Origin of the sequence: Streptomyces aureus, from assembly GCF_000725495.1 — a bacterium.
Taxonomy (GTDB): domain Bacteria; phylum Actinomycetota; class Actinomycetes; order Streptomycetales; family Streptomycetaceae; genus Streptomyces; species Streptomyces aureus_B.
Map to the genome: position 1 here is coordinate 1 of NZ_JNZD01000002.1, position 228,939 is coordinate 228,939.

The 228,939-nt window shown below is 72.9% G+C and carries 189 protein-coding genes, 2 pseudogenes and 1 riboswitch (1 of these 192 only partly in view); of the genes and pseudogenes, 71 read left to right on the forward strand and 120 right to left on the reverse strand.

Annotation, left to right across the window (positions count from 1 at the left end; all coding sequences use genetic code 11):
- The 3 genes and pseudogenes from IO36_RS44065 to glgB all read left to right on the forward strand — a co-directional run.
- Window positions 1–274: pseudogene (locus IO36_RS44065) on the forward strand (alpha-glucosidase C-terminal domain-containing protein); the annotation flags it as partial.
- 100 nt (window positions 275–374) lie between these two features.
- Window positions 375–1,748, forward strand: a complete 1,374-nt coding sequence (locus tag IO36_RS02345; RefSeq protein ID WP_037615474.1) for a maltokinase N-terminal cap-like domain-containing protein — start codon at window positions 375–377, stop codon at window positions 1,746–1,748.
- Between the two features lie 139 nt (window positions 1,749–1,887).
- Window positions 1,888–3,931, forward strand: a pseudogene (glgB, locus tag IO36_RS02350) (1,4-alpha-glucan branching enzyme).
- A 31-nt stretch (window positions 3,932–3,962) separates the two neighbouring features.
- Here the strand turns inward: glgB and IO36_RS02355 are convergent.
- Together IO36_RS02355 and IO36_RS02360 are read right to left on the reverse strand one after the other, a co-directional pair.
- A complete protein-coding gene (locus IO36_RS02355) occupies window positions 3,963–5,390 on the reverse strand; it encodes a M1 family metallopeptidase (RefSeq protein WP_037616100.1) in 1,428 nt (475 codons plus the stop codon).
- A gap of 192 nt (window positions 5,391–5,582) precedes the next feature.
- Window positions 5,583–6,371, reverse strand: coding sequence for a PIG-L deacetylase family protein (locus IO36_RS02360; protein ID WP_051899966.1), 789 nt, complete (start codon window positions 6,369–6,371; stop codon window positions 5,583–5,585).
- A gap of 243 nt (window positions 6,372–6,614) precedes the next feature.
- Here IO36_RS02360 and IO36_RS02365 point away from each other — a divergent pair, with 243 nt between their 5' ends.
- Both IO36_RS02365 and IO36_RS02370 read left to right on the forward strand, forming a co-directional pair.
- Window positions 6,615–7,508: a Gfo/Idh/MocA family protein gene (locus tag IO36_RS02365; protein WP_037615475.1), complete on the forward strand. Its 894-nt coding sequence runs from the start codon at window positions 6,615–6,617 to the stop codon at window positions 7,506–7,508.
- A 138-nt stretch (window positions 7,509–7,646) separates the two neighbouring features.
- Complete coding sequence (locus IO36_RS02370; protein ID WP_037615477.1) at window positions 7,647–8,588, forward strand: ATP-dependent DNA ligase; 942 nt, start codon at window positions 7,647–7,649, stop codon at window positions 8,586–8,588.
- 112 nt (window positions 8,589–8,700) lie between these two features.
- On the opposite strand, the gene IO36_RS02375 is transcribed toward IO36_RS02370, so the two are convergent.
- The 4 genes from IO36_RS02375 to IO36_RS02390 all read right to left on the reverse strand — a co-directional run bounded on the left by IO36_RS02375 (window position 8,701) and on the right by IO36_RS02390 (window position 12,320).
- A complete protein-coding gene (locus IO36_RS02375) occupies window positions 8,701–9,069 on the reverse strand; it encodes a DUF6479 family protein (protein ID WP_037615478.1) in 369 nt (122 codons plus the stop codon).
- Between the two features lie 286 nt (window positions 9,070–9,355).
- Window positions 9,356–10,174, reverse strand: a complete 819-nt coding sequence (locus IO36_RS02380) for a methyltransferase domain-containing protein (protein ID WP_037616104.1) — start codon at window positions 10,172–10,174, stop codon at window positions 9,356–9,358.
- Between the two features lie 38 nt (window positions 10,175–10,212).
- Entirely contained in the window at window positions 10,213–11,559 is a 1,347-nt protein-coding gene (locus IO36_RS02385) for an MFS transporter (protein WP_037615486.1), read from the reverse strand.
- Between the two features lie 149 nt (window positions 11,560–11,708).
- On the reverse strand, window positions 11,709–12,320 hold the full coding sequence (locus IO36_RS02390; protein ID WP_037615488.1) for a LysE/ArgO family amino acid transporter: 612 nt from the start codon (window positions 12,318–12,320) through the stop codon (window positions 11,709–11,711).
- A 69-nt stretch (window positions 12,321–12,389) separates the two neighbouring features.
- On the opposite strand from IO36_RS02390, the gene IO36_RS02395 reads away from it, so the two are divergent.
- Window positions 12,390–13,307, forward strand: coding sequence for a LysR family transcriptional regulator ArgP (locus IO36_RS02395; protein WP_209441143.1), 918 nt, complete (start codon window positions 12,390–12,392; stop codon window positions 13,305–13,307).
- A gap of 190 nt (window positions 13,308–13,497) precedes the next feature.
- Window positions 13,498–16,143, forward strand: coding sequence for a SpoIIE family protein phosphatase (locus tag IO36_RS02400; RefSeq protein ID WP_063764817.1), 2,646 nt, complete (start codon window positions 13,498–13,500; stop codon window positions 16,141–16,143).
- On the opposite strand, the gene IO36_RS02405 is transcribed toward IO36_RS02400, so the two are convergent.
- The gene (locus tag IO36_RS02405; RefSeq protein ID WP_037615491.1) at window positions 16,103–17,089 is read right to left on the reverse strand and encodes an aldo/keto reductase; all 987 of its coding nucleotides are present in this window, start codon (window positions 17,087–17,089) and stop codon (window positions 16,103–16,105) included. The two genes, IO36_RS02400 and IO36_RS02405, sit on opposite strands and share 41 nt — an antisense overlap.
- Window positions 17,090–17,161: 72 nt before the next feature.
- Entirely contained in the window at window positions 17,162–17,827 is a 666-nt protein-coding gene (locus IO36_RS02410; protein ID WP_037615493.1) for an NUDIX domain-containing protein, read from the reverse strand.
- A gap of 107 nt (window positions 17,828–17,934) precedes the next feature.
- Here IO36_RS02410 and IO36_RS02415 point away from each other — a divergent pair, with 107 nt between their 5' ends.
- Window positions 17,935–18,288 (forward strand): hypothetical protein, encoded by a 354-nt coding sequence (locus tag IO36_RS02415; protein WP_037615496.1) that lies wholly within the window; start codon window positions 17,935–17,937, stop codon window positions 18,286–18,288.
- Window positions 18,289–18,313: 25 nt separating this feature from the next.
- Here the strand turns inward: IO36_RS02415 and IO36_RS02420 are convergent, their stop codons facing one another.
- The 5 genes from IO36_RS02420 to IO36_RS02440 all read right to left on the reverse strand — a co-directional run bounded on the left by IO36_RS02420 (window position 18,314) and on the right by IO36_RS02440 (window position 26,159).
- Complete coding sequence (locus IO36_RS02420) at window positions 18,314–19,195, reverse strand: universal stress protein (protein WP_037615497.1); 882 nt, start codon at window positions 19,193–19,195, stop codon at window positions 18,314–18,316.
- 181 nt (window positions 19,196–19,376) lie between these two features.
- The gene (locus tag IO36_RS02425) at window positions 19,377–20,417 is read right to left on the reverse strand and encodes a LacI family DNA-binding transcriptional regulator (protein WP_037615500.1); all 1,041 of its coding nucleotides are present in this window, start codon (window positions 20,415–20,417) and stop codon (window positions 19,377–19,379) included.
- A 62-nt stretch (window positions 20,418–20,479) separates the two neighbouring features.
- Entirely contained in the window at window positions 20,480–23,035 is a 2,556-nt protein-coding gene (locus tag IO36_RS02430; RefSeq protein WP_051899935.1) for a glycoside hydrolase family 3 C-terminal domain-containing protein, read from the reverse strand.
- 29 nt (window positions 23,036–23,064) lie between these two features.
- Window positions 23,065–24,825, reverse strand: coding sequence for a discoidin domain-containing protein (locus IO36_RS02435; RefSeq protein ID WP_037615505.1), 1,761 nt, complete (start codon window positions 24,823–24,825; stop codon window positions 23,065–23,067).
- A 239-nt stretch (window positions 24,826–25,064) separates the two neighbouring features.
- Entirely contained in the window at window positions 25,065–26,159 is a 1,095-nt protein-coding gene (locus IO36_RS02440) for a DUF1996 domain-containing protein (RefSeq protein ID WP_037615507.1), read from the reverse strand.
- 392 nt (window positions 26,160–26,551) lie between these two features.
- Here IO36_RS02440 and IO36_RS02445 point away from each other — a divergent pair, with 392 nt between their 5' ends.
- Complete coding sequence (locus tag IO36_RS02445; protein WP_037615509.1) at window positions 26,552–28,408, forward strand: hypothetical protein; 1,857 nt, start codon at window positions 26,552–26,554, stop codon at window positions 28,406–28,408.
- A gap of 142 nt (window positions 28,409–28,550) precedes the next feature.
- Here the strand turns inward: IO36_RS02445 and IO36_RS02450 are convergent, their stop codons facing one another.
- The 4 genes from IO36_RS02450 to IO36_RS02465 form a co-directional block, all read right to left on the reverse strand.
- On the reverse strand, window positions 28,551–29,171 hold the full coding sequence (locus IO36_RS02450) for a hypothetical protein (RefSeq protein WP_037615511.1): 621 nt from the start codon (window positions 29,169–29,171) through the stop codon (window positions 28,551–28,553).
- A gap of 129 nt (window positions 29,172–29,300) precedes the next feature.
- Complete coding sequence (locus IO36_RS02455; RefSeq protein WP_037615513.1) at window positions 29,301–31,157, reverse strand: GMC family oxidoreductase; 1,857 nt, start codon at window positions 31,155–31,157, stop codon at window positions 29,301–29,303.
- On the reverse strand, window positions 31,154–32,536 hold the full coding sequence (locus IO36_RS02460; protein WP_037615515.1) for a hypothetical protein: 1,383 nt from the start codon (window positions 32,534–32,536) through the stop codon (window positions 31,154–31,156). The genes IO36_RS02455 and IO36_RS02460 overlap by 4 nt, the downstream gene beginning before the upstream one ends.
- Complete coding sequence (locus IO36_RS02465) at window positions 32,533–33,219, reverse strand: FadR/GntR family transcriptional regulator (RefSeq protein WP_037615517.1); 687 nt, start codon at window positions 33,217–33,219, stop codon at window positions 32,533–32,535. Before IO36_RS02465 ends, IO36_RS02460 begins: the two co-directional genes overlap by 4 nt.
- A gap of 244 nt (window positions 33,220–33,463) precedes the next feature.
- Between IO36_RS02465 and IO36_RS02470 the strand changes: the two genes are divergently transcribed.
- Complete coding sequence (locus IO36_RS02470) at window positions 33,464–34,660, forward strand: glycoside hydrolase family 64 protein (RefSeq protein WP_107065614.1); 1,197 nt, start codon at window positions 33,464–33,466, stop codon at window positions 34,658–34,660.
- 54 nt (window positions 34,661–34,714) lie between these two features.
- Here the strand turns inward: IO36_RS02470 and IO36_RS02475 are convergent, their stop codons facing one another.
- A complete protein-coding gene (locus IO36_RS02475) occupies window positions 34,715–35,827 on the reverse strand; it encodes a sulfite oxidase (RefSeq protein ID WP_037615520.1) in 1,113 nt (370 codons plus the stop codon).
- A 102-nt stretch (window positions 35,828–35,929) separates the two neighbouring features.
- Window positions 35,930–36,592 (reverse strand): TetR/AcrR family transcriptional regulator, encoded by a 663-nt coding sequence (locus IO36_RS02480; RefSeq protein WP_037615521.1) that lies wholly within the window; start codon window positions 36,590–36,592, stop codon window positions 35,930–35,932.
- Window positions 36,593–36,718: 126 nt separating this feature from the next.
- On the opposite strand from IO36_RS02480, the gene IO36_RS02485 reads away from it, so the two are divergent.
- Both IO36_RS02485 and IO36_RS02490 read left to right on the forward strand, forming a co-directional pair.
- On the forward strand, window positions 36,719–37,282 hold the full coding sequence (locus tag IO36_RS02485; RefSeq protein WP_037615523.1) for an NAD(P)H-dependent oxidoreductase: 564 nt from the start codon (window positions 36,719–36,721) through the stop codon (window positions 37,280–37,282).
- Window positions 37,283–37,407: 125 nt separating this feature from the next.
- Complete coding sequence (locus IO36_RS02490; RefSeq protein WP_037615525.1) at window positions 37,408–38,085, forward strand: AIM24 family protein; 678 nt, start codon at window positions 37,408–37,410, stop codon at window positions 38,083–38,085.
- A gap of 67 nt (window positions 38,086–38,152) precedes the next feature.
- Here IO36_RS02490 and IO36_RS02495 read toward each other — a convergent pair whose 3' ends face one another.
- The 3 genes from IO36_RS02495 to IO36_RS02505 all read right to left on the reverse strand — a co-directional run bounded on the left by IO36_RS02495 (window position 38,153) and on the right by IO36_RS02505 (window position 42,567).
- Complete coding sequence (locus IO36_RS02495; RefSeq protein ID WP_037615527.1) at window positions 38,153–39,934, reverse strand: M4 family metallopeptidase; 1,782 nt, start codon at window positions 39,932–39,934, stop codon at window positions 38,153–38,155.
- A gap of 306 nt (window positions 39,935–40,240) precedes the next feature.
- Window positions 40,241–41,515, reverse strand: coding sequence for a polyprenyl synthetase family protein (locus IO36_RS02500; RefSeq protein WP_078942962.1), 1,275 nt, complete (start codon window positions 41,513–41,515; stop codon window positions 40,241–40,243).
- Window positions 41,515–42,567, reverse strand: a complete 1,053-nt coding sequence (locus IO36_RS02505; protein ID WP_037615529.1) for a tetratricopeptide repeat protein — start codon at window positions 42,565–42,567, stop codon at window positions 41,515–41,517. Before IO36_RS02505 ends, IO36_RS02500 begins: the two co-directional genes overlap by 1 nt.
- Before the next feature lie 339 nt (window positions 42,568–42,906).
- On the opposite strand from IO36_RS02505, the gene IO36_RS02510 reads away from it, so the two are divergent.
- The gene (locus IO36_RS02510; protein WP_037615531.1) at window positions 42,907–43,788 is read left to right on the forward strand and encodes an aminoglycoside phosphotransferase family protein; all 882 of its coding nucleotides are present in this window, start codon (window positions 42,907–42,909) and stop codon (window positions 43,786–43,788) included.
- Between the two features lie 127 nt (window positions 43,789–43,915).
- Here the strand turns inward: IO36_RS02510 and IO36_RS02515 are convergent, their stop codons facing one another.
- Complete coding sequence (locus tag IO36_RS02515; RefSeq protein WP_037615535.1) at window positions 43,916–44,755, reverse strand: helix-turn-helix transcriptional regulator; 840 nt, start codon at window positions 44,753–44,755, stop codon at window positions 43,916–43,918.
- A gap of 102 nt (window positions 44,756–44,857) precedes the next feature.
- Here IO36_RS02515 and IO36_RS02520 point away from each other — a divergent pair, with 102 nt between their 5' ends.
- Together IO36_RS02520 and IO36_RS02525 are read left to right on the forward strand one after the other, a co-directional pair.
- Window positions 44,858–45,565 (forward strand): SDR family NAD(P)-dependent oxidoreductase, encoded by a 708-nt coding sequence (locus tag IO36_RS02520; RefSeq protein ID WP_037615537.1) that lies wholly within the window; start codon window positions 44,858–44,860, stop codon window positions 45,563–45,565.
- Window positions 45,566–45,691: 126 nt separating this feature from the next.
- Window positions 45,692–46,318, forward strand: coding sequence for an alpha-ketoglutarate-dependent dioxygenase AlkB (locus IO36_RS02525; RefSeq protein WP_037615540.1), 627 nt, complete (start codon window positions 45,692–45,694; stop codon window positions 46,316–46,318).
- Window positions 46,319–46,452: 134 nt separating this feature from the next.
- Here IO36_RS02525 and IO36_RS02530 read toward each other — a convergent pair whose 3' ends face one another.
- From IO36_RS02530 to IO36_RS02540, 3 genes are all read right to left on the reverse strand, one after another.
- A complete protein-coding gene (locus IO36_RS02530) occupies window positions 46,453–46,965 on the reverse strand; it encodes a TetR/AcrR family transcriptional regulator (protein WP_051899969.1) in 513 nt (170 codons plus the stop codon).
- Window positions 46,966–47,228: 263 nt separating this feature from the next.
- Window positions 47,229–48,674, reverse strand: coding sequence for an MFS transporter (locus IO36_RS02535; RefSeq protein WP_037615542.1), 1,446 nt, complete (start codon window positions 48,672–48,674; stop codon window positions 47,229–47,231).
- A 187-nt stretch (window positions 48,675–48,861) separates the two neighbouring features.
- Window positions 48,862–50,064 carry an FAD-dependent monooxygenase gene (locus IO36_RS02540; protein WP_209441144.1) on the reverse strand — a complete coding sequence of 401 codons (1,203 nt, stop codon included), beginning with the start codon at window positions 50,062–50,064 and terminating at the stop codon, window positions 48,862–48,864.
- A 338-nt stretch (window positions 50,065–50,402) separates the two neighbouring features.
- Here IO36_RS02540 and melC1 point away from each other — a divergent pair, with 338 nt between their 5' ends.
- Window positions 50,403–50,807, forward strand: coding sequence for an apotyrosinase chaperone MelC1 (gene melC1, locus IO36_RS02545; protein ID WP_037615553.1), 405 nt, complete (start codon window positions 50,403–50,405; stop codon window positions 50,805–50,807).
- 33 nt (window positions 50,808–50,840) lie between these two features.
- Window positions 50,841–51,665 (forward strand): tyrosinase MelC2, encoded by an 825-nt coding sequence (melC2, locus tag IO36_RS02550; RefSeq protein WP_037615554.1) that lies wholly within the window; start codon window positions 50,841–50,843, stop codon window positions 51,663–51,665.
- Between the two features lie 121 nt (window positions 51,666–51,786).
- On the opposite strand, the gene IO36_RS02555 is transcribed toward melC2, so the two are convergent.
- Window positions 51,787–52,482 (reverse strand): ribonuclease H family protein, encoded by a 696-nt coding sequence (locus IO36_RS02555; protein WP_037615556.1) that lies wholly within the window; start codon window positions 52,480–52,482, stop codon window positions 51,787–51,789.
- 57 nt (window positions 52,483–52,539) lie between these two features.
- Complete coding sequence (locus IO36_RS02560; protein WP_078942963.1) at window positions 52,540–53,337, reverse strand: VOC family protein; 798 nt, start codon at window positions 53,335–53,337, stop codon at window positions 52,540–52,542.
- A gap of 141 nt (window positions 53,338–53,478) precedes the next feature.
- Here IO36_RS02560 and IO36_RS02565 point away from each other — a divergent pair, with 141 nt between their 5' ends.
- Together IO36_RS02565 and IO36_RS02570 are read left to right on the forward strand one after the other, a co-directional pair.
- Window positions 53,479–54,495, forward strand: a complete 1,017-nt coding sequence (locus IO36_RS02565) for a zinc-binding alcohol dehydrogenase family protein (protein WP_037616113.1) — start codon at window positions 53,479–53,481, stop codon at window positions 54,493–54,495.
- 62 nt (window positions 54,496–54,557) lie between these two features.
- The gene (locus IO36_RS02570) at window positions 54,558–55,781 is read left to right on the forward strand and encodes a PP2C family protein-serine/threonine phosphatase (RefSeq protein ID WP_037615561.1); all 1,224 of its coding nucleotides are present in this window, start codon (window positions 54,558–54,560) and stop codon (window positions 55,779–55,781) included.
- 82 nt (window positions 55,782–55,863) lie between these two features.
- Here IO36_RS02570 and IO36_RS02575 read toward each other — a convergent pair whose 3' ends face one another.
- A complete protein-coding gene (locus IO36_RS02575; RefSeq protein WP_037615564.1) occupies window positions 55,864–56,346 on the reverse strand; it encodes a VOC family protein in 483 nt (160 codons plus the stop codon).
- A 143-nt stretch (window positions 56,347–56,489) separates the two neighbouring features.
- On the opposite strand from IO36_RS02575, the gene IO36_RS02580 reads away from it, so the two are divergent.
- The 3 genes from IO36_RS02580 (at window position 56,490) to IO36_RS02590 (ending at window position 59,121) form a co-directional block, all read left to right on the forward strand.
- Window positions 56,490–57,731: an epoxide hydrolase family protein gene (locus tag IO36_RS02580; protein ID WP_037615567.1), complete on the forward strand. Its 1,242-nt coding sequence runs from the start codon at window positions 56,490–56,492 to the stop codon at window positions 57,729–57,731.
- 132 nt (window positions 57,732–57,863) lie between these two features.
- Complete coding sequence (locus IO36_RS02585; RefSeq protein ID WP_037615570.1) at window positions 57,864–58,517, forward strand: ATP-dependent Clp protease proteolytic subunit; 654 nt, start codon at window positions 57,864–57,866, stop codon at window positions 58,515–58,517.
- Window position 58,518: 1 nt separating this feature from the next.
- Complete coding sequence (locus IO36_RS02590; protein WP_037615572.1) at window positions 58,519–59,121, forward strand: ClpP family protease; 603 nt, start codon at window positions 58,519–58,521, stop codon at window positions 59,119–59,121.
- Window positions 59,122–59,148: 27 nt separating this feature from the next.
- Here IO36_RS02590 and IO36_RS48860 read toward each other — a convergent pair whose 3' ends face one another.
- Entirely contained in the window at window positions 59,149–59,625 is a 477-nt protein-coding gene (locus IO36_RS48860) for a helix-turn-helix domain-containing protein (RefSeq protein WP_037615575.1), read from the reverse strand.
- 158 nt (window positions 59,626–59,783) lie between these two features.
- Window positions 59,784–61,094: a DUF6777 domain-containing protein gene (locus IO36_RS02600; protein ID WP_037615578.1), complete on the reverse strand. Its 1,311-nt coding sequence runs from the start codon at window positions 61,092–61,094 to the stop codon at window positions 59,784–59,786.
- Window positions 61,095–61,292: 198 nt separating this feature from the next.
- On the opposite strand from IO36_RS02600, the gene IO36_RS02605 reads away from it, so the two are divergent.
- Window positions 61,293–62,588, forward strand: a complete 1,296-nt coding sequence (locus IO36_RS02605) for a streptophobe family protein (protein WP_037615581.1) — start codon at window positions 61,293–61,295, stop codon at window positions 62,586–62,588.
- A gap of 16 nt (window positions 62,589–62,604) precedes the next feature.
- On the opposite strand, the gene IO36_RS02610 is transcribed toward IO36_RS02605, so the two are convergent.
- The 4 genes from IO36_RS02610 to IO36_RS02625 form a co-directional block, all read right to left on the reverse strand.
- Window positions 62,605–63,603, reverse strand: a complete 999-nt coding sequence (locus IO36_RS02610; RefSeq protein WP_037615583.1) for a serine/threonine-protein kinase — start codon at window positions 63,601–63,603, stop codon at window positions 62,605–62,607.
- A gap of 34 nt (window positions 63,604–63,637) precedes the next feature.
- Window positions 63,638–64,408: a hypothetical protein gene (locus IO36_RS02615; protein WP_037615585.1), complete on the reverse strand. Its 771-nt coding sequence runs from the start codon at window positions 64,406–64,408 to the stop codon at window positions 63,638–63,640.
- Between the two features lie 6 nt (window positions 64,409–64,414).
- Entirely contained in the window at window positions 64,415–66,757 is a 2,343-nt protein-coding gene (locus IO36_RS02620) for an ABC transporter ATP-binding protein/permease (RefSeq protein ID WP_037615588.1), read from the reverse strand.
- 103 nt (window positions 66,758–66,860) lie between these two features.
- Window positions 66,861–67,271: a hypothetical protein gene (locus IO36_RS02625; RefSeq protein ID WP_037615590.1), complete on the reverse strand. Its 411-nt coding sequence runs from the start codon at window positions 67,269–67,271 to the stop codon at window positions 66,861–66,863.
- A gap of 357 nt (window positions 67,272–67,628) precedes the next feature.
- Between IO36_RS02625 and IO36_RS02630 the strand changes: the two genes are divergently transcribed.
- The gene (locus IO36_RS02630; RefSeq protein ID WP_037615592.1) at window positions 67,629–68,006 is read left to right on the forward strand and encodes a nuclear transport factor 2 family protein; all 378 of its coding nucleotides are present in this window, start codon (window positions 67,629–67,631) and stop codon (window positions 68,004–68,006) included.
- A gap of 206 nt (window positions 68,007–68,212) precedes the next feature.
- On the opposite strand, the gene mgrA is transcribed toward IO36_RS02630, so the two are convergent.
- Window positions 68,213–69,205: an L-glyceraldehyde 3-phosphate reductase gene (gene mgrA / locus IO36_RS02635; RefSeq protein ID WP_037615597.1), complete on the reverse strand. Its 993-nt coding sequence runs from the start codon at window positions 69,203–69,205 to the stop codon at window positions 68,213–68,215.
- Window positions 69,206–69,365: 160 nt separating this feature from the next.
- Between mgrA and IO36_RS02640 the strand changes: the two genes are divergently transcribed.
- Both IO36_RS02640 and IO36_RS02645 read left to right on the forward strand, forming a co-directional pair.
- A complete protein-coding gene (locus IO36_RS02640; RefSeq protein WP_037615598.1) occupies window positions 69,366–70,259 on the forward strand; it encodes a LysR family transcriptional regulator in 894 nt (297 codons plus the stop codon).
- Between the two features lie 161 nt (window positions 70,260–70,420).
- Window positions 70,421–70,930 carry a mycothiol transferase gene (locus tag IO36_RS02645; protein ID WP_037615601.1) on the forward strand — a complete coding sequence of 170 codons (510 nt, stop codon included), beginning with the start codon at window positions 70,421–70,423 and terminating at the stop codon, window positions 70,928–70,930.
- A 155-nt stretch (window positions 70,931–71,085) separates the two neighbouring features.
- Here IO36_RS02645 and IO36_RS02650 read toward each other — a convergent pair whose 3' ends face one another.
- Window positions 71,086–72,150 (reverse strand): adenosine deaminase, encoded by a 1,065-nt coding sequence (locus IO36_RS02650; protein WP_037615602.1) that lies wholly within the window; start codon window positions 72,148–72,150, stop codon window positions 71,086–71,088.
- A gap of 108 nt (window positions 72,151–72,258) precedes the next feature.
- Window positions 72,259–72,651 carry a VOC family protein gene (locus IO36_RS02655; RefSeq protein WP_037615604.1) on the reverse strand — a complete coding sequence of 131 codons (393 nt, stop codon included), beginning with the start codon at window positions 72,649–72,651 and terminating at the stop codon, window positions 72,259–72,261.
- Window positions 72,652–73,018: 367 nt separating this feature from the next.
- On the opposite strand from IO36_RS02655, the gene IO36_RS02660 reads away from it, so the two are divergent.
- Window positions 73,019–73,747 (forward strand): phosphatase PAP2 family protein, encoded by a 729-nt coding sequence (locus tag IO36_RS02660; RefSeq protein WP_037615605.1) that lies wholly within the window; start codon window positions 73,019–73,021, stop codon window positions 73,745–73,747.
- A 169-nt stretch (window positions 73,748–73,916) separates the two neighbouring features.
- Here the strand turns inward: IO36_RS02660 and IO36_RS02665 are convergent, their stop codons facing one another.
- From IO36_RS02665 to IO36_RS02685, 5 genes are all read right to left on the reverse strand, one after another.
- Window positions 73,917–74,687 carry an MBL fold metallo-hydrolase gene (locus IO36_RS02665; RefSeq protein WP_037616115.1) on the reverse strand — a complete coding sequence of 257 codons (771 nt, stop codon included), beginning with the start codon at window positions 74,685–74,687 and terminating at the stop codon, window positions 73,917–73,919.
- 83 nt (window positions 74,688–74,770) lie between these two features.
- Window positions 74,771–75,373: a hypothetical protein gene (locus IO36_RS02670; RefSeq protein ID WP_245173100.1), complete on the reverse strand. Its 603-nt coding sequence runs from the start codon at window positions 75,371–75,373 to the stop codon at window positions 74,771–74,773.
- A 116-nt stretch (window positions 75,374–75,489) separates the two neighbouring features.
- Window positions 75,490–76,281, reverse strand: a complete 792-nt coding sequence (locus IO36_RS02675; RefSeq protein WP_037615608.1) for a transglutaminase domain-containing protein — start codon at window positions 76,279–76,281, stop codon at window positions 75,490–75,492.
- Window positions 76,282–76,446: 165 nt separating this feature from the next.
- Window positions 76,447–77,814 carry a phosphoinositide-specific phospholipase C-related protein gene (locus tag IO36_RS02680; RefSeq protein ID WP_037615610.1) on the reverse strand — a complete coding sequence of 456 codons (1,368 nt, stop codon included), beginning with the start codon at window positions 77,812–77,814 and terminating at the stop codon, window positions 76,447–76,449.
- A gap of 192 nt (window positions 77,815–78,006) precedes the next feature.
- Window positions 78,007–78,840 (reverse strand): alpha/beta fold hydrolase, encoded by an 834-nt coding sequence (locus IO36_RS02685; protein ID WP_051899937.1) that lies wholly within the window; start codon window positions 78,838–78,840, stop codon window positions 78,007–78,009.
- A 230-nt stretch (window positions 78,841–79,070) separates the two neighbouring features.
- A riboswitch (TPP riboswitch) is annotated at window positions 79,071–79,163 on the forward strand.
- Between IO36_RS02685 and IO36_RS02690 the strand changes: the two genes are divergently transcribed.
- From IO36_RS02690 to gndA, 3 genes are all read left to right on the forward strand, one after another.
- Window positions 79,155–80,555, forward strand: coding sequence for a purine-cytosine permease family protein (locus tag IO36_RS02690; RefSeq protein ID WP_037615612.1), 1,401 nt, complete (start codon window positions 79,155–79,157; stop codon window positions 80,553–80,555). Its footprint overlaps the riboswitch before it by 9 nt.
- Before the next feature lie 73 nt (window positions 80,556–80,628).
- Window positions 80,629–81,426, forward strand: a complete 798-nt coding sequence (gene thiD, locus IO36_RS02695) for a bifunctional hydroxymethylpyrimidine kinase/phosphomethylpyrimidine kinase (protein ID WP_037615614.1) — start codon at window positions 80,629–80,631, stop codon at window positions 81,424–81,426.
- Between the two features lie 260 nt (window positions 81,427–81,686).
- Window positions 81,687–83,129 (forward strand): NADP-dependent phosphogluconate dehydrogenase, encoded by a 1,443-nt coding sequence (gene gndA / locus IO36_RS02700; RefSeq protein ID WP_037615617.1) that lies wholly within the window; start codon window positions 81,687–81,689, stop codon window positions 83,127–83,129.
- A 90-nt stretch (window positions 83,130–83,219) separates the two neighbouring features.
- Here gndA and IO36_RS02705 read toward each other — a convergent pair whose 3' ends face one another.
- The 5 genes from IO36_RS02705 to IO36_RS02725 form a co-directional block, all read right to left on the reverse strand.
- Window positions 83,220–84,758, reverse strand: a complete 1,539-nt coding sequence (locus tag IO36_RS02705; protein ID WP_037616119.1) for a hypothetical protein — start codon at window positions 84,756–84,758, stop codon at window positions 83,220–83,222.
- 58 nt (window positions 84,759–84,816) lie between these two features.
- Entirely contained in the window at window positions 84,817–85,554 is a 738-nt protein-coding gene (gene pflA, locus IO36_RS02710; RefSeq protein WP_037615620.1) for a pyruvate formate-lyase-activating protein, read from the reverse strand.
- On the reverse strand, window positions 85,551–87,824 hold the full coding sequence (gene pflB / locus IO36_RS02715; protein WP_037615623.1) for a formate C-acetyltransferase: 2,274 nt from the start codon (window positions 87,822–87,824) through the stop codon (window positions 85,551–85,553). The genes pflA and pflB overlap by 4 nt, the downstream gene beginning before the upstream one ends.
- 193 nt (window positions 87,825–88,017) lie before the next feature.
- A complete protein-coding gene (locus tag IO36_RS02720) occupies window positions 88,018–88,458 on the reverse strand; it encodes a pyridoxamine 5'-phosphate oxidase family protein (RefSeq protein ID WP_037615638.1) in 441 nt (146 codons plus the stop codon).
- A gap of 569 nt (window positions 88,459–89,027) precedes the next feature.
- Window positions 89,028–89,744: a helix-turn-helix domain-containing protein gene (locus IO36_RS02725; RefSeq protein WP_078942967.1), complete on the reverse strand. Its 717-nt coding sequence runs from the start codon at window positions 89,742–89,744 to the stop codon at window positions 89,028–89,030.
- A gap of 380 nt (window positions 89,745–90,124) precedes the next feature.
- Here IO36_RS02725 and IO36_RS02730 point away from each other — a divergent pair, with 380 nt between their 5' ends.
- Window positions 90,125–90,718: a DUF3592 domain-containing protein gene (locus IO36_RS02730; protein ID WP_037615639.1), complete on the forward strand. Its 594-nt coding sequence runs from the start codon at window positions 90,125–90,127 to the stop codon at window positions 90,716–90,718.
- Between the two features lie 287 nt (window positions 90,719–91,005).
- Here the strand turns inward: IO36_RS02730 and IO36_RS02735 are convergent, their stop codons facing one another.
- Window positions 91,006–91,890 carry a universal stress protein gene (locus IO36_RS02735; RefSeq protein WP_037615640.1) on the reverse strand — a complete coding sequence of 295 codons (885 nt, stop codon included), beginning with the start codon at window positions 91,888–91,890 and terminating at the stop codon, window positions 91,006–91,008.
- 607 nt (window positions 91,891–92,497) lie between these two features.
- Between IO36_RS02735 and IO36_RS02740 the strand changes: the two genes are divergently transcribed.
- From IO36_RS02740 to IO36_RS02750, 3 genes are all read left to right on the forward strand, one after another.
- On the forward strand, window positions 92,498–92,962 hold the full coding sequence (locus tag IO36_RS02740; protein WP_037615641.1) for a cyclic nucleotide-binding domain-containing protein: 465 nt from the start codon (window positions 92,498–92,500) through the stop codon (window positions 92,960–92,962).
- 50 nt (window positions 92,963–93,012) lie between these two features.
- A complete protein-coding gene (locus tag IO36_RS02745) occupies window positions 93,013–93,750 on the forward strand; it encodes a CBS domain-containing protein (protein ID WP_051899939.1) in 738 nt (245 codons plus the stop codon).
- Window positions 93,751–93,827: 77 nt separating this feature from the next.
- Entirely contained in the window at window positions 93,828–94,532 is a 705-nt protein-coding gene (locus tag IO36_RS02750) for a response regulator (RefSeq protein WP_037615643.1), read from the forward strand.
- A 28-nt stretch (window positions 94,533–94,560) separates the two neighbouring features.
- Here the strand turns inward: IO36_RS02750 and IO36_RS02755 are convergent, their stop codons facing one another.
- The gene (locus IO36_RS02755) at window positions 94,561–96,945 is read right to left on the reverse strand and encodes a glycoside hydrolase family 65 protein (protein ID WP_037615647.1); all 2,385 of its coding nucleotides are present in this window, start codon (window positions 96,943–96,945) and stop codon (window positions 94,561–94,563) included.
- 131 nt (window positions 96,946–97,076) lie between these two features.
- Window positions 97,077–99,461: a phosphoketolase family protein gene (locus IO36_RS02760; protein WP_037616124.1), complete on the reverse strand. Its 2,385-nt coding sequence runs from the start codon at window positions 99,459–99,461 to the stop codon at window positions 97,077–97,079.
- A gap of 89 nt (window positions 99,462–99,550) precedes the next feature.
- On the opposite strand from IO36_RS02760, the gene ppk2 reads away from it, so the two are divergent.
- Window positions 99,551–100,354 (forward strand): polyphosphate kinase 2, encoded by an 804-nt coding sequence (gene ppk2, locus IO36_RS02765; protein WP_037615649.1) that lies wholly within the window; start codon window positions 99,551–99,553, stop codon window positions 100,352–100,354.
- A gap of 5 nt (window positions 100,355–100,359) precedes the next feature.
- On the opposite strand, the gene IO36_RS02770 is transcribed toward ppk2, so the two are convergent.
- From IO36_RS02770 to IO36_RS02780, 3 genes are all read right to left on the reverse strand, one after another.
- Entirely contained in the window at window positions 100,360–101,247 is an 888-nt protein-coding gene (locus tag IO36_RS02770) for a universal stress protein (RefSeq protein WP_037615650.1), read from the reverse strand.
- Window positions 101,248–101,252: 5 nt separating this feature from the next.
- Window positions 101,253–102,275, reverse strand: coding sequence for a zinc-dependent alcohol dehydrogenase (locus tag IO36_RS02775; protein WP_037615651.1), 1,023 nt, complete (start codon window positions 102,273–102,275; stop codon window positions 101,253–101,255).
- A gap of 61 nt (window positions 102,276–102,336) precedes the next feature.
- A complete protein-coding gene (locus tag IO36_RS02780; protein WP_037616126.1) occupies window positions 102,337–103,242 on the reverse strand; it encodes a universal stress protein in 906 nt (301 codons plus the stop codon).
- 754 nt (window positions 103,243–103,996) lie between these two features.
- Here IO36_RS02780 and IO36_RS02785 point away from each other — a divergent pair.
- Window positions 103,997–105,070, forward strand: a complete 1,074-nt coding sequence (locus IO36_RS02785; protein WP_051899970.1) for an acyl-CoA dehydrogenase family protein — start codon at window positions 103,997–103,999, stop codon at window positions 105,068–105,070.
- 193 nt (window positions 105,071–105,263) lie between these two features.
- Here the strand turns inward: IO36_RS02785 and IO36_RS02790 are convergent, their stop codons facing one another.
- From IO36_RS02790 to IO36_RS02805, 6 genes are all read right to left on the reverse strand, one after another.
- The gene (locus tag IO36_RS02790) at window positions 105,264–106,406 is read right to left on the reverse strand and encodes an LLM class flavin-dependent oxidoreductase (RefSeq protein ID WP_037616130.1); all 1,143 of its coding nucleotides are present in this window, start codon (window positions 106,404–106,406) and stop codon (window positions 105,264–105,266) included.
- 194 nt (window positions 106,407–106,600) lie between these two features.
- Complete coding sequence (gene ssuE, locus IO36_RS02795) at window positions 106,601–107,155, reverse strand: NADPH-dependent FMN reductase (RefSeq protein WP_037615652.1); 555 nt, start codon at window positions 107,153–107,155, stop codon at window positions 106,601–106,603.
- A gap of 273 nt (window positions 107,156–107,428) precedes the next feature.
- The gene (locus tag IO36_RS49270; protein ID WP_355794513.1) at window positions 107,429–107,512 is read right to left on the reverse strand and encodes a putative leader peptide; all 84 of its coding nucleotides are present in this window, start codon (window positions 107,510–107,512) and stop codon (window positions 107,429–107,431) included.
- A 401-nt stretch (window positions 107,513–107,913) separates the two neighbouring features.
- Entirely contained in the window at window positions 107,914–108,081 is a 168-nt protein-coding gene (locus IO36_RS47315; RefSeq protein WP_167347379.1) for a hypothetical protein, read from the reverse strand.
- Between the two features lie 149 nt (window positions 108,082–108,230).
- Entirely contained in the window at window positions 108,231–110,369 is a 2,139-nt protein-coding gene (locus IO36_RS02800) for an MMPL family transporter (protein ID WP_037615653.1), read from the reverse strand.
- A gap of 214 nt (window positions 110,370–110,583) precedes the next feature.
- Window positions 110,584–111,105 (reverse strand): MarR family winged helix-turn-helix transcriptional regulator, encoded by a 522-nt coding sequence (locus IO36_RS02805; RefSeq protein WP_037615655.1) that lies wholly within the window; start codon window positions 111,103–111,105, stop codon window positions 110,584–110,586.
- A 158-nt stretch (window positions 111,106–111,263) separates the two neighbouring features.
- Between IO36_RS02805 and IO36_RS02810 the strand changes: the two genes are divergently transcribed.
- The 4 genes from IO36_RS02810 (at window position 111,264) to IO36_RS02825 (ending at window position 115,584) form a co-directional block, all read left to right on the forward strand.
- Entirely contained in the window at window positions 111,264–112,790 is a 1,527-nt protein-coding gene (locus IO36_RS02810; protein ID WP_051899940.1) for an SDR family oxidoreductase, read from the forward strand.
- Between the two features lie 219 nt (window positions 112,791–113,009).
- A complete protein-coding gene (locus IO36_RS02815) occupies window positions 113,010–114,383 on the forward strand; it encodes a cryptochrome/photolyase family protein (RefSeq protein WP_037615657.1) in 1,374 nt (457 codons plus the stop codon).
- A gap of 209 nt (window positions 114,384–114,592) precedes the next feature.
- Window positions 114,593–115,372, forward strand: coding sequence for a DUF4142 domain-containing protein (locus IO36_RS02820; RefSeq protein ID WP_107065617.1), 780 nt, complete (start codon window positions 114,593–114,595; stop codon window positions 115,370–115,372).
- Between the two features lie 17 nt (window positions 115,373–115,389).
- Window positions 115,390–115,584 carry a hypothetical protein gene (locus IO36_RS02825; RefSeq protein WP_037615659.1) on the forward strand — a complete coding sequence of 65 codons (195 nt, stop codon included), beginning with the start codon at window positions 115,390–115,392 and terminating at the stop codon, window positions 115,582–115,584.
- On the opposite strand, the gene IO36_RS02830 is transcribed toward IO36_RS02825, so the two are convergent.
- Window positions 115,553–116,551, reverse strand: a complete 999-nt coding sequence (locus IO36_RS02830; protein ID WP_037615660.1) for a MerR family transcriptional regulator — start codon at window positions 116,549–116,551, stop codon at window positions 115,553–115,555. The genes IO36_RS02825 and IO36_RS02830 overlap by 32 nt on opposite strands.
- A 112-nt stretch (window positions 116,552–116,663) precedes the next feature.
- On the opposite strand from IO36_RS02830, the gene IO36_RS02835 reads away from it, so the two are divergent.
- The 3 genes from IO36_RS02835 to IO36_RS02845 all read left to right on the forward strand — a co-directional run bounded on the left by IO36_RS02835 (window position 116,664) and on the right by IO36_RS02845 (window position 118,712).
- Window positions 116,664–117,257, forward strand: coding sequence for a sigma-70 family RNA polymerase sigma factor (locus IO36_RS02835; RefSeq protein ID WP_037615662.1), 594 nt, complete (start codon window positions 116,664–116,666; stop codon window positions 117,255–117,257).
- Between the two features lie 100 nt (window positions 117,258–117,357).
- Complete coding sequence (locus IO36_RS02840) at window positions 117,358–117,942, forward strand: sigma-70 family RNA polymerase sigma factor (protein WP_037615664.1); 585 nt, start codon at window positions 117,358–117,360, stop codon at window positions 117,940–117,942.
- Window positions 117,939–118,712 carry an anti-sigma factor gene (locus IO36_RS02845; RefSeq protein ID WP_037615667.1) on the forward strand — a complete coding sequence of 258 codons (774 nt, stop codon included), beginning with the start codon at window positions 117,939–117,941 and terminating at the stop codon, window positions 118,710–118,712. Before IO36_RS02840 ends, IO36_RS02845 begins: the two co-directional genes overlap by 4 nt.
- A 408-nt stretch (window positions 118,713–119,120) precedes the next feature.
- Here IO36_RS02845 and IO36_RS02850 read toward each other — a convergent pair whose 3' ends face one another.
- From IO36_RS02850 to IO36_RS02870, 5 genes are all read right to left on the reverse strand, one after another.
- Window positions 119,121–119,921, reverse strand: a complete 801-nt coding sequence (locus IO36_RS02850) for a DUF1295 domain-containing protein (RefSeq protein ID WP_037615670.1) — start codon at window positions 119,919–119,921, stop codon at window positions 119,121–119,123.
- Window positions 119,918–121,195, reverse strand: coding sequence for a class I SAM-dependent methyltransferase (locus IO36_RS02855; RefSeq protein ID WP_037615672.1), 1,278 nt, complete (start codon window positions 121,193–121,195; stop codon window positions 119,918–119,920). The genes IO36_RS02850 and IO36_RS02855 overlap by 4 nt, the downstream gene beginning before the upstream one ends.
- Window positions 121,192–121,923, reverse strand: a complete 732-nt coding sequence (locus IO36_RS02860; RefSeq protein ID WP_037615675.1) for a DUF1365 domain-containing protein — start codon at window positions 121,921–121,923, stop codon at window positions 121,192–121,194. Before IO36_RS02860 ends, IO36_RS02855 begins: the two co-directional genes overlap by 4 nt.
- Entirely contained in the window at window positions 121,920–123,245 is a 1,326-nt protein-coding gene (locus IO36_RS02865) for an NAD(P)/FAD-dependent oxidoreductase (RefSeq protein WP_078942968.1), read from the reverse strand. Before IO36_RS02865 ends, IO36_RS02860 begins: the two co-directional genes overlap by 4 nt.
- Before the next feature lie 106 nt (window positions 123,246–123,351).
- Window positions 123,352–124,170: an MBL fold metallo-hydrolase gene (locus tag IO36_RS02870; protein ID WP_037615677.1), complete on the reverse strand. Its 819-nt coding sequence runs from the start codon at window positions 124,168–124,170 to the stop codon at window positions 123,352–123,354.
- 250 nt (window positions 124,171–124,420) lie between these two features.
- Between IO36_RS02870 and IO36_RS02875 the strand changes: the two genes are divergently transcribed.
- On the forward strand, window positions 124,421–125,023 hold the full coding sequence (locus IO36_RS02875; RefSeq protein ID WP_037615680.1) for a TetR/AcrR family transcriptional regulator: 603 nt from the start codon (window positions 124,421–124,423) through the stop codon (window positions 125,021–125,023).
- Between the two features lie 52 nt (window positions 125,024–125,075).
- Here IO36_RS02875 and IO36_RS02880 read toward each other — a convergent pair whose 3' ends face one another.
- Entirely contained in the window at window positions 125,076–126,611 is a 1,536-nt protein-coding gene (locus tag IO36_RS02880; RefSeq protein ID WP_037615681.1) for an AMP-binding protein, read from the reverse strand.
- A 158-nt stretch (window positions 126,612–126,769) separates the two neighbouring features.
- On the opposite strand from IO36_RS02880, the gene IO36_RS02885 reads away from it, so the two are divergent.
- Window positions 126,770–127,342: a GNAT family N-acetyltransferase gene (locus tag IO36_RS02885; RefSeq protein ID WP_037615683.1), complete on the forward strand. Its 573-nt coding sequence runs from the start codon at window positions 126,770–126,772 to the stop codon at window positions 127,340–127,342.
- 108 nt (window positions 127,343–127,450) lie between these two features.
- On the opposite strand, the gene IO36_RS02890 is transcribed toward IO36_RS02885, so the two are convergent.
- Complete coding sequence (locus tag IO36_RS02890) at window positions 127,451–128,905, reverse strand: APC family permease (protein ID WP_078942969.1); 1,455 nt, start codon at window positions 128,903–128,905, stop codon at window positions 127,451–127,453.
- A gap of 182 nt (window positions 128,906–129,087) precedes the next feature.
- Here IO36_RS02890 and IO36_RS02895 point away from each other — a divergent pair, with 182 nt between their 5' ends.
- Window positions 129,088–130,287, forward strand: a complete 1,200-nt coding sequence (locus IO36_RS02895) for an ROK family transcriptional regulator (RefSeq protein WP_245173101.1) — start codon at window positions 129,088–129,090, stop codon at window positions 130,285–130,287.
- A 121-nt stretch (window positions 130,288–130,408) separates the two neighbouring features.
- Here the strand turns inward: IO36_RS02895 and IO36_RS02900 are convergent, their stop codons facing one another.
- The gene (locus tag IO36_RS02900) at window positions 130,409–131,854 is read right to left on the reverse strand and encodes a hypothetical protein (RefSeq protein ID WP_037615684.1); all 1,446 of its coding nucleotides are present in this window, start codon (window positions 131,852–131,854) and stop codon (window positions 130,409–130,411) included.
- Window positions 131,855–132,163: 309 nt separating this feature from the next.
- Between IO36_RS02900 and IO36_RS02905 the strand changes: the two genes are divergently transcribed.
- Together IO36_RS02905 and IO36_RS02910 are read left to right on the forward strand one after the other, a co-directional pair.
- On the forward strand, window positions 132,164–132,427 hold the full coding sequence (locus IO36_RS02905) for a GlsB/YeaQ/YmgE family stress response membrane protein (protein ID WP_037615694.1): 264 nt from the start codon (window positions 132,164–132,166) through the stop codon (window positions 132,425–132,427).
- Window positions 132,428–132,715: 288 nt separating this feature from the next.
- Window positions 132,716–133,597: a GNAT family N-acetyltransferase gene (locus IO36_RS02910; protein WP_037615697.1), complete on the forward strand. Its 882-nt coding sequence runs from the start codon at window positions 132,716–132,718 to the stop codon at window positions 133,595–133,597.
- 75 nt (window positions 133,598–133,672) lie between these two features.
- Here IO36_RS02910 and IO36_RS02915 read toward each other — a convergent pair whose 3' ends face one another.
- The 7 genes from IO36_RS02915 to IO36_RS02945 form a co-directional block, all read right to left on the reverse strand.
- Window positions 133,673–134,449: a GNAT family N-acetyltransferase gene (locus tag IO36_RS02915; protein ID WP_037615700.1), complete on the reverse strand. Its 777-nt coding sequence runs from the start codon at window positions 134,447–134,449 to the stop codon at window positions 133,673–133,675.
- A 166-nt stretch (window positions 134,450–134,615) separates the two neighbouring features.
- Window positions 134,616–135,944, reverse strand: coding sequence for an MFS transporter (locus IO36_RS02920; RefSeq protein WP_037615702.1), 1,329 nt, complete (start codon window positions 135,942–135,944; stop codon window positions 134,616–134,618).
- Window positions 135,945–136,242: 298 nt separating this feature from the next.
- Window positions 136,243–137,193, reverse strand: a complete 951-nt coding sequence (locus tag IO36_RS02925; RefSeq protein WP_037615705.1) for a catechol 2,3-dioxygenase — start codon at window positions 137,191–137,193, stop codon at window positions 136,243–136,245.
- Window positions 137,194–137,202: 9 nt separating this feature from the next.
- Complete coding sequence (locus tag IO36_RS02930; protein ID WP_037615708.1) at window positions 137,203–138,264, reverse strand: 4-oxalomesaconate tautomerase; 1,062 nt, start codon at window positions 138,262–138,264, stop codon at window positions 137,203–137,205.
- 26 nt (window positions 138,265–138,290) lie between these two features.
- Window positions 138,291–139,001, reverse strand: a complete 711-nt coding sequence (locus IO36_RS02935) for a 4-carboxy-4-hydroxy-2-oxoadipate aldolase/oxaloacetate decarboxylase (protein ID WP_037615711.1) — start codon at window positions 138,999–139,001, stop codon at window positions 138,291–138,293.
- Window positions 138,998–139,780 (reverse strand): PIG-L deacetylase family protein, encoded by a 783-nt coding sequence (locus IO36_RS02940; RefSeq protein ID WP_037615714.1) that lies wholly within the window; start codon window positions 139,778–139,780, stop codon window positions 138,998–139,000. The genes IO36_RS02935 and IO36_RS02940 overlap by 4 nt, the downstream gene beginning before the upstream one ends.
- A 75-nt stretch (window positions 139,781–139,855) precedes the next feature.
- On the reverse strand, window positions 139,856–140,506 hold the full coding sequence (locus tag IO36_RS02945) for a GntR family transcriptional regulator (protein ID WP_037615717.1): 651 nt from the start codon (window positions 140,504–140,506) through the stop codon (window positions 139,856–139,858).
- Window positions 140,507–140,890: 384 nt separating this feature from the next.
- On the opposite strand from IO36_RS02945, the gene IO36_RS02950 reads away from it, so the two are divergent.
- Window positions 140,891–141,325, forward strand: a complete 435-nt coding sequence (locus tag IO36_RS02950; RefSeq protein WP_037615719.1) for a cupin domain-containing protein — start codon at window positions 140,891–140,893, stop codon at window positions 141,323–141,325.
- Window positions 141,326–141,442: 117 nt separating this feature from the next.
- Here IO36_RS02950 and IO36_RS02955 read toward each other — a convergent pair whose 3' ends face one another.
- From IO36_RS02955 to IO36_RS02975, 5 genes are all read right to left on the reverse strand, one after another.
- Window positions 141,443–142,516, reverse strand: coding sequence for an Ldh family oxidoreductase (locus tag IO36_RS02955; RefSeq protein ID WP_037615721.1), 1,074 nt, complete (start codon window positions 142,514–142,516; stop codon window positions 141,443–141,445).
- A 20-nt stretch (window positions 142,517–142,536) separates the two neighbouring features.
- Window positions 142,537–144,273: a thiamine pyrophosphate-dependent enzyme gene (locus IO36_RS02960; protein ID WP_037615722.1), complete on the reverse strand. Its 1,737-nt coding sequence runs from the start codon at window positions 144,271–144,273 to the stop codon at window positions 142,537–142,539.
- A 13-nt stretch (window positions 144,274–144,286) separates the two neighbouring features.
- Window positions 144,287–145,147, reverse strand: coding sequence for an amidohydrolase family protein (locus tag IO36_RS02965; protein WP_037615724.1), 861 nt, complete (start codon window positions 145,145–145,147; stop codon window positions 144,287–144,289).
- A 131-nt stretch (window positions 145,148–145,278) separates the two neighbouring features.
- A complete protein-coding gene (lhgO, locus tag IO36_RS02970; protein WP_037615726.1) occupies window positions 145,279–146,490 on the reverse strand; it encodes an L-2-hydroxyglutarate oxidase in 1,212 nt (403 codons plus the stop codon).
- A gap of 32 nt (window positions 146,491–146,522) precedes the next feature.
- A complete protein-coding gene (locus IO36_RS02975; RefSeq protein WP_037616142.1) occupies window positions 146,523–147,971 on the reverse strand; it encodes an aldehyde dehydrogenase family protein in 1,449 nt (482 codons plus the stop codon).
- 222 nt (window positions 147,972–148,193) lie between these two features.
- On the opposite strand from IO36_RS02975, the gene IO36_RS02980 reads away from it, so the two are divergent.
- Window positions 148,194–148,481, forward strand: coding sequence for a putative quinol monooxygenase (locus IO36_RS02980; protein WP_037615728.1), 288 nt, complete (start codon window positions 148,194–148,196; stop codon window positions 148,479–148,481).
- Between the two features lie 36 nt (window positions 148,482–148,517).
- Here the strand turns inward: IO36_RS02980 and IO36_RS02985 are convergent, their stop codons facing one another.
- The 12 genes from IO36_RS02985 to IO36_RS03040 form a co-directional block, all read right to left on the reverse strand.
- Window positions 148,518–149,540, reverse strand: a complete 1,023-nt coding sequence (locus IO36_RS02985; RefSeq protein ID WP_037615730.1) for a uroporphyrinogen decarboxylase/cobalamine-independent methonine synthase family protein — start codon at window positions 149,538–149,540, stop codon at window positions 148,518–148,520.
- Between the two features lie 3 nt (window positions 149,541–149,543).
- Window positions 149,544–150,041 carry a GlcG/HbpS family heme-binding protein gene (locus IO36_RS02990; RefSeq protein ID WP_037615731.1) on the reverse strand — a complete coding sequence of 166 codons (498 nt, stop codon included), beginning with the start codon at window positions 150,039–150,041 and terminating at the stop codon, window positions 149,544–149,546.
- Window positions 150,038–150,820: an alpha/beta fold hydrolase gene (locus IO36_RS02995; RefSeq protein WP_037615733.1), complete on the reverse strand. Its 783-nt coding sequence runs from the start codon at window positions 150,818–150,820 to the stop codon at window positions 150,038–150,040. The genes IO36_RS02990 and IO36_RS02995 overlap by 4 nt, the downstream gene beginning before the upstream one ends.
- Window positions 150,821–150,869: 49 nt before the next feature.
- Entirely contained in the window at window positions 150,870–151,241 is a 372-nt protein-coding gene (locus IO36_RS03000) for a VOC family protein (protein WP_037615734.1), read from the reverse strand.
- Entirely contained in the window at window positions 151,238–152,038 is an 801-nt protein-coding gene (locus IO36_RS03005; RefSeq protein ID WP_037615735.1) for a fumarylacetoacetate hydrolase family protein, read from the reverse strand. The genes IO36_RS03000 and IO36_RS03005 overlap by 4 nt, the downstream gene beginning before the upstream one ends.
- 5 nt (window positions 152,039–152,043) lie before the next feature.
- Window positions 152,044–153,492, reverse strand: a complete 1,449-nt coding sequence (locus IO36_RS03010; RefSeq protein ID WP_037615736.1) for an NAD-dependent succinate-semialdehyde dehydrogenase — start codon at window positions 153,490–153,492, stop codon at window positions 152,044–152,046.
- Window positions 153,493–153,602: 110 nt separating this feature from the next.
- Window positions 153,603–154,523, reverse strand: a complete 921-nt coding sequence (locus IO36_RS03015; RefSeq protein WP_037615737.1) for a VOC family protein — start codon at window positions 154,521–154,523, stop codon at window positions 153,603–153,605.
- 143 nt (window positions 154,524–154,666) lie between these two features.
- Window positions 154,667–155,578: a LysR family transcriptional regulator gene (locus tag IO36_RS03020; protein WP_037615738.1), complete on the reverse strand. Its 912-nt coding sequence runs from the start codon at window positions 155,576–155,578 to the stop codon at window positions 154,667–154,669.
- Between the two features lie 228 nt (window positions 155,579–155,806).
- Window positions 155,807–156,769 (reverse strand): sugar ABC transporter substrate-binding protein, encoded by a 963-nt coding sequence (locus IO36_RS03025; RefSeq protein WP_037615739.1) that lies wholly within the window; start codon window positions 156,767–156,769, stop codon window positions 155,807–155,809.
- A gap of 210 nt (window positions 156,770–156,979) precedes the next feature.
- Complete coding sequence (locus tag IO36_RS03030) at window positions 156,980–157,993, reverse strand: ABC transporter permease (RefSeq protein ID WP_037615741.1); 1,014 nt, start codon at window positions 157,991–157,993, stop codon at window positions 156,980–156,982.
- On the reverse strand, window positions 157,990–159,567 hold the full coding sequence (locus IO36_RS03035) for a sugar ABC transporter ATP-binding protein (protein WP_245173102.1): 1,578 nt from the start codon (window positions 159,565–159,567) through the stop codon (window positions 157,990–157,992). The genes IO36_RS03030 and IO36_RS03035 overlap by 4 nt, the downstream gene beginning before the upstream one ends.
- Complete coding sequence (locus IO36_RS03040; RefSeq protein WP_037615742.1) at window positions 159,564–160,154, reverse strand: carboxymuconolactone decarboxylase family protein; 591 nt, start codon at window positions 160,152–160,154, stop codon at window positions 159,564–159,566. Before IO36_RS03040 ends, IO36_RS03035 begins: the two co-directional genes overlap by 4 nt.
- A gap of 203 nt (window positions 160,155–160,357) precedes the next feature.
- Between IO36_RS03040 and IO36_RS03045 the strand changes: the two genes are divergently transcribed.
- Window positions 160,358–160,762 carry a cupin domain-containing protein gene (locus tag IO36_RS03045; protein ID WP_037615743.1) on the forward strand — a complete coding sequence of 135 codons (405 nt, stop codon included), beginning with the start codon at window positions 160,358–160,360 and terminating at the stop codon, window positions 160,760–160,762.
- A 117-nt stretch (window positions 160,763–160,879) separates the two neighbouring features.
- Here IO36_RS03045 and fusA read toward each other — a convergent pair whose 3' ends face one another.
- Both fusA and IO36_RS46630 read right to left on the reverse strand, forming a co-directional pair.
- Window positions 160,880–162,982 (reverse strand): elongation factor G, encoded by a 2,103-nt coding sequence (gene fusA, locus IO36_RS03050; protein ID WP_051899941.1) that lies wholly within the window; start codon window positions 162,980–162,982, stop codon window positions 160,880–160,882.
- Window positions 162,983–163,120: 138 nt separating this feature from the next.
- Window positions 163,121–163,261, reverse strand: coding sequence for a hypothetical protein (locus IO36_RS46630; protein WP_158997172.1), 141 nt, complete (start codon window positions 163,259–163,261; stop codon window positions 163,121–163,123).
- Window positions 163,262–163,528: 267 nt separating this feature from the next.
- On the opposite strand from IO36_RS46630, the gene IO36_RS03055 reads away from it, so the two are divergent.
- Window positions 163,529–164,278, forward strand: a complete 750-nt coding sequence (locus IO36_RS03055) for an MBL fold metallo-hydrolase (RefSeq protein ID WP_037615744.1) — start codon at window positions 163,529–163,531, stop codon at window positions 164,276–164,278.
- 213 nt (window positions 164,279–164,491) lie between these two features.
- Complete coding sequence (galE, locus tag IO36_RS03060; RefSeq protein ID WP_209441145.1) at window positions 164,492–165,547, forward strand: UDP-glucose 4-epimerase GalE; 1,056 nt, start codon at window positions 164,492–164,494, stop codon at window positions 165,545–165,547.
- 112 nt (window positions 165,548–165,659) lie between these two features.
- On the opposite strand, the gene IO36_RS03065 is transcribed toward galE, so the two are convergent.
- A complete protein-coding gene (locus IO36_RS03065) occupies window positions 165,660–167,477 on the reverse strand; it encodes a glycoside hydrolase family 15 protein (protein WP_037616150.1) in 1,818 nt (605 codons plus the stop codon).
- A gap of 532 nt (window positions 167,478–168,009) precedes the next feature.
- Here IO36_RS03065 and IO36_RS03070 point away from each other — a divergent pair.
- Complete coding sequence (locus tag IO36_RS03070) at window positions 168,010–172,371, forward strand: aminotransferase class I/II-fold pyridoxal phosphate-dependent enzyme (RefSeq protein ID WP_051899974.1); 4,362 nt, start codon at window positions 168,010–168,012, stop codon at window positions 172,369–172,371.
- Entirely contained in the window at window positions 172,355–173,098 is a 744-nt protein-coding gene (locus IO36_RS03075; RefSeq protein WP_037615745.1) for a hypothetical protein, read from the forward strand. Before IO36_RS03070 ends, IO36_RS03075 begins: the two co-directional genes overlap by 17 nt.
- A gap of 34 nt (window positions 173,099–173,132) precedes the next feature.
- Here IO36_RS03075 and IO36_RS03080 read toward each other — a convergent pair whose 3' ends face one another.
- Both IO36_RS03080 and IO36_RS03085 read right to left on the reverse strand, forming a co-directional pair.
- The gene (locus IO36_RS03080; RefSeq protein ID WP_037615746.1) at window positions 173,133–173,990 is read right to left on the reverse strand and encodes a GNAT family N-acetyltransferase; all 858 of its coding nucleotides are present in this window, start codon (window positions 173,988–173,990) and stop codon (window positions 173,133–173,135) included.
- Window positions 173,991–174,259: 269 nt separating this feature from the next.
- The gene (locus tag IO36_RS03085) at window positions 174,260–174,988 is read right to left on the reverse strand and encodes a chaplin (protein WP_037615747.1); all 729 of its coding nucleotides are present in this window, start codon (window positions 174,986–174,988) and stop codon (window positions 174,260–174,262) included.
- 311 nt (window positions 174,989–175,299) lie between these two features.
- On the opposite strand from IO36_RS03085, the gene IO36_RS03090 reads away from it, so the two are divergent.
- The gene (locus IO36_RS03090; protein ID WP_037615748.1) at window positions 175,300–176,880 is read left to right on the forward strand and encodes an alpha/beta hydrolase; all 1,581 of its coding nucleotides are present in this window, start codon (window positions 175,300–175,302) and stop codon (window positions 176,878–176,880) included.
- Between the two features lie 126 nt (window positions 176,881–177,006).
- Complete coding sequence (locus tag IO36_RS03095) at window positions 177,007–178,575, forward strand: FMN-binding glutamate synthase family protein (RefSeq protein WP_037616154.1); 1,569 nt, start codon at window positions 177,007–177,009, stop codon at window positions 178,573–178,575.
- Window positions 178,576–178,578: 3 nt separating this feature from the next.
- Here IO36_RS03095 and IO36_RS03100 read toward each other — a convergent pair whose 3' ends face one another.
- Together IO36_RS03100 and IO36_RS03105 are read right to left on the reverse strand one after the other, a co-directional pair.
- Entirely contained in the window at window positions 178,579–179,841 is a 1,263-nt protein-coding gene (locus IO36_RS03100) for an arginine deiminase (RefSeq protein ID WP_037615749.1), read from the reverse strand.
- A gap of 33 nt (window positions 179,842–179,874) precedes the next feature.
- Complete coding sequence (locus IO36_RS03105) at window positions 179,875–181,293, reverse strand: basic amino acid/polyamine antiporter (RefSeq protein WP_037615750.1); 1,419 nt, start codon at window positions 181,291–181,293, stop codon at window positions 179,875–179,877.
- Between the two features lie 202 nt (window positions 181,294–181,495).
- Between IO36_RS03105 and IO36_RS03110 the strand changes: the two genes are divergently transcribed.
- From IO36_RS03110 to IO36_RS03120, 3 genes are all read left to right on the forward strand, one after another.
- The gene (locus IO36_RS03110; RefSeq protein WP_037615751.1) at window positions 181,496–182,509 is read left to right on the forward strand and encodes a Gfo/Idh/MocA family protein; all 1,014 of its coding nucleotides are present in this window, start codon (window positions 181,496–181,498) and stop codon (window positions 182,507–182,509) included.
- 253 nt (window positions 182,510–182,762) lie between these two features.
- Complete coding sequence (locus IO36_RS03115) at window positions 182,763–183,461, forward strand: TetR/AcrR family transcriptional regulator (protein ID WP_037615752.1); 699 nt, start codon at window positions 182,763–182,765, stop codon at window positions 183,459–183,461.
- 281 nt (window positions 183,462–183,742) lie between these two features.
- Complete coding sequence (locus tag IO36_RS03120; RefSeq protein ID WP_037615754.1) at window positions 183,743–185,209, forward strand: PP2C family protein-serine/threonine phosphatase; 1,467 nt, start codon at window positions 183,743–183,745, stop codon at window positions 185,207–185,209.
- 99 nt (window positions 185,210–185,308) lie between these two features.
- Here the strand turns inward: IO36_RS03120 and IO36_RS03125 are convergent, their stop codons facing one another.
- Window positions 185,309–186,817 carry a DNA-binding protein NsdB gene (locus IO36_RS03125; protein WP_037615756.1) on the reverse strand — a complete coding sequence of 503 codons (1,509 nt, stop codon included), beginning with the start codon at window positions 186,815–186,817 and terminating at the stop codon, window positions 185,309–185,311.
- Between the two features lie 59 nt (window positions 186,818–186,876).
- Window positions 186,877–187,050 (reverse strand): hypothetical protein, encoded by a 174-nt coding sequence (locus IO36_RS46635; protein ID WP_158997174.1) that lies wholly within the window; start codon window positions 187,048–187,050, stop codon window positions 186,877–186,879.
- Between IO36_RS46635 and IO36_RS03130 the strand changes: the two genes are divergently transcribed.
- The 3 genes from IO36_RS03130 to IO36_RS44075 all read left to right on the forward strand — a co-directional run bounded on the left by IO36_RS03130 (window position 187,049) and on the right by IO36_RS44075 (window position 192,997).
- Entirely contained in the window at window positions 187,049–188,188 is a 1,140-nt protein-coding gene (locus IO36_RS03130) for an aminoglycoside phosphotransferase family protein (RefSeq protein WP_037615759.1), read from the forward strand. The genes IO36_RS46635 and IO36_RS03130 overlap by 2 nt on opposite strands.
- Before the next feature lie 262 nt (window positions 188,189–188,450).
- The gene (locus tag IO36_RS03135; protein ID WP_037615762.1) at window positions 188,451–190,421 is read left to right on the forward strand and encodes an N-acetylmuramoyl-L-alanine amidase; all 1,971 of its coding nucleotides are present in this window, start codon (window positions 188,451–188,453) and stop codon (window positions 190,419–190,421) included.
- Between the two features lie 254 nt (window positions 190,422–190,675).
- Window positions 190,676–192,997 (forward strand): SpoIIE family protein phosphatase, encoded by a 2,322-nt coding sequence (locus IO36_RS44075; protein ID WP_078942970.1) that lies wholly within the window; start codon window positions 190,676–190,678, stop codon window positions 192,995–192,997.
- Between the two features lie 21 nt (window positions 192,998–193,018).
- Here IO36_RS44075 and IO36_RS03150 read toward each other — a convergent pair whose 3' ends face one another.
- From IO36_RS03150 to IO36_RS03180, 7 genes are all read right to left on the reverse strand, one after another.
- Window positions 193,019–193,516, reverse strand: a complete 498-nt coding sequence (locus IO36_RS03150) for a hypothetical protein (protein WP_037615765.1) — start codon at window positions 193,514–193,516, stop codon at window positions 193,019–193,021.
- Between the two features lie 93 nt (window positions 193,517–193,609).
- A complete protein-coding gene (locus IO36_RS03155) occupies window positions 193,610–196,501 on the reverse strand; it encodes an ATP-binding protein (protein ID WP_037616159.1) in 2,892 nt (963 codons plus the stop codon).
- Between the two features lie 240 nt (window positions 196,502–196,741).
- Window positions 196,742–196,984 (reverse strand): DUF397 domain-containing protein, encoded by a 243-nt coding sequence (locus tag IO36_RS03160; protein ID WP_037615767.1) that lies wholly within the window; start codon window positions 196,982–196,984, stop codon window positions 196,742–196,744.
- An 82-nt stretch (window positions 196,985–197,066) separates the two neighbouring features.
- Window positions 197,067–198,233: a thiolase domain-containing protein gene (locus IO36_RS03165; protein WP_037615770.1), complete on the reverse strand. Its 1,167-nt coding sequence runs from the start codon at window positions 198,231–198,233 to the stop codon at window positions 197,067–197,069.
- A complete protein-coding gene (locus IO36_RS03170) occupies window positions 198,230–199,285 on the reverse strand; it encodes a thiolase domain-containing protein (RefSeq protein WP_037615772.1) in 1,056 nt (351 codons plus the stop codon). The genes IO36_RS03165 and IO36_RS03170 overlap by 4 nt, the downstream gene beginning before the upstream one ends.
- Entirely contained in the window at window positions 199,286–200,227 is a 942-nt protein-coding gene (locus tag IO36_RS03175) for a Zn-ribbon domain-containing OB-fold protein (protein WP_037615773.1), read from the reverse strand.
- A gap of 78 nt (window positions 200,228–200,305) precedes the next feature.
- A complete protein-coding gene (locus tag IO36_RS03180; RefSeq protein WP_037615776.1) occupies window positions 200,306–201,106 on the reverse strand; it encodes a crotonase/enoyl-CoA hydratase family protein in 801 nt (266 codons plus the stop codon).
- A gap of 197 nt (window positions 201,107–201,303) precedes the next feature.
- Between IO36_RS03180 and IO36_RS03185 the strand changes: the two genes are divergently transcribed.
- The 5 genes from IO36_RS03185 to paaK all read left to right on the forward strand — a co-directional run bounded on the left by IO36_RS03185 (window position 201,304) and on the right by paaK (window position 209,716).
- Window positions 201,304–202,989 (forward strand): acyl-CoA synthetase, encoded by a 1,686-nt coding sequence (locus tag IO36_RS03185; protein ID WP_037615778.1) that lies wholly within the window; start codon window positions 201,304–201,306, stop codon window positions 202,987–202,989.
- Window positions 202,990–203,920: 931 nt separating this feature from the next.
- Entirely contained in the window at window positions 203,921–205,588 is a 1,668-nt protein-coding gene (locus tag IO36_RS03190; RefSeq protein WP_051899976.1) for an alkaline phosphatase family protein, read from the forward strand.
- Between the two features lie 283 nt (window positions 205,589–205,871).
- Window positions 205,872–206,831 carry a 5-dehydro-4-deoxyglucarate dehydratase gene (locus IO36_RS03195; protein ID WP_037615779.1) on the forward strand — a complete coding sequence of 320 codons (960 nt, stop codon included), beginning with the start codon at window positions 205,872–205,874 and terminating at the stop codon, window positions 206,829–206,831.
- A gap of 104 nt (window positions 206,832–206,935) precedes the next feature.
- Window positions 206,936–208,270, forward strand: coding sequence for an enolase C-terminal domain-like protein (locus IO36_RS03200; RefSeq protein ID WP_037615781.1), 1,335 nt, complete (start codon window positions 206,936–206,938; stop codon window positions 208,268–208,270).
- Window positions 208,271–208,408: 138 nt separating this feature from the next.
- Window positions 208,409–209,716, forward strand: coding sequence for a phenylacetate--CoA ligase PaaK (paaK, locus tag IO36_RS03205; RefSeq protein ID WP_037615782.1), 1,308 nt, complete (start codon window positions 208,409–208,411; stop codon window positions 209,714–209,716).
- 50 nt (window positions 209,717–209,766) lie between these two features.
- On the opposite strand, the gene IO36_RS03210 is transcribed toward paaK, so the two are convergent.
- The 3 genes from IO36_RS03210 to IO36_RS03220 form a co-directional block, all read right to left on the reverse strand.
- Entirely contained in the window at window positions 209,767–211,266 is a 1,500-nt protein-coding gene (locus IO36_RS03210; protein WP_037615784.1) for an acyl-CoA synthetase, read from the reverse strand.
- Window positions 211,267–211,377: 111 nt separating this feature from the next.
- The gene (locus tag IO36_RS03215; RefSeq protein WP_037615786.1) at window positions 211,378–212,928 is read right to left on the reverse strand and encodes an acyl-CoA synthetase; all 1,551 of its coding nucleotides are present in this window, start codon (window positions 212,926–212,928) and stop codon (window positions 211,378–211,380) included.
- Entirely contained in the window at window positions 212,925–214,037 is a 1,113-nt protein-coding gene (locus IO36_RS03220; RefSeq protein ID WP_037615789.1) for an NAD(P)H-dependent flavin oxidoreductase, read from the reverse strand. Before IO36_RS03220 ends, IO36_RS03215 begins: the two co-directional genes overlap by 4 nt.
- Before the next feature lie 172 nt (window positions 214,038–214,209).
- Between IO36_RS03220 and IO36_RS03225 the strand changes: the two genes are divergently transcribed.
- On the forward strand, window positions 214,210–216,015 hold the full coding sequence (locus IO36_RS03225; protein ID WP_051899943.1) for a serine hydrolase domain-containing protein: 1,806 nt from the start codon (window positions 214,210–214,212) through the stop codon (window positions 216,013–216,015).
- 41 nt (window positions 216,016–216,056) lie between these two features.
- Here the strand turns inward: IO36_RS03225 and IO36_RS03230 are convergent, their stop codons facing one another.
- From IO36_RS03230 to IO36_RS03260, 7 genes are all read right to left on the reverse strand, one after another.
- Window positions 216,057–217,622 carry a phytoene desaturase family protein gene (locus IO36_RS03230; RefSeq protein WP_037615792.1) on the reverse strand — a complete coding sequence of 522 codons (1,566 nt, stop codon included), beginning with the start codon at window positions 217,620–217,622 and terminating at the stop codon, window positions 216,057–216,059.
- Between the two features lie 64 nt (window positions 217,623–217,686).
- Window positions 217,687–218,832: an RNA polymerase sigma factor gene (locus IO36_RS03235; RefSeq protein ID WP_037616165.1), complete on the reverse strand. Its 1,146-nt coding sequence runs from the start codon at window positions 218,830–218,832 to the stop codon at window positions 217,687–217,689.
- An 8-nt stretch (window positions 218,833–218,840) separates the two neighbouring features.
- On the reverse strand, window positions 218,841–219,248 hold the full coding sequence (locus IO36_RS03240; RefSeq protein ID WP_037615794.1) for a YciI family protein: 408 nt from the start codon (window positions 219,246–219,248) through the stop codon (window positions 218,841–218,843).
- A 314-nt stretch (window positions 219,249–219,562) separates the two neighbouring features.
- On the reverse strand, window positions 219,563–221,842 hold the full coding sequence (locus IO36_RS48865) for a serine/threonine-protein kinase (RefSeq protein WP_037615796.1): 2,280 nt from the start codon (window positions 221,840–221,842) through the stop codon (window positions 219,563–219,565).
- 353 nt (window positions 221,843–222,195) lie between these two features.
- Complete coding sequence (locus IO36_RS03250; RefSeq protein ID WP_037615799.1) at window positions 222,196–223,908, reverse strand: aldehyde dehydrogenase family protein; 1,713 nt, start codon at window positions 223,906–223,908, stop codon at window positions 222,196–222,198.
- Window positions 223,909–223,919: 11 nt separating this feature from the next.
- Window positions 223,920–225,356 carry an MFS transporter gene (locus tag IO36_RS03255; protein ID WP_051899944.1) on the reverse strand — a complete coding sequence of 479 codons (1,437 nt, stop codon included), beginning with the start codon at window positions 225,354–225,356 and terminating at the stop codon, window positions 223,920–223,922.
- A gap of 100 nt (window positions 225,357–225,456) precedes the next feature.
- Window positions 225,457–226,332, reverse strand: coding sequence for a TauD/TfdA dioxygenase family protein (locus IO36_RS03260; protein WP_051899978.1), 876 nt, complete (start codon window positions 226,330–226,332; stop codon window positions 225,457–225,459).
- A gap of 247 nt (window positions 226,333–226,579) precedes the next feature.
- Here IO36_RS03260 and IO36_RS03265 point away from each other — a divergent pair, with 247 nt between their 5' ends.
- A complete protein-coding gene (locus IO36_RS03265; protein WP_245173105.1) occupies window positions 226,580–227,911 on the forward strand; it encodes a lanthionine synthetase LanC family protein in 1,332 nt (443 codons plus the stop codon).
- Between the two features lie 28 nt (window positions 227,912–227,939).
- Here IO36_RS03265 and IO36_RS03270 read toward each other — a convergent pair whose 3' ends face one another.
- Entirely contained in the window at window positions 227,940–228,542 is a 603-nt protein-coding gene (locus IO36_RS03270; protein ID WP_037615802.1) for a TetR/AcrR family transcriptional regulator, read from the reverse strand.
- A 99-nt stretch (window positions 228,543–228,641) separates the two neighbouring features.
- On the opposite strand from IO36_RS03270, the gene IO36_RS03275 reads away from it, so the two are divergent.
- A protein-coding gene (locus IO36_RS03275) for a TetR/AcrR family transcriptional regulator (RefSeq protein WP_037615804.1) crosses the window boundary here: on the forward strand, window positions 228,642–228,939 show its 5' portion. 332 nt of this gene lie beyond the right edge of the window; only the first 298 of its 630 coding nucleotides appear in the window; it begins with the start codon at window positions 228,642–228,644; the stop codon falls past the right edge of the window.

The window sequence follows — 228,939 nt, forward strand, 5'->3', positions numbered from 1 at the left end:
GGCCTCCATGTCCTCGCCGTCCTCCCTGCTGCACTGGACCCGCCGCATGATCGAGATCCGCAAACAGAACAAGGCCTTCGGACTCGGCACCTACACCGAACTGCACTCCACCAACCCCGCCGTCCTCGCCTTCCTGCGGGAGTACAAGGACGACCTCGTCCTGTGCGTGCACAATTTCTCCCGCTTCGCCCAGCCCACCGAACTCGACCTGCGCGAGTTCAACGGCAGGCACCCCGTCGAACTCATCGGCGGCGTCCGCTTCCCGGCCATCGGCACTGGTTCCGCCTGCGCCCCGCGGTCGCGCCCGTCGCCCCGAAGCGACCGTGAACGCGTCCCCCTCGACAGCCCGCCCGCCCCTGAAAGGACGTGCCGTCATGCCGGACACCGCTCTGCTGCGTCCGAGCGGCCTCGACACCGCACCGCTGCTCACCCCGCTGGCCGAACTGCTGCGGGACTGGCTGCCCCGGCAGCGCTGGTTCGCGGGCAAGGGCAGGCCCGTGGCGGATGTGACACTGCTGTCGACGACCGAGCTGTACCCCGGCTGTCTGCATCTGCTGGTCCGCACCGAGCACCTCGGGCCGCCCTCGCACGGCAGCGCGGACTCGCCCGCGGCCGAGGACTGCTACCAACTGCTGCTCGGTGTGCGGGAGGTCCTGCCGCCGCGGCTCGCCCCCGCCGTCATCGGCCGGGTGCAGACCGGTCCGCTGGCCGGGCTGACCGTGTACGACGCCTTCCACGACCCGAAGGCCGCCGGACTGCTCCTGGAGCGGCTGCGCCGTTCGGGTACGGCGGGTCCGCTGCTGTTCGAGGCCGATCCCGCGGTGACGGTGCCCTCCGGTCTCGCGCCGCGCCTCCTCGACGCCGAGCAGTCCAACACGTCCCTGGTCTACGGGGACGCGTTCATACTGAAGGTCTTCCGGCGCGTGCAGCCCGGCATCAACCCGGACCTGGAGGTCCCGCGCGCCCTGGCCCGGCAGGGCTGCGACCGCGTCCCTCCGCCGGCCGCGTGGTTCCGTACGACGCAGCCGCAGGAGGCGACCCTCGGCGTCCTCCAGCCGTATCTGCGCGGCGCCGCCGACGGCTGGGCCCTGGCGCTCGAGTCCCTCGGCTCGCGGCAGGACTTCACGGGCGAGGCGTTCGAACTGGGGCGCGCGACCGCCGAGGTGCACCTGGCCCTGGCAACGGCCTTCCCCGTGGACACGCCGAGCCCGGACAGCAACCGCCGGCTCGCCGAGGCGATGCACGAGCGGCTCGACGCAGCCGCGCGCTCCGTCCCCGAACTGCGCCCGCACACGGCCGGGTTGCGGTCGGCGTTCGACGCGCTGGCCGCCCTGGACGCGGCGGTCCGCCCGGCCCAGCGCATCCACGGCGACCTCCATCTCGGCCAGGTCCTGCGCGCCGGGCGCCGCTGGTCGGTGATCGACTTCGAGGGTGAACCGGCCCGCCCGATCAGCGAACGTCGGCGTGTCCAGTCGCCCGTACGCGATGTCGCGGGCATGCTGCGGTCCTTCGACTACGCGGCCCGCTCCCGGCAGCCCTGGCGTCCCGAGTGGGCGGAGCGCTGCCGCGAGGCCTTCTGCGCGGGCTACGCCGACGCCGCGGCCTGGGACCCGCGGGAGGAACCGGAACTGCTGCGCGCCTACGAGACGGACCGTGCCGTGTACGAAGTGCTCTACGAGGCACGGCACCGGCCGGACTGGCTGCCCGTCCCCATGGCGGCGGTCGGACGGCTCGCCGATCGCCCCTGACCACCGATCACCGATCGGCCACCGCGGTCCTGACGACCACCCCCACCAACCCACCCCGAGAGGCCAAGCCGTGACCCGCACCGCATCCACCCGCGTACGACGGGCCAAGCCCGCCGCCCCGTCCGCGCAGCCCGCCGCGCTGGACCCCACGGACCGGGGGCGGCTGCTGTCCGGCGCCCATCACGATCCGCACGCGGTGCTCGGTGCCCATCCGGTGCCGGGCGGAGTGGTGATCCGGGCGCTGCGGCCGCACGCGCGGGGGGTGGCGGTGGTCGTGGACGGGAACCGTACGGCGCTGGACGACCTCGGGGACGGGTTCTTCGGCTCCGTCCTGTCCTGCGACACGATTCCCGCGTACACCCTGGTCGTCACGTACGACGGCACCGAGTTCGAGACCGAGGACCCCTACCGGTTCCTGCCCGCGCTCGGCGAGTTCGACCTGCATCTGATCGGCGAGGGCCGGCACGAGGAGCTGTGGCGGGCCCTGGGCGCCGAGCCGATGACCCACGACGGGGTGGAGGGAACCCGCTTCACCGTGTGGGCTCCCAACGCCCAGGGGGTCCGGGTCTGCGGGGACTTCTGCCACTGGGACGGCAGCGCCGGGTTCCCGATGCGTTCGCTCGGATCGTCCGGCGTGTGGGAGGTGTTCCTGCCCGGTATGGGCGAGGGGACGCTCTACAAGTTCGACATCACCCGCCCCGACGGGTCCCGCACCCTGCGCGCCGACCCGATGGCCCGCCGCACCGAGGTGCCTCCGGCGACCTCGTCGGTCGTGACGCGGTCGGCGTACACCTGGCAGGACACGAAGTGGATGAAGGAGCGGGCGGGGCGCCGTCCCCTGCACGCGTCGCCGTTCTCCGTGTACGAGGTGCATCTGCCCTCCTGGCGGCCCGGTCTGACCTACCGTGAACTCGCCGACCAGCTGCCCGCGTACGCGAGCGACCTCGGCTTCACCCATGTGCAGCTGATGCCGGTCGCCGAGCACCCCTTCGGCGGCTCCTGGGGCTACCAGGTCACCGGCTTCTACGCCCCCACCGCCCGCCTCGGCACCCCGGACGACTGAGCACGCCGACCCGCGCCGCTCCCACCACCCCGACTGGGGCACCCTGGAGTTCGACTACGGCCGCCGCGAGGTCCGCAACTTCCTCGTCGCCAACGCCACCTACTGGTGCGAGGAGTTCCACATCGACGGCCTGCGGGTCGACGCCGTCGCCTCCATGCTCTACCTCGACTACTCCCGCGAAGAGGGCCAGTGGGCCCCCAACGAGTTCGGCGGGCGGGACAACCCCGACGCGGTCGCGTTCCTCCAGGAGATGAACGCGACCGTCTACCGCCGCAACCCCGGGGTCGTCACGATCGCCGAGGAGTCCACCGCCTGGGAAGGCGTCACGCGTCCGACGTCCGACGGAGGGCTCGGCTTCGGGCTCAAGTGGAACATGGGCTGGATGCACGACTCCCTGGAGTACATGCAGCACGAGCCGGTCCACCGCAAGTACCACCACAACGAGATGACCTTCTCGATGGTGTACGCCTACAGCGAGAACTACGTCCTCCCGATCTCCCACGACGAGGTCGTGCACGGCAAGCAGGCCCTCGTCTCCAAGATGCCCGGCGACTGGTGGCAGCGGCGCGCCAACGCCCGCGCCTACCTCGGCTTCATGTGGGCCCACCCCGGCAAGCAACTCCTCTTCATGGGGCAGGAGTTCGCCCAGGGCGGGGAATGGAAGGAGGCCGAGGGGCCCGAGTGGTGGCTCCTCGACCCCGCGTACTGCGCCGCGGAGGACCACCGCGGGGTGCAGGATCTGGTGCGCGACCTCAACACCCTCTACCGCGGCGAACCCGCCCTGTGGGAACGCGACACGGACCCGTCCGGCTTCACGTGGGTCGTCGGCGACGCCGCGGACGACAACGTCCTCGCCTTCCTGCGTCACGCCGCCGACGGCACCCCGCTGCTGGCCGTCTCCAACTTCTCCCCCGCCGTCCGCCACGGCTACCGCCTCGGCGTCCCCGAGGACGTCCCCGCCTGGCAGGAGGTCCTCAACACGGACAGCCTCCGCTACGGCGGCAGCGACGTCATCCACCCCGAGCCCGTCAAGGCAGAGGCGATCGGGACGCACGGCCGCCCGACCAGCATCGAGCTGACGCTGCCGCCGCTGGCGACGGTGTGGCTGCGGCCGGTCTGAGCCGGCCGCAGCACCGGCCGGGAAGCGCGCCTCAGGAAGAGGCGGGCTTCCCGGCCGTGAACAGCCAGGTGTGAAAGAGGGACGTGAGGTCCTTGCCCGACTCCCGCTCGGACAGACGGATGAACTGGGCCGTCGTGCCGTGCCCCTCGCGGTGGACGGCGGCCCAGGTGCGCAGGACGCGGAAGAAGACGGGATCGCCGACGGCCGTGCGCAGCTTGTGCAGGACCATGGCCCCGCGGGCGTAGACCGGCGTCTCGAAGATGTGCTCGCCGCTGCCGGGATCACCGGGCGGGAACGCCCACAGGTCCTTGCCCGCCGGGGTGGCGTACAGCGCGTCGAACGCCTTCTGCGCGCTCTTGCCGCCGTGCTGCTCGGCGTACAGCCACTCGGCGTAGGTGGCGAAGCCCTCGTTGAGCCAGATGTCCTTCCACCGGGTCAGGGTGACGGAGTCGCCGAACCACTGGTGGGCGCTCTCGTGGACGAGGGTGTCGAGGTCGGGCGCGGAGTCGTACACGGGCCGGGTCTGGGTCTCCAGGGCGTAGCCGACCTGCGGGGCCCGGTCGACGATCGCCCCGGCCGCCCGGAAGGGGTAGGGGCCGAAGAGCTTGCTCTCCCAGGCGAGCACGGACGGCAGCTTCTTCACGACCGGCGCGGCGGCGGCCGCCTCGCGCGGGTCGACGGCGTTGTAGACCTCGATGCCGTCGCGGGTGGTGTACCGCTCGACCTTGAACGTTCCGACGGTGGCCGTGGCGAGGTAGGCCGCCATCGGCTCGGCCTGCCGCCAGCGGAAGGTGGTCCGGCCGTCCGCGGTGCGCTGCCCGAGCAGGACGCCGTTGGCGACGGCGGTGCTCCCCTTCGGGACGGTCAGCGTGAAGTCGTACGACGCCTTGTCCGTGGGATGGCTGTTGGCCGGGAACCATGTCATCGCGCCCTGGGGCTCGCCCGCGACGAACGCTCCGTCGTCCGTGGGGATCCAGCCGTCGAGGGAGCCGTCGGGGTCGGTGACCGGCTTCGGGGTGCCGGAGTAGGTGACGGTGACCCGGAACTCCTGGCCCTTGCGGAGTGCCTTCCGCGGGGTGACGACGAGTTCCCGGCCGTCGCGCCGGAAGTCCGCCTTGGTGTGGTCGACGGTGACGCCGGTGACCTTCAGCCCGCTGAGGTCGAGGTCGAAGCGGGTCAGCCGCTGGGTGGCTCTGGCGGTGAGGACCGCCGTGCCGTCGAGGTGGCGGCTGTGCGGGTCGTAACCGAGCGTCAGACCGTAGTGGTGGACGTCGTAGCCGCCGTTGCCCGAGAGGGGGAAGTACGGGTCTCCCGCGCCGGGGGCGCCCACGGTCCCGGCCGCCGTGGCGGGTCCGGCCGCCGCGAGCAGGGCGGCGAGCGCGACGGGGACGGCCGCGGTGACGGCTTCGCGGCGAAGGACGGTTGTGCGTCGGGCGGCCTCGTGCGGGCGTGGTGTCACGTTCGCTCCTCCGGTTTCGACGGTGATCACTCGCGCACAGCCTATGAGTCCCGCCTCGTCCGGACGCCCACGATCAGGTCAAGTCGCCTTCCGCGCGCGGCGGTCGCCGCCGCCGGAGCCGGGCCGCCGCCGGGACCGGGTCCGCGCCCGCGCGGCGGCCGGGCCCGGTCCCGGCGGCCGGGCCCGGAGCGCTCACACCCAGGGCGGCGGACCGTCCGGGACGAGCTGGTGGACGTCGAACAGGACGGCGGACTCGACGCCGAGCGCGGCGCCGCCCATCCCGGACATCCAGGTCAGGAACGGCCGCGGTTCGAAGGCGCCTTCACCGAGGCCCTTGGTGTACTCGGCGTGCGCCTCGAGGGAGGCGATGCCGCGTTCGAGGGGTTCGCCCGTGACGTCGACGCCGTGGGTGGGCTGTTCCGCCCCGGCGAAGCACACCATCCGAATACCGTTCCAGGGTTCGAGGCCCTCGTCGGCGAGTTCGGGGAAGATCCAGCGGTTTCCCGCGTCGCGCGCCGCGTCGAGGGCGGCGAGGCCCACGGCCCGGTGGTCCGCCTGGTTGGTCATGCCTCCGATCATCCGTACCGTGAACGCGCCGGACACCACGATCTCGGGCCGGTGCCGGCGCATCGCGCGCACGATCTCCCGGCGCAGCCCGAGCCCGTACTCGACGACCCCGTCGCGGTGGTCGAGGAACTCGACGGTCTCGACGCCGACCTGGCGGGCGCCGGCCCGCTCCTCGGCCTCGCGCAGCGGTGCCGCCCGGTCCGGGGGCACTCCGTCGATACCGGCCTCTCCCCGGGTGGCCAGGAGATAGCTCACCCGCTTGCCCTGCGCGGTCCAGCGTGCGACGGCGCAGGCCGTTCCGTACTCGATGTCGTCCGGATGGGCGGCCACGGCGAGACACCGCTCCCAGTCCTCCGGCAGCGCGGACAGGCCCGTACCGCCCCCGAAGCCTGCTTTGTCCTGTGTGGGATCCATGTCCGGCATGATGGCGCGCGGCGGGCCGGGACCGACAGAGGCGCGCTTTTGGTGTTCGAGCGCCGGATCTGCGCGCTCCGCACGCCCGGGACGTGCGGAGCGGGGGCCTTCCTGGCCGAACACCGGGGTGCCGTGGTGAAGTCTGTCCACACGTCCGGGGATCCGGCGTCCGGCGGCCGTTCCTCCTGGCCGGGACGTCCGGCCCCACGGCGTGTCAGGACCGTACAGCGCGAAGGAGACGCAGTGACCACCACCTCGCCCAGCTGGAACCACGCCCCCGTCCGGGTGGGCCTCGTCGGTGCGGGCCCCTGGGCGCGGGCCGTGCACGCCCGGGTGCTCGCCGCCGGACCCGAGACGGTGCTGACGTCGGTGTGGGCGCGCCGGCCGGAGGCCGCCCGCGAGACGGCCGCCCCGTACGGCGCGGCGGTCGCCGCGACGTTCGAGGAACTGCTCGACGGCTGCGAGGCGGTGGCCTTCTCGGTCCCTCCGGCGGTGCAGGCCGAACTCGCCGTCCGGGCCGCCCGGGCGGGCAAGGCCCTGCTCCTGGAGAAGCCGCTCGCGCTCGGCCTGGCCGCGGCACGGGGGCTCGTGGACGCGATCGACGCCGCGGGCGTGGTCTCCCAGCTCGTCCTGACGAACCGCTACCACCCGGCCGTCCGACGGTTCCTCGCGACGGCGCGGACCCTGGACGTCTCGGGCGCGCGCTCCTGCGGGATCAGCGGCGCGTTCCTCGGCGGTCCGTTCGCGACCCCCTGGCGCCTGGAGCACGGCGCGCTTCTGGACCTCGGACCGCACCTTCTGGACCTGCTGGACGCGGCCCTCGGGCCGGTCGTCCGGGTGCGCGGCGCCGGGGATCCGCGCCGCTGGCTCGAACTCACCTGTGAGCACGAGAGCGGCGCCGTGAGCCAGGCCTCCCTTTCGGGCTCGGTCGAGGTGGAGCACGGGATCACCCGGGTCGAACTGTTCGGCCGGCACCCGGAGCTGGTCCTCGACGCCGGAGCCCTCGACCACGAGGAGTCCTGGCCGGTACTCCGCCACGAGTTCGCCACCGCCGTCCGCACGGGCACCCCCGGCCCCATCGACGCCCACCGAGGGCTGTACCTCCAGACACTGATCGCCCAGGCACTGGAGGGCTAGGTTTCGGGGAGACCCCGCCCGCCCGGCAGCACGTCGGCGCCTCCGATCAGGCGAAACGTGGGCCCAGGAAGCGTGTGCCCGGGGTGGTGGGTCGAGACAGGGAGTGTGAGACTGCCGAACCTCCCGCTGGTCGCGCCCATGCTCGCGACGCCCGGAACCCTGCCGGCCCCGGACCAGGACCTGCGCTGGGCGTACGAGACGAAGCAGGACGGTCAGCGTGCCGTGGTGTATCTGCCGGGGGACGGCTCGGTGACGCTGCGGGCCCGTTCCGGGGAGGACATCACGGCCGCCTATCCGGAACTCGGTGCCCTCGGGGGCGCGCTCGGCACGACGGCGGCGGTCCTGGACGGCGAGGTGCTCGTCCTGGACGAGCGGGGCCGGGGCGACTTCCAGCTGCTCCAGTCCCGGATGGGCCTCGCCCGCTCGCCCGGCCGGGCCGCCCGGCGCGCGCGCCAGGCTCCCGCCCATCTGGTGCTGTTCGACGTCATGCACTTGGACGGCGATCTCACGGGCCGCGGCTACGCGTGGCGGCGGCGGACGCTGGAGAGCCTCGCGCTGGAGGGCCCGTTCTGGTCCACGCCGACAGCACTCGTGGGACATGGTGAGGAGGCCCTGCGCGCGACACGGGCGAGCGGTCTGGAGGGGCTGGTCTGCAAACGGCTCGACTCGGTGTACGAGCCCGGGGTGCGCTCCCGGTCCTGGATCAAGATCCGCAACCTGAGGACCGTCGACGTGCTGGTCGGCGGCTGGGTCCCGGGCCGGGGACGGCTGTCGGGACTGCCCGGCGCCGTGCTCGTGGGCCAGCGCGACCAAGGAAGGCTGCGCTACGTCGGCAGCGTGGGCACCGGCTGGAGCGCGGCGGAGCGCGCCGAACTCGCCCGGCTGCTGCGGGCCGCCGAGACGGGTCGCTGCCCCTTCGACACCCTTCCGCGGGCGGCCGAGGCCCGCTGGGTGCTGCCCCGGCTGGTGGGCGAAGTCCGCTACAGCACCCGGACCCGGGCCGGACTGCTCCGCCAGCCGTCATGGCTGCGACTGCGTCCCGACCTCGCTCCCGAGGACTCCGCGGCCGATCTGCCCTAGGGCCGGGCAGGCGGAGGAAGCGGGCATGCGGAGGAAGCGGGCACGCGGAGGAAGCGGGCACGCGGAGGAGCCGGCCGCTCGCGCGGTCGGCTCCTTCGGGGCCCGGTCAGGTTCAGGTCCTACCGGGTCCGCCGCTGCCGAAGGACCCGCTGGATCCCGGTTGCCAGCGCTTGCGGTGCTGGTCGTCGGCGTGTTTCGTGCTCGACGAATGGATGTTGTACGGCATCAGCCGTTCGCTCTCGTCCGCGGCGTGCGGCATCTCGTCCGGCTCCCGCATCTCGCGTTCCTCGTGCACCGCCCCGGTCGCGGGCAGCCTCGGCTGCTCCTCCGCCGTGGGCGGGCGCGACTCCAGGTTGCGTACCCGGATACCCATCCGGACGGCCCAGACGAGGGCACCGGCGATGATGAGGCCGCCGATGAAGGCGGCGCCCGCGTTCAGCGATGAACTTGCTGCGATCAGATCTTGGCTCGCGGTGTACATGGTGTTCGCGTACCCCCAATGCGAGGGGAAATCTGCGTACTAGCCCGTCAGCGACGGCCATTCCATTGTATTCCGGTTCAATCCGGGCGCTACGCCGTGATCCTGGCCCTGTCCGATCGGAGCGCCCGGCGGGGGCCGGAGGCCCGGCCGATCGGAGCGCCGGCCCCGGTCGGCCGGGCCTCACGGTGCCCAGCGAGCCCCGCTGATCCGTCGGGCCCGGCGGTCCGGGCCCGGTCATCCGGGCGCGGCGCCGCGAGCCGCGGCCGCAGCGGTGGCCGTGGTCCGGTCAGGCGGGGCGGTGGGCCACCGCTCCGAACATCGTCACGGACATGTGCAGGCCACCCTGGCGCGCGGCCTCCGTCAGGTCCTCGTAGAGACGGTCGCGCTGCGCCTCGCCGATGAGCCCGCGGTTGACGGCGGAATCGCCCAGCATGCGGATGAGCGGCCAGGCGACCGACTTGTGGTCCTGGAGCAGAGCCTGCGAGCCACGGTCGTCGATCACGAGACCGGCGGCCGCGAGCCGTCCCACGAGCTTGCGTCCGGAGTAGGGGTCGGCGGCCGCGGACAGCGCGCCGGTGGTGATCGCGGCGATCGTCTCGGGGTCCCCGGGGTGCAGGATGGTGGTCGCCCAGTCGGTGTCCAGGAGGGCGACCCGCCCGCCGGGGCGCAGCACACGCGCGATCTCGAAGACCGCCTTCTCCGGCTCGGCGAGGTGCTGGAGCACCCGCTCGCACCACACGACGTCGACCGTGGCGTCGGGCAGCGGCAGCGCGAGGGCGTCCGCGTCGGCGAAGCGCGCGGCGCTCTGTTCCGAGGTGCCGCGCTGCTCGGCGACCGCGCGCAGTCCGGGGTTGGGCTCGATCCCGAGCACCCGGCCGCGGGGACCCACGGCCGCCGCGAGCCGCCGGGTCTGCGAGCCGGTGCCCGCGCCGATGTCCAGCGCCCGTTCCCCGGGCCGTACGGCCAGTGCCGCGTGCGCCCATGAACGCAGGCGCTGCACACCGTCGTTGACGTCCTGGGCGTCGAGGGCGCCCACCAGACGGGCGGTGCTGTCCGCGCTGATGTTCTGCGCGTGGAAGGCCGACGTAGGCCGCGTGTCCACCATGGCGGTCACTCTAGAACCACCAAGGTCGTTTTTCAGATTCAGATTGTGTAACGCCTCAAGGCCGGTGAGACAAAAGCGAGCACAAGCACCGCGGCGATCACCAGCAGCCCTCCGCCGGCGACCGCGGCGGGTGCGCCGAAGGCCGAACCGGCCGTTCCGTGCAGGACGTCGGCCACGCGGGGACCGCCCACGACGACGACGGTGAAGACGCCCTGGAGCCGTCCGCGCATCTCGTCGGTGGCGGCGGAGAGCAGGATCGCGCCGCGGAAGACCATGGAGACCATGTCGGCGACCCCGGCCACCGCGAGGAAGGCCACGGCGACCCACAGGCTGGAGCTGAGCCCGAACCCGGCGATGGCCGCGCCCCAGGCGGCGACGGAGACGATCACCATCAGGCCGTGCCGGCGGGCGCGGGAGAAGGTGCCGGACAGGAGTCCGCCGAGGACCGCGCCGATGGGGATCGCCGCGAACAGGAGCCCGAGCGCGAGCCCTTCGCCGTAGGGGGCGTAGGTCTCGGCGGCGAGCTGCGGGAACAGGGCGCGGGGCATGCCGAGGACCATGGCGATGATGTCGGCGAGGAAGGACAGGAGCAGCACCTTGTGCAGGGCGATGTAGCGGAAGCCGGCCACCACTTGGCGCAGCCCCGCGCCCTGGGCGGCCTTGCCGCTCAGGGGCGGCAGCGCGGGGAGCCGCAGGACGGCCCACACGGTGACGCACAGGGCGACGGCGTCGATGAGGTAGAGCTCGGGCAGTCCGATGAGGGGGATGAGGGCGCCGGCGAGCATCGGCCCGGCCACCGAGCCGGTCTGCATGACGGTCGCGCCGAGCGCGTTGGCGGCGGGCAGTTCGTCGGCGGGGACGAGCCGGGCGATGGACGCGCTGCGGGCCGGGGAGTTGAGTCCGAAGAACGCCTGCTGCAGGGCGAGCAGGAGCATCAGGACGGGCACCGAGTCCAGTCCGGTGACGGCCTGGGCCCAGAAGAGGAGCGAGGTGACGGCTATGCCGGTGTTGGTGACGAGGAGCAGCTTGCGGCGGTCCATGCTGTCGGCGATCGCGCCGCCCCACAGGGCGAACACGACCAGGGGCACCAGACCGGCGAGGCTCGCGTAACCGACCCAGGCCGAGGATCCGGTGATGTCGTAGATCTGCTTCGGCACGGCGACGGCGGTGAGCTGGCTGCCGACGGACGTGACGGCGGTCGACGTCCACAGCCGGCGGTACGCGGGGCGGCGCAGCGGCCGGGTGTCCATGGCCCAGCGGCGCCATCCGGAGCGAGCGGGCCGCTCGGGCTCCGCACCACCGCCGGGGGCCGCGCCCCCACCGGCCTCCGCGTCGCCACCGGGGGCCGCGGCGCCGCTGTCCGTACTGCTCTGGCTCGTGTCCACGCTCATCCTGGTTGCTCGATACATCTTTCGATTCGGGGATCACTATGACCGAGCGCGGACGGCTTGTGCCCCCCGGGGGACAGGATTGATACGCGGCCTACGGAATGTCGGGTACCGGACGCGGGGCGGGCGGGGCTCCGTACGAGGGCTCAGGCGCCCGCGATCAGGGTGACCCCCGTCGCGATCATGGTCGTCGCGACCAGGCCGTCGAGCACGCGCCAGGAGGCGGGCCGCGCGAGGAGGCGGCCGAGCAGCCGGGCGCCGAACCCGAGGGCCGCGAACCAGCACAGGCTGGCGAGCGCCGCTCCGAGGCCGAACGTCCAGCGCAGCGATCCCCGGCCGGCTGCCAGGGAGCCGAGCAGGAACACGGTGTCGAGGTAGACGTGCGGGTTGAGCCAGGTAAGGGCGAGGCAGGTCAGGACGGCCCGGCGCCAGGAGCCCGGCGTCCCGTCGGCCGGCCGCAGCGCCGCCGGCCTGAGGACCCGCCGGGCGGCGAGAACCCCGTACACCACGAGGAAGCAGCCGCCGGTCAGTCCGACCGCGGTGAGCGCGGCGGGCCAGGCCACCACCACCGCGCCGACCCCGCCGACCCCGAGCGCGATGAGCAGCGCGTCGGACAGGGCGCAGATGCCCACCACGGCGAGGACCGCGTCCCGGCGGACGCCCTGGCGCAGCACGAAGGCGTTCTGCGCGCCGATGGCGACGATGAGGGAGAGGCCGGCACCGAATCCCGCGGCCGCCGCGGTGAGAGCGTCTGTCATGACGTCGACGTTAGGAAGCGGACCGTCCGGAGTACAGCTAAAGATTCTTCAGTATCGTTAGCCGCCGTGATGACGGAACTCCCCCTCGACCAGGTGCGCACCCTGCTCGCGGCGGTCGACGAGGGCACCTTCGACGCGGCGGCCTCCTCGCTGCGGGTGACGCCCTCGGCGGTGAGCCAGCGGATCAAGGCGCTCGAACAGCGCACGGGCCGGGTCCTGCTCACCCGTACCAAGCCGGTGCGCCCCACCGAGTCCGGCGAGATCCTCGTGCGCTTCGCCCGCCGGCTCGCCCGACTGGAGCGCGACACCCATGCCGAGCTCGGCATGCCCGGATCCGGTGAACCCACCCGGCTGTCCATCGCGGTGAACGCCGACTCGCTGGCCACCTGGTTCCTGGCGGCGCTCTCCCGGGTGCCGGACGAGCCGCCGCCGGCCTTCGAACTGCGCCGCGCGGACGAGGACCACACCGCCGCCCTGCTCCGCGAGGGATCGGTCATGGCGGCGGTCACCTCGTCCCCCGAACCGGTGGCGGGCTGCTCCGTCCGCTCCCTCGGTCGGATGCGCTATCTGCCGGTGGCGAGTCCCGGCTGCGCCGAACGGTGGCTCGGCACCACGGCCGGCGCACCGCTGCGGGAGCGGATCGCCTCCGCCCCGGTGGTGGCCTTCGACCGCGCCGACGACATCCAGGACGACTTCGTCCGCGCCCTGGCGGGCGGCCCTGGGGCGAGCACCCTGCGCCATTACGTCCCCACCTCGGAGGGCTTCGTCGACGCGATCACGGCCGGCCTGGGCTGGGGCATGGTGCCCGAGGTGCAGGCGGAGCCGCTGCTGCGCGCCGGGAGGCTGGTCCTGCTGGCACCCGGCCGATGGGTCGACGTCCCGCTGTTCTGGCAGCAGTGGAAGCTCGACTTCCCCGCGCTCGGCGCGGTGGCGCGGGCCGTGGCGGCCGTCGCCGCCGAGCGGCTGCGGCCAGGCCCGGGGGCCTGAACCACCGGCTCCGGGCCGGCGCACGCACCGCGTCGGAGCCGGTCACCGGGCGCCCGGCGCCCGCGGACCCGGACCGGAGGAACGGCCCCGCCCCGGGTGCCGCGGAGGACGCCGAGGTGCGGTGAACGACGTGAGAGGCGCATTCTTGCTGTGTTGACCCCCCTGGTGGCGGGCGGACGAGGGCAGATCGATGACAGGGAGCGCCGAGCGTGAGGACCAGGCGCCGTACGGCCTGGCCCCCCTGCTCAGTGACGCGGTGACGGACGCGATCCGGGCCGCCCGCGGCTTCGCGGGGGGCGTGTATCTGCGCTCCAGGACGCCCGGACTGCTGCGTCTGGCCGTCCTCGCGGGGCTGCCCGGCCCCCTCTTCCGCCCCTGGTCGCGCATGCACGTGGACCGGCCGTTCCCGGTCGCGGACGCCCACCGCCTCGGCGTGGAGGTACTGCTCGCCGATCCGACCGAGACGATGCGCCGGTATCCGCAGCTCGCGGCGGGGCTGCCGTTCCAATTCGGTTCGCTCTACGTGCCGGTGGTGGGCGACTCCACCGCGTACGGCGTCCTGATCGTGCTGCGCCCGCCGGCCTCGGACGCGACCGAGGTCCTGCCGGACCGCGACCGGATGACGGCGGTGGCGGCGGAGCTCGGCGCCGCCCTGGCGCGACTGGACAAGGCGGGGTCCTCGGTCCTGTGGGACTCCGACCCGCTCGGCACCCGGCCGCCCGTCGACGGCCCCTCCACCCGGTGCGTCGGGGGTTTCACCTGGGATCCGGCCGACGGCGGGCTGATCGCGGACGACTCCCTGTGGGCGCTCCTCGGGATCCCCCAGGAGGACTTCGCGGGGACGCCCGAGGCCTTCGCGGACGCGCTGGCCCACGACGAGCCCCGGCTGCTGCTGGCCGCCCTGCGCGAGACCGCCGCCGGCCGGCCGCCGCCCCATCCCCTGCCGGTCCGCACCGGCGGCGGCGGACTGCGCCTCCTCGAACTGTGGACCGCGGGAGGCGGCGACACCGACACCCCGCCCTTCCGGGTCAGCGGCGCCCTCGTGGATCCCGGGCCGGGGCCTGCGGCGGACGGGGCGGCCGACCAGCTCCCGGAGGGCGTCTTCGCCATCGACCGGATCGGGCTGATCACCTACGCCAATCCCCGGGCCGCCACGCTCCTCGGCCGCCCGCGTGCCGAGCTGCTGGGGCGGCTGCTGTGGGACGTGGTGCCCTGGATGGACCAGCCCGCCTACGAGGACCATCTGCGCAGCGCCCTGCTGTCGCCCGACCCGGTGCACTTCCGGGCCCGCAGCCCGCTGGGCAGCGGCACCGAGACGACCCCGGGCCATCTGACGGGCACCTGGCTGAGCTTCTCCGTCTATCCCGGCCCGCGCGGTGTGACCTGCAAGATCACGCCCCTGGGCCGGGTCTCCGAGGCCTCCGGGAGCACACCGTTCGACGTGGAGGCGGCCCAGGCCGTGGGGACCGACGCCGGGGAGCCCGACAGCGGTGTCCCGGGCACGGCGCCGCAGTACCGGCCCATCGTCCTCGCGATCGCGCTGACGGAGGCGGTGACCGCGCGGCAGGTGTCGGAGGTGGTGATGCGCGAGCTGCTGCCGGCCTTCGGCAGCCGCCGCCTGGCCATCTACCTGTTGCAGGACCGGCGCCTGTACCTGGCCTGGGAGACCGGCTTCCCGCAGGGGTTCCTCGCCCCCTTCGACGGCGTGGGCCTGGACGCCAAACTCCCCGGGGTCGAGACGCTCACCAGCGGCCGGGCGCTGTTCTTCGAGTCGATGCAGCAGCTGGGCGCCGCCTATCCGGGGGTCGCACTGGACGCGACCGTCGGCGCCCGTGCCTTCCTGCCGCTGATCGCCTCCGGGCGCCCGGTCGGCTCCTGCATCCTCGGGTTCGACCGACCCCGCGGGTTCAGCACCGAGGAACGTACGGTCCTCACGGCGCTCGCCGGTCTGATCGCGCAGTCCCTGGAGCGCGCGCGGCGCTACGACAACGAGGCGGCCCTCGCCCGCGGGCTCCAGGAGGCCCTGCTGCCGCACCGGCTGTCCGCGCACCCCCTCGTCCAGACGGCGGGCCGCTATCTGCCCGGCACCGTCGGCATGGACGTCGGCGGCGACTGGTACGACGTCGTCGAGGCCGGCGACGGCCTGGCGCTCGTCATCGGCGACGTCCAGGGGCACGGCGTCCAGGCCGCCGCCACCATGGGGCAACTCCGCAGCGCCGTGCGGGCGTTCGCCCTCGGGGACCACTCGCCCGACGAGGTGATGAGCGGCACCAACCGGCTGCTCATCGACCTCGACCCGGGCCAGTTCGCGAGCTGCTGCTACGTCCGGGTGGACCCGCTGACCGGTGAGGCGCAGGCCGCCCGGGCCGGGCATCCGCAGCCGCTGCTGCGCCATCCCGACGGCCGCACCGAGGTGCTGGACCTGCCGGGCGGTGTGGTGCTCGGCGTGGACCCGCACGCCGAGTACCCCGTGACGGACCTGACGCTGGAGCCCGAGGCCGTCCTCGCCCTGTACACGGACGGCCTGGTCGAACGCCCCGGCACGGACATCGACGAGGGCGTCGAGGCCCTGCGCTCCACCCTGGCCGCGGCGGGCCCCCCGCTGCACCGCGCGGCAGGCGGCCCCTCCCTCTCCCGCGCCGCCGACCTGCTCACCGCCGAGGCCCGGCAGGCGGGCGAGCGCCCCGACGACATCGCGCTGCTCCTCACGACCCGCCGGCCGCCCCGCGGGGGCGAGGACACGTTGCGGACCCGGTCCGGGCCGCGGTCGGCTCCGGGGTTCGGCGGGGCGGGGCTCAGTGGGCCGCGTCCAGGCGGGCCCGCTGGTCCGGGGTGAGTTCCAGGTCCACGGCGGCCAGGTTCTCCTCCAGCTGGGCCACCGAGGAGGCGCCGGCCAGCGGGATCACCGGCAGCTCGCCGCCGATCTGCCAGGCCAGCACGACCTGGTTGAGGGTCGCCCCCGTCTCCTTCGCCACGTCCCGGAGAACGGCGAGCCGGGCGGTGTTCCCCGGGTGGTCGTAGTCGGAGGGCAGCGGCTTGTCCCGGCGCCCGTAGGCGCCGCCCAGCAGCGGTGAGTAGGCGACCAGGGTCAGGCCCTCCTCCGCCCCCAGATAGCTGAGGAGTTCGCCGGTCGCGGCGCCGAGGTTCCCCTCGGGGAACAGCCCGCTCGGCACGTCGGAGCGCGGGCGCAGCAGGCTGTGCTGGTACTGGAGGACCTCGTAGCCGGGCAGTCCGGCCGCCCCGGCCAGGGCGCGGGCCCGCTCCACGCGCCAGACGGCGTGGTTGCTCACCCCGAGGAGTCCGACACTGCCCCCCGCGACCAGTTCGGCGAACGCCTGGACGGTCTCGCCCGCCTCGACGGAGCGGTCCTCTATGTGCGCGTACAGCAGGTCGATCTTCTCGACTCCCAGGCGTTCCCGGCTCCGGTCGGCGGCCTCACGGACCGCCTTCGCCGACAGGCCCTCGCGGTTGTCGACGAAGCCGGTCCCGGGGGCCAGCGGGCGGGCGCCGAGCTTGGTCGCGAGGACGATCTCGTCCCCCACGCCCCGGCTGCGCCGCCAGCGTCCGAGCAGTTCCTCGCTGTGGCCGCCCTGGCCGCCGTCGGTCCAGTACGCGTAGTTGTCGGACGTGTCGATGAAGGTGCCGCCCGCCTCGACGTAGCGGTCGAGCACGGCGAACGAGGTCTTCTCGTCGGTCAGCGAGCCGAAGAGCATCGCGCCGAGCGCGAGCACGCTCACCTCGCGGCGCGTGGCCGGATCCGTGCCGATCGTGCGGTAGCGCATGGTGATCCCTCCCGTTCGGGCCCGAAGTCCCCGGACCCGGAAGGGAGTCTGCTCGCTGGAGTGCGCTTGAGGTCAAGCCTTGGCGAACGGCCCGTCCAGGGCGGCCCACTGCAGCAGCATGATGGTCTTGGCGTCCGCGATCTCGCCGGTGCGGATCATCGACAGGGCCTCGCGGAAGGGCAGTTCGACCGTCTCGATGTCCTCGCCCTCCTCGTCGAGTCCGCCGCCCTCGTGGGTGCGCGTGGACGGCCCGTAGGAGGCGGCGTAGAAGCTCACCCGTTCGGTGACCGAACCCGGGCTCATGTAGATGTCGAAGACGTGCTCGACCTCGCCGACGGTGTGCCCGGTCTCCTCGATGACCTCGCGCCGCACCGCGACCTCGGGGTGCTCGTCGTCCTCGTCGAGCAGACCGCCGGGCGTCTCGACGAGCATGCCGTCCGGGTGCCCGTTGACGTACGCGGGGTAGCGGAACTGCCTGGTCAGCAGCACGGTCTCCCGCTCGGCGTCGTACAGCAGGAGCGTGGCGCCGTTGCCGCGGTCGTGGGTCTCGCGCTCCTGGGTGCTCCAGGTCCCGTCGGTGCGCTGGAGGTCGAAGGTGGTCGTGCGCTCCACGTACCAGTGGCAGGACAGGAGTTTCACGTCCCGGATCCTGACGCGCGGGTTGCCGGTCAGATCGCGGCCCGTCCGGTCGAGTCCGGTGCGGCCCCTGCGGTCGGGGGTGTCGATGCCCGCGGTCATCGCGTGCGGGCCCGGCGGGAGCGGGAGTTGTCGTTCATGGGCCCTGTCTACCATCCCGAGACCAAGATCCTGGTCACAGCGGGCCGTCGCCCGTTTAGGCTCACCGCATGGAACAGACGGAGATCATCCTGCGCGCGATCGGCGTGCTCACCGAGACCAACGCCATGGTGCGCAGGATCGCCCAGGACGAGGAGGACGGGGTCGAGGCGGCCGAGAACAATCTGGGCGCGCTCGTCACGGAGGTGTTCCCGCGCGTCGAGGTGCCCGGTGACGCCGGCCCGGCCGAGGCGGGGCAGGCGGTCGCCGACGCCTATCTGCCCGCCGCCATCTCGTTGGTGGGCGCCTTCGCGTTCCTCTTCTCCGAACTCGCGGACCTCCACGACTCCGGACGCACCGACGTCTCGACCGCCGACCTGCTCCAGGACCTCGCCCTGCGGATGTCCCGGGCCGGCAACGACTGACCGGAGCCGGCCCGGGGGCGGTGGATCAGTCGTGCGGGACGACCGCCACCGGGCAGGGCGCGTGGTGCATGACCGCGTGGGCCACGGAACCGATGCGCGCGCCCATCGCGGACCGGTCGGCCCGGCGGCCCACGACCATCAGCTGGGCCCGGCCGGAGAGCGACAGCAGCACCTGCCCGGCGCTGCCCATCTCGATGTGCTGGGTGACGGCCACCTCGGGGAAGCGCTCCCGCCAGGGCCGCAGCGCCTCCTCCAGCGCCTTGCGCTCGTACGGCTCCAGTCCGCCGGCCTCGTCGAGCATCTTCAGCGATCCGGGGCTGTAGGCGAACACCGGCGGCAGGCTCCAGGCACGGACGGCCCGCACCGCCGCGCCCCGGGCCGCCGCCGTCTCGAACGCGAAGCGCAGCGCCGAGGCACCGTCCTCGGGGCCGCCCTGATGACCCACGACGATCTCCCGGCCGCCCGCCTCGTCCCCGGGCCGGTCCTCCGAGCGCACCAGTACGACGGGGCAGGGCGCCTCGGCGATCACCCGCTGCCCGACGGATCCGAGCAGGAAGCCGACGAACGCGCCGTATCCGCGGGACCCGAGGACCAGGGTCCCCGTGTCGGCGGCGACGCCGAGGAGCGCCTCCACCACCTCGCCGTCGTCGGAGTCGATCACGTCGACCGTCACGATCAGGCCCGGGTGCCGGTCGGTGACCGTGCGGGCGGCGTCCTCGATCATGCGGTGGGCCCAGCGCGCCTGGTCCTCGCGGTCACCGCCGCCGACCATGTCGTGCGGCGGCCAGTGCCAGGCGTACACCACCCGCAGGGGCACGTCCCGGCGGACCGCCTCCCGGCCCGCCCAGGCCAGCGCGGCCCTGCTCTCGGGTGATCCGTCCACGCCCACGGTGATCGGGTGGGTCATCCGCCTGCCTTCCGTCGCCGGCCCGCCTGACCGGCCGGGTGCTCGTGCGTCCTGACCGCTCCAGTGTCCGCCACCCGGGGCCCCGGCGGGATCCCGGCCGGATCTTCCGGCCGGTCGGACGGACCGGCGACCGGCGCTCCCCCGGCGGCGGGACGGGGTGCGCCGAGGCGGACGGGACCGGCTACGCCGAGGCCCGGACGACGAGTTCCGGGTCGAAGATCAGCGAGGTGGGTTCGGTGCGGACGCCCCGGTTGTGCTCGTCCAGGAGGGCCGCCATCGCCGCGGCCATCTCCTCCACGGGCTGGCGCACCGTGGTCAGCGGGGGGCGGCAGGTGACGGCCACGCTGGAGTCGTCGAAGCCGACTACCGCGACGTCGTCCGGCACCGCCCTGCCCTTCTCCCGCAGCAACTGGCACACCCCCTGCGCCATCAGGTCGTTGGCGGCGAACACCCCGTCCACGTCCGGGTGTTCGGCCAGCAGACCGGACATCGCCGCCATGCCGCTGTCCAGGGTGAACCCGCCCTCGGCGACGGGCACGTACGGGTGTCCGCCGCGCGCCATCGCATCGCGGAACCCGGCGAGCCGGTCCTGGCTCGCGGCCACGCCGAGCGGCCCGGTGACGGTGACGATCCGCCGGCATCCCCGCTCCAGCAGGTGTTCGGCGGCGAGCCGGGCTCCCTCGCGATGGGCGAGGTCGACGTAACTGAGCCGCACCGGACGCGACGGCCGGGCGAACAGGACGGCGGGCAGCCCCGCGTCCGCGAGCAGGGCGGGCAGCGGGTCGTCGGCGTGGGTGGAGACGACGAGGGCCCCGTCCGCGCTGCCCTGCCGGAGGTCGGCCAGCACCTGGCTCCTGGTCTCCGCGGACTCGGCGAACATCAGCAGCGGATGCATCGACCGCGGACGCAGGTATCCCACCACTCCGCTGACGACCCGTCCGAAGAAGGGGTCCGCGAAGACCCGCGCGGCGAAGGCGTTCTGCTCCTCCCCCGGGGTGTCCCCCGCGCCGGAGACGATCAGCGCCACGGTCTGGCTGCGCCGGGTCACCAGCGACCGGGCGGCCCGGTTGGGCGCGTAGCCGGTCCGCTCGATGGCCCGGCGCACCACCTCCTGGATGCCGGGGTCGACGTTGCGGACCCCGTTGATGACCCGGGACACGGTCGCGCGGGAGACTCCGGCCACCCGCGCGACATCCTCCAGCGTGGGAGCCTGTCTGCTCATGGCGGCACCCTAACGGGCGGGCGCCGCCCCGGGATAGAGCGCTCTCCCCGGACTCCCGGCACTCAGCCGGGGCCCCCGACGTGGGCGACGGCGGTGAGCGGCAGGGCTCCCGCGGAGCGGCCGGCGAACACGCGGTAGGGGCCGGGCCGGGTGCGCCACGCGTGCTCGGCCTCGTCCCAGTGGCGCAGCGCGCGGGACGGTATCCGCACCGACGCCGTGACCCGTTCCCCCGGCTCGGCCCGCACGGCCGCGAATCCGGCGAGCCGGCGTTCCGGTCGGTCCGGGTCCCCCGGAAGTCCGGAGAGGTACACCTGGACGACCTCCCGGCCTCGGCGCGGGCCCGTGTTGCGCACCCCGACCCGCACGGTGAACGGCTCGCCCGCCACGAGGCCGGCGGGGACCTCCACTTCCTCGTAGGACCAGGTGGTGTAGCCGAGTCCGTGCCCGAACCAGTAGGCCGGCGCTCGGTCGTGCCGGGCCCAGGCACGGTGGCCGACGTGCAGGCCCTCGGTGTAGTCGAGGTGTCCGTCCTCGGGCCGGGTGCGGGTGACCGGCGCGTCGGCGAGGGCGGCCGGCCAGGTCGTCGGCAGCCGGCCGCCCGGTTCGGCCCGGCCGAGGAGTACGTCGGCCAGGCCCGTGCCGCCCTCCTGTCCGGGGAACCAGCTCAGCAGGACGGCGCCGGCCCGTGCCCGCCAGGGCAGTTCGACGGGTCCGCCGCTGTTGACGACGACGACCGCGCGGGGATCGGCGTCCGTCAGCGCACGGACCAGCTCGTCCTGGCGTCCGCCGAGCCTCAGGTCCGTCCGGTCGCGCCCCTCGGACTCGTCGTGTTCGGTGGTGCCGACGAACACGATCACCGCGTCCGCGTCCCGTGCCGCCCGCACCGCCGCGGCCAAGGCCGATGCGTCGTCGGGGCGCGGCGCGGCGGCGGTGACGACGGTGGCCCGGCCGGTCCCCGGGGCGAGTTCGCGGCGCGCGACCACGCGGGCCGCGCGTCCGGCGGTGAGGGGGACGGACACGCCGTGCACGGGCGGGTTCACATGGACGACGGCCGGATCGTCGCTGTCCTTGCCGAACTCCCCTTCCATGACGATGTGTTCGTCGACCGTGAGGCACAGGCGACCGAATCCGCCGACGCCGAGCGTCCACGGCCCCGAGACGTCCGGCAGGAGGAGGGCCTCGATCTCGACGGTGTGCGCTCCGGCCGGCAGCGGCGGCTCCAACTGCCGCCCTCCGTGACGGTGTCCGGAGTACAGGGCGCGTCCGGCCGCGTCCCGTACGCGCAGCCGTACGCCTTCCTCGCCGGTGACGGGGTCGGTGCACAGCCGCGGGGTCAGGGGCGGAGGAGGCGCGTCGGTCGAGGGACCGGGCACATGGACGACGCGGACGCCGTCGCCGAGGGCGTCCCCGAGGCCGTCCAGGGGCGTCACGATCCGCTCGGGGAACACCCCCGCGCTGCCCCCGCCCTGACCGCGCGGCAGGGCGGCGTGCGCCCCGATCACGGCGACCGTGCGCAGCCGTGCCGGATCGAACGGCAGGATCCCGCGGTTCTCCAGCAGCACCGTGCTCGCGGACACGGCCTCGCGCAGCAGCGCCCGCGCCCCGTCCCGCTCGACGGCGGGCGGCTCCCGCTTCGGCGGCTCCCCTCTCGGCGACTCCCCTCCCGGTGACTCTCCACTCGGCGGCTCCCCTCCCGGTGACTCTCCACTCGGCGGCTCCCCGAGCGCGCCGCAGGCGGCGGCGAGCCGGAGCAGCCGCCGCACCTTGTCGTCGACGGCCCGCGCCGGGACGCGTCCCGCCTCCACGGCCCGCACCAGGTCCTCGCCCCAGGGGCCGTCGGGGCCCGGCATCACGAGGTCCAGGGCGGCGCGGGCGGTCTCCTCGCAGCCGCGCACCGCGCCCCAGTCGGAGACCACCACGCCCTCGAAGCCCCACTCCCGCTTGAGCGGATCCTCGAGCAGGGGGCTCGCGGTCATCGTGGTGCCGCCGACGCCGTTGTACCCGGCCATGACGACCCGGACGCCCGCCGCGACCGCCGCCTCGAACGGCGCCAGGTACACCTCCCGCAGGACCCGCTCCGACACCCGGACGTCGACGGTCAGCCGGTCGGTCTCGCTGTCGTTCGCCACGTAGTGCTTGGCGGCGGCCGCCACCTGACCCGCCTGGATGCCCCTGACGAGCGCGGCACCGGTGCGGCCGGTCAGTTCGGGGTCCTCGGAGTAGCACTCGAAGTGCCGTCCGCCGAGCGGTGTGCGGTGGAGGTTGAGGGTGGGCGCGAGGACGACGTCGACGCCCTTGCGGCGCGCCTCGGCGGCGAGCAGCCCGCCGAGGCGTTCCACCAGGCGCTCGTCCCACAGCGCCCCGAGCGCCGACGCGGAGGGCAGCAGCAGCGCCGGATCACGCTCGTCCCACGACTCCCCGCGCACCCCGGCGGGACCGTCCGACAGGACCATCTCCCGCAGCCCCAGGGCCGGTTCGGCCCGGGTGCGCCAGGTGGTCGCGCCGGTCAGCAGCCGGACCTTCTCGCGGAGCGTGAGTTTCCCGAGGAGCGCCTCGCGCTCCGCCTCGCCGTCCGTCCCGCCGTCCGTCCTGACCACCCGTTGAGCCTCCTTCGTCATGGGAGAGCGCTCTCCGGCGCTTCCGGGGGTCAGTTGTAGACCCCGAACTCGTACAGCGAGTAGCCCCAGCCGGTGCCGCGGGCCGTGCCGTTGACCCGTACGTAGCGGCCGGTGCCGGTGACGTCGAGGTCGTCGACGCCGCCGTTGCCGTCGGTGACCGTGCGCACCGTGGTCCAGTTCTGCCCGTCGTCCGAGGTCTGGAGCGTGTAGGCCTTGGCGTACGAGGTCTCCCAGACGAGTTGCACATGGCGGAACGAGGTGCGGGAGCCGAGGTCGGCCCGGAGCCACTGGGGGTCGCTCCAGTCGCTGGCCCAGCGGGTGTTCGGGTTGCCGTCGACGGCGTTCGCCGCGGTGCAGGGGCAGTCGCCGCCGCCGGTCTGGTACGAGGAGGCGGTGACCGGCTTGCCGAGCGCGAGGTTCGTGCCGCTCGGGGTCGGCGGCACGATCCGCACCGACCGGGTCTCGACCCCCACGTTGCCCCTGCCGTCCTTGACCTTGACGTAGAACTTCCACACCCCGGGCCGGTCCGGCGCGGTCACCCGGAGCCGGCCGCCGCCGAGGTCGGTGAAGGGCAGCGGGTTCAGCTGTCTGCTCTGGTCGAGATACATGCTGTTGTCCAGCACCTCGTAGGTGAGCGGATCGCCGTCGGGGTCGGTGGCCTTCACCGCGAGGGTGAGGTCGCGCCCGGCCGGCACCTTGCCCGCGTCCCCCTCCACCGCGAGGTCCGTGATGACCGGCGCTGTGTCGTCCCGGGAGGTGTCCTGGCCGTACGCCCGCTTCACGGCGTAGTACGACAGCCGCTTCTCCCCCGCGGGCAGCAGGTTGAACCAGATGCCGCCGAAGTCGTACTCGGTCCCGTAGTGGAACATCGTGGCGCCGAGCGCGACGCCCTTGTGCCCGGTGACGCAGTTCCAGGCCCGGGTGTAGCCGTCGACCTTCGCCCGGTCGGTGGGTTCGGCGGGGACGCCGTTGGCGTCGTCCGGCACCTCCCACTCGCCCGCGGGTCCGGCCTCGGTGACGATGTACGGCTTGGTGTAACCGCCCTGCTGCCAGGCCGACTTGATGTCACAGACGGCGTTGTAGGAGTTCACCGCGTACAGGTCCAGGTCGGGCGCGTTCCTCTTGTAGTAGGGCCAGGCGCCGGTCCACGCGTCGGTGGACGTGACGGGGTGGTTCGGGTCGACGGCGTGGATCTTCCTGGTGATGTCGTTGACCAGCGTGGTGTAGGCGTTCCGCTGCCGTTCCAGCTCGTCGCCGCTGTAGCAGTTCTGCAGTCCGAGCACGGACTCGTTCCCCACGTCCCACATCAGGACGCCGGGGTTGTCCTTGTACGCGGCGGCCCACTGCGGGAACTCGGTGAGCACCTGGTTCTTGTAGGCGGTGTCGGTGAGGTAGTTGACGCAGCCGCCGCTGCCGGGGCCGCCGCCGGGCTGGAGCCAGAAGCCGCCGATCACGCGGATGCCCTGGGCCGCCGCCGCGTCGAAGAGGGGCTTGCTGGAGGCGTCGGTGCCCCAGGTGCGGACGGTGTTGACGCCCATCGACTTCAGGTCCGGCATGTAACGCGCGGCGTCGGCGACGGCCGGCCCCCAGGTGAGGCCCTTGATCTGGTACGGGTTTCCGTCGACGGTGAGCTGCCAGTTGCCCTGCGAGCCGGTCACCTTGACGACGCCGCCGGCCGCCTGGGCCTGCTGGGCGGGCAGGACGAGCGCTCCGGCGGCGAGCAGGGCCGCGGTGAGAGGCGCCGCGACGCGGTGGGGGGTGGTCCGGGTGCGGGTACGGGATCGGGTCATGGGTGTCCGTCCGGGTACGGGTGTGGGGTGCGGGTGGGGGGAACAGCGACCTGGGGGGCGGCGGCCCCACCGGCCGGGTGCGGGCCGGACCGGCGGGGCGTCCGTGTCGGGTCGGGTGGTCGGATCGTCAGGTCGGGTCGGGTCAGGTGGTCGGAGCAGGCCGCGTCGGACGCCGCCTTCGTCGGCGCCGCGCCTGTTCACGTCAGGTCGGTCGGGTCAGTCGGGACTGGACAGTCGGGTCACGGGAGCCGGTAGTCGACGCCGAGGGCCGCGCCCGCCTCGGGATGCGTCTGGTCGTAACCACGGGCGTCGCACTGGAGTCCGCCGATGACGCAGTGGTCGACGAGCGCCTTCAGGGTCGGCGCGTCCCACGCGTTGAAGAAGTCGTAGTGGAAGGAGTAGCCGGCCCCGCTGGAGAGCCTGACCTGCGACATGTCGCCGTTGACCGGGAAGGCCATCTTGAACTCGATCATCGGCAGGGCGACCGGGTGGTCGTCCGGGCAGATGTTGTTGTTGGTGCCGGGGTTGACCACCGGATACGCCATGTGGCTCTGGTGGTTCGGCGTGTCCAGATACTTGCCGTCCCAGCAACTGGGCGCCTGGAAACGGATGTTCAGCTGGACGTCGGCGGTGTTCGGGCACTGCTGGGGGAAGTCCACGTTGAAGTAGCTGTTGCCGCACTCCCAGCCCTCGACGAAGCCCCGGTGGTTGCGGAAGTCGGCCGCGGACTGCATCGGGCTGCCGACCACGAAGCGCAGCCCCTTGGGGAAGGGCCGGACGCTGGTGTAGTCGGTGACGCCCGCCTTGTAGTAGATGACCTGCGGCCCCACCGGCAGGACGGGGGTCCCGCCCTTGAGCAGGGTCGGCATCCAGTACGCGGACTTGTCGCCCGGCGCCCTGCACGTGGTGGAACCGGCGTCGAGCGTGGCCGTGGTGCTGGCGGCGTCGGTCGTGGTGTTGCCCAGGAACGTGTGGTCATGGGACTTGCCCGGCTGACCGGGATAGACGATGGGGTCGTCGGGCCGCGTGCGGGTCACCGAGCAGTTTGCCTGGAACTCGTGGAAGTAGCGGTGCGCGGGCTCCGCCTTGGACGGGACGACACCGGTGACCTGCGGATTCGCCGGGATGTAGCCGTCGCCGTCCGGGTCCTCGGGTGAGGACAGCGTCGAGACGGGCATCGCGTGCGCGGCGTGGACCGCGCCGGAGCCGACCGCGGACGACGGTGGGGCGGAGACGGGGTCGGCGCTCATGGCCACCCCGGTCAGGCCGAGCGTGGTCAGCACCAGCGCGCCGGACATCAGCATTCCTGAGACGATCTTCGATCTCCGTGCCATGGAGACCTCCTGCCACGTCGATGGGGACGGTGGGGGTCGGGCGGTCCATCACATGTGCCGAGGAATCGGGAGAGCGCTCTCCCGTCGAGGAGTGTTGGGGCGACGGCGCGTGAGTGTCAAGGGAGTTGACGAAGGATCACGAACGCGTTCCGTACCCATCTCTTGAACACAACCGCGGAGGCCGCCGGCGCCCGCTTGCCGGACGAGGACAGGCGCATCGGCGGAGGAATCGGCTCGAACCGGCACCGACTTCCCCTCGTCCCGAAGGAACCTGCACGGGACTCCGGTCACAACTCTTGACGCCTCGTTCACCTCGTTGAAGCATGCATCAGCGAGAGAGCGCTCCCCGTACCTCCCATCGTTCACTTCCTGAACCAGGAGAGTCGCCCCCCATGCCTTCGACCCCCACAGGCACCCCGGAGCCCGGCCGTTCCCCCGTCGCGCGGCGCACCGTCCTCGGAGCGATGGCGGCCGGCGCCGCCGCACCCGGACTGCTCGCGCTGTCCTCACCGGCGTCCGCCTCCCCCACCGGGACCACCTCGTCCGCGGCCGAGGCCGCCGCGTCCGTCCCGCGCTCACGGTCCGCGCGGCGGCAGGCGCCCCTGCCCGGCGGCGGTGACCTGGGCCCCAACGTCATCGTCTTCGGACCCTCGACGCCCGGCATCCAGGCCAGGCTCGACCAGGTCTTCAAGCAGCAGGAGTCGGCGCAGTTCGGCACCGGCCGCTACGCGTTCCTGTTCAAGCCCGGCACGTACAACGGGCTCAACGCCCAGCTCGGCTTCTACACCTCGATCGCCGGCCTCGGCCTGTCACCCGACGACACGACCATCAACGGTGACGTGACGGTCGACGCGGGCTGGTTCAACGGCAACGCCACCCAGAACTTCTGGCGTTCGGCGGAGAACCTCGCGCTCAGCCCGGTCAGCGGCACCAACCGGTGGGCGGTCGCCCAGGCCGCCCCGTTCCGTCGTATGCACGTCAAGGGCGGTCTCAACCTCGCGCCCGACGGGTACGGCTGGGCCAGCGGCGGTTACATCGCCGACAGCCGCATCGACGGTTCCGTCGGACCGTACTCGCAGCAGCAGTGGTACACCCGCGACAGTTCGGTGGGCGGCTGGGTCAACGCCGTCTGGAACATGGTGTTCTCGGGTGTCCAGGGCGCTCCCGCGCAGTCCTTCCCGAACCCGCCGTACACCACGCTCGCCACCACACCGGTGTCCCGGGAGAAGCCGTTCCTGTATCTGAGCGGCAGCGACTACCGGGTGTTCCTGCCGGAGAAGCGCGTCAACGCGCGCGGCACGACCTGGGGGAACGGCACCCCGCGCGGCACCTCGCTGCCGCTCGGTCAGTTCTACGTGGCGCGGCCCGGGGTGAGCGCCGCGACCTTGAACGCGGCCCTCGCGCAGGGGCTCCATCTGCTGCTGACCCCGGGGATCTACCACCTGGACCGGCCGATCGAGGTGAACCGGGCCGGAACCGTGGTCCTCGGCCTCGGCTATGCCACGCTGATCCCGGACAACGGCGTCACCGCGCTCAGGACGGCCGACGTGGACGGCATCCGGCTGGCCGGCTTCCTCGTCGACGCCGGGCCCGTCAACTCCAGGACTCTGCTGGAGATCGGTCCGGCCGGGGCGTCGGCGGACCACTCGGCGAACCCGACCACCGTGCAGGACGTCTTCGTGCGCATCGGCGGTGCGGGCGCGGGCCGGGCGACGACCAGCATGGTCGTCAACAGCCGGCACACGATCGTCGACCACACCTGGGTCTGGCGGGCCGACCACGGCACCGGGGTCGGCTGGGAGACCAACCGCGCCGACTACGGCATCCGCGTCAACGGCGACGACGTCCTGGCCACGGGCCTGTTCGTCGAGCACTTCAACAAGTACGACGTGCAGTGGTACGGCCAGCGGGGCCGCACGATCTTCTTCCAGAACGAGAAGGCGTACGACGCCCCGAACCAGGCCGCGATCCAGAACGGGAGCGTCAAGGGGTACGCGGCCTACAAGGTCGGCGACGCGGTGACCACGCACGAGGGCTGGGGCCTGGGCAGCTACTGCTACTACAACGTGGACCCGACGATCGTCCAGCACCACGGATTCGCGGCGCCGAACAGGCCGGGCGTGAAGTTCCACGACCTGCTGGTGGTCTCCCTCGGCGGCAACGGACAGTACGAGCACGTCGTCAACGACACGGGCGCGCCCACGTCGGGGACCTCCACCGTGCCGTCCACCGTGGTCTCGTACCCCTGACCGCCGCGGGCGGGCGCGCCCGCCCCTGTCCGTCTCCCCTCAGTCCTCCCCCCACGGGTGCGTCCCGGGGAGCCCGGCCTTCGCGGAGGCCGGGCTCCCCGGGGCGACGGCGTCACGGCGCCGGAGCCGTCCGCACGCTCGGTCAGTAGCGCTGGGCCTTGGCCAGCACCGCGGTGAGCTGCGGCTCGGCGGGCTGCCTGCTCACGACGACCGGCTGCGCCTTCTTGCCGGGTTCGAGGTTCTCCTTGCCGACGTACCGGGTCTCCACGACCTTGCCGTCGGGGTTCTTGAAGTCGACCTGCACGGCGTACGAGGCCGTCTTGCCGCTCTTGTTGGTGATGGTGACGAGCACGGCCCGCAGCCCGCCGGTCTCCGCCGTGGGCAGTCCGGTCATGCTGACCTCGGACGTCGCGTTGCCGCTGCCCTGGACGTTCTTCAGCTCCTTCTGGGCGGTGGCGGAGGCGCGGGCGGTGTCGGCGTCGACCGAGGCCGCGAACTCCGAGGCCCGGGCCGAGACGGAGGCGGCCGCCGAGGACGCCCGCTCGGACGCGGACGCGATGATCGAGGAGGCCGCCGAGGCGATGGCCGACGGCGCGGACCCGGTGAAGTTCGAGGTGTTCGGCGGGGAGATCGAGGCCGTGCTGCTGCCGCCACCACCGTTGTCCGAGCTGCACGACACGAGAGCGGAGCCGCACGCGATCGCGGACAGCAGGACGGCGGCGCGCCACGATCCGCTCCGGCCGCGGGGAACACGTCTGCTCATGGGGCTGGCCTCTTCCTGACGAACCGGACACGGGGCTCGTCCGCTTCCTGCCGAACGGACTCCCTCATGCTCCGTGCCGGGTCCGGCCACGGCGAACCACGGGGGCCCATTGGGGTGGCGCGCGCCGGATCAGCCCCCGGGTCCCGTCCCGCCGAGCCAGGCGTCGGCGACCGCCAGGGCCGCGGCCATGATGCTGAGCTGGGGGTTGACCTCGGGGCAGCCCGGCAGGACCGAACCGTCCGCGACGAGGACGCCGTGGACACCGCGGAGCCTGCCCTCGGGGTCCGCGGGAGCCCGCTGCGGATCGCCGCCCGCGGCGACCGTGCCGGTCGGGTGGAACGCGGAGACGTGCAGATCGCGGGGCCCGGTCCGGGCGAGGAGGTCGTCGAGCGCCTCGGGCGAACCCGCGCGGGGTGCCTTCGGGACTCCGGTGAGGACTTCCGTCGCCCCGGCGGCGAAGAGCAGGCGGCCCATGGCGCGTACGGCGGTCAGCAGGCGGTCGCCGTCGCGCGGGGCGAGGTCGTAGCGCACGAGGGTGCGGTCGCGGCCCCGGACCCGTCCGGAGGGGCGGTCGGCGATCATGGCGCCGAGGGTGGCCAGACGGTCCGACTCCTCCAGTTCGCGCCGCAGTTCGCGGCCGAGACCGGGCAGGACGAAGCTGCTCATGCCGGGCGGGCTCGCGGTCGCCTCGAGGAGGATCCCGTCCTTGCGCAGTTCCTCGACGCCGACGCTCTGGAGCACGCCGCGCCAGGCCGTCACCGGTTCCGCGAAGCGTCCGGCGACACTGGTGGCCGGGTGCACGCTGAGGTTGCGGCCCAAGCGGGGATGTCCGCCGAGGCCCGAGCGGCGCAGCAGGGACGGGGTCTGGAGGGCGCCGGCCGCGGTCACGACCAGGGGGCTGAGGATCTCCAGTTCGCCGCCGTCTGGGCGGTGCGCCCGGACCCCGGCGGCGCGGGGCGGGCCCGGCACGTCGTGGTCCACCAGGATGCGGTGGACCCGCGCGCCGGTGACGATGCGGGCGCCGGCCGCGCAGGCGTCGGGCAGGACCGAGAGCTGGACACTCTGTTTGGCACCGGTCGGGCAGCCCACGACGCACTGACACGAGCCCTTGCAGCCGGGGGCGTTGCGGCGCAGCGGGGCGGCGCTCCAGCCGAGCCGCCGGGCGCCCTCGAGGGTGAGCAGCCCGTTGGCACCGAGGACGTCGAGGGGCTGGGGTGCCACGTTCAGGGTGCGTTCGGCCTCGTCGAGGAGGGGGCCGAGGCGCTCGGCGAGCTCGAACCCGAACGTGGTCCGCCAGCGGGCGAGCACGGCGTCCGGGGTGCGGTAGCAGGTACCGGAGTTGACCACGGTGGTGCCGCCGACGGCGCGGCCGGTCGGCAGCAGGACGGGAGGCCTGCCGAGGGCCACGGTGGCACCGCCGTCGCGGTAGAGCTCGGTGAACCGGTCGAGGGGTACCCGGCGGCCGAAGGAGGCCGTCGGGTGGTGCCGGCCCTCCTCGATGACGACGACGCTCAGTCCGGCGCGCGCGAGGGTCCGTGCGGCCATGGCGCCGCCCGCCCCGGAGCCCACGACGACGGCGTCGGCGGTGGTGCGGGCGGGCCACTCCTCGGCCGGCGTGCAGTCGAGGGGCGGATCGGCCGGGGCCGGTACGGGAACGGGCGGGACTCCCGTTCGTTCGGTGCCCGCGGCCAGCAGGACGGGAACCTTGAGGAGGTCGAGGAGCGGGGCGAGCCGGGGGCGCCGTGCCAGCGAGCGCAGGACGTCCTCGCGCTCGTCCGGGTGCAGGGCGGCCAGGCGTCTGCCGGTGCGCGCCAGGGCGTACGTCTCGACGGCGGCGACGGCGGCCCGTACCCCGGCGCTCGCCGGGCGGGGCAGGGCGGCGAGCACGGAGTCGAGGCGGTGCGGCACGCGGGCGGGCCATGCGCCGGCGTCGGTATCGGTGTCGTCGGCGGCGAGGAGGGCGGCGACGAGTCCATCGCCGGTCATCGTTCCCCCGCCTCCGCGTGGGCGGTGCCCTCCAGGGTCCAGGAGGCTTCCGGGCGCCAGCGGCCCCACCAGCGCTCCAGGACGACCCGGGCGTCGGCGGACTCGCTGTTGCGGCACACGGCCCGGGCGCCGTCCGGGTCGCGGTACTCCAGGGTGAGGGTCCGCTCCGGTGGCTGGGTGACGTCGACGCGGACGCGGCGCAGGGCCGTGCGTCCGGTGACGGTCCAGGTGGGCAGGCCGAGGTCGGCGCGGAAGCGGCCGAGTCCGAGCAGGCCGGTCGCGGAGCGCTCGGGGCGCCGGGGCCAGGTGCGGCCGGAGCGGCGCAGGCGCAGGAAGACGAGCGGGGGCAGCCTCCGCAGCGCGGGCCGGGTGGAGACGGCGGCGACGATCTCCAGGACCGCGCCGTCACCGAGGTCGGCGTGCAGCCAGGTCCAGCGCTGGGCGTTGCCGTGCCCGTAGATCCGGGCCGAGGCTCCCGGCGCTCCGCTGATCTTCAACGTCGTTGTGTCGTAGGAGAGTTCGCCTTCGTAAGTGGCCCGTGCGGCCGGCAGCATCTGGGCGGCGGGGAGGAGCGGGTGGCGCCAGGACCAGCGGGGGAAGGTGAACAGGGGCGGGTCCTCGGGCCGTTCGGTGAGGCTCCACCGGAAGTCGCCCGCCCGGCCTTCGAGTCGCCCGCCCGAGGAGGTCACGCCTTCGGCGGTGAAGCCGTCGGCCGGCCGGGTCCAGGGAACGGGGCCGAAGCGGGCGTGCCGCACCTCGCCCGCGCGCGGGAAGACCGCGGCCCAGCCGTGGGCGAAGGGTTCGGATCCGTCGGCGGGTGCGGTCAGTTCGTGGTGCAGCCAGACGCCGGTGCCGGTCTCCGGGTCGGTGAGGGTGGTGTACCAGACCTCGGTACGGCCCGGGGTGCCGTTCCATCGCGGGGCGCCGTGGGCCCCCGGGTCCTCGCGGCGGGGGAAGCGGAAGCCGAGCAGGAAGGGGAGCAGACCGGTGCCCAGTGGGAAGCGGAGGACTCCTTCGCCCACCCGGGTGTGCCCGTCGTACAGCGTGAAGGGCAGGACGGTCATCGAGGTGAGGGGCCGGCGGGGACTCACCGACTTCCAGCCGTCCAGGGTGAGGCGGCGCCCGTCGGCGGTGAAGGCGAGCCGGTAGCGGATGCGCCGCCGGGCGACCGGGGAGACCTCCAACTCGCCCTCGGCGGCCGGGTCGTCGGCACGTCCGGCGATGCGGACCCGGCCGGTGAGCCGGGCCGGGGTGGTGCGGTGCGGGAGCAGGACCCGGTCGGCGGCGGCGCGCAGGTCGAGCCGGACGCGCCGCTCCCCCGGTTCGCCGTCGAGGCGGACCGTGCCCAGCAGGGTCTCCGTGAACACCGTGCCCCTCATGCGAGCCCCTCCAGCATGATGCGCTCGGTGTCCCGCAGATAGGAGTCGGCCGCCTCCCGGGCCCGGCGGGCGTCCCCGGCGGTGACGGCCTCCACGACGGGCGCCAGCCTGCGATGGGCGGTCTCCGGATCGGTGAAGGGCCCCTGGAGCAGGGAGCGGACCGGCAGGTAGGCGTTGAACAGCGTGTTCGTGAGCAGGACGTACACGCGGTTGCCGGTGGCGCGGGCCAGCGCGCGGTGCACCTCCACGTCGGCCAGCTGGACCGCGTCGGCCCCTTGGGCGGCCCGCACCGCGTCGAGCAGCGCGCTCAGCTCGGCCGCCTGCGGGCGGGTGCGGCGTTCGGCGGCCCGCTCGGCGATCGACGCGCCCACTCCGCGCCGTACCTCGAAGACCTCGCGCACCCAGCCCGAGTCGTGGCGCACGAGCATGGGCAGCAGGTCCGCCCCTCCCGAGCGGGCGTAGTCCCGCACCCGGGTGCCCACGCCGTGGCGGGTCTCCAGCAGCCCGGCCTGGACGAGCCGCCCGAAGGCGTGCTTGAGCGTGGTGCGGGTGACGCCGTACCCGTCGGCCAGCCGCCGCTCCGGGGGGAGGTAACTCCCGGCCGGATGACGACCGTCGAGGATGTCCGTGCGCAGCCGGTCCTCCAGGACGTCCACGATGGTCTCGCGAGGCAGAGCCTCCACGTTTCCCCCTTCGGGCGAGTGGCTGAGTGGATGAGCCACTGAACCAGTCGACGCGGGCGGGGTCAACCCTCAGCCGGAAAGCAACTGGGTTCAGGCCACTGAGAGTTGGACCGGACCAATTGTGTGAGAAGCGTTGACAGGCGCGCCGCCCGGACCGACTCTGAGAGCGCTCTCAAAAGAAACGGACGAGCCGCGTCCGCATTCATCCACCTCGCTGAACCCCCACATCAAGGAGGCAGAGAGAGTGCGCGTACCCATCAGAAGGCCGGCCTGGGCACTGGCCTCGGCAACCCTCTCGGCGGCACTGCTCGCCTTCGGCGCGCCCCCGCCCGCCGAGGCCGCGGTCCCGGCGACCATCCCCCTCACGTTCACGAACAACTCGGGCCGCGGTGACCAGGTCTACATCTACGACCTCGGCACCGAACTCTCGACGGGCAGGCAGGGCTGGGCCGACGCGAACGGCACCTTCCACCCCTGGCCTGCGGGCGGCAATCCCCCGACGCCCGCACCCGACGCCTCGATCGCGGGACCGGCGAACGGCCAGTCGAAGACGATCCGGCTGCCCAAGTTCTCCGGCCGGCTCTACTTCTCCTTCGGCCAGAAGCTGGACTTCCGGGTGACGACCGGCGGTCTCGTGCAGCCGGCCGTCCAGAATCCGAGCGATCCGAACCGCAACATCCTCTTCAACTGGTCCGAGTACACGCTCAACGACTCCGGACTGTGGATCAACAGCACCCAGGTCGACATGTTCTCCGCCCCGTACGCCGTCGGGGTCAAGGGCGGCGACGGGTCCACGAAGAACACCGGACACCTCAAGTCCGGTGGCTACAACGGCTTCTTCAACGCCCTGCGCGCCCAGCCGGGCGGCTGGGCGAAGCTCGTCCAGACCCGGCCGGACGGCACGGTGCTGCGGGCGCTCGCCCCGGGGCACGGCATCGAGGCGGGCGCGCTGCCGGCCACGGTCATGGACGACTACATCAACCGCGTGTGGCAGAAGTACGGTTCGTCGACGCTGACGGTGACCCCGTTCGCCGACCAGCCGAACACCAAGTACTTCGGGCGCGTCTCCGGTGGCGTCATGAACTTCACCAACAGCTCGGGAGCGGTCGTCACCAGCTTCCAGAAGCCCGACTCGGACAGCGTGTTCGGCTGCTACAAGCGGCTGGACGCGCCCAACGACCTGGTGCGCGGCCCCATTTCCCGCACCCTGTGCGCCGGGTTCAACCGCACCACGCTGCTGACCAACTCCATTCAGCCCGACACGAGTTCCGCGAACTTCTACCAGGACGGGGTCACCAACCAGTACGCCCGTGCCATCCACGCGCAGATGGCCGACGGCAAGGCCTACGCGTTCGCCTTCGACGACGTCGGGAACCACGAGTCCCTCGTCCACGACGGCAATCCGCAGCAGGCCTTCGTCACGCTGGATCCGTTCAGCTGACCTGGGTGCGGTGCGGGCGGGGCGGGTGCGTCCGCCCCGCCCGCACCATCGGCCTCAGTCGAGACAGTGGACCGGAACCCGCTGGACCAGGTTGTTCATGAAGCCGCCCCGGTTCCACGGCTGGTCGAGCGGCTGGGTGTGCCCGTCGGCGTCGGTGGCCCGTGCGCTGAGGACGTACCGGCCGGGGGTCGCGCTCCAGGTGAAGGTCCAGGCGCGCCAGGCCCAGCGGTGACCGTCCGCGGGGTCCAGCCGGGCGGGATGCCAGGAGCGCCCGTCGTCGGTGCTGACCTCGACCCCCGTCACCGGCGCGCATCCCGACCAGGCGCGTCCGGTCAGCATGACGTCGCCGGGTCTGACGGCCCGCTCCCTGGACATGAAGTCGGGGAAGCCCGGCGGGGCCAGCAGGGCGCGCGGGGCGATACGGGTGACCGGCTCGCCCGCGTCCGAGGCGTCCTGGCGCAGCCGGTAGGCGACGTCCTGCTGGAATCCCCGGAACGGAGCACTGGTCACGGTGATCTCCCGGAGCCACTTCACGTGCGCCATTCCGTACCAGCCCGGCACCACGAGCCGCAGCGGATAACCGTGCTGCGGGGGCAGCGGGGCTCCGTTCATCGCGTAGGCCACCAGGACCTCGGGCTCGTCGCCGCGCGCCACATCCAGGGGAAGGGCCCGCTGGTAGTCCTGCTCGACCCCGCGTTCCACGCCGTGGTCGGCCCCGCCGAACACCACGTCCACCGCATCCGCCTCGACCCCGGCCTCGGCGAGCAGCACGCGCAGCGGCACGCCCGTCCACTCGGCCGTGCCGACCGCCTCCACGAGCCAGGGCTGGCTCACCGGCCGGGGGGTCAGCAGGGCGCGCCCGTTGCCGGCGCACTCCATCGTCACCCGTTGTCCGACCGCGGGATACGCCTTCAGGTCGTCGACGCCGAGCAGCAGCGGACGCCGTACCCGCCCGCCGAGGACGAGCCGCCAGGAGGCCTCGTCCGCGTAGGGGATGTCGTAGTGGGTCAGCACGTAGTGCAGGCCCGGCGGTGTGAGCTCGTACCGCAGGGCCTCCAGCGGCAGCCCGTGATTGCGGGCGGCCAGGGCCAGCTCCTGGTGGCTGACCCCTTCGTCCGGCCCGGCCAGCCGGGCGGGTGCGCTCATGTCCTCGAGGCGTTGCCCCATGCGTCCAGTGTCCGCCCGCCCGGGCCGGGGGCGCCAGCCCGGCGCGGCACCTCGAACCGGCCATGATCCAAGGGCTCTCCGTCGCCCCCGGGCGTGTCCGCTCTAGACGGGACGGGGGCCCACGCTGCGGTCGACCAGGTCGCGCCAGCCCGCTTCCAGGCGTTCCGGGGACATGCCGCGCTGGCGGGTCAGATGGCCGATCAGTGCCGGGTCCAGGTATCCCATCAGGGTCTGGGCGAGGAGTTCGGTGTCCGTGTCGGGACCGGGGCCGGTCTGCCGCAGCAGCATGCAGACGTGCATGAAGCGCACCCGGTACGGCGCGGTGGTGAAGCGGCGGGTGGACTCGGGCTCGGCCGCGAGATACATGTCGAGCCGTTCGGCGGTGAGGCGCAGGGCCTGGCCGCCGAAGGCGTGCAGGCGCTCCACCGCCGGCGCCCCGGGGCCCAGCGGCGCCGGACCGCTGATGAAGGCGCGCTGGAAACTCTGCTCGGTGTGGTCGAGCAGCGCCATCAGCAGTCCGTTGCGGTCGCCGAAGCGCCGGAAGACGGTCCCCTTGCCCACGGCCGCCGCGCAGGCGACGCCCTCCATCGTGAGTCTGGCCACACCCTGCTCCTCGACGAGCCGTGCAGCGGCCTCCAGCAGCCGGGCGCGATTGCGGGCGGCGTCGGCCCGCAGCGGAGTGGCCTCGGGGGCGCTGAGCTGCATGAGGACGGGCTCGTCGAACGATTCCGGCCGCTCGGCGGACGGCGGATATGGCTGGGACATGAAGCAAGCGTAACGGCAACCGGGGACAACTGGACTGCGGTCCGCTTCAGTGATAGACCTTAAGCGGACTTCGGTCCGCTTTATTGCGGCAGTGTTTCAGCCTTTCCAGCCCCCCGGGAGATTTCCATGTCCGTACGCATCCTCGCGCTCGTCGGCAGCCTGCGCGCCGGTTCCCACAACCGTCAGCTCGCTGAGGCGGCCGTGAAGCTCGCCCCTGAGGGTGCCGAGGTCGAGCTCTTCGAGGGCCTGGCCGAGATCCCCTTCTACAACGAGGACCTCGACGTCGAGGGCGACGTGCCCGCCGCCGCGGCCAAGCTGCGCGCCGCCGCCGGCTCCGCCGACGCCTTCCTCCTGTTCTCGCCCGAGTACAACGGCACCATCCCGGCCGTCCTGAAGAACGCCATCGACTGGCTGTCCCGTCCGTTCGGCGCGGGCGCCTTCGGCGGCAAGCCCGTCGTCGTGGTCGGCACCGCGTACGGCCAGTTCGGCGGCGTGTGGGCGCAGGACGAGGCCCGCAAGGCCGTGGGCATCGCCGGCGGCACCGTGCTGGAGGACGTCAAGCTCTCCGTCGCCGGCTCCGTGGTCCGCTTCGCCGAGACGCACCCCGTCGACGACGCCGAGGTCGCGGGTCAGCTCGCCGAGGTCCTGAACCGACTGCACGCGCACGTCGAGGCTCCGGCCGCGGCCTGACAACTCCCCTGTGGGCCGGTCCGGTTGACCCGGGCCGGCCCTCGGCATGTCGTGACTCGGTCACCGTTCGTCCCAAGATCGACACGACTCTGGCGGAGCCTCACCCTCCGCGACAGGATGCCCGCATGAAGAGCGATCTCTTTTCCAGTGACCACATGGTGCAGCCGGCCGTCGCGGCGGGCATGACCGTCCAGAACGCCAAGTCCATCAAGTACGCCGTCCAGGGCGAGATGTTCGCGCGCCAGGGCGCGATGGTCGCCTATCGCGGCAATCTCCAGTTCGAGCGCAAGGGCCAGGGCGTGGGCGGCATGCTCAAGCGGGCGGTCACCGGTGAGGGACTTCCGCTGATGACCGTACGGGGCCAGGGCGAGGCGTGGTTCGCGCACGAGGCGCAGAACTGTTTCATCGTGAGCATCGAGCCCAGCGACGTGTTCACGGTCAACGGACGCAACGTGCTGTGCTTCGACGCCTCGCTCTCGTACGAGATCAAGACCGTGAAGGGCGCGGGCATCACCGGCGGCGGTCTGTTCAACAGCGTCTTCACCGGTCACGGGAGCCTCGGCCTCATATGCGAGGGCAACCCGCTCGTCATTCCCGTCTCCCAGCAGCAGCCGGTGTTCGTCGACACCGACGCGGTGGTCGGCTGGACGGCGCAGCTGCGCACCTCGCTGCACCGCTCGCAGTCGATCGGCTCGATGATCCGGGGCGGTTCGGGCGAGGCCGTGCAGCTGAAGCTGGAGGGCGAGGGCTGTGTCGTCGTCCGTCCCAGCGAGGCGACACCGCAGAAGACCCAGCAGCACTGATCCGGGCCACGCGAAGGGGGCTCCGCCGGCCGGCGGAGCCCCCTCGTGTTCCCGGCCCGACCGCTGGTCAGCGACGGGCGGCCGGGGTGTTGGCGGCCGTGACGTTGACGGCGGCCCAGGCCGCGCCCACCGCCTTGTACTCGGCGCTGTTCGCGCCGTACATGTCGCTCGCGGCCTTCAGCGTGGCCTTGCGGGCGTCGTGGAAGTCGGTCGTGGAGACCATGTAGCGGGTGAGCGCCCGGTAGAACACGGCGGTGGCCTTGGTGCGGCCGATCCCGGTCACGCGGGAACCGTCGTACGTCGGCGAGTCGTACGTCACGCCGTTGATCGTCTTGCGGCCGCTGCCCTCGGCGAGCAGGTAGAACGCGTGCGAGGAGACACCGGAGCCGGCGTGCACCTCGGTGTCGTACGCGGCGGGCGACCAGTAGTCGATCGTCTCCTCGAGCACGTCGAGGGACGGGTGGTCGAGGCGGCGCAGGAACTTCTGCGCCAGGCCCAGCTTCTCGCCCACCAGGTAGTTCGGCGGGTTCTTCGGGTTGTTCGCCGAGAACTCGACGTTCGAGCCGAAGATGTCGGCGAGCGACTCGTTCAGGGCGCCCGGCTCGCCGTACTGGTTGCCGTCGTCGTCGACGCGGGTGGGCTCGAGGGCCGCGGTCGCGTCGACGACCCCGTGGGTCAGCTCGTGGCCGGTGACGTCGAGGACGACGAGCGGCTTCTTGAACACCTGGCCGTCGCCGTCGCCGTACAGCATGCAGCCGCAGACCGAGTCCCAGAAGGCGTTGCCGACCTTGTTGCCGAAGTGGACCATGCCGCGGGCGCCGGCGCTGTTGTTCTTGATGCCCTTGCGGCCGAAGGTCTTCTTGTAGAAGTCCAGGGTCTGGGTGATGCCGTACTGGGCGTCGACGGCGGCGCTGGACCGGGCGGCGGTGGTGCCGGTGCCCCACTTGTTGTCACCGTCGGTGAACGCCTTGCCCCGCGCGAAGGACTCCAGCTCCTGGCCCTTGGCGTCCCGGGTCTCGGTGTTCCACCGGGTCGGGTCCTTGAGGACGTAGGTGGTCCGGGCGGTGCGGGTGGTCTTCAGCGCCACCTTGCCGGCGAAGAGGGAGGCCCCGCTGCCGGTGGCGGTCGCCGGGTAGTGGCCCGCGGCGGCGATGCCGGTGAGCCCGGACAGGCCGGCGGCGGGCGCCGTGCCGGTCTGCGGGGTGGCGCTCTCGCCGTGCTTGCGCAGCTCGGCGGCCAGGGACGGCGATATGAACTCGTCGCTGTTCGGGGTGTTGCTGCGAATCTTGCCGGTACGGGCGTCCACGACGACCGTGCTCGACCCGCCCGCCTCCGTGGTGCCGCTGTCGGTGACGACGACCTGGTAGGCGAGGTCGGCGGCGCCGTCGCGGGCGTCCACGACGAGCTGCGCGGTGCCCGCGTCACCCTGCGCGACGGCCTCGGCCTTCCGCTCCGCCTGCTCCGGCGTCAGCCGCGCCTCGACGGTGGAGGGCTTCACGGTGTGGTCGGCGGCCCGGGTCACGCCCAGGTACTCGCCCTGCTTGCCGAGGTGGACGACCAGGTCGCCGCCGAGGACGGGAAGGCCCTGGTGGGTGCGGACGAAGCGGACGTGCCGCTTGCCGTCCGGGTCGGTCATGACGTCCTTGGCCTCGAGGGTGTCGCCCTGAATGACACCGGTGGCCGAGGCGTGCGCGAACGCGGCCGCCCTGGCGGCGGCCACGGGGGACGCGGCCGAGGCCGCCACCCGGGCGGAACCGTCGGGGGCGGAGGCGAAGGCGGGGCCGGGGAGCGTGGCGGCCGTCGTCACGGCGACGGCGATCGCCACGCGGCGTATGTGGGGTCTACGCACTGAGTTCCTTTGCACAGGGGCGGCCGGGATCACCGGCCGCCTGAGGACGCGGCGCCGTCGAACGCCGCGGGAGCTGTCGGGCTCCGCTGCGCCACCCTCACCGATGCGTCATGTACATGTAAAGAAGAAAGATCCCTTTTCTTGCTTTTGAGGGCATTTCTTTACGCATGACTGCTGCTCGGTGATCGAGGAGTGGTCAACAGTGCACCGATGGGACAGATGTGAGGGGCGATGAGGTGGTTGCGCGGCCGGGCCGATCAATGGGTTCATGTGACCGATGTCGCATCACCTCCGCCCCCGGAGGTCTCAGACCGCCCGGTCGGCGAGCGCGGACAGCACGGTCCGCAGTTCCTCCGCGGGTCCGGGCACGAGGGCGGCTTCCGCCAGCAGCGCGTCCGCCGCGGCCAGATGGCGGCGCGCCTCGCGCACGGCCGTCGCCCTGCCCCCGGCCCGCTCGATCAGGGCCGTCGCGCGGCGGACTCCGGCGGCGTCCAACGCGTGCGCTTCGGTGAGGAGTTCGTCGAGTTCTCCGTATCCGGCGCCGCCCAGCGCGGCGAGCACCGGCAGGGTCTTCTTCCCCTGCCTGAGGTCGCTGTGGACCGGCTTGCCGGTGACCTCCGGATCTCCCCAGATGCCGAGGACGTCGTCGGCGATCTGGAACGCGACGCCGAGGTGGCGTCCGGCCCGGTCCAGCACGGTCACGGTCGCCTCGGGCGCTCCGGCCAGCCGGGCGCCGAGGGCCAGCGCGCAGCCGAGCAGGGCGCCCGTCTTGCGCTCGGCCATGAGCTCGTACTCCGCCACGCCGACCGCGTCGGGTCCGGTCCAGGGCCGGTCTGCGAACAGCAGGTCCTCGGCCTGGCCGTGCACCAGGTCTCCCAGCGCCGAGGTCAACTGGCGCACCGCGGGGCCCGCTTGGGGCGTCACGGCCACGGTCTGCACCGCCAGCGCGAACAGCGCGTCGCCGGCCAGGACGGCCGGCCCGGTTCCGTACGCCTTCCACACGGCCGGACGGCCGCGGCGCAGGGCGTCGCCGTCCATGATGTCGTCGTGGAGCAGCGAGAAGACGTGGACGAGCTCCACCGCGACGGCTCCCGGCACACCGGCCTCGGGCGGGCCCGAGACGATCTGCGCTCCGAGGACCGCCAGCGCCTGCCGCACCCCCTTGCCCTGGCCGTGGTCGGCGGGGGCGCCCCCGACCTCGCAGCGGCCGAACGCGTAGCCGGCCATCTCGGCGAGCCAGGGGTGCAGCGAACCGGTCGCCTCCGCCAGGGCGGGGGCGGCGAGTTCACGGCAGCGCCGCAGGATCTCCGCGGCGGCCGACGGGGGTTCGGGGGCGGCGTCGGGCTCCTGGAACGCCGGGGCCTTCCGCTCCGGGTGCGTCGCGGTCACCGGAGGCGCGGTGGCCGTCGGCGAAGCCGCGGCGTCCGAGGGCGCCGCCGCCTCGAGAGCCGTCAGCGGCGTGGAGGTGTCCGGCGCCGCCCGGACGTCGAGGGCTGCCGGCGGTGCCGAGGTGTCCGGGGCAGCCGTCGGCGGTGCCGAGGTGTCCGGGGTCGCCGGGGCGTCGAGGGCCGTCGAGGTCATCACGCGGCCTCCGTCGACTCTGCCCTGGGGCTCAATCCGAGTTCCGTCCGCGCCTGTTCGACCATCCGGTGGGCGTGGCGCAGGCCGATGCGCTCCAGCAGGACGGCCAACTCATCCAGTTCGGCGGCGGTTTCGGCCGCGTCGCGGCCGAGGCGGGCGAGGGACTTCACCAGCCCGAGACGGGACAGGGCCGTGCCGCGCGGCTCGCCCATGGCCTCGAACTCGGCGAGCGCGCCCGCGTACACGGTACGGGCCTGCTCGTAACGCCCGGCGCGGTAGAGGACGTTGCCGCGCATCTTGTGGTTGTAGGCGAGCGCCCCGGACAGCTTCATCGCGCGGCAGGAGACCTCGGCCTCGCTCAGCAGCTCCAGCGCCCGCTCCGTGTCGCCGTCGCGGACGGAGACGATGTCCGCGAGTCCGCGCAGCGCCCAGGCGTGGCCGCGCCGGTCCTCGGCACCGGCGGCTATCCCGGCCGCCTCCTCGAACAGCGCGTAGGCGCGGTCGTACCCGCCGGTGTTGCGGTGGATCTGGGCGATGCCCTCCAGGGCCCACACGGTGTGCCGGGCCTCACCGCGCTTGCGGGCCTCGGCCAGCAGCTGCTCGTGCAGCACGGTCACGGCCTCGTAGTCGCCCTGGATGCGGCCGGTCTCGGCCATGCCGGCCAGCGAGTAGCCGCGCACCACGACGTCCCCCGCCTGCCCGCCGAGTTCGGCGGCCAGCCGCAGCAGCCGCCACGCCAGCGGGAACGCTCCGCGCTGACGGGCCAGGGTGCCGCCGCTCCACAGCGCCCAGGCCATCGCCGCGCCGTCCCCCGCCTCCCGGGCGGTGCGGTAACTCGCCTTCCACGCACGGTCGGCGTCCGCGACCTGGCCGAGCCGGCGGTGCGCCTCGGCGACGGCGAGGCCCGAACGGGCGGCCTCGGCCCGGGCTCCGGACCTCTCGGCGGCGCGCAGTTGCTCGGTGCCCGCCGCCAGGACGTCGGTCAGCGAGGAGTTCACCGACAGGGTGGTCAGGGCGCCCTGGTACTCCGGGGCGAAGGCCTTGCCGTACATGAATGCCTTTCCGCCCGCCACCGTCCGCCCGCCGGGGCGCCGGACCGGTGACGATGCTGTGCTCGACTCCGTCCGGGCGGTGACGCGCGGCTCCCCTGTACACACTCCGCGTATACACGGGATGTATACACATTGCGTATAGCACCCTCGGCCACTGCCCGTGCAGGGAGGCTTCGGAAGGACCGCGTCTCACGCGCCCGTTGCCGATCAAGACGGCGATCGCGTCCGGGAGGTTGCCTGACGGCCCGAAACCCGTTGCGCGGCGGCCCGGTCGGGACACAGGATGGCCGAACTCCCGCCCCCCTCACGGAAAGCAGGACGCCGTTGCCATCAGCTCCGATGCACGCCGGTGAGACCCTGATCGACGGTCCGCTCGTACGGCACCTGTTGGCCGGACAGTTTCCCCGGTGGGCCCGGCTGCCGCTGAGACGGGTGCGGTCGTCCGGAACGGTCAACGCCCTCTACCGCCTCGGCGACGATCTGGCCGTCCGCCTCCCGCGGATCGCGGACGGCGCCGACGACGCGGTCAAGGAGCACACCTGGCTGCCGCGTCTCGCTCCGCGGCTTCCCCTCCCGGTCCCCGAGATCCTCGGCCTCGGCACCCCCACGGCCGACTATCCGTGGCACTGGTCGGTGGTGCGCTGGCTCGACGGCGAGGCCCCGGCACCCGGCGCACTCACGGACGCCCCTCGACTGGCCGCCGATCTGGGCGCGTTCGTCTCCGCGCTGCGCACGGCCGGGCTGCCCGGAGGTCCCGCCTCCTACCGGGGCACGCCGCTGACCGCTGTGGACGCCGAGACCCGCTCGGCGCTCGAGGACCTGCGCGGCACCGTCGACACCGGCGCCGCGCTGGCGGCCTGGGAGGAGGCGCTGGACGCTCCGGTGTGGACGGGCCCGCCGTGCTGGCTCCACGCGGACCTGATGCCGATGAACCTCCTGGTCCGCGAGGGCCGCCTCAGCGCCGTGCTCGACTTCGGCACCCTCGGCACCGGCGATCCGGCCTGCGACTTCATCCCCGCCTGGAACCTCCTGCCCGCCCCGGTGCGGCCCGTCTTCCGGGAGGCGGCCGGCGCCGACGACGCCGGCTGGGCGCGGGGGCGCGGCTGGGCCCTGTCCATGGCCCTCGCCCAGCTCCCGTACTACCGCGACACGAACCCGGTGATCGCGGCCAACGCCCGGCACGTGATCACCGAGGTGCTGGCCGAGCGTCGGAGGTCGTAGCCGGGAGCGGGCGCGGCCACTCCGGGCCGAGGCAGCTCCGGGCCGAGATAGGTCCGGGCCGAGATAGGTCCGGGCCGCGGCCACGCCGGACCGCGGTACTCCAGGCCGAGGCCAGTCCAGGCCGAGGTCAGTCCACGAGGGCCTGTGTGCCGAGGACGCCGAGGAGGGCGACGCGTTCGGCGTCCTCGGTGCCGGGCTCGGCCGTGTAGACCATGATCCTCAGGTCGCTGCCCGCGACGCTGAGCACATCGCAGTCCAGGGTCACGGCGCCCACCTGCGGATGGTCGATGATCTTGCGGGACGCCTCGTGGCGGGCGACCGCGCCGGACTCCCACAGCTCCGCGAACCGCACGCTGTTCGCGCACAGGTCCTCGATCAGCTGCCCGAGGCGCCGGTCCGTCGGGTACCGGCTCGCGGTCGCGCGCAGGTCGGCGGCGAGCGTCGCCTCGAAGGCGCGCCGCTCACGCGGGGTGTGCCGCACCCGGCTGCCGGGACCGACGAAGTTGCGCCACACACCGTTGCGCTCGTTGCCGCGCCACCCGGAGGGATCACCCAGCAGGGCCGCGTACAGCGGGTTGGCCAGCAGCAGGGTCCAGGCCGCGTCGAACACCGCCACGGGCGTCCCGTCCAGCCGGTCGAGCAGCCGGTGCACGCCCGGGGTGATGTGGGCCGGCACCATGCCACGGCCCGGCGGCACCAGCCCCGCCACCTGGAAGAGGTGCTCGCGTTCGGCTCCGGACAGCCGCAGTGCCCGGCCCAGGGCCTCGACCACCTGCTCCGAGGGATGTGCTGCCCGGCCCTGTTCCAGCCGGGTCACGTAGTCGACCGAGATGCCCGCGAGCAGGGCCAGCTCCTCGCGGCGCAGTCCGGCCGCGCGCCGCGTCCCGCCGCCGGGCAGCCCGACGGCCTCCGGGGTGACCCGGTCACGCCAGCGGCGCACCGCGCGCCCGAACTCCGTGTTCGCCATGCCACCCACTGTGCACCCGACCGGACGAACGCGCCTGGTACCGCCAGTCCCAGGAAGACCGGACTCCTGGCTGTCCGCGGCGCGCGGCCGGACGCTGGACGCATGACCACCACACTCGTCACCGGAGCGAACAAGGGTCTCGGCCTCGAGACCGCCCGCAGGCTCGTCGCCGCGGGACACACCGTCTACCTGGGCAGCCGCGACCCCGAACGCGGCCGTCGCGCCGCCGCCCTGATCGGGGCCCGCCCGGTCCTCCTCGACGTCACCGACGACGCGTCCGTGACCGCCGCGGCCAGGACCGTCGCGGCCGAGGGAGGGCTGGACGTCCTGGTCAACAACGCCGGTGTCGAGGGGCGGGGCGAAGGGAACCGCGTCATCGGCCCGGCCGAGGTGACCGCCGCGATGATGCGCGAGCTGTTCGAGACCAACGTCTTCGGCGTCGTCCGGGTGCTCCACGCCTTCCTGCCCCTCCTCCGGCGCTCCGCCTCGCCCGTCGTCGTGAACGTCAGCAGCGGCCTGGCCTCGCTGGCCGGGCTCACCGATCCCTCGGTACCCGCCCATGGCTATCCCGGTGTCGCCTATCCGGCGTCCAAGACCGCCGTCAACACGATCACGGTCCAGTACGCGAAGGCCTTCCCGGATCTGCGGGTCAACGCCGTGGAGCCGGGCTTCACCGCCACCGACCTGAACGGCAACACCGGGACGCAGACGGTGGAGGAGGGCGCCGAGATCATCGTGCGCATGGCGCGGATCGGCCGGGACGGACCGACCGGCGGCTTCTTCGACGCCGCGGGGCCGGTCCCCTGGTGAACCGACCCGCCCTTGCGTCGGCGCGTCCGTCCCGCCGACGGACGGGCCGACGGGCGCGCGGAGGGCCCGGCGGGCCGACACCGAGCCAATGGAACACTTATTCGATTACCGGAGTACGCTGGCCCCATGGCCACGCACCTCCAGGGTTCGCTCTTCGACCAGACCGACGAGCTCCGTCTCGGCCCCCTGACCGGGCTGCGCCGCACCACGCTCGGCGACGGCGCCTGGATCGACCTGCTTCCCGGCTGGCTGAGCGGGGCCGACGAACTCTTCGCCCGCCTCGCCGCCGAGGTCCCCTGGCGGGCCGAACGGCGCCAGATGTACGAGCACGTGGTGGACGTCCCCCGGCTCCTCGCGTACTTCCGCGCCGACGACCCGCTGCCGCACCCGGTCCTGGACGAGGCCCGGGACGCCCTCTCGGCCCACTACGCCGGGGAACTGGGCGAGGCGTTCACGACGGCCGGGCTCTGCTACTACCGGGACGGCCGCGACAGCGTGGCCTGGCACGGGGACAGGATCGGCCGGGGCGCCCGGGAGGACACGATGGTCGCCATCGTGTCGGTGGGAGCCCCGCGTGATCTCCTGCTGCGGCCCCGGGGCGGCGGGGAGACGGTCCGGCGGCCGCTGGGCCACGGCGATCTCATCGTCATGGGCGGCTCCTGCCAGCGCACCTGGGAGCACGCGATCCCCAAGACCGCACGGGCGGCGGGGCCCAGGATCAGCATCCAGTTCCGCCCCGCCGGAGTGAACTGACCCGCACGGACCGGCCGCGCGGCCCGCTCGCGACGAACGGGGCGCAAGGCCGTGAGCCCGGCCCAAGGCGTGAGCCCGACCCAGGGCGTGAGCTGGGCTCAGGGCGTGAGCTGGGCTCAGGGCGTGAGCTGGGCTCAGGGCGTGAGCTGGGCCTGTACCGCGGGCGCGTACCGCTCGACGATCTCGTCGACCGGGGTGGCGCGCAGGTGCGAGCCCCGCGCGATCCCGTACATCACTCCGAGGCCGAGCAGGGTGCCCACCGCGAGTTCGGCGCGCAGCCCCGCGTCCGGGCCGCTCAGCCGCCCGGCGAGCCGCTCGCTGACCTGTGCGCGGAAGTTGGCCCGCAGTATCTCGCCCTGCTCCCCGTGCAGCGGCGCGAAGACGATCCGCAGGACGGGGTCCACGCCGCGCTGCGTCTGGCCCTCGAGGAGATGGCGCACCATGTGCCGGCCGAGCTCCTCCAGCGGGGCGTCGAGCAGGGCGTCGGCGTCGGACTCGAAGGACATGACGCGGGCGAACAGCGCGTCCTTGTTGCCGAAGTACTTCAGGATCAGCGGCGCGCTCACCCCGGCCCGGTCGGCGACCGCCTTCAGGGTGATGTCCGCGTGCGCGTGCCGGGCCAGCAGATAGCGGGCGGCGCGCAGGATCGCGGCCTTGCTCGCCTCGGCGTCCCGGCGCGGGGCGGACCCCGCCTCCGGCGCCTGCCGCCCCGCGGTCGCGGAGTCCGGCTCCTCTCGCCCCTCGGCCGCGGACTCCGGCTCCCGGCGCGGGGCGGACCCCGCGTCCGGCTGCCCGTGCGGGGCCGGTGCGGCGTCGCGCTCCCCGTGCTGCGGAGCGGCGGCCGGCTGCTCGCCGGGCCCCGGGACCGCCGGGGACGCGGTGAGACCGGAGTGCGGGGTGGTCACGGTGCTCAGGCTCCTTCGAGTGCCTCGTCGCGGGACGCGCCCGCGGGACGGCCGGTTCGCGGGGTCTCGCGGGAGGCGGGGTCGGTGGGTATCGACAGTGCGGCGGCGCAGGCCACCAGTGCGACGGTACCCGCCATGACGAAGGCCAGCACATAACCGTGCAGGGTCGGCACCGGGGCGCCCGCGACCAGGCTGGTGTGGTGCACGAGCACGGCGGCCACGGCCGCGCTGCACACGGCCTGCCCGATGGTGCGCATCAGGACGTTGACGCCGTTGGCCGACGCGGTCTGCCCGGCCGGCACCGCGCGCAGGATCAGCGTGGGCAGGGCGGAGTAGGCGAAGGTCGTACCGATGGAGCAGACCGTGGCGCCCAGGATGATCGCCCACAGGTCGCGGCTGTCGGCGATCCGCAGGACGTAGCCGGAGGCGATGATCGCCGTACCGAGGGCCAGGGTGATCCGGGGGCCGCGGGCCGCGGATATGCGCGCCGACACCGGCGAGAGCAGCAGCATCGTCACCCCGCCGGGCAGCAGGCACAGACCGGTGGCCACGATGGACAGGCCGAGTCCGTAGCCGGTGGCCTTGGGCGCCTGGACGAGCTGCGCCGTGACCAGCGAGTTCCCGTAGAAGGAGAACCCGGTCAGCAGCGCGGCGACGTGCGGCAGGGCGACGCGCGGACGGGCGGCCAGCCGCAGGTCGACGAGGGGACGTTCGGCACGCAGCTGCTGCCGCCACCACAGCACGAGGATCGCGGCGCAGCCGGCGAACAGCCCGAGGACGCTCGGGCTGGTCCAGCCCCAGGTGCCGCCCTGGGACACGGCGAGCAGCAGGCAGACCAGTCCGGCGGCCAGACCGAAGGCCCCCAGTGTGTCGAAGCGGCCCGGCTGCCGGACGGGGGACTCGCGTACGGCCCACCAGGCCAATGCCGTCCCGAGGACGCCGAGGGCGGTCGTCGCCCAGAACATGACGTGCCAGTTGGCGTACTGCACCACGAGGGCGGCGAGCGGGAGGCCGAGGGCGGCGCCGATGCCCACGGTGGAGCTCATCAGCGCTACGGCGGAACCCGTGCGCTCCGGCGGCAGCTCGTCGCGCAGGATGCTGATCGACAGCGGGACCACGGCCGCCGCCGCGCCCTGGAGCGCCCGCGCCACGATCAGGACGCCGATCTGCGAGGTGAGCGCGCACATCAGCGAGCCGACCGTCATCATCCCGAGGGCCATGAGCAGCACGCGCCGCTTGCCGTACATGTCTCCGGCGCGGCCGAGGACGGGCGTGAGCACAGCTCCGGCGAGGAGGGTCGCGGTCACCATCCAGGAGACCGCGCCGGCCGAGGCGCCGGTGAGCCGGGGCAGGTCGGGCAGCAGCGGGACGACCACCGTCTGCATGACGGCCATGAGGATCCCGCCGAAGGCCAGGACAGGGATCGCGAGCCGCTCGCGCAGGGCCGCCATCGGCACTCCAGAAGTTGACGTGAAAAAGGGGTGAATGACAATTCACCTTACCGGTGAATTGTCATTCACCCCAAGTGGGTCCACTGCTCCGAGGCGCACGGGGGCGCCCCCGCGGCGCGATGCGGCGGCCACCGCGCCCCGCGCCCAAGGCGCTACAGGCGCTACAAGCGCTACAGGGGTGGTACACCTAGCGCTGCGCCCGCGCCTGGGCGCTGCGGGCGACCTTCGGCCCGAGCCAGCGCTTGAAGCGGCGCAGCACCTCCAGCCGCCCGGCGGCCCGGTCGATCCGGTAGTAGAGCTGCGGCGGCACGTACGGCAGCAGCGGCGAGTGCCGCTGCCCGAGCAGGGCGAACATCTGCGCCGGCGGCAGCCCGATGTAGCGGGGCAGGTTCTCGTACCACTGGGCGCTGTGGCGGGCCGCGCTCTGCACCGGCAGGAGCTCGGCCCTGCGCTCCCGGCCGTAGCGGGTGAGGGCGGTGTCGAGGTCCGCGTGGTCGCGCAGGGCGCGCGCGAGGGCGATGGCGTCCTCCAGGGCGAGGGTCGTGCCGGCGCCGATCGAGTAGTGCGTGGTGTGGGCGGCGTCGCCGAGCAGGACGAGGTTGCCCCGGTGCCAGGTCCGGTTGGTCAGGGTGCGGAAGGTGAGCCACTGGGCGGCGCCGTGCGGCTGTGCCCGACCGATCAGCCCATGCCCGCGCAGCAGGCCGGCGAAGAGTTTCTCCAGCAGCGCCAGACCGTCGGACTCGCTCGCGGTATCGAGTCCGAGGCCGGTCCAGGTGCGCGGGGCGCACTCGATGACGAGGGTGCTCCGGTCGTCGCCGAACCGGTAGGCGTAGCACCAGATCCAGCCATGGTCCGTCTCCACGAAGGAGAAGGTGAAGGAGTCGAAGACCTTGGTCGTGCCCAGCCAGATGTAGCAGTTGCGCCCCCGCGTGACCTCGGTGCCGAAGTGACCGGCGTACCGCTCGCGCAGGGCGCTGTTGATCCCGTCCCCGGCGACGACGAGATCGGCCTCGGGCAGGTCGTCGGCGGTGATCTCGCTCTCGTACGCGACCCGGACCCCCAGGGACCGGGCCCGTTCGGCGAGCAGGTCGAGCATCCGGCGGCGGCCGATGCCGAAGCCCTCGTCGCCCGGTGCCACGGTCGTGCGGGTGCCGACGTGGGCGACGCCGTCGTTCCAGCTCACCGAGTTCTCGGCGACGGCGAGCGCGGACGCCGGGTCGCCCTCGCGCAGCTTGTCGAGCAGAGCCGCCCAGTACGTCACGCCCCAGCCGTACGTCGAACCGGCGGGGTTCCTCTCGTGGACGGTGATGTCATGGGACGGGTCCTGGAGCTTCATCAGGATCGAGAAGTACAGGCTTGCGGGTCCGCCACCGACGCACGCGATCTTCACGCGCACTCCCCTATGTTGCACATTGCGGTCGATTGTGCACGAAGAGTAGCAGCGGGGGTCGCGCCCGCGGTTCACGCCAGATCGCGGGCGTGAGCCGCGCCACGAGCCGGCCCCGGCCACCGCAAGATCACCGAACGGGAGCCCTCCCACCGGAGGATTTCCTTCCGCGACCATCTCGCGAACCGGTCGGACAGCAAGATCATCTTCGTTCAACTCTGCACGACATGTACGCGATTGTCCTGATCGCAGCCAACCGACATCCGGCGATTTCTCCTGTTGTTTGACGACCCGATAGGCATATCGGGTCATCAACGCACCTGATCACAGGAGGTCTCCGCATGCCGGAGCTCACTCGCCGCCGCGCCCTCGGGGCAGCCGCCGCGCTCGCCGCGGGCGCGGGCGTCCAGACCCTCGCCCCGTCCGCCGCCTCCGCGGCACCGGAGGGCCCGGCCGCCGCACGGCCGTCCATGGCCGGGCACCACCACGGCGGCCCGGAGCCCTTCGACGAGGTCTTCAAGGGGCGCCGCATCGAGGGCCGCGCGGTCACCGGCGGCGGCCACCATCACGGCGGCGGATACGGCGTGTTCGTCGACGGCGTGGAACTGCACGTCATGAGCAACGCCGACGGCAGCTGGATCAGCGTCGTCAGCCACTACGCGCCCGTGCCCACCCCGCGCGACGCGGCCCGCGCCGCCGTCGTGGAGCTGCAGGGGGCGCCGCTCGTGCCCTTCGCCGCCAACTGAACCACCCAGCAAGCAGATCGTGGAGTCCCGCACATGACCGTACGCAAGAACCAGGCGAGCCTGACCGCCGAAGAGAAGCGGCGATTCGTCGACGCGCTGCTGCAGCTCAAGCGCAGCGGAAAGTACGACACCTTCGTCACCACGCACAACGCGTTCATCCTCGGCGACACCGACACCGGCGAGCGGACGGGACACCGTTCACCGTCGTTCCTGCCCTGGCACCGCAGGTTCCTCCTGGAGTTCGAGCGGGCCCTGCAGTCCGTCGACCCCTCGGTGGCACTGCCCTACTGGGACTGGAGCACCGACCGCACCGCGCGGGCGTCGCTGTGGGCGCCGGACTTCCTCGGCGGGACCGGGCGCAGTCTGGACGGCCGCGTGACGGACGGCCCCTTCGCGGCCTCCGCGGGCAACTGGCCGATCAACGTCCGTGTCGACAGCCGCACTTACCTGCGCAGGTCGCTGGGCACCGGGGTCCGGGAGCTGCCGACCCGCGCCGAGGTGGAGTCCGTGCTCGCCATGGCGACGTACGACATGGCGCCCTGGAACAGCGGCTCGGACGGCTTCCGCAATCACCTCGAAGGCTGGCGGGGCGTCAATCTCCACAACCGGGTGCACGTCTGGGTGGGCGGCCAGATGGCCACCGGCGTCTCCCCCAACGACCCGGTGTTCTGGCTCCACCACGCCTTCATAGACAGGCTGTGGGCCCAGTGGCAGCGCCGGCACCCCGGCTCCGGCTACCTTCCGGCCGGCGGCACCCCGGACGTCGTCGACCTCGGCGAGACGATGAAGCCGTGGAACGACACCCGGCCCGCCGACCTGCTCGACCACGCCGCGTTCTACACCTTCGACACGGTCTGAGCCCGGCAGCACCTCGACCGCCCGGACCGGCCCGGCGCCCGGGTCAACCTCCGGGTCCGGGTCAGTCTCCGGCTCCGGCTCCGGCTCCGGCTCCGGCTCCGGGTCAAGCTCCCGCTCAGGCCTACGCCTCGGTCCGGCACTCCGGGTGGCCCCAGCCCTGCGCGTTCTTCGCGATGGGCTCGCCCGCGGCGTAGGAACGCCCGCACACACAACGGCCGTTGAACTTGGCCTTGATGGTGCGGCCGGACGCGCCCGGCCGGGACGTCTTCGCGGCCGGACGGCGGCGGGAGGCGCCCGCGGCGACCGGGGTGTCGGGGGAGGCCGGCGGCTCCGGGGACCCGAGGTCGCTGCCGGCGGGCTGCTGCACGATCGCGGCCTGGCTGGCGGCGCGGTCGGCGAAGTCGTTCAGCCGGTCGCCGTCGACCTGGTGGGCGGGGACGTAGCGGAACTCCACCGAGCGGCCGGTCAGGAGTTCGTCGATCCGCGCGACCAGCTCCTGGTTGGCGACGGGCTTGCCCGCGGCGGTCTTCCAGCCCTTGCGCTTCCAGCCCGGCAGCCAGGTCGTGACCGCCTTCATCGCGTACTGGGAGTCCATCCGGATCTCCAGCGGCACCTCGGGCCCGACGGCCGTCAACAGGCGCTCCAGTGCGGTCAGTTCGGCGACGTTGTTCGTCGCCGTGCCGAGGGCTCCGGCCTCCCAGCGGGCCGGGGCCTCGTCCCCGTCGGCGACGACCCAGGCCCATCCGGCGGGTCCCGGGTTTCCCTTCGAAGCCCCGTCACAGGCGGCAACAACGCGTTCAGGCATGTCCCCGATCATGCCACGCCCCGGAGGGGGCCCGCGGTCGCGGGTGGCCCGGGCCCCTCCGGGAAACGCTCAGGACACGTCCGTCATCCCGGGCATCTCGCCCTGGGTCGCCTTCATGTCGATCACGGAGAACGCCGCGCCCTGCGGGTCGCTCAGCGCGGCGAAGCGGCCGAAGGGGCTGTCCATCGGACCGAAGCGCAGGACCGCGCCCCGCTCGGTCGCCCTGGCCACCGCCTCGTCGCAGTTCTCGACGGAGAAGTAGACGTTGACGTACGACGGCACCTCGGGCGGGAAGTCGTCCGTCATCCGCATCCGGCCGAGCACCGGGTTCTTGCCGATGCTGAAGACACGGAAGTCGACGGCGTCGTCCTGCATCTGCTGCGCGGTGAAGGGGAAGACGGCCGGGAAGAACCCGTCGGACTTGTCCGGGTCACGGGTGAAGACCTCCGCCCAGGCGTACGCGCCGGGCTCGCCGACCGATTCGAAGCCCTCGTGCACGCCCGCCTGCCAGACTCCGAAGACCGCCCCGCCGGGGTCCCGGGCCAGCGCCATCGTGCCGAAGTCGCCGACCTGCATCGGCTCCATCAGCACCTCGCCGCCCTCGCTCCTGATCTTCTCGGCGGTCGCGGCGGCGTCGGGCGAGGCGAGGTACAGGCACCAGGCGGACTGGCCCTCCTGCCCCGGCATCGGCGGCACCACCGCGGCGACGGCCTTGCCGTTGGAGAAGGCCTGCGTGTAGTTGCCGTACTCCGAGGACGCCTCGCCGAACGTCCAGCCGAGCACGTCCCCGTAGAAGCTCTTGGCACCCTCGACATCGCTGAACATCGCGTCCGCCCAGCAGGGCGTTCCTTCAGGCTGTACGGCCATGACCCGACCTTCTCCTGTCCGGTGAACGGTTGCGCTGCTCACGCTAGAGCGCCTTCACCGGGGCCGCGCGCCGAACCGCGGGCCCTGTACGAGACTGGAGAACGGACCGACCGGAGAGCCGACGGGACGGGGCACGTGATGATGCGGGCGTGGGAAGTGATCCGGCCGGGGTCGGTCGACGGCGATCCGCTGCGCCTGGTGCGCCGGCCGGTGCCCGCGCCCGGCGCCGACGAGCTCCTGGTGCACGTCCGCGCCTGCGGGGTGTGCCGCACCGATCTGCACGTCACCGAGGGCGACCTGCCCGTGCACTGCCCTCGGGTGACACCGGGGCACGAGGCCGTGGGAGTGGTGGCGGCGACCGGGCGGGCGGTCGACGGCTTCACCGTCGGCGACCGGGTGGGGGTGGCCTGGCTGCGCCGTACGGACGGCACCTGCGGGTACTGCCTGCGGGGCGCCGAGAACCTCTGCCCGGCCTCCGAGTACACCGGCTGGGACGCCGACGGCGGTTACGCGGAGTACACGACCGTCCCGGCCGCCTTCGCCTACCCGCTGCCCGACGGTGTGGACGACATCGCGCTGGCCCCCCTGCTGTGCGCCGGCATCATCGGCTACCGGGCGCTGCGCAGGGCCGCGCTGCCGCCGGGCGGCCGTCTCGGCCTGTACGGCTTCGGCGGCAGCGCCCATCTGTGCGCCCAGCTCGCGCTCGCCGAGGGCGCCACCGTGCACGTACTGACCCGCGATCCGGCCGCGCGACGGCTGGCGCTCGGTCTCGGGGCGGCCTCCGCCGGAGGGGCCTACGACGAGCCGCCCGAACCCCTGGACAGCGCGATCCTCTTCGCGCCGGCCGGTGATCTCGTCCCGGTCGCCCTGCGGGCCCTGGACCGGGGCGGTGTCCTGTCCGTGGCCGGCATCCATCTGAGCGACGTCCCGCCGCTGCGCTACGAGAGCGACCTGTTCTACGAGAAGCAGCTGCGCAGCGTCACCGCCAACACCCGTCAGGACGGCCGGGAGTTCCTGGAACTGGCGGCCCGGCACTCCATCCGTGCCACGACCCACGCCTATCCGCTGGAGCAGGCACCCCAGGCCCTGCGGGACCTCAAGGAGGGCCGCTTCGAGGGAGCGGCGGTACTGGTGAACGAGCACCCGCCACAGGGCTGAGCATGCGGGCTGGCCACCCCCGTGCGTGGATGGACCCAGGCGGGTGCTGCGGTGGAGGTGCGATGGCGGGCCGGGGCGACGACGGGGCGGCGGGTGCGGGGACGCCGTCCGATGCCCTGGCGGACGCCACCGAAGCGATCGGCACGACCCTCGACGAGACGACGACCTGCGAGGAACTCGCCGACTTCGCGTGCCGGCACTTCTGCGAGGGCGCGGCGGTGGACCTGCTGCCCCCGGACGAGTCGGCGGGCCGCCGCTCCCCGGACCCCTCGTTCGCGCGCCTGGCCACGGCCGGCCGCACCGCGCTGCTCATCCCGCCCGACGGCCCGCGCCCCCTGTCCGCCCGGGCAATCGGCGAGGGCCGCGCGATCGCCGTCCCGATCGGCCTGTCCGCCCGGACGCCCCGGCAGGTCATGGCGGTGCCACTGCTCGCCCGGGACATCCGCTACGGGGTGCTGCTCGCCGTCCGGCAGGGGGCGCCGTTCACCGGCACCGACCAGTGGGTCGCGCAGCACGCGGCCAGGCTCGCGGCCGTGCACCTCGGCCACGCCCGGCGGCACGCGTCCCTGCGCGGCACCGTCCTGGACCTCCAGCGGGCGCTGCTCGCCGCACCGGGGCGGCCGCATCCGAACCTCGACCTCGCCACCCGCTATCTCCCGGCGGGCGGCGGCGCCCTGGTGGGCGGGGACTGGTTCGAGACCGTCCGGCTGCACTTCGGGCGGACCCTGCTGGTCGTGGGCGACGTGATGGGCCACGGTCTGGACGCCGCGGTGGACATGACCGCGTACCGCTCGATGCTGCGCTACGTCGCCTCCACGGACCTCCCGCCCCACCGCGTGCTGCGCCGGCTGGACACGGCGGTCGCCGAGGACGGCACCCGGCGACCGGCCACCTGTCTGCTCGTCCGGGTCGACCCGGCGCGCGGCACCGCCGTGATCGCGGGCGCGGGGCATCTGCCCCCGATGGTGTTCGCGGGCGACGGGTCCGGCGAACTGCTGCCGCTGCCGGTGGGACCGCCGCTGGGTACGGGGGTGGGCGGCTACCAGCAGGTGGTCCGCCGGCTCTCCTGCGACGACACCCTGGTCATGTTCACCGACGGTCTCGTCGAGCGGCGCGGCGAGGACATCGACACCTCGCTGGCCCGGCTGGCCGCGCTGCGCCTGCCGCCGGGCGCCGCGGTGGACGAGCTGCTCGACGAGGTGCTCGCCGCGCTGGACGCCCGGCACGCGGAGGACGACGTGGCGGTGCTGGCGGCACGGATCCGCCCGCGCGAGCACCCGGCCTGAGGCAGACGCCCGGCACCCGGCCTGGGCGCGGGGCGCTCACAGGGACGCGGCCGGGGCAGGTGCCGCCAGGCGGCTTCGGGGGCTACTCCCCCGCGTACGCCTTCTCCAGGGCCGGCAGGTCGAGCTTGGACATCTGGAGCATCGCCCGGGTCGTGCGGGCCGCCTTCTCGGGGTCCGGGTCGTCGATCAGGTCGATGAGCCGGGAGGGGACGACCTGCCACGACAGTCCGAACCGGTCCTTGATCCAGCCGCAGGGGCCCGCCTCGCCGCCGTCCTCCTGGAACCGGTTCCAGTAGTGGTCCACCTCGCCCTGGTCGGCACAGAGGATCTGGAACGAGATCGCCTCGTCGAAGGTGAACTGCGGGCCTCCGTTGAGCGCGACGAACTTCTGCCCGTTGGCCACGAACTCCACGACCAGCACCGAACCGGCGGGGCCGGGGCCGGCCTCGGTGGTGCGGCCCGTCCGGACGATCCGGGAGTTCTTGAAGATCGAGACGTAGTAGTGGGCGGCCTCCTCGGCTTGGCCGTCGAACCAGAGACAGGTGGTGAAACCGTCGGCGGTCATGGGTACCTCCTCGGTCGGGAAAGCATCGTCACTCCTGTCGACCGATCCTGGTCCGAAAACTCATCGGCCGCGCGCGCACGGCCACCCACGCGACCCGGAAAACCGTTCCCGGACGCCCCGCACGCGGGGATAGCATCCGCCGGATGATCTCCCCCGACTCCCCCGGCATTCGTCCCTTCCGCGTCGCCTTCCCGCAGAGCGACCTGGACGATCTGCACCGGCGCCTCGACTCCGTCCGCTGGCCCGACGAACTGCCCGGCGTGGGCTGGGCCTACGGGGTGCCGAAGGACTACCTCCAGGAGCTCGTGCACCACTGGCGGCACGCCTACGACTGGCGCGCGGCCGAGGAACGCCTCAACGCGTGGCCCCAGTTCACCACCGAGATCGACGGCGCCCGGCTGCACTTCGCGCACATCCGCTCGCCGGAGCCGGGGGCGACGCCCCTGATCATGACGCACGGCTGGCCCGGGTCGATCGTCGAATTCACCGACGTCGTCGGGCCGTTGACCGATCCGCGGGCGCACGGCGGCGATCCCGCCGACGCCTTCCACCTGGTCGTGCCGAGCATCCCGGGCTTCGGGCTCTCGGGCCCGACCCGGGACACCGGCTGGGAGTTCACCCGGGTGGCCGCCGCCTTCGCCGAGCTGATGGAGCGCCTCGGTTACCGGCGCTACGGCGCCCAGGGCGGGGACTGGGGCGGCGCCGTGTCGCGCGAGCTCGGACGGGCGTACCCCGACCGGGTGACCGGGGTCCACCTCAACCTGCTGCCGGGTTCGTCCGCGGCCACCGAACCGACCGCCGTGGAACTGGCCGCGCTCACGCCGTACGAGCGCGAGCGCACCCTCGACTCCTGGCGGCGGGGCCGGGACTGGAACCGCGAGGAGGCCGGGTACGCCGCCCTCCAGTCGACCCGGCCGCAGACGCTCGCGTACGCCCTCACCGACTCGCCGGTGGGTCAACTCGCTTGGATCGTAGAGAAGTTCAGGGCGTGGACGGACTCGAACGACCGGCCTGAAGAGGCGGTCGACCGGGATCTGCTGCTGACCAACGTGATGCTGTACTGGCTGACCGGCACGGCCGGTTCGTCCGCGCGGATCTACTACGAGCGGGCCCACGCGGACTACTGGGGCGCGCCGCCGGAGCCGTCGGCCACGCCGACCGCGCTCGCCGTGTTCCCCGAGGAGAACTTCGTCGCGCTGCGCCATGTCGCCGAACGCACCGACAACATCGTCCGCTGGACGGAGTTCGACCGGGGCGGGCACTTCGCGGCGATGGAGGAGCCGGATCTGCTGACCGGGGACGTCCGGGCGTTCTTCCGCCGGCTCCGCACGGACGCTTCGGGCGCCATGGACACCCCGGACGCCCCGGACTCGTTCGACGCCTGAGGGGCGCCGCACACGCGGTGCGGCTCTGCCGAGGGCGAATCTGCCACGGGCCGAGAAATCCCCTCCGGCGCCCGCCGCGCCCCGAGAGTGGAGTCAGCGGCGACCTCCGCCGTGTCACGACCAGGAGGAACCATGGCTCCCCTCATCACCGGCCGGCATCCGGCCCGCACGGCGTGGGCCGAGGAGGGCGACACCGCCCCGACCCGCTACGACGACCATCTCGCCGCGCAGCTGCTCGTCCAGCGGATCGTCTTCCTCGGGACCCAGGTCGACGAGGTGTCCGCGAACCGCGTGTGCGCCCAGCTGCTCCTGCTGTCCGCCGAGGACCCGCGCACCGACATCAGCCTGTACATCAACAGCCCGGGCGGTTCGGTGACGGCCGGGCTCGCCATCTACGACACCATGCGGCTGATCCCCAACGACGTCTCGACGCTCGCGATGGGATTCGCCGCCAGCATGGGCCAGTTCCTGCTCAGCGTGGGAACGCCCGGCAAGCGTTTCGCCCTGCCCAACGCGCGGATCATGATGCACCAGCCGTCCGCGGGCATCGGGGGCACCACGGCCGACATCGAGATCCAGGCGCAGAACCACGAGTTCACCAAGCGGGCCATCGAACGGATCACCGCGGAGCACACCGGCCAGAGCGAGGAGACGATCTCCAGGGACGGTGACCGCGACCGCTGGTTCACGGCGGAGCAGGCCAGGGAGTACGGCATGGTGGACCGGGTGGTGGAGTCGCTCGACGACGTCCGTCCGGCCTCCTCGCGGCGACGGGCGGGACTCTGACATGGGTACGTACACGATTCCGAACGTCGTGGAGCGGACCCCGCAGGGCGAGCGGTCCTACGACGTCTTCAGCCGGCTGCTGTCCGAGCGGATCATCTTCCTCGGGACGGAGATCGACGACGGGGTCGCCAACGTCGTGATCGCGCAGCTCCTCCATCTGGAGTCGTCGAGCCCGGAGAGCGAGATCGCGATCTACATCAACTCGCCCGGGGGATCGTTCACTTCGCTGATGGCCATCTACGACACGATGACCTTCGTCCAGGCGCCGATCTCGACGTTCTGCGTCGGGCAGGCCGCCTCGACCGCGGCGGTGCTGCTGGCCGGGGGCGATCCCGGACGGCGTTTCGTCCTGGAGCACGCGCGCGTGCTGCTCGGCCAGCCGGCCAGCGGCGGCCGTCAGGGCACGGTGTCGGACCTCAGTCTCCAGGCCAAGGAGATGCTGCGGATCCGCTCGCAGGTCGAGGAGGTGCTGGCCCGGCACACCCGCCACGACGTCGCCACGCTGCGGGCGGACATGGACCGCGACAAGATCTTCACCGCCCGGGAGGCGGTGGAGTACGGGCTCGCCGACGAGATCCTCAGCCGCCGGCTCGCCGTGGTCTGACCACGGCGGGCCGGGACCGGACCGGCGTCAGGCGGCCAGGCACATGCCGTCGCGGCGCGCGGCCGAGGACCGCGCCGGGGCGGTGCGGCTCCGGGGGGACACGGCCCGGGTGTGCCGGGTCAGTTCCCCCTGGGCCAGCGACAGCAGGTCGGTCAGACCGAGCCCCAGGGCCCGCGCGGCCGCCGCGAGGACCTCGGAGGAGGCCTCCTTGCGGCCGCGCTCGACCTCGGAGAGGTAGGGCATCGAGATCCGGGCCGCGTCGGCCACGTCCTTGAGCGTGCGTTCCTGGGCCAGCCGTTCGCGCCGCAGGACGTCGCCCACCAGGTCGCGCCACAACGGCTCCTTGGCGGCGGGCGCCGGCGCCTCGGGTCCCCTGCGCGGGACGAGGACCGGTGGCCGTGGAGCACCGGCCGGGGCTACGGCCGCCGGCGGTGTCCGGGAGGTCTCCGGGGCCGTGGGGCGCAGGGGGATGACACGGGCTTCGTCGGTCACGTGGTCGCTCACCCCTCCAGCCTAGGAGCGCCGGGCCGCGTGGGAAGGGACCGGCGTTGCGCTCTCGGTGAAGTCGCTCCGGGAACGCCCGGCCCGCGAGCGCCCGGCTCGAAGAAATCGAGCAAGGAGCGGACCGCGCCGGACCGTTCGTCCGGCGCGGTGACGGCTCCTCACTGGGCCGGTGACGCCGGGGACACCGGAGAGGCCGGGGACACGCCCTCGGAGGAGGCGGACCCGGACGCCGGCGGTGCCTCCGAGGCGGACGACGGCGGCTCGCTGGAGGGAGGCTCCACCGAGGACGGCGCGGAGGAGGACGGTTCGGAGGAGGACGACGACGGGGACGAACTCTCGGACGACGGCGAGGTCGCCGTCGAGGGGCACGGGCTCCCGGAGGCCGGTGTCGAGCCGTCCGGCGAGGTGCAGGGCGAGGCCGAGACGCTGGCCGAGGGCGAGGGGTTCACCGGCGGATGCGTCTTCTTGTCGTGCTTGCCCTCGTCGCCCCGCTCGCGGGCGATCCACTCCTTGGTCTGGGGGTCGTAGAGGACGAACACGTTGATGACCGTCGTCGACGGTGCCACGACCACGACGTCCCGCGACCGATAGCCGGCCCACGAGTCGCCCGTCGCCTTCGGCGTGCCCTGCTGCGCGACCGGCGGCAGCAAGGGGTTGCCGCAGGCGCAGCGCACCCGGGGCACCCCGCGGGAGTCCACGAGGACGGCGGTGCCGGTCTGGAGGACCGCCTGGTAGCTGGTGGGGGCGCCGTTGCTGTAGCCGTGGTTGGTCACACGGGTGTCCATGCGCAGCTGTACAGGGGTGAGGGAGCGCAGATACGCCGGGACCGCGTCCGGCTTGATGCCCTCGACCGAGGCGAAGGCCTTGTTCTTCGCCGGGTCCGCCCCGAGCGCGGTGATCTGCTTCTCCACGTCGCAGCTGGACACGTTCTTGGTGCCGCCGTAGAGGCCGGGCGCGTTGCCGCTCACGGCGACGGTCGCGTTGGCGGGTGCCGAGGTGGCCGGGGTCGCCGGGGTCTCCGGTGCGGAGGACGTGTCCTGGGCGGTCGACTCGGTGAACGGGTCGGGGCCCGTCTTGTCCGCCGACTGGAGGAAGACCTCGCTGCCGGTGTTCTTGGCCCCGCCGCCGTTGTTGGTGAAGACGAGTCCGAGGATCACGGCGGCCGCGACGACTCCGGTGATCAGTGCGACGCGCGGCGCCGACCGCCACCAGGGCCGGTCGGGTCCGCCGCCCGCCCGGCCCGGTCCGCCCTCTCCGCCGCCGGGCCCCGCGGGGCCGCCGCCGGAACCGCCGCCCGGGCCTCCGCCGCCGGTGCCGCCGCCTCCCCCGCCGCCCGCTCCGGACTCACCGCTGGGCGGCCCGGCGGGCGGGAGGTTCACGGGCTGGGTCGGGCTCGGCTGCTGCGGGCCCGACAGCGGGCCCGAGGGCGGCCCGGTGGGACGGCCGGAGGACGGCGGTTCGACGCTCACGAGCTCTTCCTCCCGGTGGCGGGATGCCGCGGCCACGATGCGCTGCGATACCTCTGCGCTTTGTGCCGCTTTCTTCCACGACGCCCCATTGTGTGCCCCGGTCCGCCGGTACCCGCAAGCCGACGGCCGCCGCCCGCGGGCCGACGCGGTCGGCCCTCCCGAGGGGCGGACGGTGTCGGTGCTGCTTAGCGTGGCAGCGTGAGTCCCCCGACACCGTCCGCCCACCCGGCCCCCAGCAGCGGCGCGCGTCCTGCCGCCCGTCACGGCTGGCTCCAGGCCCTCGTGGCCGTGCTGGCCGGCCTGGTCCTGATGGGGGTGGTCGCCGCGCTCGGCCTGTGGGCGGCCGGAGCCACGGACCTGCCCGACAACGCCTATCCGCGGGTGGTCGCGGCCACCCTCGTCACGGCGGTCGGCGGCACCGTCGAGTTCACCGGCGACGCGGGGGCCATCGCCGAGACGAAGGCGGGTCTGACGGTCGTCCCGCTGTCGGTGACCCTGACCGGAGCGCTGGTGCTGGGCGCGGGATTCCTGCGGCCGCTGCGGCATCGCGCCGTCGCGGGGGCGACGGAGCTGGCCGGCTGGGCCGGGCGGCTGGCCGTCCTGTGGCTGCTCGTCCTGATCGGGCTCGCGCTGGCGGCCCGCCAGAACTTCACCGTCGACCTCGGCAACGGCACGATCGGCGCCATCGGCGACCTGTTCGGCGCAACGCCCCAGGTCGGTTTCAAGGCCGCCATGGCCCCGACCCTGGTGTTCGGGGTGCTGTGGCTCGCGGGCGTGTTCGTGATCGCGCTGCTGGTCTCGCGGGGCGCGCCGCTTCCCGCACGGCTGCTGCGCTTCCAGGAGTCGGTGCGGCCGGCCGCGTACGCCATGGTGGCGCTGCTGCTCACCTGCGTCGGCATCGGCGTGGTCGTCGGACTGGTGGTGGCGGCGACCCGGGGACACCCGGCCGAGACCTTCGCCGTGATGCTCCTCGGTCTGCCCAACGTCGTCTGGCTCGCGTTCACGATCGGGCTCGGCGCCACCTGGAACGGTCGCGTGGACGGCCCCTTCGGGCTGCCGATGCCGCACGTCCTCGACGAGGTGCTGCGCACCCCGGACGTGTCCGCGCTCAACCTCGGCTCGCTGGCCGACTACGACGGCCGTGTCTGGTGGCTGGTGGCCGTCGACGCCGTCCTGGTCCTCGGGGCGGCCTTCCTGATGGCGGCCCGCTCGCCGGCCCGGGTACGGGCCTGGCAGCACGCCCTCCACATGGCCCTCGCGCTGGCGCTGACGGTGCTGATGATCTGCCTGCTCGGCCGGATCTCGGCGAACTACGGTCTGTCGATCCTCGGCCTCGGTGACATCGGCGGCGGTCTGAAGGGCGAGCTGTTCATGAAGCCCCAGGTGTGGGGCGCGCTCGGCCTCGCCGTGCTGTGGGGGCTGGTCGCCGGATTCCTGGGCGCGCTCCTGGCCAGGGGCGCGCGGCGCAGGGGGGAGATCGGCCCGGGCGGCTGAGCCCGGCGTGGTCGTCTCAGCTCCGGAAGACCGGCCTGGCCCAGACGGGCGGCTCCGGCACCGGACCCGGTCCGCCGGGCACCGCCTCGGCCCGGCTGTCGGAGCCGGTTCCGGACCCGGTCACCACACCGCGCGCGGCGATCCGCAGCGCGCTGACGAAGGCCAGGCACGAGTCGTACCGGTCGTCCGGGCTCTTGGACAGCGCCTTCGCGAGGACGGCGTCGACCGCCTCCGGGATGTCGGGGCGCACGGAGGTCAGCGCCGGCGGCTGGTCGTACTGGTGGGCCCACAGCAGTGCCATGTCGTCCTCGCGCTGGAACGGCGGCCGGCCGGCCATCGCCTCGTAGACGACACAGGCCAGGCTGTAGACGTCGCAGCGGCCGTCGGTCGGCTTTCCGGAGATCTGCTCCGGCGCCACGTAGTCGAGGGTGCCGACGAACTGCCCGACACTGGTGAACCCGGTCAGCGACAGGGACTTCTTGGTCAGTCCGAAGTCCGTGAGGTACACGTGCTCGGGATGGTCGCTGTCGGTGCCCTGGGCCACCAGGATGTTGCCGGGTTTCACGTCCCGGTGCACCAGTCCGTGGTCGTGCGCGGCGTCGAGCGCGGAGGCGACCTGGATGCCGATCCGGGCGGCAACCGTGACCGGCAGCGGTCCCTCGCGGTCCAGGAGGTGGCGCAGGTCGCGCCCGGCGACGTAGCGCATGGCGATGTAGAGGACGCCGTCCGTCTCGCCCGCCTCGAAGACGGGCACGATGTGCGGGTGGTCGATGGCCGCGGCCACCCGTGACTCGTGGGTGAAGCGTCCGCGGAAGGTGTCGTTGCGGGCGAGTTCCGGTGCGAGGAGCTTGAGGGCGACCGTGCGGTCCAGGCGCAGGTCCTTGGCCTGGTAGACGACGGCCATGCCGCCGCGGCCGATCTCGCGCTCGATGCGGTATCCGGCGATCTGCCGTCCGATCAGCTCGGAGGGCCGTCCCGAGAACGGGCTGTTGTCCGCCCCGGACCTCTCGTCCATCAGCGGTCACCCCGCCCTTGGCCGGTGCCCGGCATCAGTCCTCGCCCCGGTCGTCGTCGAAGGTGACCAGACGGGTGGGCTCGTGTCCGCCGGGAGGACCTTCGGGCGGCCCGCCGGACGCGGATTCCCGCACGATCCGCGTCGGCTCCGCCTGGCGCCCGCGCGCCGTTCCCGGTTCCGGGGCCCTGCCGGGTTCCGTGCACCGGCTCGGCTCCGCCGCCGCGGCCGGTTCCGGGGCGGACCCGCTCTCCGGCTCCGGGGGCCCGTCCCCGGGCGGCTCGTGCTCCTCCGGCCGCCTCGGCGACTCGCGCGGGGCGGCCGAGGGGGTGGTCCCGGCCGCGAAGGTGCTCAGCCGGGCCCCGTCGCAGTAGACCCACCGCTCGTGCTCGCCGTCGTACAGCCACATCGACTCGCCGTCGACGACCACACCGATCCGGCTGCCCTGCGTACGGGCCCGGAACGCCTCGGCCTCCAGCCGCCCCGCCGCCAGTTCCTCCGCCGCCTGCCGGTAGGCGGTGAGCGCCTGCTCGACGCGGGCCAGCAGCGGCCGGGGGTCGGCCGTGCGCGCGAGCGGACGGGTCGCCGCCGGCGGTACCTGCGGTACGGCGATCAGCAGGCGTCCGTCGACCCAGGCGGACCAGCCGTTCGCACAGAGGACGCGCCCCCAGTCGCCGAGCCGGTCGACGAGTTCGACCGGCAGCAGCGCGTCCAGGGGCACGGTGGGCCGGGACGGGTCGGGCGACTCCCAGGCGGGCAGCCCGTCCTGCGGAACGACGTGCGTCGGGCGGAAGCCGGGGCTCGTCATCGGCGGCTACTTCCGCATGACCGCGGGCTCGTGCCGTCGCAGCAGCCGGGCGACCAGCCAGCCGAAGACGACGGAGAGCACCACGAGCATGCCCATGTTGATCAGCCACACGCTGGTCGAGTGCCGGAACATCGGGTCCCCGGTCAGCTCGCCGGGCACGATCCGGGCCAGGCCGATGGTTCCGGCCATGGCGCCCAGCGCCCAGCGTGAGGGCACCAGCCAGGACAGCTGTTCCAGGCCGGGCACTCCGTGCAGTTTCAGCAGGGCCCCGCAGAACACCACCTGGACGATGGCCAGCAGCACCAGCAGCGGCATCGTCACCTCCTCCTTGCGCACCACGGCGGACACCAGGAGGCCGAGCATCATCGCGGTGAAGGCCAGCAGGGCCACGGCCAGGGTGATCTCCAGCAGCGGTGGCATCAGCACGCCCTTGCCGCCGGGGGCGTTGAGGTCGACGCCGAACAGGGCGACGAGGGTGAGCACGACGGCCTGGAGGACGGTGATGGTTCCCAGCACGACGACCTTGGACATCAGGTACGCCGATCTGGACAGGCCGACGGCCCGTTCTCGCTGGTAGATCGTCCGTTCCTTGACGAGTTCACGGACCGCGTTGGCCGCGCCGGTCAGCACACCGCCGACGCACAGGATGAGCAGCGCGTTCATGGCCGTGTCCTGGGTCAGCTTGCCGCCGGCGAGCGCCCGGGCCATCGCGCCCATCACGAACGGCAGGGCGATCATGATGGCGAGGAAGGTCCGGTCGGCGCCGAGGGCGGCCGCGTAGCGGCGGACCAGGGTGCGCAGCTGGGAGCCCCAGCTCTGGGCCTTGGGCGGCGGTCCGACGAGCGCGCCGCTGCCCGCGTCCGGCACCCTCGGCTGCGAGGTCGACTTGTCGATGTACTGACGGTGGAACGGCGAGTCCTTGTACTCCCCCGCCCAGTCCCGTTGCGTGTCGCGCTCGAAGGCCTCGAACGCCTCGGGCCACTGCCGGTAGCCGAAGAAGGGCAGGGTGTCGTCGGGCGGTCCGTAGTAGGCGACCTTGCCGCCGGGGGCTAGGACGAGGAGCCGGTCGCAGACGTCGAGGCTGAGCACGCTGTGGGTGACCACGATGACGGTGCGGCCGTCGTCGGCGAGGCCGCGCAGCATGTGCATCACCGAGCGGTCCATGCCGGGGTCGAGACCGGAGGTCGGTTCGTCGAGGAAGAGCAGGGACGGCTTGGTGAGCAGTTCGAGGGCGACGCTGACCCGCTTGCGCTGTCCGCCCGACAGACTGTGGATGGGCTGGTCGGCGCGCTGTTCCAGGCCCAGTTCGCCGATCACCTCGTCGACCCGTGCCTTGCGTTCCGCCTTGGCGGTGTCCTGCGGGAAGCGCAGTTCGGCGGCGTAGGTGAGGGCCCGGCGGACGGTCAGCTGGGCGTGCAGGATGTCGTCCTGCGGGACGAGGCCGATGCGCTGGCGCAGTTCGGCGTAGTCACGGTAGAGGTCACGGCCGTCGTAGAGCACCGTGCCGTGGTCGGCGGGCCGTTGTCCGGTGAGCGCGTTCAGGAGCGTGGACTTGCCGGCGCCGCTCGGGCCGACGACGGCGAGCAGACATTTCTCGCCGACGGGAAAGGACACCTGGTCCAGCAGCGTCTTGCGGCCCCGGTCCACCTCGACGACGAGGTCCTGCACGTCGAGGGAGACCTCGCCGCTGTCGACGTACTCCTGCAGCTGGTCGCCCACGAGGCAGAACGCGGAGTGCCCGATGCCGACGATGTCACCCGGTGTGACCAGGGCCCGCTGCACGGGCTGGCCGTTGAGGAACGTGCCGTTGTGACTGCCGAGGTCGACGATCTCGTACGTGCCGTCGGGCCGGGCCAGCAGTTCGGCGTGGTTCCGGGAGACGATCAGATCGTCGACGACGAGGTCGTTGTCGGGGGCACGGCCGATGCGCACGGTGCGCGAGGGCAGCGGCCGTACGGTGGTCGGCTGCCGGAAGGTGCTGGTGGCGGCCGGCATGGAGACGGCCGAGGGGCGCTCGGCGACGGGCGGTGGGCGTCGTACGAGGACGGCACGGGGGCCGTCGGCGGGACTCCCGAAGCGGATCACGCTGCCGGGCCCGACGCCCCACTCGTGGATGCGCCGCCCGTCGGCGTACGTGCCGTTCGTGCTGTTCTCGTCCTCGAGCGTCCAGTGATCGGCCTGGGGCCGCAGCACCGCGTGGTGCCACGAGACCCGGACGTCGTCGATGACGACGTCGCACAGCGGATCGCGCCCGACGTGGTAGTCGTGGTTCGGACTCATCACCGTCGAGCCCGTCTCGGTTTCGAGGACGAGCTCGGGTGCAGTCGCCGCGACCGGCCTCTCTGCCATGCCAGAATTCTAACGATTCGCCCACATACGCGCCTGATCAGCGTCCGGCTCTCGGACTGCGCGATCGGTCGGCCGGCGTCCGGCCGTCAGTGTGCGCGGACGGTCAGGCGGCGGAGATTCCCAGCACCGCGGCGGTGCGGTGCATGCGCAGCGCGTCCACGGACTCGGCGAGCAGTTCGTACTCGGTGGTGTCGTCGCTGGTGGACACGCGCACGAGCTTTCCGGCGGCCAACTCCTCTGCCACCAGCTCCTGTTGGTCCGCGTCTCCGCACCAGGCGCGCAACATCGTCGGGACGTCGGGGACGCTCTCGCCCACCGGAGCAATCGAGTTGGGCGGAAAGGCCGGGTCCTCGGGCTGCGGGTCGAGCCGTTCGGCCATCCAGGCCGCGCGGTCCCGCATCCACCACAGGGCCAGCGCGAGGGTCGGCGCGCGATAGGTGCCGAGGGGTACACCGACTCGCTGACCGCCGCACATGCCGTACGCGGTGACGTGGCACAGGAATTCGTCGTGCACGATCTTCCCCCATTGGCGTCGCTCGTCGCCGGTCCGGCCTCTCTTTCCCTGCGGCTCTTGGGCACCGCACCGTGCAATTGCACGGGCTTGGTTGAATTGCCCTACTGCTTGAGTATCGTCACTACTGACACACTGTCACCATGTGATTCCAGCCAGTCTCTTGGCATATTCACCGCGGCGATTGGCCGAAACGGCACCGGCGGCGAAAGCGGCTCCGGGGCCGCGCCATGACCCGCGAGGTAATCGACGCTCCGCGCACCGCCCGCCAGGCTGGTCGTACCGCTTCCCGGGGCTCGACACATGCCCGGGAAACGGACCTTGACCATGGATACGTTCCCCGATGGAGGCTGGTTCACCATGTCCGCGAGCACCGAGCGCTACGAGACCGCCGTCGCCCGCTACTTCGAGGCCTGGAACGCGGAGGGGCGGGACACCCTGACGAAGGCGGTGGCCTCCGCCTGGACCACGGACGGCACCTACACCGACCCGCTGGCCGACGTCCGCGGGCACGAGGGGATCGCGGACGTGATCACCGCCGTGCACGAGCAGTTCCCCGGCTTCGTCTTCCGGCCGCTGGGCCCGGTCGACGGCCACCACGACACCGCCCGCTTCGGCTGGGAACTGGTCGACCCGAAGGACGGCTCGGCGCCGGTCGCGGGCTTCGACGTGATCGCCCTGGACGGTGCGGACCGGATCCGGAGCGTGCACGGATTCCTGGACCGGGTCCCGGCCTGACTCGCCGGGACCCGCTGCCGGTCTGAGTCGCAGAGACCCGCTGCCGGCCCAGGTCGCAGGGATCCGCTGCCGGTCTGAGTCGCAGGGACCCGCCGGCTGCCTGAACGGCCGGGCCTCCGACACGGACGGGGTACGCGTCGGGGGCCCGGCGCCGGCGCGACACCTCGACGGCGTGTCCGGCTCCCGGGCCCCTGGCCGGGTACGCCCTAGACCTTGGTCAGCTCGTCGATCCTGGCGAGTTCGTCCTCGGTGAAGTCCAGGTTGCCGACGGCCGCGACGCTGTCCTCCAGCTGCCGCGGGCTGCTCGCTCCGACCAGGGCGGAGGTGACCCGCCCGCCGCGCAGCACCCAGGCCAGCGCGAGCTGGGCCAGCGACTGTCCTCGGGACGTGGCGATCTCGTCCAGGGCGCGCAGCCGGCCCACCAGATCGTCGGTGACCTTGTCCGCGCTCAGGAACGGGCTGTCGCTCGCGGCCCGCGAGTCCTCCGGGATGCCGTCGAGGTAGCGGCCGGTGAGCAGGCCCTGCTCCAGCGGCGAGTACGCGATGGAGCCGACCTGGAGCTCGTCGAGCGCGTCCAGCAGGCCCTCGTCCTCGGGGCGGCGGTCGAGCATCGAGTACCGCGGCTGGTGGATGAGCAGCGGGGTGCCCAGATCGGCCAGGATCCGGGCCGCCTCGCGGGTCTGCTCCGCCGAGTAGTTCGAGACGCCGACGTACAGCGCCTTGCCCTGCTGGACCGCCGAGTGCAGGGCGCCCATCGTCTCCTCCAGCGGAGTCTCCGGGTCGGGGCGGTGCGAGTAGAAGATGTCGACGTAGTCCAGGCCCATCCGGCCGAGGCTCTGGTCCAGCGAGGACAGCAGGTACTTGCGCGAACCCCATTCGCCGTAAGGGCCCGGCCACATCAGATAGCCGGCCTTGGTCGAGACGATCAGCTCGTCGCGGTGGTGCGAGAAGTCCGCCTTCAGGGCGTCGCCGAGGGCGGACTCGGCGGCGCCGGGCGGCGGACCGTAGTTGTTCGCCAGGTCGAAGTGGGTGACGCCGAGGTCGAAGGCGCGGCGCAGGATCGCGCGCTGGACGTCCACGGGCCGGTCGGGCCCGAAGTTGTGCCACAGGCCGAGCGACAGCGCGGGGAGCTTCAGGCCGCTGCGCCCGGTGCGCCGGTAGGGCATGTCCGCGTAGCGGTCGGGGTGCGGGGTGTACAACGCGTACTCCTGGGAGGCCGGGGGAACGGACTTCCCCCACTCTCGCCCGCCCGGCGGCCGGCGGTCCAACGGAAGGATCGGATGGCATTGAGCGGTCCCGCTTCTCAATCGGTCCTCCGCGGGTGCGGGCCGCCCTCCCGCGGCGCCTACGCTTGCGCCCATGGAACTGCGTCATCTTCAGCACTTCGTCGCCGTCGCCGAGGACCGGCACTTCACCCGGGCGGCGGAGCGGCTGATGGTGTCGCAGTCGGGCCTCTCGTCGTCGATCCGCGCGCTGGAGCGGGAACTCCAGGCGCCGCTCTTCGTCCGGACGACCCGCCGGGTCACCCTGACGGAGGCGGGTCGCGCCCTGTTCGTCGAGGCGGAGCGGATCCTCGCGCAGGTGCGGTCCGCGCACGACGCGGTCGCCGCCGTGCAGGGCGTGCTGCGCGGCACGCTGTCCCTCGGCACCGAACAGTGCATCGCCGGTGTGCACTGCGCCCGGCTGCTCGCCGCGTTCCGGCGCAGGCATCCGGACGTGGAGATCCGGCTGCGGCAGGCGGGCTCCGAGGCGCTCGCGGAGGAGGTCGCGGCGGGCCGTCTCGACCTGGCCTTCGCCGTGCGGACCCGCGCCGACTCCGAGCACCTGCGCTCGGTCCCGTTGGCCAGTGAGCCGATGACCGTGCTCTGCCACCCGGAGCACCCGCTCGCCACGGCGGCCGTCGTCACGCCCGAGGAACTGGGCGCGGAGGACTTCGTCGACTTCCATCCCGACTGGGGTCCGCGGCGCACCACCGACGCGGCGTTCGCGGCGGCCGGGGTGCAGCGCACGGTGGCGCTGGAGGTCAACGACGTCCACAGTCTCCTGGAGCTCGTCCACGAGGGCCTCGGGATCGCCGTCGTACCCCGCCATTTCGGGCACAAGCCGGAGGCCCGCGATCTGACCGCGCTGCCCTTCAAGGGCGCCTCGGAGGGGTCGTACGAGACGGTGGCGGTGCTGCCGCCCCCGGACGCCACGAGCCCGGCCGCCCGCGCGCTGATGAGCCTGCTCGAGGCCTCCCGGGACGGTGTCTGAGCCCGCCTGTTCCGACCCCCGGCCCCGCCTGTTCCGACCCCCGGCCCCGGTAGGACCGGTACCGCCGGAACGCGCGGGCGCGGGTGCCTCGGGACGCGCGGACCTGCGCCCTTTAGGGACGCGCGGACGCGGGGCCGCCCCCGATGCGCGATGGTGGACCCATGCTTGCGAAGGACATCCTCATCGACGGTTTCGGCCGCGTCCGGGAAGAGGTCCGTGCGGCCGTCGACGGGCTCACGCCGGACGAGCTCGTCGCCCGCCCCGGCGACCGCGCCAACTCGGCGGCCTGGCTGGTCTGGCACCTCACCCGGGTCCAGGACGACCACGTCGCCGACGCGGCCGGGACCGATCAGGTGTGGCTCACCGAGGACTGGGCGGAGCGCTTCGCGCTCGACCTGCCGCGCGGCGACACCGGGTACGGCCACACGTCCGCGCAGGTCGCCCAAGTCCGGGTGGACTCGGCCGACCTGCTGCTCGGCTACTACGACGCCGTCCACGAACGGACGCTGGCGTTCGTCCGCTCCCTGGCCGCCCACGACTTCGAACGCGTCGTGGACGAACGCTGGGACCCGCCGGTCACCCTCGGGGTGCGCCTGGTCAGCGTCCTGTCCGACGATCTCCAGCACGTCGGACAGGCCGCCTACGTCCGCGGACTGCTGCGGGCGGGGTAGCGGGGCCGGGGCGCGGCGACCCGACCCGGACACCGTGACCCGACCCGGACGCCTCGGCCGGACCTGGACGCCTTGGCCGGACCCGGCCACCTCGGCCGGACTCGGCTGTCGACCCGGGCGGAGTCGTCGCCCCGGACCCGGTTGTCGCGCTGGACTCAGATGTCGTAGCCCGGGAGCACGACGTCCTCGATGAGGGCCTTGCGCTCGTCGAACGGGATGAAGGCGCTCTTGAGCGCGTTGACCGTCACGGTGCGCAGGTCCTCCAGGCCCCAGCCCGCCTCCTCGACGAGCAGCGTCATCTCCCGGGTCATCGTCGTGCCCGACACCAGGCGGTTGTCGGTGTTGAGGGTGACGCGGAAGCCCAGGTCGCGCAGGGCGGTGATGGGGTGCTCGGCGATGGAGGTGGCGGCGCCGGTCTGCAGGTTGGACGTCGGGCACATCTCCAGGGCGATGCGGCGGTCGCGGACCCAGCCCGCGAGACGGCCGAGCTTGCCGTCCACGATGTCCTCGGTGATGCGGACGCCGTGGCCGATGCGCTGGGCGCCGCAGACCTGGAGGGCCTGGTGGATGCTGGGCAGGCCGTGGGCCTCACCCGCGTGGATGGTGAACGGGACGCTCTCGCGGCGCAGGTGCTCGAAGGCGTCCAGGTGGTCGGCGGGCGGGAAGCCGTCCTCGGCGCCCGCGATGTCGAAGCCGACGACTCCGGCGTCGCGGAACGCCACCGCGAGGTCGGCGGTCTCACGGGTGCGGTCGAACATCCGCATGCCGCACAGCAGGGTGCCGACGCGCACGGGGGTGCCGGCGGCGGCCGCCTTGGCCATACCGGCGGCGAGGCCCTCCTGCACGGCCTCGACGACCTCGGGCAGGGTCAGCCCGCCGTTGACCATGAGCTCGGGCGCGTACCGCACCTCGCCGTAGACGACGCCGTCCTCGGCGAGGTCGAGGACGTACTCCTCGGCCGTGCGCAGCAGGCCCTCGCGGGACTGCATCACGGCGAGGGTGTGCTCGAAGGTGGCGATGTAGCGGACCAGGTCGCCGGAGTTGGCGGCCTCGTAGTACCAGGCGGCCAGTTCCGTCGGGTCCGTGGTGGGCAGGGTGTGGCCCACGGTCTCCGCGAGCTCGACCAGGGTGGCCGGGCGGAGGCCGCCGTCGAGGTGGTCGTGCAGGACCGCCTTCGGCAGGCGGCGGATCGTGTCGGTGTCGATGCGGTTCGCGGTCATGTGCGGTGTTCCTCGGCAGGTCGTGTCGGAGCGGATCGTGCGGGGAGCGCCGGGAGGCGGCGGAGCGTCTGTGCGGGCCCGTGTACGAGCGGGGTGCGGGAGTCCGGGTCAGCCCGCGGGCTGGAGCAGGTCCCAGCGGTTGCCGTACAGGTCCTGGAAGACGGCGACCGAGCCGTACGGCTCGTGGCGCGGCTCCTCCAGGAAGGTCACGCCCGCGGCGCTCATCCGGGCGTGGTCGCGGGCGAAGTCGTCGGTGTACAGGAAGAAGCCGACCCGTCCGCCGGTCTGGTCGCCGATCCGGCCGCGCTGCGCGTCGTCCTTGGCCCGGGCGAGCAGCAGCCCGGTTCCGCCGGCCTCCGTGCCCGGCTCGACGACGACCCAGCGGGAGCCGTCGGGCCTCGGGGTGTCCTCGACGAGGCGGAAGCCGAGGGCCTCGGTGTAGTGGCGGACGGCCTCGTCGTAGTCGTCGACGACGAGGGTGACCAGGGCGATGCGTCTCATCGGACCTCTCCAGGGTTATACGTAAAACGTAGGGTACGACATCCCGCCGAATGGTTCGGTTCGGCGGTGCGGACCCCTCGCGCGCGAACACCCGAACGAGCACGGCCCCCGCTCCCCACCACCCCTTCACCCGCCCGGGGGTATCGCGTCTCCCCCTGCAGGCTCCGCGGGAACGATCCCGAAGGACCGGTACGAAAACGCGTCCGGATCTCGATCGTCTACAGTGGTGTAGACGTTGACGCCGATGCAGTCGTGGCGCGCGGTGGGATGCCCTGTCGCGCGCTCGCCTGCCCGGAAAGGGGCCATCCATGTCCGCCGCCCTGGGCACCGCACCCGCACGCGAGGCCCACGCCGGGCCGGGCCGGCCGTGAAGCGCCGGGGCCCCGGCGGCCTAGCGGCGTGGGCCGCGCTGGGCTGTCTGGTCGCCTTCGCCGTGCTCGCGCTGGTCGTGACCCGCGACGGGGGCGCTCCCCTGCCCGGCGACCGGAGGCTCGCCTCCTGGTCGCTCACGCACCGCCCGGACGTGGCGCTGGCCCTGGCCCGGGGAGTGACGTACACGGGCACGGGACTCGTCCCGTACGCGCTGGCCGTGGTGGCCGGACTGCTGCTCGGACGGACCGTGGGGCAGCGGGTGCGTGCGGTCGCCCTGTGCGTCTGCGCCTTGGCCGCCGCCCAGTCCTTGCGGTTCGCGGTGATGTCCCTGATCGCCCGCCCCCGGCCGCCCGTGGCGAACTGGGCCACCCATGCCTCGGGATGGTCGTTCCCGTCGGGTCACACCACGACCTCCGCCGTGGCCGCCGGTCTGCTGATCTTCGCGGTGCTGACCCGCGCACCGCAGTCCCGGAGGACCCTCGCCGCGCTCCTCGGCGTCTGGGCCGTCCTCGTCGGACTGTCCCGCGTCTATCTGGGCGTCCACTGGTTCACCGACGTCGTGGGCGGCTGGCTGTTCGCCCTCTGCTGGCTGAGCCTGCTGCTGTTCGTCCTGGCCCGCTTCTTCCCCGGCACCCGCGCCGCCATGGCGACACCGCGTCCCGGCCGCGGACCCGCGCCGGCCGAGGCCGACACCCAGCGCGTCCCGCGAGGCCCCGGCCGATAGGTGCGGCTGCGTCGCGGATTCCCTTGCCCCGCCACCACAAGGAAAGGTCCGTGAAGAGGCTGCGCGGGTGACTGGCCGGGTGACGGGATCCGCCACCACCCCGAGGCCTGTTCGGACGGCTTGGCGAGCGCTCCCGCCCCGGTCGACTTCGCTCCTTGGCCGGAGTCGTCTAAGGGAGGGAGAACGTGGCGCCCGGGGACGCGTAGGCCACTGGGCCTGTGAAGCGGGTTGAGGCTCGGGTCACGGCTTGGTGGGGTGTCAGGGGGCGGCCGACGTGCGTGACGATCAGGCGGCCCGCAGCGGACGCGGCGGCTGTGGCACCGCACTCCTCGGGTGTGTGGTGCACCTGTTCCTCGCCCGCCGGCGCCTCCGCGCTCTCGGCCTCGCACAGCAGCACGTCGCATCCCCGCGCCAGTTCGGTGAGGCTCGGGCACGGTGCCGTGTCACCGGAGTACACCAGTGACCCGGTCGCCGCATCGACGCGGACGGCGAAGGCCGGGATGCCGTGTGCCACCGCCCTGCTGGTCAGCCGGAGCGATCCGACGTCGGCCTGATGCCCGTCGTACAGCTCGGTGACCGCGAAGGCCGACTCGATCGGGCTGCGCGCCGGGGTGTTGGTCAGGAAGCCGGCCAGCCGGTCGGCGGTTCCGGGCGGAGCGTAGAGCGGGATCGGCGCCGCGAGGCCGATGTCCGCGTACAGGAGGCCGTAGTACGCGGTGAGCAGGTCCGCGCTGTGATCGGCGTGCAGGTGCGAGATCCAGATCGCGTCGAGCCGGTCCAGCCGTACATGGCGCTGGAGCGGGCCGAGCGTACCGCTGCCGGCGTCCACCCAGACGTGGGTGTCCCCGCTCGACACCAGATATCCGGAGCACGGATTCTCGGCACTGGGATACGGCGTCGCGGAACCGAGGACCGTGAGACGGAGAGACGCGTCGCTCATCCCGGGATCGTAGAGCACTCATGATCCGCTCCGGGGCCGCGTCCGCCCCGCCCGGCCCGCACTGCCTGCCTGCCTGCCTGCCTTCAGTCGACGCCCGGCGGACATCCGTGGATGCCCTTGCCCACGACCTCCTCGTCCCGGATCTCGAGCGGGCAGATTCCCCAGTCCCGGGCGATGGCCATGACCTCCTGTTCGTTCGGCATGGCGGCGTGCCAGTCGTCCCACTGGGCCTCGCTCCAGTCCTTCCGGCACTCCTCGAGACCCCTTTGCCCGACGCCCAGCCGGAGTTCGATCCCGGTGGGCTCGCCGAGGCGCATCGGTACGTCACCGGTCATGCCGTCGTAGCAGTAGGCCCGGACGACGCGGCCCGCCTCCACGCGCGCCCAGGCGTGGTGCTCGCCGATGCGATCGGTGCAGAAATACTGGAAGTCGCCGAGCTGCCGGCCCAGCGAACCGAGCCAGTCCAGGACGGCAGGGCTGTCGTTGTCGTTGCCGGGGCCGAGGTGGACCCGGCCGTGGGCGAAGGTCCAGCCGTCCACCGGGGACGCAACGAACACACCCCGCCGGTACGCCGTTTCCGTCCCCGACTCCCAGTCCATGGCCACCCGCCCGGTCAGCCCGAGCGCATCGGCGACAACACCGTCGCTCGCGCCCGGAACGGCCAGCCAGGACGTCTTGTACCCCATACCCATGGCGCTCCCCTGCCTCCGTCGATGAGGGGATCCTGCCGCACGGCACTGACATCGCCCGCCGCTCCGGGCGCCTAACTGCCCTGCCCCGATGCGCCCTTGAGCCCGTCGCCCTAGAATCCGGCGGCGCGCCGGCCCAGGACGGGCTCGGCCAGGAGTCTCGCGGGGGCGCACAGGGTCTGGCCGTACCGGGCGAAGAGCTCGTCCCGGGAGTCGAAGCGCCCGAGATCCGTGAGCAGGTACGCCGAGAGATCGCACGAACCGTCCGACGCGGGGCAGGCCGTGGCCCCGTCCCAGTCGACGCTCGTCCGGGACAGCGCCTCGAAGAGGGTCTCCGGACCCGCGTTCGTGAACCCGCCGCCGGTCCGTCCACGTGGCTCGGAGGCTTCGTCGAAGAGCTCGGACACCGGCAGCCAGGGTGCCGTGGCGTGATCGTCCTCCGAGAGGCCCTCGATGCGGAACTCAGGCCAGGCCAGCACCACTTGGTCGGGCACGAGCCACTTCAGCCGAGGGAAGCGCGGGTACCAGAAGGTGCCGTCGACGACCAGGCCGCGCACGCGCGAGGGAATGCCCCACGCCCGGGCGACCGCTTCCAGTACGGCGATCCGCTGGCTGCAGGAGCCGCGGCCGCGCCGCAGGACCTGGGACACCGGTCGCGCCTCCTCCACCGAGTACACGGGGCGGACCTCCGCGGAGATCCACCGGTGTGCGCGGCGGAGGGCCGCAACCGTCGCCGCGGGCCCCTCCCCCGTCCGCGGCGCCGGGCCGATGCTCCGCACGGCGGACCGGACCCGCGGATGCCCGAGATCGAGAATCCGCGTCGGCGCCGTTCCCCCGCGGGCGCCGCGGTCGCCGGCCACGGCCTGCCTGGCCCGCCCGCACGGCGTCAGCAGCGTACTCACCATGGCCGGCCCCCTCCCACCCCGATCGAGGTCCAGCCTCCCAGATTTTTTGAACACGTTCAAGTGGGGTGGGGGCCTGCACGGCGCACCGGTTCGGCAGCGGCCGAGCGGTCGTCCCTCAGCCGGTGCCGAACCGGCGTCGAACCGGTGAGCCGTCTCGTCGCGGTCCTACGGATACACGTACGTGTTCAGGGTGTTCACCGCGGACGCGGGGTTGCCGAGGTCGTAGCGGTCCACGGCCAGGTAGTTGGGCTTCTTGCGGGCCGCGGGCTCGCAGAACCGGCGGGCGCGGTCCGCGAGTTTGGTGTTGTCCGTGCCGACGGTCCCGGAGATCGTGGCGTCACGGAAGTGGTTCATGACGAAGAGCGGCCGGAACCCCGGCTCGGTGCGGGTGAGCGGCACGTTCGTGTCCGCGCCGTACCAGCGGCTGTAGCAGGACCAGTCGGAGGAGCCGAGGCCCGAACCCATGGACCAGTAGTTCTCGACCGTCCACTCGCGCTGGTACATGACCCCGAAGCTGTCCCGGGTCAGTCCGGCGGACTCGTCGGACGCGCGGCTGTGGTCGGTGAAGATGAGCAGGCGCTGTCCGGCGGCGGTCAGGTCGGCGAGCTTGGGCCAGCCGTGCTCGCGCACGCCGGTCCGGTCGGGGCGGTAGAGGACGTCGGACAGGCCGTTCACCCGGGCGAGTTCGGAGCGCAGGACGCCCGGGTCGACGTAGTCCTCGAGGAACACGGTGACGAACTGGTCGGGGTGCTGCTTGAGGAAGTCGACCATGCGCTGGAGATCGACCCAGAGCGCGACCGGCCTGCTGACGAGCGTGCAGCTGTCGTGGCAGAGGATCGCGCCGTCGGGCGTCTGGTGCAGGTCGAGCATGAAGCCCCGTACACCGTCGGCGAGTTGCTGGTTGATGCCACGGTTCTGATTCGGGAAGAAGTTGACGAAGGGCGGGGCGAATCCGCCGTCCACACCGTTCGCGTAGGCGTTGTGCGCGGTGAGGAACGTGACCTGGTCCAGGGTGCGCTGGTCCTGGGCCGGCATCGGCAGCGTCGCGGGCGTGACGGGGGTCAGGTACCAGGACGCGAGATTGCCCGACGAGCCGATCGCCAGCTGCGCCGGGTAGTTGGAGCCCCCGGCCTTGTCCGTCACCGTCAAGTACCGCTCGGCGCCCGGGACCTTGAGCCGGTACTGGTCGCTGCCGTTGGAGTTCACCTCCCAGGCGGCGTCCGGGCTCGTGCAGGCGACGGTCCTGGCCTGGTCGCCGGAGCGGCCCAGACAGCTGCCCGCGGTGTCGGCGCTCTCGAGTACGTACGAGGAACCGCTCGGGCGCAGGGTCCACTGCTGGTGGTCCTCGTTGCCCTTGGGGTTGTGCTGGAGGACGGCGCCCGAACTGTCCGCGGCGTTCAGTCCCGTGACGGCACTCTGGACGAAGTAGGCTCCCGCGGCGGGGACTTCGGCGGCCCGGGCGGGCGCGGGGACGGCGAAGACGGTTCCCAGTACGGCGGTGGCGGCGAGCAGGGAGCGTCGGCTCGGTCTCATGGCACGTGATCCCTTCCTGTGGGGAGCATGAGCATGCCATGCAGGGGGCCGGACGCGAGGCGTCACCGGGGCATCGACCGCACGGATCGCGTCAATCGCCGTGGGCGCATCGTTCACACCCGGCGCCACCCGGGCGCACCGTGGTCCCGCTGTCGCCGGGACCGAGGGCCGCCGTCGGCCCGGAGGACGGGATCAGGCTCCGCCCGGCCGTGTACCAGGGTGCTCGACGCGGGTGACGAACGCGGCGAGGTCGGCGACGACCCGTTCGGGCTGTTCCCAGTGGACGCAGTGGCCGGTCCCGGGGTAGGCGAGGAAGTCCGCGCCGTGGACGGCGTCCAGGATGGTCTGCTGGTCCTCGCGGGGCAGGAACTCGTCCTGTTCACCCCAGACGACGAGCGTGGGCACGAGGATGCCCCCGAGGGTCGCGCGGAGGTCGGTGTCGAGGAGGCCGCGCAGGGTGTCCTTCCAGACCTGGGCGGGAACCTTGAGGTTCTCCTCCACCATCGTCTCGACGAAGCCGCGGGCGATCGGGCGGGCCACCGTCTCGGCCAGGAAGTCCTCGACGAACGCCCGGGGCACCGGATCGGACAGGGCTTCCACGGTCTTCGCCGTCTCGGTCACCGACGGCTTGTCCGCGAGCGTGCCGGGGACGCCGAGCAGTACCAGCCCCGCGATGCGGTCGGGGTGGCTGCCGGCGACGATCCGCGCCGGCACTCCGCCGCTGGAGGCCCCGACCAGGAAGGCCCGGGGGATGTCGACCGCGTCCAGGAAGGCCACCACGTCGGCGGCGAAGTCGTCGGGGGTGTACCCCTGCGGGGGCCGGCCGGCGTCGCCGTGTCCGCGCTGCGTGGGCGCGTAGCCGTGCAGCGACGCCGGCAGGCGCCGCAGCAGGGGCTCGAACGACCACCAGGAGTCGGCCAGGCCGTGCACGAAGACGACCGGTGTACCGCTGGGGTAACCGGCTTCGGCGTACGGCAGGACGAGCCCCTCCCGCACCTGCGCGGACTTCAGGGAGATCACGGTCACGGCACCCTGCCTCCTTCCGCCCGGCCGCCGGATCCGGGAACCCGGGGGCGGAGAGCGAGCGGCGATCCCTTCCGACAGTACCGAGGGGCGGCACGCGCCGCGCTGCGAAGCGGCAGGGCCGGGCCGTTCGCGTGAACCGGGGCGCCCGCGCCGCGCACCGGGGCTGAGCACGGGTTCCGTCGGCGGGACCCCCTCCCGCGCGGTCCCCGGGAGCGGTTAGGGTGTCCGTCGTACCGGACACGGGGTGCCCTGCGAGGGCTGAGATCACACCCGTCGAACCTGAACCAGTTCGTACTGGCGGAGGGATGTCTTCCATGCCATTGGCGCATGTTTCCGGCGGGCTGCCCGCCGACGGCCGGCCTGCCGTCTTCGACGGACGGATGCCGGCCGCACCCGGCGATCTGCGGGTGGAGGGGCACGGCATCGAGCCGGTCCCCGAGAACAACCGGTACGGCGGTGCCGGACGCCTGTTCACCGTGTGGTTCGCCCCGAACCTGACCATGACGGGCGTGTTCACCGGCACCATCGGCATCGCCCTGGGCCTGGACTTCACCACCGCCCTGGCCGCGGTGGTCCTCGGCACGGTCGTCGGCGCGCTGCCCACCGCCTATCTCAGCACCTGGGGCGGACTCACCGGAACCGGGCAACTCCCGCTCGCACGGCTCGCGTTCGGCCGTGCGGTGGTGCTGCCCGGCCTGCTCCAGTGGCTGTCCTCGGTCGCCTGGGACGCGCTGATCGGGCTGTTCGGCGGGGACGCGCTGGCGCGGCTGTGCGGCTGGCCGTTCTGGCTCGGCGTGCTGGTGATGATGGCGGCCCAGGGGGCCCTCGGCGTCCTCGGCTACGAAGCCATCCACCGGCTCCAGATCGTCATGACGTTCGTGCTCGCGGTGGCCTTCGCGGTGATCGCCTGGCGGATGCTCGACGGCGTCCACCCCGCGACGACCGGATCAGCGGCCGGTGCCGACCGGACCGGAGCGTTCGTACTCACCAGCACGATCGCGCTGAGCCTGTCGCTGTCCTGGGCGCCCTACGCCGGTGACTTCAGCCGCTATCTGCCGCGCACGACCTCCCGCCCGCGGATGTTCTGGTGCACGCTGCTCGGGCTCGTCGCGTCCTTCGTCGCCGTGCAGGTCCTCGGGCTGTGGGGCGCGTCGGTGCTGACCGACCAGACGGCGGCGGGCGTGGACACGCTGCTCGGCGGCGGCGCGCAGGGCGCGTTCGGACTGCTGGCCGTGGCCCTGGCCGCGGTGTGCAGCAACGCCATGAACGACTACAGCGGTTCGCTGGCCCTGCAGACCCTTGGGGTGCGGATACCGCGCCCGGTGGCGGCCGCCCTGGCCGCCGGTCTCGGCTTCCCGCTGGTGCTGTGGATGCACGCGGCCGACACCACGGCCCGCTTCCAGAACGTGCTGCTGTTCGTGGGGTACTGGATCCCCGGGTTCGTCGCGATCGTCGCCGTCGACTGGCTGGCCCGGGGGCGGGAGCGTGGGGGCGCTCCCCTCGACATCGCCGTCGAGACGGCTCGTACGCCCTCGGGATGGCCCGCGCTGGTGGCCTTCGTCGCGGCGTTCGGCGCGGCCGTGCCGTTCATGGACACGAGCCTGTACGTCGGTCCGGTGGCCGACGCCCTGCACGGCGCCGACCTCTCCTATTACGTGGCGTTCCTCGTGGCCCTCGCCCTCTACGCCCCGCTGCGGCTGCGCCGCCGAGCCTGAGGCCGCCCGCAGCTCCGCCGGTCCGCGGGCCCCACGGCCCCGGATCCGATGCCGTACCCGAGAGGAACCCCTCATGACCGCACCGCCCCGTGTCCTGACGATCGCCGGTTCCGATTCCGGCGGCGGCGCCGGGATCCAGGCCGACCTGAAGACGATGCTCGCGCTCGGCGCCCACGGGATGAGCGTGCTCACCGCGGTCACCGCGCAGAACTCCGTGGGCGTGCAGGGGGCTTGGGAACTGTCCGGGGAGGCGGTACGGGCCCAGTACCGCAGTGTGGTGGACGACATCGGCGTCCAGGCGGTGAAGACCGGGATGCTCTCCTCGCCCGGACTGGTCACCCTCGTCGCCGAGTTGCTGGCCGACGTGGACGCCCCGGTGGTCGTGGACCCGGTGAGCGTCTCCAAGCACGGGGACCGGCTGCTGGCCGACGACGCGCTGGACGCCGTACGGACCCTGCTGCTCCCCCGCGCGACCGTGGCCACCCCGAACCTCGACGAGGTCGCCCAGCTCACCGGGGTGAAGGTGGACGACGAGGCGGGCATGCGCCGGGCCGCCGGGCTGCTGCTCGGGTTCGGTCCCCGCTGGGTGCTGGTGAAGGGCGGTCATCTGCCGGGCCAGGCCGTCGACCTGCTCACCGACGGAACCGCCGAGCACTGGCTGCGCGCGCCGCGCCACGACAACCGGCACACGCACGGCACCGGTTGCACGCTCGCCTCGGCCGTCGCGGTGGGACTGGCCGAGGGGCTCCCGGTGCCGGAGGCCGTACGGCGGGCCAAGGCATACGTGACGGCCGCGATCGAGGCCGGTTTCGCGCTCGGCGCCGGCATCGGTCCGGTGGACCACGGCTGGCGGCTGCGCGGCGCCGGCTGACCCCTCCAGGGCGCCCGTACGGCCTGACGGCTCCCCGACGGTTCCGGGGCGGCTCGCCAGCGACTCCCCGGCGGCTCCCCGGCGGCTCCGGACAGCCTCCCTCCGCCGGGTGCCGGTCACCCCGTCCGCGATCCCCGTCACCTCCTGCTCCCGAAGGTGAACACCCGAGCCCCTTCCGTGCGTACTGATCTGCACAGCGACAGTCGTCTGCCCGCCCGTCGGGTACGCGGACGGGCAGATCCGGATCCAAGGAGCACACCATGAAGGCGACCGCGCAGATCGGCGTCACAGGGCTCGCCGTGATGGGCCGCAATCTGGCCCGCAACTTCGCCCGGAACGGCTACACCGTCGCCGTCCACAACCGGACGCCCGCGCGCACCAAGGCACTGGTCGAGGAGTTCGGGCACGAGGGCTCCTTCGTCGCGGCCGAGTCGGCCGAGGACTTCGTGGCGGCGCTGGAGCGCCCCCGGCGCCTCATGATCATGGTGCAGGCGGGCGCCGCCACCGACGCCGTCATCGAGGAGTTCGCCCCGCTCCTCGAAACCGGCGACATGATCATCGACGGCGGCAACGCGCACTTCGCCGACACCCGCCGCCGGGAGCAGTCGCTGCGCGAGCGCGGCATCCACTTCGTCGGCGCGGGCGTGTCCGGCGGTGAGGAGGGCGCCCTCAACGGGCCGAGCATCATGCCCGGCGGCTCCCCCGAGTCGTACGCGTCCCTCGGCCCGATGTTCGAGTCGATCAGCGCCAAGGTGGACGGCGAGCCCTGTGCCACGCACGTCGGCACCGACGGCGCCGGACACTTCGTCAAGATGGTGCACAACGGCATCGAGTACGCCGACATGCAGCTCATCGGCGAGGCCTACGACCTGCTGCGCCGCGTCGGCGGCTACACCCCGCCGCAGATAGCGGAGATCTTCCGGCGCTGGAACAAGGGCCGTCTCGACTCGTACCTGATCGAGATCACCGCGGAGGTCCTGGCGCACACCGACGCCGCCACCGGGGAACCGTTCGTCGACGTGGTGGTCGACGCGGCGGGCCAGAAGGGCACCGGCCGCTGGACCGTGCAGACGGCCCTGGACCTCGGTTCGCCGGTGACCGCCATCGCGCAGGCGACGTTCGCCCGCGCGGCCTCCAGCCAGGAAGGGCTCCGTTCCGCCTACCGCGGCCTGCCCGGCGGCACCCACTGGGACCTCTCCGCGACCGAGGCCGAGCGCTTCACGAGCCAGGTCGAACACGCCCTGTACGCCTCGAAGCTGATCGCCTACGACCAGGGCTGGAAGATGATCCTGGACGCCGCCTCCGAGTACGGCTGGGACATCGACCTCGGCGAGGTCGCCAAGATCTGGCGCGGCGGCTGCATCATCCGGGCGGCGTTCCTCGACCGTATCCGCGCCGCGTACGCCGTCGACCCGGGCCTGGTCAGCCTGCTGTCCGACGCCGGATTCGCCACCGAGATCAAGGACGCGCAGGTCCCCTGGCGCGAGGTCGTCTCCATCGCCACCCGCAGAGGCGTCCCGGTGCCCGCGTTCTCCGCGGCCCTGTCGTACTACGACACCCTGCGCGCCGACCGGCTGCCGGCCGCCCTCACCCAGGGCCAGCGGGACTTCTTCGGCGCCCACACCTACCGGCGCACGGACCGCCAGGGCAGCTTCCACACGCTGTGGGGCGAGCCGTCCCGGGGCGAGACCGAGATGCTCTGACCCCGGTCCGACCACCTGTGGGTGAGGAGCGGGCCGCACGTCCCGGCGAGGGACGTACGGCCCGCTCCCGTGTTTCCAGCGGTGGCCCGATCACCTTTCGAGCGGGGCCGCTTCGGCATCGTCGACGATCCCCTTCATCACGGCCGCCGGCAACGACGGGTTGGCCGCAGCCGCTTCGCTCACCCGGGGATCGGGGTCGGAGAGCAGGTCCACGATCACCCGCGGCGGGAGCGCCTGATGAGCGGCGGCCCAGGATCTCGCCTCACGGTCCTCGAGGCAGGCGAGCAGGGCTTCGGCCGACGCGCTCGGGTGCCTGGCGATCGCCCGGAACACCTTCTGCCGGGGTGCCGCCTGCCGGGTGAGGTACTCCAGCAGCGCCGGGCTCGCGTCGGGGTTGGCCGCGACCCTGGCGAGGACCCTGGCTCCGTGCCGGTCGACCATGGCGCGCAACAGCCCCTCGGGGAGCCCCGGATGAGGGGCCACGGACTTCACGACCTTCGCGTCGGGGTCACGTGCCAGCGCATCGCGCAGGTCGGACGGCAGATCGAGACGCTGGGCCGCGAGCATGCGCGCCGCCGGGTCCGGGGACGTGACCAGTTCCCTGATCTCGGCGGACGTCGCGGAGGCGACACGAGGAACCAGTGTGGCGCCGATCCTGGCGGTGTGGGCCAGCCGGGTGAGCACGTCGAGCGGCACCCGGGGATGAAGGGCGAGCGCGCGGCGCACCTGGGGGTCGCGGTCCTCCGCCAGCACGCGCATCACCTCCTCGCCGATCGCGGGGTTCTCCGCGAGGTCGGCGCGGACGCCGGGCAGCGGATCGCGGGCGAGCCGCGCGCACACCTGTGGGGGCAGGTCCGGGCGGGCCGCGAGGGCCAGGCGCACCAGATACGAAGGATGGTCCGCGAACTCGGTGACCGCGTCGGTCGGCGTGGCCGGGTTCCCGAGGGCCGCCACCACCAGGTCGTGGACGGCCGACTCGTGGGAGCCGTCGCAGGAGGCGCCGGGAGGCAGTTCGCAGTCCGGCCGGGGGCAGTGCGGATCGTGGGTGAAGGGGATCGCCTCGCGGTCGCACACCGGGCAGCGGCTCACCGGAGGCAGTCCCCGGCCGGTGACGAGCGCGGCCAGGACGTCCGGGGGTGTCGCCTCGTTGACTGCCACCGCGCGGCGGACCCGGACGTGCGGGTGCTCCGCGAGCCTCGCGGCTGTTTCCGGTGTGGTCCACAGCGCCAGCTCGGCGACGACGTCCGGGTCCGGATCGGCGGCGAGCTTCTCCACCACGTCCGCCGGGAGGCCGGGGCAGCCTGCCAGCTTCTCGCGGTGCCGCGCCACGGGGTCCGCGGCGAACAGGCGCGCCCACTCGGGGCTGCCGCCGCCCTGGTCGAGCAGGGCGAGGGCGGTGTCCGGCCGCTCCCGGGCGTCGACGTCGGCCGCCGTCAGCCTGCCTCCGTGGGCGAGCGGCACCCCGGTGTCCGGGTCGCGGGCGAAGAGGGCGACCGCCTGCGCGTGGCCGAGGTCCGGCCGGCCGGCGAGGTCGTGGGCGAGACAGGGGCCGGCGATCTCGATCAGCCGGTCGACCAGCTCGGGCGGCAGGGCCGGGTTGGCGGCGAGGCCGCTCAGGACGGGGTTCACGAGGGGCATCCTGCCCCGGGCCGGGGTCGGTCGGCCCGGGGTTTTCCCGGCGGGGCGTTCACTGGGCGGCGAGTCCCCGCGCCCGGAACTGCTCGCGGACGCGTTCGGTCAGGGCGGGTTCGGGCACGGGGTTGTCCCGCAGCGGGAAGGGGATGCCGAGGGCTTCGTACTTGGGGGCGCCGAGCTTGTGGAAGGGCAGGACGTCGACACGGTCGACGTTCCCGAGTCCGGACAGGAAGCGCGCCAGTCCGTCGATGGGCTCCGGGGCGTCGGTGTGGCCGGGGACCAGGACGTAGCGGACCCACACCGGGACGCCGAGACGGTCGAGCCGGGTGGCGAAGTTGAGGGTCGGGGCGAGCTCGCCGCCCGTGAGCTTCCGGTAGGCGGCGAGGTCGAAGGACTTGATGTCGAGCAGCACGAGGTCGGTGTCGGCGAGGAGGGCGTCGCTCGCGCGGGCGCCGAGGAAGCCGGAGGTGTCCAGGGCGGTGTGCAGTCCGGCCTCCTTGCAGCGGCGCAGCACCTCGCCGGTGAAGGCGGGCTGGAGCAGCGGCTCGCCGCCGGTGACGGTCACCCCTCCCCCGGCGGCGGTGATGAACGGCCGGTACCTCTCGATCTCCTCCATCACCTCCTCGACGGTGGCCTCCCGGCCGTCGCGCATGTGCCAGGTGTCGGGGTTGGCGCAGTACAGGCAGCGCAGCGGGCAGCCGTTGACGAAGAGGACGAACCGGGTCCCGGGACCGTCCACGCCGGTGGACAGGTCCCAGGAGTGGATCCGGCCCGTGGTGGCCGTCCTCACAGCGAGCCGTGGAAGGTGCGGCTGATCACGTCGAGCTGCTGCTCGCGGGTCAGGCGGACGAAGTTGACAGCGTAGCCGGAGACCCGGATGGTCAGCTCGGGGTACTTCTCCGGGTGCTCCATCGCGTCCTCCAAGGTCGCCCGGTCCAGGATGTTGACGTTCATGTGGAAGCCGCCGGAGGCCATGTACGCGTCGAGGATGCCGACGAGATGGCCGGCGCGCTCGGCGGGCACGTGTCCGAGGCCCTCCGGGGTGATCGTCGTGGTCAGGGAGATGCCGTCGCGGGCGTGCTCGTAGGGCAGCTTGGCGACGGAGAGGGCGGAGGCGGCGACCCCGTGCCGGTCGCGGCCGTTCATGGGGTTCGCGCCGGGCGCGAAGGGCGCTCCCGCGCGGCGGCCGTCGGGCGTGTTGCCGGTGTGCTTGCCGTAGACGACGTTCGAGGTGATCGTCAGCACCGACTGGGTGTGCTCGGCGTCCCGGTAGGCGGGGTGTTCGCGCACCTTCGTCATGAAGCTGTCCACGAGGGCGACGGCGATGGAGTCGGCCCGGTCGTCGTTGTTGCCGTACGCCGGGTAGTCGCCCTCGGTCTCGTAGTCGACGGCCAGCCCGGTCGCGTCGCGGATCACCCTGACCCGGGCGTACTTGATGGCGGACAGGCTGTCGGTGGCGACGGACAGGCCGGCGATGCCGCAGGCCATGAAGCGGTGCACGGGGTGGTCGTGTAGCGCCATCTCGATGCGTTCGTAGGCGTACTTGTCGTGCATGTAGTGGATGACGTTGAGCGCGTTGACATATGTCTCCGCCAGCCAGTCCAGCATGACGTCGTACGCCTTCGCCACCTCGTCGTGGTCCAGGTGGTCGCCGGTCAGGGCCGGGGTCTCGGGGGCGATCTGCTCGCCGCTGATCTCGTCCCGGCCGCCGTTGATCGCGTAGAGCAGGGCCTTGGCGAGGTTGACCCGGGCGCCGAAGAACTGCATCTGCCGGCCGACCGCCATGGCGGAGACGCAGCAGGCGATCGCGGTGTCGTCCCCGGTGCGGGGCCGCATGAGCTCGTCGGACTCGTACTGGACGGCGCTGGTGTCGATGGAGACCTTGGCGCAGAACTCCTTGAAGCCGGAAGGGAGTCGGGGCGACCACAGGACGGTGAGGTTGGGCTCGGGAGCCGGTCCCAGGTTGTACAGGGTCTGCAGGAAGCGGAACGAGGTGCGGGTGACCAGCGGACGGCCGTCCTCGCCGATGCCGCCGATGGACTCCGTGACCCAGGTCGGGTCCCCGGAGAACAGCGCGTCGTACTCGGGGGTGCGCAGGAACCGTACGATGCGCAGTTTGATCACGAAGTCGTCGACCAGTTCCTGGGCCCGGGTCTCGTCCAAGGCCCCGCTGTCCAGGTCGCGTTGGAGGTACACGTCCAGGAACGTGGACGTGCGGCCCAGGGACATCGCGGCGCCGTTCTGTTCCTTCACGGCGGCCAGGTAGCCCAGGTACAGCCACTGCACGGCCTCCTGGGCGGTGGCCGCCGGGCGGGAGACGTCACAGCCGTACGTCGCCGCCATCCGGGTCAGTTCACCCAACGCCCTGATCTGCTCGGCGAGTTCCTCGCGGTCGCGGATGACGCGCTCGGTGGAGGGCGCGGCGTCGAGGGCGGCGCGTTCGGCGCGCTTGGCGGCGACGAGCCGGTCCGTGCCGTACAGGGCGACCCGGCGGTAGTCGCCGATGATCCGGCCCCGGCCGTAGGCGTCGGGCAGGCCGGTGATGATGCCGGCCTTGCGGGCGGCGCGCATCGCGGGGGTGTACGCGTCGAAAACGCCGTCGTTGTGGGTCTTGCGGTACGTCCCGAAGACGCGGGTGACGAACGCGTCGGGCTCGTAGCCGTACGCCTTCAGCCCGTTCTCGACCATGCGCAGACCGCCGCCCGGCATGATGGCGCGCCGGAGCGGGGCGTCGGTCTGGAGGCCGACGATCAACTCCCGCTCGCGGTCGATGTATCCGGGCGCGTGCGAGGTGATCGTCGACGGGGTGGCCGTGTCGACGTCGAGGATTCCCTTCCTGCGCTCCTCCGGGAACAGGGCACTGACCTTGTCCCAGACGGCCCGGGTGCGGTCCGTCGGGCCGGCCAGGAAGGCCGCGTCCCCTTCGTAGGGCGTGTAGTTGGCCTGGATGAAGGCGCGGACGTCGATGCGCTCGCGCCAGGCCGTTCCGGTGAAGCCCTGCCATGCCTCGGCCGCCCGGCTCTCGGCCGTCCGGCCCTCGGCGGTCACCGTTGTGGTCACGGCGGTCTCCCCTCGCACAGTGTCGGATGTCGGGGGCGCCTCCGCGCCACCCGTACTGTCGATCCTTGTCGTCGGGGGTGGCCCCGGCGAGGGCCGGACAGTACCGGCGCGGGCCCCCGAAGGCCCTCGTCCCGGGGCCGTTCGGCCCCGGTGGGGTCAGGCCACGGTGGGGTCAGGGAGGCCACGGTGAGGGTCAGGACCTCAGGTCGATGCCGTACAGCGAGATGCCTCCCACGAGTTCACGCCCGGTGACCAGTTCGGAGGCGATCCGGATGAAGACGTCGTGGGGCGAGGCCACCCAGGAACGGGGTCCGGTCCGGGCGAGCCGGTCGTGTTCGGCGGGATCGTCCACCACCCGGGCGCGGCCGGTCACGACCACGCTCCAGCCGGAGTGCGCCGCCGCGTCCACCGCGTCGGCCTCGAACGCGACGACCACCCCGTCGATGGAACGGGCCAGTTCGGAGTCGGCCGGCGTCCGCAGCACGACGGCCGACTCGGCGTCCAGGCTGAAGTTGACCGGCAGGACCGCCGGCAGGGCGTCGCGGGTGTGGACGACCCTGCCGATGGCCGCGGCGCCGAGGCGGTCCAGGCACTCCTGCCGGCCGAGTTCACGAAAACCGTCGTTGGGATTCATCACCGGAGCCAACTCTCACGCGTCGGGGCGGCACAGCGGTACTGCGACGTACGGTCCAGATTCCGGCGGGCGGGACAAAGGAACCAGGGTCCATTGGTCTCGGGAGGACGGAGAGTGGCCGCTTCCCGGGCCGGGGGGAACGGGCGGGTACGGAGTCGTCACGGCGGCACCGGTCCAGGCGGGGTGCCGGGCCCGCGTCCCCAGCCCGGACCGGGGGCCGGGAGGCCGGGAGCCCGAGGAGCCGGGGCCGGGGAGCCGGGGGCCGGGAGCCGGGAGGCCGGGGTCCGGGGGCGGGAGGCCGAGGAGCCGAGGAGCCGAGGCCCGGGGGCGGGAGGCCGGGGAGCCGGGAGGCCGCACGGCATCCGTACCGCCGGGCAGGTCCCCGCCTCACCTGTACCGCAAGGCGGACCCCCGTGGCACCGAACGGCACCCCGTACCGCCAGCCGGATCGCCACGTCACCGAACGGCACCCGTACCGCCGGGCGGCTCCGCGTCACCGGACGACACCTCGAACCGCCGAGCGGCCCCGCGTCACCGGACGACACCTCGAACTGCCGGGCGGCTCCGCGTCACCTGACGGCGATCCGCCTGCCGGAGATCCTTTCCTCGTCGACGCGGACCCACAGGTCGCGCTCCGCGCCGCCGGCCCAGGGACGGCTGTAGGCGAGGGCGTCGAGCCTGCGCACGGCGTCGGGGCGGGTCTCGGCCCGGGCATGCCCCTGGACCAGCACACTCCAGCCCTGGCCGAGGGCGTCGTCGATGTGGTCAACCTCGAAGGCGACCCTGGCTCCGACCGCCGCCGCGGGTGCCGAACCGGGCGCCGTCCTGAAGACGACCGCCCCGTCGACGACGCTGTAGTTGACGGGAAGGACCACGAGCTCGTCGCCGGTGTCGAGGGCGATCCTTCCGACGCCGTGCGTCGACATCCGTGCCCGGCACTCCGCGGGGCCGAGCGCGATCAGCTCGGAGTGCGGGGCGGCCCGCCCCGCGCCCGGCGGCCGATCGGTGTCACCGCCGTGCAGTGCCGCGACGCTGGTGTCGAGGGCGTCCGCGATCTTGATCAGGGCACTCGCCCCCGGCGCCGCCGTGGGCTGCTGTTCCAGGTAGCGGAGGTATCCGGCGGCCACACCCGCACGTACGGCCGCGGCCTCCAGGCTCAGGCCGAGTTCCTCGCGCCGTGCGGTGATGCGCCGGCCCACGTCGCCGGACCCGGTGCGGGGCGGGATCCCGCCCTCCGTGGCCGGTGACGTCCGGTCGAACGTGACGCTTCGTGTGCGCTCTGACATGACCCATCCCTTCCTTCCGCCGGGGTGTCCCGGCGTCCGGGACGTCCCGACAACCGGGCGTCCCGACGACCAGGGCGATCCGGGGACCGGAGTGTCCCGGCGACCGGAGCGATCCGGAGAGCCGGGGCGTCGCGGCCGCCCGGGTTGCCCGGCCTCCCGGGGTTTCCCGACGACCGGAGCCGTTCCGAGGTCCGCCGTGGGCCTCGCGTCGACAACGTCGTCCGGCCCGCGCTGCGGCCTCACATATCCACCCTGACCGGGGCGGATGCCGCGCGCTTGGGCCGGTCGGTCCCCACCGCGGGACCGGGCGGCCCCCGCCACGGCTCGCGCGCACGGCGATCCCCTTGCACTGTTGGGGTGTAACGAGGAGGTGCGGTGCCATGCGCGGAGCACGCGGAGCAGAGGGTGCGAGGCAGTGGTGCTGGCGCTGGCGGAGGAATCCGCTGCGTCGCCGTGACGACGTCTTCGAGGCGTGGATCGTGCTGGTCGTCTGGACGGTGATGGTGCTGGGCGGCGCCCTCGCCGGCCTGGTGACGGCCCGGGCCGCCGACGAGTCCTTCACGCGTCTGCGCCAAGACCGGCACGCCGTCCCGGCCGTCCTGGCCGGCGGTACGGGATCGGCGGTTCCGGCCGGGGAGAGCGCGGTCTACGACCGTGTCCGGGCGACGGTCCGCTGGACGGCGGCGGACGGGAAACCCCGGGTCGGCAGCGCCCTGGTGCCGTCCGGGCACAAGGCCGGAACGCGCGTGACCATCTGGCTGGACCCGCAGGGCCGGCCGACCACGCCCCCTCCGACCCGCAGCGCCGCGGCCACCGAGTCCACGCTGCTGGGCCTCGGCGCCGCCGTGGCCCTGGGCGGCCTGGTCTTCGGAGCCGGCGGCTTCGCCCGGTGGCGGCTGGACCAGCGGCGCTACGCCCGGTGGGAACGCGAGTGGGAGCGGCTGGGCCCCCAATGGGGCCACAAGACACCGTGACCGGCACACCGGTCCCCCGGCCCCGGTGGCACGGCGGCGCGTCGTAAGCGGCAGGGTGTGCGGCGGCAGGTCGTGCGGGATCCCGTGCGGGATCAGGTGAACCACGTCGCCGGGCGAGGTCCAGTCCGCGAGCGGGCGACAAGCGAAACGGCTCAGGCGCTCGTGGTCCGGAACCCCCGAACGATGTGCCGCCGGTGCGGAGTGCGGTGCCAGGGGTCGGGGCCGGAGCGCCGAGGACCCCGGCAACGGCTCCCGGGGTCCTTCGTCTCGCAGGCGTGTCCGTCGGGTCAGTCGTGCGGGATCACCGCGACCGGGGCGGTGGAGTGGTGCAGTACGGCCTGCGTCACCGGGCCCACGTGACCGCCCACCGGGGACGGGCGGTTGCGGCGGCCGACCACGACCAGCGCGGCGTTCCGCGAGGCCTCGACCAGGTGGGGGCCCGCGCCGCCGACGACGGCCTGTTCGCGTACCTCGACGGCGGGGAACTTCTCCCGCCAGGGAGCCAGGACCTCGGTCAGTCGCCCTCGCGCCTCGGTGAACAGCGCCTCGTCGACTCCCGCGTCGACGGCTCCGGCGTAGCCGTAGTACGGCGGCAGGCTCCAGCCGTGGACGACGTGCAGGTCCGTCACCCGGTGGGCGGCCGCGCGGAACGCGAAGGCGATCACGGAGGCGTCCGTGTGCTCCAGGTCGAGTCCGAGGACGACCTCCTCGTGTCCGACGGGCTCCACGGCCGGTGCGTCGGCCCGTACGAGGACGATCGGCGTCCGGCTCCGGGCGACCACGGCCTGCGCGACGGAACCGGTGAGGAAACCGGCGACTCCGCCGAGGCCCCGGGACCCGAGCACCAGCAGCTCGGCGTCCTCGGCGGCGGCCAGCAGCGCGGTGACGGGCTGCTCGGCGACGCGCTCGGCCGTCACGGACAGCCCGGGGTGGTCCGCGACGAGGCGGGCTGCGGTCTCGCGCGGGAGGCGTTCGGCCCATTCGCGCTGCGGGTCCTCCGCCGGCGCCGGAACCGAGACGCCGGCCAGGGGACCGTAGACGTAGGGGTGCCACAGCCAGGCGTGCACGAGACGGAGCGGGGCGTCGGTGCGCCGGGCCTCGCGGGCTGCCCACTCGGCTGCGGCGAGGCTCTCGGGCGAGCCGTCCAGGCCGACGACGATGGTGCGGGACATCTGTGACCTCCTAGGGGATGCGTGATCAGTCTCGTGTTCGCACGGGCGCTCCAGGAGGGGCCGCTGGTCCCCGGCCGGGGCCAACCGGCCCCTGTGGCAGGGGACTTCATTCCTCCGGAACGGCGGTTCCGCTCGCTCGTACGGCTGGTCGGGTGCCCGGGCCGGGCGGGCGGAACCCAGCCCGGTCCAGCGGATCGCGGTGGCGCCCCCGCACACTCGCGGGAGCGTTCCGGCGGGCAGGGCCGAGATCACCTCAGCAGTCCGGGCCGGCGCTCGTAGCGCCCGGCACCGACGACCCCGACGGACGCTCCGCGTGTCGACTCCAACAGTCCGCGTACGGGACGAACGGGCCGCGACGGACGCGCCTCCCCCAGCGGCACCCCGAGCGGCGCCCCACCGGACTGCGTCCGCCCGGCCCACCCCCGACCCCGGGCCCTGGCCCTGGCCTTGGCCCCGAGGCGGAGCTCGTGTGCCGGGGCCGGGCAGGGCCTTCGGCACCGGCTCGTGACCAACGTCCCGCGACCGGGGCCGGACGGCCCCTGGCGGCGGGACGTCCACGGGCGGAGATTCGAGTCGGAAGGTTCGCGGACCGGGAAGGGGCAGGACCATGAGCACGTCCACCACACCCACGATGCTGCGGGCACTGCCCGCCCCGCAGAGGGAACAGCTGCTGCTCCTGGCCCGGGAGGTGTCGTTCCCCGAGGGCACCCGGCTGTTCGAGGAGGGCCGCCGCGCGGACCGGTTCTGGATCATCAGGACCGGCACGGTGGCCCTCGACACCCGGGTCCCGGGCCGCCGTCCGGCCGTGATCGAGATGCTCGGACACAACGAACTCGTCGGCTGGTCCTGGCTGTTCGCCCCGCACGTCTGGCACCTGGGCGCCGAGACGACGAGCCCGGTGCGCGCCTACGAGTTCGACGCCGAGGAGGTCCGGGCGCTGTGCGCGGCCGATGCCGAACTGGGCAGGGCCGTGGCCCAGTGGGCGGGCGGGATCGTCGCCCACCGGCTCCAGTCGGCCCGGACCCGGCTGCTCGACCTGTACGCCCCCTACGGCAGCGGCGGCGCGCGCTGATCGCGCCCGCGGATCCGCGGACCGTCGTCACCAACGACCGAGGAGACACCGTGTACGGCAGGCCCCACATCGTGAGCGACGTGATGACCCGGGCGGTCGTCGCCGTCGGCCGTGCGGCCGGGTTCAAGGAGATCGTGCGGCTGATGCAGCAGTGGCGGGTGAGTGCCCTGCCCGTGGTGGAGGACGGGGGCCGGATCGTCGGGGTGGTCTCCGAGGCCGATCTGCTGCCCAAGGAGGAGTTCCGTGACCACCGTCCCGACCGGCGCACGCGGCTGCGGCGGACGGACGATCTCGCCAGGGCCGGCGGGGTGCGGGCCGAGGAGCTGATGACCTCTCCCGCGGTCACCGTGCGGGCGTCCGCCACGCTGGCGCAGGCCGCCCGGATCATGGCGCACGCCAAGGTCAAAAGGCTGCCGGTCGTCGACGAGAGGGGCGAACTCGCGGGTGTCGTCAGCCGCGGCGACCTCCTCAAGGTGTTCCTGCGCGGCGACGAGGACATCGCCGAGGAGGTCCGCCGGGAGGTCGTGTCCCGCCTCTTCCCCGCGTCGCCCGTGCCCGTGCGCGTCGAGGTGCGCGACGGTGCCGTGATCCTGTCGGGGCGGGTCCACGACACCGCGCTGGTCCCGGTGGCCGCCAGGCTGGTCCGGGCCGTCGAGGGGGTGGTGGACGTGAGCTTCGAGCTCGCGGGCCCGGTGCCCGGCCCGGCCGTCGGCCGCCCGCCGTCCCCGGCGGTGGCGGGCGGCGGTGACAAGATGGAGGAGGACGCGTATGGGGCCGGTCGGCCCTAGTGCATCCGTGCCGGACGGGTCATGATCGACCCGAGCGGGCTCACGGTGCGTGGTCCATTACCGAACAAGGGGTCGTCATGGCCGAGGCGCGTACGTTTTCCGAGCAGAACCCGATCAGGGTCTTCCTGCTGGACGACCACGAGGTGGTACGCCGTGGTCTGACGGACCTCCTGGACGCCGAGCCCGACATCTCGGTGGTCGGCGACGCGGACAGCGTCGAGCACGCCCTGGTGCGCGGCCCCGCGCTGCGGCCCGACGTCGCGGTCCTCGACGTACGCCTCCCGGACGGGGACGGCATCAGCGTCTGCCGCGAGCTGCGCAGCCAGATGCCCGAGCTGTCCTGCCTCATGCTGACGTCGTTCGACGACGAGGAGGCGCTCCTCGACGCGATCATGGCCGGGGCGGCGGGTTACGTGCTGAAGCAGATCAAGGGCTCCGACCTGATCTCGGCGGTCCGTACGGTCGCCTCCGGTCAGTCGATGCTGGACCCGACGACGACCGCGCGGCTGATGCGCAAGCTGCGTACGGACCCGGCCGAGGAGCAGCCCGTCTCGCAGGAACTGGCCGGGCTCTCGCCGCGCGAGCGGGACATCCTCGCGCTGATCGGGGACGGGCTCACGAACCGCGAGATCGGCAAGGAGCTCTACCTGTCCGAGAAGACGGTGAAGAACCACATCTCCCGGCTGCTGGCCAAGCTCGGCGTCCAGCGCCGCGTCCAGGCGGCCGTCCTCGCCAACCAGCTCGAACACCCGGAGACGGCCGGCCACCACACCCCGCGCTGACGGCGTCGGGGCGGGGTCAGGATCGGGGTCACGGCCGCCGTTCCGGCAGCGTGAGCGTGCAGGACTCGCCCGGCGCCACCGTGACCGTGCGGTCCGCCAGCGAGATGTCGACCGGCGGTTCGTCGGACGCCGGGACGTTCACGTTCAACCGGCCCGCGCTCAGGTGCAGTTGGATGCCGCGATGGCCGCGGTAGCGGATCGTGAACCCGTACTCGGACAGCTCGGGCAGCGGGACCGGGTCGAAGCGCAGCGCGCCGCCGCGGGTCTCGAGTCCGGTCAGCCCGCGCTGGACCAGGTCGAGGGTGCCGGCCATCGCGCCCAGGTGGATGCCCTCTCCCGTGGTCCCGCCCTGCAGATCGGCGATGTCCCCGCGCAGCGCCTCGTGGATGTACGTCCACGCCTCGGCACGCCGGGCCCGGCCCAGCACCCAGCCGTGGACCAGGCTGCTCAGGGTCGAACCGTGGCTCGTGCGGCTGAGGTAGTGGTCGACGGTGCGCCGCCACAGGACGTCGTCGAGCTCGTGCCCGAGTCCGCGGAACAGGGCGCCGAGTTCGGCGGGCGAGAACAAGTAGCCCAGCATCAGCACGTCCGCCTGCTTCGAGGCCTGGTAGCGGTTGACGCTGTCGCCCTCGGCCTCCAGGATCCGGTCGAGTCGCCGGATGTCGCCGTACCGTTCGCGGTAGCCCTCCCAGTCGAGCTCGGCGAGATCCCCGTACCCCTCGAACTGGCTGACGACGCCGGCGTGGAAGGGCACGTGCAGCCGGCTCGCCACGTCGTGCCAGAGGTCGAGTTCGCCGGGGTCGAGGGCGGTCCGCTCGACGAGGTCCCGGCGCAGCAGCTCGGGCAGCTCGCCGAGCACGTCGAGGGTGCGGGTGAGCACCCAGGAGGCCGTGACGTTGGTGTACGCATTGTCGTCGAGGCCCGGCCGGACGGCGTCCGGGTAGGCGTCGTGGTACTCGTCGGGGCCGACGACACCGCGGATCCGGTAGCGGCCGAGGGTGTCGTCGTACGTGGCGGCGCCGGCCCAGAACCGGGAGATCTGCACGAGCATGTCGATGCCCTTGGTGTGCAGGAACTCGGTGTCGCCGCTCGCCTCGCAGTACTGCCACACGTTGTACGCGATCGCCGAGCCGACGTGGTGCTGGAGCCGCGAGTGGTCGGGCAGCCAGCGCCCCGAGCGGGGGTTGAGATGGAGTTCCTGGGTCTCCTCCCGCCCGTCGCTGCCGCTCTGCCACGGGTACATCGCGCCGCTGCGGCCGGTGTCCTGGGCCGACCGGCGGGCCCGCTCCAGCCGGCGGTGGCGGTAGGTGAGCAGGGCGCGGGAGACCTCGGGGAAGTGGAGGTTCAGATACGGCAGCACGAACAGCTCGTCCCAGAAGACGTGTCCCCGGTAGGCCTCGCCGTGCAGTCCGCGCGCGGGCACGCCGACGTCGAGGTCCGCGGTGTGCGGGGAGAGCGTCTGCAGGACGTGGAACAGATGCAGGCGCAGGATCGGGCCGACGCTGCCGCGCACGTCCATCTCGGCGGTGCGCCACAGCTGCCGCCAGGCCGTGCAGTGGCTGTCCAGCAGGGTCCCGAAGTCCCCGGCCCGGCCGACCCGGTCGACGGCGGCGTCCAGCGGGTCCGTGATCGCGGCGTCGTGGGAGGTGTGCAGGGCCACGGTCTTGTCGACGGTCACGGTGCGGCCGTCGGCCAGCGCGATCCGCAGCGTCTGGGCGGCGTGCCCCGGGGTGTGCGCGTCCGTGGTCTCGGCGGGCGTGTCGGTGACGGTCCTGGCGGCCAGTCCGATGCCGGTCCGGGAGGCGGAGGTGCGGCAGCGCAGCCATACGGTGTCCGGTTTTCCGGTGCCGGTGCTCAGGTCGGTGAGGTGCTGCGCGTTCAGGGAGCGGTAGCGCTCGACTCCGCTGTTGGTGACCGTCCCGTCCAGGGCCGACTCGATCTCGACGGTGCCGGACCAGCCCTCGGCGGTGATCTCCGTGCGGAGTGCGGCCAGATGGGGGTCGGCCATGTGGACCAGACGCAGCTGGCGCAGGTGGAGGCGCCGGCCCTCCTCGTCCTCGTAGCGCGCGGTGCGTTCCAGGGTGCCGGCGAGCAGGTCGAGGCGCAGCCGGTGGTCGAGGAGCCGGTGGGAGTCGGGGGTGAGCCAGGTCCCGCCGGCGGTCCGCACGCGCAGCGGCAGCCAGTTGGGGAGGTTGACCATGTCCTCGTTCTCGACCCGCTGTCCGGCCACGTGCGAGGTCAGACGGTTGTAGCAGCCGGCCGCGTAGGTGCCCGGGTAGTGGACGGAGTCGGCGGCGCACTCGGGGGCGGCGCCGCGGGTGGCGAAGTAGCCGTTGCCGAGGGTGCACAGGGATTCGCGCAGGCGTTCCTGCGCCGGGTGGTAGCCCTCGTATTCCCAGGTGAGGTCGTCCATGCGTCCATCCTCGGGTACGGGTGGCCCGCCGTCCTCGCGGCACGCGCGGGGCGGCGGGCCGCTGCCGTGCGCGCCCGCGGTCGGCGCGTCCGGTCACGGTGGTGCCGTGCTCCCGGTGCGGGAGCGGCCGCTCAGCCGGTCCAGCTCCAGTCCGCGACCTCGGGCAGGTCGGTGCCGTGCTCGCGGATCCAGGTCGCGTGGCGGGAGCGGGCGTCGGCCATGCGCTGGCGCAGGGCGGCGGCGCGGACGCCGAGGCCGGGGACGCGGTCGATGACGTCCATGACCAGGCGGTAGCGGTCCATGTCGTTGCGGACGACCATGTCGAAGGGGGTCGTGGTGGTGCCCATCTCCTTGTAGCCGCGCACATGGAGGTTCCGGTGGCCGGTGCGGCGGTAGGCGAGGCGGTGGATCAGCCAGGGGTAGCCGTGGTAGGCGAAGATGACCGGCTTGTCGGCGGTGAACAGGCCGTCGTACTCGAAGTCGCTCATCCCGTGCGGGTGTTCCTCGCGCGGCAGGAGCCGGGTCATGTCGACGACGTTGACGACCCGGACGGCGAGTTCGGGCAGATGACGGCGCAGCAGGTCGGCGGCGGCCAGGATCTCCTGGGTGGGGACGTCCCCGGCGCAGGCGAGGACGACGTCGGGCTCGCGGCCGGCGTCGGCCGTGCCCGCCCAGTCCCAGATGCCGGCGCCGCGGGCGCAGTGGGCGCGGGCTTCGTCCATGGACAGCCAGTCGAAGCAGGGCTGTTTGCCGGCGACGACGACGTTGACGTAGTCGCGGCTGCGCAGGACGTGGTCGGCCACGGACAGCAGGGTGTTGGCGTCCGGCGGGAGGTAGACGCGCACGACCTCGGGGCTCTTGCTCAGGACGTGGTCGACGAAGCCGGGGTCCTGGTGCGAGAAGCCGTTGTGGTCCTGGCGCCAGACGTGCGAGGTGAGCAGGTAGTTGAGGGAGGCGATCGGGGCGCGCCAGTGCAGTTGGCGGGAGGTCCTCAGCCATTTGATGTGCTGGTTGACCATGGAGTCGACGATGTGCACGAAGGCTTCGTAGCAGGAGAAGAGTCCGTGCCGGCCGGTGAGGGTGTAGCCCTCCAGCCAGCCCTGGCAGGTGTGTTCGGAGAGGATCTCCATGACGCGGCCGTGCCGGTCGAGGTGTTCGTCCTCCGGCAGGGTGCCGGCCTGCCAGGCCTTGCCGCTGGCGGCGAAGACGGCCTGGAGCCGGTTGGAGGCGGTCTCGTCGGGGCCGACGAGCCGGAAGTCTCGGCGCTCGGAGGTCCTGCTCATGACGTCCTCGAGGAGGTCGCCGAGGACGCGGGTCGGTTCGTGGAGGGTCGCACCGGGCTTGTCGACGGGGACGGCGAAGCGTTCCAGGGGCGGCAGCGGCAGGTCGCGCAGGAGGAGGCCGCCGTTGGCGTGCGGGGTGGCGCCGAGGCGCCGGTCGCCCTCGGGGACGCAGGCCAGGACGTCGGCCACCGGCCGTCCGTCGGCGTCGAAGAGTTCCTCGGGCCGGTAGGAGCGCAGCCAGGTCTCCAACTGCCGCAGGTGCTCGGGGTTCTCGCGGACCTGGGCGAGGGGTACCTGGTGGGCGCGCCAGGTGCCCTCGACGGGTTCGCCGTCGACCTCGGCGGGGCCGGTCCAGCCCTTGGGGGTGCGCAGCACGATCATGGGCCAGCGGGCGCGCTCGGTGACGCCCTCCTCGCGGGCCGTGCGCTGGAGGAGGGCGATCCGGTCCAGTGCCTGGTCGAACGCGGCGGCCATGGCGCGGTGCACCCGGGCGGGGTCGTCGCCGGTGACGTGGAGCGGCTCGTGGCCGTATCCCCGCAGCAGTTCGTCGAGTTCGGCCTCGGGGAGCCGGGACAGCACGGTCGGGTTGGCGATCTTGTAGCCGTTGAGGTGCAGGACCGGCAGGACGGCACCGTCGTGGACCGGGTCGAGGAACTTGTTGGAGTGCCAGGACGCGGCGAGGGGTCCGGTCTCCGCCTCTCCGTCGCCGACGACACAGGCGACCAGCAGGTCCGGGTTGTCGAAGGCGGCGCCGTAGGCGTGGGCGAGGGAGTAGCCGAGCTCACCGCCCTCGTGGATGGAGCCGGGCGTCTCGGGGGCGACGTGGCTGGGCACTCCGCCGGGGAAGGAGAACTGCCGGAACAGCGTCCCCATGCCCTCGCGGTCGCGGGGCACGGAGGGGTAGGTCTTGCTGTACGTCCCCTCGAGCCAGGAGTTCGCCAGCACGGCCGGACCGCCGTGCCCGGGGCCCCAGACGCACAGCGCGTCCAGATCGCGTGCCTTCACGACGCGGTTCAGGTGGGTGTGGACCAGGTTGAGGCCGGGAGAGGTGCCCCAGTGGCCGAGGAGCCGGGGCTTGATGTGCGCGGGCTTGAGGGGCTCGGTGAGCAGGGGGTTGGCCATCAGATAGATCTGGCCCACGGCAAGGTAGTTGGCGGCCCGCCAGTGGGCGTCCAGCGTGCGCAGTTCGTCGTCGGTCAGTACCGTGCTGTCCTGGTGTCCGGCCTTGGGCATGGTGACTCCGTGGGTCATCGGGGCAGGTGGACGAGGCGGTTCGTGGCGGCGCTTCACAGGAGGCGTGGTCGGGTGGAGGAGGAGGCGGCATGGCCGGCGAGAAGACGGCGAAGGTGCCGCTCGCGGCGTACGAGCGGGAGCTGCTGCGGCTGCAGACGGAGCTGGTGAAGCTCCAGGAGTGGGTGCGGACCGAGGGGGCCCGCGTGGTGGTGGTCTTCGAGGGCCGGGACGCGGCGGGCAAGGGCGGCACGATCAAGCGGGTGGCGGAGCATCTGAACCCACGCATCGCGCGGATCGCGGCGCTGCCGGTACCGACCGAGCGCGAGCGGACCCAGTGGTACTTCCAGCGGTACGTGGAGCATCTGCCGGCGGCCGGGGAGATCGTGCTGTTCGACCGCAGCTGGTACAACCGTGCCGGGGTCGAGCACGTCATGGGTTTCTGCACGAAGGAGGAGCACCAGCTCTTCCTGCGGCAGTGCCCGATCTTCGAGCGGATGCTGGTCGAGGCGGGAGTGCTGCTGCGCAAGTACTGGTTCTCGGTGAGCGACGCCGAGCAGCAGAAGCGGTTCCGGCGCCGGCTGAAGGATCCGACGCGGCGCTGGAAGCTGTCCGCCATGGACCTGGAGTCCATCACCCGCTGGGAGGCGTACTCCCGGGCGAAGGACGAGATGCTGGTGCACACGGACATCGCCGAGGCGCCCTGGTACGTGGTCGAGAGCGACGACAAGCGCCGGGCCCGGCTCAACATGATCGCCCATCTGCTGTCCACGGTTCCCTATCACGAGGTGCCGCCGCCGGTGCTGGAGCTGCCCGACCGGCCGGCGTCGACGGGTTACGTCCGCCCGCCGCGCGATCTGCAGACCTACGTCCCCGACCACGCGGCGGGTCTCTGACGCCCTCATGCCCGCAGGGGCACGACGGCGACGGGGCAGGACGCGTGGTGCAGGGCCGCGTGGGCGACGCGGCCGAGCTGGAGCCCGACGTGCCCGTGGCCGTCGTGCCGCCGGACCCCGACGACGAGCAGGTCGGCGGACTCGGAGGCGTCGAGCAGCACTTTGCGGGCGGTCCCTTCGACGGTGCGCCGGCGTACCTCGACCCCCGGGTGGCCGCCGGCGAAGTCGCCGAGCGCCGTGTCGAGGATCTCGGCCGCCCGCCGTTCGTGGCCGCGGGCGGGCTCGCCGGCGGACGTCGCGTGGTCGGGGCTCTCGTGGGCGGGGCACCGCCAGGCGCGGACGGCCTCCAGCGCGACGCCGCGCCCGGCCGCCTCCTCGAAGGCGAAGCGCACGGCGGCCGGGCCGTGCGCGGGATCGCCGACGCCGAGGACGACCCGCCGGTGGCGGCCGTCCCGGGCCCGGTTGTCGTGGCTGCCGCGCAGCACGACCACCGGGCAGTGGGCCCGGGCCGCGACGGTCAGGCTGACCGATCCGAGCAGCATCTCGGTGATGCCGCCGCGCCCCCGTGAGCCGAGCACCACGGCGGTGGCGTCCATGGCCTTCCTGAGCAGCGTGCCGACCGCGTCGTCGGGCACCATCTCGGTGGCGACCCGGACGGCGGGGTCGCGGCGGCCGGCCCGCTCGGCCGCGGCCCGCAGGACGGACTCGGCCATCGTGCGCTCCGCGCTCCCGCGGGACCCCTCGGCGAGGGCTTCGCCTTCGTAGCGCTCCCAGAGCGAGGCGTACACCACGCGCAGCGGCAGTCCGCGCAGGGCCGCCTCGTCCGTGGCCCAGTCCACGGCACGCAGGGCGAGCTCGGACCCGTCGACGCCCACGACGAGGGGCAGCTCCACCGGGGTCAGCTCCCTTCGCCGAAGTCGAAGACGATCCGGGCCTGGATCCTGCCGTGCAGCACCTCGTCGATGGACTCGTTGACCGCGCTCAGCGGGCGGGACTCGCGGATGACCCTGGTGCGGCCCGCCGCGTGCAGGTCGAACACCTCGGCCAGGTCCTGCCGGGTGCCGACGATGGAGCCGATCACGGAGGTGCCGTTCAGGACGGTCTCGAAGATGGGGACCTGGATCGTGCCGTGCGCCGGCATCGCGACCATGACGAGCTTCCCGCCGCGCCGCAGCCCCGTGTACACCGCTGCGAAGGCCTCCTCGTTGACGGCGAGCGCGAGCGCCGCGTGGGCTCGGCCGTGGCCGCGCAGGACCTCGCCCGGGTCCTCCTTGCGGGCGTCGATCACGATGTCGGCGCCTAGTTCCGCGGCGAGTTCGAGTTTGTCGTCGGTGACGTCGATCGCCGCGACGGTCGCCCCGGCGATCTTCGCGTACTGCAGGGCGAGATGGCCGAGTCCGCCGACCCCGGAGATCGCGACGAGCTGGCTGGGCCGGACGTCGGCGACCTTCAGTGCCTTGTACGTGGTGACGCCCGCGCAGGTGAGCGGGGCCGCGTCGAGCGGGTCGACGCCCTCGGGCACCGGCTGGGCGAAATCGGCCCAGGCGAGCATCTTCTCGGCGTAGCCGCCGTCGCAGCCGTATCCGGTGTTGACCTGCTGCTCGCACAGGGTCTCCCAGCCGGAGAGGCAGTGTTCGCAGCGTCCGCACGCCTTGCCCAGCCAGGGCACCGCGACCCGCTGTCCCGGCGCGAGATGGGTGACGCCCTCGCCCAGTGCCTCGACCAGGCCGACACCCTCGTGTCCGGGCACGAACGGCGGGTTCGGCTTGACCGGCCAGTCACCGTGAGCGGCGTGGATGTCGGTGTGGCAGAGCCCGGAGGCCTCGAGCCGGACGCGGACCTGGCCGGGGCCCGGTTCGGGGTCGGGGCGGTCCTCGATGACCAGCGGTTCACCGAACGCTCGGACGACTGCTGCCTTCATGGGGTCTCTCCTTGCACGGTCGGGGTGCGGCCGGCACCCGGCAGGGGGCGGCCGGCGGTGCTCACGGGTGCGCGACGACGGCGACGGGGGCGGTGGCGTGGTGGAGCACGGCGTGCGTGACGGGCCCGATGTGGGCGCCGAGCGCGGCCTTGCGGATCCGGCGGCCCACGACCACGAGGGAGGCCTCCCGGGAGGCGTCCACGAGGTGGTTGGCCGGCTTCCCGGACAGGGAGTCCTCGATGATCTCGACGGCCGGGTACTTCTCCCGCCAGGCCCGCAGGGCCGCCGTCATGGCGGCGGCGTCCTCGGCGGCCAGCCGCGCGGTCATCTTGAGGTCCGGGGGCAGCCCGTAGGCGATGTAGGGCGGCTCGTTCCAGGAGTGCACCACCCTGAGCGCCGTGGCGCGCAGGAGGGCGGCCTCGAAGGCGAAGCCGATCAGCGCGTCGTCGGGGCGGCTGGTGTCGAGTCCGAGCACGACGGGACGGAAGGGCGCGGCGGCGGACGGGATGCCGGCCGGGTCCGGCAGGTGCTCGTCGGCGGCCTGTTCACCGGCGCGTACGAAGACCACGGGCCGGTCGGCGTGCGCCGCGACGGCGAGGCCGGCCGAGCCGACCATGAAGCCGCCCGCGCCACTGAGTCCGCGCGTGCCGAGGACCAGGAGTTCGGCCTCGTCCGCGGCCTTCAGCAGTTCCTCGGCGGGCCGGCCGGTGAGCTGCTCGGTGGTGACGGTGACGCCCGGGTGGCGCAGCCGTACGCCCTCGGCCGCCTCGCGCGGTATCCGCTCGCTCCAGTGCTGCTGGGTCTCGGCCCCGAGCAGCGGAGCCTGCGCCATGGGGTCCGGGGCCGGTTCCCATACGTTGACGAGCCGGAGCGGCAGGGCACGCAGCCGCGCCTCGCGGGCGGCCCATTCGGCGGCGGCGAGACTCTCGGGAGAACCGTCGAGGCCCACGGTGACGGTGCGGGGCATGATGTCCACCTCCTGAATCGGCGGCCCGGTCGGGTCCGATTCCAGCGTCGTGTCTTGACGGTCGGGTCGGGCAGGGGCCGCAGGTCCCCGACAGGGACCGTTCGGCCCAAGGCGGGCTGGCCGACCGGGCGGTGCGAGCCGGGACGATCCGGGCCTCCCGTCCCCGGCCCGGGCGGAGGGCGCCGGGCGCTGACGGCAGGGAACCGGCCCGGAGCCCGCCGGCCGGTCCGCGTTCTGCCCGCGCGGGCAGGGTCGAGGACGGCCGGACCGCGGCGTGGACGCACAGGCGGCCGGCGAACGGCTCGGTGAGCCGCCGACGGGTGCCGGGTGCGCCTGTCGCTCGGTGGGCGGCGTCGGCCCCGTCATCACGGTGCCCGGGATCGCGGCGATCCGCAGCGCGATACCGCCGATCAGGGCGGGCCGGGCCGCCGCGCGTGCGCTGCCGACCGCCGTCGACGAGGGGGTCACGGCCTCGCGCGGCGGTGCCGTCCGCGTCCGGTCCGGCGACGGAGGGAGCGACCCCGTGGGCCGGCCGGAGACCTCGTGCACAGCCATGGTGGTGATCCCTTCGAGGGTACCGAGGATGCCGGTCCGCCGCGGGTCGCGTTCCGGCCGCGTCCGGCTGCGGCCGACGTGTGTGCCCGGCGACTCCGTGTGGAACCGGGCCGGGTTGTGCATGATCTGTTCGAGGGACCTGGACGGGGCCGGTACACCGGACCGGCGCATGCCACGACGACGGCGGGAGACTCCATCGATGACCGGACCGGCGCATCCGCTCGTCACCGCGGCCCGGGAACTGGCGGACCGGGTACTGGCGCCCCGGGCCCAGAGCGTGGACCGGGACGGCATGCCGGAGAGCAGCATCGAGGCCCTGAAGCGGTCGGGACTGCTCGGCATCGGCGCCCCGGTCGCGGACGGCGGATCGGCGGCGCCCGCGTCGGTGGTCCGGGAGACCGCGGAGATCCTGGCCGGGGCGTGCTGCTCGACCTGGTTCGTGCAGGCCCAGCACCACACGCCGGTGGCGACGCTGGTGAACAGCGCCGATCCGGTACGGGAACGGCTGCTGGGCCCGCTCGCGCGCGGAGAGCTGCTGTCCGGTGTCGCCTACGCCCAGCTGCGCGCCCACCCGAGGATCCCGGTGCGGGTCACGCGCGAGCGGGGCGGCTGGCGCTTCGACGGGAGGGTTCCCTGGTACACCGGTTGGGGGCTGAACGACGTCATGCTGCTGGCCGGGGTGACCCGGGAGGACGAGGCCCTGTTCGCGTTCACCGAGGCGCGCGAGCAGCCCGGGCTGCGCCCCTCCGCGCCGATGCGGCTGGCCGCGCTCACCGCGTCCCGTACGGTCTCGCTGGAGCTCGACGGTCTGTGGCTGCCCGAGGAGGCGGTGGCGCTGCGCACGCCGTACGCGACCTGGGCGGTCACCGACCGGCCCAAGAACACCAACGCGTCCCCGGCCGTCTTCGGGATCACGGCGGCGGCGATCGGGCTGCTGGGGGACGAGCCTTCGGCGAAGGAGACGGCCGAGGTGCTGCGCGGGCGGCTCGACGAGGCGCGGCGGCAGGCGTACGCGCTCGCCGACCACCCGGTGCCGACCGAGCGGATCGAGGAGCGGCTGGCGTGCAAGACGCGGGCGTACGACGTGATGCGCGCGGCGACCACGGCGGCGGTCGTGGCCGGTGGCGGGCGGGCGATGGACCTGCGCAGCCCGGCCCAACGCCTCGCCCGCGAGGGGCTGTTCCTGCTCGTGCAGGGACAGACGACCCAGGTGCGCGCCGCACACCTGGCCCGGCTGGGCACACCGGACCCCGAAGCCCCGCTCAGCCCGTGAAGGGCACGGGGGCCGCGGGACCCGTTGCTCGCCTCGGCACGTGAAGGGCGCCCGGACGGCGGGACCCGGTGCTTGCCTCAGCCCGGCAAGGGCGCCCGGACGGCGGGTGAGTCGTGCACCATCCTTGGACCGCGGGCCCGCGTGCTCCGCTCAACTCGTGAACGCCCCTTGCACCGCGGGCCCGGTGCCCCGCTCAGCCCGTGAAGGGCACCTGGGCGGCGGGGGCGGGCGGGGTCGCGGACGGGTGGTGCCACAGGCCGCGTGCGGCGAGCAGGGGCAGGACTCCCTCGCCGAACCAGTACGCCTCCTCCAGGTGCGGATAGCCCGAGAGCACGAACTCGTCGATGCCGAGGGCGTGGTACTCCTCGATCCGCTCGGCGACCTCCTCGTGGCTGCCGACCAGGGCGGTCCCCGCACCGCCGCGGACCAGACCGATGCCGGCCCACAGGTTGGGGTGGATCTCCAGCGCGTCCCGGCTGCCGCCGTGCAGCGCGAGCATCCGCCGCTGGCCCTGCGACTCGCTGCGGGCGAGCCCTTCCTGCACGGACCGAACGGTCGCCGGGTCGAAGCCGTCGAGGAGCCGGTGGGCCTCGGCCCAGGCCTGTTCGGAGGTGTCGCGCGCGATGACGTGGAGCCGGATGCCGAACCGGGGGGTCCGGCCCTGTGCGGCGGCGAGCCCGCGGATCCAGGCGATCTTCTCGGCGACCTGGGACGGCGGTTCGCCCCAGGTGAGATAGACGTCGGCGTGACGGGCGGCGACCTCGCCGGCGACGGGCGAGGAGCCGCCGAAGTAGATCTCCGGGACGGGGTCGGGCACCCGGGTGAGCCGGGCGTCCTCGACCCTCAGGTGCTCGCCGGTCAGGTCGACGCTCTTCCCGTCCCACAACTCCCTTACGATTCGCAGGAATTCGCCGGTACGGCGGTAGCGAGCGTCCTTGTCGAGGAAGTCGCCGTACGCGCGTTGCTCGTGGCTCTCCCCGCCGGTCACCACGTTGAGCAGCAGCCGGCCGCCGCTGTGCCGCTGGAAGGTGGAGGCCATCTGCGCGGCGAGCGTGGGCGAGACGAAGCCCGGCCGGAAGGCGACCAGGAACTTCAGCCGTTCCGTGTGCCGACTGACCATCGCGGTCGTCAGCCACGCGTCCTCGCACCAGGCGCCGGTCGGGGTGAGGGCGCCCACGAATCCCAGGTCCTCCGCGGCGCGGGCGATCTGGCTCAGATAGGCGACGGTCGGCGGCCGGTCCCGTCCGGAGGCGGTGGCGGGAGTGCCGTGACCGCCTCCGACGACATGACGGCTGTCTCCGTTGGTGGGCAGGAACCAGTGGAAGGTGAGGGACACCGGGGACATCTCCGATCGTGGGGCGCGGCCGGGCGGGGGAAGTCGGACAATGGCGGAAGAAGGCCGTGCCGGGGCGCCGCCGCACGGGACCGACGCCAGGGCGATCGGGCGCGGCCGGTGCCGCCCGGGGCGTCACGGCCGGTGTGCTCGGGCGGCCTGCTCGGGCGGCGCGCCCGGGCGGCCTTCCGTCGGCGTCAGCCCGTGGCGGCGAGCAGGTGCCCGCTGCCGAGGGCCGACGAGAACTGGTCCACGACCTGTGCCAGGGCCTCGGCCGTTCCCGGCGCCACGGTGACGCTCCCGTCCGGCCCCGTGGTGATGTCCTTGTCGAGGGTGAACCAGCCCTGCACTATGTGGGCCGCGCCCATGGAGTTGAGGACCGGGCGGAGGGCGTAGTCCAGGGCGAGCACATGAGCGGTGCTGCCTCCGGTGGCCAGGGGCAGCACCGTCTTCCCGGTCAGGGCGTACTGCGGGAGCAGGTCGAGCAGGGCCTTGAGGACGCCGGAGTAGGCCGCCTTGTAGACGGGGGTGCCGATGACCACGCCGTCGGCCCGGGCGAACAGGTCGGCCGCCTCGACGATGGCGGGGTGCTGGAAGTCCGCGCCGAGCAACGCCTCGGCGGGGATGGTGCGGACGTCGAGGGGGATCACCTCGTGGCCCTGGCGGGCGAGGCGGGCGTCGAGGTGGCGCAGGAGCTTGGCGGTGCGGGAGGAGACCGAGGGGCTGCCGGAGACGGACAGGACGATGGCCATGGGTCCTCTTTCAGGTGCGGGGTTGCTGGTGGGCGCGCTGCCGGGTGCGGAGGTGACGGGCGGGACCGCCCGTCACCCGCGGCGGGGTCCGTCTCCCGAGTGAGCAGCGCTGACGCGGGGGTTCACGGGCACGGCGAGGCAAGGCCGTTGCATGCGGCGGGAGTTGGGGCGGCGCACTGCGGATGACAGGCAGGGACGACGGCCGGGCACGGCGATCGCTTTCGGCCGGAACGAGCCGGACCGTGCGAAGGGGGCGCTACTGCCCGGGGATCGTCAGGCTTCGCGGCAACAGAAGGAGCTGGAGACACGCGCGAGGTCGACGTGGCGTCGCCGCGTGAGGTCCAGTCGCATCTTCATGGCTCCGATCGTCGCAGCCGCAGGTCCGGACCGTCAAGGAACGGCCGGCCGGTCTCGCATCCCGGACCGGCGGAGTTCATGACGGTGCGCCAGGGAACCCGCGATCCGGGCCGCGCGGCGCCCGCGTTCCGCCGCTGTGCGCGTCGAGCGGCCGGATCACGCCACGGCCGCCAACCGCCCGGGCCCGCCGCACGGGGGTCCGGATTTCCGGGGCGCACCCAGGTACTGCTGCTACCCGTCCGGGCCCGCAGACCGTGGGCCGGATCACCAGGCGCACTCACGTCACCGCCGCCACGTGGGGCCCGGGTCACCAGGGCTCACTCACGTCACGGCCGCCACCGGCCAGGCCCGCCACGCCAGGGCCCGGGTTCCCGGGGTGTGCCGGCGTCACGGTCTCCCCCTCAGTCCTCGTCCCCCGCCGGGACGACCACCAGGAAGGCGTCCGATTTCAGGTCCATGACGACCGTCGCCCGGAGGCCCTCGGTGCGGCGCCGGGCCGCGTACTCCTCGGCGGTCCACGACCCGCGCGGAGCACCGGCGGGGAATCGTTCCAGCACCTTCGTGCCCATGGGCAGACACCTCCAGCTGCGGCGGCGGACCCGGAGCGACGGGTCCCGTGGAATGCGCTTGCCCGGGTTTTCCCGGGACATGTCCGGTCCGTCGGCGGCCGTTGGTGGACGACCGCCGACGGACCCGGGCGCGCTGTCCGCCCCGGTCCTCACACCTCCAGGCGTTCGCCCCCACGGGCCCCGGACGCGGGCGCCGGGTCGGGGGCGTCCTCGGGATCGCGGCTGAGCGCCCCCGGCCACCAGGCCCGGCGGCCGATGTCACGGACCAGGGCGGGCACCAGCAGGGACCGTACGACCAGGGTGTCGAGCAGGACACCGAAGGCGACGATGAAGGCGATCTGCACCAGGAAGGCCAGCGGGATCACGCCGAGGGCGGCGAAGGTCGCGGCCAGCACCACGCCCGCCGAGGTGATCACCCCGCCGGTGGCGACGAGTCCGCGCAGCACGCCCTGGCGTACCCCGTGGCGCAACGACTCCTCGCGGACCCGGGACATCAGGAAGATGTTGTAGTCGACGCCGAGCGCCACGAGGAACACGAAGCCGTACAGCGGAACGGACGCGTCGGTGCCGGTGAACCCGAACCCGTGCCGGAACACGAGGGAGGAGATCCCCAGCGTGGCGAGGAAGTTGAGCGCCACCGTGGCCACCAGGAGCACCGGCATGACCAGCGAGCGGAGCAGGCCGACCAGTATCACCAGGATGATGGCGAGGACCACCGGCACGATGAGCGTGCGGTCGCGTACGGCGGTCTGCCGGGTGTCGTACTGCTGGGCCGCGTAGCCCCCGACGAGGGCGTCGGCGCCCGGTACGGCGTGCACGGCCGTACGCAGCCGCGCGACGGTGGCCTTGGCAGCGTCGCTGTCCGCGGCGGACCTCAGGGTGACGTCGACGCGGACCCGGCCGTCGACGATCCGGGGTTCTCCCCCGCCGGGCCGCCCGGACGCGGTCACGGCGGCGGCCGAGGCGACTCCGTCGGTCTTCAGCGCCGCGGAGGTGACCTGGGTGACGCGGTCGGCGTTCGCGATGATCACGGCGGGGTTGCCCGAGCCGCCGGGGAAGTGCCGCCCGAGGGTCTCCTGCGCGGCGACCGAGGGCGCGTCGTTGACGAAGATCTCGGAGAGCGGGATGCCCTTGGCGGTCAGTGTGGGCGCGAAGGCCGCGCAGGCGATGAGCCCCGCGAGGGCGGTCGCCCAGACCTTGCGCGGCGCGCGGTCGACCAGTGCCGCGACCCGGTTCCAGATGCCGTCGCCGGTGCCCGCCCCGCTCGCCGGGCGGGGCTTGGCCGGCCAGTAGGCGGCGCGGCCGAGGAGCACCAGCACGGCGGGCAGGAAGGTGAGGGAACTCAGTGCGGCGCAGGCCACCCCGATGGCGCCCACGGGGCCGAGCGACCTGTTGTTCGTCAGATCGCTGAGCAGCAGCGCGAGCAGTCCGAGGGCAACGGTGCCCGCGCTGGCGACGATCGCGCCCGAGGACTGCCGCAGTGCCGACCGGGCGGCGGTGAACCGGTCGCCGCTCAGGGCGAGTTCCTCCCGGAAGCGGGCGCTGAGCAGGAGGGCGTAGTCGGTCGCGGCGCCGATCACGAGGATCGAGAGGATGCCCTGCACCTGGCCGTCGACGCGGACGACGCCGTGGTCGGCGAGGACGTAGACGATCGCGCAGGCCAGCCCGAGCGCGAAGACGGAGCCGAGGATGATGAGGAAGGGCAGCAGCACGCTGCGGTAGACGAGCAGGAGGATCACCAGGACGGTCGCGAGGGCCACCCCGAGGAGCAGTCCGTCGATCCCGGCGAAGGCGTCGCCGAGGTCGGCCTGGCTGGCCGCGGGTCCGGCGATCGCCACGGTCGCGCCGGGGACGGCCTTGGCCGCCGTGCGGACGCGGTCGACGGCGTCGGGCAGTTTCCTGCCGAGGTCGGGCCTGAGCTGGACGACGCCCTCCAGGGCCTTGCCGTCCTTCGACGGCAGGGCGGGCGACGGCCGGCCGACGACGCCGGGGGTGCCGGCGAGGGAGGCGAGCGCGCGGGTCGCGGTGGACCGCAGGGCGCCGGCGGTGGAGCCGCCGTCCACGGTCCACACGACGATCGCGGGAACCGTTCCGGCCTGCTGGAAGGCGCGCTGCTGGGCCACGACCTTCGTGGACTCGGCGCTGCGCGGCAGGAACGCGGCCTGGTCGTTGGTGGAGACCTCGCCGAGCCGGCCGGCGTAGGGGCCGAGGGTGCCCCCGATGCCGAGCCAGGCGACGAGCAGGACGACGGGGATCAGCCACATGGCTCGTCGCGGGGTGAGGGACATCGCTCTCCAGATCTCGCGGTCAGGTGTCTCCGAGATTTGTCTCAATGAATGACAATCTCAATCATTGAGATATCTCGCGGCCAGATCGTAGACCATGACCGGACTTCCGTCCCCGGTGGCCCGGCGGATGCACACGGCGGACGTCGGCTCGCACGGACGCGGCGGTGGAGGTCCACCGTCGGCGGAGACGGGGAGGCGCGGCCGTGGTGCGGGTTCAGCGCCCGGGCGACCGTACGGTGGCGAGCTGGTCGTTCATCTCGGACAGGAAGCGCAGGACGACGGACAGCTCGTCCTCGGTGAACCCGGAGCGCACGCTCGCCGTCACGTCGGCGAGCGGCCGGAAGTGGGCGCGCGCCGCCGACTTCGCGTCGGGGACGTAGTGCAGGTGGACCACCCTGCGGTCGGGACTCTCGCGGACGCGCCGGACGTGGCCCGCGCGTTCGAGCCGGTCCAGACACGCGGTGACCGCGCCCGAGGTGAGCCCGAGGTGCTCGCGGAGCCGGCCGGGGGTGAGCGGCTCCGGGGCGTCGAGGATCGCCGCGAGCGCGAGGACGTCCGTCGCGTGCAGGCCGTGCTCCCCGGCGAAGCCGTGGACCAGCCGGTTGATCTCACCGTTCATGCGGCGCAGCTGGACCGCGAACGTGTGGAGATCCGTCGTCACGGGCCGCTCCCGCTCCCGGCCCGCGTCGGGGTCCGGATCGTCCGTCCGGTCGTCACGGTCGTCTCGTCTGGCCACGTGATCAGCCTATAGAAGTCCCGGCGCCTCCCCCGTCCGGGCGTCCGGCACCCGGCGGCGGCCCCCGTCCGGCGCATCCGCGGACCGCGCGCGGGTGGAAGGGATCAGGGAGGGAGGCGGGCCCGCAGGGGGCCGTCGCGGCGACCGACGGAGGACCCATGAGCGACGAGCGGACCGGCGCCGGACCGCTGTGCCTGGTGACCGGTGCCACCGGCTACATCGGCGGACGGCTGGTCCCCGAACTGCTGGCCGAGGGATACCGGGTGCGCTGTCTGGCCCGCTCGCCCGCGAAGCTGCGCGACTATCCCTGGGCGGGCGAGGCGGAGGTCGTGCGCGGTGACGTCACGGACGCCGACTCGGTGGCCGAGGCGATGCGCGGGTGCGAGGTCGCGTACTACCTCGTGCACGCCCTCGGCACCGGGCACGACTTCGAGGCGACGGACCGCCGGGCGGCCCGGATCTTCGGCGAGCAGGCCCGGGCGGCGGGGGTACGGCGCATCGTCTATCTCGGCGGCCTGACCCCGGTCGACGTGCCCGACCGGGAGCTCTCGCCCCATCTGCGGTCCCGGGCCGAGGTGGGACGCATCCTGCTGGAGTCGGGCGTGCCGACCGCTGTGCTGCGCGCGGCGGTGATCATCGGCTCCGGCTCGGCGTCCTTCGAGATGCTGCGCTATCTCACCGAGCGGCTGCCGGTGATGGTGACACCGAGCTGGGTGCACACCCGGATCCAGCCGATGGGCGTGCGCGATGTGCTGCGCACCCTGGTCGGCAGTGCAGCGATGCCGCCGGAGGTCAACCGGACCTTCGACATCGGCGGTCCCGACGTCCTCACGTACCTGGAGATGATGCGGCGGTACGCGGCCGTGGCCGGGCTGCCGCGCAGGCTCATCTTCCCGGTGCCGGTCCTCACGCCCCGGCTGTCCAGCCACTGGGTCGGGCTGGTCACGCCGGTGCCCGCGTCGATCGCGCGCCCGCTGACCGAGTCGCTGCGCCACGAGGTCGTGTGCCACGAGAACGACATCGTCCGCTACGTCCCCGACCCTCCGGGACGGCCGATCGGCTTCGACGCCGCCGTCCGTCTGGCGCTCCAGCGGGTGCGCGACGCCCAGGTGACCACTCGCTGGTCGTCGGCCTCGTATCCCGGGACGGCCAGCGACCCGCTGCCCACCGACCCGGACTGGGCCGGCGGCAGCCTCTACACGGACGACCGCGAACTGACCGTGGACGCCTCGCCCGGGAGTCTGTGGCGGGTGATCGAGGGGATCGGCGGGGACAACGGCTGGTACTCCTTCCCACTCGCCTGGGCGGTGCGCGGCTGGATGGACCGGCTGGTGGGCGGGGTCGGGCTGCGGCGCGGCCGGCGGGACGCCAACCGGCTGCGGGTGGGCGACTCGCTCGACTTCTGGCGGGTGGAGGAGATCGAGCCGGGTCGTCTGCTGCGGCTGCGGGCCGAGATGAGACTGCCGGGGCTGGCGTGGCTGGAGATGTACGCGGACGGTACGGACGACGGGCGTACGCGCTACCGGCAGCGGGCGCTGTTCCATCCGCACGGGCTGCTCGGGCACATGTACTGGTGGAGCGTCTCCCCGTTTCACGCCGTGGTGTTCGGAGGTATGGCCCGCAACATCGCCGAGGCCGCGAAGAAGACCCCCGCGGCGACTCCGGCCCCGTCCCTCACCCGTTGACCCCCTCGCCCACGCCCTCGGCGCCCGGTGTCGCCGCCCCCTCCCCTGCGCCGCGCGTCCCCGACTCCTCCCCCGCGCCCGTGTCCGCGCCTGGACCCAACTCCGGGGCAAGGTTCCACAAACCCCCGCAACGGCCGCGCGCCGGCGCATCCGTGGCGGGGGTCCCGGCCGAAGCAGTCCGACGCCTCCCCCCTCACAGCACCGCCCCGGAGCCACCCCATGACCGTCTCGATCGTCCTGTTCACCTCCGACCTGCGTCTGCACGACCATCCCCCGCTGCGGGCCGCGCTCGACGGCGCCGACGCGGTGGTGCCGCTCTTCGTCCGCGACGAGGGGGTCGCCGACGCCGGGTTCACCGCCCCGAACCGGATGGCGTTCCTCGCCGACTGCCTGGCGGACCTGGACGCCGGGCTCCGGGACCGCGGCGGCCGTCTGGTGCTGCGCTCCGGCGACGTGGTGAGCGAGGTGGCCGCCGTGGCCGCCGAGGCGGGCGCCGACGACGTGCATGTCGCCGCGGGCGTCAGCGCCTACGCACAGCGCCGGGAGGAGCGGCTGCGCTCCGCGCTGGAGGCGGACGGACGCGCCCTGCACGTCCACGACGCGGTGATCACCGCGCTCGCCCCCGGCGCCGTGACCCCGGCGGCCTCCGACCACTTCGCCGTGTTCACGCCGTACCACCGCCAGTGGGAGCGGCACCCGTTGCGGGACGCGGTCGCGGCCCCCCGGGTCGTACGCGTCCCGGACGCTGCCGCCTCGGGGCCGCTCCCCTCGCGCTCCGAGGTAAGCGGGGTGTCCGAGGGGCTGGCCCGGGGTGGCGAGCAGGAGGCAAGGAAACGGCTGACGGCCTGGCTGCGCGGCGGGATCGGGGCGTACGAGGACCGCCACGACGACCTGCCCGGCGACGCGACCTCACGGCTCTCCCCCCATCTGCACTTCGGCACGCTCTCGCCCGTCGAGCTGGTGCACCGGGCGCGCGGGGCGGGCGGGCCGGGCGCCGAGGCGTTCGTACGGCAGGTGGCGTGGCGGGACTTCCACCACCAGGTGCTGGCGGTCCGGCCGGACGCGTCCGGCTCCGACTACCGCACCCGGCACGACCGTTGGCGCTCGGAGGACGAGGCGAAGGACGACGTCGAGGCGTGGAAGGAGGGGCGGACCGGCTATCCGGTGGTCGACGCCGCGATGCGGCAGCTGCGCCACGAGGGCTGGATGCACAACCGCGGCCGGCTGCTCACGGCGAGCTTCCTGGCCAAGACGCTGTACGTGGACTGGCGGGTCGGGGCCCGGCACTTCCTGGACCTGCTGGTGGACGGCGATGTCGCCAACAACCAGCTCAACTGGCAGTGGATGGCGGGGACCGGCACGGACAGCCGGCCCAACCGGGTCCTGAACCCGGTGACCCAGGCCAGGCGTTACGACCCGGACGGGTCTTATGTCCGGCGCTGGGTGCCCGAGTTGGCGGGAATCGCCGGAAGTGCCGTGCACGAGCCGTGGAAGCTCCAGGGACTGGACCGGGCGGCCTGCGACTACCCGGAGCCGATCGTCGAACTGTCCGAAGGGCTGGCCCGGTTCAAGCAGGCCCGCGGCCTGGACTGACGGTGTTACCCCGCCGCGGGCGGGAACGAGCGGGGGCGCGTATAAACTGCCGAGGATTTTACCTGTTGTAGAGATTTCTCAGCGGTGCCCGGCCGTACAGGTGGTCGTCCGAACCACTCGTACCGGATCCCCGTGCACCGGATCCACCGCGCGGCCACCCCGGGTCCCACCTCCCGGAACCGCCGTACCCGCCCCCAGGAGGCTGCTCGATGCGCATTACACGGAACGCGGGAACCCTCTTCGTGACCGGTGCGTTGACGCTGACCCTGGCCGCGCTCGCCTATCCGTCCATGCTGGGGATCCAGACCACGTCCGCCACCTCCGTCAACATCATCGCCAACCCGTCCTCGGGGCCGCTGACGGAGGCCGACCGCGACTTCGTCGTCAAGGTGCGCGCGGCGGGGCTGTGGGAGTACCCGGTCGGACAGCTGGCGCTGCAGAAGGGGACCACTCCGGCGGTCCGCACGGCGGGGCAGCACCTGATAGCGGGTCACGCCGGGCTCGACGACACGAGCCGCAAGGTCGCCAAGCAGCTCGGGATCACGCTCCCCAACAAGCCCTCCCCGCAGCAGCAGGGCTTCGTGGCGACGCTGACCGCGGACTCCGGAACGAAGTTCGACACCGACTTCGCCAACATCCTGCGCGTCACGCACGGACAGATCTTCTCGACCGTGGCGAAGATCCGGGCATCGACCGAGAACACGCTGGTACGGCAGCTCGCCGACCAGGCCAACGACACCGTGCTGGACCACATCACCGTGATGGAGAAGACCGGACTGGTCAACTTCAACCAGGTGATCATCCAGGAGACCACCATCCCGAAGGTGCCCGCGGTCAACCTGACGCCTCCGCCGCCGGGGCCCGGTGAGCCGGAGGTCGTCCTGACGCCGCCGGCAGGCGGGGCGGCGCTCCCCTCGGCCGCCGCGTCGAACCCCGCGGGCGGGGCGTCGCTTCCGGTGCAGCCCTCCCCGACACCGACGGTGGGCTGACCCAGCCGATCGCGGGAGTGCAACAGGGGCCGCCCGAGCGGAAGTTCGCGAGGGCGGCCGCGCTGTACGCGGACCAGGCCGTGCTGTACGCGAACGTCGTTGCGTCGCAGGCGGACGTGGTCGCGGTGCACGCGTACATCGGCGCGGTGCACATGGACAGCGGCGCGGCCGGCGGCCCGTTCAGCCGTCGGCGAGGTCCGTCAGCGCGGTGAGCGCCTCGCGCAGTCCGGACGGCCTGAGCATGCCCGGCTCCGGGCGCCCGGCCCAGCCGGGGCCGCCGAGGAGAACCGAGGGACGGCTGCGCGCGCCCTTGACCCCCCACGCGGTGGCCGCGATGTGCCGGGCCAGGGGACGGTCGGCGGTGGACCGGGTCTGCGACCACAGCACGACGGCCGAAGGACCCAGTCGCCGCACCGCCGAGGTCAGCGCCTCCGGCGGCACCGCGGGGCCGAACATCCGGGTGGGCAGGCCCTGTTCGAGGAGCCCCGCGTTCAGCGCCTCCAGCGGGAGGCAGTGCTGTTCGCCCGGCACGCAGGCCAGCACGACCGGTCCCGTGGCCGCTTCCGGGTTCCTCGGCCCGGCCGGTGCCGGGGCCCGGTGGAGCACGCGGGAGATGTGCCACGACAGCAGGTGCTCCACCTCCACGTAACGGTCGCCGGCGGACTCCCATTTGCGGCCCACCGCGTGCAGGGCCGGCACCATCACCGCCTCCCAGCCGACGACCACGCCGTGCCGCTGGACGAGCCCGGTCAACTGGTCCTCCACGGACGGCGCGTCCAGGCGTACGGCGGCGCGTGCGAGGCCCTTGCACTCCTGCCGGGGATCGCCCAGGGGCTCCACCTCGGCCACCCGCTCCGGGGGCTCCGGCCGGACGGCCACGGTCCCGGCCCCGGGCGCCGGGGGGTCGCTCCAGCCCTTGGCGGCCCTGGCGGCCTCGGCGGGCGCCACTCCGGCCGAGGTCAGCCGGCACATCTCCTCGAGCATGGCCACGTCCTGGGGCGACCAGCGGCGGTGCCGCCCGCCGGGGCGGACCGCGGGGCCCACGCCGTACCGGCGGTCCCAGGAGCGCAGGGTGGTGGGCGAGACGCCGAGGCGGCGGGCCAGCGCGCCGGTCGTGACCCCGGCGTCGGCGGATCCCGTGCCCGGCCCCCGCCCCTGATCCGACCCGGTCTCACCCATACGGCGACTATACGACGCAGAAACGATGCGAGTTGTCGCCTCCGTCCCCTGGTTCACACAATCGGTTTCACGGGCCCCGTACAGGGAGTTCCCGGAGCGAGGAGCCGTGGCCATGAGCGCAGATCCGACCGTCGAGCACCCCACCACCGAGCCGGGGGACACGCTGACGGACGCGGAGCTGGCCCGGGGCATCGTCGACGGGGACGAGGCCTCGCTGGCCACCGCGTACCGGCGCTGGGCACCGCTCGTCCAGGCGCTCGCCCGGCGTTCGCTGGGCGACCCGCGCGAGGCGGAGGACGTCACCCAGCAGGTGTTCCTGGCCGTGTGGCGGGGCGCTCGCGGGTACCGGCCCGAGCGCGGCACGGTCGCCGGCTGGCTCGTCGGCATCACCCGGCGCAAGATCGCCGACGCACTGTCCGCGCGGACCCGGCGCACCGAGCTGGTGGGCGCGGCCGGTGCCCTCCTGGTCCTCGCCGACGACAGCTCCTCCCGCCCCGAGTCCGCCCTCGACCGTGTCGTCGTCCGGCACGAGCTGGCCAAGCTCCCCACGCCGCAGCGCCGGGTCCTGCACCTCGCGTTCTACGAGGACCTCACCCAGACGCAGATCGCCGCGCGCACCGGCTGGCCGCTGGGCACGGTCAAGAGCCACTCCCGGCGCGGCATGCACCAGCTGCGCGACTGTCTGCGCCCGGTCGCCGAGGTCTGACCCCGGGCGTCCCCGCCCTTTCTCCCGCCCACGGCCAATCCGGCGCCCCACCGGCTCCGGATCACCTGCGAAGCCCCGAAGTGTCCTGGAGGACCCCATCGTGAAGGAAGCCGTCGAGATCGGGCGGAACCCGGCCGCGGGGCCGGACCTGCCCGATCTCATGGCCCGGGTCGCCCGCGGCGACCAGGAGGCGTTCGCCTCGCTGTACGACGCGGTGGCGGGCCCCGTCCTCGGTCTCGTACGCAGGGTGCTGCGCGACCCGGCGCAGTCGGAGGAGGTCGCCCAGGAGGTGCTGGTCGAGGTATGGCGCACGGCCGCCCGCTACCGGCCCGAGCGCGGATCGGTGATGAACTGGGTCCTCACACTGACCCATCAGCGGGCCGTGGACCGGGTCCGCTCGGTGGAGGCCGGAGCGGCCCGGGAGCACAGGGCCGCCCTCCTCGACCGGACGCCCGAGTTCGACGAGGTGGCCGAAGAGGTCGAGACACGGCTGGAACGCGAGCGGGTGCGGCGCTGTCTGCGCACCCTGACCGAGCTCCAGCGCCAGTCGGTGACCCTCGCCTACTACCGCGGGCTGACCTACCGGGAGGTGGCGGAGCTGCTGGCGACCCCGCTCGGGACGGTCAAGACGCGGCTGCGCGACGGTCTGATCCGGCTGCGGGACTGTCTGGGGGTGACCGTGTGAGCACGGCGGACCTGCACACGCTGACCGGCGCCTACGCGCTGCACGCGCTCGACGCCGACGAACGCGAGCGCTTCGAGCGTCACGCCGCGGACTGCGCCGACTGCGAGCAGGAGGTGCGGGAACTGAGGGCCACGGCCGCGCGCCTCGGCCTCGCCGCAGCCGCTTCACCGGCTCCGGAGCTCAAGGACCGGGTGCTGCTGCGGATCACCGCGGTCCGGCAGGAGCCGCCACCCCCGCCCGTCGTGACGGCATCCCGGCCCCCGCGCGTCAGCCGGCTCCGCACCTCGCGCTGGGTGCTCGCCGCGGCGCTGGCCGCGGCCGCCTCGCTGGGCGGCACCGCGGTGTGGCAGTACGAGCGCGCCCAGGACGCCCGGGACGGCGCCCGGGAGGCCCGGGAACAGTCGCGGCGGGCCGAGCTGCGCGCCGGCCAGGTGGCGGCGGTCCTCACCGCGCCCGACGCCGCGTCGCGCTCGGCGAAGCTGAAGGGCGGGGCGAGCGGCACGGTCGTGGTGTCCAGGAGCCGGGACCGGGCGGTGTTCATCGCCTCGCGGATGCCGAAGCCGCCCGGCGGCAAGGTGTACCAGCTCTGGTACGACGACGCGGGCACCATGCGGTCCGCCGGTCTGATGGACCCGGGCCGCACCACCGAGGCCGTCCCGCTGGACGGGGCCGTCGACGGCGCCTCCGGCCTGGGGATCACCCTGGAGCCGGCCGGCGGCTCCCACGCCCCGACGTCGGCGCCGCTGGCCCTGCTGGGCCTGCCCGCCTGAGCGCCCGGCCGGGTGTCCGTCCCCTCGGTTCGGGGGAGGGGACGGCCGCCCGGTGCGCGGCACGCCGAGGCGTCCGACGGCTCGGCACCACCGTCAGCCGCACGCCGGACCGGTCACCCGCACACCGGGGCAGTCAGCCGCACCCGGCGCAACGGGCGGCTCGGCACGGCCGTCGGCCACACGCCGGACAGGTCCGCCGCACCCGGGGGCAGCCGGCCGCTCGGCACCACCGTCGGCCGCACGCCGGACGGTCAGCCGCACCCCCACGCGGTCAGCCGCACCCCCAGGCAGTCGGCCACACCCCCGGGCGGCCAGCGGCACGAGGAGCGGCTGGCGGCACGCCCGGGAGGTCAGCGGCACGAGGAACGGGCGGCGGCACGAGGAACGGGCGGCGGCACGCCCAGGAGGTCAGCGGCGCGGTGGCAGCGGGAAGAAGCCGCTGGTGCGCTCCACGTACTCCCTGAATCCCGGGCGCTCGCCCATGTGGCGCTCCAGCATGGGCTTTCCGCTGCCGTTGATCAGGAGGTAGCTCATCACCAGCGGCGACACGACGGCCACCGCGGCGGCCCCCGGACTGTCGCAGGCGAGCAGGAACAGGCCCCACCAGACGCAGAAGTCGCCGAAGTAGTTGGGGTGACGCGTCCAGGCCCACAGACCCCGGTCCATGACGCGGCCCCGGTTCGCCGGATCGGCCTTGAAGCGGGCGAGCTGGGCGTCGCCGACCGCCTCGAAGAACAGTCCGACGGCCCACAGCGCCGTGCCCGCCCAGGCCAGGCCCGTGAGCGGCCCGGGAACGTACTGCGCGGCCTGGACGGGCAGCGACACCAGCCATACGAGCGCCCCCTGGAGCAGGTAGACCATGCGCAGGGCGTACAGGTTCCGGCTGCCGGGTGCCTTGGACAGCATGGCCTCGTAGCGGGGGTCCTCGCCGTGTCCCCGGCCGCGCCACGCGATGTGCGCGGCAAGGCGCAGTCCCCACACCGAGGTCAGGACGGTGACGAGGACGCGGCGGGCCTCGTCGCCCTCCCCGGCGGACGCCAGGAAGGTGACGAGGGCCACCGCGGTGAACGCGATCCCCCAGGCGATGTCCACGATCCGGTGCAGGCCCTTGCGGACGCCGACGGCGAACGTCACGAGCATGACGGCGAACGCCGCTCCGGCCGCGGGGGCGAGGTTCTGGGCGAACGCTCCCCAGGGGAAACCGGTCATGGGGTGGGGCCCTCCTTGGTGAAGAGGTACTGCTGGACGTCCAGATAGCCGGAGCGGAACCCGGCTTCGGAGTAGGCGAGGTAGAAGGTCCACATCCGCCGGAAGGTGTCGTCGAAGCCGAGCGCGGCGACCTCGTCGGCCCGTTCGGTGAACCGCTCGCGCCACAGCCGGAGGGTCTCCGCGTAGTGCGCCCCGAAGCCGTCCCGGCGGGTGGTGCGCAGGCCGGTGTGGGTCCGGGTCACCTCGTCGACCGCCTCGACGGAGGGCAGCAGGCCGCCGGGGAAGATGTACTTCTGGATCCAGGTGAAGGTGTCCCGGGAGGCGAGCAGGCGGTCGTGCGGCATGGTGATCGCCTGGAGGGCGACGCGGCCGCCGGGGGCGAGCCGGGCGTCGAGGGTCTTGAAATAGACGGGCCAGAACTCCTCCCCGACGGCCTCGATCATCTCGACGCTGACCACGGCGTCGTAGGTCCCGGTGGCCTCGCGGTAGTCGCACAGCTCGATGGACACCCGTTCGTCGAGGCCCGCCCCGGCCACCCGTGCGCGGGCCAGGGCCTGTTGTTCGCGCGAGAGGGTGAGCGTGGTGACGCGGGCGCCGCGCGCGGCGGCGCGGATCGCCAGCTCGCCCCAGCCGGTGCCGATCTCCAGGAGCCGGGTGCCGGGTCCCACCCCGGCGAGGTCGAGGAGCCGGTCGATCTTGCGGTGCTGGGCGGCCGGAAGCAGGGGCCAGGAGGCGGGCAGTTCGTCGAAGAGGGCCGACGAATAGCTGAGGGTGTCGTCGAGGAAGAGCGCGAACAGGTCGTTGGACAGGTCGTAGTGGCGGCTGATGTTGTCACGGGCGCCGGTCGGGGTGTTGCGCTGGGTAACGGGGTGGTGCAGTGCCCACAGCTTCCGCAGCCGCTGGAGCGGGGCCGGGATCAGGCGGGCCGCGTCGGCGGCGAGGACGGTGAGGGCGGCGGCGAGGTCCGGGGCGTCCCACTCCCCCGCCATGAAGGACTCGCCGAAGCCGACGAGTCCCTGGGCGCCGACGCGGCGGTGGAAGGCGTCCGGGTCGTGGATCTCGACGAGGGGGCCGCCGCGCCCGGCGCGGGTGCCGTCGGCGAACCGGGCCTGGAGCGGCAGCCGTTCGAGGGCGCGGCGCACGACGGCGCGGGTCACGGCGGTGCGCGCCCACGAGGACGGCGGCGGAGCCGGCACGTCCATCGGGCGGACCGGTTCGGTGTCCGGCCGGGTCGCCTCGACCTCCTCGACGGGGCAGGACTCGGCTGTCGTCATTTCACTGGCTCCTGGGCTCGTCGGTTCGGGCGGGGCTGGACGGGCAGTCCGCGCAGGTAGAGGCGGACGCCGTGCAGCCGGATGGCGGCGGACACCGCGAGGGTGGACCACGGGTGGCGCAGCGCCTGGCGCAGCAGCGCACCGGTGGTCGCCGCTCGGCGCGTTCCGCGGACGGTGGCGGTGAAGGGCCGGGTACCCGCGCGTTCCAGATGTACCGTGAGGTCGAGCCGGTCTCCGGGTTCGGGCAGCCGCATGCGGTAGGCGCCGTCGACCGGGAAGAACGGCGACACGTAGAACTCCTTGGCCGTCCGGGCGGTGCCGCCGTCGTCGGGGCGCAGCAGGTAGGAGTGCCGTTCGCCGTAGGTGTTGTGCACCTCGGCGACGACGCAGCGCGCGGTGCCGTCGGGGCCGTGGCACCAGTACAGGGTCAGCGGGTTGAAGACATGGCCGAGGACCCGGGCGTGGGCGAGCATCAGCACGGGTCCGCCCCGCAGGTCGAGGCCCTGCGAGGCGAGGAAGCGGTCCAGGCCGGCGCGGATGCTCGGCTGGTCGCCGTCGAAGTGGTCCCGGGGGTCGAACCGGGCCAGCGGGCGCAGCAGGTACGGCAGCCGGGGCGGGTGGTCGGGGTCGGTCAGCCACATGTACGTGCGGTGGCGCAGCGCGTACCGGGTGGGCGCGGTCCGTACGTGCGCGACCGTGCAGGGGTAGAGGGCGGGCGAGCCGGTCACCAGGTCACCCCCAGGGCCTCGGCCGCCTCGACGCCGGAGCGGCAGCCGTCCTCGTGGAATCCCCAGCCGTGGTAGGCGCCGGCGTACGCGGTGACCGGGCCGTTCAGGGCGGGGAGCCGGCGTTGGGCGGCGACGGACTCCGGGGTGTAGACGGGGTGTTCGTACTCCATGCGGGCCAGGACCCGGGCGGGGTCGACCCGGTCCTCGCCGCCGAGGGTGACGACGTAGGTCTCGGGTGCGTCGAGCCGTTGCAGCCGGTTCATGTCGTAGCTGACCCGGACCCGGTCGGCGCCGGTGTCGCAGGCGGGCATCAGATAGTTCCAGGAGGCGCGCGCGCCGCGGGCGCTCGGCAGCAGCGTGGTGTCGGTGTGCAGGAGGGTGGCGTTGCGCGAGTAGCGGAACGCGCCGAGCACCTCGCGTTCCTCGTCGGTGGGGTCCGCGAGCAGCCGCAGGGCCTCACCGGGGTGGCAGGCGACGACCACGGAGCCGTACGACTCGGTGGTGCCGTCCTCGGTGGTGATGTCCACCCCGTCGGCGTGGCGGCGTACGGAGCGGACCGGGGTCGAGGTGCGCACCGCGTCGAGTTCCTTGGCCAGGCGCTCGACGTAGGAGCGGGAGCCGCCCGTCACCGTGCGCCAGACCGGCGAGCCGCCGACCGAGAGCATGCCGTGGTGGTCCATGAAGCGGAACAGGTAGGCGGCCGGGTAGCGCAGGGCCGTGACCGCGTCGCAGGACCAGACCGCCGAGACGAGCGGGGTCATGAAGTGCCGGGTGAAGTAGGTCGAGTAGCGCTCGCGGGCGATGAACTCGCCCAGGGTGAGGCCTTCTTCGCCGTCCTGGGCCAGCAGCCGGCGGGCGGCGCGGTGGAACGCCGGCACTTCGGTGAGCATCCGCAGGTAGGGCCCGCGCAGGGCGCTGCCCGGCCGGGCGAACAGTCCCGAGGGGCCGCGGGCTCCCGCGTACTGGAGTCCGCAGCCCTCGCACCGTACGGACATGCTCATCTCGGACTCCTGCGTGGCGACGCCGAGTTCGGCGAACAGCCGCAGCAGGTTGGGGTAGGTGCGCCGGTTGTGCACGATGAAGCCGGAGTCGACGCGGTGCAGGCGTCCGTCGGACGAGGTCAGGTCGTGGGTGTGGGCGTGCCCGCCGAGCCGGTCGTCCGCTTCGTAGAGGGCCACGGGCCGCTCACGGCTGAGCACGTACGCGGCCGTGAGCCCGGCCACTCCCCCGCCGATCACGGCCGTACGCCGGAGCGCTCCGCGCCGCTCGTCGCCGGTGCTCCGGACACCGCCGTCCGGAGCGTCCGCTGACCCCTGCCTCATCGGTTTCCTCCCGCCCGCTCCCGGTCGGAGCTCTCGGTGGTATTCCGAAGCTGGGGGTCATACGGATTGGCCCGGGCGCGATCTTCTGCGGACCGGGTCCGGACGCTCACGCTCCGCCGGTGTACCGGGCCAGTTCCCAGGGGTCGTGGGCGCTGAAGACGTCGACCTCGTCGCCGTGCAGGCGGACCAGTTCCCGCAGCCGGGCGTGGTTGGCCAGCCGCAGCGGCCGGTCGACCTCGGCGAGCTCCTGGAGAAGGTCGAGGCCCGGGTGGCCCACGGGGTGGTCGGGGTCGATCTCGCGGTGGAAGTAGTAGGCGTCGCCGCAGTGCAGGAGCCAGCGCCCGCCGTCCTCGACCGCGACGGCGCTGTGCCCCCGGGTGTGGCCGCCGAGCGGGACGAGCAGGATCTCCGCGTCCAGGCCCTCCAGGGGGCGCACGGCGTCGAAGCCGAACCAGGGGTCCCCCGCCGGCTGCGCGTAGGTGATCCAGTGCGGCCGGTGCGACCACTGGAAGGGGCGGTAGCGGACGCGGTCCTCCGGGTGCGCGCCGGGCGCGGCCATCGCGGCGCGGTGTTCGGCCTCGCTCAGATGGACCTTGGCCCAGGGGAAGTCGGGGAGGCCGCCCGCGTGGTCGACGTCGAGATGGCTGAGCACGATGTGCCGGACGTCCTCGGGCGCGAAGCCGAGGGCGCGGACCCGGTGGAGCGCGGTCTCGGCCGGGTCGAGGGCGGGCTGGGCGCGGCCGAGGAACGCGGCGCCGAGGCTGTCCTCCGGGCGGGCCACGTCGGCGGTGCCGATGCCGCTGTCGACGAGGACGAGTCCGTCGCGGTCGGTCTCGACCAGGAGGCAGTGGCACACGGCGGGCAGGCTCGCCTCCTCGGTGTCGATCGTCCGCAGGGAGCCGCAGTTCAGGTGGTGGGTCTTCACAGGATGAGTCCCTTCGAGGCGCGCATGGGTGGCGCCGGTGCCGCAGGACGTGCGCGGGCGGGGGCCGGCGGTGCGGTGCGTGGGCACGGGTGAAGTGCGCGGGCGGGTGCGGTAGGTGGGCGGATGCGGGCCGGTGGCGCGGGCGGGCATGAGGGTCCGCCGCACAGCAGCAGCCTTCGCTCAGCAGCCCCCTTTAGATAACGAACGTTCGTGAGCTATTAGCGAACGGTCGTTAGGTTAAGCTGGCCGCATGAGCCCGCGCAAGTCCGTCGCCGAAACCGCCGCCACCCGCGACCGGATCATCGACAGCGCCCTGGCACTGGCCTCGGCCGAGGGCCTCGAAGGCCTCACCATCGGGCGGCTGGCCACCGACCTGGCCATGAGCAAGGCCGGTGTGATCGGCCACTTCGGCAGCAAGGAGGCGCTCCAGCTCGCCGTTCTGGACGCGGCCGTGCGGCGGTTCACCCTGCGGGTGCCCGCGCGGGCGGTCGGGGCGCGGCCCGGCACGGAGCGGCTGGCCCGCACCTACGACGAGTGGATCGCGTACATGGCCGAGCGCGAGGGGCACGGCGGCTGCTTCCTGACCTCGGTGGCGACCGAGTTCGACGGCCGCCCGGGCCCGGTCCGCGACGCGGTCCTGGCCGCGCTGGGCACCTGGACGGCGTACGTCAAGGACGAACTCGGCACGGCGGTCGCGACCGGCGGACTGCCGGCCGGGACGGACGTCGACCAGCTCGCCTTCGAGCTGGGCGGGGTGGTCCTCGCGGCCGGTCAGTCGATCAAGCTGCACCACGACCCGCAGGCACCGGAACGGGCCCGCCGTGCCGTCGCCCGGCTGCTCGGGGCTCCCTGAGGATCAGGCCCGGGGCGCGCCCGAGGCCGGGCGAAGTCGTCGGTCGGGAGCGTCAGTTGACGTCCCGGTCGCGCCCTTCCCAGTACGGCCGGCGCAGCTTGTACTTCTGGAGCTTGCCGGTGGCCGTACGGGCCAGCTCGCCCCGGAACTCGACCGTGGTGGGCGCCTTGTACCCGGCGAGACGCTCCTTGCAGTACGCGATCAGCTCGCTCTCGCTCGCCTCCGCGCCCGGGGCGAGGACCACCAGGGCCTTGACGGTCTCGCCCCACTTCTCGTGCGGTACGCCGATGACCGCGACCTCGGCGACCGCCGGGTGCCCGAAGAGCGTGTCCTCCACCTCGATCGAGGACACGTTCTCACCGCCGGTGATGATCACGTCCTTCTTGCGGTCACTGATCGTCAGATAGCCGTCCTCGCCGATGGATCCGCCGTCCCCGGTGTGGAACCAGCCGTCGGCGAGGGCCCGTTCGGTCTCGGCGGGCTGCTGCCAGTACCCCTCGAGGACGACGTTGGAGCGCGCGAGGATCTCCCCGTCGGGCGCGGTGCGCAGGCTCACCCCGAGCGCGGGGGCGCCGGCGCGCACCAGTTTCTCGGCCCGCGCCTGCGGGTCGAGGCCGTCCCATTCGGCACGGGTGCGGTTGACGGTGAGCAGGGGCGAGGTCTCGGTCAGACCGTAGATCTGGATGAACTCCCAGCCCAGGAGGGACTCGACCCGGGCGACGGTCTTCGTGGGCGGCGGCGCTCCGGCGACGATGATCCGGACCCGGTCGCGGCCGGGGATCTCGCCGTCGTAGGACTCGGCGGCCGCAAGTACCGCGTTGACGACGGCCGGAGCCGCGCACATCACCGTCACCCCGTGCTCGGCGACCCGGCGCAGGATCTCCGCCCCGTCGACCTTGCGCAGCGCGATCTGCCGGACGCCGAGGCCCGCCATCGCGAAGGGCATGCCCCAGCCGTTCGCGTGGAACATCGGCAGGGTGTGCAGATAGACGTCGCGATCGGTGACCCCGGCGTGCAGGGCGAAGGTCGTGGCGTTGACCCAGATGTTGCGGTGTGTGATCTGCACGCCCTTGGGCCGGGCCGTCGTGCCGCTGGTGTAGTTGATGGTGGCGGTCGCGTTCTCGTCCGGCTCCCAGGGGCCGGGCTCGGTGCCGAAGCGGTACAGCTCGGCGTCCGCGGCGGCACCCAGTGTGAACCGGTGCTTGCAGGCGACGCCGGCGAAGCGGTCGGCCAGTTCGGGGTCGACGAGCAGGACACTGGCACCCGAGTGCTCGACGATGTAGCCCACCTCCTCGGCGGTGAGCCGGAAGTTGACCGGCACGAGGACGCGGCCGTGGCCGCTGACGCCGAAGAACGAGGTGAGCATCCGCGCGCTGTTGGGAGAGACGACCGCGACGCGCGCGCCGAGCGGGACGTCCAGGGCGTCGAGCCCGGCGGCCTGGGCTCTGGCCAGTTCACCGACGCGCCGGTAGGTCAGATCCTCCCAGGGCTCGGCCGGCTGGTCGGGTTCGTCGACGACGCCGAGGCGGTCGCCGTACACGGTGACGGCGCGGTCCAGGAAATCAAGGGCTCCGAAGGGGACGAGCATCACGGCCTCCCGACGATCGGACGATGTCCCCTTTCTATCGTGGCCCCGCCCGCGCGCGTCGGGGCAACACCCGATCGGTCACCGGCCGTGATGTCCGGATCCATGTGCGTGTCCTCGCCTCCTTGGCCCGCGCCCGCCCGGCACGTCACGATCGTGCGATGGACAGCCGACCGATGTTCGACTTTCCCCGGCCGCTGCGGATCGAGGGGCTGGGGCTGCATCTGCGCGAATGGTCCGACGACGACGTCGCGGATCTCGTCGCGCTCTACGACGATCCCGAGATCGACCGGTGGACGCCGGTCGTCTCGCCCTTCGACACCGAGGCCGCGCTCGCCTACCTGGCGGCGGCCGAGCAGAACAGCACCGAGCTGCGGGCCGTACAGCTGGCCATCACCACGGACGGGGCACTGCCCCGCGGGGAGATCCTGCTGTTCCCGGGGACGGCCGACGACCGGGACGTCGAGCTCGCCTACGGCGTCGGGGCCGCCTATCGGGGCCGGGGCCTGGCGACCCGTGCCGTCCGGCTGGCCGTGGACTTCGCCCGCCGCCGTGTCGGTGGCCGGCGCGTCGTCCTCTGCATCGAGGACGGGAACACCGCGAGCGAGGCGGTCGCACGGGCCACGGGGTTCGTCCTGACGGACGACGACCCCGTGGTCCGCACGGCGAAGGGACGGGAGGTCGTCCTGCGGACGTGGAACCACCACGGGGTGGACGGCCCGCGGGGCGGATGACCGCCGGGTGACCACCCTGGAGCGCGGGCACCCGCCGCGGGCCTCGCCCTGGAACGGATTGGGACCGGGCCCCCGGCGCGAGGCCGGGGCCCAGGCCGGAGCGGCGGGTCAGGTTTCGGCGGGCGACGACTCCGGGGCCGGCGCCGTCAGGTACTCCTCCGCGATCTCCTTCGGACCGAAGGGCCACACCTTCTCCAGCCGGGCCCAGACGACGAAGGCGACCAGGCCGAGGGCGAGCCAGGCCAGGGACCACTCGATGGGGTGGCGGCCCGGCGCGTTCTTGTCCGCGTAGCCGTAGATGGTGAGCCAGCCGGCGAGCGCGAGGAAGCTCGGAAGGGGGTAGAGCCACATCCGGTACGGACGGCGCAGCCCCGGCTGGCGTCGGCGCAGCACCGACAGGGCGACGACCTGGGCCAGCGCCTGGACGATGACCATGACCGTGGTCAGCAGCTGGATGAGGGTGGCGAGGTCGGTGTGGCGGCCGATCAGGAACCCGATCGCCGTGATGACCCCCATGGTGGCCAGACCCAGCGCCGGGAAGCGGTGCCTGGGGTGCAGCCGGGCGTAGGGGCGGAAGAACACGCGCTCGCGGGCCGCGTCGTAGGGCACCCGCGAGCCGCCGAGCAGCCCGGTGAAGACCGAGGCGAACGCGGTGACCAGGATCAGGACGGTGACCGTGTCGGCGGCCCCTCTGCCCCAGGTCTCCTCCAGGACGGCCGAGGCCACCGAGGTGGAGGCGACGTCGCCGGGGTCGGTCATCCGCTTCCAGTCGATGACGCCGAGCGTGCCGATCTGCAGCAGCAGGTAGATCGCCATGATGCCGAGGATCGAGAAGATGATGGAGCGGGGCAGATTGCGGCCCGGGTCCTTGATCTCGGCGCCCATGTACGCGGTGGTGTTGTAGCCCAGGTAGTCGTAGATGCCGATGGTCAGGCCCGCGGCGAAGCCGACCCAGAAGTGGCTGGTGGACAGCGCGAACGCGTGCGCCGGATAGGTGAAGGCGCGGGCCGCGCTGAAGTCGGTGGCGGCGGCCACGATCACCAGCAGGACCGAGGTGATCATCACGGCCCACATGACGGCGGTGATCCGCGCGATGTGCTCGATCCCGCGCCACAGCAGGAGAACCACGAGGACGACCATGCCGAGTCCGACGAGGTCGCCGGTGGTGCGGCCCATGTCCGGGGCCAGATAGCCGAGGTACTGGACGAAGCCCACCACGCCCGTGGACATGATCAGCGGGATGAAGAGCATCGCCGTCCAGACGAACAGGAAGGGCATCAGACGCCCGGTGCGGTACTGGAAGGCCTGGCGCAGATAGACGTAACTGCCGCCCGAACCGGGCATCGCGGCGCCGAGTTCGGCCCACACGAGCCCGTCGGCGAGCGCCAGCAGCGCGCCCGCGACGAAGCCGATGACGGCCTGGGGTCCGCCGAACGAGGCGACCATGAGCGGGATCGTCACGAACGGCCCGATGCCGCACATCTGGCTCATGTTGATGGCGGTGGCCTGGAACGGGCCGACGCGGCGGACGAAGCCGTCGGGGGGTGGCGGGGTACCGGACACGGATCCTCCTGAGGACGAGACGCGCGCTGCAGTACGAGGTGACGGCCGTCCGGGGGCGGCCGCCGGATCCGGGGCGGCGGGCGGAGCCGGCTCGTGCCCGGTCTCCCCTCGGCTCGCCCCGCGAGGCCGACTGGGCGATAAAGTTAAGGAGCCTTACTAAGCGCGTCAAGAGGGTCTCCCGCATGAGCGAGAATGGTGCGATGCCCGTCGGCGATGTCGCAGAGCAGCCCGAACAGCCGTGGAACCGAAGCCGGTTGCGCAGCAGCAACGAACGGCTGCTGCTTGGCCGGCTGCGCTCCGGCGGCCCCGCCTCGCGCGCCCAGCTCGCCCGCGACACCGGTCTCTCCAAGCCCACGGTCTCCAGCGCGCTCGCCGCGCTCGAGGAGGCGGGGCTGGTCCACGAGGTCGGCACACAGGCGCCCGAGCGCGGCCGGGTCGCCGTCCTCTACGCCCCCGACCCCGCCGCCGGGTACGCGCTGGGCGTCGACATAGGGCGCGGCTGGCTCCGCGTCGCCGTGGCCGATCTCGACGGCGCCGTCGTCGCCCGCGCCGACGTGCGCAACCGCGCCCGCACCTCCGGGGCCATGGCCGACCTCGTGGTGTCCACCGCCCGTCAGGTCGTCGCCGACTCCGGCGTCGGGGCGCACGAGGTGGCGCACGCGGTGGTGGGCACCCCGGGCGTGTACGACGAGGAGCGGCGCCGGGTGCGGTACGCGATGCACCTGCCCGGATGGGGCCGCGCGGGCCTGTTCGACCGGATGCGCGAGGAGCTGGGCATCCCGCTGGAGGTGCACAACGACGCCAACCTCGCGGCCCTGGGCGAGTACACGTACGGGGTCGGCGCGGGCAGCCGGCTGTTCGCGTACATCATGATCGGCACCGGTCTCGGCATGGGTGTGGTCAGCGAGGGCCGGCTGTTCACGGGGGCGCACGGCGGGGCCGGCGAGATCGGCTTCCTCCCCTGGCCGGGCCGGCCGGGGCCCGGGACCCTGGAGGACGCGGTGTCCGGGGAGGCGGTGGTCGAGGCGGCCCGGCACTTCGGCATGACCGGGCAGCTGACCGCGAAGGCCGTCTTCGACGCGGCCCGCGAGGGGCGGGAACCGGCGGTCGAGGCGGTCCGGCTGGAGGGCGAGCGGATCGCGTACACGGTGGCGGCGGCCACGGCGGTGCTCGATCCCGACCTGGTCGTGCTGGGCGGCGGGGTCGGACACAGCGTCGACCTGCTGCTGCGGCCCGTGCGCGAGACCCTGCGTACCCTGACTCCGCTCCGGCCGAGGATCGTGCCCGGCCGGCTGGGCGAGGACGCGGTCCTGCTCGGCGCGGTGGCAACGGCCCTGGGGACCGCGCGCGAGGTGGTGTTCGAGCGCAGGTCGGGGTCCTGAACCGACGGAACGACGACCGGTTCCGGGCTCCCGGGCCCGTCGCCCCGGCCACGGCGACGGCGACGACCGCGACGGCGCGAGGGGCGGACCCGTGCGGGCCCGCCCCTCGTCCGGCTCCGGCTCAGCTCACGTTGAGCGCGGTGTCGTCGATGACGAACGACGTCTGGAGCGTGGAGCCCTCGACGCCGGTGAACTTGATCGTGACCGTCTGGCCCGCGTAGGTGGAACCGAGGCTGAACGAGCGCTGCGTGTACCCGGACGCGGCGTTCAGGTTCGAGTACGTGGCCGGCGTCGCGAGCACGGTGCCGCTGCTGTTGAGCACCTGCACCTTCAGGGTGTCGTACGCCGTGGTCGTGGTCGTCTCGGCCGTGTCCACGTGGAGATAGAAGCTGAGGGTGGCCGAGCAGCCGGAGGGGATGGCCACGGCCTGGGAGAGCGTGTCCGTGTTGGCCGAGCCGTAGCCGTTCAGCCAGGCCTTGTACGAACCGGTGCGGGCCGCCTCGCTGGAGCTGCTGGTGATGACCCCGCTGGTGGCGGTCCAGGACGTGGCACCGGACTCGAAGCCCTGGTTCGCGAGGAGCTGCGCGGCCGTGCAGGTTCCGGTGCCACCGCCGCCGCCGCCGCTGCTCGTACCCGCGAGCCAGTCGGTGGCGTTGAGGGCGAGCGCCGCGTTGGTGGCCCCGGTGTCGTTCCAGCCGTCGTACAGGGTGTTGCCGGACTGGCCGGTGCCGTCGTCGATCGGTGAACTGTCGCCCCAGAAGGCGACCTTGCCGCTTCCGAAGGTGCTGGTCACGAAGAAGGCCCCGGTGTTCCCGGAGTAACCGGTGCGGTAGACCAGGCCCTTGACGGCCGAGTTGTCCGCGGGCTTGAGCGTGGCCGTGGTGCCGTCGGCGATCAGGCTCTTGGTCACGGTGCCGAACGAGCCGTGCAGGACCGCGTTGGTGCTGTCGCTGATCGCGGCCGGGTAGTCGGAGTTCACGTCCAGCGAGTCGATGGAGAACCCGAACGGGTCGGTGCTGTCGACGCTGTTGTTCGTCATCAGGTCGTTGAGGACCTCGACCGCGTCGTAGCCGTCGTTGTTGCGGTCGGCGCCGGTGTGGTCGGAGACCATGAAGAGTCCGCCGCCGTTCTTGACGAACGTCATGATGGCGGTCTTCTCGGCGGTGGTGAACAGCGTGTTCGGCTCGGGCAGGACCAGCTCGTCGAAGTTCGAGAGGTCGGTCGCCGCGCTGCCGCCGTAGGTGAGGCTGGAGCCCGAAGGCAGGGTCTTGAGGCTGTAGTTGCCGGTCTTCTGCAGGGCCACGCCCCACGAGGACAGGGCGCCCGTCCAGGACGTCTCCGAGGTCGGGCTGGAGTTCTGGCCGAGCGGGTCGGGCTGGCTGGTGGAGATGATCCAGTCGGCGTTGCCCGCGGTCTCGGCGTGACCGTTGTCGAACAGCACCCGGTGGGTCGTGGCCGCGTGGGCGGGAACGGTGGCGGCCGCTTGGAGGGCGACGCCCGTGACGAGCAGTCCGAACACGCCCAGGGCCGTGGTGAGTCTGTGGGGGGACTTTCTGAATCCGAGCATCCGGCGGAACCTCCGTGAGAGGGGGGAGAGGCGGTGCGGGAGCCAAGTCTGCGCGCGTAGAACGAGAGACGACCGTCCTCCGCCCGACAGATCATTGAACGGTACATGACCACCTGGGGGCTGCCCAGGGATCGGCCGGAACTCACAGGAAGCGCGGGCGCGGGCCCGCGGAGGGGGTCGGCGAGGGCCGGTTCGGATGCCCGCGCAGAAGACCGTCCCCCGCCGAGGCGGCTGCCCTTGCCCGAGCGGACTGGCTTCACCCCGAGAGGGCAGATACATAGGGCGGGGGACCGACCAGGAGGGGCTGAGATGGAGATCTCGGGCGTCATCAGTGCCATCGTCATCGGCATCGTCATCGGTGTACTGGGCCGGCTCGCCGTGCCCGGGCGCCAGCGCATCGGCATCCTGTGGACGATCGTGGTCGGCATCGTGGCCGCGTTCATCGGCTCGGGCGTCGCCGCGGCGTTCGGCGTCGCCGACACGAAGGGCGTCGACTGGATCGAGTGGCTGATCCAGATCGGCCTGGCCGCGATAGGAGTTGCGGCGCTGGACCGGGCGCGGGGGCGCCACTGAGCGCGCGGGCCGGCTGAGCGCGGCAACGACTGGGCTCGGGGACGACCGGGCGCCGGGGACGGCCGGGCGGGGCGCGGGCCGAATACGTTGCGGCACGTCGGCGGGTGGAGCGCCGGCCCGATTGCGTCGCGACACGTCGGCGGGCGGGGCACGGGCCCAATTGCGGTTGCGGCACCTCGACGGGCGGGGTGCGGGTCGAATTGCGTTGCGGCGCCTCGGCGGGCGCGGCTACGGTCCCGGGGTTCGCCCACCCGGGCACCCGCGCTCGCCCCACGCCACGGAGACCCCTTGTCACCTCGCATCACGCCGCTGACCGATCCCGACTCCTCCCCGTCGAGCCGGCGTCTTGTCTGGCTGGCCTCCGGCGCCGAAGGGGTCCCGGTGGGCTCGGCGTTCCTCCGGCTGTCCGGCCGGAAGGGGCAGGACCACCGTGCCGAACTGGAGATCGCGGTGCACCCGGACGAGCGGCGCACCGGAGTGGGCGGCGCCCTCCTGGACGCCGCCCTGACCGCCGCGCGGGGCGAGGGACGCCGCTCGCTCGTCGCCCGCGTCACGGCCGGCTCACCCGGCGAACCGTTCCTCACGGCGTACGATTTCCGTCCGGTCCTGGCGTTGACGTTCGCCCGCCTGCCACTGCCGGAGCTGGACCTCGATGCGGTGACCCGGATCGTCGAACGCCCGCACCCCGGATACGAGTTGAGGTGCTGGGACGGCGTCGTCCCGGCCGAGCTGGCGCACACCTTCACCGACTCCCGCCGAGGCATGGACGACATGCCCATGGAGGACAGCGACTTCGGCTTCGAGGCCTGGGACGTGAAGCGGACCGTGGCCGTGGCCCGGGCCGTCCTGGACCGGGGCGACGCGCTGCACACCGTCGCCGCGATGGACCGTTCGGACGGCTCGATCGTCGGATTCTCGGAACTCGTCGTCCCCGGGGACGGGCGGGGTGACGCCCAGCACTACGGAACAGGCGTCCTGCCCGAGCACCGCGGCCACGGCCTCGGACTGTGGATGAAGGCGGAGTCGATCCGCGGGGCCCGGCTGCGGTACCCGGAACTCGCCGGTCTGCTGACCGACACGGCCGACAGCAACGCGTACATGATCGCCGTCAACGACCGGCTCGGCTACCGGCCCACCCATCGGGAGCTGGAGTACCGGCTGGACCTCTGAGGGCGGGGCGGTACGGCGACGGACCGAGGACCACCGGAGGTGACACCGCCGGCTCCCCCGCCGGCGGCGCCCGGTTCAGCCCTCGTACTCGTACGGGGTGGTCGTGGTGAGCGGCTGGAAGCCCAGGCGGGTGAGGATCGGGCGGCTCTGGCTCGAGGCGTCGACCTGGACGTAGCGGTAGCCGCGCTCGGCGGCCACCCGGGCGCGGTGGGCGACCAGGGCTCGGTAGATGCCCCGGCCCCGCCAGGCCTCGACGGTGCCGCCGCCCCACAGCCCGGCGAACCGGGCGCCCGGCAGGAGTTCCATGCGCGCCGCGCTGACCGGGACGTCGCCGACGAGGGCCACGACCGCCACGACCGTGTTCGGGTCGCCGGTGAGCTGGGCGAGCAGCTGGTGGCGAAGGCGCGTGCTGTCACCGCCGAAGGCCTGCTCGTGGACGTCGGCGACAAGGGCGACGCCCGCGCGGTCGGTGACCGGCAGCAGCCGTACGCCTTCGGGCGGCTGCACGTGGAGGTCCAGGACGCTCAGTTCGGCCACCATCACCGTCTCCTCGGGGCGGGCGGTGAAGCCCGCGGCCCGCAGCCGCTGCCCGAGGTCCTGGGGCTTGTCGTGGCCGTAGAGCTTCCACTCGAAGCCGCCGCCGAGCCCGGAGAAGAACCGCACCTGTTCGGCGATGGCCGCGTCCGCGCCCGCCGCGTCCAGTCCGGACCAGAGCACCCCGTTCCAGCCCTTGTCGGCGCCGACCTGGCGCACCACCTTGCCGACGCGCTCGACGCGCGCGCCGGGCGCGTCCGGCCGGGCACCCTCCCGCATGTCCCGGTCGAACAGCGCCAGTACCGCTGCATGATCCATGGGCTCACTCCAGCACCCCGGGACGAACGGGGCAACGGGAATATGTGTCCGCACCGGTCGGGAACGGCGTTTCGGAGCCCCGCTCCCCCGCCCGGCCGCCGACACGAGGACGTCCGGGCGGGCCCGTTCGCAGGCCCCGCCCGGACGCCGGTCACTCCGGCCCCGGTCAGCCGGTGGCGGTCAGCTCCTGCCGCGGCGCGGGGCTCGGGGGCGTCGTCCGGACGCCGCGCAGGCCGGTCAGGCTGACGAACACCAGGGAGAAGACGCCCGCGAGGGCGAAGGCGGTGAAGCCGGCGGTGGTCGAGCCGTCGGCGAGCAGCTGTCCGCCGAGCCAGGGGCCGAAGACGGCGCCGAAGCGTCCCATGCCGGAGGTCCAGCCGACGGCGGTGGCGCGGTTGTCGTCGTCGGAGCGGTGGGCCACCGTCGCGTAGATCATCGCCTGGGCGCTGAAGAGGAACAGGCCGGTCAGGAAGACGACGGTGTAGGTGAGGGGCAGCGGCATCTTGACGCTGAGGGAGTAGATGCCGACCGCGGTGGCGCCGAACCAGACCGCCGAGACGACCGAGCCGCCGAACCGGTCGGTAAGGCGTCCGCCGATCAGCATGCCGACGATGCCGCCGAGGTTGATGACGATCACGAAGCCGATCGAGGAACCGAGGTTGTAGCCGTTGGCCCTCATGAGCGAGGGCAGCCACTGCGAGACGCCGTAGACGAGGAGGAGGCCGCCGAAGGAGGCGATCCAGAAGAGCAGGGTCTGGGCCCACCGGCCGCCGCGGAACAGGGCGGTGAGCGCGCCGAAGCGGTCGGCGACGGCCTGGCGCTCCTCGGCACGGGCGGCCAGGTCGACGCCGTAGCGCTCGGCGAGCGCGCGGGCCTCGTCGTCGCGGCCCTTGGCCTGGAGGAAGGCCATGGACTCGGGCAGGTAGGCGGCCGCGAGGGGGACGCCGATGAACAGCGGTATCACGCAGATCCAGAAGGAGACCCGCCAGTCGCCCGTCCCGAGGGCGACGAATCCGGCGACGATGCCGCCGGCCTGGTGCGCGGTCATGAGGGAGCCCACGATCAGGGCGCGGCGGCCGCGCGGCGCGTACTCGGTGACCATGGTGATCGCGCTCGGCAGCAGGCCGCCGAGGCCGAGGCCGGCCAGGAAGCGCCCGAGGCTGAAGACGTCCAGGCTCCCGGCGGCGGCGCAGAGCGCGGAGGCCAGCGAGAACACGGCGGTCGAGACGATGATCGTCTTCTTGCGGCCGACCCAGTCGCTGACGGTGCCGGAGCACAGGGCGCCGATCAGCATGCCGAAGGTGGCGTACGAGCCGACGTCGCCGGCCTTGCCGGGGTCGATGCCGAGCGCCTTCGTCTCCAGCATGTGCGGCAGCACGGACCCGTAGATGAACATGTCGAGGCCGTCGAAGAGGACGACGAGCCAGCAGAGGCCGACGACCAGTGCGGCCAGTCTGCCGGCGCCGCGAGCGGGCAGGGCGAGGGAGGAGGACATCGTTGTTTCCTCTCGTCCAGAGGTGGGGGCCCTGGAAGCGGTTCGGGGGTGCGGGCCGACGCGGCTCGTGCGGCCGGCCCGATGGTGCGACAGACGCTAAGGAGTGAACTCCTGAGGTGTCAACGTTTTTGTCAACAATCCTGGAGGCAATCGGGCCACCCAGTACGACGGTCGCACGCATGGCTGAGAAGCAGGTGAGAACGCACGCGGGCGGCACACGACCGGTGCCGCCCACGTGCGAGGGGTGGCCGAAAAGGGCTGCTCGGCCTCGCCTTCGGCCGGGCGCCTGGGAGGGTGGTCAGGCGATGGGGGGTGTGCCGTGGGTGTGGAAGGACTCGATGGTCTTCAAGCCCCAGGCCTGGCCCTTCTTCCGCTCCTCCTCGGTCCAGGTGATCACCGGCCAGTCGGGGGCCAGGACGAGCCGGGTCAGCGGGTTGCACAACTCGACGCGGTTGCCGCCGGGTTCGTAGACGTACAGGAAGAACGTCTGCTGGATGGCGTGCTTGTGCGGGCCGGTCTCGATGAACACACCGGTGTCGAGGGCGAGATCGGCGGCGCGCAGGATGTCCTCGCGGGTGTCCGTGGCGAACGCGACGTGGTGCAGGCGCCCGTTCGAACCCGTCCAGTCCTCCGTGTAGACGACGTCGTACGACTTGTTGCTGAAGGTCAGCCACTGGGCGGCGATCCGGCCGCTGTCCAGCCGGATCTGCTCGGTCGGGCGGGCTCCGAGCGCGTCGCGGACGAAGTCCCCGTTCGCGGCGACGTCGGAAGCCAGGTAGTTGACGTGGTCCAGGCGCCGCACCCCGACCCCGTGGCCCGGTTTGGCCTGGGGCTGGTTCTTCAGTCCGGGCCTCAGGTGCTCCGGCGCCCGGTACCACTCGCTCTCCCAGTACAGGGCGAGTTCGTGGCCGTCGGGGTCGGTGGTGACGAAGAGCGGGCCGATGCCGGGCTCGTCGTCCACCCAGCGGCCCTCCCGCCCGGAGCTCTCGATCGCCTGGACCCGGCGCCTCAGGGCCTCCTCGCCGGAGGCGCGCAGGGCGGTGCGGCGGATGCCCGAGGTGGTGTGGGCGGTGAGCGTCAGACTGTGGTGTTCGTAGTCGTCCCAGGTCCGCAGGTAGACGGAGTCGCCGGAACGGCCGTTCTCGGTCAGACCCAGGTACTCGGTGAAGAACCGGACGCTGGCGTCCAGGTCGGGGGTGAGCAGTTCGACGTGCCCGAGGTGGGCGATGTCGCCAAGGGGCGGGGCCATGGGGCCTCCTCAGGGGTGGTGTGCGGCTCCGGCCGGCCGGGGGAAGACCGTGCCGTCGAAGATCTTGCGTGCGGTGCGGACGACGGCGGTGCGCCGGGCCACGGGAGGGTCGCCCCCGAGGCCGTGGTCGACGCCCGCCTCGATGTCGAGGAATCCGGTGGAGTGTTCGATACGCAGCCGGTCGCCGTGTCCGGGCAGGAGCGCCACGGCGTGTCCGACGCCGCCCTCCACGCGCAGTCCCGCGGCGACGCTCGCGGCGCCGAGGACGCCGATGGAGGTGTGGCAGCGCACCGGTATGAAGGTGCGAGTCGTGACGGCCCCGCCGTCGCGGGGCGGGGCGAGCAGGGTCAGCTTGGGCACGGTGGCGCTCTCGACGTCCCCGAGACCCATCAGCTTGCCCGCCTCCAGGCGGATCGCACGGAGGCGGTCGGCCAGCGCCAAGTCCTCCTCCAGGTCCCCGGGGTCCTCGTACCCGGTGACGCCCAGCGAGTCCGCGGCGATCAGGACGGTCGGCATGCCGTTGTCCACGCAGGTCACGGGGATGTCGGCGACGAGGTCCCGGGCATGACCGGTGGGCAGCAGCGGAGCGCTCCCCGGCGGGAACTCGATCACGACGGGCGCCGCGGTCCCCGGCACTCCGGAGATCTCGGCGTCCCCCTCGTAGACGACCCGTCCGCCCTCGGTGGGGAAGGTCGCGGTCGCGAGGTCACCCGAGTTGACCATGCGGATGCGGACCGAGGTACGGCCCTCCCCCGGCTCGACGAGTCCGCGTTCGACGGCGAACGGGCCGACCCCGGCGAGGATGTTGCCGCAGTTCTGACGGTCGGACACCTCCGCCTTTTCGACCCCGACCTGAAGGAAGAGGTAGTCGACGTCGGCCGCGGGGTCGGTCGAGGCCGAGACCACGGCCACCTTGCTGGTCAGCGGGTGCGCGCCGCCGAGGCCGTCGATCTGACGCGGGTCGGGGCTGCCCATCACCCGCAGCAGCAGCGCGTCCCTTTCCGCGGCTTCGGCGGGCAGGTCCCCGGCGAGGAAGTACGCGCCCTTGGAGGTGCCGCCGCGCAGGAGCATGCAACGGATTCCCTCCGGGCCGCCGTTCACGTCCCCGCTCCGTCCCGGACGTAGTCGTCGTAGGACGTGTAGGTGACGCCCAGACGCACCAGGGTCTCGCGCAACCCGTAGCGGTCCAGGCCGAGTTCGCCGTCGAGGAAGGCGGCGCGGGCCAGCGCCTCCTTGCGTTCGCGGGCCGCGGAGGCCTCGGCGACCGCGCGGGCGCTCTCGCGGGGCACACACACCACGCCGTCGTCGTCGGCCAGGATCACGTCGCCTGGCCGGACGATCTGGCCGCCGACGGCCACGGGCACGTTCACGGAGCCGCCGGTCGCCTTCACGGTGCCCTGCGGGCTGACGGCGGCGGACCAGGCGGCGAAGCCCATCTCACGCAGTTCGGCGGTGTCCCGGATCCCGGCGTTGATGACCAGGCCGCGAACGCCGCGCCGGTGGAGCGCGGTGGCGAACAGCTCGCCGAACATGCCGTCGGTGGAGGGCGAGGTGGTGGTGACGACCAGGACGTCGCCCTCGCCGCACTGCTCCACGGCGGCGTGGATCATGAGGTTGTCGCCGGGCCAGGAGAGCACGGTCACGGCGGTGCCCGCGACCCGTACGCCCTGCTGGATCGGGCGCAGCCCGGTGCCGAGGAGGCCGGTGCGGCCCATCGCCTCGTGGACGGTGGCGGTGCCGTACGCGGCGATCGCCTCGACGTCCTTCGCGTCCGCCTTCGGCGGGCCGGTGACGATCACGCCGCTCATGCGAGCTCCTTGGCGATCTGCGGGTAGGGACGCATGAAGGCCTCGGCCATGGTCCGGTGGGCCAGGCCCAGATTGGGGCCGGCGTTGCGCTTGAGCTGGACACCACGGCGCACGGCCAGGTCGGTGTAGTAGTCCCACAGGTGCTGCTGGGCGCCGAGGCATTCCATCGCCGCGCGCTTGGTCTCCCACACCTCGGTGATGTCGAGGAGGACTTCGGGCCGGAAGCCGCTCATCTCGGGCTGGTGGGGCTCGAAGTAGAAGACGGGCGGGGCGCCGATGATCTCGCCCTCCCCCGGGTAGCCGATGGCCTGGGCGAGGACCCTGGCCTCCAGGGCCATGCGGTTGGCGGCGGGGTGGTCGCCGTTGTACGGGTCCTCGGTGGGGTGGGTGAGCACGACGTCCGGCTGGGTCTCGCGGTAGACCGTCACCAACCGGTCGGTGAGCTCGGCGGTGGCGGTGAGCGGGTAGTCGCCGGCGTCGAAGAAGCGGACGGCGGCACCGAGGGCGGCGGCGGCCCGCTCGGCCTCCTCGCGGCGTATCGCCTTGATCTCGTCGAGCTTCTTGCCCTCGCGCCAGGCCTTCGCGGACTCGCCGCGCTCGCCGAAGGTGAGGCACGCGATCGTGACCTTCTCGCCCCGGGAGGCGGCCAGGGCGACGGCTCCCCCGGCCCGCCACACGAAGTCTCCGGCGTGCGCGGTGACGACCAGCGTCGACCTGGACGGACTGCCCCCGGACGGGGCCGGGGGTTCGGGGGCGGCGGGCGCGTAGCCGTGCGTCATGGCAGCAATCTCCTTGGTGGACAGGTGAGCGCCCTCCCCGGCTGCCGGCCGTGCCGCGCGTCGCCGCGCGGCACGTCAGTCGCGCAGCGCTTCGATCACGCTGCCGAGGTGGGCGCGGACGGCCGCTTCGGCCGCCTGCGGGTCCCTGGCCCCGATCGCCTCGATCATGGCCAGGTGTTCACTCAGGGACTGCTGCGCACGGCCGGGCCGCAGCGCCAACTGGAACCGGTGGCGCACCAGTTGGGCGTTGAGCCGCTCCAGGAGTTCGACGGCCGTCCGCTGGCCGGAGAACTCCCTGATCCGGGCGTGCACTTCGTGGTTCAGCTCGGAGTAGGTGACCGGTTCGCCGTCGGCGACCGCCTTGACCATCGCGGCGCCGAGGCCGGCCAGCTCGGCGAGCTGGTCGTCGGTCGCCAGGACGGCCGCCTTGGCGGCGCAGAGTCCTTCGAGGGCCATGCGGCACTCGGTGATGGCGACCGCTTCCTCCACGGTCACCACCCGGACGCGCGATCCGCGGTTGCGGATCCGTTCGACCAGTCCCTCCGATTCCAGCTCGATCAGCGCCGCCCGTGCGCTGGCCCGGGTGACACCGAACTGCTCGGCGAGTTCGTTCTCCACCAGCCGCTGGGCCGGTGCCATCTCTCCGCGCAGAATCGCCTGCCGCAGCTGCACCAACGCGTGCTGCTTGGCCTGCTCGCCGGTGCCTGGACGGGCTTCCTTCTGCATTGCGCCCTCCCTGAGTGAGTGCCTGTCGAACGTAAATCTAGACCAACAAGATTGTCAACAATTTTGTTCGGCATGTTGCCGACCATGGCGTCGGCGGAACCCGCGGGTCCGCTGCCGCGCAGGCCGGACGGCGTTCCCCCCGGCCGCCGCACACGGCTTGTGGCGCGGCCGGGAGGGCCCCACCATGAAGCTCGTCCGTCACCCCCGGACCGCGCCGGGGCCGGGCACGGACGCGCTCCGACACGGCACGGCACCGCACTGGACTGCACTGCACTGCACTGCACTGCACTGCACTGCAAGGCTCGCACCCGCACCCGCACCCGCACCCGCACCCGCACCCGCACAGCGAACGTCACCTCGTCCTCGACCGAAGGGACTCACCGCATGCGTGCCTCGCTCCGCACCGGGGCGGCGGGATTCGCCGCCCTGTGCCTGGCCCTCGTCGCCGCCCCCGCCCACGCGACTCCCCCGGACCCCGGGGTCAGCGGCAGGATCCTGTGGCAGACCACCGTCGACGGCACCGACTACACCCTGCGCGAGATCACCGTCCCGCCGGGCCAGTCGACCGGCTGGCACTACCACGACGGCCCGCTGTACGGGTACGTCGAGCAGGGCACGCTCAGCCACTTCGACTCGACGTGCGCCCAGGACGGCCGCTACCGCGCAGGCGACTCCCTCACCGAGCCGGCCGGTCCCGGCAACGTCCACATCGGACGCAATCTCGGGAAGCGGCCACTGGTCCTCGACGTCCTGTACGTCCTGCCGCACGGCGCCCCCTTCTCGGAGGACGCCCCGAACCCCGGCTGCGACTTCCAGTAAGCCGCCCGGCGCATAACCGCCGTACCGGACCCGGCAGCAGGACGGCCCGGTGCCGCGGCGGACGTCCCTCGTCCGCCGCGGCACCGGGCCGCTCGTGTGTACGCCGCTTCTCCGGTGCTATCCGCGGACCTCGGGCACCGGAACGCCGAACGTGGCGGCGCGCTCGGTCAGTTCGCGCCAGACCTTCGCCGTCACCGGCACCCCCTCCGCCCCGCGCAGCGCGCCCAGCGCGGCGCTGCGCTCTCCCGGGTAGTGCACGCCCTCGGCTCCGTCCGCCGGGGGAAGCCCCTTGAGGGTGGCGAGCGTGGCGTCGACGGCCTCGGTGAAGGCGTCGGCGTCCCCGAAGGCCGCCGGATCGAGGGCGATGATCAGGGCGTTCTGGCGGTGCTCGCGGCCTCCGGGGTCCTCGGAGTGGAAGGCGGCGAAGACGGGCGCGCCGACCAGCACACTGGTCAGCAGCTCGAAGGCGAGCGACATGCCGGACCCCTTGGCGCCGCCGAGCGGCAGCGGCATCACGGCTCGTTCCGGATCGGTGGTGGGCGTGCCGTCCGCGGTGGCGGCGGCTCCCTCGGGCAGCGGGGTGCCGTTCGCCCTGGCCTGCCGGATCCGGCCCAGGGCGATGGTGGCGGTCGCCATGTCGAGCAGGAGCGGGGCGTGGCTGCGCGCCGGTACGGCGATCGCGAGCGGGCTGGTCGCCACGGCCGCGCCCTTGACCCCGGTGTAGCCCATGTTGGGCATGCCGGCCACGAACGCGACGCCGATCAGGCCCTGTTCGGCGATCCGGGACACGTAGTGGCCGATGGCGCCGGTGTGCACGGTGCGGCGCACCCCGACGGCCGCGACCCCGCTCGTCCTGGCCCGGGTCACGGCCTCCTCGGCCGCCGCGGTGAGGGCGACGGGTCCCGGCGCGCGGTCCGCGTCGAGGACGGCGACGGCCCCCGTACCCCGCTCGACGGTCATCTCGGGGCGGGCGTTGGCCACCCCCTCGGCGAGCAGGTCCAGATAGGCGGGGACGCGCGCGATGCCGTGGGAGTCGATACCGCGCAGCGCGGCCCAGACGAACACGTCGGCGGTGGTGCGGGCGTGCCCGGGGCCGAGGCCGCCCTTCTCCAGGAGTGCGGCGGCGAGGCCGCGGAGGTCCCCGGCGGCGACAAGCACGCTGTTGGACACGGGTGTTGGCGGTTTTGTCATGGTGGCGGATGCCTCCTGGATCAGCGGGTGACGAGGACGTCGACGACGGCGGTGGTGCCCTCCGCCACCGCCTTGAGCGCGCGCTCCAGGGCGGGGGCGAGCGCGTCCGTGGCGTCGACGGTCTCGGTGTGCATGCCGAACGGTTCGGCGAACGCGGCGAGCCGGGGCAGCCGGCGCAGGTCGGTGCCGAGCCACTCGCCGGTTCCGGCGGCCGCGCCTTCGGGGTAGAACCTGCGGTGGTTGAGGTTCATCGACTTGTAGACACGGTTGTTGAACACCACGACCAGCAGCGGCAGTCCGTAGGCGTTCGAGGCGTCGTACGAGGGGATGACCGGGTTGTACGCGAAGGCGCCGTCGCCGATCGTGAGGACCACCGGCCGCTCCGGCGCGGCGAGTTTCACGCCGAGCGCGACGGCGATGCCCTGGCCGAGTCCGCCCTGGACGTAGAAGTACGAGTCCGGGGCGGCGGTCCGCAGATGGCGTCTGACGACGCGGCTGTGGGTGATGGTCTCGTCGACGACGACCGCGTCCCGGCCGTCCAGGAGCCGGCGCAGGGTGGCGGCGACGTGCACGGGGTCGACGCCCTCCGAGCGCGCGGCCTTCGCCTCGGCGGCCGCGATGGAGGCCTGTTCGTCGGCGTGCCGCCGCTCGTGCTCGGCGCGGCGCGCGGTGCGGGCGGCCGTGGCCGTCGGGTCGTCGCCGGACCGTGCCGGCGCCCGTCGGGCCAACTGGCGCAGGGTGTTGGTGACATCGCCTTCCAGATAGCGGTCGGCGAAGAGGACCTGGTACGCGATATGGGGGCGCTGGGGAACCTCGTCGAGGACCACGATCCGCGCCTTCGCCGGGCGGCGCGAGGGCGGGTAGAAGGGAGCGCGGCAGTTGACCAGCAGGATGAGGTCGGCCTCGTCCATCCAGGGGCCGATGTCCGCGCCGGCGTGCAGCGGGTGGGTGCGCGGGAAGTTGCCGCACACCGCGGAGTCGGGTTCGACGACGGGGATGTTCCAGGCCTCCGCGAAGGCGAGCAGCGCCTCGAAGCCGCCCGCCTCACGGCCCGCCGTCTCGGTGACGATCACCGGGCAGGCCGCCTCGCGGATCAGCTCGGCCACGGCGTCGGCCTCTTCGGGGGAACTGTGCGTGGAGCCCGGCGGGACGACGGGCTTGGCCTCGCGGCCGTCCCACTCCTCCAGCAGGATCTCCAGCGGGATGTTGAGGTAGGCGGGGCCGGCCGGGGCCCGCCAGGCCAGCTCCGCGGCCCGGGTGACCATGGCGGGCAGGGTGTGCACGCCCGCGGCCTCGTTGGACCACTTCGTGAACGGCCGCGCGATGGTGTGGGGTCCGCCCACGACGGACAGGTTGCGGTACCACTGGCCGCCGGGGTCGGGTCCGGGTCCGTCGCCGTAGGTGGTCGACTCCGAGGAGGCGACGACCATGGGGACGCCCGCGAGGAGGGCGCCGTGGACGGCCATGGAGCCCTGGAGCAGTCCGGGGGCCGCGTGCAGGAGCACGGCCTGCGGCCGGCGGGCGAGGAGCCCGTAGCCGGTGGCCATGCCGACCGCGACCGTCTCGTGGGTGAGGTCCAGGTACCCCGGGGTCTTCTCGCCGTCGCGGTGGCGGCGGGCCAGCGCCTCCCAGACCGGGGCCCATTCCGACCCCGACGAGCAGAAGACGTGGTCGGCGCCGACGGCGTCGAAGGCCGCGACGAGTGCCTCGCCGCCGTCCAGGCGGCCGGCCTCCGGTGCGTTCTCGGTGTCCGTCATCTCCGGTGCGCCCTCAGCCTTCGATCGGCCAGTCGAGGACCTCGGAGATGCCCCGGCCGAGGATCCACTCCAGTTCCTCGGGCGTGAAGTCCCAGTGCTGGGTGAACTGTTCGATGGTGTCGGTGTAGGTGATGCCGTGACCGAGCAGCCGGGTGATGTCGGTGCCGTAGAAGCACCGCCGGGGGCCCAGCTTGTCGACCATCTCGCGCACGTACTTCTCGATGTTGCGGTTGGGGAAGGGCTGCGTCGAATAGCCGGGCAGCGCCGAGACCTTGACGTAGATGTTCGGGTGGACGGCCAGGTCGGCGGTCTCCTGGACCCAGTAGCCGATCGCGTCGTCCACGCAGCGGGCCATGATGCCCATGTGGTCGATGATGATCTTCAGTCCCGGGTGCTTGGCGGCGATCTCGCCGAGTTCGCGCTTCCAGATCGGGGCGTGGACCATGGTGGGGATACCGAGTCGCTCGGCGACGGGCCAGTACCAGTCGTTGGTTCCGTCGATCATCCAGTTGCGGTCCTGCGGGCGGTGGAAGGTGAGCCGGGTGCCCTTGATGTACGGGTTGCGGGCGAACTCCTCGAGCAGCGCGGTGCCTTCGACCGGGTCGTCCTGGGGGACGCGGGCCATGATGCCGAAGCGGTCCGGGTGGGCCTCGCAGGCCTCCAGGGCGTAGTCGATGCGGTTGCCCTCCCAGGACGGGGGAAGGATCAGCGCCCGGTTGACGCCCGCCTCGTCCATCAGCTCCAGGGCCTCCTCGTACGAGAAGGGTTCCTCGCGGTGTCCGTTGAGGCGGATGCGCTCCCGCGCGCCGGGGACCCAGGGGCGGTCCGGGGTCTCTTCCTTCCAGATGTGGATCTGGGTGTCGACGACGAACATGTGATCTGCCGTTTCTCTGCGGAGGGGTGCCGGGGTGGTGCGGAGGGAACGCTAGGTCGGCGGGAGGGCTTTGCCGAGCGCTGGGAGCGCAAGCAGTTCTTGCGCGGAAGTGCCCTGCGCACGGGGCATGTTCAGGTTGCGCGAGGGTCTTCGAGGACGGTGTCCGCGATGTGTTCCGCGATCGCCATCGAGGAGGTCGCGGCGGGCGAGGGCGCGTTGCGCACGGCGGTGACACCTCCGGCCCGGTGGATCACGAAGTCGTCCACCAGGGAGCCGTCCCTGCCGAGCGCCTGGGCGCGGACGCCGGCCCCGCCGCGCACGACGTCGGCGACGCCCAGGGCGGGTACGTAGGCGCGCGCGGCCTTCATGTAGGCGGCCATGGACAGGGAGCCGTGCATCTCCCTGACGCCGGTGCGCCAGTGTTGTCGTGCGAGCCGCCACATGCCGGGGAAGCGGGCGAGGCGGGCCAGTTCGCGGACGTCGATGTCCGAGCGGCGGTAGCCCTCGCGGGCCAGGGCGAGGACGGCGTTGGGGCCGACCTCGACCTCGCCGTTCACCCGGCGGGTGAAGTGCACGCCGAGGAAGGGGTAACGGGGGTCGGGCACCGGGTAGATGAGGCCCCGGACCAGGTGCGCCCTGTCCGGCGCGACCGTCATGTACTCGCCGCGGAAGGGGACGACTTGCGGTTCGTCGCCGTCGTCGGCGAGCCGGGCGACGCTGTCGCTGTGGAGTCCCGCGCAGAGCACCAGACGGTCGGCCCGCAGGGTCCGGTCGCCGGAGGCGACCTCGGCGCCGCCGCCGGGGAGGCGCGTGACGCGGGTGACCGGGAAGCCGAGCCGCACCTCGCCGCCGGAGTCCACGACGTCCCGGGCGAACGACCGGGCGATCGCGGTGTAGTCCGTGATGGCCGTGCGCGGGGAGTGCAGGGCCGCCCGGCCGACCGAGTACGGCTCGAGCTCGTGGATCTCGCCCGCGTCGACCCGGCGCAGTCCGGGCACCCGGTTCTCCCGGGCGGTGGCGTACAGGGCCTCCAGGCGCGGCACCTCGTCGTCCGTGACGGCCACGACGAGCTTGCCGCACTCCTCGTAGGGCAGGCCCCGGTCCCGGCAGTACTCCCGGATCATCGCCATGCCCCTGCTGCACAGCCGCGCCTTCAGACTCCCGGGCCGGTAGTAGAGGCCGGCGTGCACCACGCCCGAGTTGTGCCCGGTCTGGTGGACGGCGACCTCGTGCTCCTTCTCCAGGACCACCACGCGCGTACCGGGCCGGCGCAGGGCGATCTCCCGGGCCGTGGCGAGCCCCACGATCCCGGCGCCGACGACGGCGACCGTCTCGTCAGCCATCCTCTGTCCTCCTCTCGTGGGCCGGGAACCGCTCAGCCACCGAAGTGGACGGCGACGGTCTTGACCCGGGTGTAGAAGCGCAGCCCTTCCTCGCCCTGCTCCTTGAACGGCGAGCCGGAGTCGCGGAACCCGCCGAACGGGTGGTGGACGTCCCAGCCGGAGGTGGTGGTGTTCACCGCGATCTGCCCGCACTCGGCCAGGTCCGCGAACCGGAGGGCGGCGCCCAGATCCCGGGTGAACACGGCGGCGGCCAGGCCGAAGACCGAGTCGTTGACGGCCTCGACCGCCTCGTCGAAGGAGTCCACCGCGCACAGCGCCACGACCGGTCCGAACACCTCCTCGCGCCAGATGTCGAGGTCGGGGGCCACGTGCCCGAGCACCGTCGGACTGACGTAACAGCCGTGGCCGAGCGAGGCGTCCGCGGGACGGCCGCCGCCGGCAAGGAGCGTCGCGCCCTGCTCGACGGCGCGTTCGACGGCCAGCAGGACGCCGTCCCGCTGCCGGGCACTGACCAGCGGCCCCATCGTGGTGCTGGGGGCGAGCCCCGGTCCGACGCGCAGGGCGGCGGTCTCGGCGAGCAGCAGCGCGGTGAACTCCGCGTACACGGACCGTTCGACGATCACCCTGCTGGTGGCCGTGCAGCGCTGGCCCGCCTGGGCGAAGCCGGCGGCGGCGACGGCCTCGGCGGCGGCCCCGAGGTCGGCGTCCGCGAGGACCACGGTGGCGTTCTTGCCGCCGAGTTCGCCCTGGAAGCGGACGTTGGTGTGGGCGAGCGCGGCCCTCAGGGTCTCGCCGACCTCGTTGCTGCCGGTGAACGTGACGGCGGTCAGGCGCGGGTCGCCCAGCAGTGCCTCGGAGACGTCCGCGCCGCGTCCGGTGACCACGTTCAGGACACCGGCGGGCAGGCCCGCGTCGTGCAGGGCACGGGCCAGATGCAGGGCGGACCGCGGGGTGTCGGTGGCCGGCTTGAGGACCGCGGCGTTGCCCGCCGCGAGGCAGGGGGCGAGTTTGCGGGCCGGGGTGATCAGCGGGTCGTTCCAGGGGGTGATCGCGAGAACGACGCCGAGCGGCTCGCGCTGGTGGTGCGTGCGGGTGCCGGGGCGTACGTCGTGCACCAGCGCCCCGTAGCCCTGGCGGGACAAGCCCGCGTAGTACTCCAGGAAGTCGGCGGCCTTGAGGGTCTCGCCGGTCGCCTCGGCCCGGGTCTTGCCCATCTCCGTCACGACGTCGTCGGCGATCTCCGCCACGCGCTCGCGCAGCAGCCGGGCCGCGTCCGTCATGATCCGGGCCCGTTCGAAGGGGCTGGTGCGTCTCCAGAGCGCGAAGCCGCGTTCGGCGTGGTCGTAGGCGGCGGTGACGTCGGCGGCGCTCAGCGCGGGGACGCGGGCGACGGGGGCGCGCAGATCGGCGGGGTCGTGGACGTCGATCCACGCGCCGGTCGTCACCCACTTCCCGCCGATGAGGGTTTCCAGGGTTCGCATCACGTTCACTTCTCTCGTCCGCCGCGGCGGGGGCCGCGGTCAACCGGCGGGACGGCCCGAGGACTGCCCGAGGGGTGGGGCCGCACCGAGAACACACGAGCGGGCGCCCGTCCGGCCAGCCCCGCGGCGGCAGACATTGCTTGCGTTCCGCGCGGGTCGCCCACCAGGGGATTCGTGCTGGAATCGGCGGGCCCCACGGCCCGCCCCACCCGGAGGAAACCCATGGCTTTCGCAGTCGTCGCCCACTACCGGTGCGCTCCCGCCGACGCGGACACGGTCCGTGCCGCGCTGCTGAGGATGCGCGAACTCACCCCGGCCGAGCCGGCGAACCTCGCCTACGAGGTGCAGGCCGAGATGGACCGGCCGGGCTCGTTCGTGCTCTACGAGCGGTACACGGACCGCGCGGGCTTCGAGGCGCACCGGACGACGGACCACTTCACGCAGTGCATCGTGGGCCGGGTGCTGCCGCTGCTGACGGAACGCACGGTGACGTTCGCCGAAGACCTGTGAACCGGGCAGCGGCAGCGGTGAGTCGACGTCCCGGCGTCAGAACTCGTTGCCCCAGCAGTAGCGGGCGAGTGTCTCGACCAGGACCAGTTTGCGGCGCTGGTCCTCGGCGCTCATGAGCGGCCGGGCGGCGACGTCGGCGAACCCGCGGGACGGGGACAGCGCCATGTCCTCGATGTCCTTGAGCTCGGCGGCGGCGTCGATCCGGGCCAGCACCGTGTCGATGTCCTCCGGTTCGCGGGTGGTCGCGTCGACGACGCCGAGGCACACGTCCCGGTCCTCGGGCAGCGCCCTGAGCAGGTCGAGTTCGGCCGTCGTCCCCTGGTCGTAGGGGAGGATCCAGCGGTCGGCGGGGACCGCGGCGTACAGCCGCTCGGCCCTGGACCGGTCGACCGCGTCCGGTGCCCGCGTGCCGGGGCAGACACCGATCCGTACGCCTTCCGGACGCTCGTCCAGGCGGGCCGCCAGGGCCTCCAAGGCGAGGGTGTCCTCGAAGGACAGCGCCCCGGGTACGCCCGGCCCGGCCGCCACGTGGCCGAGCAGCAAGGGGTTGTCCAGCTGGATCAGACGGACGCCCCGGGCGACGAGCAGTTCGATCTCCGCGCGCACGATCCGGGCCAGCGCCTCGCCGAGTTCACGGGCCGAGGCGGGGCCGCCGGAGCCCGCGAGCGCGGGTTCGAAGGTGGTGGCGGCGAGGTAGGCGGGCGAGGGCAGGGACACCTTGGGCGCGATCACCGTCAGCTCGGCGAGCCGGGCCGCACGGTCCGCGACCAGCGGGCCGTCCGCCTCGGGCAGGGCCTCGGCCACCCAGCGGACCAGACCGTCGGGCCCGGTGTCCCCCGTGCGGCGGAGGCCGGACACGGCACCGAGGACGCCACCGCGGAAGTCCTCGTGGCCGAACCCGCCGTCCGTGACGACGGTGGAGCGCACCGTGCGCTGGAGCGCCACCGCCTCCTTCACCGCGTCGTCCAGCGCCGCCGGATCACCGCCCGGGCCCGTGAGGCCGGCCGGGCGGACCAGGCTGCCGTGGTGGTCGATGCGGTAGTTGAACGTGTCCGCCATGACTCAGACACCCTTCTCGGTGTTCGGGCTCTTCGTGTGCTCGCCGCCCGCCGGCCCCGCGACACCCCAGGCGGCGAACTCCAGTTCGTAGCCGAGGGACGCCAGGACCTCGTCGGCCACCCGCTGGTCCTCGTCCGCGGTGCCTCCCGCGATCCCGAGCCCGCCGACGACCTCGCCGTCCTTCTTGATCGTGACGCTGCCCTCGGCGGCCATGATGGGCAGGGCGGCTCCCGGCAGTTGGGAGAGCTGGGCGAAGAACACCGGCTGGCTCTCCTGCCACTTCTTCAGCATCGTCCCGGGCCGCTGCATCACGGCCGCGGTGTACGCCTTGGCCCGGGCGATGTCCGGGGTGAGGGGGCGGGCGCCGTCGCAGCGCCGGACGCCGACGACGAAGCCGCCCGCGTCCACCACCGCGACGCTCACCGCCTTCCCCAGCGACCGGGCCCGCTCCAGGGCGGCGGCCATGATCTCCTCGGCCGCGTCGAGGGTGAGGGTGCTCATGCCGTGTCCTTGGGTCCGAGGGTGCGACGCAGACGGGCGAGAGCCCGGTTGTACGGGCCCGGCTTCTCCCAGTACATGGAGTGGGGCGCCTGCGGCACGATCTCCAGCCGGGATCCGGGAACCAGTTCATGGGCGCGCGTCACCGTCTTCACGCTGAGCACCGCGTCCTTCTCGCCGAGCAGGAAGGCGATCGCGAGACCCGACTCCTCGATGTCCCGCAGCGAGGGTCCGTCGGTGTCGAGGTTGCGCAGGTCGGCCATGCGGGCGACGTTGAAGGTGCCCATCTGCTGGAACAGGAAGGTGCGGTCGGCGTGCTCACGCTGGAAGCGCCGGGTGAGCAGCCGGTCGATGACGGGGAGCTTGACGGCCTCGGCCCGGTCGGCGGCGGCCAGTTCGCGCAGTTCGGGGTGGCTGATGCCGCCGAGGGAGTGGCCGAGGACGACGGCCGACACCCGGTCGGGGCGCAGCAGGCCGGCGCGCAGGGCGGCCACCGAGCCGATGGACTGGCCCACCAGCATCACGTCGGTGAGATCCTCGGCCTCGAGGACGGCGACGACGTCACCGGGGAAGTCCTGGCCGTCGAACTCCGGCATGGCGGAGTCGGACCTGCCGAAGCCGCGCAGGTCGAGCGTGACGACGGTGAACTCGTCCCGCAGTGCGGCGACTTGCTGCCACCAGGCGGCGTGGTTGCCGCCGCTGCCGTGCACGAGCAGGATCGGCGGACCGCTGCCGTGACGTTCGTAGTAGACGGAGGTGCCGTCGGAGTCGGCGAAGGGCATGGGTGGGAACTCCTGGAGGAAGGGGGAAGGGAATCCGGGCCGCGCGCGCTCAGTCGGGGCGCCTGCCGTGGAAGACCAGCTCGATCATGGTGTGGTCGGGGTCGTGGATGTAGCAGAACTTGGACTGGTTCTCCGGGCGTTCGATCGGCCGGGTGTGCCGGATGCCCAGGTCCTTCAGATGGGCGAGGAACTCGTCCCAGTCGTCCACCTCGACGGCGAAGTGGTAGGGCGCCATGCGCTCCATTTCCTCGACCGGGGTGAAGTGCAGGTCGAAGGTGCCGCGGGTCATCAGGACGACCCGGGTGTTGGACTTGGGCATGATCCGCTTCATGCCGAAGACCTTCGTGTACCACTCGGCGGTGCGATCGGGGTCGGTGGTGGGGAAGTTGACGTGGTGGATGTAGCGCGGAGCCTTGCTCATACGGGAATCCCTTCCGGGTGTACGGGGTTGGAGAGCACGCCGATGCCGCTGATCTCGATGTCGACGGTGTCCCCGGGCTCGATCCGGCAGGCCGACTCGGCGCCCATCCAGAGCACGTCGCCGGGACGCACGGTGATGTGCCGGGTGATCGCGACGAGATGGTCGTACGGGTCGAAGACCATGTCGCCGGTCGGGAACGCGGCCCTGACCTCGCCGTTGACGCGGAGCGTGGTGGTCTGCGCGAGCGCGTCCAGGTCGGTCTCGATCCAGGGGCCCATCGGCTTGAACGTGTCGGAGTTCTTGCTGCGCCAGGGGGTGCGGTCCCGGTGCTGCCAGTCACGGGCGCTGACGTCGTTGCCGATCGTCCAGCCGAACACCGCCGCGCGGGCCTCCTCGTAGGTGGCGTTGCGCAGGGTGCGGCCGACGACGGCGACGAGTTCGGGTTCCGCCTCGAACCGGCCCGTCACGCCGGCCGGTCTGACGATCGGGGAACCGTGGCCGGTCAAGGCGTTGTTGGCCCGGTAGCCGACCTCGGGGCGCTCGGGTGTCGGGGCCCCGCAGTGGGCGATGTGACGTGGGTAGTTGAGGCCGACGGCGTAGAACACGGGCGGGACGACGGGCGGCAGCCAGACGGCCTCGGCGCGGGGCACGGTGCCGATGACGGTGGGCCCGGGGTCGTCGTCGTACGGCCGCCGTTCCATGGCGTCCAGGGGTGAGCCGGACAGCAGCTCGACGTCCTCCTCCCCCACGCGGCCCCACACCGCCCGCCCTCCGGCGGACACACGGGTGTATCTCATGACGGTCAGCCCGCCAGGAGGTGGGAGACGCGCTTGGTGATCAGGTAGGCGTCCAGGGCCTCGGGCCCGCCCTCCCTGCCGTAGCCGCTCTCCTTGACTCCGCCCGAGGGCGCCTCGCTGACCGAGCCGCCGCAGTGGTTGACCGAGAGGATGCCCGCCTCCAGCTCGCGCACCAGGTGTTCGGCGGTGGCCGCGGACTCGGTGAAGGCGTACGCGGCGAGCCCGTAGGGCAGTCGGTTCGCGGTGCGCAGGGCTTCGTCGAGGTCGGCGAACGCGGTCACGGGCGCGAGCGGTCCGAAGGGTTCCTCGCGCATCAGGTCCGCGTCCGGGGGCACGTCGGTGAGGACGGTCGGGGCGAAGAAGTAGCCGGCGCGCTCCAGTCGTTCGCCGCCGGTGCGGACCGTGGCGCCCCGGCGTACGGCGTCGGCGGTCAGGCGCTGCATCGCACGCAGCCGGCGTTCGTTGGCGAGGGGGCCCATGGTGGTGCCCTCGGCCAGGCCGTCCCCGACGACGACCGCCTCGGCCGCCTTCACGAGCTCGGCGGTGAAGTCGTCGACGACGCTCTCGTGGACGAGGAACCGGCTGGGCGAGGTGCAGACCTGGCCCGCGTTGGCGAACTTGGCCCGGGCGGCGCGGCGGGCGGCGCGGGCGGGGTCGGCGTCCGCGCAGACGATCACCGGGGCGTGACCGCCCAGCTCCATGACGGACGGTTTCATGGCCTCGCCCGCGGCGGCGGCCAGCAGCTTGCCCACCGGGACCGAGCCGGTGAAGGCGACGAGCCGGACGACGGGCGAGGCGATCAAGTGGGCGGACACCTCGGCAGGTTCGCCGAAGACGAGGTTGAGGACACCGTCCGGCAATCCCGCGTCCACGAAGCAGCCGACCAGGGCGGCGGCCGTCGCCGGGGTCTCCTCGGAGGCCTTGATCACGACGGAGCAGCCGGCGGCGAGGGCCGAGGAGATCTTGCGCATCGGTCCGCCGGCCGGGAAGTTCCAGGGGACGAACGCGGCGACGGGGCCGATCGGTTCACGGCGTACGGAGAGCAGGGTGCCCGGGGCGGAGGGGATGATGCGGCCGTAGGCGCGACGGGCGTCGTCGGCGTGCCAGCGCAGGGTGTCGGCGACGCGCAGGGCCTCGCCGGTGGCCTCGGCCAGCGGCTTTCCCTGTTCCAGGGTCATGATCCGGCCGACCTCGGGGGCCCGCTCGGTGAGCAGGCCGGCGGCGGTGTGCAGGATCTCGGTGCGGCGGGCTACGGGGGTGTCGCGCCAGGTCCTGAACCCCTCGGCCGCGGCGTCGAGGGCGCGGTCCAGGTCGGCGGTGGTGGCGAGGGGGACCTCTCCGATCACTTCCTCGGTGGCGGGGTTGACGATCGGGGCGGTGCGTCCGGTGCCGCCCGGGCACCATCGGCCCGCTATGTGGAGGCGGACGGCGGGATAGCCGTGGTCGGTGGTCATGGGTGGGAGCCCTCTCAGGCGGGCGGACGTGACGGGGTGAACCCTCGGCGCGAGGTCCGGGGCGGTGGGGCCCTCGGCGCGGGGGCCGTGGGTGCGGTGCGGGGCGGGGGTCAGGAGGCCGGAGCGTCGTGCTGGTCGCGGTTGGTGCGCAGGGCCCAGATGTGGTGCGGCGGGGCCGTCGCGTGGACGCGGGTCTCGTAGGTGTCGTCGACCCGGTCCATGTCGGCGGCGTACTCCACGCGCCCTCCGCAGGGCGCGTGGACGAAGCGGAAGACGTTGGAGCCGACCGTGTGGCGGCCGAGTCTGCGGGCTTCGCGCCAGCCGCGGTCGATCATGTGGTTGCCGCCCTCGACGACGTCGTCGAAGCCGGGGACCTCGTAGGCGACGTGGTTGACGCCGGCGCGGTCGGGGCGGTGGCACAGCAGCAGGGTGTGCTGGTCGTCGTCTCCGGGAGCCCGCATGAACACGCCCATGGGTTCGACCACGTCGGTGGGCCGGAAGCCGAGGCGGTCGACGTAGAAGGCGACGGCCTTCTCGCGGCCCTCCTTCGGGATGTTGAGCGCCACGTGGCACATGCGCAGCGGGCGGACCCGGGTGACCGGCTCCAGCGCGGTGTTCCAGCGGGTCACGCTGCCCAGCGTGTTGGCGGGCCGGGGGGTGACGTCGGCGGGCCGGTGGCGGGCGAGAGCGAGACCGGCCCCGAAGCCCGTCTCGTCGACGGTGTGGAACACACCCGCGGCGTCCTGCCGGACCGGGCGGTCGCGGCCGGCGGCGGCGACCAGGCGCTCCAGCTCCGCGCGGGTGTCGACGCCCCAGACCACTTCCAGCAGGGTGGGCCCGTCCTCCACCGGGGGCGGGAGGCGTCTGCCCGGTGCGGTGTCGAGGTGGAGCGTCTGGCCCGTGCGGGTCTCGAACACGGCGTGCTCGTCGCTCCGTTCCAGCGGCAGGAGCCCGAAGTCGTCGAAGAACCGGACGCATGTGCCGAGGTCGTCGATGCCGTAGGTGACCGATTCGATTCTCTGGATTCCCATGGGTTCCTCGTTTCGCGGGTCGCCCGGCGAGCGTAGGTTTCGCCGGGCGGCGGTCTCAACGGTCCGGGTTCGACGGAATGCGCAATCGTTTCTTGCGGCCGGGGGAATGCGGTGCGAAGGTGCCACGGCCCGTGCGGGAATCCCTAGGAACGGATCGCGGGAATGGGATTCTGCGAGAACCACCCGGTGAGGAAATCGAGGAATACGCTCACCTTCCGCGGGGTGGCCTGCCCGGGCCCGTAGATCGCGTACAAGGGCCGGTCGGGGACGGCGAGTTCGGGGAGCAGTACCTGGAGGGCGCCGGAGATGAGGTCGTCGTACGCCGGCCGCTGGGGCAGCAGGGCGATGCCGCGCCCGTGCACGGCGGCCTTCTGCAGGGCGATGTAGGAGTTGGAGGAGAAGGCGACGTTGCGGATCTTGTGCAGAGTGGAGGCGTGGCCGTGGCCGATGCGCCAGACCGGGTCGTTGACGTGCACGAGGCATTCGTGGGCGGCGATCTCGTTCGGTTCGGTGAGCGGACCGCCGCGCGCGAGGTAGTCCCCGGACGCGCACAGGACGAACGGCAGTGAGGCGATCTTCTTGAGGCGGACGCTGGAGTCCCTGAGGTCGCGGGTGTGGAAGGCCACGTCGAATCCGCTGTCCAGGAAGTCGTAGGTCCGGTCGGACATGCCGCCCAGTTCGAAGCGGACCTGGATCTTGGGATGGGCGGCGGAGAAGGCCGCGATCGCGTCGCCCAGGTCCAGGCTTCCGATCCATTTGGGGCAGATGATGCTGAGCGTGCCCTCGGCGCGGTCGTGCAGCTGGGCTATCCCCGCGTCCTCGGCCTCGATCTCCTCCAGGATGCGCGCGGCGAAATCGGCGTAGCGCCGCCCGGGTTCGGTCAGGCTGACCGAGCGGGCCGTGCGGTTGACCAGCCGGACGCCCACCTGGCGCTCCAGTTCGGCGACATGGCGCGACACCAGGGAGCCGGAGGAGCCCAGCTTCTTGGCGGCGCCGTTGAAGCTGCCGGCCTGGGCGACGGTGACGAGGCTGTGCATGAGGAGCAGGCGGTCCATGTTTCCTCCGGAGGCCCACGGCCGCCGGGGACGGGCCCCGGCGGCGGTGCCGGTCGTTCGGGTGTGCGGGTGGTGCTTCCGTCACGGCGGACGGACCTCACGGCGGTACGGACCCGGGTCGCGCCGGTCCGGAACGCCCAGGCAGCGGCTCTGCGGGGACGTTCCGGCAACGACGGGGCAGGCGGCTCGGACGCACCGGCGCGGGCACCGCTCGGCGTGCGGGCGCTGTCACTTGGGGCAGTACTGCGGTGCCTTGGTCAGGTTGTCCTTGGTGACCAAGAGAAGAGGAATGTTGGCAATCTTGTCAACCTTTTCTTTGGCAAGCAGACCGACGGTGCTCCTGACCGCCGTCTGCCCGATGACCATGGCGGAGTTGGCCACGGTGGCCGAGAACCGTCCGTCCTCGACGGCGGCCAGTCCCTCGTCGGTGCCGTTGACGGTCACGATCCTGACGTCCTCGGCGCCGGCCGCGTCGAACGCCTTGCGGACGGCGAATCCCATCTCCTCGTTGGCGACGAACGCGTAGTCCAGGCCGGGGTGCGCCTGGATCATGTTCTCGGCGACCTCCTGGGCCTTGACCGGGTTGAACATGCCGGGCTGGTTCGCGACCACCTTCGCGGTGTCGGGCAGTTCGTTGGTGAACCCGCCCACGAGCAGGTCGGAGGCCGCTCCGGGCGCCCCCGCGATCACCCCGACCTCCACCTTCCGGCCGCCCGCGTCCTTCGCGACCCAGTCGGCGTCCAGGGCGCCCACCTTCTGGAGGTCGACGACGGCGGCGCCCAGGATGCCGTTCGCGTTGCCCGGGGCGACCGAGGTCAGATAGATCGGGACGCCGGCGGCCTTGGCCTTGGCCAGGTCGCCGTCGAGCGAGTCGACGTTGACCGTCTGCACGATCAGCGCGCTGACCTTGCGGGAAATCATGTCCTCGATGTTGGACAGCTCGGTCCCGGCGTTCTGGTGGGAGTTGGCGGTGTAGACCTTGGCGCCCTCCGACTTCGCCGTCTGCTCGACGGCCTTCTGCAGGCACGCGTGGAACGCGGTGTCGGCGCCGTTGACGAATCCGATGGTGACGGCACCCGACGTGGCTCCCGCGGCAGCGGTGTCGCCGTTGTCGGAACATCCGCTCAGCACCAGGGTGGCACCGGCCGCCGCGGCGACGAGCGCGCGACGGTGACGGACGGAAAGTCTCATGGTGGTACGCCTTTCTTGACGGGACGAGGGCAGGGCGGAGCGCACGCGGAAAGCGTGGGAAGGCAGGGGAAACGGACCGCGGAACGATCCGCGGAATGGACCGCGGAATGGACCGCGGAATGCGGGAAGTGAAGTGTGGTGCGGGAGGGGCCCGGGTCGATTCCCTGCGAGAGGGCCGGGTCGGCCGATTCCCTGCGGGAGGGGCCCGGGTCAGTTGCGTGCGGACCGGGACTTGTGGAACTCGTTCGCGATCGCCGCCACGAGCAGGACGCCGCCGACGGACACCGGCTGGTAATTGCTGGAGACCTGGAGGAGGTTGAGCGCGTTGGCCACCACACCGAGGAGCACGACACCGAGCACGGTCCCGGTGACGGTGCCGTGGCCGCCGGCCAGCGAGGTGCCGCCGATGACCACCGCGGCCACGGCGGTGAGCTGCAGGGTGAGACCGCCCGTGCCGGGGCTGCTCGAGCCGAGCCGGGACAGCAGCATCAGTCCGGCCAGACCGGACAGGGCGCCGGTGAGCGCGTACAGGGTGAGCTTGCGGGCGGTGACGTCGATGCCGCTGAGCCGGGCCACGTGCTCGTTGCCGCCGATGGCGTACGCGTCGCGGCCGAACACGGTGAACCGCATGACCAGGGCCGTCGCGGCCAGCACGAGGACGGCGAGGATGAGCAGGTAGGGGACCCCGAGGACGTCGCCGTTGCCGAGCGGGAACATCCGGGTGCCGATGGAGACGCTGACGCTGTCGAGCACCAGCAGCGCGACACCGTCGAGCAGGGTCGCCGTGGCCAGGGTGACGACGAACGGCGCGACATGGGTGAACGTCACGACCAGCCCGTTCACCAGGCCGATCATCGTGGCGAGCGCGATCGTGACGACCACGGTGACGACGGTGGAATGACCGTGCGACAGCAGCTGCGCCCCGAGCGCGGTCGTGACGGAGACGTTGCTGCCCATGGAGAAGTCCATGCCGCCCGCGGTCATGAGCAGGGTCAGTCCGGCGGCGATGACGGCGGTGACGCTGACCTGGCGCAGGATGTTGATCAGGTTGGTGTCGGTGGCGAACGCGTCGGTCCGCAGCATCGTGGCCACGACCACGACGACGAGGACGGCTGTCAGACCGGCGTGGGGGGCGCGCCGCAGGGCGTCGAGCCGGCTCGGCCGCCGTCCGCGGCCGGGCGGGGTGCCGGTCCCCGGGGCATCGGGAAGTGTGGTGACGCTCACTGGGGTTGACCTCCGAGTGCGGTGGCGACGAGTTCGTCGCGGGTGATGGCGGTGACGTCGTGCTCGGCGACCGTGCGGCCCGCGCTGACGACGATCACCCGGTCGGCCAGGCGCATGACCTCCTCGGCGGACGAGGAGGCGAGCAGCACGGCGACTCCCCGCCCGGCCAGTTCGTCGACCAGCGTGTGGATGTCGGCCATGGCGGCGATGTCCACGCCGTTCGTGGGGTCCTCGAGGAAGCAGGCGACGGGGCCGGTCCCCAGCCACTTGGCGAGCAGCACCTTCTGCTGGTTGCCGCCGGACAGGGCGCTCACGGGCGGGTTGCCGGCCAGCGAGACCACCCCGTACCTGCGCCGCAACGGGCGTGCCCGGCGCGTGAGTTCACCCCGCCGGTGGAGTCGCCTGCGGGCGAGGCGGTCGCCGGCGAGCAGCAGGTTCTCGTCCAGGGACATGCCCGGGACCAGACCGAGGGCCCGCCGGTCGCCGGTGACGCAGCGCAGTCCCCCGGCGAGCGAGGCGTCCACCCGGCCGAACGGCACCGGGGCGCCGTCGACGAGGAGTTCGCCGGTGTCGGGGCGGCGCCGTCCGGACAGCAGGTCGAAGAGCCGGGACTGGGCGTCCCCGGCCGGTCCGAGCACCGCGACGATCTCGCCCTTGCGCACCTGGACGTCGAAGCCCCGGACGGCCCGGCCGTCGCTCAGGTCACGGACCGCGAGGCCGATCTCGTCCCGGGGTGCGGGGCGTTCGGAGCGCCGCGAGACGATGTCCCGGCCGACCATGGCGCGGACCAGCGCGGCCGGTCCGAGTTCGGCGGCGGGCGCGCTGCGTACGACGGCTCCGTCCCTGAGCACGGTGATCCGGTCCGCGACGGCCGTCACCTCGTCGATGTAGTGCGAGATGTAGACGACGGCGACGCCCTCGTCGCGCAGGGTGCGCACCAGCCGTCTGATCTGGTGGGCGGCTTCCGCGCTCAGGCAGGCGGTGGGCTCGTCGAGGACCAGGATCCGGCCGCCGCGCCGTACCTCGCGCGCCACCTCGACCATGGTCTGCTCGGCGACGGTGAGCGATCCGGCGGTCCGCTCCACGTCGATGTCGATGCCGAGACCCGAAAGGGCGCGCCGCGCCTCGGACTTGAGTTGCCTCCAGCGCACGGCGCCGTGCCGGGTGGGCAGATCGCCGAGCAGGACGTTCTCGGCGACGCTCAGGTCCGTCGCCAGTTCGCGGCGCTGGGGGACGAAGGCGATGCCGAGCTTCCGGGCCCTGCGCACGGTCAGCGCGGGCTGGGCCTGTCCGTCGACCTCGACGGTGCCGGCGTCCGCCTGGTGGACGCCCGAGAGGATCTGCACCAGCGTCGACTTCCCGGCACCGTTCATGCCCATGAGCGCGTGGACCTCGCCGGGGTACAGGTCGAGGTCGACGTCCGTGAGCGCGGCGGCGCCGCCGAAGCTCTTGCCGACGCCGCGGACGCGCAGCACGGGGCCGCGGGCCGTGTCGGCGCCGGCCGCCGCGGGCGTCGGGTTCCTCGGGGTCACGGCGGGGCCTCCTTGGGTGTCCTGGTCCGTGAGGGTGGTCACGGTCGCGGTCCCTCGCCCCGGGCGAGGCGTCCGTGGCCGCGGATGTCGGGGAAGGGCGGTTCGCGGTCGGCCTGGAGGTCCACCTGGAAGGTGTTCAGGCACATGCCGAGCATGGTGAAGTTGCCGAGCGCGCCGATGGTGTCCACCAGGCCCGTGGGCCCGAAGTGGCGGAGGGCCCGGGCGAAGGTCTCGTCGCGGACGAAGTGCTCCTCGAGGACCTCGCGGCAGAACTGGTAGAAGGCTTGGTCCGCCTCGTCCTCGAAGACCGCCTCGCGCTTCTCGGCGACGGCCGCGACGGCGGCCTCGGGGACACCCGCCGCGATCGCCTGGTCCACGTGCGCGTTCCAGGAGTACTGGGCGTCCCAGTTCCGGGCGGCCATCAACAGGGCCAGTTCGCGCAGGTGCCGGGGCAGACTGCAGTCGAAGCGGGCGAAGGCGCCGAGGGATTCGGCGCGTTCGCACATCTCCGGGCTGTGCAGCCAGACCCGGAAGGGACCGCGGACGGCGCCCCGCCGGCCGGCGATGCGGGCGGCCAGTTCCCGCTGGCGCGGTTCCATGTCCTCATCGGTCAGAACGGGGAGCCTCATGTGGCTGCCACCTGCCTTTTCTTTCCGGCGTGTGTCCGGCACGAACGGGGGTGCCGTGCGATGCCAGCCGACGGTACAGCCGGGTGCGGGAAGCTCACCCTTCCCGGAACGCAAGGTAAAACTGCACGCCGGACGGCACCCGCGGGCGGGGACGCGACCTACCGTCGGTCGACGCATCTCCGCCGACGGAAGAGGAACCCGGGATGACCACGATCATCGAAGCCGCGTCCGTGCCCCCGCTGGACCGGGGCGGTGCCGTCGTCACGACACCGCTCATCACCACGCGCTCGGCCGGCGGGGAGAACCGGATCACCAGCGGCATGAGCGTGTACCCGGTGGGCTCCGGTGCACCGTTGCACTCGCACAACTGCGACGAGCACGTGACGGTCCTGGAGGGGGAGGCGGAGGTGGTCGTCGACGGGGAGGTGACGCGGCTGACGCGCTTCGACACCACCTATGTCCCCTCCCCCGTCCCCCATCTGTTCCGGAACGTCGGCGACCGTCCGCTGCGCATCCTGTGGGTGTACTCCTCGGGTCATGTGACCCGCACCTTCACCGGGACCGGCGAGACGGTCGAGCACCTCTCGGACGAGGACCGGATGGGGTGAGCGGCGCGAGGCCGAACCCCCGGTCCGAGGGCCTCCCGCTCCGGCCGGTCCGGGCAAGGACGGACGGCCCCGCCCCGGTCGGGGCGGGGCCGTCGTCGGGAGCGCGAGCGCCCGGGACTACCGGGCGGTCGCCCCGGCCGCGGGGGCCGGCGCGAGACCCGCGGGACGGGTCGTGAACGTCCCCCGGCCCTGGGTCCGGCTGCGCAACCGGGTGGCGTAGCCGAAGAGTTCGGCCAGCGGCACGGTGGCGGTGACCACCGCCGTGCCCACCCGGGCGAGCGAGCCCGAGACCCGGCCGCGCCGGGCCGCGAGGTCGCCGAGCACCCCGCCCACTGCCTCCTCGGGCACGGTGACCGTGACCTCGGCGACCGGTTCCAGCAGAACCATGGCACTGGCGCGCAGGGCCTCGCGCAGCCCGAACCGGCCGGCCGCGCGGAACGCCGTCTCCGAGGAGTCCTTCACATGGGTCGCCCCGTCGGTGAGGGTGACCCGCAGCCCGGTCACCGGGTGACCGCCGAGGGGACCCTCGGCGAGCGCGTCCCGGCAGCCCGCCTCCACGGCACGGACGTACTCCTGCGGCACCCGGCCGCCGACGACCGCCGAACGGAACTCGAAGCCCGCCACCGGTCCCCCGGCGCCGCCGGACTCCGGGCCCAGCGGCTCGACGTCGAGCACCACATGGGCGAACTGGCCCGCGCCGCCGTCCTGCTTGACGTGCCGGTACACCAGACCCGAGACCCCTCGGACGACCGTCTCCCGGTAGGACACCCTCGGGCGCCCGACGGCGACGTCGAGACCCTGGGCGCGCCGGATCTTCTCCACCGCCACCTCCAGATGCAGTTCTCCCATGCCCGACAGCACCGTCTGCCCGGTCTCGGGGTCGGTGCGGACGACCAGCGAGGGGTCCTCCTCGGCCAGACCTGCCAGCGCCGACACCAGCCGGTCGGTGTCGGTGGCGCGGCGCGCCTCGACCGCCACGGACACCACCGGGTCGGCGACGACCGGCGGTTCGAGGAGCAGCGGCGCCGTGGGCGCGCACAGCGTCGCGCCGGCCCGGGCGTTCTTCGGCCCGATCACGGCGACGATGTCACCGGCCACGGCGCGCTCCAGCTCCGCGTGCCGGTCGGCCCGCACCCGCAGGATGCGCGCGACCCGCTCGGTGCGTCCCGTGCCCGCGTCCACGACCGCCTGTCCCTTCTCCACGGTGCCCGAGTAGACACGCAGGTACGTCAGCCGTCCGGTCGCGGTGGCGTTCACCTTGAACACCAGGGCCGCGAACGGCTCTCGGGGGTCGGCGGCCCGTTCCTGCTCCGCGCCGTCCCGGGTGCCGCGCACGGCGGGCACGTCGAGCGGCGAGGGCAGGTAGGCCACCATCGCGTCGAGCAGCGGTTCGACACCGCGGTTGCGGTAGGCCGAGCCGCACAGCACCACCACGCCCTCGCCGGTACGGGTCAGGTCGCGGAGCGCGGCCGCCAGGGTCGGCGCCGAGAGGGTGGAACGGTCGCAGAACTCCTCCAGCGCCGCCGGATGGAGTTCGGCCACCGCCTCCTCCAGGAGCCGTCGCCTGCGCCGGGCCTCCTCCAGCAGGTCCGGCGGCACCGCGGTCTCCTCGGCGGACTCGGCACCGTCGGCCCACACCAGGGCGCGCATCCGCAGCAGGTCGACGACTCCGGTGAAGGCGTCCTCCGTCCCGATCGGCAACTGGACCACCAGGGGCGCCGGGTGGAGCCGTTCGCGGATCGAGTCGACGGCGGTGTCGAGGTCGGCGCCGGCGCGGTCCAGCTTGTTCACGAAGGCGATCCGGGGGACTCCGTGCCGGTCGGCCCGGCGCCACACCGACTCGCTCTGCGGCTCCACGCCCGCCACCGCGTCGAACACGGCGACGGCGCCGTCGAGGACGCGCAGCGAGCGCTCCACCTCGTCGGAGAAATCGACATGGCCGGGGGTGTCGAGCAGGTTGATCCGGTGGCCGTCCCAGGCGCAGGTCACGGCCGCGGCGAAGATGGTGATGCCGCGGTCGCGCTCCTGCGGGTCGAAGTCGGTGACGGTGGTGCCGTCGTGGACCTCGCCGCGTTTGTGGATGGTGCCGGTGAGATAGAGGATCCGTTCGGTCACGGTGGTCTTGCCCGCGTCGACGTGGGCGAGGATGCCCAGGTTGCGGACGGCGGCGAGGGGGTTCGTGACGGAGTCGGTGAGGTGACGGTGCAGGTCGGTACGCACGGCCGAGGGCCTTTCGGACGATCCGGAATCGGGTCGGCGCGATTCCCGGACGACACACCTGGGTTCAGGCGGTGATGTGCCTCCGCCGGGTACGGCGACCGGCGACCGGGCGTGCGGTCGCCGCCGTACGGGCGGAGGTCAGAGGGTCGTCGCGGGTGTCCGGTTCCGGCCGCGCAGCCGGTACCGGTCCCACGAGGACACGAGGATCACCTCGTACTGGGACGGGGGAACCACGACAGCGGTGCGGTAGCGCACGGCCCGGCTCCCCTCGTTCGTCACGGCGCACACGGCACCCGGAGCGGTGGTGTGCGGTTCGTGGCGAGTGTAGGGAACAGGGCGCGGGCGGGGCACCGTATTTTTCCGAGGGCGGGTCGCACGGGGACGTTCACGCCCGGCGGCACGGACGGTGGGAGGGCGTGGGGCGGGCTCCCGGCGGGCCCGGCGGCGCGAGGGCCACGCCCGGGCACCGCGCGGATCGCGCTCGCGATACGTTTCGCCCTGTCAGAGCCTCCAGGGGCACCCGCAGTTATCCGAGTCAGGATGGTCATGCGCGAGGAATCGATCGTCGAGGCAGCCGCCGGAGTTCATCTGGTCCACGGCAGCAACACCAACTGGGTGGTGCTCTCCGAGGGCGACTCGGTCACCCTGATCGACACGGGATATCCGGGCGACCGCGCATGGCTCCTCGCGTCCCTCAAGACCCTCGGGCACGCCCCCGAGGACGTGACCGCCGTCCTGATCACCCACGCGCACAGCGACCACCTCGGCTCCGCCGAGTTCCTGAACCACACCTACGGCACGCCCGTCCAGCTGCACGAGACCGAGGTGCCGCACGCGCGCCGCGAATTCCTCCACCAGGTGAGCATCGGACAGGTCATACGGCAGGCCTGGCGCCCCGGGGTCCTGCCCTGGGCGGTGCACGCCATCCGCTCCGGCGGTACGGCGGACGTGACCATGACGAAGCCGGAGGCCTTCCCCCACGCGGGCCCGCTCGACCTGCCCGGCCGGCCCGTCCCCGTGCACACCCCCGGCCACACCCCCGGGCACTGCGTCTACCACCTGCCCGAGGCGGGGGTGCTCATCTCCGGCGACGCCCTGGTCAGCGGTCACCCGACCTCGCGGATACAGGGCCCGCAGCTCCTGCCGAGGATGTTCGACACCGAGCGCGCCGGGGCCCTCGCCTCGCTCGACCGCATCGAGGCCCTCGGCGCCGACGTGCTGCTCCCGGGCCACGGCCCCGTGCACCGCGCCCCGGTGGACCGGGCGGCCCAGCGCGCCCGGGAGCTGGCGGGCTGACGGCGCCCCCGCCGGGGGAGCGCCGTCCGGGCCGCTCCCCCGGTGGGCACCGCCCGCTTGACGCCCCGGACAGACGGGTGCAGAGTTGTACATATACATCGTAAATATACGTAGTTACCTTGTATGACTCAGAGCCGTCGCGCCCGGGCGCGTCCGTGCCGGCGCGGCGCTCTCCTTCCCACCTCCGCCCGCGCACACGAAGGAGCCGGGCCCATGAGTGCCCCCTCGACCATTCTCGTCACGGGCGGCGCAGGATTCATCGGTAGTCACGCCTGTGTCGAACTGCTTGACCACGGCTACGAGTTGATCGTGGTCGACGACTACTCCAACAGCAGCCAGCAGGTGTTCGCCCGCGTGGAACGCATCGCGGGCCGCTTCCTCGGAACCATCTATGAGCTGGACATCCGTGATCGGCGTGCCCTCTCGGCCGTCTTCGACCGTCACTCCGTGGACGCCGTCGTGCACTTCGCCGCGCACAAGGCCGTCGGCACGTCGACACGGATGCCCATCGACTACTACGACACCAACGTCGGCGGAACGACCGCGCTGCTGAAGACCATGCACGAGCACGGTGTCCACCAGCTCGTCTTCTCCTCCTCCTGCTCCGTGTACGGCGACGCCGGCCATGGAGCACTCGACGAGTCGACCCCGCTCCGGCCCACGAATCCGTACGCCGCCTCCAAGGTCGTCTGCGAGCAGATCCTCGCCGACGTCTGCGCGCGGCACCCGGAGTACACCGTGCTGTGCCTGCGCTACTTCAACCCGGCGGGCGCCCATCCCAGCGGACTCCTCGGCGAGGACCCGAGCGGTTCCCCGGAGAACCTGCTGCCGGCGCTCGCCCAGGTGGCCGTCGGACGACGCGAGCGCCTCCGGGTCTTCGGCGACGACTATCCGACGGCGGACGGGACCGCGATCCGCGACTACCTCCACGTCATGGACACCGTCGAGGCCCATCGCGTCGCGCTCGACCACCTCGCCGACGGCACGGGCATGCACGTCTTCAACCTCGGTATAGGCAAAGGGAGTTCGGTCCTCGACGTGATCGCCGCCTTCTCCGCGGCCTGCGGCAGCCCCGTTCCGTACGAGATGGTGCCGCGCCGTCCCGGCGACGTCGCCGAACTCGTGGCCGACGCCTCCGCCGTGGCGCGCGCCTGGGGCTGGCACCCGCAGCGGGACCTCGCCGACATGTGCCGGGACGCGTGGCGGTTCCAGCAGCTCAACCCGCACGGTTACGCCGGTTCCGCCCGGCGCCCGTCCGCCAAGGGCTGACCCGAGGGCACCCACGCACGCGTACACCCGACACACCCGTACACCACACCCGCTACACCCTTACACCCCCGCACCCCCGCGCCCCCGCGCCCCCGCGCCCCCGCGAGCGGCCCTACACCTCGGACTGGGGCTCGCGCTCGGACTCCGACAGCAGGAACGCCGTCTCCACCAGTGCCAGATGGCTGAACGCCTGCGGCGCGTTGCCCAGTTGACGGCCCGCGTCGGGGTCCCACTGCTCGGAGAGCAGACCGAGGTCGTTGCGGATCCCCAGCACCCGCTCGAACACCTCCGTGGCCTCCGCGCGGTGCCCGGTCGTGGCGAGGGCGTCGGCGTACCAGAGCGAGCACGCCACGAACGCGCCCTCATTGCCCGGCATGCCGTCCACCCCGTGCACGCCGTGGCCGTCGGGCGCGTACCGCCGTACGAAGCCGCCGTGGTTCAGCTCCCGCATCGCCCGCACGGTCCCCCGCACCCGCTCGTCCGCGGGGGACAGGAAACCCAGCCGGGATATCAGCAGCGCCGAGGCGTCCAGCTCCGAGGATCCGTAGGACTGGACGAAGGATCCCCGCCCCGCGTTCCAGCCCTCCCGGCACACCTGCCCGTGCACCTCGTCCCGCAGGGCCCGCCAGCCGGTCGAGGAGCCGTTCCTTCCCAGCAGCTCGCCCATCCGCAGCGCACGGTCCGCCGCCACCCAGGTCATGACCTTGGAGTGGACGAACTGCCGCGCCGGGCCGCGCACTTGCCACAGCCCCTGGTCCGGCTCGCGCCAGTGCCGGGCGAGGTAGCCCATCATGCCCTCCACCAGCCGCCACACATGGCCCGGTATGGGGATACCCGCGCGCAGCGACAGCAGGAGCGCGTCGAGCACCTCGCCGTAGACGTCGAGCTGGAACTGGCTCACCGCCGAGTTGCCGAAGCGGACCGGGCGGGAGCCCTCGTAGCCGGGCAGCCAGGGCGCCTCCGTCTCCGGGAGCAGCCGCTGGCCGGCGACCCCGTACACGGTCTGGAGAGCGGTCGGGTCCCCCGCCACGGCCCGCACGAGCCAGCCCACCCAGGCGGTCGCCTCGTCGCGGTAGCCGCCGCGCAGCAGACAGGACAGCGTCAGCGCGGAGTCGCGCAGCCAGCAGTGGCGGTGGTCCCAGTTGCGTTCGCCGCCGAGGGAACCGGGCAGCGAGGTGGTCGGGGCGGCGATGATGCCGCCGGTGGGCGCGTAGGTGAGCGCCTTGAGGGTGATCAGGGAACGCACCACCGCGTCGCGCCAGGGCCCCTCGTAACGGCACTGGGCGGTCCAGCGCCGCCAGAAGTCCCCGGTCTCCTTCAGCACCGTCTCGGCGGGCACGGCGAGCGGGGCGGGCGGCTCGGTGCGGTACGAGGGGGCCCACACGAACGTCAGGGTCGTCCTGCGCCCCGCCCGCACGGTGAACTCGTGGACGGTGGAGTTCCCGCCGCCGGGCCGCGCCGCGATGTCCTCGGCGTTCAGCCAGACGGCGTCCGGTCCGGCGACCGCGACCGTGCAGGACTCACCGGCCTGGATCCACGGCACCACGCGGCCCTGGTGGAAGCGCAGCCGCAGTTCGCTGCGCATCGCCACCGTCCCCCACAGCCCCTCGACCATGCGGACGATGCACGGGAGTTGACTGCGCGGTGGCATGAAATCGACGACCCGCACGGCACCCGTCGGAGTCTCCCAGCGGGACTCCAGGACGAGGGTGTCGCGGCGGTAGGCCCGGCTCTCGCAGTGCGCGTGCACCGCCCGGGAGACGGGGGCCACCCGCCAGAATCCGTTGTCCGGTGTCCCCAGGATCGCGGCCAGACAGGCCGGAGAGTCGAACCGGGGCAGACACAGCCAGTCGATGGAACCGTCCCTGCCGACCATGGCAGCGGTTTCCAGATCGCTGATGAGGGCGTAGTCCTCGATGGGTGCGTTCATGATCGAAGCCACGCCGCCATGTACCTTGCCGCGCCTCTTCAGCATAAGGCCGGGGACCCGGAAACCGCATCCTGACCAGGAGGTTCGGCCGTCGGCCGACCCGCCCCGGGGCAGCGGACACCGCGGCGGAGGGCAGCAGGGACCGCGGCGGAGGGCGGCCGGCGCATGGCCCAGGGCGGCGGGCGCCGTGGCTCGGGACGGCCGACGCCGTACCGCGGGCCGGCCCCCGAGGGGTCACCGGTCCCTAACTCGGCGCGGCAGGACGGCCGGTGGAGCGCCGCACCCGCTCCGGACGGGGCGGACAACCGCGGCCCGAGATCGCCAGGAGATGCACCCGTCCACCCGCCGTGCCTACGATCAACAATGCCCCGGAACCGGCGAACGGTCCTGTGCCGTCCGACGCAACGGTCCTGTGCCGTCCGACGTAGGGAGGCGGTTCGGCGTGCGGGCACCTCGCCTCACCGGCGTCCTGCCGCGGCCCCAGCGCCTCGGTGTGTACGCCCTCCTGGTCGCGGTCACGACCGTCGTCTACATGGTCATCGCCGTGACACGGACCCCGCTGTGGGCCGTCATCGGACTCGGCGGCGTGGCGGCGATGCTCACCGGGATCCAGCTCAACCGCCCGGCCCACCGCTGGCCGTGGCTGCTGCTGGCGGCCGGGCTGCTGGCCTTCGCCGCGGGCGACACCTCGTACAACGTGATGGAGTCGTACTTCCACTTCAACAACCCGTTCCCGTCGGCCGCCGACGCCTGTTACCTGGCCACCTATCCCCTGTTCGCGGCCGGTCTCTACGGGCTCGTGCACTACCGCTGGCCCGGCCACGACCTGCCGAGCCTGCTGGACGCGCTGATCTTCGCCCTGGGGCTCGCGCTGCCGGTCTGGGTGTTCCTGGTGCAGCCGCTCACCCATGAGCCGGGCATGACCTGGCAGCAGCGGGCCATCAGCATCGCGTACCCGCTCGGAGACGTCCTCGTCCTCGCGATGATGGCCCGCCTGCTGGTGTCCAGCCCCGGCGGGGGCCGCATCCCGGCCCTGCGGCTCCTCGTGCTGGGCACCGCGACCCTGCTCACCTTCGACATCGCGTACGGGATCCTTCAGCTCAACGACCTGTGGCAGACCGGAACCCTGCTCGACTCGGGCTGGATCGTCTTCTACACCGCGTGGGGGCTCGCCGGGCTCCATCCCTCCATGGTCGAACTGACCCGGCCCGTCGTGCGGCGGGAGTCCCTGCGCCCCACCCGCCGCCGGCTGCTCTCGCTCACCGCGGCCACCCTGGTGGCACCCGCGATCCTGCTCTACGAAGGGCGGCGCGGGAACGCCCAGGACGCCGCCGTGATCGCGGTCTTCTCCGCCGCCCTCTTCCTGCTGGTGCTGCTGCGCCTCTCCGGGATGGTGGCCGCCCACCGCAACGCCGTGGCGCGGGAACTGGCCCTGCGCACCGCGGCCACCTCACTCGTCGCGGCGGTGCGGCCGACGGACGTGGAGTGGGCGTGCGCCACCACGGTCAGCACCCTGTTCGGGCCGAAGGCCGAGCACCGGAGCCTGGTGCTGCCGGCCGAGTACGCGAACGGGCTGGCGACCCGCCGCTCGCACATGGTGCCCACCGCGGAGCTCGGCGCGGACATCAAGGACCGGCTCGGCGGTCTGCCGATCACCCTCGTGTGTCCCATGATCCCGCCCGACGAGCCGACCGGGCATCTGCCGGGTGTGCTGATGGCGGCGGGACCCGAGCAGCAGCTCCGCGAGGTCCAGAGCTCGCTGGAGATCCTGGCCTCGCACGCCGGTCTGGCGGTGGAGCGCATCGCGCTGCGCCAGGAGATCATCCGCAAGGAGAGCGAGGCGTACTTCCGCACCCTGGTGCGCAACGCCTCGGACGTCATCCTCATCGTCGAGGACGACAACTCCATCCGGTACGCGAGCCCGTCCGCGCGTGCCGTGTTCGGCCAGGTGGAGCTGACCGGGGCGCCACTGCCCGACCTGGTGGACGGGAGCGACCGGGCCCGGGTCGTCCGGGGGCTCGCCGCCCTGCGCACCAGGGGAACCCTGGAAACCCACGACCACTGGTGGGTGCTGCGGGACGGCAGCCGCATCGAGGTCGAGGTGCGTTGCAGCGACCTGCGCGAGGACCCCACGGTCTCCGGGCTCGTCATCACCCTGCGGGACGTGACCGAGCAGCGGCGCCTCGAACACGAGTTGACCGAGCGCGCGTTCCACGACCCGCTCACCGGGTTGCCGAACCGAACCCTGCTGCTGGAGCGGATCGAGCGCGCCCTGCTGCGCAGCCGCCGCGGGACGACGCTCACCTGTCTGCTCTTCATCGACCTCGACGACTTCAAGATGGTCAACGACACGATGGGCCACTCCACCGGCGACCATCTGCTGACCGCCGTCGGCGAACGGCTCTCCGGTGCCCTGCGCCGCACCGACACCGCGGCCCGGCTCGGCGGCGACGAGTTCGCGGTGCTGATGGAGGACGCGAAGAAGCCGCTGGACGCCGAGCTCCTCGCGGCCCAGGTGATCCAGGCGCTGAGCCGGCCCTTCAGCCTCCGCGAAGGCTCCGTGAGCGTGTCCGCGAGCGTCGGCGTGGCCACCGCCCGCGACAGCACCGACGCCGAGGAGCTCCTCGGCCACGCGGACCTGGCTCTCTACGCGGCCAAGGCGGCGGGCAAGCGGCAGTGGCGCCGGTTCCTGCCGCGGCTGCGGGTGCGGATGGTGGAACGCCACGATCTGCAGGCCCGGCTCGACGGCGCGGTGGCCCGGTCCGAGTTCACGCTGCGGTACCAGCCGGTGGTCGACATCGCCGCGGGCGAGGTGGTCGGGTTCGAGGCTCTGGCGCGCTGGCCGCATCCGCAGCACGACCCCGTTCCGCCCGACCAGTTCATCGCGCTCGCCGAGGAGACGGGGCACATCACACCGCTGGGCGCCTGGGTCCTGTCGAACGCCACGACCGACATCGCGGGACTCCAGCGGTCCGCCGACAAGGCGGACCCGCCGTACGTCTCAGTGAACGTCTCCCCCCGCCAGTTCCGCGACAGCGGGTTCCTGGACGAGGTCCGCAAGGCGCTGGAGACACCGGGGCTCGCCCCCGGGTCACTGCAGCTGGAGCTCACCGAGACGGTGCTGATGCGGCGCGACGCCCAGATCCAGGCGGTGCTGTACTCGCTCAAGGACCTCGGGGTGCACATAGCCGTCGACGACTTCGGCAGCGGCTACTCGTCGCTGCGGTATCTGCGGGACTTCCCCGTCGACGTGCTGAAGATCGACAAGACGTTCATCGACGACATCGCGCTGGACACCCGTCAGGTCGCGCTCGTCGAGGGAATCGTCGGCCTCGCCGACACCCTGGGCATCCAGGTGATCGCCGAGGGCATCGAGGACCCGGTGCAACGGGACCTCCTGGCCGGCATGGGATGCCGGTTCGGACAGGGGTTCCTCTTCGCCCGGCCGATGACGGTGCAGCAGAGCGAGTTCCTCCTGCGGCAGCGCGACGGGGTACGCACCCCGGCCGTGGCCGCCGCGACGGCGCAAACGAGGTACGGAATGGAACAGACCGAGCCGGCTTCCGCAGAACCGGGCAAGGAGGGGTCCGGTGCGCCCGGGGCGGCGGGGACCGGTGGCACGCCGGGCGAGGGCGGGCAGACGGAGGCGACCCGCCGCTCCAGGCGCTGGCGCGACCTGGAGCACCTGCGGCAGACCAACCCCATGAGCGATGCCGTGCTCGACGAGGTGCGCGGCCGGCACATCCGCAGCGGCGACCACTGGATGATCGACTTCGCCTCCTGCAACTACCTCGGCTTCGACTGCGACCCGGAGATCATCCAGGCGATCGAGCCGGCCGTACGCAACTGGGGCACCCACCCCAGCTGGTCCCGGCTCATCGGCAGTCCCCGCCTGTACCCCGACATCGAGGAACGGCTGTCCGACCTGCTCGGCGCACCGGACACGCTGCTGCTCCCCACGGCGACCCTGATCCACGCCTCGGTGATCCCCGTCCTCGCGGGCCAGGGCCATGTCTTCGTGGAGGCCACGGCGCACCGCACGGTGTTCGACGGCTGCGTGGGGGCCCGCGGGCAGGGCGCGACCCTGCGCCGGTTCCACGCCGAGAACCTCGACGAACTGGCCGCCATGCTGGACGCGGCGCCCGCCGACCTGCCCCGGCTCGTCTGTCTGGACGGTGTGAACAGCATGAGCGGGAACATCCCCGCGCTGCCCCGGCTGGCCGAGGTGTGCAGGCCGCGGAACGCCCTCATGTACATCGACGACGCGCACGGGTTCGGCGTCATCGGGGAGCGCGGCCCGAACGAGTCGTGTCCGTACGGGGACCGGGGCAACAGCGTCGTACGGCACACCGGGGAGACGTACGAGGGGATCGTCCTGGTCGGCGGGTTCTCCAAGGCGTACTCGTCACTGCTGGCCTTCCTCGCCCTGCCGACCTCGCTCAAGGAGCGGCTCAAGACCGCCGCTGCCCCCTACCTCTACTCGGGGCCCTCGCCCACCGCCTCGCTCGCCACGGCGCTGGCCGGCCTCGACGTCAACGACCGCCGCGGGGACGACATCCGGGCCGATCTGTACCGCAAGACGGTGCGGGTCCTGGACCATCTGGAGGAGCTGGGGGCGGGCACGCTCAACACGGACCGCCTGCCGATCATCGAGATCCCCCTGGGCGACGCCGACGACCTGGACGCGGTAGGCGAATTCCTGTGGGACAACGGCATCTACGTCACCCTGGCGGCCTATCCCCTGGTGCCCCGCGACCGGGTCGGTTTCCGCGTCCAGCTGACCGCGCTCAACTCCGACGAGGACGTCGACCAGCTCAACGACACACTCACCCGGCTCACCGAGCGCTATCGGCTGCGGCCGAAGGACGGAGTCCGCGATGGCGGTCCTCAATGACGACGTGAACTGGGACAGCTGGCCCGTCGAGGACTACCTGGCCGAGAACTACCGTGAGCTGCACCCCTCGGACGCGGCGGTCATCACCCACCACAGCGCGTTCTACCGCGCGTTGGAGCCGGACGGCGTCGCCCGCTCCGTGGAGGTCGGGGCCGGCCCCAACCTGTATCCGCTGGTGCTCGCGTCCGCCGCGAGCCGCCACATCGACGCCGTCGAGGCGGGTGCCTCCAACGCCGCCTATCTGGAACGCCAGTTGAGCGGGCCGCCGGACCGGAGCTGGCTGCCCTTCCACGCCCTGTGCCGGGAGCTCAACCCGGAGGTCCCCGAGACCCTGGAGGAGTCGCTGGCCCCGGTGCGCCTCGTGCACGGCGACCTGCGGTCCATCGAACCGGGCGGCTACGGTCTCGCCTCCATGCACTTCGTGGCCGAGGGGGCCACCGAGGACTTCGAGGAGTTCAAGGAGTTCTGCCGCCGGTTCGTCCGGTGCGCGGCGCCGGGCGGCCACCTGGTCGCCGCCTTCATGGAGAACATGCCGACCTACCGGATCGGAGCCGACTCCCGCTGGCCCGGCTGCCCGGTGGACACGGACGTCGTCACCGAGGTGTTCGCCCCGCTCACCGACGAGCTCACGGTCGACCGCATCCCCTCCGACCCGACCCTGCCCGACTACGGGGACTCGGGGATGATCCTGCTCACCGGGGTGGCGGCGGCCCGTCCCGCGGGGTGAACCACCGCCGCTCCCCCGTGTGTTCGGGCGCCGGTCAGCCGAGTTCCAGCGACGTCACCCCGTGGACGCGCTCACGGGCCAGGTCCCGGACCCGCCCGGTGTACATGCGGGCCGTCTCGAACGACGGGGTCAGACCGAGCTTCTCGACGAGGGCGACGGCCGCCGTGTTCGTCTGCGGCACGTCGACGGCGAGCGCCCGGCCGTCCGCGTCGGCTGCGAGCGCGGCGAACAGGGCGCCGGCGTCCTCGGCGGTGTCGGCGAACAGGGGGCCGATCCGCAGGGAGTCGCGCGCCGGGCGGATCACTGCGTAGCCGCTCATCCGGCCGCCTTCGCCGTGCCGGACGTAGGCGCGGTGCCCCGGGGCGGTCAGCCAGGACTCCAGGAAGGCCGGCCGGTCGGCCGGGTGGCAGGCACCGTCGTACGCCGTGATCGCGGCGCGGTCCGCCGGCCCGGCCGCGCGCACGCCCGACGGCTGCCGCTCCACCGGGGCCACGCCGGTGAACCGGACGGTCCGGTAGGCGAGTTCGAATCCGGACTTGCGGTAGTTGTCCTGCTGGGCGACGACGCCGTCGAGACCGACGGTCCGGTCACCCGCGTGGGCCAGGGCCGTCTCCCAGGTGGCGAGGCCGTATCCCATCCCGCGCAGATCGGGGCGGACGAGGTAGAAGCCGAGGAAGGCATAGTCGGCGCTGTAGTTGACCACCGAGATGGCCGAGACCGGCTCCCCGTCGACGCGCCCGATGAAGAAGCCCTCCGGGTCCTGGACGAAGAAGCTCGCGCTGTCGGAGAGGCCGGGATTCCATCCCTCGTCCGCCGCCCAGCCGCCGACCACCTTCCAGTCGTCGAGCGTGGCCTGGCCGACGACGAGGCGGCCGGATCCCGGAGAGGTCATGGAGCACTCCAATGCGTACGGGTCGAGGGGCCCCGGCGGACGGGGGCGCGGTGCGCCGGCCGGTCGCCCGCGTGCATCCTCGCCGATCTCCGTGCCGGCCGCAGCGACGGGCACCGCGCGCGGGAAGGGATTCGGCCACTTCACCGCCGCGCCCGGCCCGCGGCGCCCCGGGCGGCCCCGGCCCTCAGGAATCCGGGCGGCGCGCGGACGCGGAGGAGGCTCCGCCGGTCACCCGTCCGACGGAGCCTCCCGTTCGTGACCGTCGCGGGTCAGCGCACCGCGGCGGGGCGGAACCGGCGGTACAGGACGGCACCGCCCAGAAGCATCGCCGCGCTCGCCGCGACCGCGGACATCGTGCCGTCGGCACCCGTGTGGGCGAGCGTCGCCACGGTCCCTGGCACCGCCCTCTCCGGCGCCGGGGCGTCCGGGGTCGCTGCGGGTGGGGTGGACGGCTTCGGGGCGGGCTTCACGGGGTGGTGCGCCCGCACCGGCCGGGTGCCCGGGGTGTTCACCGACGTGTTCCCGACGGCCGGGTTGCCGACCCCGACCACCGACACGGAGTTGCCGCTGACGTTGACCGGGAGATCCACCGGAAGCTGCAGGCCGTTGCCCGAGAGCACTCCAGGCGAATCCTTTCCGCGGCCGTGTGCGACCGCACCGCCGTCATTGCGGCCGCCCGGCCCGCCCGTGCCGTGGTGACCGGCGGCCCCGCCGTGCGCTCCGGCACCCGTGTGCCGTCCGTCGGCACCGCCTCCGCCGCCCGTGTTGGCGCAGCGGTTGCCCACGGCGGGGTTGAGCAGCCCGGCCACGTTCACCGTGTTGCCGCACAGGTTCACCGGGACGTGCACGGGGAGCTGGACGGTGTTGCCGGAGATCAGGCCGGGCGAGCCTGCCGCCGCGCCGTCCGCCGCGGAATCGGCGTGCGCCGGCACGACCGCCGCCAGCGCGCCGGAGGCGGCCGCCGCGGCGATCAGACCATTTCGGGTCACCCGTTTCATACGTTCACTGCCTTCCTGACAACGACGTGGACGCTCGCCCACATTGCCTAGAACGCCGGTGGACGATCCGAGTTATGGCTTATCGGCCTTTCACCCCATCGAGCGTCCCGTGTTTCGAACGGCCGCCGCACCTCCCGCGGGGGACGGTGGCGGGGTCGGGGACCGCGCCCGGGCGCGGTCCGGGGACGGGCCCTGGCGAGGCCGGGGACGGTGCCCGGGGCTGCGCCCGCCCGGAGGCGGGCCCCGGGGGCCGCGTCTATCGTGATCCGGGAGGTATCGCCGGTCCACCGCAGGCGACCCTGGAGGCAGGCATGCTGTCCGTGCACCAACGCTTCGCGGTCGTGGGAGCCACCACCGCGACGCTGACCCTGCTGGCGGCGGCGCTGCCGGCGACGGCGTCCGCCGGCGACGGGCCGGACCTGTCCCGCTTCTACCGCCAGAAGGTCACCTGGACGGCCTGCGAGGGCGACGAGGTGCCCAAGGACCTCCAGTGCGGCAAGATCACCGTTCCCCTGGACTACGCGCGGCCCGGCGCCGCCACGCTCGACCTGGCCCTCGCCCGCTACAAGGCGACGGGCCACTCCCGGGGTTCGGTGCTGCTGAACTTCGGCGGCCCCGGCGGCGCGGGCATACCCGGGCTCGCCGCGAGCGGCAATGACTTCATGGGCCTGACGAACGGCTACGACGTGGTGACCTTCGACCCGCGCGGCGTCGGCAGGTCCTCGCCGGTCAGCTGCGGCGACGGAGCGGACGAGATCTTCGGCGCGACGGCCACGGGCACCGATGTGCAGGCGGCGCTCAAGGCGGTCAAGAAGGCCGCCGACACCTGCGCCGCTCACTCGGGCGCCGTCCTCCCCCACATCGGCACGGTGAACGCCGCCCGCGACCTGGACGTGATGCGCCAGGCCCTCGGCGACAAGAAGCTCAACTACCTCGGCTTCTCGTACGGCACCCGGCTCGGCGCGGTGTACGCGGCCCGGTTCCCCGGGAAGACGGGACGGATGGTGCTCGACGGGGTCGACACGCTCACCGAACCCCTCACCGAGCAGGGCCTCACCGGCGCGCGGGGACAGCAGACGGCCCTCGACGACTTCATCACGTGGTGCGCCAAGAACCTGGCCTGCCCGTTCGGACAGGACGCGCGCAGCGCCGGCGAACAGGTGGTCCAGCTCGTCAAGTCCCTCGACGCGGAACCGGTGCCGTCCGACTACGGCCGGGAGTTCACCGGACAGGACCTGGTGGGGGCGATGGGCCAGGCGCTCTACAGCAAGGCGATGTGGCCCGTGCTCGAACAGGCCCTCGCCCTGCTCGTCCAGGACGGCGACCCGCACGGACTCGACCAGCTCTACGGCGGCGCCTCCCTGCCCGCGACCTCCACACCGGTGCGGCACGGGCCGAAGCACAGCGGGCTCGTCGACGCCGAGGACGTCCCCCTCGACAATCTCCCCGCCGCCCTGATGGCGATCAACTGCGCCGACGACCCCGACCGGCCGGCCGCCGGCGAGGTGGCCCGCCAGATCGCCGGGCTGCGCGCCGCCTACGAGGAGGCCTCGCCCGTCTTCGGCCGGTACCGGCTCGCCCAGGTGCTGATGTGCTACGGCCGTCCGAAGGGCACCTCCTACATACGCGACAAGGTCCGCCACGTACCCGCCTCGAAGATGCTGCTCGTCGGCACCCGGGGGGACCCGGCGACCCCCTACCGCTGGACCGAGGAGACCGCCAGGCGGCTGGGCTCCGCCGCGGTGGTGCTCGACAACAGGGGCGAGGGGCACACCGGGTACGCGTCCTCGAAGTGCGTGCACCGCAAGGTCGACGACTTCCTGCTCTACGGGTCCCTGCCGGCCGACGGCAGCTCGTGCGGGCCGGAGAACACGGACGGTACCGACGGGTAGTGGTGGGGCCCGCCGGATACCGACGGAGACCGGCGGGCCCCCGCGAGGCGGTCGTCCCCCGCGCACGGGCGGGTGTCCCGATCTGCGGCCTTCGCCGCCATGGGTTTGACTCGTGCCGTGCGCCGGATGCTGCCCTTGCTGCTCGTCGCCCTCGGTGCCGCCGGGGCGCTGCTCCTCGTGGGCGCCGTCTCGCCGTGGTGGTGGTGCGCGGCGGCCCCGCTGCTGGCGCTGGCCGCGCTCGGGGCCCGGGACCTGACGCAGCGCTGCCACTCCGTGCTGCGGAACTATCCCCTGCTGGGCCGGCTGCGGTTCCTCATGGAGGCGGTGCGCCCTGAGCGCCGGCAGTACTTCGTGGAGAACGACGTCGACGGGCGGCCCTACGACCGGAACGTGCGCTCCCTGGTGTACCAGCGGGCCAAGGGGGCCGACGCCGAGGAGCCGTTCGGCACCGAGCGTGACGTCTACGCGGACGGCTACGAGTTCCTCCAGCCGTCGATGCGCCCGGTCGAGGCGCCCGACGAGCCGCCGGTCGTCCGGGTGGGCGGCCCCGACTGCACCCAGCCCTACGACATGTCGCTGCTCAACGTCTCCGCGATGAGCTTCGGGGCCCTGTCCTCGAACGCGATCCTGGCGCTCAACCGGGGTGCGGCGCTGGGGGGTTTCGCGCACGACACCGGCGAGGGCGGTCTGTCGGACCACCATCTGCGCGGTGGCGGTGATCTGATCTGGGAGATCGGCACGGGGTACTTCGGCTGCCGCACCGCCGAAGGGGACTTCGAGGAGCGGGAGTTCGCGGACAAGGCCGCGCTGCCCGAGGTCAGGTGCGTGTCCCTGAAGCTCTCCCAGGGAGCGAAGCCGGGCTTCGGCGGCGTCCTGCCCGGGGCGAAGGTGAACGCGGAGATCGCCCGGGTGCGCGGGGTGCCCGAGGGCGAGACCGTCGTGTCGCCTCCGTATCACCGTGCGTTCTCGACCCCGAGGGAGCTGGTGCGGTTCATCGCGCGGCTGCGGGAGCTGTCGGGCGGCAAGCCGACCGGCTTCAAGCTCTGTGTGGGCTCCCGGCGTCAGTTCCTGGCCGTGTGCAAGGCGATGCTCGCCGAGGGGGTGACACCCGACTTCATCGTTGTGGACGGCTCGGAGGGCGGCACGGGGGCGGCACCCCTGGAGTTCGCCGACAACATCGGCACACCGCTGACCGAGGGCCTGATCACCGTCCACAACGCGCTGGTCGGCACCGGGCTGCGGGACCGGGTGCGCATCGGCGCGAGCGGCAAGGTCGCGACCGGCTCGGACATCGTCAAACGCCTGCTCCAGGGCGCCGACTACACCAACGCGGCCCGCGCGATGATGTTCGCCGTCGGCTGCGTCCAGGCCCAGCGGTGCCACACGAACACCTGCCCGGTCGGCGTGACCACCCAGGATCCGCGCCGGGTCCGCGCGCTGGACGTGCCCGACAAGACCGAGCGGGTACGGCGTTATCACCGGGCCACCGTCCACGGCGCGAGTCTGATCATGGCCTCCATGGGCGTACGGCACCCGCGCGAGCTGACCCCGCACTTGTTGCTGCGGCGCGTCGGACCGACGACGGTGAGGTCGTACGCGGAGCTCTACGAGTGGCTGCCGTCCGGCGTCCTGCTCTCGGAGCCGCCCCCGTCCTGGGCCGCGGACTGGACGGCCGCGGACCCGGACTCCTTCTGATGGTCAGAAGTCGACGGGGTCGCGCACGATGGGGCAGGTCATGCAGTGGCCGCCGCCGCGTCCCCGGCCCAGTTCGGCGCCGACGATGGTGATGACCTCGACGCCGGCCTTGCGCAGCAGGGTGTTCGTCTGGGTGTTGCGGTCGTAGGTGAACACCACACCGGGCTCCAGGGCGACGGCGTTGTTGCCGCTGTCCCACTGCTGCCGCTCGGAGGCGTACACGTCGCCGCCGGTCTCGACGATCCGCAGCCCGGGCAGCCCCAGCGCCTCGGCGACGACGTCGGTGAAGGCGCGGGAGCCCTCGTCGGTGAGTTCGATCCCCGGGGCCTTGTCGCTGGGCCGCAGGGAGAACGTGTGCACCGCGTCCATGATGGCCGGGTACAGGGTGACGAGGTCACGGTCGGCGAAGGTGAAGACGGTGTCGAGGTGCATCGCGGACCGCAGCTTCGGCATACCGGCGACGACGACGTGGTGGGCCGCTCCGGCCCGGAACAGCGCGGCCGCGACCTGGCTGATGGCCTGCCGCGAGGTGCGCTCGCTCATGCCCATGAGGACGACGCCGTTGCCGACCGGCATGATGTCGCCGCCCTCGAACGTGGCCTGTCCCCACGTGAGTTCGGGATCTCCCCACCACACCGTGGAGCCGGTGAAGTCGGGGTGGAAGGAGTAGACGGCCTTCATCAGCAGCGTCTCGTCGTGCCGGGCCGGCCAGTAGAGCGGGTTGAGGGTCAGGCCTCCGTAGAGCCAGCACGTGGTGTCGCGGGTGTAGAGGGTGTTGGGCAGCGGCGGCATCAGGTACTCGCGGACGCCGGTCGACTCTCGGGCCAGCGAGAGGTAGCCGGTGCGGAACTCGTCGGGCAGGTCGGCGGTGGACAGTCCCCCGATCAGGTACTCGGCGAGGACGGCGGGTTCGAGGGTCTCCAGGAACGCCCGGGTGCCGTCGACGAGCCCGAGCCCGACCTCGTTCGCGGTGATCTTCCGCTCCAGGAGCCAGTCCCTCGCCACGGGCAGGGCCATGGTCTCCGCGAGCAGGTCGTGCAGTTCCACCACCTCGACCCCGCGACCGCGCAGTTCGTCGACGAAATCGGCGTGGTCGCGCTGGGCGTGCTCCACCCACATCACGTCGTCGAAGAGCAGGTCGTCGGCGTTGGTGGGGCTGAGCCGGCGATGGGCGAGGCCGGGTGCGCAGACCAGGACCTTGCGCAGTCGGCCGACCTCGGAGTGGACGCCGTACGCCGGACGGCTCGTGCTGGCTTCACTGGTCACGGGGTGCCTTTCTCCAGGCCGGAGGCCGACGGGTCACAGACTGATCCAGCCCAGCGCCAGGGCGACGATCCCGGTGACGGCACCGGCGACCGAGACGACGAGGATGACCAGTTCGCGGGGCGAGAACGGCGTCCTGCCCTGCTCGCGGCGCGCCATCACGAACAGCACGGTGGCGGGCGCGTAGATGATGAAGGAGACGAGGAGGTACTTCAGTCCGGCCGCGTAGATCAGGAACGCGGTGTAGACGGTGGCGAGCGCGGCGACGACGAGGTCGCCGCCGAACCGGTGCCGGGCGATCTTCAGGGCGAAGGCCGCGGCCAGCAGGAACGGGATCAGCGTGAGGGCGCTGGTCAGGTCGAGCGCGAAGTTGAAGGCGTCGCCCGAGAAGAGGGTGACGACCAGGACCGCCTGGGTCAGCACGGTGCTCAGCAGCAGCGCGGGCTCCGGCACGTCGGCGCCGGTCGTGCGGGCCAGGAAGCGGGGCATGTCCTCGTCCTTGGCCGCGACGAACAGCACCTCGGCCGCCATCAGCGTCCAGGCGAGATAGGCGCCGAGCACCGAGACGATCAGGCCGACGCTGACGAAGACCTCGCCCCAGGTGCCGACCGCGCTCTCCAGGACCCCGGCCATCGACGGCTGTCTGAGCTCGGCGATCTCGCCCATGGGCAGCAGCCCGTACGACACGATCGTGACCGAGGCGAAGATGCAGAACACGCTGAGGAAGCCGAGGATCGTGGCCCGGCCGACGTCCTCACGGCGCTTGGCGTGCCGGGAGTACACGCTCGCCCCCTCGACCCCGAGGAACACGAACACGGTCGCCAGCATGGTGCCCTTGACCTGCTCGAAGAGCGGGCCCGCGTAGGCGGCACCGGCCCAGTTGTCGGCGAACACCCGGGGGTCGAGATAGAAGAGCGCCAGGACGATGAAGACGAGGATCGGGACGATCTTGGCCACGGTGACGATCCGGTTGATGGCCGCCGCCTCCTTCACCCCCCGCCGGACGAGGAAGAAGAAGGCCCACAGGCCGACCGAGGAGAGCACGACCGCGAGGACGGTGTCCCCGTCGCCGAGCGCGGGCGCGATGGCCCCGATCGTGGACATGATGAGCACCCAGTACGTCACGTTGCCGACGCAGGCGCTGGCCCAGTACCCGAAGGCCGAGAAGAAGCCGAGGTACTCGCCGAAGCCGGCCTTGGCGTAGGCGTAGACGCCCGCGTCGAGGTCGGGCCGGGCGATCGCCAGCCGCTGGAAGACGAAGGCGAGCATCAGCATGCCGGTGCCGGCGACGGCCCAGGCGATCAGCGCGCCGGCCACCCCCGTCTCCTGGGCGAACCGCCGCGGCAGGGAGAACACCCCGGCGCCGACCATGGAGCCCACGACCATCATCGAGAGGGTCACCAGGGTCAGCTTGGCGGCGGGTGCCGCCTCGGTTTCGGTGTCGGCCTGCGTCATGGGCGTCCCGTGGAGAGGGCATCGTCGTGCGGGACCACGATGCGGACGACGTCGTCTGGCGACCTGAGCGACCTTAACAACCAAATGCCCCAAATGCCCGGGAGGGGCCGCCGTCAGGGTGCTGCGTCATCGATCTCCGAGGCCGACAATCGGATCACCGGGACGGAACGCTCCGGTGAGTCGTCGGAAAGGTGCGCACCGCGTGAGTGAGCTGTTGGGTGTGGCGGTATTGGGTGCCGGCCACATGGGAGCCGACCATGTACGGCGCTTGGACCGGGTGGTGAGCGGCGCCAGGGTCGCGGCGGTGGCGGATCCCGACATCGATCGCGCCAAGGAAGCCGTGGCCGGTATCGACGGCGCCTCGGTCCACGCCGAGGCGGAGGCGGCGCTCGACGCACCCGGGGTGCGGGCCGTGCTGATCGCCTCCCCCGGCCCCGCGCACGAGGAGGCCCTCCTCGCGGCGTTCACCCGGGGCCTGCCGGTGCTGTGCGAGAAGCCGCTGGTGCCGGAGTCCGCCGGGGCGCTCCGGGTGATGGAGGCGGAGGTGCGGCTCGGGCGGCGGCTGGCGCAGGTCGGGTTCATGCGCCGCTACGACGCCGAGTACCTGCGACTGAAGTCCCTGCTGGACAGCGGCCGACTGGGCCGCCCGCTGATGCTGCACTGCACCCACCGCAACGTCTCCTCGCCGCCGGGCTTCACCTCGGCGATGCTGGTCAACAGTTCCGTGTCGCACGAGATCGACGCGGCGCGCTGGCTGCTGGGGCAGGAACTCACGGCGGTGACCGTGCTGCGCCCCCGCTCGTCGTCGGCCGCACCGGAGGGCCTGATCGACCCTCAGTTCGTCCTCTTCGAGACGGCCGGCGGCGCCTTGGTCGACGTCGAGGTGTTCGTGAACTGCGGGTTCGGCTACCAGGTGGCCTGCGAGGCCGTCGGCGAGACGGGCAGCGCGCGGATCGGGGACGAGCGTTCCCTGGCGGTGACGACGGCGGGCGGCCGGCACGAGGAGGTGGCGCAGGACTACCTCGTACGCTTCGCCGACGCCTACGACCGCGAGGTGCAGGCCTGGGTGGACGCGACCCGGGCCGGCCGGGTGACCGGGCCCGGCGTCTGGGACGGCTACGCGGCCTCCGCGGTCGCCGAGGCGGGAGTCCGGGCGCTGGAGAGCGGCGGCCGGGTGGCCGTCGAACTCGCCCCGCGCCCGGACCTCTACACCTGACCGGTCCGCCGTCCGGCGGCGGTCGTGCGCGTCCCGGCGGGCCGTGTCGATGCGCCGGCCCGGTGGGGCGGCCCGGTGGGGCGGCCCGGTGGGGCGGCCCGGTGGGGCGGCCCGGTGGGGCGGCCCGGTGGGGCGGCCCGCCTCACCGGGCCGGCGGACGCGGGTGTTGATTATCGGTTATCGCATTCATGATAGGCTCTAACATCGTCCTAGCCCTCCACAGCCCGCCACCCCGACACGAAGAGGCGACGCCATGGCCGCAGCACCGCGCAACGGGACCGGCCCGCGTGACCGCTTCCGCGCACAGGTACGCCAGGAAGTGAAGGCGGCGGCACTGCGCCAGCTCGCCGAGGGCGGCCCGGAGGCACTGTCGCTCAACGCGATCGCCAAGCAGCTCGGCATGACCGGCCCCGCGCTCTACCGCTACTTCGCCAACCGCGACAGCCTGTTGACCGACCTCGTCGTCGACGCCTACGGGGACCTGACCTCGGCCCTCACCCGGGCCGCCGCGGACGGTCCGGCGGACCCGGCCGGCCGGCTGACCGGGCTGGTCCACGCGTACCGGGCGTGGGCCCTGGCGGAACCGCACCGCTACCGCCTGCTGTTCCGGGCGCCGCTGCAGGGCTACGACGCCCAGGCGGCCGGCCTGGTCGAGGCCGCGCAGCCCGCCATGAACGTACTCCTGGAGGCGGTGGGCGCCCTCGCCGAACCGGAGACGGGGCCGGAGACGGAGCCGGGCGGACCGGCGGAGACGGCGGCACCGTTCCAACGGTGGAAGGAACGGCACGGCATCGAGGAGGTCTCCGAAGCGGTCGCGGCGCGCTCCACGCTGCTGTGGGCGCGGCTGCACGGTCTGGTCGCCCTGGAGATCGAGGGCAACTTCCGCTCGATGGGCATCGACCCGTCCCCGCTCTACGAGGCCGAGACGGCCGACTTCGTACAGGCTCGCTGAGCACCCCCGGACACTCGCACACATGCCCCTCGAACAGGCGAATGAACGTCTCGTACAGGGGTATCACTGACCTTCAAGTCACGTACGTTTCCTACGACTTGACTCCGCACAACGCCTACCGCAACAGGACCGGTCACCCACTCCGGGAGGACTGCGGCATATACCAGAAGCACGACCGTATCGGGTGTTGCCAAATCCCTTACAGGGCCTCGCGGGCTGTGCCACAGTCGTAGCGGTCCTTCCGTAACCCAGGTCGTACCGTCCCCGCATCGGAGTACGTCATGCCACCCCATCTCTCTGCGGACCGCCCCGCCGCCCAGCCGCCCCCGCGCGGCTCGGTCGACGCGCTCATCTCGCAGACGCGACGCCTTCGCGGCGAGGTGGACGCGGTGCGGCGCGAGACAACCGTGGACGAGGAGGACGCCCAGGGACGCTGGCAGCGAGCGCTCTGCGATCTGGCGCTGCATCAACTCAGAGACCTGGACGCGCATTTGGCCCAGCTCCGGGACGGACCGCCGGAGGTTCCGGTCCCCGCCCCGGCCACCGCGGCCCACCACGGCGCACCCGGAGCACGCGGGCAGGACTCGCTGCTGAGCCGGGTCGGCAGCGCCGAGTGGAACCTGCTCACCGACGAGGCCAGCTGGTCCGGCGAGCTCTACGAGATCCTGGGACGCGACGCCACCGCTCCCCCGCTCACCCTCGACGAACTGCCCTCCCTGGTCCTGGACGAGGACCGCCCGATGCTCACGACGATGGTCACCGACTGCCTCATCGACGCCAAACCCATCGACGGGGAGTTCCGCATCCAGCGCCCCGACGGCGGAGTGCGGACCGTGCACATGATGGGTGAGCCCGTCCTCGACGCCGGCGGGAGCACCGCCTCCATGTGGGCCGTGCTGCGCGACGTCAGCGAACTGCGCCGCAGCCAGCGGACGGTGGGCGAGACCCGGGAGACCCTTCAGCGCCAGCAGCACGTGGCCCGCACCGAACACCGGCTCGCGGTCGAACTCCAGGAGGCCGTGCTGCCGCCCTGGCGCGGCTCCCTGCGCTTCCCTCGCCAGGGCCCCGGAGCACTGGACGTGGCGGCCCACTATCTGCCCTCGTCGGCCAGCGCCCTCATCGGCGGCAACTGGTACGACGCCCTGGAACTACCCGACGGACAGACCCTGTTGAGCGTCGGCGACCTCACCGGGCACGGGGTCACCGCGACCTCGGGCATGGCGATGCTGCTGGGCGCCCTGCGCGGTATGGCGGTGGCGGGCACCCAGCCGGGGCAACTCCTCTCCTGGCTCAACCAGTTGATCGACTCCACCGTCCAGCCCGCCCTGGGCAGCGCCGTCTGCTGCCGCTACACCCCCGCGACCCGCACCCTGGGCTGGGCGCAGGCAGGACACCCCGCCCCGCTGCTGTTCCGCGACGGGACGGGGTGTGCGCTGGCCGCACCGGACGGCGTCCTGCTCGGAGCGACCTCCGGTGCCGTCTACGGACAGGCCGAGGAGACCCTCCGCGAGGGCGACCTGCTGCTCCTGCACACCGAGGGACTGGTCCCCCCGCCGGCGGACACCTCCCTTGCGGGCACGGCCAGGAACCCCGGAGAGACGGCGGCCGTCCGGAGTCTGCTCGACCTGGCCCCGCGCTTCGGCGAGGCTCGTACGGCCCAGGACTGCATCCGGATGGTCGTCGAGGAGTTCGGCGGAACGGAACGCGAGGACGACGCCTGTGTGCTCGTCGCCCGGATCGGGTCCTGACGGCGAGAACGGCGAGAACGGCAGGGGCAACGAGAACGCCGAACGCCCCTCCGCGCGGGTGAAGTCGAGAAGGAAAGCCCTCCGGGGAGGACGGACCCCCTACACCTGGACCCGTGTGCCGTCGCCGCGCCGGGGCTTGAGCGAACCCTTCGGCAGCGCGAGCTTGATCTCCTCGCGCAGATCGCTGATCTTCGGATAGCTGGAGTACTGCCCGGTGAGGCGGTACATCTCGCGCAGCCGGTCCCAGGTGCGATGGGAGGAGTTGGCGCCCATCGACGTCAGGGCCAGTCGCGCGTAGCGGTCGGCCTGCTCGGGGTCGTCGGCGATGAAGAGGGCCGACGCCAGCGAGATGTGGTCGAAGATCTTCGACCGGTCCCGCCCCGACTCCCGCAGTTTCAGCGCCTCCTTGGCGTGCCGTTGCGCCGTCGCCGCGGCGGCCGGTTCGTGCTCGGCGAGCGTGCGGTACGCCAGCGCCTGCATGCCGTGCATGTCGGCCTCGTCGAACAACTGCATCCAGCTGGGCGGCGGTACGTCACCGCGGTCGGAGACGAACAGGTCCTCCGCCAGACCGAGCGTGCGCCGCATGGCCTGGCCCCGTCCCATGGAGGCCTGCGCCCAGGCCTCGATGGTGTGCAGCATCGCCTGGGTGCGAGGCAGTACCTCCTCGCCGGAACCGGACTTGGCGAGCTTCATGAGGTCCAGGGCGTCGTCGGGCCGGCCCAGGTGCACCATCTGACGGGCGGCCCTGGAGAGGGCCTCGCCCGCCCGGGGCCGGTCTCCGCCCTCCCGCGCCGCGTGGGCGGCGATGACGAAGTACTTCTGGGCCGTGGGTTCCAGGCCGACGTCGTGCGACATCCAGCCCGCGAGAACGGCGAGATTGGCGGCGACGCCCCACAGGCGCCGCTGGAGATGGTCGGGGTGCCGGTAGGAGAGCATGCCTCCCACTTCGTTCAGCTGGCCCACCACGGCCTTGCGTTGCAGCCCGCCACCACGGGACGCGTCCCAGGCCCGGAACACCTCGACGGAGCGCTCCAGTTCCTCGATCTCCTGCGACCCGATGGGGGCGGCCTCGTAACGGTCGAACCCGGCGGGGTCGGCGTGCAGGGGGTCTACGAACTGCGGAGCGTCGGCCGTCAGGGCCGGATCGGTGTGCAGCCAGTCGTGCATGGCAGTGCTGAGTGCGGATCCCGCGGCGAGCGCGGCACCCGCGCCCACCAAGCCGCGTCGGTTGAGCATGAGGTCCATTCCCGTGAATTCGGTGAGGACCGCGGCAGTCCGCTCGGGCGCCCACGGCACTCCGTCGGGATGTTCCACACTCCCGGCGGCGCCTTGCCGTTTCCCCGCGCGCCCGTGCCTGACCAGACCGAGGTCCTCGATGGTCACGACACGGCCGAGACGCTCGGTGAACAGAGCCGCCAGCACCCGCGGCACCGGATCGCGCGGGATCTCTCCCATGTCGATCCACCGCCGCACCCGCGAGGTGTCGGTCGCCAGCTGGGGGTGGCCCATGGCCGCCGCCTGCCGGTTGACCAGCCTCGCGAGTTCACCCTTGGACCAGCCGGCCAGGCCGAACAGGTCCGACAGACGAGTGTTGGGTTGTCCGTTCACGTCAAGCCCCCAGGTTCTCGGCTGATTTCGACAGTAACCGCCTGTCAGTTGCTGAGCGACTATTCGCCAGGGTTCGCCAGGGTGCGCCAGATGGTGTGCCAGTGGACGTCGGGTGTCAGGTAGGAACGCGCCACCCCGACCCGGTTGCCAGGGACATTCCCCAGGATGAACCAGGCGGCCGGGGCGGGCAGCGCGGCAACTTGCAGGCACACGAAGGGATCTGTTTCGCCCATGTACACAGCATCGTCCTCCGTGTCCGCTCCGCCCCGGTCGTTGCACCCCCGCCCGGTGGGCAGCGGCCCTTACCTCGACCCCGCGCGTCAGGCGGCCCCCTTGCTGGGAGCCGGCCGGGCGCGGCGCGTGCCGGGGCTCGGCACCCAACCGCTCAGCGGGAGACTCGACTTGTCCGGCCCTCAGGGCGCCCAGCTGCGCACGGCGATCGCGTCGGTGCACCGGATCTGTCCGGAGTTCGCTCCGGTCCAGGTGCTGCGCCGCAGCGGACGCTCCGTGCTCCTCGTCGGCACGACGGGACGCAGCACGGCCGTCGCCAAGTGTTTACTGGACCACTCCCCCGTCTGGGCCGAGCGGATCAGGCACGAAATAGCTGCATACCGTCTGTTCGTCCGGCATCGCCCGCCCGTGCGGGTGCCCCGGCTGATCGCGGCGGATCCGGACAACTGCACCCTGGTGATCGAGCGCATGCCGGGCCGGGCGGCCGCGCTCCAGCGCCACCCGCTCGAGGCCCCGCCGCGCGCGGACATCCGCGCCGCGCTGGGCGCCATCTGCCGGCTGAACGCCTGGCGGCCGCCGGCCGGGACCTTCAACGCCCCGCTGGACTACGCGGAACGGATCTCCCGCTTCCATGAGCTGGGGCTGCTCACCGACCGGGACATGGGCGACCTGCAGAAGCTGGTGCACGGCATCGCGACGTCCTCCGGCCGCCAGGGCATGGGCCAGTTCTGCCACGGCGACGCCCTCCTGTCGAACATCCTTCTCTCACCGGCCGGTCCAGTGCTGGTGGACTGGGAGCACGCGGGCTGGTATCTGCCGGGCTACGACCTGGCGACGCTGTGGGCGGTCCTCGGGGACGCCCCCGTGGCGCGCCGTCAGATCAGCCAGCTGGCGCAGTCGTCCGGTCCGGCGGCACGGGACGCCTTCCTGGTGAACCTGATGCTGGTCCTGACCCGCGAGATCCGTACGTACGAGACGGCCGTGCAGCGTTCCCTGCACGACGCGGCCCCGACGGCAGCGGGCCCGGCGCACCCGGCTGCCGTCCCGTCCGGCGAGGAACAGCGGCTGCTGCTGCGGCGGCTGCACGACGACTGCCAGCTGGCCCGGCGGGCCGTGCGCGCGGCGGTCGGCACTCGCTGAAGGGGAACGGAGGTCCGCGGTGACGCCGGCAGTGCGGCGCACCGCGGACCTCCCTCGTACCTGTCCGCCGTTCGGGGCATTGGTCCACTCCACTGACGCCCCGCAGGCCGGAAGCCCGCCGCCACGAAACCCCCTTCACCCCACGCTGACATGGGAAATCGCCTCCTCCTGGGCATGATTGACGGATCGTCGGGGAGCCGGTAGCACTGACGCGTTCGGCTCTCGCACGCCCCACCGCGCCCGACCGTCCCAGGAGGCTGCATTGCACCGGTCCGCCAGCGAACCCAAGGGCACCATCCGGCACAGACGCGCGCGCAGATCCGCGGGAGCCGTCGCCTCGGCGGCGCTGCTGCTGCCCCTGCTCGGCGCGGCCCCTTCGAGTTCCGCCGAGGAGGCACCCGCCAGTGAGCTCCAGCGGGCCTTCGCCACGGCGTCCGCCGAGTACCACGTTCCGCAGAGCGTGCTGCTCGCCGTGTCCTATCTCCAGTCCCGCTGGGACACCCACGCCGGTGCCCCGAGCGTCACCGGCGGCTACGGCCCCATGCACCTGACCGACGCCCGTACCGCGATCGCCGGTGCCCCGCACCACAGCGAGGGCACCGAGGACGCCCGGGGCGACAGCTCGCGTTCCGCGCTGCTGCCCGACGCCCGGATCCCCGCGAACTCAGAGCTCCCGGCCCGGCTCAAGACACTGACGAAGGCCGCCGGTCTCACCGGTCTGCCGGCCGAGCGGCTGCGCACCGACGCGGCGGCGAACGTCGCGGGCGGCGCCGCGCTCCTGGCCGCCGCCCAGCGCGATCTCGGCGAGCCCCTGAGCGACGACGCCGCCGACTGGTACGCGGCGGTGGGACGCTTCTCCGGAGCGGACGACAGCGGCACCGCGGCGGCCTACGCCGACGACGCCTACGCCGTGATGCGGTCCGGGGAGCGGCGCACCACCGACGCCGGCCAGCAGATGACCCTCGCCGCGCAGCCCGCACTCAGGCCCGACACCGCGCAGCTGCGCCGCGCGGGGCTGCGGACCGTCTCCGACGACGGCACCGAATGCCCGCGGAGCGTGTCCTGCGAGTGGATCCCCGCCCCGTACGCGGAGTTCGGCGACGGTGACTACGGCAACCACGACCTGGGCGACCGGCCCGCGTCGCAGAGCATCAAGTACATCGTCATCCATGACACGGAGGGCACCTGGGACGGGGTGCTGAACCTCGTCCAGGACCCGACCTATGTGTCGTGGAACTACACCCTGCGCTCGACGGACGGGCACATCGCCCAGCATGTGAAGGCCAAGGACGTGGCCTGGCACGCGGGCAACTGGTACATCAACGCGAAGTCGGTCGGTCTGGAGCACGAGGGCTTCCTGACCGCTCCCGACACCTGGTACACCGAGGAGATGTACCGGGCCTCGGCGCGCCTGGTGCGCTACCTCGCCCGGAAGTACGACATCCCGCTGGACCGGCAGCACATCCTCGGGCACGACAACGTCCCCGGTCCCACGACCTCCACGGTCCCGGGCATGCACACGGACCCGGGCCCGTACTGGGACTGGCAGCACTACTTCACCCTGCTCGGGCACCCGTTCCACCCGGCGTTCGGCAAGGGCGCCGACCTGGTGACCGTCCTGCCCGACTACGACTCCAACCAGCCGGTGTACACGGGCTGCGTCACCAAGGGCGAGCCCTGCGCCGCGCACGGGTCCAGCGAGGTGCGGCTGTACTCCCAGCCGGATGTGAACGCGCCGCTGATCCAGGACATCGGCCTGTACCCGAAGGGCGACCCCTCGACGACCGGCGTGAACGACGTCGGCTCGCGGGTCTCCACCGGCCAGCGGTACGCGCTCGCCGGCCGGGACGGCGACTGGACGGCGATCTGGTACCTCGGCCAGAAGGCCTGGTTCGAGAACCCGCGCAAGCAGCCGACCGCGGTGCGCGCGTCGGGGCCGGTCGTGACGCCCAAGGAGGGGCTGGCGGAGGTCCCGGTCTACGGCAGGGCGTACCCGGAGAAGGAGGCGTACCCGGCGGGCGTGCCCGTCCAGGCGGTGTCACCCCTGCCGTACAAGATCCTCGCGGGCCAGCGCTACGCGGTGGGTGACAAGGTGCCCGGCGAGTATTTCTACGCGCCGACCTTCGACACGACGCCGCACCGGGTCGTGATCGGCACGGACATGTACTACGAGATCCAGTTCGGGCACCGGGTGGAGTTCGTCCGCGCGGCGGACGTGGACCTGGTTCCGTAGCGGGTCCGGCGGTCCGGGAGCAGGGTCCGCGATCGGCGGGCCCGGCTCCCGGAGCGCCGAAGGAGCGGGCCTCCGTGCGGGGCGGGCCCGGCTCCCGGGGCGCCGAAGACAATGACACCGGCAACCGGCCAGGGAAAGTGCCGTCGAGGACAGGTTCGGCCGCGACCGGGACAGTTAACGACATGTAACCGCCCGCGCGCTCTGCGTGCGCTGTGATGGGCCGTTCACGGAACACGGCACACCCTGGGGCAGGCATGGGCAACTTCGTCAAGACGACTTCAACGCGGCCGGCCGACGTGGCGCTGGTCCCCCAGCGATGCGGGTGCGGTGCCGAACCGCGCAACGACGCACCCGCGGGGGCCGAGGAAAGGTTTCGGGGTCTGCTGGAGGCGGCACCCGACGCCATGGTCATCGTGGACGACACCGGAACCATCAAACTCGTCAACGCCCAGACGGAAGCCCTCTTCGGCTACACCCGCGAGGAGCTCCTGGACCGTCCCGTCGAACTCCTCGTACCGGGCCGCTTCCGCGCGCATCACACCCTCCACCGCGACGGATACGCCAACAACCGCCAGGTCCGTCCCATGGGCGCGGAACTGGAGCTGCACGGTCTGCGCAAGGACGGCACGGAGTTCCCGGTCGAGATCAGCCTCAGCCCGCTGGAGACCACCGACGGACTCCTCGTCTCCGCGGCCGTCCGCGACGTCAGTGACCGCAAGGCCGCTGAGGAAAGGTTTCGGGGTCTGCTGGAGGCCGCACCCGACGCCATGGTCATCGTGGACGACTCCGGAACGATCAAACTCGTCAACGCCCAGACCGAGGCCCTGTTCGGCTACAAGCGCGAGGAACTGCTCGGGCATCCGGTCGAACTCCTCGTGCCGGGCCGGTTCCGGGCGCACCACCACCGTCACCGCAGGGGCTACTCGGACAACCGCCAGGTCCGTCCCATGGGCGCCGGGCTCGAACTGCACGGTCTGCGCAAGGACGGCACGGAGTTCCCGGTCGAGATCAGCCTCAGCCCGCTGGAGACCACCGACGGACTCCTCGTGTCCGCCGCCGTCCGGGACGTGAGCGAACGCAAGCGGGCCGAGGCCCGGATCAACGAACTCGCCGGTCTGGTGGAGTCCTCGCAGGACGCGATCCTCGCCAAGACGCTGGACGGGCACATCACCTACTGGAACGCGGCGGCGGAGCGGCTGTACGGCTACTCGCGGGCCGAGGTGATGGGACGGCACGTGTCCCTGCTCGCGACCACCGAGCGGCGCGGCGAGATCGACCTGCTGCTCGACCGGCTGTGCAGCGGCGAGAAGGTCGAGCACTTCGAGACCCTGCGGCTGACCCGCTCCGGGGCCCTGCTCGACGTGGACATCACGCTGTGGCCCACCCGGGACGCGGACGGCTCGGTGATCGGCGCGTGCGCGATCGTGCGGGACATCAGCGACCGCAAGCGGGCCGAGGCGGAGCTGACGTTCCTGTACGAACAGCAGCGGCACATCGCGCTCACGCTCCAGCGCAGTCTGATGGGCACTCCGCCCGCCATCCCCGGTCTGACGACCGCGAGCCGCTACCGGCCGGCCACCCAGGGGGCGGGAGTGGGCGGCGACTGGTTCGACCTGATCCCGCTGGGGGCCGGCCGGGTCGGTGTCCTGATCGGCGACGTGATGGGCCGCGGGCTGGACGCCGCCGCCGTGATGGGCCAACTGCGGTCGGCCGCGCACGCCTTGGCCAAGACCGGTATGCAGCCACGGCAGTTGATGCAGGCACTGGAGGCCGTGGTCGGCGATCTGGACGTCCCCGACCAGCTCGTGACCTGCTGCTATCTGGTGATCTCCGCCGACGCCGGCGAGGTGACGGTCTGCTCGGCCGGGCATCTGCCGACCCTGGTGGCGACGCCCGGCGGCGGCGCCCGGCCGCTCCCCGCGCCGGTGAACGCGCCGCTCGGAGTCGGCGGCATCCTCTACGAACAGGCGACGTCGCTGATCCCGCCCGGGGCGACGCTCGTCCTGTACACCGACGGCCTGATCGAGACCCCGGGCAGTGACATCGAGGACCAGCTCACCGAGCTCACCAACACCCTCACGGGCCTGTTCGCCGACGCTCCCGATCTGGAGAAGGCCGCCGACCATGTGCTGGCCGCACTGCTGCCGGACAGCGACGGGCACAACGACGACGTCACGCTGCTGCTCACCCGGCTGCCGGACGGGCCCCTGGCGACGGTCAACACCGATCTGCCCGCGGTGCCCGAATCGGTCCCGGAGGGGCGCGCCTTCCTCGGCAAGGCGCTGACCGCCTGGGACTGCGTCCGTGCCGCGGACGACGCCCGGCTGCTGCTCTCGGAAGTCCTCACCAACGCCGTGCAGCATGCCCAGGGACCCATCAGCCTGCATCTGTGCCGCACATCGACCGATCTGACCGTGGAGGTCAGCGACCGCAGCCCGCACCTTCCGCAGCCGCGGACGGCCGGTGAGGACGAGGAGTCGGGGCGCGGGCTGATCCTGGTCCGCGCCCTCGCCGACAACTGGGGCGTGCGCCCCACCGACGCCGGCAAGACGACCTGGTTCACCCTCAAGTTGTGAGGCGCCGCCGGGAGTTCGGCCTCAGCCCTGCTGGAACAGCTCCGCCGGGAGCGGCTTCAGGAGGGCGTACAGGTCGTCCGTGATCGGGCGGTCCCAGGCGGCGATGGTCACGAGGACGTTGTCGCTGCGGTCGAACTGGACGCAGGAGATGCGCGTCTCGGAGAGCTTCAGCCGGCGCACGATCATGAGGTTGTCGCCCTGCATCACCGGCATGTCCTCGGTCCCGGTGACGGTCACCTCCTCGTGGTTCTCCAGCGCGAGCAGCAGCTGGGCCACCTCGAAGGGAACCTCGCCCTCGGCGACGTCACGGGCCTGGGAGCCCTCGGGCAGATTGCCGATGATCATCGCGGGACCGCGGCCGCCGAACAGGTCGTAGCGCAGGAAGACGCCCTGGCAGGTGCCGTCGGGCGCGGGCAGCAGGCCCGCGCCGAGATTGCCGGGCCAGTCGCCCGGATCCATGGCCAGAACATCGAACTCGGGCCCGGCGGGCGTGGCGCTGCGGCGGCGGAGGAAGGACATGCCGCAATGGTACGTGCACGGGCGCGTACCGGGCCCCACGAGGACCGCCCGCACCGGGGCCCCCGGGGACGGCGGGACGGTCCGGCGGCGCGGTCAGGACGTGGCCTGGTCCTCCAGTGCGTCGGCGAGCCCTCTGCGGTCGGTGCCGACCTTGCGGTAGACCGCCGACAGGAGCCGGGCGACGGCGTGCTCGTCGATGCGCAGTTCCTCGGCGATCTGGGCCGGGGTCCGGTCGCGCGCGGTGAGCGCGGCGGCGGCCCGCTCACGGGCGGTGAGGGTGTCCGTCTCGGTGCTGTGCAGACGGCGCGGCCGCAGTCCCGCCGAGGCCAGCTCGTCGCGGGCGTCCTCGATCAGTCCGTCGGCACCGCACTGGACCGCCGCGTCGAGTCCGCGGTACAGGTGCTCGGCGGCCTCCCGCGGGCGTCCGGCGCGGCGCAGTTCGGTGCCCAGGGCGACCAGGGAGCAGGCCAGTTCGTAGGCGGCCGGGGAACGCTCCAGGTGGCCGACGGACTCCTCTAGGAGCCGGACGCGGTCCGGTCCGGGCGAGACCTCGGCGGCGACCCGCAGGGCCTGGCCGATGGTGGAGGGGGCGCCATACTGGCGGGCGCGGTTCACCGCATCACGGGCCGTGGCGAGCGCGCGCTCGGGGGCTTCGTGGCGCTCGGCGCGGGCGAGGTGGAGCTGCCAGGGGCACCATGCGGGGTTGCGCATGCCGCGCCGATCGAGGCGGCGCCCCGCGGAGGTGAGCTCGGCGGCGGCCTCCTTGGTGAGACCGCGGGCGAGCAGCAGTTCGCCGTGCACGGTCTGGGCGTCGGGGAAGGTCACCGCGGCCGAGAAGGGAGCGTGGAAGGCGTAGGACTCGCCGGTGCGGGCGGCCTCGTCGACCTGGCCCCGGGCGAGCAGGACCTGGATGAGGGTGCCCACCGCGTACCAGTGGACGGGGGTGCCGGGCCCGACGCGTTCGGCGAGCCGGAGGCCGGCGCGGACGAAGTCCTCGGCCTCGGCGAGACGGCCGCGGCGGAAGCGGACGTATCCGAGGATCGTGTAGCCGAAGGAGAGGTGGGCGCCGTGCCAGCCCTGGGATTCGAAGTCGGCGATCCCGGTGGCGAACAGTTCCTCGGTCCGGCCCGGGCGGTCGGCGTACATGAAGGTCATGGCGACCAGGACGGGGACCTCGAAGCCGCGGTCGGCCTCGGCCCAGCCGAGGCCGCCGGCGAGGGCGCGCTCGGCGTGGTGGAGGGCGACGGGGGCGGGTTCGCCGCGCAGGGTGGCGTCCCAGGCGCGCAGGCCGATCACATAGCGCTCGGTGAGGTCGTGGCCGGTGAGCCGGTCGGCGAGACGGGCGAGCCGCCGGGAGCGGGCGGGCGAGTCGGGTTCGTCGGCGCGGAAGGCGTCCCACATGAACTGCTCGGACTGCATGCGCAGCCGGACCCGGGCGTCGCCGGTGACCGGGATCTCGCGGGCGAGGGTCTCGGATGCCTCGGCGAGACGGTCGCTGTGGGCGAGCACCTGGGAGAGCCGGTAGACGATGTTGTGCCGCAGCTCGGGGTCGGTGATCGGCTCCTCGAGGGCGGCGCGCAGGTGGTTGACGGTGTTCGTCGGCTCGGTGAGCAGGGACGCGCAGCCCAGTTCGTACAGGACGGCGGCGCGGTCCTCGAAGGGCGGGGGTTCGCGCAGGGCGCGGGCGAGGTAGCTGCGGGCCGCCTCGGGGGCTCCGGCGCGCTGGGTCTCGCGGGCCGCGGCGCGCAGCTGCTGGACGATCCAGGTGTCGCCGTCGGGGTGGGTCTCCATGAGGTGGCGGGCGGCGGCGGCCGGGCCGAGGCCCTCGTCGATCACGCACCAGGCGGCCTGGCCGTGCAGGGCGACGCGGACGCTGCCGGGGATGTCGCGGTAGACGGCGGTGGCGATCAGCGGGTGGACGAATTCGAGGGGGTCGGCTCCGGTCAGGATGCGGGCGATGCGCAGGGCGTCGGCGGCGTCGGCGGCCTCCTCGGAGCCGAGGCCCGCGACGGCGGCGGCGAGCGCCGGGCGGATCTCGGTGCCGAGCACCGCGCAGGCCCAGGCGAAGCGGACGGTGGCGGTGCCGAGGCGTTCGAGGCGGGCGACGATGCCGTGGCCCTTGACGGCGGCGGCGAGGTCGCGCAGGAGGTGCGCGCCGTCCTCGGTCGGGGTCAGGCCGCGGTCGAGGACCTTGGCGGTCAGTTCCACGGCCTCGAAGGGGTTGCCCGCGGTGACCGCCCAGCATTCGCGGCAGAAGGCGTCGTCGGCCTGGGTGCCGAGGTCCTCGCGGACGAGCCGGGCGACGGCGGCGGCGCTGAGCGGTTCGAGGCCGATGGGCCGCTGTCCGGCCCGGCCGGGCAGTTCCCTGAACGCGTCGGCGTGTTCGGGGAGTTCGTCGGGGCGGTAGGCGACGACGAGCAGCAGCGGGAGTTGCTCGGCGCGGGGCGCGAACGCGGCGAGCCAGCTGAGCGATTCGGCGTCGGCCCAGTGCGCGTCGTCCAGCAGGAGCACCATGGGGGCGCGCTGCACGGCGAGGTGGGTGAGGACCCAGTCGAGTCCGGCACGCAGACCCTGCTGGTCGGGAGGGGCGCCTTCGGAGGGGGCGCAGAGGCCGAGGGCGGGGCCGACGATGGCGTACCAACTGCCCAGCGAGGCGCGGAGTTCGGCCTCGGAGAATCCGGCGAGCTGGGGCTGGAGGAGCTGTCGGGCGACGTGGAAGGCGACCCGCTGCTCCTGTTCTCCGCCGCGCGCGCTGAGCACGGTGCAGCCCTTGGCCGCCGAACGCCTTCGGACCTCGCCGAGGAGGGTGGTCTTGCCGATGCCGGCGCGTCCGGCGAAGGCGAGCAGCGCGCCGCGGGGGCGGCCCGGCGGCTCGCCGGGCTCCCGGCGCAGGCCGACCAGGTCGCTCAACGCCTCGTCGGCGGCGGAGAGTTCACTCTCGCGCTCGAAGAGCGTCCGACGGCTTCGAAGGCTGCGTTGCCCCATGATCACCCCCTGTCACGATGACGCGTCCGCGCGGGGAGCGGATGCGCACCGTGACGTTCAGGCACCTCAGCGTACGCCCCGATCAGCCACGGGGCAGCCCGTTCGGACGTGCTCACGGCCGGAACCTTTCGGGCGACGGCGGGGTCGCGCGAGGGCCGGACGGCGGGCGGCCTCCGGGGCGGCGGGCCGGGCCGCCGCCCCTCCGTGCGCCGGTCGGGGCGGGGTCCGGTGGCCGTCGGTTCAGGTCAGGTCGAACTCCCCCTCGCGGGCCCCCGATACGAACGCCCCCCACTCGGCGGGGGTGAAGATCAGGGAAGGGCTCTGGGGGCGGCCACTGTTGCGCATCGCGATGAAGCCCTCGACGAAGGCGATCTGGACATCGCCCCGCCCTCGGCTGCTGGACTGCCAGTCTGCGTTGCTGAGGTCCAGCTCCGGCTTGTCCCAGCCCGCGAGCGGGTGCTGCTCGATGGTGCTCTCGGCCACGTCCTGCTCCTCCCGGTTCGTCGTCCGCGGCCAGCCTAGCGATCGGTCCGTGCCGCGCACAGGCCATGTGAGGGGGAGGGCGTCAGGACGTGGGCGGCTCGGTGCCGACCAGCCACATCGAGAAGAACTGGGATCCGCCCCCGTAGGCGTGCCCGAGGACCCGGCGGGCCCCGTCGACCTGGTGTTCTCCGGCCTGGCCGCGGACCTGGAGGGCCGCCTCGGCGAAGCGGATCATGCCGGAGGCGCCGATCGGATTGGTGGACAGGACACCGCCCGACATGTTGACGGGCAGGTCGCCCTCCAGTTCGGTCACCCCCGACTCGGTGAGCTTCCAGCCCTCGCCCTCGTCGGCGAAGCCGAGGTTCTCCAGCCACATGGGCTCGTACCAGGAGAAGGGCACGTACATCTCGACGGCGTCGATGTCGCGGCGGGGGTCGGCGATGCCGGCCTGGCGGTACACGTCGGCCGCGCAGTCCTTGCCGGCCTGCGGGGACACGAAGTCCTTGCCGGCGAAGAGGGTCGGTTCGCTGCGCATCGCGCCGCCGTGCATCCAGGCGGGCGGGCGCGGTGAACGGGCCGCTCCCGCGCGGTCGGTGAGGACCATCGCGCAGGCCCCGTCGGAGGAGGGGCAGGTCTCCGAGTAGCGGATGGGGTCCCAGAGCATGGGCGAGGCCTGGACCTTCTCCAGGGTGATGTCGTGCTCGTGGAGGTGCGCGTACGGGTTCTTCAGCGCGTTGCGGCGGTCCTTGTAGGCGACGAGCGAGCCGACGGCGTCGGGGGCGCCGGTGCGCCGCATGTAGGCGCGCACGTGCGGGGCGAAGAATCCGCCCGCGCCGGCGAGCAGCGGCTGCTGGAAGGGAACGGGCAGGGACAGGCCCCACATCGCGTTGGATTCGGACTGTTTTTCGTAGGCGAGGGTGAGGACCGTTCCGTGGACGCGGCCGGCGACGAGGTTGGTGGCGACGAGGGCCGTCGAGCCGCCGACGGAGCCCGCCGTGTGCACCCGGAGCATCGGTTTCCCGGTCGCGCCGAGGGCGTCGGCCAGGTAGAGCTCGGGCATCATGACGCCCTCGAAGAAGTCGGGCGCCTTGCCGATGACGACGGCGTCGATGTCGGCCCACGTCAGCTCGGCGTCGGCGAGGGCGCGCAGGGCGGCCTCGCGGACGAGTCCGGCGATGGACACGTCCCGGCGTGCCGCCACGTGTTTGGTCTGGCCGATGCCTACGACGGCCACGGGCTCCTTGCTCATCGGGCGTCCCCCTCGAGTACGGCGACCAGGTTCTGTTGGAGGCAGGGGCCGGAGGTCGCGTGGGCGAGCGCCCGGTCGGACTCCCCGCGGTGGACGCGTGCCGCGGCCTCGCCGATGCGGATGAGCCCAGCGGCCATGATCGGGTTGGCGGCGAGGGCGCCTCCCGAGGGGTTGACGCGCACGTCGTCGCCGAGCCGCAGCGCCTTGCGCAGGACGACTTCCTGGGAGGTGAAGGGGGCGTGCAGCTCGGCCGTGTCGACGGGCCGGTCGAAGGCGCCCGCCCGTTCGGCGGCGAGCCGGGTGGAGGGTGAGTCGGTGAGGTCGCGCACGCCGAGGGAGTGGGCCTCGATGCGGTGGTCGATGCCCCGGATCCAGGCGGGGCGTTCGCACAGTTCGCGGGCCCGGTCCCCGGCGGCGAGGATCACGGCGGCGGCGCCGTCGCCGATGGGCGGGCAGTCGCCGGTGCGCAGGGGGCGTACGAGATGGTCGCCGTGCGGCACCGGACCCCGGAGCTGGGCATGGGGGTTGGTGGCGGCGGAGGCCCGGCTGCGGGCGGCGATCGTCGCCAGTTCGGGTTCGTCGGTCTCGCCCGCGTCGACGAGGGCGCGTGCCTGGAGCGCGGCGAGGGCGACCGAGTCGGGCCACAGCGGGGCCACGTAGTAGGGGTCGAGCTGTCGGGTCAGCACGTCGCGCACGGAGCCGGGCGAGGACTTGCCGTAGGAGTAGACGAGCGCGGTGTCGGCGTCGCCGGTGAGCAGTTTGGTCCAGGCCTCGTACAGCGCCCAGGCGCCGTCCATCTCGACGTGGGACTCCGAGATCGGGGGCCAGGCGCCCACGCCGTCGAGCGCCATGGTGAAGGAGAAGGCGCGGCCGGCGAGGTAGTCGGTGGAGCCGGAGCAGGTGAAGCCGATGTCACCGGCCTTCAGGCCCGTCCGGTCGAGGACCTCGTGCAGGACGGGGAGGAGCATCTCCACCTCGGAGAGCTCGTCGGAGGTGCGCCGGTGGTCGCTCTGCGCGAACGCGACGACGGCGATGTCCCTGATGGGCCGCATCTACAGCATCTCCTTGTACGTCTCGTAGTCCGCGTCCGGTTCCCCGGTGGGCCGGTAGTGGTCGGGGTAACGGCCGTCCTCGGACCACACGGGTTCGACGCGCAGGCCCATCCGGACCTCGTCGTAGGGGATGCCGCCGATCCGGCCGTGCAGCGCGAGGCCGGCGCCGTCGAGGGCGATGTGCGCGTAGACGTAGGGCACTTCGATGTCGAGGTTCTTCGCCTTGATGTTGACGATGCAGTACGTGGTGACGGTGCCGCGCGGGCCGACCTCGACCTGTTCGGCGGTGGCCACCCCGCAGGTGGGGCAGGCTCCCCTGGAGGGGACGTACACCTTGCGGCAGGAGGGGCAGCGTTCGCCGAGGGTCCGCCGCTGGGCGAGGCCCGCGATGTAGGCGCTCTGGGCACGGCCCGGCGAGTAGACGTAGTCGAGCCGTGCGGGGGCGACGATCCCGGTGACCATGTCCTCGAAGTCGCCGTCGTGGCCCGCGGGTTCGGCGGCGGGGCCGTCGTACGGTTCGAAGCAGGCGATATCGGTGATCGCGCCGGAGCGTTCGGGGGCCCAGCGGACGCGGACGCGCATGCCGGTGCGCACCGAGTCGGGGCCGGGGGCGTCGAGGGCGTGCAGCAGGGCGGTGTCGGCTCCGTCGAGCCGGACCAGCACCCAGGCGAAGGGGGTGGCGAGGGGCTGGCCCCGGCGGGGTTCGTGGTTCCAGGCCCAGGTGGTGACGGTGCCGGTCGGGGCGACCTCGACGAGGTCGCGGATCTCCTCGGCGGTGACGGGGTCGTACTCGACGGGCGGGACGAGGGTGCGTCCGTCGGTGGTCCGCACGCCGAGGACGACCTGTTCGCGCAGGCCCGTGAGGAAGGCGCTCTGCACGGGGCCGAGCGAGCGGGTGAAGGGGAACTCGACGACGAGGGGGGCTTTGAGGACTTCGGGCATCCCGGATGTCTCCTTCCAACGGCCGGACGTGCCGTGTCCGCGGGGCGGACGGGACGTGTCCGGGGCCGGGCTTGCGGTTCAGGCGCGCCGGTAGACGGGCGGGCGCTTCTCGGCGAAGGCGCGGGAGCCTTCCTTGGCGTCGGCGGTGTCGAAGACCGGCCAGCCGCGCCGCAGTTCGGCGGCGAGGCCCTCGGTCTCGGTGAGCTCGGCGGTCTCGTACACGGACGCCTTGACGGCCTCGACGGCGAGCGGCCCGCAGGCGTTGATCTGCTCCGCCACGGCGAGCGCCTTCTCCAGCGCCGTGCCGTCCGGCACCACATGGCCGACCAGCCCGACGGCCGCGGCCTCCTGGGCGGTGTAGGCGCGGCCGGTGAGGAGCATCTCGAGGGCGTGGGTGCGGGGAATCTGGCGCTGGAGCCGGACCGTCGAGCCGCCGATGGGGAACAGTCCGCGTCTGACCTCGAAGAGCCCGAAGGTGGCCCCGGCTCCGGCGACCCGGATGTCGGTGCCCTGGAGGATCTCGGTGCCGCCCGCGACGCAGGGTCCCTCGACGGCCGCGATCACCGGCTTGCGCGGCCGGTGGTGGCGCAGCATGGCCTTCCAGTGCAGGTCGGGGTCGGCCTTGAGCCGGTCCCGGTACTGCTCGCCCTCCATGCCCCTGCCCGCCAGCGCCTTGAGGTCCATCCCGGCGCAGAAGGCGCCGCCGGCGCCGGTGAGCACGATCGAGCGGACCGTGTCGTCCTCGTCGGCCTCGATCCAGCCGTCGTACAGGCCGACCAGCATCGGCAGCGAGAGCGCGTTCCTGGCCTCGGGCCTGTTGAGCGTGAGCACCAGTGTGGCGCCTTCGCGCTGCACGGTGAGGTGTTCCGTACCACCCATAGCCGTCCTCCCGTCTCGGATGCGAGAACAGGTTGCAGGAGGCGTCGAGCCAGTACAAGGGTTTTCTGACAGGCAGTCAGATTTCTTCTGCCGGGACCCTTCCCACTTGGATCGGGCTTTGCTCTGATGACCGTCGGGTCCGGGGCTGGACGCGCTCCGGGGGCAGTCGCCACGGACGTGCACGGTCAGGAGGAACGGTGGAGTACAACCTTGCCGACCTGTTCGAGTCGGTCGTCGACGTGGTCCCGGACCGTGAGGCCCTCGTCTACCTCGACCACCCGGGCACGGGCGCGGAACGCCGACTGACGTACGCGCAGCTGGACGCGGCCGCCAACCGGATCGCGCACCATCTGATCGACAGCGGCATCCGCCCCGGCGAGCACCTGGGCCTGCATCTGTACAACGGCGTCGAGTACCTCCAGACGATTCTGGCCTGTCTGAAGGCGCGGATCGTGCCGGTCAACGTCAACTACCGCTACGTCGAGGACGAGTTGGCGTATCTGTACCAGGACGCCGACCTGGTGGCGCTGGTCTTCGACGCGGAGTTCACCGAGCGGGTGGCCGCGGCCCGGCCGCGGGCGCCGCGGCTGCGGCACCTCGTACGGGTGGGTGGCGCCGCCCGGCCCGAAGGCGACGCGGCCCAGGCCGGAGGCACGGCCGGCTCCGAGCCTGCCGGGAGCGCGCGGGACGTCCCCGCCGCGCCGGACGTGGTGGAGTTCGGTGACGCCGAGGCCGCCGGCTCACCGCTGCGCGGCTTTCCCGCGCGATCGGCGGACGACCAGTTCATCATCTACACCGGCGGCACGACGGGGATGCCCAAGGGCGTGATGTGGCGGCAGGAGGACCTCTTCTTCGCCGGTCTCGGCGGCGGCGCCCCGACCGGCGATCCGGTCACGAAACCGCAGGAGCTCGCCGAACGCGTCGCGGCCGGCGGGGCCGGGATCACCTTCTTCCCCACTCCCCCGCTGATGCACGGCACCTCGACGCTCACCGCGTTCATCGCCTTCAACTTCGGCCAACGCGTGGTGATCCACCGCAAGTTCGTCCCCGAGGAGGTGCTGCGGACGATCGCGAAGGAGAAGGTGACCAGTGTGTCGCTGGTCGGCGACGCGATGCTGCGGCCCCTGATCGACGCGCTCGGCGGGCCGTTGAAGGGTACGGACTGTTCGGCGCTGTTCAGCGTGTCCTCGTCCGGCGCGATCATGTCGGACACCGTGCGCGAGCAGTTCCAGGCGCTCGTCCCGAACGTGATGCTCCTCAACAACTTCGGCTCCTCCGAGTCCGGCTTCAACGGCACCGCGACCGCCGACTCCGGCCCCGAGCGCGGCTTCCGCATCCGGGTGAACGCCCGTACCCAGGTGGTGGATCCGGTGACGTACGAGCCGGTCGCGGTGGGCGAACCGGGGCGGGTCGCGCAGCGCGGCCATGTGCCCCTCGGCTACTACAACGACCCGAAGAAGACCGCCGAGACGTTCTTCCGCAGGGGCGACGAGCGCTGGGTGCTGCTCGGCGACATGGCCACGGTGGACGAAGAGGGTGTCGTCGTGGTCCTCGGCCGGGGCTCGCAGTGCATCAACACCGGCGGCGAGAAGGTCTACCCCGAAGAGGTCGAACAGGCCCTGAAGTCGCATCCGGACGTGTACGACGCGCTGGTGGCCGGAGTGCCCGACCCGAGGTGGGGCAACCACGTGGCGGCCGTCGTCCAGCTCCGCGAGGGCGCGCCTCGGCCGTCCCTCGACGACATCCAGACGCACTGCCGTACCCGGCTCGCCGGGTACAAGGTCCCGCGCCAACTGGTCGTCGCCGACTCCATCCAGCGGTCGCCGAGCGGCAAGGCGGACTACCGCTGGGCGCGTGAGGTGGCGGTGGAGGCGGACCGGTAGGCCCCGCCGGGATCCCCGGGTACCACCGGCGTCCACCGGTGAATTCCGGCGACGTACTCTGTGCGCGGTCGGCCCCGCCTTGAACGTGAGGTGACGGCCGGCCGTATGGGGGATGACGGAACGAACCGCCGTCGCACCAGCACCGGGTTACGTACGGAAGGACCTTCGGGTGTCGCACCACACGCCTCCTCGTCAACTGCCGGATGCCGACGCGGGTCCGGCCCCCGACGCACCGGCGACGGACGAGACCCCAGGGGACTCCGGGACGGGCGAGCGGGCCGTGACGGCTTCCGGCACCGGCGTCGGCACCGGCGTCGGCACCGGTGCCGACGCCGAGGAGCCGCCGGGCGAGCGCGCCGAGGAGGCGGCCGCCGACGACGAACCCGCCGTGTCCCACGGCGCGGCCGAGGACGAGGCAGCCGTCTCGCGGGCCACCGCCGGGAACGAACCCCCGGCGTCCCCCGCCCCCGCCGACGACGAACCCGCTCCCCCGCACCCCGAAAGCGACACCGAGTCCGGCACCGCTCCCGCTGTCGGCACCAGCACCGGCACCGGCACCGACGGCCGAGTCACCGTCCCGCGCCCCGGCCTCCCCGGCGACGACAAGGAAGCGGCCGGACTCCCCGCCGCGACCGCCGCCGGCGCCGAACCCGCCGGCGCCGAACCCACCGGCGCCGACTCCCCGGCCGGAGACGGACCCACCGCCTCGGACACCCCCGACGACGACGCCCCCGGCACCCCGCACGCCGCCGAGGACGAGCACCCCGCCGAACCGGCGCCCGCGGAGGAAGCCGAACCCGCGCCCGCACCTGAACCCGCGGACACGCCCACCCCCGCGGACGCGCCCTTCGACGCGGAAGCACCCGGGGACGCGGGCGCCGACACCACGGCCCCCGCCACGAGCACCGGCCCCGCCGCCCCCCGCCCCGGCCTGTTCGGCTGGCGGCGGCGCTACCCCCGGGCCGCTCGGGTCGTCGGGGCGGTCACCACCGTTCTGGCCGCCGCGCTGGTGGTCACCGTCCTCATCGTGCCCAACCGCCTCGACTGGATGTCCGTCCAGGCGTTCTTCCGCCTCCCGGTCGAGGGGATCTTCCTCGCGGCCGTCCTGCTCGTGCTGCCCGCCAGGGCGCGCCGGATCACGGCCGGGGTCCTCGGGGTGGTCCTCGGGCTGTCCGCGATCCTCAAGTGCCTCGACATGGGCTTCCGGCAGACCCTGGCCCGGCCCTTCGACCTGGTCTTCGACTGGGTGCTGCTGAGCGACGGGGCGGACTGGGTGAAGGACTCCTTCGGGCACTCGGGCGAGATACTCGCGATCGTCGGGGTGATCGTCCTGGTCGTCGCCGTGCTCGCGCTGAGCGTGCTCGCGACGATGAGGCTGGCGAGCGCGCTGGCCCGGCACCGCACCGCGGCCGTGCGCACCACGCTCGTCCTGGGCGTCGCCTGGGTCGCCTGCTTCACCCTGGGCGTGCAGTTCGGCGGTGTCACCTTCGCCACCAAGGGCTACGCCACGTACCTCTCCAACCGGGTGAAGTACGTCCGCGACGGTCTCGGCGACGCCGACGTCTACAAGAAGCAGATGGCCGTCGACGCCTTCGCCCACACCCCGTCCGACCAGTTGCTGACCGGGCTGCGCGGCAAGGACGTGATGCTCACGTTCATCGAGAGCTACGGCCGGGTGGCCATCGACGATCCGTCGATGGGACCGGAGGTCGACGCGACGCTCACGGAAGGCAACGCCCGGCTCAAGGCGGCCGGCTTCTCGGCGCGCAGCGGCTGGCTCAGGTCGCCCGTGACGGGCGCCGGCAGCTGGCTGGCGCACTCGACGTTCCTGTCCGGCACGTGGGTCAAGAACCAGCAGCGGTACCGCTCCCTGACCACCAGTGACCGCGCGACCCTGACGAGCTACTTCCAGAAGACCGGCGCCTGGCGCACGGTCGGCGTCGTCCCGGGCGTGCGGAAGCCCTGGCCCGAGGGCAAGTACTTCGGCCTCGACCACATCTACGACTCGACCCATCTCGGCTACCAGGGCCCGTACTTCAGCTGGACGCCGGTGCCGGACCAGTTCAGCCTGGAGGCCTTCCAGAAGCTGGAGCACGGCAAGAAGAACCGTGACCCGATCATGGCGGAGATCATCCTCGCCTCCAGCCACAACCCCTGGTCCCCGATCGCCCACATGATCGACTGGAAGGACCTCGGGGACGGCAAGGTCTTCTACAAGATCAAGAAGGAGGGGACGAACCCGACGGAGGTCTGGAAGAGCTCGAAGCGGGTGCGGACCGAGTACCGCAAGGCGATCCAGTACTCCCTGGACAGCCTGACCCAGTGGGTCCAGCGCTACGGCGACGACAACACCGTCCTCGTGTTCCTCGGCGACCACCAGCCCGTCCCGACGGTCACCGGGGGCACCTCCAACCGGGACGTGCCCGTGACCATCGTGGCCCGTGACCCGAAGGTGCTGGACCGCATCTCCGACTGGGGCTGGACGGAGGGCCTCAAGCCCGCGGCGAACGCTCCGGAGTGGGCGATGAACAAGTTCCGCGACCGCTTCATGACGGCGTACGGCTCGCAGCCGGGCGCGGTGACCTCCACCTCCCACTGACGCGCTCGCAGCCGGCACGGTGACCTCCAGCGCCTCCCACTGACGCCTCCGCGACCGGCAGCACCCTCTCCGCGCCCGCGGAGATCCCGCCCCAGCGGCGGACGCAGACACCCGAAACGACGGGCCCGCAGCCTCTCCGGCAGCGGGCCCGTCGTGCTGTGCGGGCACCCGCGACGGCCGCCCGGCACCTGATCGGCGGCGCGCCGCCCATTGACCTCAGGGATTCACGAATCTAACCTGAGTTCGCATACATAGACAGCGTCTGCATACAGGGATGAGACTCATGGCAGGGTTCGGCGCGGATCCGGACGGCGTGGTCCAGCGGCTGCGGGACGGCATGGCGGGCGGGGTGCTGTCGTTCCCGCTCACGAGCTTCACGGAGGACGGCCGCCTCGATCCGGAGGGGTACAGGTCGTATCTGGGCGGGCGGCTGGCCACGGCCCCGGGCGCGGTGTTCCCCGCCTGCGGGACCGGCGAGTTCAGCGCGCTGGACGAGGACGAGTACCGCGAGGTCGTCGCGGCGACGGTCGAGGTCGCGAAGGGCCGCGTCCCCGTCGTCGCGGGCACCGGCTACGGCTGGGCGCAGGCGCTGCGCTTCGCCCGGATCGCGGAGGAGGCCGGCGCGGACGCCCTCCTCGTGCTGCCCCACTATCTCGTCGAGGCCCCCGAGGCGGGTCTGGTCGAGCAGCTGCGCCGGATCGCCGCCGGCACCCGGCTGCCGCTGATCGCCTACCAGCGCGGCCCGGTCGCCTTCACCCCCGAGGGACTGCGGTCCGTCGCCGCGATCCCGGGCGTGATCGGGCTCAAGGACGGGCACAGCGACCTCGACCGGCTCCAGCGTCTCACCCTCGCGGCGCCCGACGGCTTCCTGTTCTTCAACGGGGCCGCCACCGCCGAGATCCAGGCCCGCGCGTACGCCACCGTCGGCGTCCCCGCCTATTCGTCGGCCGTCCACGCCTTCGCCCCCGAGATCGCCGGCGCCTTCTTCACCGCCCTGCGCGACGGCGACGAGGCGACGGTGAACAAGCTCCTGCGCGACTTCTACGTCCCCCTCGTCGAGCTGCGCGACCGGGTGCCCGGCTACGCCGTCTCGCTCGTCAAGGCCGCCGCCCGGCTGCGAGGCCTGCCCGTCGGCCCGGTGCGCGCCCCGCTCACCGACCCGGGACCGGCCGATCTGGCCGCCCTGGAGCGGATCCTCGACACCGGACTGGCCCTCGTCGGCGCCACGCGCCGGGCCACCTGAGACACCTGGAAGGAACCCGTCCCGGCGGGGTGCGGCCCGGGCCGCCGCCGTCGCCCCCGGGCCCCCGACTCCGCCCCCATCGTCCCTCTCGCACAAGGATTGTGATGCAGCGTCACCAGCCGACGATCACCGAGTTCTCCGTCTATCCCGTCGCCGGGCGGGACTGCATGGAGCTGAACCTGTCGGGCGCCCACGGTCCCTGGTTCACCCGCAACGTCCTGGTCCTCAAGGACTCGGAGGGGCGGACCGGGCTCGGCGAGGTGCCGGGCGGGGAGAGCATCACCCGGACCCTGCGGGACGCCGGGCCGCTCGTCCTCGGGGCGAAGGTCGGGGACTACCAGCGCGTCCTGCGCGAGATCGGGAAGCGCTTCGGCGACCGGGACGCGGGCGGCCGCGGCGCCCAGACCTTCGATCTGCGCACGACCGTCCACGCCGTCACCGCCGTCGAGTCGGCCCTGCTCGACCTGCTGGGCCGGCATCTCGACGTACCGGTCGCGGCCCTCCTCGGCGACGGAGTGCAGCGCGACCGGGTGCGGGTGCTGGGCTATCTCTTCTTCGTCGGCGACCCGGACCGCACGGATCTGCCCTACGTCCGCGAGAGCGGCTCGGACGTCGACTGGTACCGGCTGCGGCACGAGGAGGCGCTCACCCCCGGCGCGATCGTCCGGCAGGCCGAGGCCGCCCACGCGCTGTACGGCTTCCGCGACTTCAAGCTGAAGGGCGGGGTCCTGGAGGGCGCCGAGGAGGTCCGGGCCGTACGGGCGCTGAAGGAGCGTTTCCCCGAGGCGCGGGTGACCCTCGACCCCAACGGCGCCTGGTCGCTGCGGGAGGCGGTCGAGCTGTGCGGGCCGCTGGTCGGCACGCTCGCCTACGCCGAGGACCCCTGCGGCGCCGAGGACGGCTACTCGGGCCGGGAGGTCCTGGCCGAGTTCCGCCGGGCGACGGGGCTGCCGACGGCGACCAACATGATCGCCACGGACTGGCGCCAGCTCACCCACGCGCTGGCGCTCCAGTCGGTGTCCATCCCGCTCGCCGACCCGCACTTCTGGACCATGCGGGGCTCGGTGCGCGTGGCCCAGCTGTGCAACGCGATGGGTCTGACCTGGGGCTGCCACTCGAACAACCACTTCGACATCTCGCTCGCCATGGTCACCCACTGCGGTGCCGCCGCCCCGGGCCCGTACAACGCCCTCGACACCCACTGGATCTGGCAGGAGGGCCTGGAGCGGCTCACGGTCGCGCCGCCGCGGATCGTGGACGGCGAGATCGCGCTTCCCGACGCCCCCGGGCTGGGCGTCGAGCTGGACATGGACCGGCTGCTGGAGGCGCACGATCTGTATCGGAAGGAGGCGCTCGGCGCCCGTGACGACGCGGTCGCCATGCGTCACCTCGTCCCGGATTGGGAATTCGATCCGAAGCGCCCCGCCCTGGTGCGCTGACCAGGGAGTCCGGCTCGAATCCGGCAAAAAGCTCCGCCGACCCCTTGCACTGACGGCGGGCACCTGAATTACTGTCCGGAACAGAACGACCGAATGATCGGTCGCCTGATATGTGCGGTTGGCGAGGGAGAGGGCGCGATGGCGGGCTCGACGGACTCGAAGGGCCTGCTCGACGCGGGCGAGCGGCTGGACCCGGACGGACTGCGGGCCCTTCAGCTGGAGCGGCTGCGCGCCTCGCTGCGGCACGCGTACGAGAACGTGCCCTTCTACCGGGAGTCCTTCGACAAGGCCGGGCTGCGCCCCGAGGATTGCCGTTCGCTCGCCGACCTCGCCCGGTTCCCGTTCACGGTGAAGGCGGACCTGCGGGAGAACTACCCGTACGGGATGTTCGCGGTGCCGCAGGACCGGATCCGGCGCCTGCACGCGTCCAGCGGGACGACCGGGCGGCCCACGGTCGTCGGCTACACGGAGAACGACCTGTCCATGTGGGCGGACATGGTGGCCCGTTCGATCCGCGCGGCGGGCGGCCGGCCCGGCGACAAGGTCCATATCGCCTACGGCTACGGCCTGTTCACGGGCGGCCTAGGCGCCCACTACGGAGCGGAACGCCTCGGCTGTACGGTGATCCCCGCGTCCGGGGGCATGACGGCCCGCCAGGTGCAGCTGATCCAGGACCTGAAGCCCGAGATCATCATGGTGACCCCGTCGTACATGCTGACCCTGCTCGACGAGTTCGAGCGCCAGGGCGTGGACCCGCGGGGCACCTCGCTGCGGGTCGGGGTGTTCGGGGCGGAGCCATGGACGCAGGAGATGCGCCGCGAGATCGAGGAGCGGTTCGCGATCGACGCGGTCGACATCTACGGACTCTCCGAGGTCATCGGTCCCGGTGTCGCCCAGGAGTGCGTGGAGACCAAGGACGGTCTCCACATCTGGGAGGACCACTTCTACCCGGAGGTCGTCGACCCGATCACCGGTGAGGTGCTGCCGGACGGCGAGGAGGGCGAGCTGGTCTTCACCTCGCTCACCAAGGAGGCCATGCCCGTCATCCGTTACCGGACCCGGGACCTGACCCGGCTGCTGCCCGGGACGGCGCGGGTCTTCCGCCGGATGGAGAAGATCACCGGACGCAGCGACGACATGGTCATCCTGCGCGGGGTCAACCTCTTCCCGACGCAGATCGAGGAGATCGTGCTGCGGACGCCGGGGGTCGCCCCGCACTTCCAGCTCCGGCTGACCCGCGAGGGCCGTCTCGACGCGCTCACGGTCCGGGCGGAGGCCCGGTCAGGTGCGACTCCGGAGGCGCGCGAGGCGGCTGCGCGGGCGATCACGGCGGGCATCAAGGACGGGATCGGTGTCTCCGTCACGGTGGAGATCGTCGAACCGGAGTCCCTGGAACGGTCGGTGGGCAAGCTGAAGCGGATCGTGGACCTGCGACCGCGTGCCTGACCGACGCGGGCGGGGCCGCGGGGTACCTGACACCCCCGCGGCCCTGTCCGCTACACCCGGCCGAACCGGTCGCGCAGTTCGCGCTTGAGGATCTTCCCGCTGGCGTTGCGGGGCAGCTCGTCCACGAACAGGACCCGCTTGGGCGCCTTGAAGTGGGCGAGCTTCTCGCGCGCGTGGGCGATCAGTTCGTCCTCGGTGACCTCGCCGCGGGGGACGACGACCGCGGTGACGGCCTCGATCCAGCGCTCGTCCGGGAGTCCGACGACGGCCACCTCGGCGACCGACCCGTGCGTGTACAGCGCGTCCTCGACCTGCCGCGAGGCGACCAGGACACCACCGGAGTTGATGACGTCCTTCACCCGGTCCACCACGGTGAAGTAGCCGTGGGCGTCGCGCACGGCGAGGTCCCCCGAGTGGAACCAGCCGTCACGGAACGCCTCGGCGGTCTCCTCGGGCTTGTCCCAGTAGCCCTCGCACAACTGCGGTGACCGGTAGACGACTTCGCCCGGGGTGCCGTCGGGTACGTCCTCGCCCTCCTCGTCGACGACCCGCGCGTCGACGAACAGCACGGTACGTCCGCAGGAGTCCATCCGGCCCTTGTGCTCGTCCGGTCCGAGGACGGTGGCGAGCGGGCCGATCTCGCTCTGGCCGAAGCAGTTGTAGAAGGCGAGCTTCGGCAGCCGCTCGCGCAGCCGCTCCAGCACGGGGACCGGCATGATCGAGGCGCCGTAGTAGGCCTTGCGCAGCCCGCTCAGGTCGCGTTCGGCGAAGTCGGGGCGGTTCGACAGGCCGATCCACACGGTGGGCGGGGCGAACAGGCTGTCCGCGCGGCCCGTCTCGATCAGCTCGAAGATCCGGTCCGCGTCCGGTGCGTCGAGGATGGTGTTCGAGGCGCCGACGGCGAGGTAGGGCAGCAGGAACACATGCATCTGCGCCGAGTGGTACAGCGGCAGCGAGTGCACGGGCAGGTCCCCGGCGCTCAGATCGAGGGCGGCGATCGCGCTCAGGTACTCGTGCACCAGGGCGCGGTGCGTCATCATCGCGCCCTTGGGCAGCGCCGTGGTGCCCGAGGTGTAGAGCAGCTGCACGAGCGTGTCGGCCCGCGGCTCCTCACCGTCGTACGGGAGTGCGTCCTCCAGCCGCCGCAGCAGCGAGTCCTCCGCGTCGCGCAGCGGCAGGGTCCGGGTGCCCTCGGGGAGCCGGACGGCGAGGTCGGGGTCGGTCAGCACCAGGGCGCTGCCCGACTGGCCCACGATGTAGGCGAGGTCGTCGCCGGTCAGGTTCTGGTTCACCGGCACATGGACAAGTCCGGCGCGGGCGCAGGCGAGGAAGCCGATCAGATAGGCGTCCGAGTTGTGGCCGTAGGCGCCCACGCGGTCCCCGGGGGACAGCCCCTGATCCAGGAGGACGGTCGCCGCGCGGGAGACGGCCTCGTCCAGTTCCGCGTACGTCCAGGAGCGCTCTCGGTAGTCGACGGCGCGCCGCGCCGGTGTGCGCCGGGCGCTGCGGCGCAGCACCCCGTCGACCGTACTGCCGTGTCCAGGCTTCATGCACGTGATCCTCGATCCGCGCAACGGCCAGGTCAAGTGAGTGCGGTGGGCCGCCGTGGCGCGGCGGACGGGCCGGGCGGGCGGGCCGGCCGCCGTGGCGCGGCGGACGGGTCACATCGCCCGGGTGCGGCCCTCCCAGTAGGGATCGCGCAGCCGTCGCTTGTACAGCTTGCCGTTGGGGTCGCGGGGCATGGCGGCGATGAAGTCGACGCTCTTGGGCCGCTTGTAGCCGGCGAGCTGCCGCTCGCAGTGGGCGAGGATGTCGGCGGCGAGCGCCGGTCCGGCCTCGTGGCCCGGCGCGGCCTCGACCACGGCCTTGACCTCCTCGCCCCAGTCGTCGTGCGGGATGCCGAAGGCGGCCGCGTCGGCGACGGCGGGGTGGGACAGCAGCGCCGCCTCGATCTCGGCCGGGTAGATGTTGACCCCGCCCGAGATGATCATGTCGATCTTGCGGTCGCGGAGGAAGAGGAAGCCGTCCTCGTCGAGCAGGCCGAGGTCCCCGACGGTGAAGAAGTCGCCGATGCGGTTCTTGCGGGTCTTGCCCTCGTCCTTGTGGTACGAGAATCCGCCGGTGCTCATCTTCATGTAGACGGTGCCGAGTTCACCGGCCGGCAGCCGGTTGCCGTCGTCGTCGAAGACGGCCAGTTCGCTGATGGGCCAGGCCTTGCCGACGGTGCCGGGCTTCTTCAGCCAGTCCTCGGCGGTCGCGAAGGCGCCGCCGCCCTCGCTGGCCGCGTAGTACTCCTCGACGCATTCGCCCCACCACGCGATCATGGCCCGTTTCACATGGTCGGGGCAGGGCGCGGCGCCGTGGATGGCGTGCCGCATCGAGGAGACGTCGTAGCGGGCCTTCACCTCGTCGGGCAGGGCGAGGAGCCGGTGGAACTGGGTCGGCACCATGTGGGTGTGGGTGCACCGGTGGACGTCGACGACCCGCAGCATCTCCTCCGGCGTCCACTTGTCCATCAGGACCAGCCGGTGGCCGATGTGCAGGGAAGCGCCCGCGAACTGGAGGACCGCGGTGTGGTAGAGCGGCGAGCACACGAGGTGCACGTTGCCGTCGAAGGCCCTGATGCCGAAGATCCCGAGGAAGCCGCCGAGGTACGACTCCTCGGGGAGCTTGCCGGGCAGCGGGCGCCTGATGCCGCGGGGGCGGCCGGTGGTGCCCGAGGTGTAGTTCATGACCCAGCCGAGGGTGCGGTCGGCGGGCGCCGATCCGGGCCGTCCGTCGAGGAGTTCGGCGTACGGGCGGAAACCCTCGACCTCGCCGACGGCGTACCGCTGAGCAGGAGGCAGCTTCGCCTCGTCGGCCGCGTGGCGGGCCGCGTCGGCGAACCGTTCGTGGGCGATGAGGACCTTGGCCCCCGAGTCGGAGACGATCCAGGCGATCTCGGGCCCGACGAGGTGGTGGTTGACGGGGACGAGATAGAGACCGGCCTGCGAGGCGGCGAGGTAGGCGACGAGGAACTCGACCCCGTTGGGCAGCACGACCGCGAAGGAGTCGCCGCGTTCGAGGCCCGCGGCCCGCAGCCCGTGGACGAGCGCGTTGGACGCCTCGTGCAGGCGCCCGGCGGTCCACTCCTCGCCGTCCGGGGTGACGAGGACGATCCGCCCGGGGTCCGCGGCGGCCTGGGCCCAGAAGCCGTTGGGTGCTGTGGTCATGCCTGCTCTCCCCTGCCCGCGATGCGGTTGATGCGGTCGACGGCGCGTTCGAAGCCCCGGGTCAGGTCGTCGAAGACCTCCTGGACGGAGCGTTCGCTGTTCATCCGGCCGACGATCTGTCCGACCGGGGTGCCGAGCAGCGGCTCCACCTCGTACTTCTGGATGCGGGAGACGGCGTCGGCCACCAGGAGTCCCTGGAGCGGCATCGGGAGCGTTCCGGGCCCGTGCGGGTCGTCCCAGGCGTCGGTCCACTCGGTGCGCAGCTGGCGTGCGGGCTTGCCGGTCAGGGCACGCGAGCGGACGGTGTCGCCGGAGCCGGCCGCGAGGAGTTTGCGGGTGACGGCCGGGGAGTGCAGGTCGGCCTCGGTCACGGTGAGCCAGAGGGAGCCGAGCCACACCCCCTGGGCGCCGAGGCTCAGGGCAGCGGCCACCTGCTGTCCGCTGCCGATGCCGCCGGCGGCCAGGACGGGCAACGGGTCCACGGCGTCGACGACTTCGGGGGTCAGCACCATCGAGGCGATGTCCCCCGTGTGCCCGCCCGCCTCGTAGCCCTGGGCGACGACGACGTCGATGCCGGCCTCGGCGTGCTTGCGCGCGTGCCGGGCGCTGCCCGCGAGCGCCGCGACGAGCACGCCCTTCTCGTGGGCGCGCCGGACGACGTCGGCGGGCGGTGAGCCCAGCGCGTTGGCCAGGAGCCTGATCGGGTAGTCGAAGGCGACGTCGAGCTGGCCCCGGGCGACCTGTTCCATCCAGCCGGTGATGCGCCAGCCGGACGCCTCGCCCTCGTCGAGTTCGGGGACGCCGTACTTGGCGAGGGTCTCCCGGACGAACTGACGGTGGCCCTCGGGGATCATCGCCTCGACGTCGGCCTCGCTGACGCCCTCGACCTTCTTGGCGGGCATGACGACGTCCAGGCCATAGGGCCTGCCGCCGACGTTCGCCTCGATCCAGTCGAGGTCGCGCTCCAGGTCCTCCGGGGCGGTGTAGCGGACCGCGCCGAGCACGCCGAATCCGCCCGCGCGCGAGATGGCCGCGGCGACGGCGGGGAACGGCGTGAAGCCGAAGATGGCGTGCTCGACTCCCAGTTCCTTGCTCAGCTCCGTCTGCATGGGCGCAGGATGCCGCAGACCTCCGGACGAGGGAAGGCCTTTTCTGATACTCCGTCAGATATCACGGCCCGCCCCGGGCGGGGTTGACACGCCGGGCGCTGACGGGAAAGTTCCACTCGGCACGGCAGACCCGGAAAGATACTTTCAGGCGACGCGAGCGAGAGGCTTCCCGATGACCGAAGGCGTGCGGGACCCGGCGCAGGGCACACCGGACGGAGCGGGCCGCGGACCGACCCGCCGGCAGTGGGGCCGGGGCGTCCTGGCGCTGGGCGGGGCGGTGGCCCTCGCCCCCTTCCCCGCGGGCCCGGCGGCGGCCGCGCCGGGGCACGGCCGGCGGACCCTGCGGCACGGCACCCCGCAGGAGGCCGGGCTGCTCGCCGGCCACCTGCGTCAACTCGTCGCCGACGCCCGGGCGTTCCTCGGCCCGTCCCCCCAGCATCCCTGGTACGCCGGTGCCGTGCTGCTCGCCGGGCGCGGCGGCACCGTGGCCCTGCACGAGCCGATCGGCATGGCCGTGCGCTACGCGGCGTACGACGAGAGGACGGACTCCGGGGTCGAGTTCCCGGCCGACCTGCAGATCCCGGCGTCGGGCGACACGGTCTACGACCTCGCCTCCGTGTCCAAGCTGTTCACCTCGATCCTCGCGGTGCAGCAGTTGGAGGGCGGCGCCCTGGAACTGGAGGCCGCCGTGGCCTCGTACCTCCCGGAGTTCGCGGGTGGCGGCAAGCAAGACGTGACGATCCGTCAACTGCTGACCCACACCTCCGGGTTCCGCTCCTGGCTCCCGCTGTACAAGGCGCCGACCCGCGAGGGCAAGCTGCGGCTCATCTGGGACGAGAAGCCCGTCGCCGCGCCGGGGACGGCCTATCTGTACTCGGACCTGAACCTGATCTCGCTCCAGCTGGTCCTGGAGACGGTCACGGGTCGGAGCCTCGACACCCTGCTGCGCGACGGGATCACCGGCCCGCTCGGCATGGACCGCACCCGCTACAACCCGCCCGCCTCCTGGAAGCCGGGCATCGCCGCCACGGAGGACGCGCGGGCGCCCTGGTCGGGCCTTGACCGGGGGCTCGTCTGGGGCGAGGTCCACGACGAGAACGCCTACGCGCTGGGCGGGGTCGCCGGTCACGCCGGGGTCTTCTCCACCGCCTGGGACCTCGCGGTCCTCGGACGCACCCTGCTGAACGGCGGCGCCTACGGCAGCGCGCGCATCCTGCGGCCGGACTCGGTCGATCTGATGTTCACCGACTTCAACACCGCCTTCCCCGGCGACGAGCACGGCCTCGGCTTCGAGCTCTACCAGCATTGGTACATGGGCGCGATGGCGACACCGCGCACCGCCGGCCACACCGGATTCACCGGCACCTCACTCGTCCTCGATCCGACGACCGATTCGTTCCTGATCGTCCTCGGCAACTCCGTCCACCCCGTGCGTACCTGGCGTTCCGGCTCCGCTCCCCGGGTCGCCGCCGGGAACCATCTGGCGCGGGCCGTCGCCGTGCGTCCGGCGCGTGGCCGTACGTCGTGGTTCTCCGGGATGGCGAGCGCGACGACGGCCACGCTGACGCTGCCCGCGCTCGACACCACCGCGGGACCGGCCCGTCTGCGCTGCGCGCTGTGGTGGGACACCGAACCCCGGTCGGACGTCCTGTTCCTGGAGTCCTCCGCCGACGGCGGCACCACCTGGCAGCCCGTCCCCTTCACGACCCGGCGGCCGTCGAAGGAACCCGAGGACCATCCCGCGGGGACGGCCACCGGCTGGTCGGGGCGGGTGTGGCACGCGCTCGGCGCGGATCTGCCGGGCGCGGCGGCCCTCACGCTGCGCTGGCGGTACACCACCGACCGGCTGTACGTCGGCCGCGGCGCCTACGTCGACGCACTGCGGGTCGAGTCCGGTGACCGCGTCCTCTTCGACGAGCGCCGGCCCGCCGACGCGGAGCGAATCGCGGCGGCGGGCTGGGAGCCCTCGGCGGACTGACGGCGGGGCGGCCGGAGTCCCCGGGCCCCGCCGTCCGGTTTCTAGGCCGTGCCGGCCAGGGACTCCAGCACCGCCTTCGCCGCGTTGTGGCCCGGTACCCCGCTCACCCCGCCGCCGCGCACCGCGCCGGCCCCGCACACCATCACGTTGGCGTGCCGGGTCTCCACGCCCCAGCGGCCGGTGCCCTCCTGGGCGTAGGGGAAGGCGAGGTCACGGTGGAAGATGTTGCCGCCCGGCAGGCGCAGGTCCCGTTCCAGGTCGAGCGGGGTCTTCGCCTCGATGCAGGGCCGCCCGTCCGCGTCGGTGGCCAGGCAGTCGGCGAGCGGCTCGGCGAGATGGGCGTCCAGCTGGGCCAGCGTGGACTTGAGCAGTTCCTCGCGCACGGAGTCGTTGTCCCGCTCGAAGAGCCGCGCCGGTGTGTGGAGGCCGAAGAGCGTGAGGGTCTGGTATCCCCGCTCGACCAGCTCGGGGCCAAGGATGCTGGGGTCGGTGAGCGAGTGGCAGTAGATCTCGGACGGCGGCGCGGAGGGCAGCTCACCGGCGGCGGCCTGGGCGTGGGCGGCCGCCAGCTGCTCGTACCCCTCGGCGATGTGGAAGGTCCCGGAGAACGCCTCGCGCGGGTCGACGGAGGTGTCGCGCAGCCTCGGCAGCCGCTTGAGCAGCATGTTCACCTTGAGCTGGGCGCCCTCCGCCGGTTCCGGGGACTCGTCCCCGGTGAGGTGGGCGAGCTCCTGCGGGGAGGCGTTCACCAGGACGTGGCGGGCCGCGACGACCCCCTCGCCCTCGGCCGTCCGATACGTGATCTCGGCGGACTCGCCGTCCGTGTCGATCCGCAGCACCTCGTGGCCGGTCTGGATCACGGCTCCGGCGGCGCGCGCCGCGCCGGTGATCGCGTCGGTGAGGGCGCCCATGCCGCCGACGGGCACGTCCCAGGCTCCCGTGCCGCCGCCGATCACGTGGTAGAGGAAGCAGCGGTTCTGCCGCAGCGAGGGGTCGTGGGCGTCGGCGAAGGTGCCGATCACCGCGTCGGTGAGGACGACCCCGCGCACCAGGTCGTCGGCGAAGTTCTCCTCGACGGCCTTGCCGACGGGTTCCTCGAAGAGGATCCGCCAGGCGTCCTCGTCGTCGATCCGCGCCCTCAACTCCTCACGGGTGGGCAGCGGTTCGGTGAGCGTCGGGAACACCCGCTGCGCGACGCGGCCGGTCATCCCGTAGAAGCGCTGCCAGGACTCGTACTCGCGCTCCGATCCCGTCAGCCGGGCGAAGGCCTCGCGGGTGCGACGCTCGCCGCCGCCGACGAGCAGTCCGGTGGGCCGCCCGTCGCGCTCGACGGGCGTGTACGAGGAGACCGTCCGGCCCCGGACCCGGAAGTCGAGGCCGAGGTCCCGCACGATCTTCCGGGGCAGCAGGCTCACCAGGTACGAGTAGCGCGAGAGCCGCGCGTCGACCCCGGCGAAGGGCCGGGTCGAGACGGCGGCGCCACCGGTGTTCCCGAGGCGCTCCAGCACCAGCACGGACCGGCCGGCCCGGGCGAGATAGGCGGCGGCGACCAGTCCGTTGTGGCCTCCGCCGACGATCACGACGTCATATCCCTCGTGTACAGGCATGCCTCTTCGTAGCACGTGATGATCTACGTCGGCCAGGGGTGTGCGGCAGGCGGCGGCACCTCCGTCAGGGCCCCTGCCGGTGGTTGAGGCGGGCTGCCTGACGGGTCAGATGGTCGCGTTCGGCCAGGTCGGACGCCTTGTGCGCGGCCTCCGCGTACAACCGTGCCGCCTTCGGCAGATCGCCGTCGCGTTCGTGGAGGTGGGCGGCCACCGCGGTGTGGCGGGGCAGCGACTCGTCCAGTTCGGCGAGCGCAGCGAGGCCCGCGCGCGGTCCGTCCGCCTCACCGACGGCCACCGCGCGGTTGAGCCGGACGACGGGGCTGTCGGTCAGCCGCGCGAGCTCGTCGTACCACTCGACGATCTGCACCCAGTCGGTCTCCTCGGCGGTGCGCGCGTCGGCGTGCAGGGCGGCGATGGCGGCCTGGGCCTGGAACTCGCCGAGCCGGTCGCGGGCGAGGGCCGCCTGGAGGATCTCGACGCCCTCGGCGATCGCCCGGGTGTCCCAACGGCTCCGGTCCTGCTCGGCCAGCGGTACGAGGCTCCCGTCGGGGGCGGTCCTGGCGGCGCGCCGGGCGTGGTGGAGCAGCATCAGCGCGAGGAGACCCGCCACCTCGGGGTGATCGACCTGAGCGGCGAGCTGCCGGGTGAGCCGGATGGCCTCGGCGACGAGGTCGACGTCGCCGGAGTAGCCCTCGTTGAAGACCAGGTAGAGGACGCGGAGCACGGTGGCGACGTCGCCGTGCCGGTCGAGTCGCACGCCGGAGACGGTGCGCTTGGCCCGGCTGATGCGCTGCGCCATGGTCGCCTCGGGGACCAGGTAGGCGCGGGCGATCTGGCGGGTGGTGAGTCCGCCCACCGCGCGCAGGGTGAGCGCGACGGCGGAGGACGGGGTCAGGGAGGGGTGGGCGCACAGGAAGTAGAGCTGGAGCGTGTCGTCCACGCCGCTGGCGGGTCCCGCCGCCGGCTCCTCGTCGACCAGGTCCTCGCGCCGGCGGCGGGCGGCCTCCGCGCGGGTGGCGTCGAGGAACCGGCGCCAGGCCACGGTGACCAGCCAGCCCTTGGGGTCCCGCGGGGTCTCCTCCGGCCAGACGCGGACGGCCTCGACGAGCGCGTCCTGCACCGCGTCCTCGGCCGCCGCGAAATCGGCTCCGCGGCGGACGAGGACGGCGAGCACACCCGGTGTGAGGCTCCGGAGCAGGGCCTCGTCCATGGTGGAGGTCACTCGGTGACGTTGGGGTGGGCGGTCAGGAACGGGCGGACCTCCAGCCATTCGTGGATCGGCCTGCCGCCGGCGCCGGGGGCGGCCGACAGCTCCCCGGCCAGCTCGACGGCGCGTTCCTGGCTGTCGACGTCGATGATCATCCAGCCGGCGATGAGGTCCTTGGTCTCCGCGAACGGTCCGTCGGTGACCGGCGGACGCCCCTCTCCGTCGTAGCGGACCCACTGCCCCTCGGGGGCGAGCGCCTGGCCGTCCACGAACTCCCCGGACTTCTCCAGCCGGGCCGCGAAGTCGTTCATGTACTGGATGTGCTCGGAGATCTCCTCCGGCGTCCACTGGTCCATCGGCACGTTGTTCACCGGGTCGGGCGCGCCGCGGTAGTGCTTCAGCAGCAGGTACTTGGCCATGGTGGTTCTCCTCGGTACTGGTGCGACCCATTGTGGGCGCGTTCACCTCTGGGACGGAGCGGGCCACGGCTTCTCGACATCACGGGCCGAGATTTCCGGGAAGTTTTTTCCGGGGACCTTTCCAGGCCCCTCTCGGGCCCCTCGCGGGCCTGCCCGCGGACTCCCCGGGGCCTCTCCCGGACCGGTCTCCAGCCTCCCCGGAGCCTCTCCGGGACCTGTCCCCGGCCTCCCCGAGGCCCCCGAGCCTCCCCCGGCCCCTCCCGGGCCGCTTCCGGAGCCCGTGTCCGCGCTCGTGACGGCGCCCCTTCCGGCGGTCAGCGTCCTCCGGCCGCGCGTCGCTGTCTCAGGGCGGCCACCTTGCGGTACAGGTCCGCGGCCTCCCGCCGGTGTCCGAGCTGCTCCAGACAGTTCGCCTCGTCGGTGCGGCTGGCGAGCGTGTCGGGGTGGTCGGCGCCGAGCACCCTCTCGCGGGCGGCCGAGACCCGCCGGTACTCGGTGAGGGCGTCGGCCCAGCGGCCGAGCCAGCCGAGGCCGACGGCGACCTCGCGGCGGCTGACGAGGGTGTCGGGGTGGTCGGCCCCGAGGGCCCGCTCACGGATGGCGCACACGTCCCGCGACTCGGCGAGGGCCTCCTCCCAGCGGCCGAGGCGGCCGAGGTTCACGCCCAGCCCGTGCCGGGCGCGCAGTGTCTCGGGGTGGGTGGCGCCCTGCGCGCGGGTGCGGTCGGCGACGAGCGCGCGGTACAGGTCCAGGGCCTGCGCGCTGTGGCCGAGCCGGCCGAGGCTGATGCCCACCTCGTAGCGCGCGGCGAGCGTGTCGGGATGGTCGGGTCCGAGCGCCCGCGCACGGGCCTCCGCCACCTCCTGGTAGGCCCGCAGCGCCTCGGGCCAGCGCCCCAACTGTCCGAGGGCATAAGCGACTTCGTAGCGCGTGACGAGGGTGTCCGGGTGGGCCGGCCCGAGCACCCGGGCGCGGGCCACGGCGACGTCGGCCGCCATGCGGTACGACTCCTCCAGGCGTCCGAGCCTGCTGAGGTTGAAGGCGAGGTTGTGACGGCAGCGCAGGGTGTCGGGATGGTCGGGACCCATGGCGCGCTGCCGGGCGGCGAGGACCGAGGTGTAGGCCTGGTGCGCCTCGAAGTGGCGGCCCAACTGGCCCAGTACGTACGCCATTTCCTGCCGTGCGGCCAGGGTGTCGGGGTGGTCGACGCCGAGCACCCGCTCCCTGGCCTGGGCCACGCGCGCGTACTCGCCGAGCGCGTCGCCGGGCCGTCCGGTGCGGCTGAGGGTGAAGCCGATCTCGTACCGGCTGGCGAGCGTGTCCGGGTGGTCGGGCCCGAGCAGCCGCTCCCGTTCGGCGGCGACCGAGCGGTGGACCTCGCCCGCCTCGGTCCAGCGGCCGAGCCGGCCGAGACTCAGTCCGGCGTTGTGCCGCCCCGCCAGGGCGGTGATCGACTCCGCCGCGGGGGCGGGACGTTCCGACCGGCCGGGAGGAAGCGCCAGGGCGCTGGACGGGCGGGCGGTCCACTCACCGGTGAGACCGGCGGAGGCGTCGGGCGGGGTGGCGCGCCATCCCGAGCCGGTGGCCTTGTGGCCGGTCGTCATGCCCTGCGTCCAGGACGGCAGCCGGGGCGCGCGGGCGGGCGGCCGAGCGGGCGGGGACGGGACGCGCGGCGCCCCGGAGCGCCCGTCGGCTGCCGGGTCCGGCAGGGGGCGGGCGACCACCGTCGGCACGTACATCGGCGTGGTGCGCCCGGCGGTGATGCGGCGGGCGAGTTCACCGGCGTCCTGCGGTCGCTGCTCGGGCCGTTTGGCGAGCAGGTCGAGGATGATCCGCTCCAGGTACTCCGGCAGGTCGGCCCGTCGGGCGCGGGGCGCCTCGGGCACGGTGTCGCGATGCCCGACGAGGATGGCCCAGGCGTCGCCGTGGTCGAACGGCGGTGCGCCGGTGGCGAGTTCGTAGAGGACGCAGCCGAAGGAGTAGAGGTCGCTGCGCTGGTCGACCTCGGAGCCGCTGATCTGTTCCGGCGACATGTAGTGCGGGGTCCCCATCGCGACGCCGGTGCCGGTGAGCCGGGAGGTGAACCCGATGTCGTGGCCGAGCCGGGCGATGCCGAAGTCGCAGATCTTCACGGTGCCGTCGGTCAGCCGCATGATGTTCGCGGGCTTCAGGTCCCGGTGCACGATGCTCTGTTGGTGGGTGTAGGCCAGCGCGGCGGTCACCTGCTCGGCGATGTCCTCGATCTCGGCGACGGCCAGCGGCCGGGGCCGGTTGTCCTCCAGGAGCTGGCCGAGGTTGTGTCCCTCCAGCAGCTCCATCACCAGGTACAGCACACCGTCGTCGTCGCCGAAGTCGTGGACGACGGTGACTCCGCGGTGCTGGAGGGCCGCGGCGACCCGGGCCTCGCGCCGGAACCGCTCGCGCAGGACGCGGGCGAAGGAGGGGTCGTGGTGCGGGCCGAGCGGCTTGAGGCACTTGACGGCCACCTGGCGGCCCAGCGACTCGTCCCGCGCACGCCACACCTCGCCCATGCCGCCGCGCCCGATCGGATCGAGCAGCCGGTACCGGCCCTGGATCAGCCTGCTCTCCGCCATCGCGCGCGATCGCCCCCGTCACTGCTCGCTCCCGAGCCCGCCCCCGGTCCCAGCCCCCGACCAGTATGACGAGCGATCAGCCGACTTTGTACGCGGCTGCGGGCGAGCCGGGGCCGAGCCGTGACACGGCCGGGAGATTGTCTCCGGGCGGGAGGGGCCCCGCACGCCCGTGCGGGCGACCGGGGCGCGGTGCCCATGACACACCGCGGGGGCTCGCGGCGACGGTCACCCGGCGCGCCGCCGACGCACCCTGTATGGGCGCACGACGACACGACAGGGCGCGCGAACCCGGCGCGCACGCCGCTTCGACAGCGTGCGCGCCGAGGGGGTCCGGGCTCGGCCGGGCGGGACGCTCAGCCGCGCAGGGCCGACAGGAAGATGCCGGGCAGCGCGGACACCCGGCCCGTGGCGGCGTACGCGGTCAGCCTGCGCATCGTCGTACGGCCCGTGCGGTTCGTGACGAAGTACGGCGGCCGGGGCGACAGCGAGGGCGACCCGGTGAGAAGGCCGCGGGGCGCCGGCGCGAACGGCGCCCGCAGCACGGTCTTCTGCACGTCCTCCAGCATGAAGGCGTTGTGCACGAAGCCGATGCCGCTGCCGATGTCCTGGCGCGTATGTCCGGGGAACGCGCCCCACGGCGTGTAGCCGAGCAGAAAGCCGAACGCCGACCAGCAGTTGACGCCGAGCGTCCCGTAACGCAGCGCGGAGATCGCTTCGTTCACCGCGGCCGGGTGCGCACGCTCGGTGCGGGGGTGGACGAGCAGGGTCGCCCCGAGCGTGCCGGGCAGCCGGGATTCCGCGAACTCCGTCGCCGCGCGGAGGAACTCCGGCGCGTCCTCGCCCGGCAGCCGGACGACGCCCAGGGCGCTGGCGAAGACCTCGTCGGTGAGCATCGGGTCGTCGAGGTCGGCGATGTCGGACACGAGGAGGCGGCAGGCTCCCTCACCGAGCGCCTCGGCCTCCGGGTGGGCCCGGGTCACGGCGTCCAGGCGGTCGGCCGCGCCGGGGTAGTAGTCGCGGCGGTCCGGCAGCTCGCGCAGCAGCCGGCGGATCTCGGCGAGCAGCCGTTCCGTGCCGTCCCAGTCGCGGGGCACGACAAGGATCTGGGTGGCGATGCAGTTGTGGCCGGAGTTGTTCATCTTGCTGGTCACGATGTGTTCGGCCTGGTAGCGGAAGTCGGCCGCGCTCCACGGCCCCGGCGTCACGATGCAGGGGCTCACACCGCCCAGTTCGCTCGTCAGGGGCTTGTCGACGCGGGGCGTGTTCTCGCGGCGGCGCTCGTCGGCCCGTTCGTCCGTGCCCCAGACGATGGCGTCGTGGGTGCGTTCGCTGCCGGTGACGTGGATGGCGTCGACCTGGTCGTGGGCGGTGAGGTACGCACCCGTCTCCGCTCCCCCGTCGACGAAGCGGACCCAGCCGCCGTCCACGAACTCCTCGAAGATCTTCTCGAAGTGGGGCCGGAGGTAGTCGTTGACCGGGTTCATCTTGGCGAGGACGACCTGCCCCTCCGCGTACAGCTTGTGCAGGACGTCCAGCGGGGTGATCGAGGGGACGTTCCCCGCGCCGAGCACCAGCCCGACGGCCGGCCCGGGCCGGGCTCCCCGGTACGGGCGGGCGGCCCGCTCCCGTACCTGCTCGGGTGTGGTCCCCGGGGCGATCCACACCTGTGCCGTGAAGCCGTTGAGCAGGAGGCGGTCGGAGACGGTCACCGGGAACACGTCGACCACGGTCCGGCTGTCCAGGTCCCGGACCGCGCCGGCGGGCAGCGGCTCCTTGCCGGCAGCTATCCGGCGCAGGACGTGGAGGTACGCGCCCACGGTCTGGGCGAGCGCCCAGGGCGCGGTCACCCAGTCCTCCGCGGCCCATCCGGCCGTCACCTCGTACCCCTTGGCACGGGCGGCGTCGGCGACCATGGCGGGCGCGGCGGCTTCGATCCGCGGGAGCAGGCGCTCCAGCAGACCGATCCGCTGCTCCACCGGGGTGGCGGTCCAGGTACCGGCGTTCGCGCGCAGATCGGCGAGCGCGCGGTCGAGGGGAACGGTGTCGAGGGCCTGGGCGGTGGTCAAGGAACAACTCCTCAGGTGGGGCGGACGGTTGGGGCCGGCGGTCGGCCGTCGAGCCGGGCGACGTCCCGCTGGGGGTCGACCAGCAGGAAGGACGCCGCGGCACCGAGGGCCAGGAGCAGCCCCGACAGTACGACGGCGGTCTGGTACCCGTCGGTGCCCCGGGCGTCGACCAGGGCTCCGACGACGGCGGGCGCGGCGAGACCGGCCGCCGTGACCACCGCGTTCATGGTGCCAAGTGCGCCGCCCGCGCGGGAGGGCGGTGCCAGTTCCGCGACGGTGGTCGCGGCGACCGTCGCGTAGGAACCCCCGAGGCCGAAGCCCAGGGCGACCAGGACGGTGGTCGCCGTCCTGCCGTCCGCGAGCGGCAGGGCCAGACAGCAGGCGGCGCCGAGGGCGAGCAGCCCGCCGCCCACCCATCCGCGGGCCCGCCGGCTGCCGGCGCCACGGCGCATCAGGCGCCCGGTGATGCCCGCCTGGGCGAGCAGGGCGAGGGCCCCGACGAGCCAGGGGGCGACGACGACGGTGCCCGCCAAGTCCGTCGGATATCCCAGGGCGTTGCGCAGATAGGAGGGCAGCCAGACGAGCATCAGGGCCACGGACCAGTAGCTGGTGAAGTAGGCGAGGGTGACGCCGATCCAGGTCCGGCTGGCGAAGATCTTCCGGTACGGCGCGTCCGTCCGGGTCTCCGGCGACCGGGGGGCTTGCGCATCCGGACGGGCGTCCGTGGCGACGCCGGGACCGGCGGTCGGTCCCGCTTGCGTACCGACACTCGACCCCGCCTCCGTCCCGACACTCGACCCCGCCCCCGCGCCGGCTTCGGAACCGACGACGTGACCGCCGTCGGCGCCGAAAGCCGCCCAGGCCGCGGCCCAGACCAGTCCCGCGGCGGCGAGGGTCCACAGGGCCGCCCGCCATCCGTGATGCTGGATCATCCAGGACAGTCCGGGCGCGGAGACGATCACACCGAGGGTGACGCCCAGCGTGACCAGCGCGCCGGGCAGATTGCGCCGCTCGTCGGGGAACCACGCGAGGGTCGCCTTTTGAGCCACAGGGAACGCGGGCCCTTCCGCCGCGCCGAGGAGGACCCGCGAGACGACCAGGACCGCGAGGCCGCCGCCGAACGCGGCCGGCACCTGGGCCACCGACCACAGGACGGCCATCACGAGGATGAGCGTCTTGGTCGACAGCCGGTCGGCGGCGAGTCCCACAGCGACCGCCGCCACGGAGAAGAGCAGGAAGAACGCGCTGTTGGCGATACCGAACTCAGTGGCACTCAGGTGCAGGTCGGAGCGGATCTCGTCGGCGGCCAGACCGAGCACGGACTTGTCCGCGAAGTTGACCATCATGAAGACGACGAGCAGCGCGGTCACCGTCCAGGCGCGGGTGCCGCCGCCGGTGGCCGGGGAGGTCCCGGCCGGGGGCCGGTGCACGGTGGGTACCGCGGTCATGGAAGTCCTTTCACGGGTGTTTCGTCCTGCGCATCGGAGAGGAACGCCGGTTGAGCCGGTGCGGGCCGGACGCGCGGTGGCGGCCGGACCCCGACCGGGTTCAGGACAGCGGGACGCCCGCGATGGCGATGCGCTCCATGACGCGGCGCCGCGGGTAGTAGTCGTTGATCGCGTAGTGCTGGGTCGCGATGTTGTCCCAGACGGCGATCGAGTCGGGCTCCCAGCGGAAGCGGACCTGGTACTCGGGGATGCGCGCCTGGAGCACCAGGATGTCGAGCAGTTCCCGGCTCTCCGCGTCCGTCAGGCCCTGGATGCGGGTGGTGAAGGGCTCGTTGACGTACAGGGTCCTGCGGCCGCTGCGCGGATGGCGCACGGCGACGGGGTGTTCGGCGAGCGGCCACAGCTCACGGAAGGCGGCCTTCTGCTCGGCGTTCATGAGCGCGCCCCAGCTGGGTTCCCAGTCGTGGACGGCGGTGAGGTGCTCGATGCGCTCCTTCATCGCGTCGGGCAGGTTGTCGTAGGCGGCGGCCATGTCCGCCCACATGGTGTCGCCGCCAGCGGCGGGGACCTCGACCGCGCGCAGCACGGAGCCGAGCGCGGGGTTGGCCATGAAGGAGTGGTCGCTGTGCCAGATGTTCTTGTTGCCCGCGGCCTTGGCGTCCTTGGCGAGTCGGGAGACACCGGCGGTCTCCGTCTTCGGGAAGAAGGGGTTCGGCTCCGGGGAACCCCAGACGGCGGAGAGCGCGAGCTGATGTCCGGCGGTGAAGCCGGTCTGGTTCCGGAAGAAGATCACCTTCCATTCCAGCAGCGCCCGCCTCAGCTCCTCGGCGAGCACGTCGTCGATCGGGCGGGTGAGATCGACCCCGCCGAGCACGGCGCCGAAGTGCGGGGTGAGCGGGGCGATCTCCAGACGCTCGAAGGCGGCCGGCTCGGCACCGGGGGCGAGCCGTTCCAGGACGCGGCTTCCGTAGTGCATGAGCGGCTTGTCCAGTACGGGCTTCGGGCGCTCGACAGGACTGGTCACGACAGGGTGCACGGGGGTTCCTCCCGATGGTGAAACCAAATACGTAACCGGCAGTATCGATATTGCGGAGCCGTAGGGCAAGAGGGTGCGACGGGTCGGTTTTCGCGAGGGCTTCGAGCACGTCGAGGGTCGTGCGGCCCCCCACCGCGGGCCGCGCCGATCGGGTCCCGGCCGTTGCGCGGGGAGGTAGCGTTGCCGGGTGGCGACGAGCGAGGCGTACGAGCGGGTGGGCGAGGCGGCGTGGTCCTGGGTGCTGGACCAGGTGCGCGAGGACGAGGGACCTTGGCTCCCGGAGACGGTGCCCGGGGACGGCCAGGACGCGACCCCGGCGAAGGACCGCGACTCGCTGTACTCGGGGATCGCCGGCCTGGCACCGGTGATGGCGGAGATCGCGCTGCACCGTGAGCGGACCGAGCGGGAACGGGACCTGGCCGAAGGGATCGTGACCCGGCTGTCGGCCGTGGCCGAGGGAAGCGCCGAGCCGTCGCTGTACGACGGACTCGCCGGCTACGGCACGGCGCTGCGCCTGCTCGCGCCGGGCACGGAATCCGCCGCCCTGCGACGGCTCGACGACCTGAGGACCGCCGAGGGCTGGAGGACGACCCTCGAGTTCGAGCCGGGCTCCGACGCCCCGCTGAACGACATCATCATGGGTTCCGCGGGCATCGTCATGACGGCGGTCTGGGCGGGGGGAGAGTTCGCGGAGACGATCGCGACGACGGGTTGCGAGGCGCTGTTGCGTACCGCGGACCGCACGGAGGCGGGCCTGGACTGGGGCATCGCGGCGCGTACGGAGTCGCGGGCGCCCAACTACTCCCACGGCGCCGCCGGGGTGGCCGCCGCCCTGGCCGTAGCGGGTGCGGCGCTGGACCGGGAAGACTTCGTCGAGGCGGCGGTCGCGGGAGCCCGGCACGTCGTGTCGGTGGGCATACTCGACGACGGCGGATTCGTCGTACCGCACACCATCCCGCCGTCGAAGCGCGAGGTGGAGCCCCTCACCTACACCTGGTGCCACGGCCCGGCCGGGACCTCGCATCTGTTCGCCGCGCTGTCGCACGCCGGTGTCACGGAGGTGGCCGGACTCCAGGTCGACGAGCTGCGTCGGCGCTGTCTGACCTCCCTCCTCACGTCGGGCATTCCCGAGCGGCTGCGCCCCGGGTTCTGGGACAACGACGGCCGGTGCTGCGGCACGGCGGGGGTCGGCGACGTACTTCTGGACGCCGCACAGGACTACGCGGGCACCGACTGGGCGGAGGAACTACTGCGCGGGGCCCGCAGGATGGGCGACGCGCTGATGGAGCGGGCGGTCCAGGACGAGTCGGGTGCCCGCTGGCGCTTCGTGGAGTACCGGAACGACGAGCCCCTGCTGCCGCCGGGCACCGCGTGGATGCAGGGCGCGTCGGGCATCGCGGCCTACCTTCTGCGCCTCGCCCGGTTCATCGAGACGGGTCCGGCAACTCCCGTGGTGGACCGGCCCGATCAGTGGTGGGCCGTGCCGGGCGAGGTACGGCTGACGGCTCGGGGGAGCTGAGGCGGACGCCTCGGGCAGCGGCTGACGGTCAGGGCCGGACGGCCACCGCTCGGGCGATCATGTCCACCATCGAGTCGACGAGCGCCTCGTCCGGCAGTCGCTGCTCTCCGACCATCCGGAAGACCAGCGAGGCCGCGACCAGGGTCGAGGCGTCCGCCAGATCGACGTCGGGACGCACTTCCCCCCGGGCGACACCCCGCTCCAGCAGGTGCCGCGTCTGGCTCATGACCCGTTCCGTGTACGCCCGGTAGGCGGCGGGCTCGGCACCCGCCTCGGCGGACGCGCCGATCACCCCGGCGAGCAGGCGGGCGACACCGGGCTGACGGTACGCCTCCATGCGCGCGGTCAGGACGGCACGCAGCTCGGCCCGGAAGTCACCCATGTCCGGCACGCTCAGCGACCCGATCCGCGATTCGGCGGCGGCGATGACGAGGTCCTGCTTGGTGGGCCAGCGCCGGTACATCGCGGGCTTGCTGACCCCGGCGCGGGCGGCGACGGCGTCCATGGTGAGGGCGCCCATGCCGCTCTCCGTCACCAGCGCCACGACGGCGTCGAGCACCGCCGCGGTCACATGTTCCTGCCGCGGCCGTCCCGGCCCCCGCCGTACGCCCTCCACTCGCTGCTCCGCCATACCGCGACCCTAGTCGACGCCCCGGGACGGCTCTCCCGACGTTCGTCGGCGGTCGTACCGGCTCTGGCGGGAAGCTCTGAATGATGGTTCACTTCTTTCATGCCGTACCGCAAGACCCCTTCCGAGGTCCGCCGGCTGGAAGCCGCCCGAGAGCACCTCGTCACCTGTGCCACCGCGGTCGTCGCCGAGGTGGGCTGGGCGCAGACGTCCGTGACCGCGGTCGCCGACTCGGCCGGCATCGCGGCCGGCTCGGTGTACCAGCACTTCCCGTCGAAGGCGGCCCTCGCCGTCGAGGTGTTCCGGCGCGCCGCGGGCCGCGAGGTGGACGTGCTCGGCGAGGTCCTGACCGGCGAGGGCGACCCCGTCGAACGCCTCGCCCGCGGGATCGAGGTGTTCG

What these genes read in the sequence shown, in the direction of transcription:
- IO36_RS02390 (WP_037615488.1), bottom strand. Translation starts at nt 12,320, where the DNA reads ATGACAGACGCTCTCACCGCGGCGGCCGCGGGATTCGGTGCCGGCCTC.
- ppk2 (WP_037615649.1), top strand. Translation starts at nt 99,551, where the DNA reads ATGGCCGGCGAGAAGACGGCGAAGGTGCCGCTCGCGGCGTACGAGCGG.
- IO36_RS03075 (WP_037615745.1), top strand. Translation starts at nt 172,355, where the DNA reads ATGGCGGTCCTCAATGACGACGTGAACTGGGACAGCTGGCCCGTCGAG.
- IO36_RS03165 (WP_037615770.1), bottom strand. Translation starts at nt 198,233, where the DNA reads ATGAGCAAGGAGCCCGTGGCCGTCGTAGGCATCGGCCAGACCAAACAC.
- IO36_RS03000 (WP_037615734.1), bottom strand. Translation starts at nt 151,241, where the DNA reads ATGAGCAAGGCTCCGCGCTACATCCACCACGTCAACTTCCCCACCACC.
- IO36_RS03155 (WP_037616159.1), bottom strand. Translation starts at nt 196,501, where the DNA reads ATGGGGCAACGCAGCCTTCGAAGCCGTCGGACGCTCTTCGAGCGCGAG.
- IO36_RS02520 (WP_037615537.1), top strand. Translation starts at nt 44,858, where the DNA reads ATGACCACCACACTCGTCACCGGAGCGAACAAGGGTCTCGGCCTCGAG.
- IO36_RS02560 (WP_078942963.1), bottom strand. Translation starts at nt 53,337, where the DNA reads ATGGCCGTACAGCCTGAAGGAACGCCCTGCTGGGCGGACGCGATGTTC.
- IO36_RS02410 (WP_037615493.1), bottom strand. Translation starts at nt 17,827, where the DNA reads ATGACCGCGGGCATCGACACCCCCGACCGCAGGGGCCGCACCGGACTC.
- IO36_RS46635 (WP_158997174.1), bottom strand. Translation starts at nt 187,050, where the DNA reads ATGGGCGAAACAGATCCCTTCGTGTGCCTGCAAGTTGCCGCGCTGCCC.
- IO36_RS03240 (WP_037615794.1), bottom strand. Translation starts at nt 219,248, where the DNA reads ATGGCCAAGTACCTGCTGCTGAAGCACTACCGCGGCGCGCCCGACCCG.
- IO36_RS03235 (WP_037616165.1), bottom strand. Translation starts at nt 218,832, where the DNA reads ATGGACGAGGCCCTGCTCCGGAGCCTCACACCGGGTGTGCTCGCCGTC.
- IO36_RS03120 (WP_037615754.1), top strand. Translation starts at nt 183,743, where the DNA reads ATGCCACCCCATCTCTCTGCGGACCGCCCCGCCGCCCAGCCGCCCCCG.
- IO36_RS02730 (WP_037615639.1), top strand. Translation starts at nt 90,125, where the DNA reads ATGCGCGGAGCACGCGGAGCAGAGGGTGCGAGGCAGTGGTGCTGGCGC.
- IO36_RS03065 (WP_037616150.1), bottom strand. Translation starts at nt 167,477, where the DNA reads ATGAACGCACCCATCGAGGACTACGCCCTCATCAGCGATCTGGAAACC.
- IO36_RS02980 (WP_037615728.1), top strand. Translation starts at nt 148,194, where the DNA reads ATGGCTTTCGCAGTCGTCGCCCACTACCGGTGCGCTCCCGCCGACGCG.
- melC2 (WP_037615554.1), top strand. Translation starts at nt 50,841, where the DNA reads ATGACCGTACGCAAGAACCAGGCGAGCCTGACCGCCGAAGAGAAGCGG.
- IO36_RS02815 (WP_037615657.1), top strand. Translation starts at nt 113,010, where the DNA reads ATGACCGTCTCGATCGTCCTGTTCACCTCCGACCTGCGTCTGCACGAC.
- IO36_RS02865 (WP_078942968.1), bottom strand. Translation starts at nt 123,245, where the DNA reads ATGAGGCAGGGGTCAGCGGACGCTCCGGACGGCGGTGTCCGGAGCACC.
- IO36_RS02515 (WP_037615535.1), bottom strand. Translation starts at nt 44,755, where the DNA reads ATGGCGAACACGGAGTTCGGGCGCGCGGTGCGCCGCTGGCGTGACCGG.
- IO36_RS02930 (WP_037615708.1), bottom strand. Translation starts at nt 138,264, where the DNA reads ATGCTCCTGCGCGGCGGCACCTCCAAGGGCGCGTACTTCCTCGCCGGG.
- IO36_RS02995 (WP_037615733.1), bottom strand. Translation starts at nt 150,820, where the DNA reads ATGCCCTTCGCCGACTCCGACGGCACCTCCGTCTACTACGAACGTCAC.
- IO36_RS02430 (WP_051899935.1), bottom strand. Translation starts at nt 23,035, where the DNA reads ATGACGAAGGAGGCTCAACGGGTGGTCAGGACGGACGGCGGGACGGAC.
- IO36_RS02735 (WP_037615640.1), bottom strand. Translation starts at nt 91,890, where the DNA reads ATGTCCCGCACCATCGTCGTCGGCCTGGACGGCTCGCCCGAGAGCCTC.
- IO36_RS03015 (WP_037615737.1), bottom strand. Translation starts at nt 154,523, where the DNA reads ATGGGAATCCAGAGAATCGAATCGGTCACCTACGGCATCGACGACCTC.
- IO36_RS02950 (WP_037615719.1), top strand. Translation starts at nt 140,891, where the DNA reads ATGCGTGCCTCGCTCCGCACCGGGGCGGCGGGATTCGCCGCCCTGTGC.
- IO36_RS02900 (WP_037615684.1), bottom strand. Translation starts at nt 131,854, where the DNA reads ATGCTCGGATTCAGAAAGTCCCCCCACAGACTCACCACGGCCCTGGGC.
- IO36_RS03170 (WP_037615772.1), bottom strand. Translation starts at nt 199,285, where the DNA reads ATGCGGCCCATCAGGGACATCGCCGTCGTCGCGTTCGCGCAGAGCGAC.
- IO36_RS02615 (WP_037615585.1), bottom strand. Translation starts at nt 64,408, where the DNA reads ATGACGAGCCCCGGCTTCCGCCCGACGCACGTCGTTCCGCAGGACGGG.
- IO36_RS02905 (WP_037615694.1), top strand. Translation starts at nt 132,164, where the DNA reads ATGGAGATCTCGGGCGTCATCAGTGCCATCGTCATCGGCATCGTCATC.
- IO36_RS03150 (WP_037615765.1), bottom strand. Translation starts at nt 193,516, where the DNA reads ATGTCCTTCCTCCGCCGCCGCAGCGCCACGCCCGCCGGGCCCGAGTTC.
- IO36_RS03085 (WP_037615747.1), bottom strand. Translation starts at nt 174,988, where the DNA reads ATGAAACGGGTGACCCGAAATGGTCTGATCGCCGCGGCGGCCGCCTCC.
- IO36_RS02455 (WP_037615513.1), bottom strand. Translation starts at nt 31,157, where the DNA reads ATGACCGGCGATGGACTCGTCGCCGCCCTCCTCGCCGCCGACGACACC.
- IO36_RS48865 (WP_037615796.1), bottom strand. Translation starts at nt 221,842, where the DNA reads ATGGCGGAGAGCAGGCTGATCCAGGGCCGGTACCGGCTGCTCGATCCG.
- IO36_RS02375 (WP_037615478.1), bottom strand. Translation starts at nt 9,069, where the DNA reads ATGTACACCGCGAGCCAAGATCTGATCGCAGCAAGTTCATCGCTGAAC.
- IO36_RS02955 (WP_037615721.1), bottom strand. Translation starts at nt 142,516, where the DNA reads ATGACAAAACCGCCAACACCCGTGTCCAACAGCGTGCTTGTCGCCGCC.
- IO36_RS02360 (WP_051899966.1), bottom strand. Translation starts at nt 6,371, where the DNA reads ATGGATCCCACACAGGACAAAGCAGGCTTCGGGGGCGGTACGGGCCTG.
- IO36_RS03230 (WP_037615792.1), bottom strand. Translation starts at nt 217,622, where the DNA reads ATGCCTGTACACGAGGGATATGACGTCGTGATCGTCGGCGGAGGCCAC.
- IO36_RS02535 (WP_037615542.1), bottom strand. Translation starts at nt 48,674, where the DNA reads ATGGCGGCCCTGCGCGAGCGGCTCGCGATCCCTGTCCTGGCCTTCGGC.
- IO36_RS03040 (WP_037615742.1), bottom strand. Translation starts at nt 160,154, where the DNA reads ATGAGGCTCCCCGTTCTGACCGATGAGGACATGGAACCGCGCCAGCGG.
- IO36_RS02880 (WP_037615681.1), bottom strand. Translation starts at nt 126,611, where the DNA reads ATGCTCGTCCCCTTCGGAGCCCTTGATTTCCTGGACCGCGCCGTCACC.
- IO36_RS03095 (WP_037616154.1), top strand. Translation starts at nt 177,007, where the DNA reads ATGCTGCCCTTGCTGCTCGTCGCCCTCGGTGCCGCCGGGGCGCTGCTC.
- IO36_RS03105 (WP_037615750.1), bottom strand. Translation starts at nt 181,293, where the DNA reads ATGACGCAGGCCGACACCGAAACCGAGGCGGCACCCGCCGCCAAGCTG.
- IO36_RS02925 (WP_037615705.1), bottom strand. Translation starts at nt 137,193, where the DNA reads ATGGCCCCGCCCCTTGGCGACATCGCCCACCTCGGGCACGTCGAACTG.
- IO36_RS02755 (WP_037615647.1), bottom strand. Translation starts at nt 96,945, where the DNA reads ATGGACGACCTCACCTGGGAATACGAGGGCTACCACCCGGCGCAGGAA.
- IO36_RS02490 (WP_037615525.1), top strand. Translation starts at nt 37,408, where the DNA reads ATGAAGAGCGATCTCTTTTCCAGTGACCACATGGTGCAGCCGGCCGTC.
- IO36_RS02485 (WP_037615523.1), top strand. Translation starts at nt 36,719, where the DNA reads ATGTCCGTACGCATCCTCGCGCTCGTCGGCAGCCTGCGCGCCGGTTCC.
- IO36_RS02450 (WP_037615511.1), bottom strand. Translation starts at nt 29,171, where the DNA reads ATGAGCAGACGTGTTCCCCGCGGCCGGAGCGGATCGTGGCGCGCCGCC.
- IO36_RS03020 (WP_037615738.1), bottom strand. Translation starts at nt 155,578, where the DNA reads ATGGACCGCCTGCTCCTCATGCACAGCCTCGTCACCGTCGCCCAGGCC.
- IO36_RS02835 (WP_037615662.1), top strand. Translation starts at nt 116,664, where the DNA reads ATGAGCGCAGATCCGACCGTCGAGCACCCCACCACCGAGCCGGGGGAC.
- IO36_RS02665 (WP_037616115.1), bottom strand. Translation starts at nt 74,687, where the DNA reads ATGAGCGACGCGTCTCTCCGTCTCACGGTCCTCGGTTCCGCGACGCCG.
- IO36_RS03130 (WP_037615759.1), top strand. Translation starts at nt 187,049, where the DNA reads ATGTACACAGCATCGTCCTCCGTGTCCGCTCCGCCCCGGTCGTTGCAC.
- thiD (WP_037615614.1), top strand. Translation starts at nt 80,629, where the DNA reads ATGACCGCACCGCCCCGTGTCCTGACGATCGCCGGTTCCGATTCCGGC.
- IO36_RS03200 (WP_037615781.1), top strand. Translation starts at nt 206,936, where the DNA reads ATGCAGCGTCACCAGCCGACGATCACCGAGTTCTCCGTCTATCCCGTC.
- IO36_RS02475 (WP_037615520.1), bottom strand. Translation starts at nt 35,827, where the DNA reads ATGGGGCAACGCCTCGAGGACATGAGCGCACCCGCCCGGCTGGCCGGG.
- IO36_RS02370 (WP_037615477.1), top strand. Translation starts at nt 7,647, where the DNA reads ATGCTCGCGACGCCCGGAACCCTGCCGGCCCCGGACCAGGACCTGCGC.
- IO36_RS02435 (WP_037615505.1), bottom strand. Translation starts at nt 24,825, where the DNA reads ATGACCCGATCCCGTACCCGCACCCGGACCACCCCCCACCGCGTCGCG.
- IO36_RS02565 (WP_037616113.1), top strand. Translation starts at nt 53,479, where the DNA reads ATGCGGGCGTGGGAAGTGATCCGGCCGGGGTCGGTCGACGGCGATCCG.
- IO36_RS02445 (WP_037615509.1), top strand. Translation starts at nt 26,552, where the DNA reads ATGCCTTCGACCCCCACAGGCACCCCGGAGCCCGGCCGTTCCCCCGTC.
- IO36_RS03210 (WP_037615784.1), bottom strand. Translation starts at nt 211,266, where the DNA reads ATGAAGCCTGGACACGGCAGTACGGTCGACGGGGTGCTGCGCCGCAGC.
- IO36_RS02500 (WP_078942962.1), bottom strand. Translation starts at nt 41,515, where the DNA reads ATGACCTCGACGGCCCTCGACGCCCCGGCGACCCCGGACACCTCGGCA.
- IO36_RS02810 (WP_051899940.1), top strand. Translation starts at nt 111,264, where the DNA reads ATGAGCGACGAGCGGACCGGCGCCGGACCGCTGTGCCTGGTGACCGGT.
- IO36_RS02405 (WP_037615491.1), bottom strand. Translation starts at nt 17,089, where the DNA reads ATGCGCTACCGCACGATCGGCACGGATCCGGCCACGCGCCGCGAGGTG.
- ssuE (WP_037615652.1), bottom strand. Translation starts at nt 107,155, where the DNA reads ATGGCCATCGTCCTGTCCGTCTCCGGCAGCCCCTCGGTCTCCTCCCGC.
- IO36_RS02630 (WP_037615592.1), top strand. Translation starts at nt 67,629, where the DNA reads ATGTCCGCGAGCACCGAGCGCTACGAGACCGCCGTCGCCCGCTACTTC.
- IO36_RS02645 (WP_037615601.1), top strand. Translation starts at nt 70,421, where the DNA reads ATGCTTGCGAAGGACATCCTCATCGACGGTTTCGGCCGCGTCCGGGAA.
- IO36_RS02725 (WP_078942967.1), bottom strand. Translation starts at nt 89,744, where the DNA reads ATGTCAGAGCGCACACGAAGCGTCACGTTCGACCGGACGTCACCGGCC.
- IO36_RS03180 (WP_037615776.1), bottom strand. Translation starts at nt 201,106, where the DNA reads ATGGGTGGTACGGAACACCTCACCGTGCAGCGCGAAGGCGCCACACTG.
- IO36_RS02440 (WP_037615507.1), bottom strand. Translation starts at nt 26,159, where the DNA reads ATGGCACGGAGATCGAAGATCGTCTCAGGAATGCTGATGTCCGGCGCG.
- IO36_RS02990 (WP_037615731.1), bottom strand. Translation starts at nt 150,041, where the DNA reads ATGAGCACCCTCACCCTCGACGCGGCCGAGGAGATCATGGCCGCCGCC.
- IO36_RS02590 (WP_037615572.1), top strand. Translation starts at nt 58,519, where the DNA reads ATGGGTACGTACACGATTCCGAACGTCGTGGAGCGGACCCCGCAGGGC.
- IO36_RS02760 (WP_037616124.1), bottom strand. Translation starts at nt 99,461, where the DNA reads ATGCCCAAGGCCGGACACCAGGACAGCACGGTACTGACCGACGACGAA.
- IO36_RS02420 (WP_037615497.1), bottom strand. Translation starts at nt 19,195, where the DNA reads ATGACCCACCCGATCACCGTGGGCGTGGACGGATCACCCGAGAGCAGG.
- lhgO (WP_037615726.1), bottom strand. Translation starts at nt 146,490, where the DNA reads ATGGCTGACGAGACGGTCGCCGTCGTCGGCGCCGGGATCGTGGGGCTC.
- IO36_RS02820 (WP_107065617.1), top strand. Translation starts at nt 114,593, where the DNA reads ATGCGCATTACACGGAACGCGGGAACCCTCTTCGTGACCGGTGCGTTG.
- IO36_RS49270 (WP_355794513.1), bottom strand. Translation starts at nt 107,512, where the DNA reads ATGAAGATGCGACTGGACCTCACGCGGCGACGCCACGTCGACCTCGCG.
- IO36_RS44075 (WP_078942970.1), top strand. Translation starts at nt 190,676, where the DNA reads ATGGGCAACTTCGTCAAGACGACTTCAACGCGGCCGGCCGACGTGGCG.
- IO36_RS02775 (WP_037615651.1), bottom strand. Translation starts at nt 102,275, where the DNA reads ATGAAGGCAGCAGTCGTCCGAGCGTTCGGTGAACCGCTGGTCATCGAG.
- IO36_RS02570 (WP_037615561.1), top strand. Translation starts at nt 54,558, where the DNA reads ATGGCGGGCCGGGGCGACGACGGGGCGGCGGGTGCGGGGACGCCGTCC.
- IO36_RS02975 (WP_037616142.1), bottom strand. Translation starts at nt 147,971, where the DNA reads ATGCGAACCCTGGAAACCCTCATCGGCGGGAAGTGGGTGACGACCGGC.
- IO36_RS02670 (WP_245173100.1), bottom strand. Translation starts at nt 75,373, where the DNA reads ATGGGGTACAAGACGTCCTGGCTGGCCGTTCCGGGCGCGAGCGACGGT.
- IO36_RS02415 (WP_037615496.1), top strand. Translation starts at nt 17,935, where the DNA reads ATGGAACAGACGGAGATCATCCTGCGCGCGATCGGCGTGCTCACCGAG.
- IO36_RS02505 (WP_037615529.1), bottom strand. Translation starts at nt 42,567, where the DNA reads ATGTACGGCAAGGCCTTCGCCCCGGAGTACCAGGGCGCCCTGACCACC.
- IO36_RS02855 (WP_037615672.1), bottom strand. Translation starts at nt 121,195, where the DNA reads ATGACGACAGCCGAGTCCTGCCCCGTCGAGGAGGTCGAGGCGACCCGG.
- IO36_RS02525 (WP_037615540.1), top strand. Translation starts at nt 45,692, where the DNA reads ATGGCCACGCACCTCCAGGGTTCGCTCTTCGACCAGACCGACGAGCTC.
- IO36_RS02915 (WP_037615700.1), bottom strand. Translation starts at nt 134,449, where the DNA reads ATGGATCATGCAGCGGTACTGGCGCTGTTCGACCGGGACATGCGGGAG.
- IO36_RS02920 (WP_037615702.1), bottom strand. Translation starts at nt 135,944, where the DNA reads ATGTCCTCCTCCCTCGCCCTGCCCGCTCGCGGCGCCGGCAGACTGGCC.
- IO36_RS03010 (WP_037615736.1), bottom strand. Translation starts at nt 153,492, where the DNA reads ATGACCACCGACCACGGCTATCCCGCCGTCCGCCTCCACATAGCGGGC.
- IO36_RS47315 (WP_167347379.1), bottom strand. Translation starts at nt 108,081, where the DNA reads ATGGGCACGAAGGTGCTGGAACGATTCCCCGCCGGTGCTCCGCGCGGG.
- IO36_RS03025 (WP_037615739.1), bottom strand. Translation starts at nt 156,769, where the DNA reads ATGAGACTTTCCGTCCGTCACCGTCGCGCGCTCGTCGCCGCGGCGGCC.
- IO36_RS03220 (WP_037615789.1), bottom strand. Translation starts at nt 214,037, where the DNA reads ATGCAGACGGAGCTGAGCAAGGAACTGGGAGTCGAGCACGCCATCTTC.
- IO36_RS03270 (WP_037615802.1), bottom strand. Translation starts at nt 228,542, where the DNA reads ATGGCGGAGCAGCGAGTGGAGGGCGTACGGCGGGGGCCGGGACGGCCG.
- IO36_RS03175 (WP_037615773.1), bottom strand. Translation starts at nt 200,227, where the DNA reads ATGCCCGAAGTCCTCAAAGCCCCCCTCGTCGTCGAGTTCCCCTTCACC.
- IO36_RS03080 (WP_037615746.1), bottom strand. Translation starts at nt 173,990, where the DNA reads ATGACCTCTCCGGGATCCGGCCGCCTCGTCGTCGGCCAGGCCACGCTC.
- IO36_RS02935 (WP_037615711.1), bottom strand. Translation starts at nt 139,001, where the DNA reads ATGAGCGGCGTGATCGTCACCGGCCCGCCGAAGGCGGACGCGAAGGAC.
- IO36_RS02655 (WP_037615604.1), bottom strand. Translation starts at nt 72,651, where the DNA reads ATGAGACGCATCGCCCTGGTCACCCTCGTCGTCGACGACTACGACGAG.
- IO36_RS02800 (WP_037615653.1), bottom strand. Translation starts at nt 110,369, where the DNA reads ATGTCCCTCACCCCGCGACGAGCCATGTGGCTGATCCCCGTCGTCCTG.
- IO36_RS02985 (WP_037615730.1), bottom strand. Translation starts at nt 149,540, where the DNA reads ATGGCGGACACGTTCAACTACCGCATCGACCACCACGGCAGCCTGGTC.
- IO36_RS02460 (WP_037615515.1), bottom strand. Translation starts at nt 32,536, where the DNA reads ATGAGGGGCACGGTGTTCACGGAGACCCTGCTGGGCACGGTCCGCCTC.
- IO36_RS03115 (WP_037615752.1), top strand. Translation starts at nt 182,763, where the DNA reads ATGGCCGCAGCACCGCGCAACGGGACCGGCCCGCGTGACCGCTTCCGC.
- IO36_RS02380 (WP_037616104.1), bottom strand. Translation starts at nt 10,174, where the DNA reads ATGGTGGACACGCGGCCTACGTCGGCCTTCCACGCGCAGAACATCAGC.
- IO36_RS02585 (WP_037615570.1), top strand. Translation starts at nt 57,864, where the DNA reads ATGGCTCCCCTCATCACCGGCCGGCATCCGGCCCGCACGGCGTGGGCC.
- IO36_RS02480 (WP_037615521.1), bottom strand. Translation starts at nt 36,592, where the DNA reads ATGTCCCAGCCATATCCGCCGTCCGCCGAGCGGCCGGAATCGTTCGAC.
- IO36_RS03005 (WP_037615735.1), bottom strand. Translation starts at nt 152,038, where the DNA reads ATGAGATACACCCGTGTGTCCGCCGGAGGGCGGGCGGTGTGGGGCCGC.
- IO36_RS03260 (WP_051899978.1), bottom strand. Translation starts at nt 226,332, where the DNA reads ATGCACTACGGAAGCCGCGTCCTGGAACGGCTCGCCCCCGGTGCCGAG.
- melC1 (WP_037615553.1), top strand. Translation starts at nt 50,403, where the DNA reads ATGCCGGAGCTCACTCGCCGCCGCGCCCTCGGGGCAGCCGCCGCGCTC.
- IO36_RS03070 (WP_051899974.1), top strand. Translation starts at nt 168,010, where the DNA reads ATGGTCATCGCCGTGACACGGACCCCGCTGTGGGCCGTCATCGGACTC.
- IO36_RS02885 (WP_037615683.1), top strand. Translation starts at nt 126,770, where the DNA reads ATGGACAGCCGACCGATGTTCGACTTTCCCCGGCCGCTGCGGATCGAG.
- paaK (WP_037615782.1), top strand. Translation starts at nt 208,409, where the DNA reads ATGGCGGGCTCGACGGACTCGAAGGGCCTGCTCGACGCGGGCGAGCGG.
- IO36_RS02720 (WP_037615638.1), bottom strand. Translation starts at nt 88,458, where the DNA reads ATGAATCCCAACGACGGTTTTCGTGAACTCGGCCGGCAGGAGTGCCTG.
- IO36_RS02750 (WP_037615643.1), top strand. Translation starts at nt 93,828, where the DNA reads ATGGCCGAGGCGCGTACGTTTTCCGAGCAGAACCCGATCAGGGTCTTC.
- IO36_RS03090 (WP_037615748.1), top strand. Translation starts at nt 175,300, where the DNA reads ATGCTGTCCGTGCACCAACGCTTCGCGGTCGTGGGAGCCACCACCGCG.
- IO36_RS02425 (WP_037615500.1), bottom strand. Translation starts at nt 20,417, where the DNA reads ATGAGCAGACAGGCTCCCACGCTGGAGGATGTCGCGCGGGTGGCCGGA.
- IO36_RS02680 (WP_037615610.1), bottom strand. Translation starts at nt 77,814, where the DNA reads ATGAGACCGAGCCGACGCTCCCTGCTCGCCGCCACCGCCGTACTGGGA.
- IO36_RS02690 (WP_037615612.1), top strand. Translation starts at nt 79,155, where the DNA reads ATGCCATTGGCGCATGTTTCCGGCGGGCTGCCCGCCGACGGCCGGCCT.
- IO36_RS02640 (WP_037615598.1), top strand. Translation starts at nt 69,366, where the DNA reads ATGGAACTGCGTCATCTTCAGCACTTCGTCGCCGTCGCCGAGGACCGG.
- IO36_RS03215 (WP_037615786.1), bottom strand. Translation starts at nt 212,928, where the DNA reads ATGACCACAGCACCCAACGGCTTCTGGGCCCAGGCCGCCGCGGACCCC.
- IO36_RS02580 (WP_037615567.1), top strand. Translation starts at nt 56,490, where the DNA reads ATGATCTCCCCCGACTCCCCCGGCATTCGTCCCTTCCGCGTCGCCTTC.
- IO36_RS02620 (WP_037615588.1), bottom strand. Translation starts at nt 66,757, where the DNA reads ATGGCAGAGAGGCCGGTCGCGGCGACTGCACCCGAGCTCGTCCTCGAA.
- IO36_RS02850 (WP_037615670.1), bottom strand. Translation starts at nt 119,921, where the DNA reads ATGACCGGTTTCCCCTGGGGAGCGTTCGCCCAGAACCTCGCCCCCGCG.
- IO36_RS02345 (WP_037615474.1), top strand. Translation starts at nt 375, where the DNA reads ATGCCGGACACCGCTCTGCTGCGTCCGAGCGGCCTCGACACCGCACCG.
- IO36_RS02780 (WP_037616126.1), bottom strand. Translation starts at nt 103,242, where the DNA reads ATGCCCCGCACCGTCACCGTGGGCCTCGACGGTTCTCCCGAGAGTCTC.
- IO36_RS02610 (WP_037615583.1), bottom strand. Translation starts at nt 63,603, where the DNA reads ATGGACGAGAGGTCCGGGGCGGACAACAGCCCGTTCTCGGGACGGCCC.
- IO36_RS03255 (WP_051899944.1), bottom strand. Translation starts at nt 225,356, where the DNA reads ATGACCGCGGTACCCACCGTGCACCGGCCCCCGGCCGGGACCTCCCCG.
- IO36_RS02895 (WP_245173101.1), top strand. Translation starts at nt 129,088, where the DNA reads ATGAGCGAGAATGGTGCGATGCCCGTCGGCGATGTCGCAGAGCAGCCC.
- IO36_RS02510 (WP_037615531.1), top strand. Translation starts at nt 42,907, where the DNA reads ATGCACGCCGGTGAGACCCTGATCGACGGTCCGCTCGTACGGCACCTG.
- IO36_RS02960 (WP_037615722.1), bottom strand. Translation starts at nt 144,273, where the DNA reads ATGACGGACACCGAGAACGCACCGGAGGCCGGCCGCCTGGACGGCGGC.
- IO36_RS02945 (WP_037615717.1), bottom strand. Translation starts at nt 140,506, where the DNA reads ATGCAGAAGGAAGCCCGTCCAGGCACCGGCGAGCAGGCCAAGCAGCAC.
- IO36_RS02555 (WP_037615556.1), bottom strand. Translation starts at nt 52,482, where the DNA reads ATGATCGGGGACATGCCTGAACGCGTTGTTGCCGCCTGTGACGGGGCT.
- IO36_RS02575 (WP_037615564.1), bottom strand. Translation starts at nt 56,346, where the DNA reads ATGACCGCCGACGGTTTCACCACCTGTCTCTGGTTCGACGGCCAAGCC.
- IO36_RS02675 (WP_037615608.1), bottom strand. Translation starts at nt 76,281, where the DNA reads ATGGTGAGTACGCTGCTGACGCCGTGCGGGCGGGCCAGGCAGGCCGTG.
- IO36_RS02875 (WP_037615680.1), top strand. Translation starts at nt 124,421, where the DNA reads ATGAGCCCGCGCAAGTCCGTCGCCGAAACCGCCGCCACCCGCGACCGG.
- IO36_RS02400 (WP_063764817.1), top strand. Translation starts at nt 13,498, where the DNA reads ATGACAGGGAGCGCCGAGCGTGAGGACCAGGCGCCGTACGGCCTGGCC.
- IO36_RS02940 (WP_037615714.1), bottom strand. Translation starts at nt 139,780, where the DNA reads ATGACGCACGGCTACGCGCCCGCCGCCCCCGAACCCCCGGCCCCGTCC.
- IO36_RS02650 (WP_037615602.1), bottom strand. Translation starts at nt 72,150, where the DNA reads ATGACCGCGAACCGCATCGACACCGACACGATCCGCCGCCTGCCGAAG.
- IO36_RS02965 (WP_037615724.1), bottom strand. Translation starts at nt 145,147, where the DNA reads ATGTTCGTCGTCGACACCCAGATCCACATCTGGAAGGAAGAGACCCCG.
- IO36_RS03045 (WP_037615743.1), top strand. Translation starts at nt 160,358, where the DNA reads ATGACCACGATCATCGAAGCCGCGTCCGTGCCCCCGCTGGACCGGGGC.
- galE (WP_209441145.1), top strand. Translation starts at nt 164,492, where the DNA reads ATGAGTGCCCCCTCGACCATTCTCGTCACGGGCGGCGCAGGATTCATC.
- IO36_RS02830 (WP_037615660.1), bottom strand. Translation starts at nt 116,551, where the DNA reads ATGGGTGAGACCGGGTCGGATCAGGGGCGGGGGCCGGGCACGGGATCC.
- IO36_RS03225 (WP_051899943.1), top strand. Translation starts at nt 214,210, where the DNA reads ATGACCGAAGGCGTGCGGGACCCGGCGCAGGGCACACCGGACGGAGCG.
- IO36_RS02395 (WP_209441143.1), top strand. Translation starts at nt 12,390, where the DNA reads ATGACGGAACTCCCCCTCGACCAGGTGCGCACCCTGCTCGCGGCGGTC.
- gndA (WP_037615617.1), top strand. Translation starts at nt 81,687, where the DNA reads ATGAAGGCGACCGCGCAGATCGGCGTCACAGGGCTCGCCGTGATGGGC.
- IO36_RS03055 (WP_037615744.1), top strand. Translation starts at nt 163,529, where the DNA reads ATGCGCGAGGAATCGATCGTCGAGGCAGCCGCCGGAGTTCATCTGGTC.
- IO36_RS02785 (WP_051899970.1), top strand. Translation starts at nt 103,997, where the DNA reads ATGACCGGACCGGCGCATCCGCTCGTCACCGCGGCCCGGGAACTGGCG.
- IO36_RS03195 (WP_037615779.1), top strand. Translation starts at nt 205,872, where the DNA reads ATGGCAGGGTTCGGCGCGGATCCGGACGGCGTGGTCCAGCGGCTGCGG.
- IO36_RS02740 (WP_037615641.1), top strand. Translation starts at nt 92,498, where the DNA reads ATGAGCACGTCCACCACACCCACGATGCTGCGGGCACTGCCCGCCCCG.